The 230686-nt window shown below is 39.7% G+C and carries 184 protein-coding genes, 1 tRNA gene, 1 pseudogene and 1 riboswitch; of the genes and pseudogenes, 102 read left to right on the forward strand and 84 right to left on the reverse strand.

Annotated features, from left to right (window positions below; translation table 11 throughout):
* Positions 1-24: 24 nt before the first annotated feature.
* The 3 genes from ACUN24_RS18695 to ACUN24_RS18705 all read left to right on the forward strand — a co-directional run bounded on the left by ACUN24_RS18695 (position 25) and on the right by ACUN24_RS18705 (position 2616).
* Positions 25-1356 carry a Gfo/Idh/MocA family protein gene (locus ACUN24_RS18695; RefSeq protein WP_445563876.1) on the forward strand — a complete coding sequence of 444 codons (1332 nt, stop codon included), beginning with the start codon at positions 25-27 and terminating at the stop codon, positions 1354-1356.
* A 298-nt stretch (positions 1357-1654) separates the two neighbouring features.
* Positions 1655-2194 carry an Arm DNA-binding domain-containing protein gene (locus ACUN24_RS18700; RefSeq protein ID WP_445563877.1) on the forward strand — a complete coding sequence of 180 codons (540 nt, stop codon included), beginning with the start codon at positions 1655-1657 and terminating at the stop codon, positions 2192-2194.
* A 227-nt stretch (positions 2195-2421) separates the two neighbouring features.
* Positions 2422-2616 carry a hypothetical protein gene (locus tag ACUN24_RS18705; RefSeq protein ID WP_134380798.1) on the forward strand — a complete coding sequence of 65 codons (195 nt, stop codon included), beginning with the start codon at positions 2422-2424 and terminating at the stop codon, positions 2614-2616.
* A 94-nt stretch (positions 2617-2710) separates the two neighbouring features.
* Here the strand turns inward: ACUN24_RS18705 and ACUN24_RS18710 are convergent, their stop codons facing one another.
* From ACUN24_RS18710 to ACUN24_RS18755, 10 genes are all read right to left on the reverse strand, one after another.
* Positions 2711-4318, reverse strand: a complete 1608-nt coding sequence (locus ACUN24_RS18710; protein ID WP_193420213.1) for a RagB/SusD family nutrient uptake outer membrane protein — start codon at positions 4316-4318, stop codon at positions 2711-2713.
* Positions 4319-4335: 17 nt separating this feature from the next.
* Positions 4336-7563: a SusC/RagA family TonB-linked outer membrane protein gene (locus tag ACUN24_RS18715; protein WP_445563878.1), complete on the reverse strand. Its 3228-nt coding sequence runs from the start codon at positions 7561-7563 to the stop codon at positions 4336-4338.
* Between the two features lie 1246 nt (positions 7564-8809).
* The gene (locus ACUN24_RS18720; RefSeq protein WP_445563879.1) at positions 8810-9238 is read right to left on the reverse strand and encodes a hypothetical protein; all 429 of its coding nucleotides are present in this window, start codon (positions 9236-9238) and stop codon (positions 8810-8812) included.
* A gap of 14 nt (positions 9239-9252) precedes the next feature.
* Complete coding sequence (locus ACUN24_RS18725; RefSeq protein ID WP_445563880.1) at positions 9253-9720, reverse strand: hypothetical protein; 468 nt, start codon at positions 9718-9720, stop codon at positions 9253-9255.
* A 106-nt stretch (positions 9721-9826) separates the two neighbouring features.
* Positions 9827-10018, reverse strand: coding sequence for a tyrosine-type recombinase/integrase (locus ACUN24_RS18730; RefSeq protein WP_445563881.1), 192 nt, complete (start codon positions 10016-10018; stop codon positions 9827-9829).
* Positions 10019-10153: 135 nt separating this feature from the next.
* Positions 10154-10879, reverse strand: coding sequence for a hypothetical protein (locus ACUN24_RS18735; RefSeq protein ID WP_445563882.1), 726 nt, complete (start codon positions 10877-10879; stop codon positions 10154-10156).
* A 291-nt stretch (positions 10880-11170) separates the two neighbouring features.
* Positions 11171-11584, reverse strand: a complete 414-nt coding sequence (locus ACUN24_RS18740; RefSeq protein ID WP_445563883.1) for a hypothetical protein — start codon at positions 11582-11584, stop codon at positions 11171-11173.
* A gap of 315 nt (positions 11585-11899) precedes the next feature.
* Entirely contained in the window at positions 11900-13729 is a 1830-nt protein-coding gene (locus ACUN24_RS18745; RefSeq protein ID WP_445563884.1) for an ATP-dependent nuclease, read from the reverse strand.
* 316 nt (positions 13730-14045) lie between these two features.
* A complete protein-coding gene (locus ACUN24_RS18750; RefSeq protein ID WP_445563885.1) occupies positions 14046-14960 on the reverse strand; it encodes a GIY-YIG nuclease family protein in 915 nt (304 codons plus the stop codon).
* 14 nt (positions 14961-14974) lie between these two features.
* Entirely contained in the window at positions 14975-15238 is a 264-nt protein-coding gene (locus tag ACUN24_RS18755) for a helix-turn-helix domain-containing protein (protein ID WP_445563886.1), read from the reverse strand.
* 361 nt (positions 15239-15599) lie between these two features.
* Between ACUN24_RS18755 and ACUN24_RS18760 the strand changes: the two genes are divergently transcribed.
* From ACUN24_RS18760 to ACUN24_RS18800, 9 genes are all read left to right on the forward strand, one after another.
* The gene (locus tag ACUN24_RS18760) at positions 15600-16511 is read left to right on the forward strand and encodes a HEPN domain-containing protein (RefSeq protein WP_445563887.1); all 912 of its coding nucleotides are present in this window, start codon (positions 15600-15602) and stop codon (positions 16509-16511) included.
* A 3-nt stretch (positions 16512-16514) separates the two neighbouring features.
* Positions 16515-17099: a hypothetical protein gene (locus ACUN24_RS18765; RefSeq protein WP_445563888.1), complete on the forward strand. Its 585-nt coding sequence runs from the start codon at positions 16515-16517 to the stop codon at positions 17097-17099.
* 532 nt (positions 17100-17631) lie between these two features.
* Entirely contained in the window at positions 17632-19647 is a 2016-nt protein-coding gene (locus tag ACUN24_RS18770) for a hypothetical protein (protein WP_445563889.1), read from the forward strand.
* A gap of 21 nt (positions 19648-19668) precedes the next feature.
* A complete protein-coding gene (locus tag ACUN24_RS18775) occupies positions 19669-20439 on the forward strand; it encodes an ABC-three component system protein (protein ID WP_445563890.1) in 771 nt (256 codons plus the stop codon).
* Positions 20436-20669 (forward strand): ABC-three component system middle component 7, encoded by a 234-nt coding sequence (locus tag ACUN24_RS18780; protein ID WP_445563891.1) that lies wholly within the window; start codon positions 20436-20438, stop codon positions 20667-20669. Before ACUN24_RS18775 ends, ACUN24_RS18780 begins: the two co-directional genes overlap by 4 nt.
* The gene (locus tag ACUN24_RS18785) at positions 20653-22257 is read left to right on the forward strand and encodes a DUF2326 domain-containing protein (protein ID WP_445563892.1); all 1605 of its coding nucleotides are present in this window, start codon (positions 20653-20655) and stop codon (positions 22255-22257) included. Before ACUN24_RS18780 ends, ACUN24_RS18785 begins: the two co-directional genes overlap by 17 nt.
* 544 nt (positions 22258-22801) lie before the next feature.
* Complete coding sequence (locus ACUN24_RS18790; RefSeq protein ID WP_445563893.1) at positions 22802-23866, forward strand: alpha/beta hydrolase family protein; 1065 nt, start codon at positions 22802-22804, stop codon at positions 23864-23866.
* A gap of 9 nt (positions 23867-23875) precedes the next feature.
* Positions 23876-24790 (forward strand): helix-turn-helix domain-containing protein, encoded by a 915-nt coding sequence (locus ACUN24_RS18795; protein WP_445563894.1) that lies wholly within the window; start codon positions 23876-23878, stop codon positions 24788-24790.
* Between the two features lie 1060 nt (positions 24791-25850).
* The gene (locus ACUN24_RS18800) at positions 25851-28199 is read left to right on the forward strand and encodes an alpha-L-rhamnosidase-related protein (RefSeq protein ID WP_445563895.1); all 2349 of its coding nucleotides are present in this window, start codon (positions 25851-25853) and stop codon (positions 28197-28199) included.
* 28 nt (positions 28200-28227) lie between these two features.
* Here ACUN24_RS18800 and ACUN24_RS18805 read toward each other — a convergent pair whose 3' ends face one another.
* Positions 28228-28815: a Pycsar system effector family protein gene (locus ACUN24_RS18805; RefSeq protein WP_219078774.1), complete on the reverse strand. Its 588-nt coding sequence runs from the start codon at positions 28813-28815 to the stop codon at positions 28228-28230.
* Between the two features lie 377 nt (positions 28816-29192).
* Between ACUN24_RS18805 and ACUN24_RS18810 the strand changes: the two genes are divergently transcribed.
* From ACUN24_RS18810 to ACUN24_RS18930, 25 genes are all read left to right on the forward strand, one after another.
* Positions 29193-29783: a TetR/AcrR family transcriptional regulator gene (locus ACUN24_RS18810; RefSeq protein WP_265852154.1), complete on the forward strand. Its 591-nt coding sequence runs from the start codon at positions 29193-29195 to the stop codon at positions 29781-29783.
* A 54-nt stretch (positions 29784-29837) separates the two neighbouring features.
* The gene (locus ACUN24_RS18815; RefSeq protein ID WP_445563896.1) at positions 29838-30902 is read left to right on the forward strand and encodes an efflux RND transporter periplasmic adaptor subunit; all 1065 of its coding nucleotides are present in this window, start codon (positions 29838-29840) and stop codon (positions 30900-30902) included.
* A 10-nt stretch (positions 30903-30912) separates the two neighbouring features.
* Positions 30913-34014, forward strand: a complete 3102-nt coding sequence (locus ACUN24_RS18820) for an efflux RND transporter permease subunit (RefSeq protein ID WP_445563897.1) — start codon at positions 30913-30915, stop codon at positions 34012-34014.
* Positions 34015-34032: 18 nt separating this feature from the next.
* Positions 34033-35322, forward strand: coding sequence for a TolC family protein (locus tag ACUN24_RS18825; protein WP_445563898.1), 1290 nt, complete (start codon positions 34033-34035; stop codon positions 35320-35322).
* Positions 35323-35346: 24 nt separating this feature from the next.
* Positions 35347-35946: a hypothetical protein gene (locus tag ACUN24_RS18830; protein WP_219078779.1), complete on the forward strand. Its 600-nt coding sequence runs from the start codon at positions 35347-35349 to the stop codon at positions 35944-35946.
* A gap of 13 nt (positions 35947-35959) precedes the next feature.
* Entirely contained in the window at positions 35960-37219 is a 1260-nt protein-coding gene (locus ACUN24_RS18835) for an NAD(P)/FAD-dependent oxidoreductase (protein ID WP_445563899.1), read from the forward strand.
* A gap of 70 nt (positions 37220-37289) precedes the next feature.
* On the forward strand, positions 37290-39617 hold the full coding sequence (locus ACUN24_RS18840) for a hypothetical protein (protein ID WP_445563900.1): 2328 nt from the start codon (positions 37290-37292) through the stop codon (positions 39615-39617).
* A gap of 211 nt (positions 39618-39828) precedes the next feature.
* Entirely contained in the window at positions 39829-40008 is a 180-nt protein-coding gene (locus tag ACUN24_RS18845; RefSeq protein ID WP_445563901.1) for an SDR family oxidoreductase, read from the forward strand.
* 474 nt (positions 40009-40482) lie between these two features.
* Positions 40483-41058: an RNA polymerase sigma factor gene (locus ACUN24_RS18850; protein ID WP_445563902.1), complete on the forward strand. Its 576-nt coding sequence runs from the start codon at positions 40483-40485 to the stop codon at positions 41056-41058.
* A gap of 68 nt (positions 41059-41126) precedes the next feature.
* Positions 41127-42257, forward strand: coding sequence for a FecR family protein (locus ACUN24_RS18855; protein ID WP_445563903.1), 1131 nt, complete (start codon positions 41127-41129; stop codon positions 42255-42257).
* 141 nt (positions 42258-42398) lie between these two features.
* A complete protein-coding gene (locus ACUN24_RS18860; protein ID WP_445563904.1) occupies positions 42399-45722 on the forward strand; it encodes a SusC/RagA family TonB-linked outer membrane protein in 3324 nt (1107 codons plus the stop codon).
* A gap of 10 nt (positions 45723-45732) precedes the next feature.
* Positions 45733-47142 (forward strand): RagB/SusD family nutrient uptake outer membrane protein, encoded by a 1410-nt coding sequence (locus tag ACUN24_RS18865; protein WP_445563905.1) that lies wholly within the window; start codon positions 45733-45735, stop codon positions 47140-47142.
* A 4-nt stretch (positions 47143-47146) separates the two neighbouring features.
* Complete coding sequence (locus tag ACUN24_RS18870; protein WP_445563906.1) at positions 47147-47851, forward strand: DUF4843 domain-containing protein; 705 nt, start codon at positions 47147-47149, stop codon at positions 47849-47851.
* A 3-nt stretch (positions 47852-47854) separates the two neighbouring features.
* Positions 47855-49273, forward strand: coding sequence for a PKD-like family lipoprotein (locus ACUN24_RS18875; protein WP_445563907.1), 1419 nt, complete (start codon positions 47855-47857; stop codon positions 49271-49273).
* Positions 49274-49311: 38 nt separating this feature from the next.
* A complete protein-coding gene (locus ACUN24_RS18880; protein WP_445563908.1) occupies positions 49312-50715 on the forward strand; it encodes a redoxin domain-containing protein in 1404 nt (467 codons plus the stop codon).
* Between the two features lie 10 nt (positions 50716-50725).
* Positions 50726-51832, forward strand: coding sequence for a redoxin family protein (locus tag ACUN24_RS18885; protein ID WP_445563909.1), 1107 nt, complete (start codon positions 50726-50728; stop codon positions 51830-51832).
* 1178 nt (positions 51833-53010) lie between these two features.
* Entirely contained in the window at positions 53011-55488 is a 2478-nt protein-coding gene (locus tag ACUN24_RS18890) for a YfhO family protein (protein ID WP_445563910.1), read from the forward strand.
* Positions 55489-55643: 155 nt separating this feature from the next.
* Positions 55644-56231, forward strand: a complete 588-nt coding sequence (locus ACUN24_RS18895) for an RNA polymerase sigma factor (RefSeq protein ID WP_445563911.1) — start codon at positions 55644-55646, stop codon at positions 56229-56231.
* 77 nt (positions 56232-56308) lie between these two features.
* The gene (locus ACUN24_RS18900) at positions 56309-57418 is read left to right on the forward strand and encodes a FecR family protein (RefSeq protein ID WP_445563912.1); all 1110 of its coding nucleotides are present in this window, start codon (positions 56309-56311) and stop codon (positions 57416-57418) included.
* A gap of 124 nt (positions 57419-57542) precedes the next feature.
* Positions 57543-60986 carry a TonB-dependent receptor gene (locus ACUN24_RS18905; RefSeq protein ID WP_445563913.1) on the forward strand — a complete coding sequence of 1148 codons (3444 nt, stop codon included), beginning with the start codon at positions 57543-57545 and terminating at the stop codon, positions 60984-60986.
* Positions 60987-60995: 9 nt separating this feature from the next.
* On the forward strand, positions 60996-62555 hold the full coding sequence (locus ACUN24_RS18910; protein ID WP_445563914.1) for a RagB/SusD family nutrient uptake outer membrane protein: 1560 nt from the start codon (positions 60996-60998) through the stop codon (positions 62553-62555).
* Positions 62556-62565: 10 nt separating this feature from the next.
* A complete protein-coding gene (locus tag ACUN24_RS18915; protein WP_445563915.1) occupies positions 62566-63504 on the forward strand; it encodes a DUF5017 domain-containing protein in 939 nt (312 codons plus the stop codon).
* Positions 63501-65012, forward strand: a complete 1512-nt coding sequence (locus tag ACUN24_RS18920) for a metallophosphoesterase family protein (RefSeq protein ID WP_445563916.1) — start codon at positions 63501-63503, stop codon at positions 65010-65012. The genes ACUN24_RS18915 and ACUN24_RS18920 overlap by 4 nt, the downstream gene beginning before the upstream one ends.
* A 29-nt stretch (positions 65013-65041) precedes the next feature.
* Entirely contained in the window at positions 65042-66988 is a 1947-nt protein-coding gene (locus ACUN24_RS18925) for a heparinase II/III domain-containing protein (RefSeq protein WP_445563917.1), read from the forward strand.
* A gap of 19 nt (positions 66989-67007) precedes the next feature.
* Positions 67008-67817 (forward strand): sialate O-acetylesterase, encoded by an 810-nt coding sequence (locus ACUN24_RS18930; protein ID WP_445563918.1) that lies wholly within the window; start codon positions 67008-67010, stop codon positions 67815-67817.
* An 818-nt stretch (positions 67818-68635) separates the two neighbouring features.
* Here the strand turns inward: ACUN24_RS18930 and ACUN24_RS18935 are convergent.
* The 8 genes from ACUN24_RS18935 to ACUN24_RS18970 all read right to left on the reverse strand — a co-directional run bounded on the left by ACUN24_RS18935 (position 68636) and on the right by ACUN24_RS18970 (position 84230).
* Positions 68636-70888: a DPP IV N-terminal domain-containing protein gene (locus ACUN24_RS18935; RefSeq protein ID WP_445563919.1), complete on the reverse strand. Its 2253-nt coding sequence runs from the start codon at positions 70886-70888 to the stop codon at positions 68636-68638.
* A complete protein-coding gene (locus tag ACUN24_RS18940; protein ID WP_445563920.1) occupies positions 70875-71969 on the reverse strand; it encodes a thioredoxin family protein in 1095 nt (364 codons plus the stop codon). Before ACUN24_RS18940 ends, ACUN24_RS18935 begins: the two co-directional genes overlap by 14 nt.
* A 2-nt stretch (positions 71970-71971) precedes the next feature.
* Entirely contained in the window at positions 71972-74320 is a 2349-nt protein-coding gene (locus ACUN24_RS18945; protein WP_445563921.1) for a zinc-dependent metalloprotease, read from the reverse strand.
* Between the two features lie 26 nt (positions 74321-74346).
* Positions 74347-76770: a zinc-dependent metalloprotease gene (locus ACUN24_RS18950; RefSeq protein ID WP_132396681.1), complete on the reverse strand. Its 2424-nt coding sequence runs from the start codon at positions 76768-76770 to the stop codon at positions 74347-74349.
* A 29-nt stretch (positions 76771-76799) separates the two neighbouring features.
* Positions 76800-77747 (reverse strand): hypothetical protein, encoded by a 948-nt coding sequence (locus tag ACUN24_RS18955; protein ID WP_445563922.1) that lies wholly within the window; start codon positions 77745-77747, stop codon positions 76800-76802.
* A 22-nt stretch (positions 77748-77769) separates the two neighbouring features.
* Positions 77770-79290: a RagB/SusD family nutrient uptake outer membrane protein gene (locus ACUN24_RS18960; RefSeq protein ID WP_445563923.1), complete on the reverse strand. Its 1521-nt coding sequence runs from the start codon at positions 79288-79290 to the stop codon at positions 77770-77772.
* A gap of 17 nt (positions 79291-79307) precedes the next feature.
* A complete protein-coding gene (locus tag ACUN24_RS18965) occupies positions 79308-82922 on the reverse strand; it encodes a SusC/RagA family TonB-linked outer membrane protein (RefSeq protein WP_445563924.1) in 3615 nt (1204 codons plus the stop codon).
* Between the two features lie 126 nt (positions 82923-83048).
* Complete coding sequence (locus tag ACUN24_RS18970; RefSeq protein WP_445563925.1) at positions 83049-84230, reverse strand: FecR family protein; 1182 nt, start codon at positions 84228-84230, stop codon at positions 83049-83051.
* Between the two features lie 153 nt (positions 84231-84383).
* Here ACUN24_RS18970 and ACUN24_RS18975 point away from each other — a divergent pair, with 153 nt between their 5' ends.
* Positions 84384-84974: an RNA polymerase sigma factor gene (locus tag ACUN24_RS18975; protein WP_445563926.1), complete on the forward strand. Its 591-nt coding sequence runs from the start codon at positions 84384-84386 to the stop codon at positions 84972-84974.
* A 9-nt stretch (positions 84975-84983) separates the two neighbouring features.
* Here ACUN24_RS18975 and ACUN24_RS18980 read toward each other — a convergent pair whose 3' ends face one another.
* Positions 84984-86855, reverse strand: coding sequence for a hypothetical protein (locus ACUN24_RS18980; RefSeq protein WP_445563927.1), 1872 nt, complete (start codon positions 86853-86855; stop codon positions 84984-84986).
* 346 nt (positions 86856-87201) lie between these two features.
* On the opposite strand from ACUN24_RS18980, the gene ACUN24_RS18985 reads away from it, so the two are divergent.
* The 3 genes from ACUN24_RS18985 (at position 87202) to ACUN24_RS18995 (ending at position 89310) form a co-directional block, all read left to right on the forward strand.
* Positions 87202-87945, forward strand: a complete 744-nt coding sequence (locus tag ACUN24_RS18985; protein WP_445563928.1) for a YoaK family protein — start codon at positions 87202-87204, stop codon at positions 87943-87945.
* 731 nt (positions 87946-88676) lie between these two features.
* Complete coding sequence (locus ACUN24_RS18990; protein WP_445563929.1) at positions 88677-88961, forward strand: DUF4160 domain-containing protein; 285 nt, start codon at positions 88677-88679, stop codon at positions 88959-88961.
* Positions 88942-89310: a DUF2442 domain-containing protein gene (locus ACUN24_RS18995; RefSeq protein ID WP_445563930.1), complete on the forward strand. Its 369-nt coding sequence runs from the start codon at positions 88942-88944 to the stop codon at positions 89308-89310. Before ACUN24_RS18990 ends, ACUN24_RS18995 begins: the two co-directional genes overlap by 20 nt.
* Before the next feature lie 132 nt (positions 89311-89442).
* Here ACUN24_RS18995 and ACUN24_RS19000 read toward each other — a convergent pair whose 3' ends face one another.
* Positions 89443-91590, reverse strand: a complete 2148-nt coding sequence (locus ACUN24_RS19000) for a GH92 family glycosyl hydrolase (protein ID WP_445563931.1) — start codon at positions 91588-91590, stop codon at positions 89443-89445.
* Positions 91591-92406: 816 nt separating this feature from the next.
* Here ACUN24_RS19000 and ACUN24_RS19005 point away from each other — a divergent pair.
* Positions 92407-94599 carry a glycosyl hydrolase family 95 catalytic domain-containing protein gene (locus ACUN24_RS19005; RefSeq protein WP_445563932.1) on the forward strand — a complete coding sequence of 731 codons (2193 nt, stop codon included), beginning with the start codon at positions 92407-92409 and terminating at the stop codon, positions 94597-94599.
* 159 nt (positions 94600-94758) lie between these two features.
* Entirely contained in the window at positions 94759-95112 is a 354-nt protein-coding gene (locus ACUN24_RS19010; RefSeq protein WP_445563933.1) for a nuclear transport factor 2 family protein, read from the forward strand.
* Positions 95113-95390: 278 nt separating this feature from the next.
* On the opposite strand, the gene ACUN24_RS19015 is transcribed toward ACUN24_RS19010, so the two are convergent.
* The 3 genes from ACUN24_RS19015 to ACUN24_RS19025 all read right to left on the reverse strand — a co-directional run bounded on the left by ACUN24_RS19015 (position 95391) and on the right by ACUN24_RS19025 (position 98420).
* Complete coding sequence (locus tag ACUN24_RS19015; protein ID WP_445563934.1) at positions 95391-95585, reverse strand: hypothetical protein; 195 nt, start codon at positions 95583-95585, stop codon at positions 95391-95393.
* Positions 95582-96772, reverse strand: coding sequence for a GAF domain-containing sensor histidine kinase (locus ACUN24_RS19020; RefSeq protein ID WP_445563935.1), 1191 nt, complete (start codon positions 96770-96772; stop codon positions 95582-95584). The genes ACUN24_RS19015 and ACUN24_RS19020 overlap by 4 nt, the downstream gene beginning before the upstream one ends.
* 223 nt (positions 96773-96995) lie before the next feature.
* Positions 96996-98420 (reverse strand): glycoside hydrolase family 125 protein, encoded by a 1425-nt coding sequence (locus tag ACUN24_RS19025; protein WP_445563936.1) that lies wholly within the window; start codon positions 98418-98420, stop codon positions 96996-96998.
* Positions 98421-98706: 286 nt separating this feature from the next.
* Between ACUN24_RS19025 and ACUN24_RS19030 the strand changes: the two genes are divergently transcribed.
* Positions 98707-99894, forward strand: a complete 1188-nt coding sequence (locus tag ACUN24_RS19030; protein WP_445563937.1) for a DUF1624 domain-containing protein — start codon at positions 98707-98709, stop codon at positions 99892-99894.
* A 65-nt stretch (positions 99895-99959) separates the two neighbouring features.
* Here the strand turns inward: ACUN24_RS19030 and ACUN24_RS19035 are convergent, their stop codons facing one another.
* Both ACUN24_RS19035 and mutS read right to left on the reverse strand, forming a co-directional pair.
* Positions 99960-100628 (reverse strand): C40 family peptidase, encoded by a 669-nt coding sequence (locus tag ACUN24_RS19035; protein ID WP_445563938.1) that lies wholly within the window; start codon positions 100626-100628, stop codon positions 99960-99962.
* Positions 100629-100705: 77 nt separating this feature from the next.
* Positions 100706-103317, reverse strand: a pseudogene (mutS, locus tag ACUN24_RS19040) (DNA mismatch repair protein MutS).
* A 579-nt stretch (positions 103318-103896) separates the two neighbouring features.
* Between mutS and ACUN24_RS19045 the strand changes: the two are divergent.
* Positions 103897-104211, forward strand: a complete 315-nt coding sequence (locus ACUN24_RS19045; RefSeq protein ID WP_445563939.1) for an HPF/RaiA family ribosome-associated protein — start codon at positions 103897-103899, stop codon at positions 104209-104211.
* A 129-nt stretch (positions 104212-104340) separates the two neighbouring features.
* Here the strand turns inward: ACUN24_RS19045 and ACUN24_RS19050 are convergent, their stop codons facing one another.
* The 5 genes from ACUN24_RS19050 to ACUN24_RS19070 all read right to left on the reverse strand — a co-directional run bounded on the left by ACUN24_RS19050 (position 104341) and on the right by ACUN24_RS19070 (position 108555).
* Positions 104341-104904: a hypothetical protein gene (locus ACUN24_RS19050; RefSeq protein WP_445563940.1), complete on the reverse strand. Its 564-nt coding sequence runs from the start codon at positions 104902-104904 to the stop codon at positions 104341-104343.
* A gap of 14 nt (positions 104905-104918) precedes the next feature.
* Complete coding sequence (locus ACUN24_RS19055; protein ID WP_445563941.1) at positions 104919-105647, reverse strand: menaquinone biosynthetic enzyme MqnA/MqnD family protein; 729 nt, start codon at positions 105645-105647, stop codon at positions 104919-104921.
* A gap of 141 nt (positions 105648-105788) precedes the next feature.
* Entirely contained in the window at positions 105789-106415 is a 627-nt protein-coding gene (locus ACUN24_RS19060; RefSeq protein ID WP_445563942.1) for a histidine phosphatase family protein, read from the reverse strand.
* A 107-nt stretch (positions 106416-106522) separates the two neighbouring features.
* Complete coding sequence (gene mqnE / locus ACUN24_RS19065) at positions 106523-107716, reverse strand: aminofutalosine synthase MqnE (RefSeq protein WP_445563943.1); 1194 nt, start codon at positions 107714-107716, stop codon at positions 106523-106525.
* 344 nt (positions 107717-108060) lie between these two features.
* A complete protein-coding gene (locus ACUN24_RS19070; protein WP_244095151.1) occupies positions 108061-108555 on the reverse strand; it encodes a hypothetical protein in 495 nt (164 codons plus the stop codon).
* 123 nt (positions 108556-108678) lie between these two features.
* Here ACUN24_RS19070 and ACUN24_RS19075 point away from each other — a divergent pair, with 123 nt between their 5' ends.
* Positions 108679-109794, forward strand: coding sequence for a trans-sulfuration enzyme family protein (locus ACUN24_RS19075; RefSeq protein ID WP_445563944.1), 1116 nt, complete (start codon positions 108679-108681; stop codon positions 109792-109794).
* Between the two features lie 190 nt (positions 109795-109984).
* Here the strand turns inward: ACUN24_RS19075 and ACUN24_RS19080 are convergent, their stop codons facing one another.
* Positions 109985-111001 carry a hypothetical protein gene (locus ACUN24_RS19080; RefSeq protein ID WP_445563945.1) on the reverse strand — a complete coding sequence of 339 codons (1017 nt, stop codon included), beginning with the start codon at positions 110999-111001 and terminating at the stop codon, positions 109985-109987.
* 210 nt (positions 111002-111211) lie between these two features.
* Positions 111212-111322: riboswitch (SAM riboswitch) on the forward strand.
* A gap of 260 nt (positions 111323-111582) precedes the next feature.
* Between ACUN24_RS19080 and ACUN24_RS19085 the strand changes: the two genes are divergently transcribed.
* The 3 genes from ACUN24_RS19085 to ACUN24_RS19095 all read left to right on the forward strand — a co-directional run bounded on the left by ACUN24_RS19085 (position 111583) and on the right by ACUN24_RS19095 (position 115409).
* Positions 111583-112914 (forward strand): O-acetylhomoserine aminocarboxypropyltransferase/cysteine synthase family protein, encoded by a 1332-nt coding sequence (locus tag ACUN24_RS19085; RefSeq protein ID WP_445563946.1) that lies wholly within the window; start codon positions 111583-111585, stop codon positions 112912-112914.
* Positions 112915-112944: 30 nt separating this feature from the next.
* The gene (locus ACUN24_RS19090; RefSeq protein WP_445563947.1) at positions 112945-114003 is read left to right on the forward strand and encodes a homoserine O-acetyltransferase family protein; all 1059 of its coding nucleotides are present in this window, start codon (positions 112945-112947) and stop codon (positions 114001-114003) included.
* 161 nt (positions 114004-114164) lie between these two features.
* Positions 114165-115409 carry a homoserine dehydrogenase gene (locus ACUN24_RS19095; RefSeq protein WP_219078812.1) on the forward strand — a complete coding sequence of 415 codons (1245 nt, stop codon included), beginning with the start codon at positions 114165-114167 and terminating at the stop codon, positions 115407-115409.
* A 75-nt stretch (positions 115410-115484) separates the two neighbouring features.
* On the opposite strand, the gene ACUN24_RS19100 is transcribed toward ACUN24_RS19095, so the two are convergent.
* The 4 genes from ACUN24_RS19100 to ACUN24_RS19115 form a co-directional block, all read right to left on the reverse strand.
* Positions 115485-115829: a hypothetical protein gene (locus ACUN24_RS19100; RefSeq protein ID WP_445563948.1), complete on the reverse strand. Its 345-nt coding sequence runs from the start codon at positions 115827-115829 to the stop codon at positions 115485-115487.
* Between the two features lie 2 nt (positions 115830-115831).
* Positions 115832-116632, reverse strand: a complete 801-nt coding sequence (locus tag ACUN24_RS19105) for a type II toxin-antitoxin system antitoxin SocA domain-containing protein (protein WP_445563949.1) — start codon at positions 116630-116632, stop codon at positions 115832-115834.
* A 130-nt stretch (positions 116633-116762) separates the two neighbouring features.
* Positions 116763-117206, reverse strand: a complete 444-nt coding sequence (locus ACUN24_RS19110) for a hypothetical protein (protein ID WP_445563950.1) — start codon at positions 117204-117206, stop codon at positions 116763-116765.
* A 26-nt stretch (positions 117207-117232) separates the two neighbouring features.
* Positions 117233-118003, reverse strand: coding sequence for a queuosine precursor transporter (locus tag ACUN24_RS19115; protein WP_121286498.1), 771 nt, complete (start codon positions 118001-118003; stop codon positions 117233-117235).
* Positions 118004-118200: 197 nt separating this feature from the next.
* On the opposite strand from ACUN24_RS19115, the gene ACUN24_RS19120 reads away from it, so the two are divergent.
* Positions 118201-119427 carry a multidrug effflux MFS transporter gene (locus ACUN24_RS19120; RefSeq protein ID WP_445563951.1) on the forward strand — a complete coding sequence of 409 codons (1227 nt, stop codon included), beginning with the start codon at positions 118201-118203 and terminating at the stop codon, positions 119425-119427.
* Between the two features lie 56 nt (positions 119428-119483).
* Here the strand turns inward: ACUN24_RS19120 and ACUN24_RS19125 are convergent, their stop codons facing one another.
* Positions 119484-120173, reverse strand: coding sequence for a PepSY-associated TM helix domain-containing protein (locus ACUN24_RS19125; protein WP_445563952.1), 690 nt, complete (start codon positions 120171-120173; stop codon positions 119484-119486).
* Complete coding sequence (locus ACUN24_RS19130; protein WP_445563953.1) at positions 120139-121671, reverse strand: DUF2271 domain-containing protein; 1533 nt, start codon at positions 121669-121671, stop codon at positions 120139-120141. Before ACUN24_RS19130 ends, ACUN24_RS19125 begins: the two co-directional genes overlap by 35 nt.
* Before the next feature lie 278 nt (positions 121672-121949).
* Between ACUN24_RS19130 and ACUN24_RS19135 the strand changes: the two genes are divergently transcribed.
* The 5 genes from ACUN24_RS19135 (at position 121950) to ACUN24_RS19155 (ending at position 126935) form a co-directional block, all read left to right on the forward strand.
* Positions 121950-123095 carry a methionine aminotransferase gene (locus ACUN24_RS19135; protein WP_445563954.1) on the forward strand — a complete coding sequence of 382 codons (1146 nt, stop codon included), beginning with the start codon at positions 121950-121952 and terminating at the stop codon, positions 123093-123095.
* Between the two features lie 20 nt (positions 123096-123115).
* Positions 123116-123919: a nitrilase family protein gene (locus ACUN24_RS19140; protein ID WP_207908412.1), complete on the forward strand. Its 804-nt coding sequence runs from the start codon at positions 123116-123118 to the stop codon at positions 123917-123919.
* A 256-nt stretch (positions 123920-124175) separates the two neighbouring features.
* Complete coding sequence (locus ACUN24_RS19145; protein ID WP_445563955.1) at positions 124176-125210, forward strand: N(4)-(beta-N-acetylglucosaminyl)-L-asparaginase; 1035 nt, start codon at positions 124176-124178, stop codon at positions 125208-125210.
* 44 nt (positions 125211-125254) lie between these two features.
* On the forward strand, positions 125255-126133 hold the full coding sequence (locus ACUN24_RS19150) for a YegJ family protein (protein ID WP_445563956.1): 879 nt from the start codon (positions 125255-125257) through the stop codon (positions 126131-126133).
* A 28-nt stretch (positions 126134-126161) separates the two neighbouring features.
* On the forward strand, positions 126162-126935 hold the full coding sequence (locus tag ACUN24_RS19155) for a copper homeostasis protein CutC (protein ID WP_445563957.1): 774 nt from the start codon (positions 126162-126164) through the stop codon (positions 126933-126935).
* Between the two features lie 1004 nt (positions 126936-127939).
* Here the strand turns inward: ACUN24_RS19155 and ACUN24_RS19160 are convergent.
* From ACUN24_RS19160 to ACUN24_RS19170, 3 genes are all read right to left on the reverse strand, one after another.
* The gene (locus ACUN24_RS19160) at positions 127940-128332 is read right to left on the reverse strand and encodes a DUF983 domain-containing protein (protein ID WP_445563958.1); all 393 of its coding nucleotides are present in this window, start codon (positions 128330-128332) and stop codon (positions 127940-127942) included.
* 133 nt (positions 128333-128465) lie between these two features.
* Complete coding sequence (locus ACUN24_RS19165; RefSeq protein WP_445563959.1) at positions 128466-129047, reverse strand: Crp/Fnr family transcriptional regulator; 582 nt, start codon at positions 129045-129047, stop codon at positions 128466-128468.
* A 64-nt stretch (positions 129048-129111) separates the two neighbouring features.
* Positions 129112-130098, reverse strand: a complete 987-nt coding sequence (locus ACUN24_RS19170; protein ID WP_445563960.1) for a D-alanine--D-alanine ligase — start codon at positions 130096-130098, stop codon at positions 129112-129114.
* A 201-nt stretch (positions 130099-130299) separates the two neighbouring features.
* Between ACUN24_RS19170 and ACUN24_RS19175 the strand changes: the two genes are divergently transcribed.
* The 5 genes from ACUN24_RS19175 to ACUN24_RS19195 all read left to right on the forward strand — a co-directional run bounded on the left by ACUN24_RS19175 (position 130300) and on the right by ACUN24_RS19195 (position 133730).
* Entirely contained in the window at positions 130300-131070 is a 771-nt protein-coding gene (locus ACUN24_RS19175; RefSeq protein WP_445563961.1) for a PASTA domain-containing protein, read from the forward strand.
* Positions 131071-131088: 18 nt separating this feature from the next.
* Positions 131089-132144, forward strand: coding sequence for an endolytic transglycosylase MltG (mltG, locus tag ACUN24_RS19180; protein ID WP_445563962.1), 1056 nt, complete (start codon positions 131089-131091; stop codon positions 132142-132144).
* Complete coding sequence (locus ACUN24_RS19185; RefSeq protein ID WP_121286531.1) at positions 132144-132551, forward strand: acyl-CoA thioesterase; 408 nt, start codon at positions 132144-132146, stop codon at positions 132549-132551. The genes mltG and ACUN24_RS19185 overlap by 1 nt, the downstream gene beginning before the upstream one ends.
* Before the next feature lie 8 nt (positions 132552-132559).
* The gene (locus tag ACUN24_RS19190) at positions 132560-133549 is read left to right on the forward strand and encodes a YihY/virulence factor BrkB family protein (RefSeq protein WP_445563963.1); all 990 of its coding nucleotides are present in this window, start codon (positions 132560-132562) and stop codon (positions 133547-133549) included.
* Positions 133550-133643: 94 nt separating this feature from the next.
* Positions 133644-133730: transfer RNA gene (locus tag ACUN24_RS19195), tRNA-Ser, on the forward strand.
* Between the two features lie 376 nt (positions 133731-134106).
* On the opposite strand, the gene ACUN24_RS19200 is transcribed toward ACUN24_RS19195, so the two are convergent.
* The 3 genes from ACUN24_RS19200 to ACUN24_RS19210 form a co-directional block, all read right to left on the reverse strand.
* The gene (locus tag ACUN24_RS19200; RefSeq protein ID WP_445563964.1) at positions 134107-134913 is read right to left on the reverse strand and encodes a sterol desaturase family protein; all 807 of its coding nucleotides are present in this window, start codon (positions 134911-134913) and stop codon (positions 134107-134109) included.
* A 92-nt stretch (positions 134914-135005) separates the two neighbouring features.
* Positions 135006-135602 carry a Crp/Fnr family transcriptional regulator gene (locus ACUN24_RS19205; protein ID WP_445563965.1) on the reverse strand — a complete coding sequence of 199 codons (597 nt, stop codon included), beginning with the start codon at positions 135600-135602 and terminating at the stop codon, positions 135006-135008.
* Positions 135603-136130: 528 nt separating this feature from the next.
* Complete coding sequence (locus tag ACUN24_RS19210) at positions 136131-136592, reverse strand: hypothetical protein (protein WP_445563966.1); 462 nt, start codon at positions 136590-136592, stop codon at positions 136131-136133.
* A gap of 508 nt (positions 136593-137100) precedes the next feature.
* On the opposite strand from ACUN24_RS19210, the gene ACUN24_RS19215 reads away from it, so the two are divergent.
* Positions 137101-138873 carry an alpha-L-fucosidase gene (locus tag ACUN24_RS19215; RefSeq protein ID WP_445563967.1) on the forward strand — a complete coding sequence of 591 codons (1773 nt, stop codon included), beginning with the start codon at positions 137101-137103 and terminating at the stop codon, positions 138871-138873.
* A gap of 670 nt (positions 138874-139543) precedes the next feature.
* On the opposite strand, the gene ACUN24_RS19220 is transcribed toward ACUN24_RS19215, so the two are convergent.
* A complete protein-coding gene (locus tag ACUN24_RS19220) occupies positions 139544-140296 on the reverse strand; it encodes a hypothetical protein (protein WP_445563968.1) in 753 nt (250 codons plus the stop codon).
* 455 nt (positions 140297-140751) lie between these two features.
* On the opposite strand from ACUN24_RS19220, the gene ACUN24_RS19225 reads away from it, so the two are divergent.
* From ACUN24_RS19225 to ACUN24_RS19235, 3 genes are all read left to right on the forward strand, one after another.
* On the forward strand, positions 140752-140934 hold the full coding sequence (locus ACUN24_RS19225) for a sigma factor (protein WP_445563969.1): 183 nt from the start codon (positions 140752-140754) through the stop codon (positions 140932-140934).
* A 507-nt stretch (positions 140935-141441) separates the two neighbouring features.
* Positions 141442-141711, forward strand: coding sequence for a hypothetical protein (locus tag ACUN24_RS19230; RefSeq protein ID WP_445563970.1), 270 nt, complete (start codon positions 141442-141444; stop codon positions 141709-141711).
* Positions 141712-141771: 60 nt separating this feature from the next.
* Positions 141772-142140 (forward strand): response regulator transcription factor, encoded by a 369-nt coding sequence (locus ACUN24_RS19235; RefSeq protein WP_445563971.1) that lies wholly within the window; start codon positions 141772-141774, stop codon positions 142138-142140.
* A gap of 156 nt (positions 142141-142296) precedes the next feature.
* Here ACUN24_RS19235 and ACUN24_RS19240 read toward each other — a convergent pair whose 3' ends face one another.
* From ACUN24_RS19240 to ACUN24_RS19300, 13 genes are all read right to left on the reverse strand, one after another.
* Positions 142297-142587 carry a hypothetical protein gene (locus ACUN24_RS19240; RefSeq protein ID WP_445563972.1) on the reverse strand — a complete coding sequence of 97 codons (291 nt, stop codon included), beginning with the start codon at positions 142585-142587 and terminating at the stop codon, positions 142297-142299.
* 56 nt (positions 142588-142643) lie between these two features.
* Positions 142644-142895, reverse strand: coding sequence for a DUF6266 family protein (locus ACUN24_RS19245; RefSeq protein ID WP_445563973.1), 252 nt, complete (start codon positions 142893-142895; stop codon positions 142644-142646).
* A 267-nt stretch (positions 142896-143162) separates the two neighbouring features.
* On the reverse strand, positions 143163-143441 hold the full coding sequence (locus ACUN24_RS19250) for a helix-turn-helix domain-containing protein (RefSeq protein WP_445563974.1): 279 nt from the start codon (positions 143439-143441) through the stop codon (positions 143163-143165).
* A 473-nt stretch (positions 143442-143914) separates the two neighbouring features.
* Entirely contained in the window at positions 143915-144361 is a 447-nt protein-coding gene (gene tnpA / locus ACUN24_RS19255; RefSeq protein ID WP_445563194.1) for an IS200/IS605 family transposase, read from the reverse strand.
* 322 nt (positions 144362-144683) lie between these two features.
* Positions 144684-146123 carry a PAS domain-containing sensor histidine kinase gene (locus ACUN24_RS19260; protein ID WP_445563975.1) on the reverse strand — a complete coding sequence of 480 codons (1440 nt, stop codon included), beginning with the start codon at positions 146121-146123 and terminating at the stop codon, positions 144684-144686.
* A gap of 385 nt (positions 146124-146508) precedes the next feature.
* Positions 146509-147036 (reverse strand): DUF892 family protein, encoded by a 528-nt coding sequence (locus tag ACUN24_RS19265; RefSeq protein ID WP_445563976.1) that lies wholly within the window; start codon positions 147034-147036, stop codon positions 146509-146511.
* A 17-nt stretch (positions 147037-147053) separates the two neighbouring features.
* Positions 147054-147416 carry a response regulator gene (locus ACUN24_RS19270; RefSeq protein WP_445563977.1) on the reverse strand — a complete coding sequence of 121 codons (363 nt, stop codon included), beginning with the start codon at positions 147414-147416 and terminating at the stop codon, positions 147054-147056.
* A gap of 51 nt (positions 147417-147467) precedes the next feature.
* A complete protein-coding gene (locus ACUN24_RS19275; protein ID WP_445563978.1) occupies positions 147468-148301 on the reverse strand; it encodes a PAS domain S-box protein in 834 nt (277 codons plus the stop codon).
* 858 nt (positions 148302-149159) lie between these two features.
* A complete protein-coding gene (locus ACUN24_RS19280; protein ID WP_445563979.1) occupies positions 149160-149426 on the reverse strand; it encodes a DUF3253 domain-containing protein in 267 nt (88 codons plus the stop codon).
* A 100-nt stretch (positions 149427-149526) separates the two neighbouring features.
* Complete coding sequence (locus ACUN24_RS19285; protein WP_445563980.1) at positions 149527-149979, reverse strand: GNAT family N-acetyltransferase; 453 nt, start codon at positions 149977-149979, stop codon at positions 149527-149529.
* 340 nt (positions 149980-150319) lie between these two features.
* On the reverse strand, positions 150320-150751 hold the full coding sequence (locus ACUN24_RS19290; RefSeq protein WP_445563981.1) for a hypothetical protein: 432 nt from the start codon (positions 150749-150751) through the stop codon (positions 150320-150322).
* 110 nt (positions 150752-150861) lie between these two features.
* On the reverse strand, positions 150862-152385 hold the full coding sequence (locus tag ACUN24_RS19295) for a DEAD/DEAH box helicase (RefSeq protein ID WP_445563982.1): 1524 nt from the start codon (positions 152383-152385) through the stop codon (positions 150862-150864).
* A 233-nt stretch (positions 152386-152618) separates the two neighbouring features.
* A complete protein-coding gene (locus ACUN24_RS19300) occupies positions 152619-153641 on the reverse strand; it encodes an LLM class flavin-dependent oxidoreductase (protein WP_445563983.1) in 1023 nt (340 codons plus the stop codon).
* A 120-nt stretch (positions 153642-153761) separates the two neighbouring features.
* Here ACUN24_RS19300 and ACUN24_RS19305 point away from each other — a divergent pair, with 120 nt between their 5' ends.
* Positions 153762-154316, forward strand: coding sequence for a hypothetical protein (locus ACUN24_RS19305; RefSeq protein ID WP_445563984.1), 555 nt, complete (start codon positions 153762-153764; stop codon positions 154314-154316).
* 66 nt (positions 154317-154382) lie between these two features.
* Here ACUN24_RS19305 and ACUN24_RS19310 read toward each other — a convergent pair whose 3' ends face one another.
* Positions 154383-154841: a PA2169 family four-helix-bundle protein gene (locus ACUN24_RS19310; RefSeq protein WP_121287976.1), complete on the reverse strand. Its 459-nt coding sequence runs from the start codon at positions 154839-154841 to the stop codon at positions 154383-154385.
* A gap of 102 nt (positions 154842-154943) precedes the next feature.
* Between ACUN24_RS19310 and ACUN24_RS19315 the strand changes: the two genes are divergently transcribed.
* The 3 genes from ACUN24_RS19315 (at position 154944) to ACUN24_RS19325 (ending at position 157111) form a co-directional block, all read left to right on the forward strand.
* The gene (locus tag ACUN24_RS19315) at positions 154944-155432 is read left to right on the forward strand and encodes a DUF4385 domain-containing protein (protein WP_445563985.1); all 489 of its coding nucleotides are present in this window, start codon (positions 154944-154946) and stop codon (positions 155430-155432) included.
* 153 nt (positions 155433-155585) lie between these two features.
* The gene (locus ACUN24_RS19320) at positions 155586-155954 is read left to right on the forward strand and encodes a response regulator transcription factor (protein WP_445563986.1); all 369 of its coding nucleotides are present in this window, start codon (positions 155586-155588) and stop codon (positions 155952-155954) included.
* Between the two features lie 62 nt (positions 155955-156016).
* On the forward strand, positions 156017-157111 hold the full coding sequence (locus ACUN24_RS19325; protein ID WP_445563987.1) for a sensor histidine kinase: 1095 nt from the start codon (positions 156017-156019) through the stop codon (positions 157109-157111).
* Positions 157112-157198: 87 nt separating this feature from the next.
* Here the strand turns inward: ACUN24_RS19325 and ACUN24_RS19330 are convergent, their stop codons facing one another.
* From ACUN24_RS19330 to ACUN24_RS19345, 4 genes are all read right to left on the reverse strand, one after another.
* Entirely contained in the window at positions 157199-157444 is a 246-nt protein-coding gene (locus tag ACUN24_RS19330) for a DUF3606 domain-containing protein (RefSeq protein WP_445563988.1), read from the reverse strand.
* A gap of 213 nt (positions 157445-157657) precedes the next feature.
* Entirely contained in the window at positions 157658-158431 is a 774-nt protein-coding gene (locus ACUN24_RS19335; RefSeq protein ID WP_445563989.1) for a DNA-formamidopyrimidine glycosylase family protein, read from the reverse strand.
* 14 nt (positions 158432-158445) lie between these two features.
* Positions 158446-158709 (reverse strand): DUF3606 domain-containing protein, encoded by a 264-nt coding sequence (locus ACUN24_RS19340; RefSeq protein ID WP_445563990.1) that lies wholly within the window; start codon positions 158707-158709, stop codon positions 158446-158448.
* Between the two features lie 115 nt (positions 158710-158824).
* Positions 158825-159586: a DUF72 domain-containing protein gene (locus ACUN24_RS19345; protein ID WP_445563991.1), complete on the reverse strand. Its 762-nt coding sequence runs from the start codon at positions 159584-159586 to the stop codon at positions 158825-158827.
* A gap of 375 nt (positions 159587-159961) precedes the next feature.
* Between ACUN24_RS19345 and ACUN24_RS19350 the strand changes: the two genes are divergently transcribed.
* Entirely contained in the window at positions 159962-161056 is a 1095-nt protein-coding gene (locus ACUN24_RS19350) for an adenylate/guanylate cyclase domain-containing protein (protein WP_445563992.1), read from the forward strand.
* Between the two features lie 68 nt (positions 161057-161124).
* On the opposite strand, the gene ACUN24_RS19355 is transcribed toward ACUN24_RS19350, so the two are convergent.
* The gene (locus ACUN24_RS19355) at positions 161125-162786 is read right to left on the reverse strand and encodes a DUF4932 domain-containing protein (protein WP_445563993.1); all 1662 of its coding nucleotides are present in this window, start codon (positions 162784-162786) and stop codon (positions 161125-161127) included.
* A gap of 323 nt (positions 162787-163109) precedes the next feature.
* Between ACUN24_RS19355 and ACUN24_RS19360 the strand changes: the two genes are divergently transcribed.
* Entirely contained in the window at positions 163110-163859 is a 750-nt protein-coding gene (locus ACUN24_RS19360) for a DUF6597 domain-containing transcriptional factor (RefSeq protein WP_445563994.1), read from the forward strand.
* Positions 163860-163881: 22 nt separating this feature from the next.
* A complete protein-coding gene (locus ACUN24_RS19365; RefSeq protein ID WP_445563995.1) occupies positions 163882-165048 on the forward strand; it encodes an FAD-dependent oxidoreductase in 1167 nt (388 codons plus the stop codon).
* Between the two features lie 303 nt (positions 165049-165351).
* Here the strand turns inward: ACUN24_RS19365 and ACUN24_RS19370 are convergent, their stop codons facing one another.
* A complete protein-coding gene (locus ACUN24_RS19370; RefSeq protein ID WP_445563996.1) occupies positions 165352-166023 on the reverse strand; it encodes a hypothetical protein in 672 nt (223 codons plus the stop codon).
* A 209-nt stretch (positions 166024-166232) separates the two neighbouring features.
* On the opposite strand from ACUN24_RS19370, the gene ACUN24_RS19375 reads away from it, so the two are divergent.
* Positions 166233-166940, forward strand: coding sequence for a hypothetical protein (locus tag ACUN24_RS19375; RefSeq protein ID WP_445563997.1), 708 nt, complete (start codon positions 166233-166235; stop codon positions 166938-166940).
* A 196-nt stretch (positions 166941-167136) separates the two neighbouring features.
* Here the strand turns inward: ACUN24_RS19375 and ACUN24_RS19380 are convergent, their stop codons facing one another.
* Complete coding sequence (locus ACUN24_RS19380; RefSeq protein WP_445563998.1) at positions 167137-167730, reverse strand: hypothetical protein; 594 nt, start codon at positions 167728-167730, stop codon at positions 167137-167139.
* A gap of 78 nt (positions 167731-167808) precedes the next feature.
* On the opposite strand from ACUN24_RS19380, the gene ACUN24_RS19385 reads away from it, so the two are divergent.
* The 5 genes from ACUN24_RS19385 to ACUN24_RS19405 all read left to right on the forward strand — a co-directional run bounded on the left by ACUN24_RS19385 (position 167809) and on the right by ACUN24_RS19405 (position 173773).
* Complete coding sequence (locus ACUN24_RS19385) at positions 167809-169785, forward strand: ATP-binding protein (RefSeq protein WP_445563999.1); 1977 nt, start codon at positions 167809-167811, stop codon at positions 169783-169785.
* 120 nt (positions 169786-169905) lie between these two features.
* Positions 169906-170760, forward strand: coding sequence for a helix-turn-helix domain-containing protein (locus tag ACUN24_RS19390; protein WP_445564000.1), 855 nt, complete (start codon positions 169906-169908; stop codon positions 170758-170760).
* Positions 170761-170816: 56 nt separating this feature from the next.
* On the forward strand, positions 170817-172433 hold the full coding sequence (locus tag ACUN24_RS19395; RefSeq protein ID WP_445564001.1) for a S41 family peptidase: 1617 nt from the start codon (positions 170817-170819) through the stop codon (positions 172431-172433).
* Between the two features lie 414 nt (positions 172434-172847).
* Positions 172848-173360, forward strand: a complete 513-nt coding sequence (locus ACUN24_RS19400; protein WP_445564002.1) for an EamA family transporter — start codon at positions 172848-172850, stop codon at positions 173358-173360.
* A complete protein-coding gene (locus ACUN24_RS19405; protein ID WP_445564003.1) occupies positions 173249-173773 on the forward strand; it encodes an EamA family transporter in 525 nt (174 codons plus the stop codon). Before ACUN24_RS19400 ends, ACUN24_RS19405 begins: the two co-directional genes overlap by 112 nt.
* Positions 173774-173864: 91 nt before the next feature.
* Here the strand turns inward: ACUN24_RS19405 and ACUN24_RS19410 are convergent, their stop codons facing one another.
* Both ACUN24_RS19410 and ACUN24_RS19415 read right to left on the reverse strand, forming a co-directional pair.
* Complete coding sequence (locus tag ACUN24_RS19410; RefSeq protein WP_445564004.1) at positions 173865-174920, reverse strand: hypothetical protein; 1056 nt, start codon at positions 174918-174920, stop codon at positions 173865-173867.
* 355 nt (positions 174921-175275) lie between these two features.
* A complete protein-coding gene (locus ACUN24_RS19415) occupies positions 175276-176172 on the reverse strand; it encodes an SDR family oxidoreductase (protein ID WP_445564005.1) in 897 nt (298 codons plus the stop codon).
* A gap of 132 nt (positions 176173-176304) precedes the next feature.
* Here ACUN24_RS19415 and ACUN24_RS19420 point away from each other — a divergent pair, with 132 nt between their 5' ends.
* Complete coding sequence (locus ACUN24_RS19420) at positions 176305-176724, forward strand: winged helix-turn-helix transcriptional regulator (RefSeq protein ID WP_445564006.1); 420 nt, start codon at positions 176305-176307, stop codon at positions 176722-176724.
* Between the two features lie 317 nt (positions 176725-177041).
* On the opposite strand, the gene ACUN24_RS19425 is transcribed toward ACUN24_RS19420, so the two are convergent.
* Positions 177042-179414, reverse strand: a complete 2373-nt coding sequence (locus ACUN24_RS19425) for a PAS domain-containing protein (protein ID WP_445564007.1) — start codon at positions 179412-179414, stop codon at positions 177042-177044.
* A 222-nt stretch (positions 179415-179636) separates the two neighbouring features.
* On the opposite strand from ACUN24_RS19425, the gene ACUN24_RS19430 reads away from it, so the two are divergent.
* From ACUN24_RS19430 to ACUN24_RS19455, 6 genes are all read left to right on the forward strand, one after another.
* Positions 179637-180212 (forward strand): RNA polymerase sigma factor, encoded by a 576-nt coding sequence (locus ACUN24_RS19430; protein ID WP_445564008.1) that lies wholly within the window; start codon positions 179637-179639, stop codon positions 180210-180212.
* A gap of 69 nt (positions 180213-180281) precedes the next feature.
* On the forward strand, positions 180282-181436 hold the full coding sequence (locus ACUN24_RS19435; protein WP_445564009.1) for a FecR family protein: 1155 nt from the start codon (positions 180282-180284) through the stop codon (positions 181434-181436).
* Positions 181437-181720: 284 nt separating this feature from the next.
* The gene (locus ACUN24_RS19440; protein ID WP_445564010.1) at positions 181721-184933 is read left to right on the forward strand and encodes a SusC/RagA family TonB-linked outer membrane protein; all 3213 of its coding nucleotides are present in this window, start codon (positions 181721-181723) and stop codon (positions 184931-184933) included.
* A gap of 9 nt (positions 184934-184942) precedes the next feature.
* On the forward strand, positions 184943-186322 hold the full coding sequence (locus ACUN24_RS19445) for a RagB/SusD family nutrient uptake outer membrane protein (RefSeq protein WP_445564011.1): 1380 nt from the start codon (positions 184943-184945) through the stop codon (positions 186320-186322).
* 10 nt (positions 186323-186332) lie between these two features.
* Positions 186333-187517: a redoxin domain-containing protein gene (locus ACUN24_RS19450; RefSeq protein WP_445564012.1), complete on the forward strand. Its 1185-nt coding sequence runs from the start codon at positions 186333-186335 to the stop codon at positions 187515-187517.
* 74 nt (positions 187518-187591) lie between these two features.
* A complete protein-coding gene (locus ACUN24_RS19455; RefSeq protein ID WP_445564013.1) occupies positions 187592-190444 on the forward strand; it encodes a M16 family metallopeptidase in 2853 nt (950 codons plus the stop codon).
* 157 nt (positions 190445-190601) lie between these two features.
* Here ACUN24_RS19455 and argS read toward each other — a convergent pair whose 3' ends face one another.
* Positions 190602-192374, reverse strand: coding sequence for an arginine--tRNA ligase (gene argS, locus ACUN24_RS19460; protein ID WP_445564014.1), 1773 nt, complete (start codon positions 192372-192374; stop codon positions 190602-190604).
* A 457-nt stretch (positions 192375-192831) separates the two neighbouring features.
* Between argS and ACUN24_RS19465 the strand changes: the two genes are divergently transcribed.
* Positions 192832-194277: an arginine deiminase family protein gene (locus ACUN24_RS19465; RefSeq protein ID WP_445564015.1), complete on the forward strand. Its 1446-nt coding sequence runs from the start codon at positions 192832-192834 to the stop codon at positions 194275-194277.
* Positions 194278-194458: 181 nt separating this feature from the next.
* Positions 194459-195370: a citrulline utilization hydrolase CtlX gene (ctlX, locus tag ACUN24_RS19470; RefSeq protein ID WP_445564016.1), complete on the forward strand. Its 912-nt coding sequence runs from the start codon at positions 194459-194461 to the stop codon at positions 195368-195370.
* 52 nt (positions 195371-195422) lie between these two features.
* Here the strand turns inward: ctlX and ACUN24_RS19475 are convergent, their stop codons facing one another.
* Complete coding sequence (locus ACUN24_RS19475; RefSeq protein WP_445565126.1) at positions 195423-196706, reverse strand: IS4 family transposase; 1284 nt, start codon at positions 196704-196706, stop codon at positions 195423-195425.
* 290 nt (positions 196707-196996) lie between these two features.
* On the opposite strand from ACUN24_RS19475, the gene ACUN24_RS19480 reads away from it, so the two are divergent.
* The 11 genes from ACUN24_RS19480 to ACUN24_RS19530 all read left to right on the forward strand — a co-directional run bounded on the left by ACUN24_RS19480 (position 196997) and on the right by ACUN24_RS19530 (position 209958).
* On the forward strand, positions 196997-197311 hold the full coding sequence (locus ACUN24_RS19480) for a hypothetical protein (protein WP_445564017.1): 315 nt from the start codon (positions 196997-196999) through the stop codon (positions 197309-197311).
* 395 nt (positions 197312-197706) lie between these two features.
* The gene (locus ACUN24_RS19485; protein WP_445564018.1) at positions 197707-198285 is read left to right on the forward strand and encodes a PhnA domain-containing protein; all 579 of its coding nucleotides are present in this window, start codon (positions 197707-197709) and stop codon (positions 198283-198285) included.
* Between the two features lie 1299 nt (positions 198286-199584).
* The gene (locus ACUN24_RS19490; RefSeq protein ID WP_025146786.1) at positions 199585-200973 is read left to right on the forward strand and encodes an arginine decarboxylase; all 1389 of its coding nucleotides are present in this window, start codon (positions 199585-199587) and stop codon (positions 200971-200973) included.
* A 180-nt stretch (positions 200974-201153) separates the two neighbouring features.
* Positions 201154-202050 carry a DUF72 domain-containing protein gene (locus ACUN24_RS19495; RefSeq protein ID WP_445564019.1) on the forward strand — a complete coding sequence of 299 codons (897 nt, stop codon included), beginning with the start codon at positions 201154-201156 and terminating at the stop codon, positions 202048-202050.
* 208 nt (positions 202051-202258) lie between these two features.
* Positions 202259-202588, forward strand: coding sequence for a PH domain-containing protein (locus tag ACUN24_RS19500; RefSeq protein ID WP_445564020.1), 330 nt, complete (start codon positions 202259-202261; stop codon positions 202586-202588).
* A gap of 172 nt (positions 202589-202760) precedes the next feature.
* Positions 202761-203474 (forward strand): 3'-5' exonuclease, encoded by a 714-nt coding sequence (locus tag ACUN24_RS19505; protein ID WP_445564021.1) that lies wholly within the window; start codon positions 202761-202763, stop codon positions 203472-203474.
* A complete protein-coding gene (locus ACUN24_RS19510) occupies positions 203475-203738 on the forward strand; it encodes an Imm32 family immunity protein (protein WP_445564022.1) in 264 nt (87 codons plus the stop codon).
* The gene (locus ACUN24_RS19515) at positions 203738-205444 is read left to right on the forward strand and encodes an ABC transporter ATP-binding protein (protein ID WP_445564023.1); all 1707 of its coding nucleotides are present in this window, start codon (positions 203738-203740) and stop codon (positions 205442-205444) included. Before ACUN24_RS19510 ends, ACUN24_RS19515 begins: the two co-directional genes overlap by 1 nt.
* 6 nt (positions 205445-205450) lie before the next feature.
* Entirely contained in the window at positions 205451-206491 is a 1041-nt protein-coding gene (locus ACUN24_RS19520) for a sialidase family protein (protein WP_445564024.1), read from the forward strand.
* 314 nt (positions 206492-206805) lie between these two features.
* Entirely contained in the window at positions 206806-208938 is a 2133-nt protein-coding gene (gene rnr, locus ACUN24_RS19525; protein WP_132397006.1) for a ribonuclease R, read from the forward strand.
* Positions 208939-208983: 45 nt separating this feature from the next.
* Complete coding sequence (locus ACUN24_RS19530) at positions 208984-209958, forward strand: polyprenyl synthetase family protein (RefSeq protein ID WP_121284980.1); 975 nt, start codon at positions 208984-208986, stop codon at positions 209956-209958.
* Positions 209959-210415: 457 nt separating this feature from the next.
* Here ACUN24_RS19530 and ACUN24_RS19535 read toward each other — a convergent pair whose 3' ends face one another.
* From ACUN24_RS19535 to rplU, 3 genes are all read right to left on the reverse strand, one after another.
* Positions 210416-211255, reverse strand: a complete 840-nt coding sequence (locus ACUN24_RS19535) for a hypothetical protein (protein WP_445564025.1) — start codon at positions 211253-211255, stop codon at positions 210416-210418.
* 480 nt (positions 211256-211735) lie between these two features.
* A complete protein-coding gene (gene rpmA / locus ACUN24_RS19540) occupies positions 211736-212152 on the reverse strand; it encodes a 50S ribosomal protein L27 (RefSeq protein ID WP_445564026.1) in 417 nt (138 codons plus the stop codon).
* Positions 212153-212204: 52 nt separating this feature from the next.
* Positions 212205-212516, reverse strand: a complete 312-nt coding sequence (gene rplU, locus ACUN24_RS19545; RefSeq protein ID WP_025146774.1) for a 50S ribosomal protein L21 — start codon at positions 212514-212516, stop codon at positions 212205-212207.
* A 745-nt stretch (positions 212517-213261) separates the two neighbouring features.
* Between rplU and ACUN24_RS19550 the strand changes: the two genes are divergently transcribed.
* Both ACUN24_RS19550 and ACUN24_RS19555 read left to right on the forward strand, forming a co-directional pair.
* Positions 213262-214218: a GLPGLI family protein gene (locus tag ACUN24_RS19550; protein ID WP_445564027.1), complete on the forward strand. Its 957-nt coding sequence runs from the start codon at positions 213262-213264 to the stop codon at positions 214216-214218.
* Positions 214215-216875, forward strand: coding sequence for a carboxypeptidase regulatory-like domain-containing protein (locus tag ACUN24_RS19555; RefSeq protein WP_445564028.1), 2661 nt, complete (start codon positions 214215-214217; stop codon positions 216873-216875). Before ACUN24_RS19550 ends, ACUN24_RS19555 begins: the two co-directional genes overlap by 4 nt.
* A gap of 117 nt (positions 216876-216992) precedes the next feature.
* On the opposite strand, the gene ACUN24_RS19560 is transcribed toward ACUN24_RS19555, so the two are convergent.
* The 4 genes from ACUN24_RS19560 to ACUN24_RS19575 form a co-directional block, all read right to left on the reverse strand.
* Positions 216993-218489 (reverse strand): M56 family metallopeptidase, encoded by a 1497-nt coding sequence (locus ACUN24_RS19560; protein WP_445564029.1) that lies wholly within the window; start codon positions 218487-218489, stop codon positions 216993-216995.
* A 6-nt stretch (positions 218490-218495) separates the two neighbouring features.
* Positions 218496-218858, reverse strand: coding sequence for a BlaI/MecI/CopY family transcriptional regulator (locus tag ACUN24_RS19565; protein ID WP_121284986.1), 363 nt, complete (start codon positions 218856-218858; stop codon positions 218496-218498).
* A gap of 490 nt (positions 218859-219348) precedes the next feature.
* Positions 219349-219849 (reverse strand): hypothetical protein, encoded by a 501-nt coding sequence (locus ACUN24_RS19570; protein WP_121284987.1) that lies wholly within the window; start codon positions 219847-219849, stop codon positions 219349-219351.
* 79 nt (positions 219850-219928) lie between these two features.
* Positions 219929-221311, reverse strand: coding sequence for a dicarboxylate/amino acid:cation symporter (locus ACUN24_RS19575; RefSeq protein ID WP_445564030.1), 1383 nt, complete (start codon positions 221309-221311; stop codon positions 219929-219931).
* A gap of 303 nt (positions 221312-221614) precedes the next feature.
* Between ACUN24_RS19575 and ACUN24_RS19580 the strand changes: the two genes are divergently transcribed.
* The 3 genes from ACUN24_RS19580 (at position 221615) to ACUN24_RS19590 (ending at position 223389) form a co-directional block, all read left to right on the forward strand.
* Positions 221615-222112, forward strand: coding sequence for an RNA polymerase sigma factor (locus tag ACUN24_RS19580; RefSeq protein WP_029286005.1), 498 nt, complete (start codon positions 221615-221617; stop codon positions 222110-222112).
* Positions 222099-222698, forward strand: a complete 600-nt coding sequence (locus ACUN24_RS19585) for a hypothetical protein (protein WP_219078649.1) — start codon at positions 222099-222101, stop codon at positions 222696-222698. Before ACUN24_RS19580 ends, ACUN24_RS19585 begins: the two co-directional genes overlap by 14 nt.
* 124 nt (positions 222699-222822) lie before the next feature.
* Positions 222823-223389, forward strand: coding sequence for a DUF922 domain-containing protein (locus tag ACUN24_RS19590; protein WP_445564031.1), 567 nt, complete (start codon positions 222823-222825; stop codon positions 223387-223389).
* Here the strand turns inward: ACUN24_RS19590 and ACUN24_RS19595 are convergent.
* The 6 genes from ACUN24_RS19595 to ACUN24_RS19620 form a co-directional block, all read right to left on the reverse strand.
* Positions 223378-223749 carry a diacylglycerol kinase family protein gene (locus ACUN24_RS19595; protein ID WP_445564032.1) on the reverse strand — a complete coding sequence of 124 codons (372 nt, stop codon included), beginning with the start codon at positions 223747-223749 and terminating at the stop codon, positions 223378-223380. The two genes, ACUN24_RS19590 and ACUN24_RS19595, sit on opposite strands and share 12 nt — an antisense overlap.
* A 209-nt stretch (positions 223750-223958) precedes the next feature.
* Positions 223959-224198: a hypothetical protein gene (locus tag ACUN24_RS19600; protein ID WP_445564033.1), complete on the reverse strand. Its 240-nt coding sequence runs from the start codon at positions 224196-224198 to the stop codon at positions 223959-223961.
* Between the two features lie 124 nt (positions 224199-224322).
* The gene (locus ACUN24_RS19605; RefSeq protein ID WP_445564034.1) at positions 224323-224808 is read right to left on the reverse strand and encodes a hypothetical protein; all 486 of its coding nucleotides are present in this window, start codon (positions 224806-224808) and stop codon (positions 224323-224325) included.
* A 173-nt stretch (positions 224809-224981) separates the two neighbouring features.
* Complete coding sequence (locus ACUN24_RS19610) at positions 224982-226892, reverse strand: beta-N-acetylhexosaminidase (RefSeq protein ID WP_445564035.1); 1911 nt, start codon at positions 226890-226892, stop codon at positions 224982-224984.
* Positions 226893-227589: 697 nt separating this feature from the next.
* Entirely contained in the window at positions 227590-228546 is a 957-nt protein-coding gene (trxB, locus tag ACUN24_RS19615) for a thioredoxin-disulfide reductase (protein WP_445564036.1), read from the reverse strand.
* A 275-nt stretch (positions 228547-228821) separates the two neighbouring features.
* Positions 228822-230450: an acyl-CoA carboxylase subunit beta gene (locus ACUN24_RS19620; RefSeq protein WP_445564037.1), complete on the reverse strand. Its 1629-nt coding sequence runs from the start codon at positions 230448-230450 to the stop codon at positions 228822-228824.
* Positions 230451-230686 lie beyond the last annotated feature (236 nt).

Raw genomic sequence — 230686 nt, forward strand, 5'->3', positions numbered from 1 at the left:
AGTATAAACCATAGACCAAATTAAATGTTAAACCGTAGAAATTTCCTCAGCTACGCTGCAACTGCAGTAGGAACCACTGCCCTGCTTTCTGCCTTAGATAATCCTGCCTATGCCCTTTTCAGTAAGACTATTGGCGCAAACGACCAAATCAATATTGGCGTAATAGGAATTAAAGGCATGGGATGGTCCGACCTCAAAGCGGCCCTCAAAGTACCCGGCGTAAACCTAATCGCCCTGTGCGACAGTGATGCCAATGTGCTTGATGAAAGGATGGCCGAATTAAAGTCGATGAATGTTGACGCCGCAAAAGTAACAAGATATAAAGATTACCGTGCGCTGCTCGATAATAAAGATGTCGACGCCGTAATTATCGGAACACCCGATCACTGGCACGCCCTGATGATGATCCATGCAGTACAGGCAGGTAAAGATGTATATGTTGAAAAACCGGTGGGCAACTCTATAGTCGAATGCAGTACCATGGTTAAAGCGCAGGAAAAATACAATAAAGTTGTGCAGGCAGGTCAATGGCAGCGCAGTCAGCAACATTTTAAAGATGCTGTTGATTTCGTAAAGAGCGGCCAGTTAGGAAATATCAGAACGGTAAAAGTATGGTGTTACCAGGGCTGGATGAAACCTGCTCCCGTAGTGCCTGATACCTTACCCCCTGCAGGCGTTGATTATGCCATGTGGCTTGGGCCGGCGAATAAAAGAGCATTCAATGCCAGCAGATATCACTTCAATTTCCGCTGGTTCTGGGATTATGCCGGTGGCTTAATGACCGACTGGGGCGTGCATTTATTGGATTATGGCTTGCTGGGCATGAATTCACCAGTACCAAAAACCATATCTGCATTAGGTGGCCGCTTCGCCTATCCCGATCTGTATGAAGAAACACCTGATACGCTGACTACCTTATATGAGTTTGACAAGTTTAACATGGTATGGGATTCTGCCATGGGCATTGATAACGGCTCTTATAACCGCAACCATGGCATTGCCTATATCGGTAACAACGGCACGCTAATCCTCAACAGGCAAGGCTGGGAAGTGATTGAAGAAAAGGTAAGCGGCAATAAAGTGAGCAAGCCCTTTGTTAAATCCTCAGATAATGGCCTGGACAATCATATGGTCAATTTCTTTAGTGTGGTCAGATCCAGAAAAAAAGAAGAACTAAACTGCTCCATACAGGCTGCCGCGCATGTAGCTACCGTTGCCCAAATGGGAAACCTTGCCTTCAGAAGCGGACAAAAACTATCATGGGACAATGCCAAACATCAGTTTACAGACCAGAAGATCAACGATAAATACCTGTTGGCCCCGTATCACAACGGTTATAGTTTACCCAAAGTTTAACGCTACAGTTTAACAGATCAGGAGGTATACATGATCCCTCCGGGATCACATAAGACCGCATGAAAACTACGTAAAAGCTTGCAAATCAAATGATTGCAAGCTTTTTTTTTTGTTTTACCGGAAAACCCAAAATATGCAATAAATCGCATAAAAAATTGAGTGATTCGGTGAGTAGTTTTACAAATTGGCATAGTCACTAAAAACAACGTAAGCTATTGACTTACAGAAAGTTCAATCATTGAACGACTTGATACGATTAGACTGCAAGGCTAAATTGTTAACTTTAAATCAGTCGATTATGAAAACTAATTTCAGTCTGCTCTTCTACCTGAAGAAACCAAAAAACTATGTTAAGGGTGCTGTTCCTGTTTATCTGAGGATTACCGTTGATGGAAAACCTGTGGAAATGTCCGCCAGCAGAAAATGTGAACCGGAATTGTGGAACACCAAAGCAGGCTACATGACCGGCACAAAAGAAGATGCCAAAACCTTAAATTCCTATCTCGACAAAATGAAAGCGGGCGTTACTGCTGCCCATACTGCTTTATGCGTAGAAGACGCAGATACAAATCCTATAATGCCGACCTCATTAGAAACCGAACACCTTAAATTTGATTTTGTGCTGATAAGGATCGCAGAAGCCAACTACAAATTATTCCTCAGATCCAACAATCCGGAGGTTAAGATGTTAGGAATATTAGCTAACTTTGGTAAAGAAGATAGTTACCAAGCGGTTAAGTCTATTATTGATGGCATACAGTCGATTACAAAAGGCGATTTTGCCGAGAGCAGATATTTTAAACCTGTTTATGGAGTTCCGAAGTACGCTACGAATTAGTTAAGAACAGCGTCTTTGACTCGCTTCGTATTGAGTTTATAAGCTCAATTTTATTCTTGTATCCGTAAAGACGCTACGCTTAAGGACAGAGGGTAATATAATTTGAATACTGAAATTCTGATTTGAACAAAAGAACGAATGTGCGTTAAGCTCGCATTAAAAGATGGTTCAAGAAGTCCAATAAAGATATAATTCAAACATTTCTAAGTCTAACTGATTGGATGGCCATGAGTAACGATATAGCCATGGATTTAATTATGGGAGGTATAAAAGCAGGAACCAATAGTAGGGATGCAAATATTAACGATGTTAAAGCAGGCGCTAAAAACGTATTAAATGAATGGAGTAACCCAAAACAAACAGCATTTTCTGAATTTAACAAAATAAAAGAGCAGCTTACAAAAAACAGTAGATGCTGCTAAAGAATTTAGAAATAGATTAAAAAATATACTGGGGGTATGCACACAAGCAAAAAGGGTTGTTCCCTATGACGAAAACAACCCTTTAAATTAATTTCTAATTATTCATGGCATTGCCACGCAGATTTTTGTTGTTATCCAACTCCGCTTGTGGGAAAGGATAGTACATTGCACGCTGCGTCCAACCTATCGTCTTAAGCGGCTCAAGCCATTTTGCATCAGCCATACCCCAGCGTAAAAGGTCAAAGTAACGAAGATATTCACCGGCTAACTCAACAAAACGCTCGTGCGCTATTATGCTTTTGATATTGTTTAGTGGCACGCCGTTTTTAGTAATATTTTGCGCCAATAATCCATCAACATCAGGTATGGTGCCAGGAGAATGCTGGTACCATAAGCTCGGCTGTTCTGATGGCACCACGTTGTTGGCACGTGATCTAACCATGTTTATATACTGTTTTGCGCCGGCTATATCGCTCTTTTCGTTCAAACATTCAGCATACATCAACAATACATCAGCATACCTGATTAACCTGTCGTTTATACCATTATCAAAATCAGAAACCTGCACATCAGGGCAGTATTTACGTGTTCCGTACAGATCTTTGTTGGTGGCCAGTTTGCTCATCCAGTAAGCGTAATCTGTAACTGTACCATCAATTTGCGTAAACTTAGCACCGTTATCGCACCAAAGGGTCATAAACTTGCGCGGGTCACCTGTCTCAAACTCATCATAAGTTTTTTTGTTCGGCGCAAGGTTCCACCATGCTCCACCAGTACCGTCAAACATGCCTATTTCTTGCCAGCGCCATGAGCATGATAAATCGTCGCCCAACCACCCGGGGCCGTTAAACATCTGTACCTCGAAAACAGATTCAGCATTGTTTTCTGTCGCTTCAGAAAAATTGTCTTTATAAGCACTTACCAATTGATATTCTTTGCTATCAATTACTTTTTTCAATTCAGCTTCAGCACCGGCAAAATTAGCAGGCTGGCCTAATTCAAGTATTGGCCTGTATAGGTATGCCTTGGCCAAATAAGCCTGAGCAGAGCCCTTTGTAGCGCGTCCTTTAAAAGCAGCGTTAGCATACAATGCACTTCTAAGGGGCAGCAAATCTGCTGCTTTAGCTAAATCGCTTGTTATCAAAGCATATATCTGGCCTTTTTGTGAATTGCTGGAATAGTAATCAGCATCAGAAGTAACCGGTTTATCAATAAGCGGGATGGTTTCGCCAAACATCATGCCCAGGTGCAGATAAAAAACACCACGTAAAAAATAAGCTTCGCCTAGCATCCTGCTTTTCCGGGCAGGGTCTATTGGTCCGGTAAACTCGCTTATTTTAGAAATAGCCAGGTTTGATGCAAATACACCGTTCCACATATCTTTCCATGTTCCTGATAGTAAGCCATCGCTGGAAGGCGTGTTATAAGTATCATAGTACATCGGCTCCCACTTAAATGTATGATTAAAGTCATCACCCGGCGCAAGTAATTCATAGTAGAATGATCGTGCATATCCGCCTTGTACTCTTCCTATTAATGCCTCATAAGCGGGTATTATTGCACCCTCTAACTGGTCTGCTGTTTTGTAATATGTTTCGGTTGATAATTCTTGCGGATTTACCAGATTTAAATCAGGCTTGCAAGAGTGCACCGCTATCAAAGTAGCAATGAATAGTGTCCCTATTTTAAATATATTTTTCATAATTATTTCAGTTGCTATTAAAATGTGATCTGTGTTCCTATAAATATTTCCCTGGTGTTAGAGAATGTTAGGCCCCATGGTGTAATTGCGTCAATACCGCGGCTAAGGTTATATCTGTTATCGCCTGATCCAACTTCGGGATCAAAACCTTTGTATTTAGTAAATGTCAGCAGGTTTTTGCCACCAATAAATACCCGCAAGCGATCTATTTTTAATCTTTGCAGCGTGTTTGCAGGCAAGGTATACCCTATATTTAAGGTTTTTAAACGCAGGTAAGATCCATTTTCTATAAAACGGTCAGAAGCTCTTAAATTTTGGTTAGGATCACCCAACACAGCTCTTGGAATATTGGTTTCGGTGTTTTTAGGATAAAAGGTTGTTACTCCTGATACCGGGTTTACGAAAGTTAAATCCGCTTCGCGGAACCTGTTAAGGGTTGAAGCAAAGTTATTATAGTAGTGATACATACCCTCACCCCAATATTTACTATTGTTATAGATCTCGTTGCCCTGAACCCCTTGCCACATCATAGACATATCAAGCGTACCGAATGAAGCAGCATAGCTAACATCAAAATTGAAACCATAGCTAAAAGATGGTATAGGGCTACCAATAAATGCCTTATCCTGATCATTCAAGGCTTTATCGCCATTAATATCCCTAAAGCGTATGTCTCCTAAACGTGCATTTGGAGCAAATGATTTATCGGCGTCTAATTGCTGGCTTGTTTTATAAAGTCCATCGGTTGTATAACCCCAAAATTCACCAATAGAATGCCCAACTGCTGTTCTTGAAACGTTTGAACCACTAGGGTTTACATTGCCCCACAAAATTTCGTTATTGTTACCAAGGCTTAATACTTTGTTTTTTACCACCGAGAAGTTAGCCGATGCTCCGTAGGTAAATTTGCCTGAGCTGTTTTTGTAACCTAATAATACATCTACACCCCGGTTTTGTATGCTGCCCGAATTTAAAACCGGAAAGTTATCTATATAACCTGTTGTATAGGAGATAGGTACATTTACCAGCATATCTTCGGTTTTCTTGTTATAATAATCAACAGTCAATGAGAGTTTATTATCAAACATAGCAAGGTCAAAACCAAAATCCGTTGAGTATTGGCTCTCCCATTTAACACTCGGGTTTGATGGGGTAAGCGGTAATGCCCCCGTTACTTTTACGCCATTTAAATAATACCATACGTGATCAAAACTTACTGTTCTCTGGTACTGGTATTGCGCGATATCAGAATTACCTAATGCACCATAACTGGCCCTTAGCTTTAAATCGCTTATAAAAGATACATCTTTCATAAAGTCTTCCTGGCTTAGTCTCCATCCGGCTGATACAGATGGGAAATTGCCATACCTGTACTTTTCGCTAAAGTTGGCTGAACCATCGCGGCGGAAGTTGAACGTCAAAAGGTACTTGCTGTCGTAACTGTAATTGATACGGCCCAATATAGAGTACATTGCCGATTGACCTATTCCCGAGCCTATTACTTTAGAATTTGGAGATGTAGTTAAGCCAAGGATCAAAACGTCTGGGCTTGGCAAAGCCCTGGCGCCTGCATTCAGTGCTTTATATTTTGATTCTTCTGAGGTTACACCAGCTACAGCGCTGAAATTATGCTTACCAATTGATTTGTCGTAATTTACCGTGTGCTCAATTAACCAGCGGTTATTTTGGGTAGATGATATGTTTAACTCATCAGGATCATGATTTTGATACTGACCAACAGAATAGGCAGAGTTGTAGTTTTGCGTGCGAGTTCTGTTCAAATCAATACCGACGTTGATTTTATACTTTAATCCAGGTATAAATTCGTATGATGCCCATACGTTGCCGTTAAGGGATAGCGACTCGTTATTATTCTCGTTAAGATAAGCGTTGGCCAATGGGCTTGCACCGTCTGTGCCGTTACCTGCGCCAGCAAAACCTGTAGCGCTGTTAGGATCGTATAAGGGCAAAGTTGATGACCAGCGCTGCGCATCTATTACATTCTTGTCACTCCAGTTGCGTGTAGAAAGGTTAAGACTCATGCTTTCGCCAACCTTTAACTTGCCTTTTGTAAAATCAGATAAAAATTGTAAGCCGTAGTTTTTTGAACCGTCTCTAATAATAACCGGTCTGTCTGTGCCATAAATGCCGTTTAAACGGAAATTGGCATTTTGCGACCCACCGCTAACAGAAAGGTTATGCCTTTGATAGCCACCTCTACGCATAACAGCATCCATCATATTATACCCCTCGCCTATTGCTGCCGGGTTTGATAAAGCCGGAAGATAATCGGTACGGGCAGGGTTCTGATTATACATTTCCTCGTTAATTAGTTCTGCCAACTGCTGCCCGTTAAGCACATCAATTTTATGGGTGAGATCCTTTAACCCTGCAAAGCCGTAATAGTCTATTTTAACCGGACCATCTTGCCCGCGTTTAGTGGTAATTAAAATTACACCGTTAGCACCCCTTGAACCGTAAATGGCAGCTGATGCAGCGTCTTTAAGTATTTGTATGCTGGCGATGTTATTATCATCAGGAACTGCCCCGCCGATCATACCATCAACAACGTATAGCGGATCGGTACTGTTGATAGAACCCACGCCTCTTATACGAATGGTACCATTTGTAACCTGCACACCGGGTACAGTGCCTTGCAACGCAGCCTGAAAACCACCCGGAACTTTAACAAGGTCCTTGGTATTCACAGTTGATATTGCTGAAGTCAGGTCAACTTTCTTTTGCGTTCCGTAACCCACTACAACAATGTCGCCCAAATCATTTCCTGCAGCTTTCAATTGTATTGTCATGGGCTGGGTCGTAACAGCAACCTCTTGAGCTACATATCCTAAAAATTTTACAATCAATATTGCATTATCAGGCGCCTCTAAGGTAAAGCGCCCACTTTTATCTGTTACCGTGCTGGTTTGCGTTCCTTTAACAGTAACAGTAGCGCCTGGAAGCGGCTGCCCCGTTTCATCAAGCACCGTTCCTGTAGCTTTTAGCTGCGCGTTATGGATGCCATTATTCCAATCAGCGAATCGCGCATTTTCCCGGGCTTCTATAACGATTTCGCTAAAGACCCGGGATATTTTTTTTGCTGCCCGTAATTTAGGTGAAAGGATATCCGCAAATGCGGTGGCGTTAAAAAAAAATATGTTTAGTATGGTAAATGCCATGGTTAGTGGCTGCCTAAAGAGGTGATATTTAGCCCCCGCATTCCTGGAAAATATAAAAAATTTCATAATTTTTGTTTTAGGGTGAATAGTAGCAGGTCGCTATTTCAACAACTTGCTATTAATTTTAAAGTGGTCATTTTATCAAGCTGGATTCTCGCGGTTATCCGCGTTAGTCTCATGGATAATTTACATAGGCATTTGTGTTAAAAGTGTAAAACATTGCATTTTCTATTTAACCACTTCTATTTTACCACAGATCGCCTTTGCCTAACCTTTTCAAAACGGGTACGGCTACAAACATACCCGGCCTTTTGCCAACCGATTAATGCAGCGGATGAAAAGCCTTTAAAAAATTTTAAAAAGTCGGTTTCGAAGTAAGGCAATTAGTCATTGCTTAATTCCTACTCACTCTTTCTGAACTCGGTTTATATAAATGGTTAGAGACAAAAATAGAAGTGTTTAAGAAGTCTGACTATCGCAAATTGACAATTATATAGCACTATGGTTCAAATTGCGGTGGTCTAAATTGCTTGATATTGGTCGGTTTTTTACATAATAATTATAAATCAATTATTTGTTATTTAAAACCTCTCGGGGGGATGAGATTAAGTTTTTGCATGAAGTTTTATACTAAAGTTTGCTGACTAAGCAATGCCGTGATGGATTCGATTCTTTATCAAGGTTGCATAAGACGCTGGACATGCCTGCGCCAATGTCCCCATTGGTAAGTTTAATAGTAGCATAGCTATTGTTAATAAAGAATTATTTTTCCGTATTTTTAGATATATTATGTGTAATTCCAAATCATTAATCAAATCGGATCTTTCGCTCTAAAAAACGTGAGTAATTCAATGAGTGGAATTACAAAACAGTCCCAAATACTATTTAAACGCTGATTTTAACACTAGGTGCAAATCCCTCCGGGATCACATCAAAGACTACCAAATATATAAACCCCTGCAAATCGCACGATTAGCAGGGGTTTTACTTTTAGGGAATTACTAAAATTCCCATCAATTCAAAAAAATTGGTGAATGATTCGGTGTTAAGGCAAAACGGTTAAAATTGACTCACCGAATGGCGCATAATCAATTATTGTACAGCTTTTTCATTGCAATTTTCTTTCACGGTCGCTTCCGTAAAATTACCGCCAACGTTTTGGGGCTTTGCGTTCGGGCGGGAATTCGAAGCACAAAAGCTGGTTTTATTACTAAAGTTCAATTGAAAAATTGCCGTTGAATTTTGCACTTCAGCCCGCCTTACTCAAACGGAGAAGCCCTCACCGAAGTTAAACCCTTGTTGGGGGTAGTTTTTAATAATTTCTAAATTCGTTTCCTTTTTCCGTTATTGCCTTTTGAAAATTATTTATTTGTTCTTTCGTAGCTACAATTTCAGTCAATTCAAAAATGTAATTCTTCTTTTGATTTGCACTTATCCATTTCCCTATAATACTATTTTTAGTTAAGGTACCTAAAAAAGTACCTGAAAAATTTGCTGTTGATAGTTCAACCAAACTAATATTTCCGTCATTATTTCGAAAACCGTTTAATAAAATATAATTTTCTTTGTTGTCATATTTATATGCTCCAATAATTGGGTCTGCATTTATTCCTTCGTCTAATCCTTGTAAATAAAGTGTAATTTTTATAGTATTGTTAATTGTGCCTTTATACAATTTGCCTGTTTGTCCAAATATCTGGGTAAAAGTTATTAAAAGTAAAAGTGTAAGTATTGTTTTCATTGTTTATTCAATTATTATCTTTTTGTATAAGTATAAGCGCATCCTTCATCACAAATTATTTGATATTTAGGGGTTACCGGATTCAAATAAATTTTTGTTACGTCTTTTTTATCATAATAAACCAAATAGTATTCTTCTTTTTTATTTAGGGTTATTTTTAGCTTTTCTCTATCAAGAGTATAAGTTCCTGAATTTCCCTGTTCATCTTTTACTTTATTGTTTTTTTCAAACGACAATATTTCTCCGTTTTTTATTTGTGTAGTATAAATTTTAGCACCTCCATTACTTTCACTTTGGGCTGTTCTTTGCCATTTTCCTAAAATTGAAAATTTATTATTGTATTGGATAATTTTAGTTTGATTAACACAATCATCGTTACCCGTATCAGTTCTGTTACGAGTATCTTTACCACGATGAAAATAGGTTAAATTCAGCAATAAAATAGTCAAGACTGTTACTGTTAAAATTATACTTTTTGTCATCTCTATTGTTTCAAGGTCTGTTCTGCAAAATTACCGCCAACTAGTAAATATGCGCTATGTTATAGCGTATATTTTTCGTTAAGTTAACGAAATCTATCATTAGATTTCAAATATTCAAACTATCCAGTGGGCTTTTTATCAAACTTTTCTGCTTTGTACTTGCATAAATATAGATCTCGGTCGTCTTTGTACTGCTGTGCCCCAACAACTGCTGGATATACCTGATGGCTGTTCCCGCCTCCAATAAGTGTATCGCAAATGAATGTCTAAGCCCGTGCAGGGTTGGCTTCTGTTTCACAATTTAAACAGATCATGTATATATTTCCCGCCGGGATCACACCAGAGACTATCAAAATATATCAAACCCTGCAAATCGAACGATTAGTAAGGTTTTTTGCTTTTAGGGAACTGCCAAATCGTTAAGAAGCTGTTATCAAATATTTTTTTCCTTGAATACTGGCAGGAGATTATAGATACTAAATTTTTCGTTATCAGTAATTTCTTCGATTAACTTGACTGATCCGCCTATAAAAGTAAATTCCAAGTCGTAATCTGTTACGATACACCAACTTTTATTATCTGGAAATATTGCCGTAGGATTATTCCTGATCTCATCTTTTGACCTTATTGTTCCAATATCTGATAACTTTGATTTAAACAATTTCTCTTCACTCCAACTTGTAGTTTTGAGAAGGCAGTAATAGTAGTTAACCATTTCGTCACCATACTCCTGCTTTATTTTATTCAGCACAAAATCCAATTGCTCATCACCACAATCTCCTTGTTCCGGAAAGCCAACGTACGCAGGCCAATCTGCTACGAGCCCTATTCTAATTTTGTCCTGAGTTTCATTAGCTGTCGAGATATCAAATTTTTCACCGAAGAGATCGAAAAAGGAAGACCATGAAACGGGCTGAAGGCTTTTATTAGCGTTTATAGCGTCATGATTAGCACCACTGTCTGCAACTTTTTTTCGATCTGGGTCGATCCAAAATGGATGTAGCATTATAGCATAACTATCGAAAATAAGCGGACAACAAAGTGTAAGATAGTACCAAAAGGAGTTCTCTGGAGTTCGATTGCCATCAACTTCCACATTCGGGCCCATCGATGCTTGTCGTTTTATCCAGTCGGGTAATAGGTTATCTTCCAAATTCATAAATAAATTTTGAATACTTAATTTATAATTTTTCCCTCAATTCTATTTCAATGTTCCCACGCTTCCTGTCCCTAATGTCCGTAGAGTTCCGAAGGGCTCTACGGATTAGTAAATAGAAAAGAGTCTGTGACTCGCTTTTATTTGAGTTTATAAGTTCAATTTTATTCTTATATCCTTCGAGACGATGCGCTTAACTCTACGGACAGAGGGGGATACATACACCTATACCAACAGCATAAAAAACCTGGCACAATGGCCAAGGTCTGATATTATAACATTCTAAGCAACAAATCATTGTTTCCACCCACCTGGTGGTGGGTCTAAATATAGTGAGAATAACAGATTAGCAAAAAAGAACAACGTTATACCTGCTACTATCCAGCTACCTTTATTATTTTTTTCCTCTGGCCATTTATCAAACCCTTTTACATAATCTTTCCATCTATCATCCCGCCAAAAAGCAAACCACTTTATTATAAGAAGCAATATAAAAGGCACGAGAACCTTAATCGAAATAAAATTAAGTTGACCTCGTGTATGCGATAAAACATCATAATAGCAATTCAATGAAAAGAGAATCCAAATCTCTATGCTAATAACGACAATTATTGCTTTAGTATCAGTTAGCCATCTTGTAGTTTTAAAAGCTTCAAAAAGTCTATAATACTTATAGAACAGATAATAGTACATTTTTTTCGCGTCCATATAATTTAATTTATTTGAGGTTCGCCTATGTGGCTAAAATTGATATGGACCTCTCCATACTTATGAAAAAGACCGCTTACCCATGCCTGTCCGTAGAGTTCCGCAGGGCTCTTACGGATTAGTAAATAGAAAAGAGTCTGTGACTGGCTTTTATTTGAGTTTATAAGTTCAATTTTATTCTAATATCCGTAGAGACGCTATGCTTAACTCTACGGACAGAGGGGGTATTGGTGTGAATATTAACCTATTCGCATAATAAAAACGAAAACTGCTTTGTCAAAGTCAGAAAAAACAAATTCAGAATGGGCGATAATATTATTCGATAATATTATCCAATTTCTTTCTTAGAAAACTGAGTATTGATTCAAAGTTATCTAGTGTATCACTCGAAAATTCAAAATAGGAACGGTTAATTAAGTTCTCTTGTATTGATCTATTAAAATGTGTTTTGTTGAATGACGAACTTTCGGGGTAACTATCCAGTTGCAATTTAATAGCATCATTATTCTCAAATAACGACTCGAGTGCTTTTGAACACCATTCATCATTGATATCACTTAATATGAAGATTCGCTTCTCAATATAAATTCCAAATTTCTCAATATATCGATCTTTTTCTTTTTGGCCTGCTTTGTCAGAGTCAAGAAGAATTATAAATTCCTTATTCCAACCCATATAGAGACTAATGAGTGTATCAAGATTACCAGACCCAGTACTTGGCGCTAAATTAAGTCTTTCATCAGTTAAAACAATCTCATTAAAGTAGGCAAGAGTATAGAAATCATTTTTTCCTTCAAGGAAAATGCATTTTGGTATATTTTCCAGATTACTAGGGCAATAATCTAACACATCCAATATTGGTTGAAAATAGGCTGTATTGTGAGGATGCTTGGTAGCAAATTCTCGATAAGATTCAATAATAATATTTGTCTTCTTAATATTGAACACTTCAATTTTTTCTAACTGAAAACCCTCATTTTTTACTACATAAGTACTCTCAAGCCAATTTGGATTAATCAAGTGGTGGCTATGGGTTGTATAGATCACCTTTGAGTTCTTGGTTAGATTTTCAAAACTCTTCAATAATTGAGTCTGAGCTGAAGGGTGTAGATTGGATGCTGGCTCATCAAAAAGATAAATTACGCTTTTTGGAGAGTTTTTCCTGTATGGGCGAAATTGGGTGAAAAGCAGGAAGATAAAAAACCATCTAAAGCCCAATGATCGCTCGTTTATAAGATAAATTCCATCTTCAGACTCAATTTCCAGTTCTAAAAAAGCCAAATTTTCACCATCAACATCATATCTAATAATAATCCTCGTGTCTTGTATCTTCCGCTTAAAGATTTTATTCCACGCGTCAAAAATGATATCAGAAATTTTTCTCTCCATTTTTTGGATAAGACGGTCTAAATTTCTCTTATCATTTTTGTCATCGCTTCTCATTCTACTTAAAATATGAGTTTCGATTTCCGTATCATTATCAAGAGAGTTTAAAACATCTTGTACCAAATCAAAGTAAAATGCCTCTTTAGATGTTGGCTTACCAGAAAACTCAAGGTAAAGTTTAGACGGAAAATCAAAGAGAAAATTAGGATAATAAAGAATACTGGGGATTAATTTTCTGACAAAATTTGCGAGAATAATATTATCCTTTGCATATTTTTTATCACCAATGTGGGTGTAATTTTCACTATGATCACCCTCTAAAATTCCATCTAGACCTGACCATTTCTTATCAAGTTCAACGAACTGCGAGTTTTCATATGAATAGTGACGATAATAGGTTAGTTTATCAACCTTTTTTATCTTTCTAAAAGATGTGTTCTCAACAGCAAACTGATTAATCTTTTCATAATCATCATCTTCCAAAGATAACTTTACGATTATTGATATAGTATCATTAAAATTATCTCTTCGACTTATTGGTATTAGGGCATTCTCATCTTTAGAATTTTCAGAAGAGTTTAGAGAATCCAAAGATTCGTCGTTTGGATTAAACATGTTAAGCGCTTCTAATATTGTAGTCTTTCCACTTTCATTTAGACCTACCAAGGTAAAAATATTAGCATCTGGGGATTTATCAAGACTAAAGGTTAGATCCTCAATACCTTTAAAATTTTTAATATTGAATTCGATAAATTTCATAGAGCGTCTCTGTTTTATTTAAATATCAGTTAAATATTAAAGAATATAATAAAATGATTTCCGAATATTGTAAAAAATAAGAGTAATAAAAATTGAGTGATAAATTTATTAACTCCAACGGCAGACTTCTGACTTTTCAATAGTATCAAAAAACATACCTCACTCAGTTTCTAGGTGCATGTGCAGAATATCAGCTAGCCACTACAATAGTCTGATTCTAAATCCCATCTTTACAGATAGTATAAAGATTTCAGCCTTGATAAATTTTATTCTAAACTGTGCTTTTTAGATAAACCGGGCTCTGCATAATCGATATTCAGCTATTTATTACCTGCGCCTGCTCAATTTCATTTAAAGATTTTCCATTTTCGTCTTTCCATACACTTCTACCATTTACTGAATAACCTAGTGTAACAGCAGCAGCAGCTGATGGACTTTCAAATAGATAATTCTTTGCATAATAAAGATTACCCTGTGTATTGGGAACAATTACTCGATCTTGAATTAATTTTTCTCTCAGTGAGCTATAGCCAAAAGGTTTTGTCTTTCCAGAAACTTGGGACTGTTCTAAGACAACCAACCCTTCGTCTGTTTGAATTGCACTCGCAAATATTCCCTTTACCTTTAGTTCCAGTTTTAAACCTCCAGATGAACTGATGACTACCGAGCTTTCTGTAGTAGCTGTTAACGGAACGTCTATAATTTTGGTTTCGTTAATTTTAATTGGGTTTTCCAGAAATTTGTGGCCAAGTGTACCATTCAACAGCTTTACATTTAATAGGAAATCTTCCATTGAATCTTGATCTGGTAAAGGTAATGAACTAAGATTCGGAGAATTTGAATTTTCAACCTTGTAACGGTCAGCATTTAGCGCAATGCTTATCAATCTACTTTCTAAGTACTTAACATGAGATTTAGTCAAATTCTCATCTTTGCTTGAGAACAAAATTACCTCACTCCAAAAATCCTTCTTTGTATCATGATTTTTTAATCTTTCCCACACATTTTCCGCCTCACCAATATAAACCTGATTTTGATTGCTATCATCTTCTCCGATCAAAAAATAAACCCCTGGTCTATTTATTTCCTTCATAAAGAATTTATTTAGGTCGGAAATTTTATTTCTTGGACATGAAAGAGCTTGTATCGTATGATTAACTACTTCTCCCAATTTTATTCCAGAAACATTTCCTTCTTTCAGATAAATTCTGACCGATTTTCCTAATACCATTTTAATTTTCTTAATTATTTTGATTGTTCAATTTCATCATAGTCCTCATTAAAAAAATCGCTCAAACTCACACCAAAACAATTTAAGATGTTGATCAATGTGCCAATTGTGATATTGATATTACCTGCCTCATATTTACCATACTGCGAACGGTTCAGATTGTTCTCATAGGAAAACTTATCTGGACTAGTATAACCTTTAGATTTGCGGAGGGCTTTTAGTCTTAAGCCTATTTTCCTCAATTCCTTTTCGCTTGTTAGGAGATTGTCTTTTGCCATGAAATAAAGTAAAACAAATACTCCATTTTAACACACTCCATAAAAAGAGTATTTTTATTTGGAGTATTGCAAATAACTGATTACCTTAGGGTATTGGATAATCGGAATATATAAGATTAAACAACGATAAAATATTAATGGTCTTGCGGTTGCATTTCTGAAGCCGTGGCGCAAGACAGCAGATTACCCAGCCTATTTATTAATATGCTATATTTGCGTATTCCTAAAATAGGTGCGGGACTGCTGTACACTCGTGTTACGTAAGGCTTCAGAAACTTTTATGCAACCACGAGATGCAGTTCCGCACCTATTTCTGCATCTCCAGGACTCATTTAAATACTACTAACTAAATGAGATCAATATGGAACCAAAATTATCAACAGAAGCCGAACACGCTGTCCATTTCAGGGCGTTTATCCATCGGCTCGCCCAAAAGTTCGAACCACTCCAGGTCTTCAGCTTTTCGCAGAACAGCTCCACTCATCATTCCCAGGGCTGCTTTATTGACAACCAAGGCTATTTTAAATGCGACTATTGCCTATTGGTAGTTACCGAAACGGCAACCCGAATAGATTATGAAATGCAGGATTTCGCCAACAGCTATTATCAGCATGGAACGATTACGGTGATCTCCCATGGCAGGCAATCCGTTATCGATGCAGTACAGCAAAACAGCCGCTTTTTTATCAGCGTGATTACATACGGAAAACTGCTCTATAGTAAGGACGGACTGTTAGATAGTGATCCAATATCTACGTTTATCCCCACAAAGGGCGCAATCAAGGCGCTTAAACATTACGAACATCGCATACCACTGGCTGACGGATTTCTGATGTGCGCATCCGAATGCCTGGAGAAGGAACAGTTTGGGATATGTGCCTTTATGCTCCATCAGGCTGTAGAACAGACTTGTATCTGTCTGGTGAGGGTTCATATTGCCTACCGTTCGGAGTTCCATAACCTTTACCGCCTGCTCCGTTTGTGTACTTGCTTTTCTGAAAAGCCTTTTCAACTTTTCCTGTCCACTCCCGAAGATGAAAGGCTGTTTGATATAATGTCAAAGAGCTATTCTGGTTCACGTTATAAAGATGATTTTACGGTTTCCCGGCAGGATGCGGAGCGTCTTTACCAAAGGGTCGCCTCTTTTCTTTTGCTGGCAAAAGAACTGTGCCACGAAAAAATAGAACTGCTGGCTAAATCGGCATCAGATTATGCAGTCTTAAAAAACACCGATCATGTACAGATCGAAAAAATATTACAGACCAATATTTGAATTATGAAGAAGCAAATAATAACAATATCAGACAACAGGATTGTTTATCTAAACAATGATGAAATAACAGATCCGATAAAAGTGGTACACGATTTTTTCAGTCACGCATGGTTGCCCAATCATTTGAAGATGCTGAAACGCTGGCGAAACGATGCAGCGCTTGAATCCGAAAAATCAAAAAAATGTAGCCCAGACTACCTCGTTTATCATTACGAACTGACCATAAAGCTGATAGAGGCCGCCTGGCTCTTAAAGCGCCACAAGCCTGGCAGACTTGACATTGATGACAAACAGGAAAGGGATATCGCAAAATGGTACATCAAAACGGAAAGGAAGAAGCTACGGCACTATCCTGAAAATCTGAGCATTCGGGAGATCGTAAAGCCTTCATCTGTAATCAAGAAAATGTTCAGGATCTATAAACCGGATGGGTACAAAAAAATCCTGCACACCTGGCTTCATAATGCGCTGAGCAGCTCCTTCATAGAAGAAAGCCTGTCTAAATCTGAAGTCATCACAGTTTACGAACAATTGGTCAAACTGTTTGAGGCTACGTGGCTGATTAGTGAGCGCATAAAAGATGGTTAATTAAAACTTTATTTCCGTCCCAACTGAACGAACGGCCTAGCGGAAAAGAAAAGTCAACCACCAAATCTTTGCCGTACATATGCTACATCCCTTGCTAGTTCATTAATGTGCTCAAAATTATGGGAATTATATGGTGCGCTAGATACACTTGAAATTTTACTGTGTATTTTTTGCGTAAAAATTGATATTTCCGCATATTTATATCAGAGCATTGCAACTAATACATATTAAAAAATAGTGAGTAGATTCAATGAGTCGAATTATTACAGCCTCAAACACTATTTAGCGATGATTGTCGCACCAGTTGTGAACCTCATCAGGAGTTATTATAGTAATTTAATCAACTGTAATTCAAATACTTATAAAGTACTTGTTTTTTTTCACAATCAATATTACTGTCGATTTTTAGTAGAGCCCTTATTTTAGTTCTCAAATTTAATAACATAAATTTCTTACACATATTACCGACTTGAGCATTTCAATAACGCAATGTTGTTCAAAATTAGTATGTTTAGCTTTTAATCTCTCAAACATGCCAAGAAAATTTAATTTAGGCAACTTCATTCAAGTTAATCATATAGCCAAGTCGATTGAACTATTGACCTACCAACTAAAACAAACAAGCCCACTATATAACAATCTCGATTTTTCATTATACAGAGACTCTGGCCTAGACAAAATTGATCCAGAAATATATTATAACGATTTCGTGAAGAGAGATTCATTATACTATTTTGAAAGCCTTTTTTTTTCAGAAAAATATTATAGTATTCAAAGGGCATATAAAATACGTGAGTTTCACTTTCTTTCACTAAATGCTTTAATCATATACTATGCTATAGGTTTTTATATTTTAGAATTGTTAGAAAAAAGGTTAGCAATTCAACAAGAGCTTTATTCAAAAAAAAATATCCATATATATTATGGAGGTAAGCTAAACTTTCAAAATCCAACGGATAGTAAGATTTTCTACTATGAGGACTACAAAGATTTTTTACTACACAAGGAGCAACTCACTAAACCAGAAGAGTCTAAAAACGTATTCGCACTATCTTTAGATATAAAATCGTTTTTTTATACAGTTAATCATAAAATACTATTAGATACAATCGATAAAACTGCAACAGTTAGTATTAAAAAGGCATTAAATTATAATGACGACACAAAAGAAGCACTTTTAATCATTCTTAATTATTTGCAACATAACAAATTGGGATTACCTGTAGCTAATCAGAATATTGTTTCAAGCTTTCTTAGCTCAGTATATTTCACAACTTTTGACCAATATGTTATTGATAATTATCTAAATGATGATAAGTATCATTACATCAGGTACGTTGATGACTTCTATTTAATTTTCAAGGAATCTTCTGATGCAGATCAAACACAAATCAGACAAAGGATTTATAATATTGAAAATGACTTCTCAAGCTTTCTCATTAATAATTTACAATTGGCAATTAGTAGCTCAAAAAGTGAGAGATATTTAATTTCGAATATTGAATCACAGATAGAGTTTTTGAAAGCTAGTAGTATAGATAGTCCCTTTGACCTAGAGTTTGATTTGGAAGATCTTTACAAAAATTCAGTAATGAATTTAGATCTTAATGGAAAAAAAATTCCGCAGATTTTCGAGGAGTGCATTACAATTATCGAAAAAATTCGTAGTAAAAGCTATGAGCTTCAACAACTAGATATCAATACAAAAGACTCAGCCTACCTGAATCATATTCTAATTCTTAAAGCTTGTCTCGCTTATTCAAAGAGTGAAGATGCAATTAAATTGATTGAGTCAAAAGGGATCTTTAAAGATTTAGATTCTATAGACTTCCTCTTATTGAAACCAAAAGTATTTTTTCATTTAATTACTTTGACAAAGGAAAGTAGAGCAGATTTTTTCAAGTTTATTGTAAATAATTTCACTACAACCGATAGTGTGTTGCCGAAATTAACAATTGTAGATAAGTTTATACATCAAATATTCTTTATAATAAGTGAAAGTAAAGATGAAAAGAAAACTGAATTAATTCAAGAATTTAAAGAGTACAAAGGGCAACTATTGGATATTCTTTTCGGTTTACGAAAAAAAATCTCACAAAATAGTTATCTAGATTTAATTCTTAATACCCTAGTTCCTAATTCTGTAAAACTAAATTTTGAGCCAATTTACGAATCAAAATTTCTCAACGAAAACATACCGCTTGTTCAACAAATTAAACTTAGGCGAATCAACGAAATAAGTTTTCATCACTCTGTAAGCTTCAATCACTTATTAAATGAATTTCAAAATTTATTTGAGTTGACTTATTTTAATTCTGAACAAAAGACAGCAAAAGATATCGCGCAAAAAATGGCAGATGAAAATTATAACGGAGAAGAAATAACATTTGTTACCAATTTTTTTGAAAGGAGAAATCAAAACTCTATATCTCATACTAATACCGATGACATAGGTATCTGGGCGGTTAGTCAAGCAGAATATGAAGACTACAAGATAAGACGAGAGCCATTACTATCAAAAATTTATAAAAAATTACTCAACAACTAATAATGCATATATAGTCTAATTATGAACGCTAATAGAGTAAATGCAACGCCAAATGAACAACTAATACTTTTTGGCGAAGTTAATGGAATTTGCCCTCTTTGTCCTAAGAAATTAATGTTCACTAAAAAGCAGCAAAATCATAGGGGATTTGAAATTGCCCATATTTATCCCTTAAACCCTAAACCAGAAGAATTGATTGCTCTCAAAGGGGTTGAAAAACTAAGCGATGATCCCAACGATATCAAAAACTTGATATGCCTTTGTGTTGAATGCCATACAAAATTTGACAAGCCCAGAACATTAGATGAATACAATAATCTATTGATAATTAAAAACGAACTGATCCACAACCATAACCAAAAAGATTTATGGGTAAACACGAAAATTGAAGTAGAAATTGAAGATATTTTAGACTTTCTGGCCAACGAAGATATTGATTTCGAATCTGAAGATATTTTAAGCTACAATTCTAAGCGGATTGACGACAAAATTAATGACACTATCACATTATTAACCAAAAGAAAAATACATAGAAATGTTCAAGATTATTTTTCTCTAATTCAAAGAAAATTCAAAGAGATAGATAAATTACAACCACTAACTAGCGAAACGATATCGCAACAGGTTAAAACATATTATTTAATGCTGAGGAAGCAGAATTCAAAAATAAGCCAAAGAGAAGTTTTTGATTCAATGGTTTTTTGGTTGAATAAAATCACAAATCACAATCAGAAAGAACCTGCAGAAATTATTATATCATATTTTATTCAAAACTGTGAAATTTTCGAATGATTTATCCAAATAAAAATATAAGGTTTGAAGAGTCGATAATATTTAAGATGCTTTCAATCCTCGAAGAATTAAAGAGAAAGGAATTTAGTATAACTGAAATGTATCATCGGACTTTATCAAATTTTAAGAATCCAGACGAATACATTTATGCTCTGGATGTCCTATATATCCTTGATATGATTGAATTAAATTATGAGACTGAAACTTTGAGATATGTTAAAGGAAATTAAGTGTAATCTATTTACCGAAAAAATCCTAGCTTTTAAGCCGGGATTAAATACAATTGTCGGCGATTCAGTTTCAACAAACTCAATTGGCAAGTCTACATTGTTAATGATTATTGATTTCGTATTCGGTGGTAATTCTTATTTACAGAAAAATTCTGGTTCAATCAAAGAACTCGGAGCGCTAACTTTTTATTTTTGTTTTGAATTTGAGAAAAATCTTTACCGTTTCTCAAGAAATACTGAATCGCCTGAGCGGATTGAAGTTTGCAACGTTGATTATAAACCAATATCGCAAATTGATATAGATGAATATACTGACTTGCTAAAATCGAAATATGCCATTATTAATGCTCTGTCATTTAGAGCTATTGTTGGTGTCTATTCAAGAATCTGGGGGAAAGACAATAATAATGTAAATAAACCTCTACAGTCTTTTTTGAAAGAGCCAGAATCTACTTCAATAACGGTATTAATAAAGCTATTCAATAAATACGAATCTATTTCTCAAACTGAAAAAAGTATAAAAAGTAAAGTTGAGTCAAAACGAATTATTGAAGGAATTCATAATAAGAATTATGTTGAAAGGGTTACTAAAACTCAATTTAAAGCCAATGAGGTTTTAATTTCAGAGAAAAAAAATCAGATTAATGATATTAAAGATAATTTATTACAATTTACGTTAAACATTGAGGAGCTGACCGGAAAGGAAATAATTAAACTTAAAACAGAAAAAAGTAAACTGCTAGAGGTTCAAAATGTAGTCCTAAATAAAATTAAACGTTTAGAACTTAACCTTGAGGGAAAGAGCGTTAAAAGTAAGTATTTTCAAAGATTATCTTCCTTTTTTGAATCTCCTAACGAAAAAAAGATTGAAGAGATAGAAACATTTCATGATAACATTACTGCAATACTGAAAAAGGAAATTAATTCAGCTATTAAAGTTCTACAAGAAGAAAACTTCAATTACACAAATCGTATAGCAGAAATAGATAATGAGATTTCACAACTGCTAAAGAATGTTGATAGCCCAAAATTCATAATTGAAAAGCTCTATGATTTGACAATAGAGATTAACAAACTGGAAACAACAAACCGGTTCTATTCTGAAAAATTCGATGTAATAGAGGATTTAAGTAGACTCAATGATTCTCTTTCAGCTATTACTTATGACATATTGAGAGAAATTGAGTCTTTGATTAACACAGAGTTAATTAAAATAAATAAAATTGTCCATAGTGAGGCAAAAAAAATTCCACGATTAATACTTAATAAAAAAAACTATAGTTTCGATCATTCTGGAGATACAGGTACAGGGAAATCTTATTCTGACCTTATTGAGTTTGATTTAGCTATACTAAATCTTACTAGCTTACCCTTTTTAATTCATGATTCACCATTATTTAAAAACATTGGAGATCTAATTTTTCAAAATATTATAGCATTATACGGTACTATCAAGAAGCAAATCTTTATAGCGGTAGACGGCATAGAAAAATTTGACACAGATACAATTGATTTAATTGAAAGTAAAAAAGTCATTCAGTTAGCTGATAAAAAGCAGTTATTTATTAAAGATTGGAGAATAAAATAAACGCAAATCAGAGCTGAAAAATGCTTGTGATCTAAATAATAAGTTGATGGAAATAATATTAATAAATGACTTGTAAAAGCTTGACCGCTTAATTTGCAACAATTTGAGCTTCTGAAAATAGAAAGTCATCTGAGTGATCGCAAATTGCGGTTAATTCTTAAACGTTGAAAATTGAACGAAGTTCACGTCCCAGCGGGATCACAGAAATCCTCCAACTTTCGTCCGAGGATTTTCCTTTAAAAAGATTTTACCATGCTAAAATCCCGAATAGCCGTTTATTCCCCCTTTACCCGGCTGCTCCGACACAGCCGTACACCAACTAAACCTTACGCTAACCTTCTCCTTACCTCTTATTGAGCTATTGTTAACCTTCCAATCCAAAGCGACGCAAATCTTTGACCTACCTGATCTACACCGGGGCTACAACTCACCCGAAGTAAGTGTGAAGTTTGTGCAAGCAAGTACCAGGCAAGCCTGGCCGGAAGGTGGCCTAAACGTGATACAATTCTTTAAAAGAATGTGTCACTTTTTTTAGTCTTGTCACATGCTTTACCATCCGCTAACATCCTTAATCAATCGATGGATGCCTTTTCCTGAGTTTGGCTATGCAATGCCCCGTTTTGACTACGCCAGGGAGCCGAATGCTGACGAACTTTGCCTGTATCAAAATCAAAATAAAATGAAACAGTCAAAAACACCTATTATCAGTTTTAGTCCGGTTGTGTTACCAGTTGCGGGCCGTCATGTAGACCTCGAAATGAAAGTTTCTGCTCCCTCGAGAGGAAACCACCTGCCGGTTATTCTTCTTTCGCATGGACATGGCCCCTCCAATTTTCTTTCTTCGTACAAAGGATATGGCCCCATGGCAGATTTTTTTGCCGCAGAAGGCTTTGTTGTCATCCAGCCTACTCATCAAAATTCCAAAGCGCTCGGACTTTCCCCATCCCTTCCCGAAGCACCCTTGTTTTGGAGCTCGCGGCCAGCGGACATGAAATTTATCATGAACCATCTGGACGAAATTATTGCCACAGTACCTGGCTTAACCGGAAGAGTTGATAAAGCAAACGTGGCTGCCATCGGCCATTCGATGGGCGGCCAGACCTTAGCCATGCTGGCTGGCATGGAAGTAACTGACCCGGCAACAGGCAAAATAGTGAACGCCGCAGAACCGAGATTAAAGGCCCGGGTGCTAATTGGTGCGTCTGGTGGACCCGAAGGATTTAACGGAGCCGCCAGACAACACTATCCTGTATTGGCGGCAGGCAATTTCAGTACTATGACTTTGCCAGCCCTTATTGTAAATGGAGACCAGGACAAAAACCTCATGTTCTCTGATGTAGACAATTGGCGTGCGGATGCTTATTATCAAAGTCCCGGCCCGAAGGATCTGCTGACCGTGTTTGGCGCTGAACACATCTTTGGTGGCATATCAGGATATGATGCCCGCGAAACTAGTGATGAAAATCCGGAGCGTGTTGCTTTTGTATGTGAAAGTATTCTTGCGTACATTCGGAGTACATTCGACCCAACCGATCCAAGTTGGGAACAAGCAAAGAAAAGCCTTAACGGCGTACAGGGTGCGTTAGGCAGTATTGAAAGCAAATCGTAAACAGACAATATGAAGGAAGAAATGTCTAACCACAGATTCAATTCTTTATCAAGGTTGCATAAGGCGCTGGACATGCCGGCGCCTATGCACCCATTGGTAAGTTTAATAAACAATGCCGAAGGCGCCATTCCCCTGGAAAAACTTCCCAGTCCGCACATCTTAAGTTTTTACAAGATCTCTTACAAAATGAACTTCCAGGGAAAGTTCAGATACGGACAGCATTACTACGATTTTGACGAAGGGGGAATGTTTTTTGTTTCACCGAACCAAATTACAGGAGGCCACGCACCATTAAGCGATCAATCGGGTTATACTTTACTTTTCCACCCGGATTTTTTACAGGGTTACGAACTCGCCAAAAAAATTAAAACCTATGGATTTTTTTCCTATTCGATCAATGAAGCGTTGCACTTATCAGAGAAAGAAAAAACCACGATTATTGCTGTTTTCGAAAGTATCGAAGAAGAGTTAAAAGGCAGAATTGACAATTTCAGCCAGGACGTTGTGATTTCCCAGATCGAATTGTTACTAAATTATGCAAATCGGTTCTACAGCCGGCAATTTATCACGCGGAAGGCGGTAAGCAACGATTTGCTTCAAAGGGTAGAAGACACTCTACTCGCCTATTTCCAGTCGCCACAGGCACAAAAGCAGAGGCTTCCAACTGTCCAGTTTCTTTCTGCGCAATTAAACGTCAGTGCCAGTTATTTAAGTGATATGCTGCGATCACTTACCGGGCAAAATGCACAACAGCACATTCATCATCACCTGATCGAAAAAGCAAAGGAACAGTTATCAACAAGTCAGGCTTCGATCAGCGAGATCGCCTATGAATTGGGATTTGAACATCCCCCATCCTTTAGTAAACTATTTAAGCTCAAAACCAGTATGTCTCCCTTGGATTTCAGACGTTCTTTCAATTAAGCATATTCGGGCAAAGTGTATCGTTACACTTAAGGCTGATAAAGACTCACCGTATTTATTCAATTAAATCCCATACTCAATTGGGTGGAAAAGCTTAATTGATAATGACTACTTTAACAAGTATTTTAGGCTGATCCATCTCAGATTTGAATCCCGTAAGCATTTCTAAATCTTATATCAAATGTTTCGGGTTTTGTGCTAAGGGCTTCACACAAAGCGCTTGTATCATAAAGGCGATTTCAGCCCAGATGCTGTCATATTGAGCCTGTCGAAACACCTTAAAGCGTATTTAAACAAGTCCTTCAACAGGCTATCATTGATAGGCTCCAAAAAAGGGTCGTCATTGCGAGGCACGAAGCAATCTTAAAGCGCACGCTGTTAGCGATCGTTGTAAGATTGCTTCGTCGGCTGAAAAAGCCTTCTCGCAATGACGATGCCGCGCAGCCTACAATTAGTTAAAATCATCTGTCTATTCATATTGATTTTTATACAATTAATTAACCCTCAGGATGACAAATCTATATTATGATACAACCTCTTTTTATTTAAAAAGCATTTCACTATGCTAAAATCCTAAACAGCCGTTTATTATCCCCTTACCCAGCCTGCTACTACATTACTCACCGAGGGTATTAGTGGAAGACTAACGGTCCCAATTTTTTTGGCAATCCTTTATTTCATTTATGCCCTAGCGACAGGCCACAGTTCTGACGTTCCCGAACTTTGTTGGGCAGAAGCGATTTCAATTCGGGTATAGCGATTCTACGCCAGGGGGTTAAAAATAAAAGCTAAAATTCAGCCTATTATTACCAGCCGGAGTTGTTCCGCTCGCTGCATCCTACAGCATCCAAAGCTTCAGGTTGTTGTCTCCAACCCAGAATACAGAGATGAGCCTTAATCCAAAGTTGACACAGCATGCAGACTATTAAATATTAACAGCATTCCCATTATACTCCTTATATTTATTGTTTTTTAAATAGTATATAAAATTAATTCTTTATGCCATGCGCTAATCAAATGAACGGCGGGTGTTTGTCTGCAGAATTACCCGATTCATAATATGAAGAAAAATAAGCCAAAATCGCCATCAAAAAAGCTGATAAACAGGATTTATAGCCATTATTTGTTTATGGGTTTCCTATTGTTCATGGTAAGCCAGCCGGCATTCGCCCAGGAGAAAAAAATACCAGGTTATTGGATTTCTACAGCACAGCAGAGGGTAAACAAACCCAATACCTGGATAGCGTTTCGCCGTGATATCATGATAAAAAACAAAGCCCTACAGGCCTTAACTACCATTGCTGCCGATACCAAATATTGGCTTTGGATAAACGGCAAACTTGTGATATTTGAAGGCGGACTAAAGCGCGGGCCTAATCCTAAAGATACCTATTGCGATAAAGTAAACCTTGGGCCCTACCTAAAAAAAGGCAAGAACCAAATTGCTGTACTACTTTGGTACTTCGGTAAAGATGGCTTTTCGCACGTAGGCAGCGGGCGTGCCGGTTTTTATTTTAGTATGAAAGCAAAGCAGGCAGAATTAAACAGCGACGATAAATGGTTGTGCAGCATTCATCCCGCTTACGGGGACACAGATGCCCCTTTGCCCAATTTCCGCCTTGCGGAATCAAATATCCGTTTTGATGCCCGCAAAGATATTGCAGGCTGGCAAACGGCATCGTTAAATGCATTGCAGGGCTTTAGCGCTGCAGAAAAAATTGGCCTCCCTGGCGATGCACCCTGGAATAAACTGGTTGAACGCCCTATACCCCAATGGAAAGACTTTGGGATAAAGGAAATAAAATTTGAACGCCATAAGGGGGCCAGCGCAGATACAATTGTAGGCGCTTTGCCGTACAATATGCAAATGACACCGATAATCTCGGTTCTGGATGATAAAGGAGGGCATTTAATTAACATTAATACCGACCATAGTGTAGCCGGGGGAACAAACAATATAAGGGCGGAGTATATTACTGCCAAAGGTTTCCAGGAATACGAATCGTACGGATGGTTAAACGGCGAGAAGATACTGCTCATTGTTCCGAAAGGCGTTAAGGTAACATCAGTTAAATATCGCGAAACCGGCTATAATGCAGCGCCTGAGGGTGCTTTTGCTTGCAGCGATGAGTTTTACAACCTGTTTTGGAAAAAGGCTAAGCGAACTTTATACCTTAACATGCGCGATAATTATTTTGATTGCCCCGACAGGGAACGTGCCCAATGGTGGGGAGATGCTGTTTTGTTGATGGGTGAAAGTTTTTATACCTATTCAACCTCGACACATGCGTTGATGCGCAAAGCTATACGTGAACTGGCGGCATGGCAGCGCCCCGGAGGTGAGTTATTTGCGCCAATTCCCGGTAATTTTAATCAGGAACTGCCCGACCAGATGCTTACCAGTATTGGCGAATACGGCTTTTGGAATTACTATATGAACACTGGCGACCGCAAGCTTATAACAGACGTTTACCCGGCTGTAAAAAAGTACCTGAATTTATGGAAAACGGACGAAACTGGCCTTACCGTGTTACGTAAAGGCGGCTGGCTTTGGGGAGACTGGGGCGATAACAAAGACTTGAGGCTTATTATGGCCGGATGGCATTACCTTGCTTTGGACGGTGCCGCCAAAATGGCCGATGCGCTTGGCTATGATCAAGATGCCGCAGATTACCGGCAGGTTATGGCCCTTGTGAAGGCCGGATACAATAAATGCTGGAATGGGCACGCCTACCGCCATCCTTTGTACAATGAAAAAACAGATGACCGGGTGCAAGCCTTGGCGGTTATCGCGGGTATAGCCGATTCGTCAAAATATGCTGATATTTTATCATCGTTGAAAACAGAATTACATGCTAGCCCCTATATGGAAAAATATGTAATGGAGGCACTTTTTGTGATGGGCGAGGGAAAATATGCCATGGACAGAACCAAAAAACGCTTTGCAGAAATGGTTAACAACCCTAACTATAGCACCTTGTTTGAAGGTTGGGGCATAGGCGAAAATGGATTTGGAGGTGGCACAACCAACCATGCCTGGAGCGGAGGGGCTCAAATCGTTATTGCGCAATATTTGTTTGGCGTTAAACCACTTGATGCCGGTTATAAAACTTTTTTGATAGCACCCCAACCCGCCACTTTTACCTCAGCGAACCTTACCGTACCAACGATTAAAGGCCTGATCAGTACCTCATTTCAAAATAATGCTGATGGCTTTCGGATGAATGTTATTGTTCCGAAGGGTACAACAGCCATTGTAAGATTGCCCTCGGGCTCGAAGGTATATGTGAACAAGAAGTTACTGACTGAAAAAGACCTAAATGTTGATGAATTGCTGCAAAAAACCCGTTTTACCACGTTTAAACTCGCTTCCGGGAAATATGTGATCAAACGGGAAAGATCTTTATGATGTGCTTAGTATGATATGGAGTATTTGGTTAGCCAAACAAAGTATCGTGCCATATCATTGATTGAAGAAAAGCTAAAAAGACAATAATCAACCCAAACATAAATACATTATAAGCTGCCCTTAATAACCTGTATTTTCTGCCGAGAACCACTCCTTGTACATATTCATCTTTAATAAGGCTTTGGTATAAAAAGTCATTATCGCACAATACATGAGTCATTCCTGCAGCATAATCATTCATCTTCATTCTGTAGAAATTTCCAAAAAAAAGAAGGTTTACTTTTTTAGTTGATAAATCTTTTGCCGTGAATTTGCCATTTGGAAGTGAAGGTCTGGTTGCCAGAATAGCGAGAATCAAGGTAATAAGGCTGGTGGCTAGTAGAATGAGCGATGGAATGATCAAATGAAGGGTATCCTTTAAACGTCCAATCCCAAGACTAACAATCGCTGATAGAATAATAGAGTTAACCGTAATCAGAATTTGTGCTTTATTATCCGCCATGTCACTTAGGCGGTGATCATTGCCAGCCGTGATTTTAATGAGCATTTCAATGGAAGATTTTAAATCAAAATCTGACACGGGTACTATATCTATTGATTTTTTCTCTTTATTCATATCTAGCAATGGTAAATTTTAAGGAATTTGGTTTTCTCACAAAGATATTAATCATTTTCAAAATGTTAACTGAAAGCGCTGACCTATCATATGCCTATTTTGGTAAGTAATTAAGCCATTTGATGAATTTTTATGACGCTTGTATTGTACATCATTTGAATAGAATTAATCTATATTTTTCATTACTTCAAAGTTTCAATCCTTATCCTGGTCATACATATAAAATTAGGGCAGCATTGAGTAAATATTCAATTCATTGATTTTTAAATACTTACACAATAACAAGACATTACATCTAAAACAATATTTTTTTTTGTACGCTCAAAATATTTAACTTTTATTTTGCCAATTGAACATTTTATGTACTTTTGTCTAAAATGAAGTTATCCAAAGAAGACCAAATCAGAGACGAAATTATCGCTGCCGCCATAGCGGTTTTTGAAAGCTATGGCTTTACCCGGGTATCAATGCAGGATATTTCCAAAGCAGGTAAAAAAGGACGCACTACTTTGTATTATTATTTCGGTAATAAAACAGAAGTTTTTGATGCAGTAGTAGAAAAATTATGCCTTCAGATATTTGATGCCTGCCAGGCGGTTATTGATCCCAATGCCTCAATGTCTACTAATTTGGAAAAATTTTACACCAAGAAATTACAGGAACTCAAATTGCTTACTAAAAGATATCATCTGGTATTAGAAGATTTAAAGCAACAACCGGAGCTTGCCGCCGCTAAAACCAGGGTTTTACTCGAGAAAGAAGGCAGTGTACTTTACAAGTTGATCAGATGGGCAGTTGAGAAAAAAGAAATTGCGGAACTCAGCGAGGCTGATAGTCATTTTCTTGCTGAAACAATTGTAACCGCATTCAAAAGCTTTGAGCATGAAATCATCTTGTTTAACCGGTTTCCCGATATGGAAGCCAAACTGTCCTGGATTTCACAAATTTTTTGCAAAGGATTGAAATAATTTTTTTTGATTAAAAATAGACAAAAACACATAAACTGTTCAAATGATTAAAATATGAAACCTATCTCATCAATTTTTACAGCCGCTACCGTAGCGCTACTTTTCACTGGATGTTCCGAGCACAAAGATTCTGGCAAAATGCCTGACACGATCAATGTTAAAACGATTAATTTAAGCAAGCAACAGGGAGGATCCTCCGATCAGATAATTTATAGCGGAACTTTGCAGGCCGACAAAATGATCGATTTGAGTTTCCAGGTTTCCGGCACCATTAATTCATTCCCGGTACAAGCCGGAGATTATATAAAAAAAGGCCAGTTAGTGGCCACCGTAGATGAAACTACTTACCGTAATCAATATAATGCACAATTAGCCCAGGTTAAACTGGCTGAAGAAAACTATAACCGTATTCTTTCTGTATTTAAGAAAGGCAGCATAGCAGAAATTAAAATGCTGGAGGCTAAATCAAATCTAGACCAGGCGGCATCTGCTGCAAAGGCAACTTATCAAAATATTGCGCACACCAGGCTATACGCTCCTCAAAGCGGGTATGCGGGCGACAAAAAAACAGAAGCAGGTGCTATTGCTAGTCCCGGATTACCTGTGTTGCAGTTACTGGATACACGTTCGGTAAATGTTTTAGTAGCTGTTCCTGAAAATGAAATCAACCTATATCATCAGGGTGATCATGCATCTGTCACCATAGAGGCCATGGGTAATACTCCAGTAGAGGGGCATATTGCAGAAGTAGGTGTCATGGCCCTCAATAGTAGTGCAAACTACACGGTCAAAGTAAAATTGGCCAATTCCAGTCAAAATTTAAAACCAGGCATGCTCTGCAAGGTGGTATTCCGATCTTCCCAAGCTAAATCATTGCCTGCTAAAACAGTTGAACAGCAATTAATTGTTCCTGCCCAGGCCGTACAGGTAGATGAGCAAGGCCGTAATTATGTATATACCGTTAACCCGCAACATAAAGCGCAACGGAAAGAGGTTAAAACCGGTTTACTCTATAATAATGGATTGGCAATTACCAGTGGTTTAACTGGTAATGAAGAACTGATTACTTCCGGTTACCAAAAGCTGGCAGATCAGTCTCCCGTTAAAATCATCCAATAAATCAGCCCCCATGAAAAAGAAAGAAAACATGATTGAGTGGGCCATGCGCTACCATGTGCTGCCCCTTACCCTAGCTGCTGTACTATTTTTACTGGGTATCCTTGCCCTGTTCAATATGCCACGCAATGAATTTCCCGATTTTACGATCAGGCAGGGCGTAATCGTTGGCCTTTACCCGGGTGCATCATCCAACCAGGTAGAAGAACAAATGACCAAAAAAGTTGAGGAATACCTTTTTAGTAATAATGAGGTGGATAAAACTAAAACCTACTCTTATTCACGCGATGGCGTAATGTATATTTTTGTTGAAGTATCTGATAAAGTGAGCGGTGCTGAGGCCAAAGCTTTTTGGAATAAGATTAAGAATGGCATGCTCCTTTTACAGGGGCAGTTACCGAAAGAGGTGAAAGGTTTTTATGTGAACAGCGATTTTGGTTCTACCTCTGCTTTACTGCTGGCAGTAGAATCACCCACCCGGCCTTATAAAGAACTGCTGCGAAATGTAGAAGACATTGAAGCTGAATTACGCCGGGTTAAAGACGTGGCCAAAATATCACACACGGGTAACCTGAACGAGCAAATCGGTATTTATGTTGATAACAATAAACTGCTTCAAAATGGAGTTACGGCTGGTAACATTAAGGAAGTATTGCAAAATGAGGGTGCCATCAGTGCTGCGGGCACCGAAGATGGAAAAATAATCGATCGACCAATACATCTGACCAGTTTTTATAAAACGGAGTCAGACCTTGCCGGGCAGATTATCAAGCGTGATGATAAAGGTAATTCCATACGGCTCCGTGATGTAGCCACCATCAGGCGGGAATATGGTGACCCTGACAGCTATGTAACATCCAATGGTACCAAAAGCATCATTATTTCACTGGAAATGGTGACCGGTAAAAATATCGTACATTTTGGCAAGGAACTGGAAGAGCGGCTGGCAAAAGTGAGTGCACATTTGCCGCCGGATATTAAACTGGTTAAACTAGCCAATCAGCCGGAAGTGGTTGATGAATCCATTGCCCACTTTATGAAAGAGTTCGCTTTTGCCCTTATCGGTGTAGTGGTTGTAGCTTTATTGTTATTACCGTTGCGGGTAGCAGCTGTAGCAGCGGCAACCATTCCAATTACGATTGCGGCAACACTGGGCATTATGTACCTGGCAGGGATAGAACTGGATACGGTAACATTGGCAGCGCTTATTGTGGTACTGGGAATCGTTGTTGATGATCCAATTGTAGTTATAGATAACCATGTAGAAAAGCTGGATCATGGGATGTCTTTCTGGGATGCAGCCAAAAGCAGTGCGGAGGAACTTTTCCCTTCTGTATTTACAGCTACGCTTGCCATTTCAGCCACATTCTTCCCGCTGATGTTTTTTATGACGGGAACCGCAAAAGACTTTATCAGTGTTTTCCCGGTTACCATCATTATTGCCTTAACCTTGTCTCTGGTCATATCAATGTTATTGGTGCCATTTTTTAATACGCTTTTCATTAAAAAGGGGTTGCATAACGAAAATAAAAAGCAAGACCATAAATCAATGCTGGACAGGCTACAACTGTTTTTTAATAAACATATCGGCAATTCAGTTAAACATTACAAACTTACCATACTCTTCGGCGTGCTGTCCGTTGTATTCGGTGTCATCATCATGGGCATACTCCCCCAGCAATTATTCCCTAAAGTAGAACGTAATCAATTTGCTGTGGAGATTTACCTGCCCAGTGGTTACAGCCTTAACCAAACGGATAGTGTGGTTAAAAACATGGAACGTATCATGCATCAGGATAAACGGGTGGTAAATTATACCAGTTTTATTGGTAACAGTTCACCACGTTTTCACATGGTTTACGCCCCTAACCTCGCCGCTAAAAATTATGCGCAAATATTGGTCAATACAGCATCTGAAGGCGCCACGGAAGAAGTGATCAAGGATTATCAGCAAAAATACAGCAATGTGTTCCCATCTGCTTATGTAAGGATGAAACAACTGAACATGGTTAGTTCATCTGCGCCGATTGAAGTTCGTATATCAGGCAACAATATTGACGATCTTAAAGCGGTAGGTAAAAAGGTGATTGCCATAGGTAATAGGCATAAAAAAGTGATCTGGACCAGGACGGACTATGACCAAATGGAGGAAGGGATAAAACTCAATGTGAAAAGCCAGGAACTGGCGCGCCTTGGTTTAACTAAGAGCGATGTGGCCAACACCGTGGCCATGCACACCGAGGGTGTTGATGCTACGCGACTTTGGGAAGGTAACTATCAGATTGATGTGAAAATTAAAACACCCAAAACATCCAGAATGAATGTATCCAACCTGCTAGACCTCAATATACCTTCCCAGCAAACAAAAACAGTGGTACCGCTTAGACAGGTGGCCGATATTTCGCCGGAATGGAATGACGGACAGGTGGTGAGGCGGAACAGCATCCGCACACTAACTGTACGGATGGACATTGTTCCGGATGCTGTTGCCAATAACGTGCTGACGGAATTACAGCCAGATATCACCAAAATTAAATTGCCGCAGGATGTTGAAATCTCCTATGGCGGTGAACTGGAACTGCAAAGTGAAAACATGGGCCCTATGGGAATTTCCTTACTCATGAGCGTCATCCTGATCTTTTTGATTTTGCTCTGGCATTTCAAGCACCTTAAGCACGCAGTGCTCAGTATTACCACTATGCCACTCAGTCTGCTTGGCGCATCATTCGGATTATTGGTAACTGGCTATCCATTCGGTTTCACCTCTTTTCTAGGACTATTGGCCTTATGCGGTATTGTGGTGCGTAATGGTATTATCCTGATCGATCATGCCGAAGAACTCAGGATTCATGAAGGAAAAACGGTGTTGCAGGCCGGTATTTTATCAGCCGAACGCCGTATGCGGCCCATATTCCTAACTTCTACGGCCGCAGCAGTTGGTGTTACACCTATGATCATCAGCCGCTCCTCTTTATGGGGACCATTAGGCACTGTGATCTGCTTTGGGCTAATGGTTTCCATGGTATTAACCCTTTTTGTTTTACCAACGCTTTACTGGCTGTTCTTCCGCAAAGAAGATGAAAAGGTAGAAGAAACAAATCACCAAACCGCGTAATCCTTAAAATTGATTATTATGAAATTCCTCTTTTTATCCATCATATATCTGGGTTTGGCATATACCGCCACCGCTCAGCATATTGTGTCACTTGAGCAAAGCAGGCAAGCCGCTTTAGCATACAGTACCGCGATCAAAAACGGGCAGCTTAAAGTAAGCTCGGCAGACTTCGGACTAGTTGCAGCCAAATCTTCCTATCTCCCATCTGTTAGCGGTACTGGCCTGGGCTTGTATGGCTTCAAAGATTTGGTACCGGCTATTCCGGGCATATTGAACAAAGGCATCAACAATTTCTACCTGGTAGGTGTAACAGCCACCCAGCCCATTTACGCAGGCGGTAAAATTGAAACCGGTTATCGGCTAGCTGCTTTACAGCAAGAAACCAGTAAAATAATGGCCCAGCAATCTGTTGATTCGGTATTACTGCTCACTACGCAAAAATACTGGAACCTGGTAAACTTGCAGGAGCAGGAAAAAACGCTCGCAGCTAATGAATTGCTGCTGAATAATGTGCTGAAAATGCAAAAGGATATGCTGGCTTCAGGAATGATTGCCCGCAATGACCTGCTGAAAGTAAAAGTTCAACGCAGTCAGCTAATTGTTAACCGGAGCAAATTGCAAAACGGGCGGCGACTGGCCTTGTTTGATTTTTCAATATACACTGGCATGCAATATGATTCATTGATGGTGATGCAAGATACGCTGGACAAGGTAAATGAACCATTGCTTCCTGGTGGAACAGCGGACACCACACTTTCTGGCATAGCCAATTACCAGTTACTGCTCAAACAGGTACAAGCTGAAGGTCTGCAAACCAAATTAAGTAAAGCAGATTATTTGCCGAGTTTATCTGTCGGGCTGAGTGCTTCGCAGGCAGGCTCATTTAATAAGACAATAGGCAGTACTTTTGTACCGGCAGCCCTGGCTACCCTGAGCATTCCTATTTCAGACGGTTTATGGGGGCATGCGAAACAAAAGGTAAAACAGAGAAAGATTAGCGAACAAATTGCTCAAAACACTTTAAGGGATGGGAGCAATCAGCTGCAGGTAGGTATTCTGAAATACTGGTACGATATGAAAGATGAACTGACGCAGATCCGCTACGCCAAAGAGAACTTGTTACAGGCCACAGAAAATCTGAAAGTAAATCAGGATAACTATAAAGCAGGATTAAGTACAGCAACTGATGTTTTGGATGCCCAGGCATTTTATCAACAGGCTGCATTAACATTAAATACCGCTTATTCGGATTTTCAAGTGAAAAAAGCTGCATATGAATATGCAACAGGTAAAATTAATAGTAAATAAGTTTTATTCATCATAGCTAACCCGATGGAAATATTTAGGAAAACGGAATATCGTGTTCAAATAGCCGAAAACGCAATTAGGGTAATTAGCCAATACAGTATTGAACAGGTGTCTTGTAAACTCATCTCGGCTATTACAAAAGTTAGTGTAAACACAATTATTGATCATTTTGACAATTTGAATAATCTGATCGCCTTTTGCCTTGTGCAGAGTTTTGATGGTTTAGCCAAAAATTTATCAAAAGATATTAAAGAGAGGCGCAATAATATGAATGGTATGGAAGCCTTTTGGATAACATTAGTGGAGTTTAATAGGACTCATTACCATAAAGGGCGGCTAATAGCCGCTTACCTTAAGGCTCCTGCTTCGTATCCGTTGGTGCAGGTAAAGCATTGCCTTGCAAATTCCCTTAATCATAAGTTTGAAAAGACTGAGCATATCTTAAAAAGATGCAATGGTGATATTAGGTTTATCGCATTTGCGTACCTGTTTCAAATGGCAAATAAGGTATCGAATGATCTGGCCAATTCTGTAGAAAGGCATAGACAACTTTTCATATCAGATTTCTACAATGAGCATGTGGCATATGAGCTCAACAGGTTTACTAAACTCCCCATAAGCTAACCATGAAATGAAAATGATGACGAGAATTGTAGTTGTAGGTGGTGGATTCGCCGGAATTAACCTGATAAAAGGACTTGCAGGTAAAAAAGGTATTGAAGTTGTATTGGTGGATAAGAATAATTACCATTTTTTTCCCCCGCTCCTGTACCAGGTAGCCACCGCATTTATTGAGCCCTCCAACATTACTTACCCCTTTCGTAAAATGTTTCAGGGAAAACAAAATGTGCGCTTCTATAATGGAACATTGCTAAGTGTTGATGAGGAGGAAAAACAAATCATCACCGATAGCGGGAGGCTCAACTATGATTTTTTAGTGTTGGCCATGGGTACCGAAACCAATTTCTACGGCCTGGAAACCTTGAAAACGAAAGCTTTGCCAATCAAAACAATTGAAGATGCGCTGTATCTGCGCAATCATTTGTTAATGAATATGGAAAAAGCCGTTAAAACGACCAACCCGCAAGAACGGGCTAAGCTGCTTAACCTTGTTATTGCAGGAGGCGGGCCAACCGGTGTTGAATTGGCCGGCATGGCAGGCGAAATGAGCAAAAGTATTTTTCGAAAAGATTATCCTGAACTGGGTGAAGCTGCAGGAAACATCTACCTGGTAGGTTCAGGAGATAAACTGTTGGGCCCCATGAGCAAACAGGCACAACAGGAATCTTATAAACAATTGTTTAAATTAGGGATTCAAATCAAATTGGGGGTGGCTGTTCAGGATTATATGAATGACGAGGTGATCCTTTCCAACGGCGAAAAGATCAGTACCTGTTCCCTTATCTGGGCATCGGGAGTTGTCGCAGCCAATGTGAACGGTTTGCCTGATGAATCCAGGGGCCGGGGAGGCAGATTAAAGGTTGATGAATATAACAGCATTTTAGGGATTGATAGCATTTTCGCCATTGGTGACATCTGCTGTCAAACTACAGACAAACATTATCCTGAAGGTCATCCGCAACTGGCACAGGTGGCCATACAGCAGGGTAAGTTACTTGCAGCTAACCTGGTGAATTTGACAGATAATAAAAGGATGAAGCCTTTCACCTATGTAAACAAAGGAAGTATGGCTATTATCACTAAATATCATGCCGTTGTAGACCTTCCATTTGGTTCTTTTAAGGGCTACTTCGCCTGGCTAACCTGGCTGTTCGTACATATTATACCTATAGCAGGGTTCAGGAACAAGGCAAAACTGGCATACAACTGGATTTGGAGTTTTCTAACGAATGATCCCAACCTGCGCTTGATTATACGCGCAAAAAAGGACCTTTAAACATCATAGTATAAATTACAGCAATCACAGTTTATGCTGCTGCCTTAGTCATATCTTAATTCACTAAATTATGCGCACCCCTACGTTTTCATTTCAATCCAATCCTACGATTAATCGTTTGATAAAGAGCGATTTTTCATTCAGGCCACTCGAAAACTACCTGAAAAAATTAACCCGCTCTTCTCCGATTAGAATGAGAATGATCGATGAGCTGATTGAAACGCTGCAACAATATTTAACTGGCAACAAGGACAATTCGCCCTTGCTTCCCGGCCCTGATGACCAATCCTTATTTGATTTAATTTACCTGGCACTGAACCCGTTACTTGCAGATGAACGTAATTGTTTTTTGGCAATAGCCTCGCCATTGCCGGGGAAAATACATTATTGTACAGATGCATTTAATGATCTTTTTAAAAATGGTATGGCAAAAGCAAAAAGCGTTGGCGATATAGATCCGGAAGTAAATCTGTTAAATGAATATAAGAATTATATCTACCGCCTGATTTTAAGCCAATGTTATCACTTTTCATTTCAGATACTGGAACCAGGACATTATTCCTACATTAACCCTGAAACCGGGCTGGAAGAATATTACAAGGTAAATATAGATACCAGGTTTATAGAGGTTGTGGTTACAGGTGAGCTGCCTGATGTTACAATGGATAGTATCATCAATGCCGGCCCTGCCCGCATAGACCCATTAACAATACTGGAAAAGATTTTACCATTGCACTTTTTTAAATTATCCGGTTTTGCCGTAATTACGCTGGAAAACATTACTGATACCTTCGCAATTGATCAAATCAGAAACGAACTTGTAAACCAGGAGAACGAAGATCACATCTACCAGCAGGTGATTAAAAGTTTAAGTGTCCTATCCGGCAACAATGCTGTTCATTTTAGTTTAAAACCTTTGACTAGGTTAAACAATGAGACAATTGTAGATATCAACCCGAAAATACACAGTTTCATGATGGATTTAGCCGAACAATTTGAAGACGAAATAATGCTTCAATCACTCTTTAGCGGCTATCAGGAAAATCCGGTTACGTATTACTTTTCTTCAGCCAATAATGCCGGACACAATTTTGAAATTCCGATTCATGATCTTTTGGAATCAAAAAAAGTTAAAGTTTATGCTTGTCTGCCGCTACTTTTCAAACAAAAGGTTGTTGGCATTTTGGAAATATATGCTTTCAAAGAGGTATTATTCTTTGAAAACATTTTGGCGAAAATAGCAGTAGCATTGCCTTTACTCAGCCAGTTAACAAAAAATAGTGCCGATCACTTTTCTGATCAGATCAATGATGTGGTGCGGCAACACTTCACCGTTCTGCAACCGGCCGTTCTGTGGAAATTCCATCTTGCGGCCTGGAATTACCTGCAAAAAGAGCAGAATATAGAAGCCGGTGCCGCCATAGAATCGATCACATTTGATGGCGTTTATGCTATTTATGGCGCAATTGACATCAAAGATTCTACACTAAAACGTAATGAGGCACTATTGAAGGATATTCATAACATGCTGGACGAATCCATAAGCATATCAAACAAGCTGATCATTGCCGGGTATCCTGCTGAAAAGATCAAAACATCATGTGTGAAATTCAAATCCAGCTACCAGCATGCGGTTACCTTAAAGGACGAAACAGCTATTTTAACCTTTCTACGCCTTTATTTGAAACCACTCTTAATGCCCTTGGCAGAAGAAGATCCGGATTATCTGGCTTATGCTAAGGCTTATCTGGAACAGGTTGATAATGGAAATGGCAAAAGCCATGCTAACCGTAACATTTTAGAGCAAAAAATTGGGCAGTTAAACGAAGATATAACGGGATTTATGGCCAGGATGATCGAGGATTTGCAGCAGCTACATCCTGGCTACATTAAGACATTTAGAACTGACGGAATTGAAAGTGATATTTACATCGGTCAATCCATTACACCGAGGTTAAAATTAGATGGCGGTAAAATCAGGGCATATCGGGCTTTGCAGCTTCGTTATATGGCATTGATTGCAAAGTATACCAATCAAATGTCACTGCTATCCCCCTCTGCGCTAACCACTACACAACTCATTTTTGCACCCGGCACACCCATTACCATTACTTTCCGTAATGATGAAAAGCGGTTTGATGTGGAAGGAGCAGATAACATCAATTATGAAATAATTAAAAAGCGAATCGATAAGATATGTATTAAAGGAAAAACCGAAAGGTTGAACCAACCCGGTAAAATAGCTATTGTATATCAGGATGCCGACATTAAAATGGAGTATTTGCATCTCATAAGCGTATTACAGGAAGAAGGGATCTTGCGTGAAAATGTGGAGGTTTTACACCTGGAAGACTTGAAAGATGTTTTTGGCTTAGTGGCAATCCGGGTAGAGATTTAAAATATATTGGCAAAGGAAATCGATTAAAAACATACAGATATAAGTAAGTAAATAAAGATGGAATCTTCTTTATCTCCTCAATTACCTTAAAAGAGCTGCAGACCGCAGATAGGCGGCTTTGTTGATGACTTTTATTAAAAACTTAAGTTTTGAAAAAATCAGGTATGAAATTTCATTCCATTGAGGATATCAATACTGTTCGTTTTTTTTCATGAAAAAATCACCGCAGGAGACAATTGAAGAACTCAAAGCTTTAGGCGTAAGCCCGCTTCCCTCAAAAATGGGTGACCCTGAAGATATAGCTTACGGCGCTTTTTACCTGTCAAGTGACGAGTCTGGCTTTGTTACTGGTACTGAATTAGTTATTGACGGTGGTTTTATTTCTAAATAAATTTCACTGAAACATAGAGAGATATCAAAATTAGAAAATAACTTGTTAAATATCAGATCAATAACTTATATCTGTTTATACAACAAATTGTTCTTTCAAAATTAGTTTAAATCATATCAAAATAACTGGTGCCCAATATAAAATGATCATTAACTATTATTTATAACTTGCTCATTTAATACCGATTGGAATATTCAGATGTTATCCCAGCGGGATCACGAAAGGCGCAAGAAATTGCGCCTTTTCTATTTAAAATATATCCTAAAGGGCTTTTTTTAAAAAAAAATAATAGGTCATTTCAAACCAAGCAATTGAGCAGGGCTATTGTATCTTATTTCATTTTTCAGATGGTCAGTGCGTTCTGCAAGTTTAGCAAGTAAACATATTAAGTTGAAAAGAAAAGCATTTGCAAAAAATGAAGAGAAACACTAGATTGCCACCTCATTGAGCATATCAATACTAACATGAAGCCAGATGTCAACCTCCTCTTTCACCTGCGATGACGATCTTTTAGCCGCTTTAAAGGCGGGTGAAAGTAGTGCATACAAGGAGATTTATGAACGCTACTGGCAACTGTTATATCGCTTTTCGCGCAAAATGCTACAGGACGAAAATGTTGCTAAAGATGTTGTACAGGAAGTGTTCACTATCTTATGGACTAAAAGAGCCACACAAAATAGCGCTGTACCACTTGCTGCCTATCTTTATACACTTACCAGAAACCGTATATTGGATATGGTAAAACACGCTAAAGTTGAAAACAGGTATCTCCAGTCATTAAACAGTTTTATTCAGGTCAATAATGCCACACCTGATCGCTTATACATCCAAAAGGAGTTTTATGATCAGATTGAACTAGAAATTCAGCATCTGCCAGAAAAAATGAGACTTGTTTTTGAAATGAGCCGCAAACAATACAAATCAAATCAGGAGATTGCAGACGAACTTCAGATTTCCAATAAAACAGTTAAAAACCAACTTAGCACTGCTTTAAAAATTCTACGAAAAAAGCTAGGCGATTCCATAAATATCTATCTGATATTTTTTTAAAAATATTTTAATTCTATCTGGGACTTTCGCTCCACTTAGTCGTTAAGCCAGTATCTACAGAGCAATTAATGACTGAACACGAAACCAAAAAAGCCCGGGAACTACTTAGCCGTTATAATGCTGGTAGCTGTACACCTGAAGAAGAGCAGCTTATTGATGCCTGGTTTAACCAGCAGGCCAAGGCTATTACTGATTTTCATATCTCAGAGGATATGGATGAAATCGGGCGGGAAATCTGGGTCAGGTTGCCTGTCCTTAATCCGCCTGTCAAACGAATCTGGCCAAAATTAGTAGCCGCAGCCGCGGTGATATTGGTTTTGTCAGGGTTATTCAAAATGTATAACAACACAAGACTGAACAACAACCTCTCGCAAAATAAAATAGAAAAAATCTCTCCGGGTTCATTTGGCGCTACACTTACTTTGGCTAACGGGAAAAGGATCAGATTAAACGAACTGCATAATGGCGTTTTTGCCGAAGAATCTGGTGTAACCATCAGTAAGACTGCAAAGGGTGAACTAGTTTATGAGATCAAAAGTGAACCATCGAACTTAGTAAAAACCAATACACTTACGACCGCAAAGGGCGAGACTTTTAAACTAGAACTTCCAGACGGTTCTTCAGTTTGGCTCAATGCGGCTTCCAGCTTAACCTACACAACTAATTTGGCCCATGCAGCCATTCGTTCTGTAAAGTTAACAGGTGAAGCGTATTTTAAAATAGCTCATGATAGCGAACATCCATTTGTGGTAGCCACCCGCGGACAAAACATAACGGTTTTGGGTACAGAATTTAATGTAAGTTCTTATTCAAATGATGATGCAGAAACTACTACACTGGTTCGTGGAAAGGTTAGCATGAATACGGCCAGCGAAAAAGTCATCCTTTTGCCTGGCGAAAAAGGTACGGTGAGCAATGGAATGATCCAAAAGGCAAACGCCAATATTGAAGCGGCAACAGGCTGGAAAAACAATGAATTTGTATTTGCCAGTCAGGACATTAAGTCTATCATGAAATTAGTAGCCCGGTGGTACGATGTAAACATCAGTTACGAAGGGGAAATACCGGCAGAAAAGATTAGTGGTAGCATTTCAAGATTTGCCGATATCCATAGCGTACTTAACATTCTCCAGGCCACAAAGACGGTCAGCATCAAAACTGAAGGCAATAACGTAGTGGTATCTGGCAATAGAAAATAATGATTAAATAAATATTATAAAAAATAAACCAAAGCATATGATAAAAAATTAACCTTAAAACTAAGAGACTTTCTGATTTTTTGTTAACTGCAAAAAATCCAACATCAAATAACCAATCAACTTTCAACCAAAACGAACTTAATGAAGACCAACAAACCGGGCCTGTCTAATACCTCACGCCCCAGAATTTTGAGGATACTAACATCACCCCATCTCGTGCTGATCATTTTCCTTTTACAGGTTAGCGCTTACAGCTTTGCACAGAAAATTACACTAAGCGTTTCAAATCAGCCACTTGTAGAAGTGTTCCGGATCATCAAAGGCCAAACCGGTTATAATTTTGTCTATTCAGATAAAATCATTTCAGACACTCAACTAGTTAGTGCCAATATAAAGGGGCAATCGCTTGACGCCACACTGAACTCAATTTTAGGCAGGCAGGGCATCAGCTACACCATCCAGGACAAAACAGTGGTGTTGAACGGAACTACACGACGAAATGACGAAGGAATTGAAGGGATTGTCAGAGACCGCAAAACTGGCAAGCCAATGCCATCCGTTGTGGTTTTGGTTAAGGACAGTAAAATCCAGACTCAAACAGATAAGAATGGTCGCTTCACCATTGATGCACCTGCAAATACCAAAGCGCTCGAATTCAGATTTGTGGGCTATAAAACAGCTGAAGTTGAAATAAGAACAGAACGGATCTTGACTGTTTTTTTAGAAGAGCAAGTCGTTAGCCTGGATGAAACTGTAGTTAATGGTATTTTTACACAACGAAAAGAGAATTTTACGGGTGCCGCTAATACACTTACTGGTGCCGAACTGAAAAAAGTAAGTGCCAACAATGTGTTTGCGGCCATCAGTGCGCTTGACCCTTCTTTCAGGATAGTACCCAATAATTTAACAGGAGGTAACATTAATCAATTGCCAAATATCCAACTCCGTGGAGAGAACTCATTTCCTAACTTATCAGGTCAGCTGGCAACCATCCCAACGCTACCGCTCCTGATTTTAGACGGCTTTGAAGTCAGCTTGCAGCGTATTGTGGATCTTGACATGAACCTTATCAGAAGTGTAACTATCTTAAAAGATGCCTCTGCAACAGCCCTTTATGGCTCAAGAGGTGCCAATGGCGTTATTGTTATCACAACAATTACTCCAGCTGCCGGCAAATTACAAGTGAATGTTACCAACGATTTTCGCTTTACCACGCCAGATCTTTCCGTATATCATTTGCTCAATGCCGAGCAAAAACTGGATTTTGAAAAACGTGTGGGCTTATATAACTCAAGTTCTGACGTGGTTCAAAGCAGCTTAGACATGCTGTATAACGAACGTTATAAGGCCTATGTTAAAGGAGTAAATACCGATTGGTTATCCATTCCGGTGCAAAATGGTTACAGCAACCGAACCTCTGTTTACGCACAGGGTGGTGATTCAGTTATTCGTTATGCTTTACAAGCGAGCAGCGATTTCCAGTCTGGTGTAATGAAAGGCCAGGATCGGACCAACTATTCGGGACAATTCGATTTTAATTACTTTAAAAGTAAGTTTGAGTTCCGAAATTCCCTACGCGTTTTCCAAAATAAATCTAACGAATCACCATACGGTAATTTCAGTGATTACGTTGCCATGAACCCTTACTGGGCACCTTATGATAGTAAAGGCCAGGCAAATAAAATGCTGGAAGACTTAACCTTTCTGAACTATACTTATCAAACAGCAAACCCCATTTACGATGCCACCTTGCATTCCATTAATAGCGCCAACTATTTCGGCATCTCCAACAATTTCAGTGCCCGTTACAAACCTACACAATCGGTTTATATCGAAAGCAGCCTGAGTATTAATAAACAAAGCGGAGGGAGCGATCTGTTTTACTCGGCACAAAGCCCAAGATTTAATAACATTACAGACCTGAACCTAAAAGGCAGTTATCAACTCTCTACAAATAACAATATTGGGTACGAAAGTCTGACTACCGCAAACTGGAATGCGATATTTGGTAAAAATCAGTTCTTCTCTAATATAGGTTTCAACGTTTCACAAGCCAAAAGTGCTTTTAATACTTTTGCAGCGACAGGTCTGCTTACTGATGCACTGGATAACATTCTGTTTTCGGCACAATACAGCGGCCGTCCAGATGGGGATGAAAATACCACCAGACGTGTAGGCTTGCTTTACAGCGGAAATTATATTTATGATGACAGGTTTCTAGCCAGTGTATCGTTCAGAAGGGATGGCTCTTCACAATACGGTAATGAGAAACGTTTCGGTACATTTTGGTCTGTAGGTGCAGGGTGGAATATCCATAATGAATCTTTCTTCCAAAAAAGTGATATTATCAATCGCCTGAAAATCAGGGCTAGTTACGGCGCTACCGGTTCACTTAATGTGCCCTCTTATGCTTCACAATTTAGGTACGGTCTGAATGCCAATACTTCCTATTATGGTGCCATCGGCGCCACACTCGCAGGTATGGGTAACGAATTGCTGGGTTGGCAGAACGTATTAAAGAGTAATATTGGCCTGGATGCACAATTTTTCAAGAATCGTTTAGACCTGAGGTTAGAACTTTATCGTGAAAATACTAAAAATGCCGTTACGCAGATTACCCTCGCCCCCTCTGCCGGCTTTAATTCTTACACGGAAAACTTTGGTGAATTGCTAAACAAAGGTTTCGAGTTTTATGCACGATATACCCTCTTAGAAAATCCCGTTAGCCGGACACTTTGGACGGTAAACGTAAATGGCTTTACAAATAAAAACATGGTAAGAAAGATTTCAAATGCCTTAAAAGCCTCTAATAATCTACTAAATAATGGTAATCGAGATCAAACATCCCCAAACATTCAACTCATTGAAGGGCAATCCATTAATACTATATTCGCTGTGCGCTCATTAGGGATTGACGCGACAACCGGATCTGAAGTTTTCCTCACAAAATCCGGAGAAACAACGATGGATTGGAATGTTGCAGACAAAGTACCAGTAGGCATTAATCAGCCAGTTTGGAATGGAAACTTTGGTACTAATTTTTCACATCGTGGTTTTGAAGTAAACCTGATTTTCAATTATCAGTTTGGCGGCCAAATTTATAACCAAACCCTAGTAGACCGGGTAGAATCTGTGGATGCAAAATTTAATGTAGACCAAAGAGCCTATGATCTGGGTTGGGCAAAACCGGGTGATGTGAGCCAATTCAGACGAATAACCGCGAACCCAACGATTACAAAACTTACTTCAAGATTTGTACAGAATGATAACAATCTGATTTTAAGTTCCGCATCCCTGGGCTATAGCTTTTACAACAAGCTATTCCTGAAAAACATTGGTTTGCGCAGCTTACAAGTTACCGCCATTACAAATGACCTTTTCAGGGCAAGTTCTATTGAGGTAGAACGTGGTATCAATAATCCATTTGCAAGAACATATTCCTTGACCTTAAGAGCAGGCTTTTAAACCGAAAAACATGAACTATAAAAAACTATTAGCTATACTGGTTTGCTTAGCCACTATGCTAACCTCATGCAAAAAGTACCTTGACGTAAACCCTAAATCATCCGTTTCCGAAGACCAGTTATTCAGTTCCGAATTAGGCTTTCAGCAGGCTTTAGATGGGGTGTACTCCCTATTTACCTCTCAGAGCCTGTTTGGAGATAATTTATCAATGGGCTTTACTTCGGCCTTGGCTCAGAATTATGACGTTCCATCAAACGCCAAGTTCTATGATACGTCAAAATTGAATTTCAGTTCAGGAGAAGTAATTGGTTTTGGCAATTCCATCTGGAGCAATGGTTACAATGTCATTGCGGATGCAAATAAGATTATCCAGAATACCGAAAAAAAACGCAGTGTATTAAGTGATCAGTCTTATAAAAGAATCCGTGGAGAGGCCATGGCTTTACGTGCTTATATGCATTTTGAGCTCTTAAGGCTTTACGGACCGGAGTATTTGATTGGAATGAATAAAAAAGCCATTCCTTACAAAAAGGATGTGAACCAATATACTGTTATTCCTTCAACTACCAAAAATACCGTACTCAGCATTTTGGCAGATCTGAATGAAGCGGAACAGTTCCTGGTTAATACTGATCCCATTATAAGTGGTCAGCTTAACCGCAATGTTAAGATGAATTATTATGCAGTTAAAGCATTGCAGGCCAGGGTTTATCTTTTTTCGGGTGATAAAGACAAAGCATTTGCAGCAGCTAAATTCGTTGTAGATTCTGGAAAATTTCCCTTTGTCACATTTAGTGCAGCAACCGCCGTTGCTGAAGCGAGAGACCGGATCTACATTACTGAACAAATTTTTGGCTTGAGGGTGGCCAATTTGAGAAACTGGGCAGATCCCGGTTATTTCCGGGGTGCATCTACAATGAAACGTTCTGTAAATGACTATCAAACAATATATGAAACCAGTTCTGGTGGAAGTACTGATATCCGGTATCTGGCAAGGATTGAAACCGATAACAGCAATAGTGTGGGTTACGTATTTCCTTCTAAATTCTGGCAAACCTATCCAGGTACCGACGCATCTGAAAATCGTCTGGATCAGCTGGTTCCCATGATTCGTCTGTCCGAAATGTATTACATTCTGGCGGAATGTGCAACTTCTACTACAGATGGCATCGGTTACCTGAACATCGTACGTCAAAACAGAAACCTAGGGCCTTTGGCCACAAACATTAGCCAGAACAGCCTGAACGATGAGATTACTAAAGAGTACCAAAAAGAATTTTTTGCAGAAGGCCAACTTTTTTTCTATTACAAGCGCAAAAATATAACAAGGATGCAGTTTATGACAACAGACATCCAATTATCGCAGTATGTGCTTCCTATTCCAGACAGTGAATTAGAATTCAACCCAAATTACAACTAAAAACATGAAATACTTAAGCATATTATTCCTGGTAATTTTTGCGCTGGGCTGTAAGAAAGTCGATGTTCCGACTTTCGATAGCGCTGACGGAATTAGTTTTTATACCGATTATTTTACAGATCCCGACAGCATTAATTATTCCTTCGCCCTACAGCCACTTGCTAAAGACAGAGATACCATTTTCCTTCGGATGCGTCTGGTAGGAAAACCATCTAATGTAGCCCGTAGCATTAAATTAAAAGCGTTACAGGGCTCAACCGCCCGCCTGAATACAGATTACCTGTTACCAGAAGTAAAACTACCGGCCAATCAACTCTTTATCCGGTACCCCCTGGTGGTGTTAAATACGCCAGAGCTGAACACCCAAACCCTTAACCTCATTCTCGGTGTTGATCAGGGTAGCGAGCTCGTTGCTGGTGCGCCAGGTATTGCAACAAACAGCTCAAAGAATTTCAACCAAATTAAAATCAAAATTACTAACCAACTCATCGAACCTGACTACTGGGAATCAGTCTCCTTTTTATTTGGCAGTTTTAGCGTGGTTAGATTTCAATTTATGGTCAAAGTTACCGGACTTACCAACTTTGACCAAAAAAATGGTTTAGGCGAATTGTTTCGGATTCAGGTGCAGTTGAATAAAGCACTTTCCGATTACGTGCAGCTGAACGGACCTTTAATTGATGAATACGGTAACCAAATTAATTTTTAAGCCATGTTGAAAATGAAATATTATATCTGCGTATTATTACTGTGCTGCGCCAGCTTATGGTCTTGTAAGAAAAATCAAGACTTTACCTATAAGGAATTAAACGATTTGAATATTGAGGCCACTTCAGACTTCAGCATCACCCAGTTTGATACCCTAAAAATAGATCCACAAATCACCCAAAGTAAACCTGCAGGTGAGGGTTTTTCCTATCAATGGAAGATTTATTCTACCACCGCCGTCGAAGGAATTTATCCTAAAGTGCTATCGACCTCAAAAACATTGAACGCAGTAATCGCTTTTCCACCACTACGGTATGGCTATACCCTGGAATATAAAGCAACAAATTCCGTTACCGGTGTATCAGCATTTAAAATATTTACGGTAAAGGTTAACAGCGCCTTTCAACAAGGATGGATAGTAAGTAGCACAGCGGCAGGCAAAGCCCAGCTGGGCTTTATCAGATCGGATTATAAGGTTTTCTACAATCCTGCCGAGTCTGTAAACCAAACGACATTTCCTGGCAACGCTGTTGGGGCTTTTGTCTACTATAATTCAGATGGAAGCCGCTTTGGAGTAAGTTTCTTTACAGACAATGGGAGTTATAGATTCGGCGCGAACGATTTCCTTCGTTCGGGCAAATCAACCATTGATTTTAAACCGGTGAAAGATAAATTTACGTTCGATGTATCAAAATTTACAACCGAAGAATATTTGATTAATGACGGCAGTTTATATGCCGCTTCTATGCTCGATGAACCTGCAGATGTAATTTACACAGATCGAATTCCAGGAGATTATGAATTGTTCCCAAAAGTGATTACAAGCACTTATTTTTCTACATACTTCTATGATAATAAATACAAGCGTTTTATGTCTGTACCTTTTGGTAACTTCAGCCTAACACCTACTTTTGGATCTTCAACAACCTCCTTTAACATGGGTAATACCGGTATGGTGATGGTGGGCGCAATGGATGGTGCTAAAAAATCCAGTACCCAGGAATTTTTCTTTGTGATGCAAGATACCAACAGTGACCGGTTTCTGTATTCTCTGTCAGGTGCCGTGCCAGGGCTCAATCAAAAATTCATGAACAGTCCGGAGATTGCCGCTGCTAAATCATTCGCTGCATCCCTTACATTAAGACAATTATATTATGCTACGGATAACAATATTTATCTCTATGATATTCTGGCAAAAACGTCCCGACTGGTTTATACATTTCCGTCAGTCAGCAAGATCAAACAAATTCAAATGGATCAGACCGACAGCAAAACATTGGTAGTAGCCACAAACAATGCTGCAGGTGGAGAAGTATTCTTTTTTAAGTTAAGCAATCAGGGCGACTTTATCAATGGCACCTTCGACAAAAAAATTGATGGCTTTGGAGAGATTTCTAATATTGCCTATCGTAAGCTGAATTAAATTCCATGAACAAATGTATAAAAAGTAGAAAACCACATATGTTTCGTAAAATTATTATTTGTCTGGGCCTGGCCTTACTTTCCCAAGGCAATCTCTTTGCACAGAGCACCCGTGATATTGAAAAAGAACTGGCAAATCTTAAAAGTATTAAAGACACGACAGTGCTTAATCAAAAGCTCGCCGCACTGCAATCTGGATCTGAAGAAGATCTTATTCTGCTTACTCAGTATGGATTTGAAAAGGGCTTGAATTTTAGCAAATGGCTGGAAATCGCCACGAAGCGCTTTCCCAAAGGGCAGCTGGCATTTAGTAAAGTACAGAATAAGCTCCTGGAAGAAAGGGATTCAAATAAAAAGCTGGCTATACTCGCTTCCATGAAAAAACAGTTTCCGAATCAAAAATTTGGCTATACCTATGCTTTACTTGCCGGAGACTTTGCCAGAGCTGGGAAATTTAATCAGGCCATGGCATACTTACAAAAAACAAAAGGCGAGGATCGCTTAATGGCTTGGTCTAATCTGGCTTTAGTAACCGATCCCAAGATATCAAATCAGGTAATTTTGCGTGTAGACCAAACCCTGTTGCAAGGAAAGCTGCCTAAGGAAGAAGAACTTTTGCTTCTCAATACGAAGCGTTATCTGCTTGAAAATAAGAAAGATTATAAAAACGCCGCTATTACGGCCAAAAAAGCGATGGATTTGAATCCAAACCCATCTCAGATTGAGATAGATCACTACAATGTTTTACTAAGCAAAAGCGGTGAACACCGTGCTGCATTTACGGGCCTGGAACAAGCAATTTACCGGGACATAGATGATGAAGAAATCAAAAACGAGTATAAATTAGCCTTCAAGTCTATATATCCAAATAAAGATGTAAATGCACATATTGATTCTATTCAGAACGCATTGGTTCAAAAATATGAGGCAAAATATAAAAATCATCTTACAGATAACCTGATCAAAGAAAAAGCACCAGAATTTGAACTTCTTGATGTAGATGGCAAAAAGGTTTCATCTGAAGATTTTAAAGGTAAAGTGTTGGTGATTGATTTTTGGGCAACCTGGTGTGGCCCTTGTAAGGCCGCCCTACCTGGCATGCAGATATTGGTCAATAAATACAAAAATGATTCAGAGGTTAGGTTTTTGTTTATTCATACCAGAGAAACAACAGGCGACACCTTTAACATAGTGAGAGACAATTCACTGACTTATTTTAAGGCGCACGACTTTATGCTTCCACTTTACGTGGACCTAAAAACTAAAGATACCAAAGAAAATAAGGTAGCTGGAAGTTTTAAGGTTGGCGGCATACCACATAAATTCGTAGTAGATCGTAATGGTTTCATCCGTTTAAGCAGTGTAGGATTTGCTGGTTCAAATATTGAATTGGTCGCAGAAATGAGTGCCGTTATTGAAACGGTTAAAAAATTAGATCAGTAAACAAAAAAAGGTGAAGAACAAATTTTATTTTATTTTAATGCTTCTGGGCTTTGCACTAAATAATGAATTGCAAGCCCAATTGAAGCTAAATGGTCAGCTAGGCGGCCTTAGTGCAGATACCATTTCCATGAATTATATATTTAAAGGGAAACAACATAAAGATCTTGTGGTGGTAAAAAGCGGGGCATTCAGCTGGACGGCTCCGATCGATACACCTGTTATGGTAGCCATGAAGCTTCCTTTTGCAGGCGAAACCTTTGACTATCCTTTTTTTGCAGAACGAGGAGAAATGCAGTTGAGCGGGAGTATTCAGAGCCTGGATTCTTTATTTCAGATCAGGATTTCCGGATCAGTGACGCAAGCACTACTTCAATCATTTATTCGTAAAAGATTTGATCTGATAAAACAAGCTGATGTACTGGACGGTTTAATTTCCAAAAGTAAAGCAGATTCTGTTGATATGCTGAAACATCAATTGTCCGATTTACAGGAGATGATTAAAAGCGGGCTGGCTGAACAATATATTAGAAACAACCCTAAAAATTATGCAAGTGTCCATCTGCTTAATCAACTTATCGATGCCCGGCTAGACTATGATAAGGCAAATGCACTTTTCCAGAACCTTGACCAATCACTTCGCTTATCTTCAGCGGGCATACATGCAAAAAAAGATCTGGCTATTCTGCAACGCTCTGCTAAAGGATCACAGTTGAAAACATTCAGCATTCCAGATATGGATGGTAAAATCGTCACCCTGGCAGATTACAAAAGTAAAATCTTACTCGTCGATTTTTGGGCCAGCTGGTGTGTACCTTGCAGAAATGAAAATTCTAATTTATTAAAAAACTATCGTAAATACCACGCAAAAGGATTTGATATCCTCGGCATTTCATGCGATACGGACAGCATAAAGTGGAAAAAAGCCGTAGGCGAAGATCATCTCCCCTGGAAGCAGGTGAGAGATTGGGAAATCCTAAAATACTATGGACTACAGTCCATCCCTTCTAATTTCCTTGTGGATGGAAATGGCAACATATTAGGTATTAACCTTACCGGAGAGATTTTAACACAAAAATTAAATGAAGTATTCTCTAACAAAAACGAGAAATCTAAGTAAAAGCTTGCTTTCTCTTGCTTCTTTGCAGTAAAGTAAAATGGGTACAGGCGTAGCAGGAGATTGAGTCCGCAAAAATGGTTTAGTTATCGACTGATAGGATGTAAATTATATGCAGCAGATGAAAAAAATATTCAGGACAGTAACTTTGGCCTTTTTTGTAGGTGGTTTGCTTTCGACGGACGTATGATAAGCAGAAAAAAATAATAAGTTATTCAATATCAAATCAATAACTTATATCTGTTTATACAACAAATTGTTCTTTCAAAATTAGTTAAATCATGTCAAAATAATTGGTGCCCAATGTAAAATGACCACTAACTATTATTCATAACTTACTCATTTAGTACCGGTTGAAATATTCAGATGTTATCCCAGCGGTATCACAAAAAATCCTCCAACTTTAGTTGGAGGATTTTTTATTTAAAAAGCATTTCACTATGCTAAAATCCCGAATAGCCGTTTATTCCCCCTTTTACCCGGTCTGCTCCGACACAGCCGTACACCAACAATACCTTAAGATAACTCTCCATTTACCTATTATTGAGTTATTGTTAACCTTCCAATCCAAAACGACGCAAATCTTTAACCTACCAAATCTACACCAGGGGTACAACTCAACCGAAGTAAGGGTGAAGTAGTGTGCAAGCAAGTACGAAGCTGACCTGGCCGGAAGGCGGCCGAAACGTGGGGTAAATGTGGCGTGAAGGTGGGCTTTTGGCTATTTTTTTGGGGATTTTTAATCGGATGGATTAAACTGGGTGATTACCCGTTGTGGTTATGCTAAGATACAAAATTTATGGCTAGCCGAAATGGAGTTATTGAAATTAGCGGGCAAACGGGGCTTTGTTTTTTTACAAACGCGGAATTAAGGCTATGTTGAGAAAGGTGAAATTTTAACTTCTAAAATTTTAGAATTTTTCAGGTACCTAAAGAAATACTCCCTTTACATGATCAAAAACGCATAATCAAAAACCCGAATGTTGATTTGATTAGTGAAATGAGTTTTTGATAACCATTAATTAAAAAAATAAATTCTTAGAAGCCATATAACGGATTTGACCTGAATGTTCCAAAGCGTTGTTTATTATCAGCTATTGAGGGAACAGTGATAAAACTGTAGGCAACTGTTGTCAATTTTTTAATTACCTAAATGAAAAATCTTGATCTTTACTATATTTATGAAAAAAAGAAAAATGAAGGATTGGTTTAGGCAAAATCGTACACACTTTTTAATCGGAACCCTGTTTATAGCTATATGTTTTGTTTATTTCAATCCATCGTTTTTAGGTAAATCACTCGGACAGAACGACGTTACAAGAGCACAGTCTACCCAGACCGAAATCAACGAATATAAGGAGAAGGGTGAAACTATCCTGTGGACAAATCAAATACATGCCGGAATGCCAACATTTCAAATTTGGGCGCCATATCCTAATAATGTAACCACTTGGATTGTAAATGCTATCAACTATACTTTTCCACAACCAACAGGAACTGTTTTGCTTTTAATGTTTGGGACCTATCTGCTTTTTTCAGTGCTTAAGCTTAAGCCATGGTTAGCAGGCGTTGGTGCACTGGCCTTTACTTTTTCATCGTACAATATCATTCTGCTGGCCGCCGGGCATGCTAATCAGGTATTTGCTATCGCTTTTTTTGGTCCTGTAATCGCAGGTATTATTTTGATCTTCCGAAAAGAGTACTTATTAGGTACTGCATTAGCTGCTTTGTTTATTGCGCTGGAGATTAGGGCGAACCATCTCCAAATGACCTATTACCTAATGCTTGCCCTTTTGATGTTTGTTATTTTGGAAGCATATCACGCATTTAAGGCCAAACACACGAAGGACTTCTTCAAATCAATTGGATGTGCAGCATTCGCAACTTTATTAGCTTTTACGGTAAACGCCTCTTCACTGTGGAGTACCTATGACTATGGTAAAGAAACCATTCGTGGTAAGTCAAATCTTACACAACAGAATACAGAACCAAACACTGGATTACCAAAAGACTACGCATATCAATGGAGCCAAGGGGTAAGGGAATGCCTCACGTTCTTAATTCCCAATGCATACGGGGGAAGCTCAAGAGGGCATGCAAATCCTGAATCGAATGTTGCAAGAACTTTAATTGGTTTAGGAGCTGCAAAAGATCAAGCCGCGAATATTTCAGGTAGTTTATCGCTGTATTGGGGTGACAAACCTTTCACGGAGGGGCCATTTTATTTTGGTGCTTCAATATGTTTTTTATTTACACTCGGATTATTGATTGTGCAAGGCCGTATGAAATGGTGGCTCTTGGCAGTCATCATTTTGACCATGCTGCTATCATTTGGCAGAAACTGGCCTTTTCTTTCGGACCTTTTCTTTGATTATTTTCCATTATATAACAAATTTCGAGCGGTTGAGTCAATTCTTGCTTTGGGATCGTTATTCTTTATAATGTTAGCCTTACTGGCTATTAACGAAGTTACAGTTAATTTTGACAAGCTGATTCTACTTAGAAAGTCTAAGATAGCATTAGCTGTAACTGGCAGTTTATGTTTATTGATCTTAGTCATACCTGATTTAATTTTATCTTTCAAAACCAACGATCATATCAATTTTATAGCTCAGATAAAGCAAGCATATGGTGTTGATAATGATATAGCTCAATCTATTGGAAATGCTCTTATTGCTGATAGAAAAGCAGCTGCACAGTCTGATGCCTTTAGGTCATTAATATTTATTTTAATAGGGTTCGGATTATTATGGGCATACCTCAAAAATAAGTTAGCTGTTACATCATTTTCAGTTGCTATGTTATTCGTTGTATTAATTGATTTATGGAGTGTTGATAAACGATACTTAAGTTATGAAAATTTTACCGCGCAAGTAGACGTAGAGTTACCTCAACTTCGGGAGGTTGATAAACAGATTAGACTAGACAGCGATCCAAACTACAAAGTGATTGATTTAACGCAAAATATCTTGAGTGATAGCAATACACCGTACTTTCACAAATCAATCGGTGGGTATTCTGCAGTAAGATTGAAAAGATTTGAGGAATTAATTGCAGTTAATTTTAGTGAAAAGATCAACTTAAACATACTTGGAATGCTAAATACGAAGTATATTATCACTGCCGTAGACAAATCCCCACTACTTAAAAGTGAATTGAACCCATCAGCTTGTGGTCATGCATGGTTTGTGGGCAACGTTAAATATGTTAAAAATGCTGATCAGGAAATGGCTGCCATAAAAAACTTCTCACCAAAGAATGAAGCTATTGTTCACGAGGAATTTAAACACCAAATTAGCCTAAAATCCTGGTTGCCCACTCTAAGTAAAGGCTTTATAAAATTGGTAAGTTATTCACCAGATCATCTGGTTTATCAAAGTTCTTCCACATCTGCAAACATTGCAATATTTTCTGAAATATACTATACCAAAGGATGGAAAATGTTAATTGACGGGGTTGAAAAGCCGTATTTTAGGGCAAATTATATCTTGAGGGCAGCACAAATTCCTGCTGGCAATCATAATATTGAGTTTGTGTTTCACCCTAATTCATACTATACAGGCGAAAAAATATCGTTAGCAGGCTCTTTTTTACTTATGATTTTATTAGTTGGTGTAAGCGTCAAGGGGCTTAGCCGAACAAAATATCTAGGTGAATAACGAAATACCAACTACCCTAACTCCACAAATCTTCAGTTTTTAAAGGCATATATCAACTAAATATAATCCGGTAATTAATAGAATCCCTATCATTTATTAATTATAGCTTAACATGGCCGAATTATCTTTGTTGGTGCCCAAAGGCTGAAGTTAATATGGAATACCGTGCAACTGCTTATAAAGATCTTGTTGACGGTGAGTTGATAGAACTGTTGAAACTCAGTGACCAAACAGCTTACCAGGAAATATATTGCCGTTACTGGGTTATGCTGTTTCGCCATGCCAGGCGGATGTTATCAAATGACGAAGAAGCTAGAGACCTGATACAGGATTTGTTTTTAACGCTGTGGAATAAGGCACCGGCGCTCAATATAGAAACCTCGCTCAACTCCTATCTATATGGCATGGTAAGGTACAAGGTATTTGATCTGATCGATAAAAGAAAAGTACGCAAAGACCATCTGAAATCGTTGGGGGTCTTTATAGAAAAAGGTGAATACACCACAGATCATGCAGTAAGAGAAAATGAACTGAGCAGATTAATCGAGCATGAAATTTCCATGCTGCCTGCAAAAATGCGCGAAGCGTTCGAACTCAGCAGAAAATCTCATTTCAGCTACCAACAGATCAGCATGCAAATGGAAATCTCAGACCAGACCGTTAAAAAGCAGATCTATAACGCACTTAAGATCCTACGCCTTAAACTGGGAAGCATTTGTCTTTTACTGGTTTTTTGGCCATAGAAAAAAAAAATCAAATTCGGCTACCACTTTCGTTTTAGTTAACCTACTCTACCTATAACACCGACATTCGGATAGATATGAGTAGCACACCAGAAGAGTTAATTAGGAAATACCTTGACCATACTTGTACACCAGAAGAACGTACTATCGTCGAATCCTGGTATAATGCTACGGCAGCTTCGGCTGAAGATCCCGGCCATCCAGACTATGCGGAACTGGAAAACAATATCTGGAAGGAATTAAGAAAAGCCAGCCAACCGGCCAAAAGACTAAACTGGTTGTTGATTACCACGGCCGCGGCCTGCCTGGCAATATGCCTTTTCTTCTATCATTCAAATGAGCAAGGCAATATTCAAAAGCCGGTCAGCATTTCCAGGATAATGCCAGGAACAAACCAAGCCGAACTGCTTTTATCAGATGGAACGGTTATCCCATTATCCGATGCAAAATCCGGACTAACGACAGCAAAGAACGGAGCCATGGTGGCACAATTGGGAGGTGGCAAATTAACATTTAATGGCACCAATGCGATATCTTCCGGTCCCGAAGTGAACTATAATACCTTAAGAACACCTCGTGGTGGCCAATATCAGATTGAGCTTCCCGATGGTACCAGGGCCTGGCTAAACGCGGCATCTTCATTAAAATTCCCAAGCATTTTTGGTGCTAACGAACGAACCGTAGAAATTGTTGGGGAAGTTTACTTTGAGGTAGCAGTTAATAAACACAAGCCATTTAAGGTAATAAGCCAGGGACAGACGGTAGAAGTGTTGGGAACACATTTTAATGTGAGTAGTTATCCCAATGAGACCTTCATCAAAACAACGCTGATGGAAGGATCAGTCAAAGTGGTTACCGAAAATAATGTTATATTTATCAAGCCCGGAGAGCAAACCTTGTTTAATATTGAAAGCCAACAAATAACTGTTCAGAAAACAGACCTGGAAGAGGCCATAGCGTGGAAAAAGGGATATTTCCAGTTTACTAATGAAGATATAAAGAGCATTATGCGAAAATTATCGCGTTGGTATAATATTGAGATCGACTACAGTAAGAATTTCGTTGACCAGCGCTTTACGGGATCAGTATCCCGATTTGATGAAGCAGCAAAAGTGCTCAAAATGTTGGAATATACCGGAAGCATTCATTTTAAAATAGAAGGAAGGAGGGTAACTGTTATGCCATAACATTACAATCGACCGGCTAAGCCAAAAAACCAGAAGTGCTTCGAACACTCCTGGCCAATCGCTTTGGAAAGCCTTAAATATTGCCATCATAACAAATTCAAACCAAACAAAACATATCAAATGTATGAATTTTTACATACGAAACAATCCTGCTTTACCAGGTACCTCAAAGCTCTATAAAACACAGTGGGTTATGCGCATTAAATTAACAATCCTTTTCCTAATTGCCTTTCTATTGCACGTTTCAGCCGCCAGTTTCGCGCAGCGGGTAAGCCTTTCCCTTAAACAGGCATCGATAGCTACAATCCTGGCCAACATTAGGAAACAAACCGGATATCATTTTATATACAACATTCAAATGTTGCAGAATGCCAGGCCGATTGATGTGGACATCAAAAATGTGTCGCTAACCGATGCACTGGAAAGCTGTCTCTCGGGACAACCCTTTACCTTCATTATCGAAGAAAAAACAGTCATCATTAAAGAAAAGAAAGTAGCCTCGTCATTAGCCATTGAAGTAAGGGGAACTGTAACAGACACTGCAGGCCGCCCGGTACCAGGTGCGATTGTACAATTGAAAGGAACTGCCGTTGCAGTGGCGACAGATAACGCTGGAATTTACACAATAAAAGTACCTAATGACAATGACATATTGATCTTCAAATCCATTGGCTATGATACCAGGGAAATTGCCGTTGCAGGTAGAAAAACAATTAATGTAAAGCTGAGGGAAAGTGTTTCACAACTGGATGAAATGATCGTAATCGGTTACGGTGCTGTTGCAAAAAGAGATTTAGTAGGATCTGTTGGATCGGCGAATGTGGCCGACATGAACAAAGCACCGGTACGGTCTTTCGAAGAAGCTTTGGCCGGCCGTATTGCAGGGGTTCAGGTAACTTCGGTTGATGGCCAGCCCGGATCGAACATCAATATTATTATTCGCGGGGCAAATTCAATTACAGGCACAAATGCCCCACTTTATGTAATTGATGGTTTTGCAATCGAAAATCCAAATAACAACAATATCAATCCAAATGATATTGAATCGATTGAAACGCTAAAAGATGCCGCGGCTACCGCAGTTTATGGCGCCAGGGGTTCCAATGGCGTAATTATTATCACTACCAAATCTGGTAAAGAGGGCACTGCGGTGATTGCTTACGATGGCAGTTATGGCGCTCAAAAGGTTATTCAGCGCATGGAGGTATTTGATGCTTACGAATTCGTGAGGTATTCCTTCGAACGGATACCAGATCTCGCTCCTTTATTATATATTAATGCAGATCGTCCTTCGCTCGAGTCTTATCGTAATGTAGAGGCTGTAAATTGGCAAGACCGTATGTTTAGGAGTGCAGCACAACAAAACCACAGTTTATCCATCAGCGGTGGAACAAAGGGCACCAAATATGCATTTTCAGGCAACTATTTAGATCAGGAGGGCGTTTTGGTAACCTCAGGTTACCAGCGTTACCAGGGACGTATGCGCATAACCCAGCGGGTTTCTGATAAGTTCATGCTGGCGGGAAACATCAATTATAGCCGGAATAAGCAGTTCGGCAGCTCACCTATCCCGGGTTCAGGTTCGTTTTTATCTGAAGCATTGATGTACAGTGTATGGGGATTCAGGCCTGTGAATGGAAACCCGGGAGTTGATGTGGGAGAAGAAGACATTGATCTTTCTGTTGATATTGTGAATGATAAGCGGTTTAACCCCCTAAAGAACTATGAAAATATGCTTCGCGACAGGATCGGAAGCTCACTGAGTGCCAACGCATACGGAGAGTACACCTTAAAAGATTTTAAGTTCAAGGTAGCTGGAAGTATCACAAGTGAAATGACAAGGTTAAATTCTTTCGACGGTTCCAGTACACGTGCCGGAAGTCCCTTAACGCCACAAGGCCAGGCCAGTGGGGTAAGCGGCTCTGTTTCATTTTCTGAAGTAAATAATTATGTAAACACGAACCAGGTTACTTATGATAAGAAATTTGGAAAATACCATCAATTAAATGCAATTGGTGTATTTGAAATCTCAGGCAGAAGTGCCAGTGGTTTTGGTGCAATGGCTAACTTTATTCCAAACGAAGCCCTTGGGGTTTATGGTTTAGACGAAGGGGTACCAAACAGCATTTCATCAAGCGCTACCGATAATACACTTGTTTCGTTTTTATCCAGAATCCAGTATAATTATGGCTCTAAATACTTAGCAACCCTATCTATGCGGGCTGATGCTTCTTCTAAGTTCTCTAAAGGGAATAAAACCGGATATTTTCCATCAGGTGGAATTGCATGGCGCTTTAGCAAGGAGAAATTTATGAAACCGTTGAAGTTTATTTCGGATGCAAAATTAAGGGCAACAATAGGCGCAACTGGTAATAACAGGGTAAGTGATTTTGCTTATATGTCTACGCTTTTCCAATCTATCTCCGGAATCTATCCGTTTAACAATGCGATATCAAGAGGGGTAATTGCAACAGATTTAGGCAATGATAAATTGAAATGGGAAACCACTGTTCAAACAGATTTAGGTTTGGAATTATCTTTTTTTAAAGATCGTGTAAATTTAAATGTAGATGTCTATAAAAAAACCACTAAAGACCTATTGCTCAATGCCACGTTGCCACCTTCACTAGGTTTTGACCGTTCTTTTAAAAACATTGGCAGTGTGGGAAACAGGGGTCTGGAGTTCACTTTAGAAACGTCAAATATCAGGAATAAAACATTCAGCTGGTCTAGTAACTTCAACATCGCATTTAACCGTAACGAGGTACTTGCGCTCACACAAAATCAAACAGCACTGGTTAGCCAAATTAATTGGGATACAAACTATAGGAATTTACCGGCTTATATGGCTAAAATTGGAGAACCTATAGGCATGTTTTATGGGTTAATCTGGGAAGGTAATTATCAATATGCAGATTTCAATAAACTTCCATCAGGAAAATACCTGCTCAAGCCCGGAATCGCATCAAATGGCAACGACCGCGAAGATATCCAGCCAGGCGATATCAAATACCGCGATCTTAATGGTGATGGAATTGCCAATACGAGCGATTATACCGTAATTGGTAATCCCAACCCTGATTTCATCGGTGGTTTTTCTAATAATTTTACGTACAAAGGTTTCGACCTGAACGTATTCTTCCAATTTTCTTACGGAAATGAAGTATTGAATGCAAATAGAATCGTATTTGAAGGTTTTGGCCGTTCGTCGCAAAATATGTTTGCAACTTATGCCAACCGCTGGACGCCGGAAAATCCAAACAATACCTACTACAGAACAGGTGGATATGGCCCGAATGCCTACTCCAGCAGAGTGATTGAAGATGCCTCTTTTTTACGTTTGAAAACAGTTTCCCTCGGTTATCAGCTGCCTGCTAAATTGATGAAATCTATAGGAGTAAAATCCTTAAGGTTTAATTTGTCAGCGCAGAATTTGTATACCTGGACCAAATATCAGGGATACGATCCGGAGGTTTCTGCCTATAACTCTGCCTTGACACCAGGATTCGATTGGTCTGTTTATCCGCGTGCCAGAACAATAACATTTGGTGCAAACCTTACTTTTTAATTATCAGTTATGAAAATAAAATATTTATTCCCACTGCTCATCATCATGTTAACGGTAACATCCTGTGAAAAATACCTTGATGTAGAGCCTAAAGACTTTACCACCCCAGAAACCTATTTCTTATCTGCAGGCGACCTTGATAAGGCACTTACAGGTATCTATAGCCAGCTTAATAACAGAGGTGTATATGGTAGAAACCTGGTCTTTGATTTGGCCTTTGGCAGTGATGAGGCATTTTATAAGCGATCATCGGCTAAGATAGATCCGATTGTTTATAATGCCGATGGTTCTAATAACACCATTACCACCACCTGGAGTTCCTTATATACTGGAATTAACTCCGCTAATTTGTTGTTGGCTAATATCAACAAGCCTGTAATGGATGAAACGCTTAGAGGGAGAATTAAAGGCGAAGCCTTGTTTTTGCGTGCATTTTTTTATTTCCAGTTGGTACACAATTGGGGCGATGTACCATTGATCCTGACGCCTACCGTTTCCGGATTAGAGGTAGATCATGCCCGTACGCCACAAAAAGAGGTATATGCCCAGATCCTGGGGGATATGATCACGGCAGAAGGTTTGGTAGGTAACATCAAAGATTATGGATTTTCTGGAAGGGTGAGTAAAACAGCTGTTCAAGGCATCCTGGCAAGGGTTTGCCTGAAAATGGCCGGCGCACCTTTAAATGATGTGTCGAAGTTTGAGGAAGCCAGAAAATGGTCGGAGATGGTTATTAAATCGGGTGTACATAAATTAAACCCTGATTACGCGCAAATTTTCATTAACCATACACAGGATAAATATGATATTAACGAGAATTTATGGGAGGTTGAAGTTATAGGAAATGGATTGTCAAATCCAATCTACCCGGGTGGCGGTTTTGCTAAAAAGCTATCGGTACGTAATACTTCTGCTCAATTATATGGTTATGCCGAAGTGGGTGCAACTGCAGTATTGTACCGCAAGTATGATGATGCCCATGATGTTCGTAAAAATAGAAATATCGCAACGTATTATTTCCCGGTAATTACCAGTGGCAATTTAGCAGATACCTTAACATTTCTGCCTACAGATATCTACGCCAGAGATACCGGAAAATGGCGGATCCAGGATGAAATAGCGGTTCAGAGAAATCCCGATTTCGGGCCAACAAACTTTCCGATATTGCGTTATGCCGATGTATTACTGATGTATGCCGAGGCCGAAAATGAAGTGAACGGACCTACCAAATTAGCATTTGATGCATTAAATGAAGTAAGGGCCAGGGCAAAAGCGAGAAACTTTACTACTGTAGATGCCCCCAATAAAGATAAATTCCGGGCAATAATCCAGGATGAACGTTCCAGGGAACTGTGCTATGAAGCACTTCGCAAATTCGATTTGATCAGATGGGGAATATTTATCAACGTGATGAAAGATGTAGAAAATGACATCCTAAACAATGCGCCTACCAATCTCCAGTATGGTGCAACGGGTTATACGAATGTAAAAGCCCGTAATCTGCTATTACCTATTCCAACACTAGAGCTAAGTTTAAATAGTTTAATGAGACAAAATCCAGGATATTAAATAAAAGGACATGAAAACAAAATATTTAATAGGAAAACTTGCGATACTACTGTCACTGCTTTTCCTTGGTTGTAAAAAGGAGACTGTAGATATACCTGAATTCAACGCTACCGCTAATAAAACCACTTTTAAATTGGGCGACACGGTTGTTTTTAAGTTAGAAGGCGATCCGGATTTCGTTTCCTTTTACTCTGGAGAGTATTTGAACGATTATTCATTTATCGGTGGAAGGAAAATAGATATTCAATCCATTTCCCTTTCTTTTCAATCACGGGTTCAGAATGGAAACCAGGCGAATCAGCTTAGTGTATATCTATCTTCAGATTTTAACGGAAAATTTGATATCGAATCTATAAAGGCAGGAAACTTTAAAAACATTACAGATTTAGTCACCTTAGGTTCTGTAAACGCTGTATATGCCCCTTCCGGCACACTAGATTTATCAACCCTGGTAACCGATAGGACCAAACCTTTATATGTTGCATTTCGTTATGTTACAAAACCTCAGGACGCGGCAACCGGCACGCAAAGGACATGGACCATTAGGGATTTAGCCCTTAATACGGTAACAGAATTAGGAAAAAATTCAGCAATTGATCAATTAACTGCAGCCTGGACACTGGTACAGTCCGGGCCAATAATTGAGCCGAACAGAAGTTCGATTACGCAGAGTAATGGACAGATTGTTTTCCGTGGTAACATTACAAATGAAGGAAAACTGGTGGAAACCGACTTCTGGGCAGTGAGTAAGGCGGTAGATTTGAATACAATTATGTTAGGGCCAGATAAAAGCATTCCAATAAAGGGCATTTCTGAAACCCTGCCATCAGTTTACAAATACATTTACACTAAACCTGGTGTTTATAAAGCTGTATTTGCCACATCAAATAACCGGATAAACTCCAAAAAAGAACTTTTAAAGGAAATAGAAATTACGATAGTACCATGAGAACACTGAAAATTAGCATATACTTACTTTTTACCTTCCTTTTGCTGGTAAGCAAAAATAGCCTTGCCCAGGTTTTTATCCCGGCGGGAGGAATCGTCTACCCTTTTAGGGCCTCGCCTGCCATCGTGAAAACGGGAACACAATTCCATATCCTGTACAATAATAAGGCCCAACATCAAATTGATTCCATTGTACTCAAAGGTCCTTATAGCAGGGTTTTGTTAAAGATAGATTCAGTATCCAAAGGGAGGTTCGAATACGATACCTATACCACAATGTACACCAACAACAAGATCTGGGTAACCGTACCACAAGGCCGTCCGCAAGATATGTACGACCTTATGGTCTATGCCGCAGGAGAAGTTGAAATTTCCCGACGATCGGTTAAACTGGTTAAGCAGTTTTCTCCAAAACACAGCTTTATCCATATCAGCGATACGCATATTTCCCGTAACTGGGTTGGACCTGCCGATAATGGCTTTGCTGAAGAACTGCAACTAATGGACCGGTTTATTACGGTTGCCAACATCATCTCACCCGACCTTGTTATTGTAACCGGGGACCTGATCCATGACTATACCAGATTTAATAAGGATGCCCGTGGCTGGGGTGGCGATACCATTAAGGGATATACCAAACTGCCCACCATAGAGGAAAAATACAGAAACTATTTCGAGGGTGCCAAAGGCTACAGAGGTGTGCAATATATCAATGCCCCGGTATTCTCAGTTCCGGGCAACCACGATTTTTATGGGATGAATGAAAATGACCATCCAGCTAAAGCTGCCCAATGGAATGCTTTATGCGGCATTAGGGTTTCTGGGCTCGCATACGCAGGCACCAGGTTTATGTTCATCGACGATTATCTGGGAGATCAGGTGAAGGACATCCCCAATAAAAAACCGATGTCGGGTCTACAGGGCAAAACACTTCAAAATTTCCTGGATCTTAACGGACCTGGCCAGTTGCGGATTATGGCACAACATCGTCATGACCGGGCTGATACGGGCTTCCTAAACCAACAAAAAATTGGCTTAATTGTAAACGGGCATATCCACACGCCCCACGTAGATACACTGGGCAAAACACCGACTATTAGAATCAGACCGGGAGTAGTGTGCAGGAGTGGCGAAAACCATCGATGGGAACAAATTCTTGGCTTTTTCCGCATTATCCGCATTGATGGCGGAAAATTCACTTATACCGAACCCCTACGCTTCTGCTCCAACCCTACCGATCCCTATAACAAGATTAAACTGAACTTAACGCTCACATTTAAGTCTAACAATGCCGGGTTAGCCACCAGTAATGTTGCCCTAATTGAAAATAAGTTGCCAGCCGAACTCCCTGGTTGCAGGGTAAGGTTTGTAATGAAAAAAGGTGCATATCTGGTTTCGGGTGGCCGTGTTTTCCAACAATTCAACAGTGGCAAGCTAACCATTGTAGATGTTGATGCAGATGTAAATGCCGGAACCGTTAAAAAAGTAAGTATCAATTTAAAGCGCTAACCAATGCTTGTTAAAATCGACTAACCTAAATGATGACCTTTAAGAAATTGCTTTTTTTAGCCCTTATTTTATGCCATTATGGAGTAATGGCCCAGGTGGGCACCAGCTCCTACATCTTCGGTTTGTACCAGGCAAAAAATAATACCGGGGTATTCGCTGCTGTTGACCATATAAAAAAGACCAATAAGGAAATGCTTAGGGCACAAATTAATGCCCTGCCAGACAATGCAAAGAAACAAATTATTGCAAGCACAGATGCTGCTTTAGGAACGCCATGGACATTATTAACCTTAAGCCAGTTTAACGAATTTAAAACTACGGGCAACAGGGTAAACTATGAAAATAACTACTTCGCCCGTAGAAACAAATTAAACATTTTAATGATTGGAGAACTGGTGGCCAATGATGGCAGATATTTAAATGAAATTATAAATGGACTTGGACTGATCTGCGAAGAAAGTACCTGGGCATTACCTGCGCACATGAGCCTCCAAAAGGCCGGGAACGGTTTACCGGATGTAAATGAGCCTGTTATTGATCTCTTTGCAAGCCATACCGCCATGATTTTATCGTATGCCAAGTATTTGTTTGGAGATAAATTTAGTGTCTCGTATCCCCTATTGAACGAAAGAATTGATGCAGAATTAAAAAAGCGAATATTCGATCCTTACCTTAACAGGGACGATTTTTGGTGGATGGGTTTCCATACCAGCAAAAAAATGAACAATTGGAATATTTTCACCAATACAAATGTGTTCAGTTCGGCCATATTAGCGGAAGATGATGCCAGCCGCCGGAAATCGATGATCGAAAAATCGATGAAAAGCGTTGATATCTTCCTCAATTCGTATAGTCCTGATGGGGGTTGTGACGAAGGCCCCTCCTATTGGGGAATAGCTGGCGGTGCGCTGATTGATTATATCGACCTGCTTTCGGTATTTTCCAACCATCAGTTAGATTTCTCTAAAAGTGAACTTATCCATAACATAGGTACCTACATTTACAAGGTCCACATCGATCAAAATTATGATGTAAATTTTGCCGATGCCACTGCATCAAACGCCCAGGATCCCACGAAGGTTTATAAGTTTGGCAAATTATATCATGATAAAAAGCTGTTGGAGTATGCAGCATACATCAGAAAAATAAATAACGGCGACCAGACTTTTGACCTCGGTAACATCAATGGCTTTGTAAATTCTTTAGCAATTAGGGATGAATTTAAATCCCTTAATCCGGTTGCTCCTCAACTAAAATATGCCTGGCTAAATGATGTTCAGATACTTACCGCCAGACAGAACGAGGGAAGCGCTAAAGGCTTGTTTCTTGCCGTGAAAGGTGGCAACAATGCAGAAAGCCATAACCATAATGATATTGGCAACTTTATAGTTTACAAAGACGGTACCCCCCTGATTATTGATGCTGGTGTAGGCGTATATAATAAGCAGACATTTGGCCCAGATCGGTATAAAATCTGGAACACCAGGTCTGATTGGCATAATTGCCCAACCATAAACGGTGCAGTGCAGGAGGCCGGAAAAAGTTATCAGGCTAAAGAAGTATCATTTGAAAATAAAGGAGACGTCACCAAGCTTTCAATGGAACTATCAGCAGCCTACCCAAAAGAGGCACAGGTAGATACCTGGAAAAGAGCTTTCATATTTCAGCATGAGGCAGGGGTTATTAAATTGAGGGAAGATTTTAAGCTGAGTGCATTTATAACAAGTTCGTCATTAAGTTTTCTCATCAATGGTACTGTATCGGCCGTAGCGAAAGGAAATCTCCAGATTAGAAACCCTCAGGGAAAAACCATATCGTTAATTTTTGATCCACAGGTATTTGATTTTGAAATTGAACTGAAAAAAATAGATGATGCTAGATTAGCAGCGTCATGGCCTGCTAATTTGAGTAGGCTAATCTTAAAGCGAAAAAGCAAAAAATTAACTGGTTCACACCAAATTGAAATTAGAAACTAAACGTAGAAAATTAAATCGCATGATGTATTTACTAGCTATAACCCATCAGACTATAAGAAAATTCTCTTTAGCCATGGGCTTCATCATTTTCCTGGCTGGCCATTGCTTTTCCCAGAACCCTAATTTTGAACTTTATATTCTCATTGGCCAATCGAACATGGCAGGGAGGGGAACCATAACACCCGAATTTCAAAAACAGGGCCACCCGAGGGTTTTTATGTTCACGAAGGATCATAAATGGCTACCTGCCAGAAACCCGCTGCACTTTGATAAGCCCAAAGCAGTTGGAGTAGGCCCCGGATTAGCCTTTGGAATAGACATGGCCAACGCAAATGCTAACGTTAAGATCGGCCTGATCCCATGTGCCGTTGGCGGAACTTCAATAGAAAGATGGAAGCCTGGAGCTTTTGATCAGTCTACCAGTACCCATCCCTATGATGATGCGCTACTTCGCATTAGGGAAGCCATGAAATATGGAGTTGTTAAGGGAGTACTCTGGCATCAAGGTGAAGCCAACAGCTCAGAGGAGAAAGCCAGGCTGTACCTGGCACAACTGGATACGCTTATAAAAGCAATTAGAAAAGAAGTAGGCAACCCAAACTTACCTTTTATTGTGGGCGAACTTGGCCGCTATAGAGCGCAATACGCGTTAATTAATGCCGAACTTGCTAAAGTACCGCAAAGCATACCATTTACAGGCCTGGTAACTTCTGAGGGCTTGGCGCATAAAGGAGATAGTACCCATTTCGATGGGCCTTCGGCAACTAACCTGGGGCACCGCTTTGCAAAAAAGATGATTGAAGTACAAAGCTGGCATAATAAACAATAGCTGCCTGGAACTATATTTGAATAGTACTGCGTGTTCTTGGGTTTTGCCCTTTGCCCGGAAGCTTATCATTCCTTTTGATTATCCTGTTTTAAAGGCCTAATAGCTAATCGTGGTCAGCATCTTTCCTGTTAAACGGCCTTGCTATAAAGACCCTGAAACAAGTTCAGGGTGACGACCGTTCATGCAGGACGCCAAATAACCCAAATTAAAGCAAATTATTAATCGAACTCAAGTTGATAACCTGAATTCGAGTAATATTTGAATCATAGTGAGTGTTTAAAGCCACTTTATCTCACGCGATCGTCATGCTGAATTTATTTCAGCATCTTTCCTGTTAAACCGCCTCGCTATAAAGCCCCTGAAACAAGTTCAGGGTGACGACCGTTCATGCAGGGCGCCAAATAACCCAAATTAAAGCAAATTATTAATCGAACTCAAGTTAATAACCTGATTTCGAGTAATATTTAAATCATAGTGAGTGTTTACAGCCGCTTTACCTCACGCGATCGTCATGCTGAATTTATTTCAGCATCTTTCCTGTTAAACCGCCTCGCTATAAAGCCCCTGAAACAAGTTCACGGTGACGACCGTTCATACAGGGCGCCAAATAACCCAAATTAAAGCAAATTATTAATCGAACTCAAGTTAATATACGAAAATTATGGCTTTTTGGATTGGAATATTCAGAGTTGTCAACTTTCTAGCAAAAGGCTATTAAAGTTGACAACTCTTTTCGGCAAAAATATAACTGACGCTTTTTTAACTGCTATAGGTTTTGCATGAGGGATAGTAGTGAAAATCCTTTTTACACACCTTTTTCAATAAGCATGAAAAAAGCACTTTGAAAAAAATTGTCTCGTCCTTTTCTCATAATAAGTTTTATATGGCTCTTCATACGTATGGTGCTGTCCTGGAAGCATCAGAAGTTCAAAATTTTTATCTGCCAGAATCAACGCATTAACCATACGCATCGTCGATGCCGGGTTCACATTTTCATCAGACTCTGCTGCAACAAGCAGCAAAGGTCCTTTGATGTTCTTTGCAAGGCTTTGATTTAAATCATAAGGTTTATCAAAACCCTGATAACTTTCTCCCCAGGTACGGTTGTATAAAGTATTGTCATGATTACCGGAAGATGCAACTGCAGCTTTATAAAAATCAGGATAAGTTGCCAATGCAGCTACAGCCATCATACCGCCACCAGAATGTCCATAAATACCAATCTTGTCCATGTCCATAAAAGCATACCGTTTGCCTAATTGTTCTAAACCATACTTATCATCCTCCAGCGCATAATCCCTGATATTCCCATACCCATACTTGTAATAAGCTGCATTGCGATAAGGCGAACCCCCACGGTGCCCCATCACCACCACCACAAAGCCATCCTGTGCCAGTTCGGTATTGTTGTAACGATCTATCAGCGTAAACTGTGTCCATACCGTTTCTGTGAAGGGGCCAGGATAAACCTGAGAGATCACCGGATACTTTTTATTCGGATCAAAATTGAAGGGTTTCCACATCAAACCATAGAGATCCGTAACACCGTCCTTTGCCTTCACCGTGAAAGGTTCAGCTGGTTTCCAACCGTAAGCGTAAAGCCTAGTCAGGTCCGGATCCAAAACCTCGAGCATTTTCTTGCCTTCATTGTCCCTCACCACAGCTTTAGGTTTTAGATCAATCCTTGAATAATTGTCGACAAAATACTGAAGGTCCGGAGACATAAATACCTGATGGGTTGCATTTTCGGGGCTTAATAACACCGGCTTTTTGCCCCCAAAATCTGTCTTATACAAAAAAGCATAATACGGATTCCGGTCTTTCTCCTTACCATAGCCATATAAATACAGCTCCTGCTTCAACGTATCTGTCGCCACGATTTTCCCGGCAGTCCAGTTGCCGCTGGTTATGGCACGTTGCAGCTGACCAGCACCGTTGTAAAGGTAATAATGCCCCCAACCTGACCGGTCAGACCACCAAATGATTTCTTTTCCCGCTTGAAGAATACTTACATTGAAAAGATCTTCATTAATAAATGGCTTACTCACCTCACGGATAATAGAACGGACTTTCCCGGTATGCAGGTTAACCGCACATAAATCCACCTCGTCACGGTTCCGCTTCCGGCGCAGGAGAAAAACTTCGTCCTTTAAGCCACTTGTCCTCACCACGGAAACTTCCTGATCGGGCCACAAGCCTATGTCTATTTTTTGCAAGCGCGGCTCCGCTACATCGCCAATAAAAAAATCATATTGCGCCACCTCTTTATCTCCGGGCAGTTCGTAAACATACGTATTTACATAAGGCCTGGGCGACATCAGTGAATTGGTCACCGTCATTGTTCCTACCTTTCTGTTATCCTTACGCAATACATAGAAATGCTTCGAATCAGGCAGCCAATACGCATCAGTGGGCGTATTGGTCTCTGCAAAGTTATCCGTTCCATTAATAGAAAAAGAGAAATTCTCCGCGCCATCAGTGGTCAATACCTTTTCTGTACTATCCGCTATTCTTTTCAGGTAAAGATTGTGGTGCCTCGCATATAATAACCATTGCTTATCAGGCGAAAGATCTCCAATATGGTATACAGGCGTCTCCAGCTTTGTTGCAGCGCGTTTATTTAGCTTTTTTGTCAGGTAATTATAATCATAGGTTTGATCATGATAACTGACTTCAACCGTCCGGCCATCAGCTGAAAAATTAGTCTGATACTGGATTTTCGATGCCTCTACTGGCTGTTTAAGTATACTGTACAGGCTTTTCTCAATATCCGCTTTGTCAAACAAGAGCTGCTTCGTTTTTCTGGCAGGGTCAACCAGGTAGTAGTTGCTGACTGACTGGTTTCCTCCCTCCGGAGGATTGTCGATCATCCAGAATTTCCCCGTGCCTTTGATAAAAAACGGAATCACCTGCATCGTCCCGACCTGTTTTAGCAAATTAGCGGGACTAAAATGCCCCGCCGTATCCACCAGCTTTTGTTGGGCAAAGGCCGGCAGACAGATGGAGACACTGCAGAGCGCAATAAATATATATTTCTTAAACCGGAACATATTTAGCTTAGTAATTCTCATACATTTTTGCAGTAGAAATGATAAAAGGGTCTTTCGAAGTACGGATGATCTTTTCGGAAATCTCTTTCATCCTTGGCAGCTTTTCACGTTTGGACACGCCATATCCCGACCAAAAATCATAAGCGATCCGCTGGTTTTGCGGACTGAAATCCTGAATGTGATCGGCCAGGATATTAGATACCTTCAGCCAGTTTTTTTCTCCCGCTGCTTCTGCCATGTTCATCATCAGGATCAACTGATCTTTGTCTTTTAAATTTGTTGCGATGAGCTGCTTGCGGTAATGAACAAATTCAGCTTTTACATAAGGAAATTCTTTAAAATAAAAACCGTTTAACGCATAACTGGCTACCTTTCTGAACATATCTCCCATTCGCTTTTCTACTGTATCCTTCCCATTGTGTTTCACAAAAGCCTTCCAGTTGCTTGCCAGGTAATCGAAGTTTTTGCTGTGTACATTAGACAGGTACATATCATACCGGTTGGCACCGAAAAGAAACCAGTTTTCGGGCATCACTTTCTCCTGGTCTGTAAGGCTGTTGAAATAAGTAGCAGCAATTTCCTTCGCGGGATTGATCTCCATCATATTGATTTTCTCTTTGATGTAATCCCTAATGAAGGCATGATCCCTGTTGCCTGCTGCATATTCCCGGTTCATCCTGGCTATTTTGTTTTCAGGATTCATCCCCTCTTTCACCTTTGATATGAATTCACCTGCATCCATTGCACCCACAAACTTATAAACCAGGTCACCGTTACCATTCAGGAGCAAAAACGAGGGAAACGCACCCACTTTATAGGTTTTCATAGCAGGAATACCATCTCCCTTTTCCATATCCAGGCCCACATTAACGAAATTCTGATTGAAAAAGTCCGCCACAGAATCAATTGTAAAAATGTTCTTCGCCATGTGTTTACACGGTACGCACCACTCGGTAAAGCAATCAACAAAAACCAATTTATTACTTGCCTTTGCTTTGGCCAGGGCCGACTGCAGACTTCCTTTTTCAAAAGTAATCGCTCTGTTTTGCGCATAGCCTGATGCACCTGTCAGGAACAAAAGGAATAGGAATAATCTTTTCATTTCTAGCTTTTCTTTTGGTTCATTTGTTTTTCAACTTTTTCTCCGAGCATCTGATAAAGCGCTTTCGCTTTTGGATCCTGGTGTTGTTCTGACAGTTCCTTAATATGTTTCATTGTCCTGACGAAATAAAAATGAATAACTTCACTCGAATCACTCAGGTCCGCAGCAAAATTGTTCTTTACTGTTGCATCAGCCAGGTCGAATATAAACTTGCTCTGCATCAGCTTAGTATGTTCATTCAATGGATTCACCGAATTGAAATCTTTGAACACATAATGATCCAGATCTTCAAAAAGATCAAGACTGGTATAGGCCTGATTCCCCATCGCATGCTCTGCTTTAATCAGATTGTTCAGTACTTCAGGACTAATTAATTTGCGCAATAAATCCTGCATGCTGTTTTGCATTTTGGTATCTTCAGATTCATTGTTCTCGAGGTTCATTCTTTCGTTCTGCATCCAGGAAGGGACCCCGCTGAAAAACCAGTTATTCAATAAGGCCATCGCCTTCTTCTGGTCTTTCTTAGTCGTATAAACTACAGGTACGTCATTATAATTCCGCAATACCGGGCGTAAGGATGTCCCTCCGATATAGCTCGCTACATGTTCTGTATACAGTTGGAAATTTTTCTGATAGTTAAAAGAAAGCAATTTGAATTTGCTCCAGTCTTCATCACCACCCTTCATCTCTGCAGAAGCTTTTTCCACTTGAGGATAATAGCGCATTAAGTTATTCATTGCGAGTTCTACAGCTTCCAGCTGATCAGCAGAAACATCGCCTCTACGGGTAAAGGGATCACTTTTATTTTCCTCCAGAAACATTAGTGCAACGTTGGAAGGTTTCAGGGAAGCCAGGCTTTTCTTTTCGGCATTGCGATCGGCAAATACGCGGTATGCCCAACCAATGGCCAGCTCATCATAAGCGGAAACCCTGGGCATTAAATCTGTTACCGCAACATCATCTTCAGGCTGAACCAGAAAGTTAAACTGTGTATCATCAGTTACAGATGAAGAGAAACTGTGCTGCTTTAACCAATTACCAGAACGGAGTTGAGCAGGCGTATAAGCCGCACTTCCATGCAGGTTAGGCACCATTCCTAAAACCTCTCCCATGGCCTGGGCAACTTTCCACCTCATGATTTCCCCACGCACTTCAGGGTTATACAAGTCTTTTAAAATCCTGGGGTCTTTCATACCGCATTTGGTATAATAAGAGGGCAGCAGATCATTCACCACCTGGTCTGAAATGCTCATCTTGGCCGTATAAATTTCCCCGGTGCGTGGGTCGCTCAGCAAATTTACCGGCACATCACTAGCGCCTCCTCCCCATTTGATCTGGATTTTTCCTGCAGATAGCCAGTTCTCATTCTCCCCTTTAGCAAGTACCAACACCTCCTTAAATCCAGCTTTTTCAAAGGCAGCGTTCCACTGGGCAATGCCTTGTTTTATATAAGGCAGAAATAAAGCCGGGGTATTCTTGTCAATATAAACTGTAATTGCCTTTGCCGGCGTAACCAATACACCCGCATTGTACTTTTGCTGGTCTGCCGGTCGTACATTAAGGTTCCATTTGGTAATTACCTTAACGTTTCTCACCCCGTATGGATACTTTCCAAAATCATTGTAGGCCACTGTAGCAAATCCTATTCTTGGATCAGACTCATGGACTTTCATTTTTGAGACAGGAAGGCGCTGAAGCCCCAGATTGAGTACAAAAGCTACAGCCTTATCTACGGCTTTGCTCCCATTTACGCTGTTTCCCGGAACAGTTTGCGTACGTAATACGGAAAATACCACACCTTCTCCCGAAGCTTTTACTTCCTGTACACCGGAGCGGGCAGGATCAGAACTACTCAAGTCACTAAAATCCTTGAAAGAAAATAAATTGCCACCTTCTATCAATTCACGGGTCAGCTCAATGATATAACTTTTCTTGTCTTTCCCTCTGGCCACTACCGGAATTACATAACTTACCGGAGTAAGGTTAGATTTTTGCACCAGCTCTTCAAAACCCTGATTGAAGTCGGCTGAGGTTTCTTCTTTATAGACTTCTTTAGTCACATTGAGCACATTTCCGTTTCCTACACCAAAACGGATTACGCCGGATGACTGGGCAATATTGTTGGCAAAACCACGGGCGATGTCGCCAATGACCAGAAGATCGGTATTTAACGTGCTGGCCGGGATCTCCAGGAAATAATTGGAACCATCCTGGTATACGGTAAATAAACCAGGCGTCACTTTCATCTGTTTTTTATAGAATTTTTCAAAAGGTGTTGGTTCATCCAGCGGGAGCGCCTTCGCCTGAAGGCTCAGCACTACTGCAAAAAGGATTGATAAGATATACTTCATTTCTATGTTTAATTATTTATACTAAATTATCTACTCAGGTAAGCTGCATCATTATCTTTGCGCCATATTTCAACCATGTCCGCTATCGCCATTAAATGGCTTTTAGAAATAAAGTCCTTTTGCTTTTCGGCTGCAGCCCTGCTTTGTTCTTCAATATGCAATACCATTTTATTCATGGTGAACCATACATCTTTGCTAAAAATTTCGCGGCCATCAACATTCATCAAAAGGCTGGTGATAAACTTGCGCTGAAACATGCGGTTATACCTGGAGATGGGCTGATCCAGATCTTTGAATACGATGTGCTCCAGGTCAGTTAAAAACTCAGCCGCCGGGTAAGTTGCAATGCCGGAAATATTCTCCATGTCAGCCATAGCGTAATATTTCCCCGCCAAACGCCCCATTAGCTCGCCATAAGTATCTTCTACATCTGTGTCGAAACTGAATCCGGTTTTGGCCATCACGTCCTCAGGATAGAGCCATTTGGGTTCAGTAAACATGAACTTAGACAGATAATCCATTGCTTCTTTCTGCTGCGCCCGGCTCACCGGAACATAGCTGGACTTCTGCTCCTCGCGTAATGGTTTATCATTAAAAACGCAGCCAATGTTTCTCACTACGTGTTGGAGATAATTGTAGTAGCGGCCTTCTACAGCTCTGTACATCGACCGCAACGTTCCATATCCATCATCAACAGAGCTCCACTGTTCGACGTTCGCCATGATCTTTTTCAGGTTCTCCACTCCAAGTGCATTTGCTTTCATATTGTTGTCACCAACATCCTCACTCTGTACCCTTGGATCAAACATATTAGCTTCGTCATAATAAAAATATTTGGCGTCTTTTCTTTTGTCAGAAACCCATTGCTTCAACTGATCTGCTATAGCACCGGCGTCTTTAGACCGCGGAAAATACCGATAACCCCATTCTATGGCATAATCATCGTAAACCCCAACCACTGGCAGCAAATCCTTCGGATCCATTTTGTCCTGAGGCTGGGCAGCGTAATTAAAACGCATATAGTCCATCACAGATGGCCCAAAACCATGCGCCCGTACGTAATCGCGGTTACGGATGCTATCTACTGAATAGGAAGAACTTCCTGCAAAATTATGACGCAATCCCAGCGTGTGTCCTACCTCATGGGTGATCACATTTCTCAGTAAAGTACCCATTAATGCGGTATTAACAGGGAACTTTCTCGCAGCGGGATCATTGGCTGCAGACATTGAAAAATACCAGCGTTGCAAGAGTTCCATGATGTTGTGGAACACGGCGATATGAGAGGTCAGAATTTCTCCAGAACGTGGGTCTACCACCTGTGGACCATACGCATTGGGAACCTCTGAAGGCTTGTAAGAAATGTAAGCATACCTTGCATCCTCCATACTGTAGTCAGGATCCTCTTCTTTCGTCGGCGATAGTTTACCTGTAATAGCATTCTTAAAGCCAATTTTTTCAAAGCTTTTTCTCCAGGCATTTACCCCATCAATAATGTATGGAACCAGAAAGGCCGGAGTATTCCTGTCGATATAAAAGACGATAGGCTTAGCTGGCTCTACCAGTTCCCCCTTCAGGTACTTTTCCAAATCCTCAGGTTTTGGTTCCACGCGCCACCTGTTGGCCATAACCGTGAACTCGCTTTTCTCAGGATCATCATAGTTCCTCAGCCCTGTAGAAAAGTACCCCACTCTGTTGTCAGCATACCGTTGTGCCATAGGTACCTCTGGCAGCAAAAACCAGGATGCACCAACCTCCCACATGGTGGGGTTCATCTCGGGTGCCTTTGGAGGCGCAGAAGTCGGATCAGAAGGCGGCATTTGGGGAGGATCACCTGCTGCATAACTTTTTACAGAACGGAATACCAGGTTATTATCGTAGGCACTTACGCCGAGAACCTTTGATTTCTCCGGCTCAAAAGCGCCGAGCTTCAATTCGGTTGCCGCTCCCTTTAAGGAAAACAGATCACTATCACCATTAAACAGATTAGTGACATCAATTAAGGAACTCGAATCGCCGGTAGCCACAATATCAAAAGCTACCAAGGCGGGTTTTAATTGTAACTTATAGCTGTTAAAATAGTAACTGGTTGTATCTGTAGCCTGAACAAAATCCGGATCCACAATGTTGATCTTGCCGTTTATCCCTTTGTTGAATCGAATGACCCGGTCGTTGATCGCATCGCCCGCGAAACCATAACGCATCGATGGATTTCGTTTACGCTGGGCAGAGCCTCTAATGATGCTGATACTGGTCAAGATGTCTCTTCCCAACAACCTGTCTGGTATCTCCAACAGGTATTTATCATCCTGAACATACACGTTGAACATGCCTTTTTGCATTTTCGCATCTGTCTTAATGAATTTTTTAATGGTTGTTACGTGCTGATCCTGTGCTTTTGATGCTGTGGAAAACAGCATCAAAAGCAGAATCGGAAAAATGAATTTCATAATTGTTTGTTTAATTGGTATCTTTTGTATCAGTTTGCTTGTGCTGCATTACCTATGAGTTGCAGGTCTACATTATAATTCTCTTTGAAGTAATTCCTTACCAGGTCATATCTTCGTTTGATTATGCCATTGGTATCCTTAGCCGGATTCAGTATTCCCGTAAAAGATGTATCCCAGCTATCAGGCAGCCTGTTCAGGTTGTCTTCGGAAAAGCTAACCATGGCTTGTATATAGAGGTACCAATCTGAAGTAGCAGTTGGTCCATTATAATAGGGTGTCAACATTCCTTTCGCGTAAGCATCGGCATCACTTGTAGGAGCGATGGTGTAATTTGCTGAACCTGAAAATGCAGTTGTAGGAGCTGTTTTTTTCGCTTCCGTAATGCTGTTGATCAAATTTAAGTTCACCTTAGCCAGATACAATTTTTTCTCCTCTGGGGTGATGGTTAAAACATTAGCATTCCCGTAGTTTATTAGTAAATTGTTATAGTTATACCAGGCAGCCACGGATCTTAGCCCCTTCACTACTGTAGCCGGACTAGTAGAAAAGTCAAAGTCATTATAAATAGAATCCACTTCACTGCACAGTAAGATCTTCGAAGGCAAAAATGCTTTCAGGAATTTTTCAGAATAAAAATTCAGGCACTGGCTTTCAAAAAGATCCAGCTGCTGGTTAATGAACGTCTGATCAGCGGCCTTCATTTCAAATCCGTCTGACCAATATTGCCCTTGCTTTATCGCATTTTTGTAGCCTGTCGGGGTCCAGTAAGCATCCTTTTCTGAAAATTGGTATAAAAAATAGGTGCCGTACTTCTTATAATAATTCAGAATTCTGGTATCATAATCATGATTACCCTGTGGCAGCGTATATCCTTCATTTCCTTCTGTTGGTAACAATGGAGCCTCCTTTTTACTGCAGCCAGACCAAATCACCGACAGTAAAAGCAGGCTTATGGCATATATCAAATATCTTTTCATGGTTCTCTTCGTTTTGGTTTGATTATCTTGGATTTTGAGCCAGACTGCCATTTTTCAATGTCGCGGTAAATGGAATAGGCAGGGCATAAATTAAACTACCTGAACGCAAGGTGTAGTCAGTCGTAGTACCGTCAGCATCAATGAAATGATGGGTAATGCTGAGTCCCCACCTTTTGATGTCCATCCAGCGGTGTCCGCTTTCCAAACAAAGCTCACGCCGGCGCTCATCCTGGCAGAATTTAAAAAGGTCATTTGCGTTGGTGTAGTTGACAGGTTCATAGGCGACATTTCGTGTATCATACCTACTGGCGCGCAAGGTATTCAGGTCTGCGTTTGCTTTCGCTGCCGAACTAACATCTCCATTTAGAAATTTCTTCGCATAAGCCTCCGCCCTATTGAGGTAGACTTCAGCAATTCTGATTCCATCAGTACCGTATTTAGGTATAGCGCCAATTTTCCCGTTGCCCATCAGATAACCCGTATTGTTGACTGATCCCATTCTGAAATATCCAAGATACCTCAGGTCTTTCCTGTCATCACTCGCTGTACTGGTTTCATAAAGTGCAGCAAGAGATCCGGCTACGGTATATGGCGGACGATCATTCCGTTGTTCCGGGAAATAACCATTTGGGGCATTTGGATTAATTCCGTACACCCATACTACCTCCGGACTTACCGTAACATCGTATATTTTTCCGCCTGAAAAACCACCTGCATCAAAAAATGATTTCATTTGCGTTAGAACAGGTCTTTCAGTCAGTACCAAATTTGCGTACTGAATTACTTTATCCATATCCTCCGCCCTTCCCATATAAAGATAGAGCCTGGTTAAAAGACTATAAGCAGCGATATGTCCGACACGAAAAGTCGAAGCTTCTGTAAAATTGGCTTTCAGTAAGCCTGCTGCCTCCAGCAGATCTTTTTCAATCTGTCCGTATACTTCTTTCAACGTATTCCGTACGGGGTATTTGTCAGTAACCACACTATTCAAGATCAAAGGAACGCCGAGGCTCACATTGGGATCAATGCCTGCACCACGATAAGGTTGTCCATATAACGTTACCAGTTTCAGATAATAGTAAGCACGTAAGAAAAGTACCTGCCCTAACAGCGCGTTCTTTTGCTCAGCTGAGCCGGAAACTTTCACGAGGTTGTCAATAACCGTATTACAACCTTTGATTTTAGTGTAGTAGATACTCCAGGAATCAGTACCCAAAGAAAGTATGGGGTCGCCATCGAACATCCTGGGATCCCATTTAAATACGCGTGTACCGTTCTGCAGGTAAGGAAGATAAACATCATCCGGATTCCCATCAAAGGTTCTTCCCAATCCATTCGATTGTATATCATCTGTCAGTAAATCAACATAGGTGTCGGTTACAATCTGATAGGGATAAGCTTCTCCATTCATCAGGGATTGCAGATCTGCAACCGTCTCTGGCTTAATTTCATCCGGGCTTCTTTCTTCCAGAAACTTTTTACAGGAGGAAAAAGTCAGGGTGCTGAGCAAAAGAAGCAATCCATATATCGTATATTTTATCATGTTTCTATGATTTAAGATTAAAAACTCACGTTAATATTTAGCGTATAAGCCCTTGTGCGTGGCTGCGCACCAGTTGCTACCTCGGCATCACGTCCTCTAAAACCTTTACTATTGACAGAAAAGATGTTGGAAGCACTTGCACCGGCGTTAATTGTTCTGCAACCTATTGCTTTAGCCAATTGATCTGGTAAAGAATAATTAACTGAAAGATTGTTCATACGCAACGTTGAGGCACTCACCACCCTATCACTGCTATAATTATACATTTCGTAAAGGGAAACATAACTACCTAAACTGTTTACATCTGAACTCGGTAATGAGATGACCGGCACCCTGCTATCTGGCAAGCCAGGTAATAAAGCACCAGTACTGCCCGGAACCCACCTGTTCAATAATTCTGCCGACAGATTCTCATACTCGGTAGGCAGCGTAGCAGAAAGCGGATATGCCGGAGACAGGAATTTCTTACCCCCAAGTTGCAGGTATATAGAAGTATTCAAACTCAACTTTTTGTAACGGAAATTCAGTCCCATACTCCCGGTAAAATCTGGATCCAGCTTCCCCATATACTTCATATATGCAGTCGGGTCAGCAGATGGATCTGTTCCTTCAGCCACATTCAGACCAATAATAGGATAGCCGTTACTTTGGTTAATTCCCTGAAAATCAAAAACCCAGAAGGCAGAGACAGGGTATCCCGCTTTCGTCAATGTGCCTCCGGCAGCGGTTTGCCAGCTCACATTCTGAATACCCGTCTTAGTTACTTTATTATAGTTCTTCGCTGAACTTAAGGACATAGAAAAAGTGAAATTCTTCGTGCGGACAGGTACGAAGCTCGTAGAAATCTCCCATCCATTGTTTCTCATTGATCCGCCATTTACCGGCATAGATGGGATTCCATATTCGGCAGGTACGTCTAATAAGGAAATCAAATCCTTTCCCCGTTTGTCGTAATAATCAAATGAAGCCTGAATTTTTCCATCAAAAAGGCTCATATCAGCTCCTGCATTGATACTGGAGTTTTTTTCCCACCTCAGATCTGCATAAGGCAATGAACTGATGGCCAGAATTTCCTCACCTGTTAACTCATCTACAGACGCTGTTTGTCTTCCACTTGGTATTTTGAGTATCAATTCCGGACTTACACTCGTCAGGATGTTACGCTGGTAACCATAAGAAAGCCTGAAACTGACATCAGACATCCAATAACTTTTTTCAAACCATTTTTCCCTGGCCATATTCCAGCGGAGCCCCCCAGCCCAAACCGGATTGAAGCTCTCATTACTGAATTGACCGAACCGGTTGGACGCGTCTGTACGAACGCTGAAACTAGCCACATACTTGTTGTCGTAGGAATAGCTTCCGGTAAGGTACAAGCCCATGGTATTTGTCGTCCTATCAATAATGCTGCGTCTTTCATTCTCCGTGAACAATACGTTTGGATTAGGAAATTGCGAACCGTAGGTCAGGGGTATTGGGGCGAAAGTGTTCCCCCTGCCTTTCATATAACCATAATTAGTAGAAGAGAAACCCACATACCTCGTACTATTCAGGTCCTGACCAAACATCGCAGAAATGGCATGCTTACTATTTAGTAAAGTATTGTACGAGATACTATTCCTCCAGCTCCAGTTCTCATTCCTATTGTTGTCTTCATTATATTCTCCACCCAGAGGCAATTTAGCGTTCAGGTAAGCAGCAGAATTTGGCTTCGCCGTTCCATATTCGAAAAACCTGAAATTCCGGGTGATGTATTCCGTTCGGTCAGTAGCGTACGAGGTACCCGTAGTACTGCTTGTATTGTAACTGAAAAGCGTTTGGAACTTCAGTCCTTTCAGGATATCGTAATTGGCATCAATACTCGTGTTTGCACTAAGTACCTTGGTGATCAAACCCGTTTGGTCGCGCTCATTAATCATATTGTACAAATAGCCACTTTTTGGGTTTTCATAAAAGAACGGACTTCCATCCTGATTATAGGCAGGAATTACCCTACTCGCAGTTGAAGCATATCCATAAGGATTCACCAGGTAAAAACCATTCGTGGTCTTTTGAGATCCTGAAAGCCTTGCCGAGATACTTAATTTAGGACCGACTTTGAAGCTCACACTCATATTACCAGTGTATCCTTTGCCATCATTTCCTATTGCAGTTCCATTAGTAGCATTATAGCCAAAGGAGCCATAATACCTTGTATCTGTATTGCCACCAGATACACTTAAGGCATGATTGGTGCTTAGTGGTTTCCTAAACAAAAGATCGAACCAATCGGTGTTCTGGGTTTCCATAGCATGCACCCTGGAATTAAACTCTTCATAACTAATACTTTTGCCCAAGTATTGTGACAGTGCACCGGCATAACCTATTTCAGAGTTCACATAAGCCCCTGTGAGTCCACGGTTGAAGATTTCTCTTGAAACATCGACCCTTTGACTGGAATTCATAAGTTCTAGGGTTTTATAATCTACGCGATCAGCTACATTTAAGCCAAATGAATAGCTGATGGTAGCTGGCGCATTTTGTCCTTTCTTGGTCGTGATTACGATTACTCCATTTGCCGCACGTACGCCATAAATAGCCGTTGCAGCAGCATCTTTTAGTACTGTAATGTCTTCAATATCGCTCGGGTTTAACCAGGAAATCGAATTTCCAACAAAGTCGCGGATGTAATCGAAATTGTCCTTGGTAATTGTACCGGCGCTATTCAACGCATCGGCTTTGAAGGGTAGCGGGTCTTCTTGTATCACGCCATCAACTACCCATACCGGCTCCTGCGTGCCCAAAAGTGTAGAAGTACCGCGAACCCTGGTTTTCTGACGTGCTCCGATCAGTCCGCTCGTATTGGTAACAACTACACCAGGTAGCTTGCCTTGAAGGGCCTGTTCTATAGTGGTAAAACCGTTCAGGTACAAATTTTTTGCATTTATTGAACTTGCTGCTCCGGTCATGGTGTTTTTCTGTAGGATCTGGTACCCGGTATTGACTACCACCTCCTGCAACTCCACAGTCTTCTCTTTCATCACGACATTGACGTTGGTTTTTCCGTTCAATTTCAACTCAAGGGTTTCCTTGGTAAGATAACTGAAAACAAGTGTTGCATCTTCATCCACGTTGGGCAGGATAAAGCTTCCGACCCGGTTGGTGCTGGTGGCCTTATCCGTACCCTTCACCCGCACCGTAACACCGGGCAGGACATTCCCGTAAGTGTCGGTTACCTGACCTGTCACTGTTATGGTATTGAAAAAAGCGGCGATCTTGTCTATTGCAGATCTTTCTTTTTCCTTCACAATGATGGTCTTTTCATTCAGGGTATATTCAAAAGGCTGGTCAGCAAAACAGAGCTTTAGCGTTTGGTCTATGGAGGCATTGCTCACGCGAATATTCACGGGATTTGCCTTCTTCATCAGTTTGATATCGAATACGAAATCGTAGCCGCTCTGCTTTCGTATCTCTATAAATACACGTTCGAGGGGTACGTTATTTTGGTTCAGTGTAATCCGTTGGGCGTAGGTAGCTGCGCTAACCTGCATAATGGCAGTGATTAATAATACGGTGGTTATGCGCATAATCAGCAGAAATTTATGTATCCAACCGGAATGCATACCGGTTCGTGTGGTATAAAATTTATACATTTGTTTGTGGTTTGTTCAGTTGATATGATTCAGAAATTTGTTGGCAAAGGCAGACCATATAAATTAAGCCAGAGGTGTTGGCGCACTTCTGGCCTTTTCAATTAAGGCCTGCGAATAGAAGTAGAGTTATCTCATCACAGTTACCCTCCTCCCTTCCACTTTAAAATGGACCTTACCTGTTAATTCTATTACTTTTAAAACTGCGACAAGGCTTTTATCGCGTGATACCAGACCGCCAAGGGTCAGGTCACCAGGTGCGGTTTCATCAAAAACGATTTCCACATCATACCAGCGGGCAATCTTTCTCATGGTCGACTGAAAGTCTTCAGCTTTCAAATTTATTTCAGCACGCTGCCAGTCGGTAGCAGCCATAACATCTACCTCCTCCAGTTTCAGCTTCCCCTGATCGAGCTGAGATTGCTGACCAGGTTTTAACACGGCATTGCTGCCTTCGGAACTGCTAACTTCAACTGACCCCTGTAGCAAGGTGGTTTTTACCGACTGCTCATCGGGATAAGCTTTGAGGTTAAAATGCGTACCCAATACACGCAACAATTGCTTGCCGCTCTGCACATAAAAAGGCTGCCCATTACGATGGGATACCTCAAAATAGCCTTCACCGGTCAAAGTCACCCGCCGTTCAGCAACACCAGTAAAACTAGTTGGAAAGCGAAGTGATGAAGCCGCATTCAAATAAACATGCGTACCATCGGCAAGGATGACCTCGTATTTGCCACCTTTAGGTGTAGTAATGGTGTTGTAGCCATTACCTGAAGCACCTTTAGCCAGTTCATAACGCAATTGACCTTTTGCAGTCTTGCTGATGCGCAATCCTGGCGCCGGGCTGATCGTACCTACCATCGAATCTGTTAATGCAATTCGTTTTCCATCGGCCAGGGTTAAGTAGGCTTTATCGCCTCCAGCCGGGATATCATTTTTATAGGTTGAAGTATAAGTACCGAAAAAATTTAAGTGCTCATTGCCGTAATACAACAGTAGCGAAAGGAACAACAAGGCCGCAGCCGACCAATACCGCATGCTGGTGGTAAACAAAGATCTGCGTTTTGCTATTGGATTGATTACATTTACCTGCATCGATTCATCTAACTTCGAAAGGATGGCCTGTACCTGAGGAAGAGCGACATAACGTTCGTCATCTTTTTGAAGTTCAGTTCTGATCATTTGAACTAATTCCGCATCTGGCTCTGCATGCTCAAAATGATGCAACAATTCCTGCAACTCCTGCGGGTTACAGGAATTGTCTAGGTATTTTTGATAAAGTTTGGTGATATGGTTAAAGTTTTTCAAGATCTCTTTTTAACCAATACGTCTGAAAAGGAAAAAGTACTTAGTCTGAAATGAAAAAAAATCAATAATTAATTTTTAATCCCTATAATTGAAGAACCATTATCCTCTAAGATGACTATTCCGGCATCAAAATGATAACCAAAGGCAACTAAAATGAAAAACAATGAGCTTACAGAGGGAGATCTCAGCCTTTTATTAAAGAAAGGAGACAAAAATGCCTTTGCTCAGCTTTATGAACGCTACAAAAAGCCACTCACCGCTAATTTATTCAAATTACTCAAATCAGAAGCACTCACTTTAGATCTACTTCAGGATCTTTTCCTGAAAATATGGGAAAACCGCGAAAAGATTGATCCGGAAAAATCATTTCGTGCCTATCTCTTCCGTATCGCCGAGCACATGGTGTACGATTATTACCGTAAAGCAGCCCGGGATACCAAAATGCAGCTCAACATCATCCAAACCAGCACAGAACTCTATTCCTATATTGAAGAAGATTTGCTGATCAAAGAAAATTCTGACTTGCTCAGGGCAGCTGTGGCAATGATGCCACCACAGCGCCGACAAGTATTCACATTATGCAAACTGGAAGGTAAATCCTACAAAGAAGTAGAGCAGATTATGGGCATTGGTCCAAAAACGATAAACAGTCATTTGTTCCAGGCCAGCAAGTTCTTAAAGGAGCATTTCAGTAAAGATTCAGGACTTGCAGTTGCCATAATACTGGCCAGCCTGCTCATATAGCCCCTTTGACTATTTTGATTTTGCTTTTTCCTCTTTTTGATGTTCATCATAGGTTAGTTTCACTTCAAATTTATAGTCAGCCAGGTGATCTCCTTTTTTTGTATAACATTCTATTAAATACGGTCTTCCATAATAATAGTCTACATTGATTTCCCGTCCCGGATTGTTATCTCTTTTAAAACTCACGGAGGTGATTTTTTTCAGATACTTTCCAGCTGTATTTTTAGCAAACACAAAGATCTTGTCTTTCACAATCGCTTCGTTTACCATCACTTTGTTTCCGGAAACAGTGATGCCCGCAGGAAGTTTATTAACCGGATAACTTGACCTGGTGATGTCTGCAAGATTAACCTGGATCAATCCCTTTAAATATTTCGCTGGGGCAGGCAAACGGGCAGGATCATAATTTACGCTGGAACTGCCAAAGTCAACTATTGGGTTGGTGCCATTAAACTCGCCATTATTGTAGTCGATAGAGTCTTTAGGAATAGCTATTTGTTTTCCGTCCTTCTCCTCGAAAAAGGCGGCCTCTTTAACCCCATCATATCGGAACATATTATCAATAAAAAGGGAGCTGATCATCTCCGGATATTCAAAACTTACCTGCCATTTTTCTTTATCACCTGTTGATGAGGAAGATCTTATGGAAGTTTGATCAATCTTGATTTTACCAGGGAGTTCATCAGCAGACAACTCCATTTTAGCACTTAAAAGCTTGCTCACTGCAGGGTCGTAAGCTGTGGCAAAAGTAGGAATATCAAATACTTCCTGGTAAGGTGCGGTGCTGTTGTAAGCTCTTTCCTCTGCCTTAAATGAATAGACCGGCAACGAAAAGTTCTTTTTCCGAATCGTAGCTTTTGAATAATCCATGACGTAAACCACCACATCATCTACCGTGCCTTTAAAGTAAGCGGAATAGTATGACATATTTTTATGCTTTTCATCATACTTATGTTGCTCTTTGTCCAGATCCTTTTCTAAATTCGTTACCTTTTCAGGATTTTCTACAACCTCATTTAAAAGTTTTTTGTAAAAATCAAACATTTCGCCTGAACCGCTCGAAGATCCACTTTGGTGCAAAAACTTTTTCGTTTTGTCAGTTGCCAATATGGTTACTAAGTCCATTTTCTCGGTATCCACGGCAGGGTCTGTTTTATTAGGATTTTCAACCTCTATACTTACCGCATGCCCTTTAACTTTTGCTAGTTTCACTTTAATGCCATTCTGTTCTTTGGTGTCACCTGTTTCATTGCTGGCGAAAGTAAACTTTAAGATGGCTTTAGGGACTTGTGCTTCGACAGAGCCGTTTAGGAAAGCTGGTTTTGCTGAATAGGATTTTTCATCAGGATAAAGGATGTCGAATCCTTCCTCGTTATTCCAATTGGTTCTTACCACTTGTCTGTTGATGAGGGAGTCATTTTCATCCTCAATAATGTCTGTGCTGGAATTGTCGTTAAATTTCACACTTTTCCAGGATGCCTTTTGGGCAAATGGAAGCGCGTAGGGATAATGAAGTTTGAGTTCAACCTTATCGCCACGAGATTCGTCCTTTTCTACTATGATGCCATCTAAGTAATTATTCGCCAAATCGCTTGTAGAACCATAATCGTTGAGAATCACGAATGGATTTTCATCATATACCGTATCCTTTGGCGGACGTTCGTTCTCAAGGTCAATCTCCTGGAGCCAGAAAAGCATTCCTCCAAATTTTTTGGCTTGTTGTCTAAGACTGTCGTTTTTAATTGCCGCTACTTTCTTTTCAAAAGCAAGCTTTTCTTTCTTGAGGTCTTCCAGCTTTTCGTCAACTGACTTTGTACAGGAAATGAAAATTGTTGATGTGAGGGAGATGGTTAGAAGCGTAAACAGGACATTTTTGATCATATTATGAGGGTTATTTATTTAGCTACCACCCTGCAAATCCCCGGCCACAATGACATTTCGATGATTAATATGGTACGAATTGTCGTTGAATAACAGAAATCAACAATTTGAACTGACGTATAAAATATCGAGAGAATGATAAATACATAAGTTGAGACATATAAATAACAAAATCCTGAACCTTAAATCCTTCTGATGTATCATAAAAAAAATATTCAAAAAACTGGTGGATGGCTTTATTAGGCTGCGCATGGTGATCATTCTTTGCATACAAAATATAAACGGAGACCATTATTAAATGGGATTGCAATTGAATTTTGTAAATTAGCGGGTAAAGAATCTACAGATGTTCAGACACAAAGGGAAAGGCCGTACCTATTCCCATAATCTAAAACTAGCCTCGATCTTATCTACTGTGGCGGGGATTGTGAATATCTCCGGGGTTTTGTCTGTACATACCTTAACAACGAATGTAACCGGACATTTTGCGTTTTTCTCTGAACAGCTTTTCCTGGAGAACTATAATATGGCTTTTACCTATCTTTATTATATACTGTTTTTTTTATCCGGTGCCTTTGTATCAGGGCTGATTATGGAATGGGCATCAAAATACAGATCCCACAATTCTTATATTATCCCCATCTCTGTGGAAATCGGCATCATGCTTTCCATAAGTTTGACCTGCTTTTTAGCTCCTACGTGGTATCAGACGTATCCATCTGTTATCGCTTCGGCCTTATTATTTTCGATGGGACTGCAAAATGCATTGGTGACCAAGGTTTCTCAATCCGTTGTGAGAACCACTCACCTGACGGGACTCTTCACAGATTTAGGTATAGAACTTTCTCAATTATTGTTTTACAAAGAAAACGCTGTGCATAAATCAATACGCATGAGCATTTTCCTTAAAACCATGATCATAAGCGGATTCTTTTTAGGCGGAATGCTGGGTGGACTGGGATATCAGCATTTTCAGCTAAAAATACTATTACTTCCTGTTGTAATGCTGCTGGTTGCCCTATGGTATGACCGCCTGTTATTTCGTTATTACCATCTAAAAAGGAAGTTTAGCGATTCAACGTCAAAATAAAAATATTTTATGAATTGATTAATACCCTTGCCCTGCTAATTCTTAAAATCATGAGTGTATTTTTAAATTAAGTTCTAAAGTCTATCCTTTTACTGTTGGTTTCGACATAAAAATAGCTACGATGGATAAAAAGGCTTATAATGAATACTAAGATAAGGGCTATCCAATGGCTCAAGTTAGACTTGCTTGCACTGGAAGCGAATGTAAAAGCCAAAAACCCCCAGGCTAATGAAAACACAATCGAAAAAATGTAACGGAAAATTCTGAACCGAAAAAACAGCATCCCAATAGCGACAATACAAGTCAGGAAAATAGCAATGCCCATAATCCAATCCCAGCCATACTGTTTACACAGCCAATAAGCAGAAAATATCGAGATGCCAGCTATCTCAGTAAAAACAAGGGGGTATCTGCTTCTTTGTGTTACAGTATATCTTTCCATGCAATTAACAATATTTGGAGTTAACAAACTGATATTCAGTCAATATATTTACACTAAAATAGGAAATTATTGTAAATAATTCTTTATCAATGCCTATTTACTTCAAGCATACAAATTATTTTACCAGTTTTTGAATGCAACAGCGAAGATTTATATGATAAAAAATAAATCATCAAGCCAAAGCATGATCAACTATTGAAACAGATGAGCGCCCAATGTGATTTCACAATAATTGTAATTGAATAAACACCGTTTTTATATCAAATCTTTCGGTAAATTAGCGCTTACCATGGAATGGCTTGCTTGGTTAAGAACTAAAATAACCATATTTTTGTATATGCCTACAGTCTTTGAAATCTTCGGATACAGATTCTTTTTTTACAGTAATGAAAATAATGAGCCCATACACATACATGTAGAAAAAGGTGATGCAGAGGCTAAGATTTGGATGAATCCAATTTTAGAACAATATGCATACGGTTTCAAGCCTCGTGAACGTAAAGAAATTATGAGATTAGTAAAAGAACATAGTGATGAAATAATTAAAAGCTGGAATGAACACTTCAAAAAATAAAAATACAGAAAGTATTGTAAATAAAAAGTCTTCAGATCCGTTTGATAAGTTGATTTTTGAAAAAGGAATTCGCATTCAACAATTTATCATTAGCAAAGAACTAAACCTTATTGTTTTGCTTTTGACAAATAGTGCGGTAATTAAAGTTGCTTTAAAGCATTTTCCCAGAATAAAAAATGCAAATAAGAAAGAATTAGAAACGGTTGAAATAAGAGGTAATGGTATTGGCCTCCGCTGGAGTTTGATAGATGAAGACATTTCATTAAAAGGTCTGATCAAGGAAGTAGCAATAAATGAAGCACTGAATAGACTACAATCAAAAGACAATCAAGAACTTGCATTTGTATAATTGGTTTACTATTAAGTTATTATTTTCTTACAATCTTTTAATTTAGTTAAAAAAAGCGGCTTCTTATTTATGAAACCGCTTTGTGAGTGAATATTCTTTTTTAAATAAATAAACCGTTATTTAAAAATAAGCTTATTGAGTAACGATCTCTACTTTACCCCCATTTTTAAACAAATCGTGAGAAATAAAATAGCCCTGGTTTATTTTTCCATCTACTTTAATCTCTGTAATGCCCCTTCCCTTGCCAGGCTTGCTGATGGTTAATACTTTACCACTACTGGTTTTCCATTTTACCTCGTCAAAAAGTGGTGCGGTAACGATGTAAGTTGGATCGGTTGCAGAGAATGGATATAATCCCAACGAAGAAAACACATACCAGGCAGACATTTCGCCGGCATCATCCATTCCCGAAAGCGCCAAACCATCGCTTCCTATGCCATATAGTTCATTTAGTATTTTATCAATAATTTTTTGTGATTTTTCTGGCTTGCCAATAAAGGTATAAGCAAAAGGAGCTTCATGATCCGGCTGGTTGCCCTGGCAGTACTGACCAATCATGGTTTCAACATTACGGGCAATATATTTCGGATTCCAGGGTACAGTAAATAAGGAATCCAGTTTGGATTCGAAGCCTTTTGCACCACCATATAACTCAATTAAACCTTTCATATCATGGGGAGCATAAAACGAAACCTGCCAGGCATTGGCTTCTCTGTACATATACTCGTAATAAGGATATTGCGGATTAAAAGGTTTAATCCAATCGCCATTCTCTAATCTACCCCTCATAAACCGCGTAGCCGGATCGAACACATTTTTATAATTTTTAGACCGGCTCATCAGGACATGATAATTGCTGCTATCGCCTAATTTTTTAGCGATTTGGGCCAGCGAATAATCATCATAGGCATATTCCAGCGTTTTAGAAACCCCTGCCTTGGCTTTGGTTTCTACATGTGGATTTTTAACATCAGGGTCTGAAATATACCCTTTCTCGATATATTCTTTCACGAACGGGCGGGCACCACCATCCACATTGGCATTACGCAACAAAATCTGGTAGGTCCCTTTGATATCGAAATCATCTATTCCCCTCAAATACGCTCCCGCAATAGAAGAGGCACCATGGTCGCCATGAAAAAAAGTCGGAATAAAACCCGTTTTATCGCCAACGTCTTTCATGGACTTAATCACATCCAGTGTTACTTTAGGCGTAACCAAGCCTAAAAGCACATCTTTATTGCGGTAGGTATCCCAAAGCGATGGTTCAGTATAATAATTGAAATTTCCTTTTATCACATTACGTTTTGCATCTCTGAATTCACCATTAACATCACTCCTTAAAGCTGGCCATAAAAAAGACCGGTACAAGCAAGAATACAGCATTTGTTTTTGTTTCTCAGTTCCACCCTTAACCTGAATGTTTGATAAAAGCGCCTCCCATTTTTCTGTAGCCTCACGGCGGATCTGCATAAATGTTTTATTGCCGATTTCTTTTGCCAGATTTTCCTTAGCATTGGCTATACTCACAAACGATAAGCCGATCTTAAGTTCTACTGGTCCTGTACTTCCATCAGCTAAGTGAATAATGGCATAACCTGAGCGTTTGCCAACATCTGTTTGATCAAGTTTATCTATTTTGCCGTTTATAGTCGCATAAAAATAAACATTCTCACCACCCTGAAAGCCCTGTACAGCCGAAGAGCCAACCTGCTCGATATTCCAGGTAGAAACACCACTATTGGCTTTTCCAAGCAGAAATAGTATCTGCCGATCGTGATTGTTTTTATATTCATACTGATGAAATCCGGCTCTTAATGTTGAAGTAAGCCTGACGTTTACCTTATAATCATCCAAATAAACCTGGTAATAACCCGGCGCAGCACTTTCATTTTTGTGCAAAAACTTTGATTCAAACTTATCCCCTGGATTGGAAAGTGGTAATATAGGGATGTTACACAGGTTCCAGTGCCCTTTATTGGTGTGCGCAAAACCATAAATGGTATCGTCTTCGTACTCGTAGCCGGCGCCAGAGCCAAATTCCGTAACCGGACTTAATTGTACCATTGCATTAGGCAACGAGCTACCCGGAAAAGTTAAACCTGCCCACGATCGCCAGCCCTCTGGTAGTTCATAGCCTAAAATTTTCGGATCGGTTAAAGGCGCCGTGCCAATAAAAGTGTTTACGTATTGGGTTAGTTTGGTTTGGGCATGAGATTTTTGCAGGCTCACAACAACTACCATTAGGAGGATGGTTAAGGATTTGGTTAGCAATTTCATTTACATAAAACGTTTTAGTATTCTATCAAATATATAAAATCTATCAGTCCTATCCACAAAATATCAGAATAGTTACCATTCACATATTCTATCGGAAATTCGTCATCAGATAGCTATCGGATGCGAGGAGGCATGACAAAGCAATCTTATAACGGTCGCTACTTGCAATCGCTTTAGGATTGCCCCTTACCTCGCAATGACGTTTATGTAGTCAATGATATTCAGTATTATTTTTTTGACCATATAAGACATTTAAGACCATATAAGCTTACGTGTTCTTATATTTCTTATGGTGTGAAAGCCTAAAGGATTATTTAATGTACTAGATATTCTTACTATTTAAGGTGGTTAATTAAACAGCATAGTCTTTAATTTTTACGACCACCATAAACATCTTAGCTCTCTTGAGTTTTACAGGATGTAAAATCTTAAACCTAATAATTTAGAAAGCGCATATAGGACGTCATTCCTATTTTTTTCAGGCCACTTGACCTGATGGTTACTCGCAAATAAGACTTCTTGCAGTCTTTCAAATGTTTTAAAAATCGACTATCAATGATTTCAGCTTTATGAAGAAAATTCAAACCCAAAATGTTAAGATCTGGAGATATTATAGCAAATCGAATGCTTAAATAGTTGAATAATTTGCCAAATATCCGGATGCTTTATTTCCTGGCTTTCCGTGCCTCCTATTCTATTTTATATATCTTTGATTTACACACTAATCAAATAACCAACATGCTTTTAAATTACAGGCAATATATGGTTTGCACCGTGTTATCGTGCTTACTACTCCTCTGCTTCACTAACAGGCTCTTGGCCCAAAACAAAGAAACTGCTGCTTTTACTATGTGGGACAATAAACCAGCACAGAAATGGATGACAGAGGCCTATCCCATTGGCAACGGCCGCATTGGCGGGATGATTTTTGGCGGTGTTGATCAGGAACACATTCAGTTTAACGATAACACTTTGTGGACAGGTGATGAAAATGACCGGGGCACTTATCAGGCCTTTGGCGATCTGTTTATCGATTTCAATAATAAAAACCAGCCATTTACCAATTACAGCCGTAAACTGAATATCGATCATGCAGTACATGCCATTAATTACACACAAAACGGCACCCAATTTAAACGTGAGTATTTCTGCAGCTTTCCGGATAAAGTGATGGTGCTGCGTTTCACCGCTAACCAGAAAAAAGCTTATTCGGCCATCATTAGCCTAAAGGATGCACATGATGGTACTATAACAGCCAGCGGAAATACCATTCAAATCAGAGGTAAACTACCAAACGGCATGACTTACCAGGCTACTGCTGTAGTTAAAGTAGAAAACGGAAAACTTGAAGCGGTTAAAAATGGTGACAGCGAAAAATTAAAAATAATAGATGCAGATGCGATTACCCTGATTTTTACTGCAGCTACCAATTACATCAACAAACGAGAGCAAAACTGGAAAGGCGAAGAACCCGCGCCTAAAATTGAGCGGGTTTTAAATGCGGTTAAAGCTAAAAGTTACAATAAGCTTTTAAAAACACATCTCCAGGATTACGGCCATTTATATAACCGCCTTATCATAAACCTTGGAAACAGTAATGCCGATGCCCAAAAGCTGCCTACCTATCAGCGGCTGATCAATTATAAAAAGGTAGCCGACCCTGCACTCGAAGCTTTAATTTTCCAATACGGCCGGTATCTGTTAATCAGTTCATCAAGACCAGGTGGTTTACCGGCTAATTTGCAAGGGCTTTGGAACGAAAGTAATAACCCACCATGGGGCAGCGATTACCACTCGAACATTAACATCCAGATGAATTATTGGCTGGCTGAGCCGACCAATCTATCTGAGTGCCAGATTCCGTACCTGGATTATATTAACAGCATGAGAGAAGTGAGTGCTATAGCCACCCGCAAGCAATATCCCAATACCAGAGGCTGGACGGTAAAAACAGAGAACAATATTTTTGGTGGCATGAGTTTTCTATGGAACACCCCTGGAAGTGCCTGGTATGCACAGGCACTGTGGGAACACTACGCTTTTACAAAAGACAAAAATTATTTACAAAATTTTGCTTACCCGATTATAAAAGAAATCGCTGAGTTTTGGGATGATCATTTAAAAAGAAGACCTGACGGCACTTTGGTTTCGCCATTGGGCTGGTCGCCGGAACATGGCCCAACGGAAGACGGCGTAACACACGATCAGCAAATTGTGTTTGATCTGTTTACCAACTATATTGAAGCTGCGGAAGTTTTAGGTATTGATGCTGATTACAAAAAACATATTGCTGATTTAAAAGCACATTTATTAAAACCTAAAATCGGAAAATGGGGTCAGCTGCAGGAATGGGAAACTGATCGTGATGATCCAAAAGATCAGCACAGACATATCTCCCATCTTTTTGGACTGCACCCGGGAAGGGAAATCAGTACCATTAAAACGCCAGAACTGGCAAAAGCAGCGCGGGTAACCTTAACTGCCCGGGGGGATGAATCAACCGGCTGGTCGATGGCCTGGAAAATGAATTTTTGGGCACGTTTACAGGATGGAAACCATGCTTATAAAATCTTACAAAACTTTATCACGCCTGTTGGAGGCTCAGGTACCGATTATAACAAAGGCGGTGGCATTTATACCAATCTGTTCTGCGCACATCCACCCTTTCAAATTGACGGAAACTTTGGCTATACTGCAGGTATTTCGGAAATGTTGCTGCAAAGCCAAACTGGCGAATTACAGTTTTTACCAGCTTTACCTGATCAATGGGCAGCAGGAAGTATACAGGGATTAAGGGCACGTGGTAATTTCGAAATTACCGATTTGCAATGGAAGGATGGTAAAGTTGTGAAACTATCAATCAAATCCTTATCGGGTGAAGATTGTATTGTGAGGTCTCCCAATGCGTTAAAACATAAAGTTAAGGGCATTGATGAGCAAACATTAGGAAAGGACTTTAAATACAGTTTTAAAACGCAGGTTGGGAAAGTGTATCGTTTTGAAGGATAGCGCGGAGATCGGGTGATGATTTATAGGATTGAATTAGAGAATGATTGAATCACATGTTGGATATAAATTAGCCCATTCTATCATTCAAAACCCACTCATTCAATCATTCCCTTTAAAACATTCCTTTGCAAATTTCCGTTTTATCATAAAAGAAATGCCATGAGTACATCCAATAAGATAATAACCGAACATAATGCCAAAGCTGTGGTGCTTGATTTTATCAATGCCTTAAATGCCGAAAACTTTGAAATGGCCAGAGCACAACTGCAGGATGATATGACTTTTAAAGGTGTGATGGGCGAAAGAAGTGGCGCTGATATTTATATCGAAGACATGAAGAAAATGAAATTCAAATACAATGTTAAAAAGGTATTTGTAGATCAGGAAGAAGTTTGCCTTTGGTATGATATTAACATGGGTGAAAAAACAATCTTTTCAAGCGGCTGGTACAAACTGGAAGACGAGAAGATTAAATCGTTCCAGGTAATATTCGATCCGAGGCCAATTTTATAAGATTTATTTATGTATGTAACTGTCATTCTGAGGGATAATTTATTTTATAAAATCAATATGACCGTATCGTCATTTCGACCGCAGTGGAGAAATCTTTTTACATAGTTCAAGGATTTCTCCATTTCGCTGCGCTTCAGTCGAAATGACGGCGATTTTTTAAATCTGTCATTGATAACTGAGCTTCAGGATCTTTAGTGGTTTTAAATACCAATAGATTTTTATGTTCTATTACGTTTCATCTAATAACTATCGACCAAAATGACCGGTTGCAACAACCATTAGCAAACCTGCTTAAGCTTCTTAACAATAATGTGGTTATCTTCCAATTGAAAAAGAAACATTAAAAACTCATCCGTTTCACTGATTTCAATGCTTTTAACGGCGCCAGATTGGCCCTTTCCATCCGTTATAACCTCTCCTACCTTAATTTCTAAAAGTGTTGATGTTGGCAAACTATCGTTAACAGCGATCATTTTTGTGAAGGTAAGCGCAAAGTAAAACAGGTTTGTTCAGGCGTAGAAGATACATCAAGGGTACCATCATGTGCGCTGGCAATTTCTGAGGCAATGTAAAGGCCTAAACCCAGGCCTTTCTGATTGGGTTCTACCTCACCTCTCGAAAAAGGCTGAAATAGGCGCTCCATAGCAGCTGCTGGTATTTGTTTGCCCTTATTCGCTACGCAAAGATTAAACTCTTCGGTATTGCTAAATGCGGTAATTTCTACGGCAGAATCTGATGGTGAATAATTTAAAGCGTTAGCCAGCAAATTAGAAAAAAGCTGCGCAATACGTTTCCCGTCCGCATGAACAGGATGATCAAAATTAAAGTTTACCTTAATAGCTCTTGATGGCCAAATGGCCTGTAACTCTTCGACCACCTGGAGCAGCAACTTTTCTAAATCTTCATCTGGTGTTTTAGTAATGGTAATGCCCTCGCCTAATCTTCCGCTGGCAAAATCGAGCATGTTCTCAATCAAACCATTCATCCTAAAAGAAGAATCTTTTATAATTTTAGTGATACGGCCACTGCGTTCATCTACATTCAAACGCGATAAAAGCTGCGCACTGTTTGAAATTGCATTTAGTGGATTTCGTAAATCGTGACCCAAAATGGCAATAAACTGATCTCTTAAAACAGCTATCTCTTGTTCTTTTTTTAATTCTCTCTCTGTTTTCGCAAGTTCTTCCAGTGCGTCTAAATGAAAGGCAATTAAGTCGGCAAACATGGTAAACATACCTGTAACCGTTGGATTTTTTAGTTTAGCAGGTTTAGGATCAATGGCACAAAGTGTACCGAAAAACATACCATTTTTTAACTTGATGGGTACTGAAATGTAACTCTGAAAACCATACATTAACGGCGTATGGTGATGTGCAAAATCTGGATCTTCTGCCACATGGTCAATGATAACTGCCTGTTGATGCTGCCTGATCTCGTTACAGATGGTTGTTTCCAGTTTAAGTTCGCCTCCCACAGCTAACCCGAAATTTATTTCATCACGAACAGCACAAATAGTCCATGTATCTGATGTTACCCTGGCCACTGCCGAAAAGCCCATTCCTGTGGTTCTACAAACAATTTCTAAAATATGTGCAACTGCAGGAATCTTACTTATAGATTCGATATCGTTAAGGATGGTTTTACTAGAATTTTGCAACACTAAAGGCTATAATTTTCAAGCAATTTACAAATATTTACGTGATGCAAAAAACAGTAACCGGTGTTTTAACACAGCTTTTACATAGATTGATTGCTTTATTCCTAATTTGCGTAGAAAGTCGCGAATTAACATCAAATTTTAAAGATAAAACAAAACCGTATTGATTAGAATTGAACAGAATATAAAAACCAGTCAATAACACCAATCAATACGGTCGGCTATATTAAGCTTTTAATAAAGCTGGTTTCTCATGATAAGTTTTCCAAAGCAGTTCACCAAATAAGGTGTTAGACCAGGCAAACCAGGCCCTGGTAAAGTTTGCAGGATTGTCTTTATTAAAAGCTTCGTGCATGAAACCTTTGCCAGCGTGCGTTTTACGCAAAGTATCTATACAATATTTAATCTCTGCATCATCTTTCGAAGTTAAGGCACGCATGGTAATGCTCATCGGCCAGATCATGTCCTGACCAACATGCGGACCACCAATGCCTTCTCCAGCTGTACCTTTAAAGAAGTAAGGATTATCTTTTGAAAGCGCAAATTTTCTTGTATTTTGATAAATCGGATCTTCAATTTTCATAGCACCCAGATAAGGTAAACCCAATAAACTTGGTACGTTCGAATCATCCATTAAATACGAACTCCCAAAACCATCTATCTCAAAGGCGTAAATTTTGCCATATTTCGGGTGATTTACAACAGCATGTTTTTGAAGCGCAGCATTTACCTCATCGGCAAGATTTAACAAGTTACTTTCTAATGTTTTATCGCTGTTTAGGGCCTTAATCATTTCTGCTGCCTGCTTTAAGCTTGATACGGCAAAGAAATTAGAAGGAACAAGGAAAGGAAAAATGGTGGCATCATCACTCGGACGGAAGGCTGAACAGATTAAGCCAACCGGATTTACCGGAAAACCATAACCCGCCATTGGTAACGAATCTGTAGGTTTTGTAGTTTCTCTTTGGAAATGGTATGGGCCTTTATCTGTTTTGCGCTGTTGCTCTTTAAAAGTTTTTAAAGTGGCTTCAATTCCTTTTTTCCAGTCGGCATCGAATGGTGTTTTATCACCTGTTTTTTTCCAGTAGTGGTAAGCCAAACGGATAGGGTAACACAGAGAGTCGATTTCCCACTTGCGTTCGTGTACACCCGGTTGCATAGCGGTTTCATCAGTTTTCCACTCGCCTACTTTGTTGACATCGCCATAAAAAGCATTCGCATAAGGATCTTTTAAAATGCATTTGGTTTGGTGGATAATTACACCGGCAATCAGTTTTTTTAGCGGCTCGTCTTCATTTACAAATTGAAGGTAAGGCCAAACCTGAGCAGAACTATCTCGTAGCCACATGGCATCAATATCTCCAGTAATTACATAAGTATCTGGTCTGCCGTTTTTTTCTGAATGATAAACCGTCGTATCTAAGGTATTTGGGAAACAGTTTTCGAACAGCCAGGCCAATTCAGGGTTTTTAACATTTGCCTGGAAAGTTTTAATGGCGGCATCTACAGCTTTACTTTGAAAATGTCGTTTCGCGGCAGCTACACGTACCACAGGAAATTCTGGTGCAAGATCGGCAGCAAAAGAAAATTTCGATGCAACAACTCCTGCCCCTAACAAGCCTGTGTTTTGTATAAATGTTCTTCTTTTCATTATGATGTATTATGATATTTTGGTTTAATTTTTATGGAACGGAACGCATTCTATTATCAATCATATAAATGGTAATGATAACATATTATTCGGTTAGTCCTTAACAAATATTATGATAATTTTTCGAACATCAAAATCATGATGATCAATTAAACCATTCCTAAATCGATTTTCTTATACAGTATATGGAAATAGATTCAGTTCACATTCTGATGTCCTAAGGTAATCAAGTATATCTGTAAAAATAATTCTGAATGCTTATATTTAAACATCCAAACCTATTTTTATGAATGCTGATCACGTGCCCCTATCAAAGCGAATTTTATCCATCGATATATTACGTGGGTTAGTGATGATCATTATGGCGCTGGATCATACGAGAGATTTCTTTCATATCAGTGCCATGACAGGCGATCCACTAAATCCTGAAACCACTACGGGATTGTTATTTTTTACCCGTTGGATTACCCATTTCTGTGCACCAACCTTTGTTTTTTTGTCTGGATTATCGGCATATCTGTCAGCCCAAAACAAAACACCAGCTCAGGCAAGTTCATTTTTATTAAAACGGGGTTTATGGTTAATCCTGATAGAAATTATTGTGATCACATTCGGGTTAACCTTTAATCCATCATATAATTTTATTATTCTTCAGGTGATCTGGGCTATTGGCACCAGTATGATAATCCTCGGATTGACCAGTCGTATTTCTTATAAAACTGTGCTCATAGCTGGCCTGATATTGGTTTTTGGACATAATCTTTTCAATTTATTCCCTGCTCCAGCAGACTCAAATGGTGGCTTGATCTTAAAAATATTTTTCACAGCGTCGGGAACTATTTTGCCGGTTTCCAGTACTCATCTTGTTGGTGTATTTTATGCCATCCTGCCCTGGACAGGTGTGATGTTTGTGGGTTATGGAGTTGGTGCATGGTATAAAAAAGGCTACGCTGCCGAGCGCAGACAGCGCAATTTATTAATTGTGGGTTTGCTCACGATCTTCGTATTTATCTCCCTGAGGTTGATCAATATATATGGCGATCCTACTCCGCGAAAAGAATATCACGACTTTTTTAAGAATTTGCTTGCCTTTTTTAATGTAAGCAAATATCCACCATCGTTACAGTATACCGCCATGACTTTAGGTCCGGCTATGTTATTTTTGGCTTTCACCGAAAACCTGAATAACTGGTTTACCAGGATAACTTCGGTGTATGGCGCGGTGCCTTTCTTTTATTATGTACTGCACTTTTATATGTTGCATATCCTACTTGTAATTGTATTTTTTGCCACAGGGTACACAAGTAAGGAGATTGTACAAATTCCGTTCTGGTTTAGGCCGGCTACATTTGGTTTTGATTTGCCAATAGTGTATTTAATATGGTTTTGTGTAGTAGCAACCTTGTATTTACCCTGTAGATGGTTTAAACGGTACAAAGAAAACCACAAAAAGTGGTGGTTAAGGTATGTTTAACAAAGAGCGTCTATCATAAAGGAGATTTCACCTCAGATAATAAAGTTTGTTTTAATAACAGATTGTCATTCTGAACAGTTGGTCGTCATTCCCGCGCAGGCGGGAATCTTAATGCAAGTAGCTTTACGATTCCCTATCAACCAAATAGCTATCGGATTGGGAATGAATAACCCCATATTAAAGATTTCTCCATTCCGTTGCACTTCAGTCGAAATGACGCCTCCCCCGAACAAAAACGAATTTACCGATCCCGATTTAACCAATACACGTTGATAAGCCGGTAATGTTAAATCATCAACAACTATTCCTCTGGTAGTGCTGGCGTGCACAAAAAAACCATTATTGAGGTAAACCCCAACATGATCTACATCATTGCCGCCAAAAGAGAAAAACACCAGATCTCCTTCCTTTAAATTATCAATGTTTTTACGCTTTACCACATTGGCCTGCTCACGCGAAATACGCGGAAGCGTAACCCCGTAAATTTCTTTTTCCAGTAAAAATGCAAATCCAGAACAATCAATCCCGCCTTTATCCAATCCGCCAAACCGGTACCTCACCCCTGTCCAATCGGTGATGAAACGATAGAGCTGTTTGCTTTGTAAATTTGCCATAGCATCAGCAGCTTTCGAAGCTTTTGTATCACTTTTAACCGTATATTTTCTTGTTCCGCAAGAAGTTATGATGATTGAGAGAACTAAAATTAAAAAAAAGGAATATTTAGTTTTTATCATAATTTTAATTCTTTTGATCGCACATTCATATAGATGTTTACAATACTAACATCTGTGTTCATCCTTTTTATCTGTGGTTAATTCTTTATTAACCGCTGTATTTCGTCTAATTTTAACAGCGCCTCGACAGGTGTTAACGCGTTTACATCCAAATTATTGAGTGTATCGCGGATTTTCACCAAAACAGGATCATCAATCGCGAACATCTGCAACTGGTAAGCCTGGTTCTGTACTTTTTTAATGCTGTCTTTGATGCTTTGTCCTTCTGTACGGTCTATTTCCAGTTTCTTCAGGATCTCATTGGCCCGACCGATTAGTTTTGTTGGCATGCCGGCCATTTTTGCTACATGTATCCCAAAACTATGTTCACTGCCACCAGGAATCAGTTTCCTCAAAAAGATCACCTTATTGGTCATTTCTTTTACCGATACATTAAAGTTTTTAATGCGCGGCATGGTATTGGCCAGTTCGTTTAGCTCATGGTAGTGTGTAGCGAATAAGGTTTTTGGTCGCGCTGTTGGGTGCTGATGCAAAAACTCGGCAATAGCCCAGGCAATTGAAATGCCATCATAGGTGCTCGTTCCACGGCCAATCTCATCAAGTAAGATTAAACTATCATCCGAAATATTGTTCAGGATACTGGCCGTTTCATTCATTTCGACCATGAATGTACTTTCTCCTGAAGAGATATTGTCAGATGCCCCTACACGGGTAAAAATCTTATCTACAATACCCACTTCTGCATCCTTGGCAGGAACGAAGGAACCCATTTGCGCCATCAGTACAATCAGCGCGGTTTGCCTTAAAATGGCCGACTTACCCGCCATGTTGGGACCAGTAATCATAATAATCTGCTGACTCTCAGTATCAAGGTATACATCATTCGTAATGTATTCTTGCCCCACCGGCAGTTGTTTTTCAATTACCGGGTGGCGCCCGCCTTTAATGTCAAGCACCTTATTCTCGGTAACTTTGGGTTTGTTATAGTGGTTTTTAACAGCCAGCTGTGCGAAACACAATAAACAATCGAGCTGTGCAATTAAAAATGAATCAAGTTGGATCGGTTTAATGTAACTGGCTGTTTCGTACATCAGTTCGTTATATAAACGGATTTCAATAGCCTGGATCTTTTCTTCCGCACCTAAAATCTGATCTTCATATTCTTTAAGTTCAGGCGTAATGTAGCGCTCTGCATTTACCAGTGTTTGTTTACGGATCCAGCCTTCTGGTACTTTATCCTTATGGGTATGGGTAACTTCTAAATAGTAACCAAAAACATTATTAAAAGCAATTTTTAAGGATGGAATACCTGTTGCCTCTGCTTCGCGTTTCTGGATCTGCACCAGGTAATCTTTACCACCAAAGGCAATTTTACGTAAGCGGTCTAAATCTTCGTCAATTCCATCCGCAATTACATTTCCTTTAATCAGCAATGCAGGTGGCTCGGGCTGTAATTCCCTTTCAATCCTCTCGCGGATGGCCAAACATGGATTTAACTGATCTGCTATTTTAATCAGGAAAGGATTTTTAGAATCAGCGGCCAGTTTTTTAACCGCCTCAATATGATAAAGCGCACGTTTTAAGGCAACCAGTTCCCTTGGCCCTACACGTTGCAGGCCTACTTTAGAAATGAGTCGTTCTAAATCGCCAATCTGTTTAATGTTATTTAGAAATTCGCCTTGTAGTTCCTCATGTTTTACAAAATACTCCACCATCCCCAGTCGTTCCTGGATTGGTTTCAATTCTTTTAATGGCATAATGATCCATTTCTGCAACAAACGGGCACCCATTGGCGTACAGGTATGATCCAGAATGTCGAACAAGGTTACCGCATTATCATTAGGTGAATTCACCAATTCCAGGTTACGAATGGTGAAACGGTCTAACCACATGTAACGGTCTTCCTCAATACGGCCAATCGAACTGATATGTTGCAGATTACGGTGTTCAGTTTCGCCCAGGTAGTGTAAAATCACACCAGCTGCTACAATTCCACTCTGTAAACGTTCTACTCCAAAACCTTTTAACGATGAAACTTCAAAGTGTTTCATCAGGGTTTCGTTCCCGAAATCGGTGGTAAAAGGCCATTCATCTAAACCAAAAGTGTAAAAACGGTCGCCGAAGTTTTCGGTAAAAACCTGTCTTTTAGATTTCTGAAAAATAACCTCTGTTGGTTTAAAGCCTTGTAAGAGTTTATCAATATAATCGCTGTTACCTTGTGCAATTAGAAATTCGCCTGTTGAAATATCTAAAAATGAAACGCCCAGCTGTGTTTTATCAAAGAAAACGCAGGCAAGGAAATTATTCGATTTTTGGTTTACAATATTATCGCCATAAGCTACACCAGGGGTAACCAACTCGGTTACACCACGTTTAACAATGGTTTTTGTCGTTTTAGGATCCTCGAGTTGATCGCATATCGCTACACGCTGACCAGCCCTAACCAGTTTAGAAAGGTAATTATCTAACGAGTGATGCGGAAAACCAGCCAGCTCCAATGCACCGCCATTGGCCCTGTACCCCTTCTGGTGAGTACAATGCCTAAAATCTGTGCCGTTTTAATGGCATCTTCGCCAAAGGTTTCATAAAAATCGCCAACCCTAAATAGTAAAAGTGCACCCGGATACTTCGCTTTAATTGCGTTGTATTGCTGCATTAACGGGGTTTCTTTATTCGTGTCTTTAGCCAAAACTGAAATTAATTTACAAAAGCCATAAAGATAACACGAATAAGTATTTTACAACTGTTTTGTTGAAAAGTTAAAAAAAAATTGGTTTTTTAACCGGTTAACTGTTTAAATCGGTTAATCGTAGGATTTCACAGTTAACCAATTTATAAATGTTATAACCCAGTTGTATATTATTTACTTCATCAACAATTGACCAATTTACGTTTAACCATGATTTGGAAATGAAGGGTTCTGTGCATTTCGGGTTATACAGTCCTGTTATCCGCTTTACTTCGTTACACTCGTGTTCGCTCCTACCAGGTTTAGGTACAATGGTCTGTTATAACCCAGTTGTATATTATTTTACTTCCATCAACAATTGACCAATTTACAGTTAACCATGATTTGGAAATGAAAGGTTCTGCGCATTTCGGGTTATACAGTCCTGTTATCCGCTTTACTTCGTTACACTCGTGTTCGCTTCTACCAGTTTTAGGTACAATGGTCTGTCATAACCCAGTTGTATAAATTAACACTAATTAAAAACGTTTCTTACAGTTGTGTGTTACGTTTATATAATTTAACCTAATATTTTTAATTATGACGATCCAACTGAATACCGACAAAAATTTAACCATACACCAGGAATACGATGAAAAAATCCAAACCCAGTTAAGTGAGGGTTTGAGCAGATACAGCGATTTAATTACGCGTTTAGAAGTTCATCTGTCTGATGAAAACGGCAGTAAAGATGGTTTAGACGATAAAAGATGTTTGTTGGAGGCCAGGATTACTGGTAAAGAACCTTTAGCCGTTACCAATATGGGCAACACCTACGATTTAGCCATTGCAGGCGCTTTAACCAAATTAAAAAGTGCTTTAGAAAAAGTGGCTGGAAAAATGAAGGCACATTAAATCCATTCGTCACCCTGAATTTAGTTCAGGGTCTATCGAACAAAATATTTTTATAATAAAAAAGCAATCTGATCAGATTGCTTTTTTATTATTATAACGTTGTCGTTTATCTCTATTGTTAAACAGAGTTTAACATTTACTTTTTAGAAATTCAAATTTAGTACCTGCTACAGCGTTCCTAAACATGGCATCATTTTCCTCATCAACCGTGCTTATATGAATATTACCTTCTTTGCAAATTGAACCGATCATAGTTTGAAATTCATCAGTAAAATAAACATATTGAACAATACCATTTTTACTTACCAAATCCGAAAGGTGCTTAACAAACTGAACCATATTTTGCTTATTTAGGATTAAGCCCCCTTTAAAATCCTTACCTATATCTTCATTTTTGAGAAATTCCATCCCCTTTTTAAAGTTTTTATATTTTTCTTCCCTAAATCTCCATGCTAACTTTTCATCTCCCAAGAATATAAAACAATCTGATTTTATCCCGTCTAAAAGATGATTGAGTTCTTTCCCTAGTGCTTGAGTATGTTTTTTATTAGTTTTTGATGTTATGGTTAAAATATAATTGGCGAAGGTTTCCGGATAGAAATAATCATAATCTTCAATTTTTTCATTAAAATTCCTCTGCGGAAATATTGGATATTTAGCAAGGCATTCCTTCCTTTTAATCTTTTTAATCACCTTATAGCTGTTTTTTAAACCAGCTGCTCAATATACCCTAAAAACAGTTTTAAAGCTCTCTTTCTGTCATCGGTAACCTCAAACTGAAGTTTGTGGTATAGATAATCTTCCAGATCGAAATTCAATACCTCCGGTAACTCTTGCAAAACTTCTTTTCTATGATCAAGGCCAAATTTTAAAGCGGCATTAAATTCATCTTTAAAGTCCTTTGAAATTTCTTTGTTTGCCACCCAGGCAGCATACATAAAAGGTAAACCGGTAAAATTTTTCCACTCCTCACCCATATCATAAGCGTAAGCAAAATCGTCTTTTTTACCAAATGTCCTGTCTCCTATTAAAACAAAGGCATCTGTTTTTGCAGTTGCATCAGTCGTAAACTCCACTTCTTTTTTCCAATAGAATTTTAGTAAAACTTTGGCTAAATTGTTTGATGTACGCGAGTGGGCATCTAGTCTTACCGTTTTAATTTCCTGGGCAGGAACTTCACTAAAGATGAATACAGAGTTTACACCTCCATCACTTCCGATACAATAATCGGCCACAATATTGGCATTTGGAACCAGGGGAATAGCTGCAACAGGCATTAAGCCGATATCAGCCTGACCGTTAATTACTTTAGCTGCACAATCAGAAGGGATATCTAAACTTAAATCAATTTTATTTATGATGTCAGAATGTTCTAGTCCGTATATAAAAGCTTTAGTGTTGGTGTAAGCAACAGCAGATATTTTAATCTTATTCAAAGTATTATGTTTTGCGCTTCACGTTTGGCGTTAAGCGTATTATTAAATTACTAAACCGTCTAAATGGACGGCCTCCGCCATGGTTAGTGTCCTCACGAACAATTACTTATTTCGTTTCGTGGAGACACGAAACGGGGCCGTTTATTCCCCAATTACTAAACCGTCTAAATGTATTGCGCTGTTAAATTCGAGCACGGTAAATTTCCCATCTTCAAAACCCATTTTATAAAGTACGGTGTTCTGGTGTGGGAATTCGGTCATCAAGCTTAATGGTTTGCCTAATAATAAGCAAAGAAAAACCCGCATTGCTCTACCATGCATGCAAAGTAAAACCGTCTTTTCTTCAGGTCTCGTCATTAAAACTTCCATGGGTTGTTTCAAACGCTCGTAAACATCCTGCACGCTTTCGCCACCTTCAAAATGAGCCGTATAATCTCCATCTTCCCAGCTTTGCAACATCTCACGGAAAGCCTCACGCGCATCTTCAGTATTCGGTTTTCCTTCCCAAACACCCCAGGCCAACTCATCTAATCCCGAAAGCTTTTCCCAGGGTAATTTAGCATCAATAAACTTCTGAACAGTTTGCCAGGTACGTTTTAAATCAGAAGTGTAAATCTTATCAAAAGGAATATCCTTATATTTTTGATAAAAAGCCTCTGCCTGTGCCCTTCCCAAATCATTTAAGTCAGAATTTATACCTCTGCCCTGTACTATGCCTTGTCTGTTAAGTTCCGTTTCGCCGTGGCGTATGATGTATATTTCTTTCATCTAATTAATTATTGAATGAGAGATTTTTGAGTGATTGAATGTTTAATTTAACGCTTAATATCTATCATTCACTCATTCTATCATTCTATTATTCCGTCATTCTATCACTAATTCACCACAGGTAATTTATAATATTGCGGTTTCTTCTCTTCCTCAAAAACAACATGCTCGAAATCCGTAACCACATTATATAAAGTATCGCGCTCTATTGCTTTTCTGCCTACTTGTTTGATCAAATTCACCAATTCTTTAGTACTCATTGCAGGTGTTTGTTCTTCAGCTCCTGCCATTGAATATATTTTGGTGGTATCATCCAAAGTACCGTCGATATCATCCACACCATAATTTAAGGACAACTGCGCTGTTTCGCGACTGATCATCGCCCAATACGCTTTAATGTGATCAAAGTTATCCATATAGATACGGGCAATGGCATAGTTTCTTAAATCTTCAATTACTGACGATTCGGGCACATTGCTCATCTGGTTATGCTGATTTCTGAATTTTAATGGAATAAAAGTCTGGAAACCACCCGTACGATCCTGTAGTTCACGGAGTTTCTCCATGTGGTCTACGCGGTGCCAGTATTTTTCGATATGTCCATAAAGCATGGTCGCATTACTGCGCATGCCCAGTTTGTGCCATTCTTCATGTATATCCAGCCATTGCTGCCCGGTACATTTATCTTTAGCAATCTGTTCTCTGATTTCAGGGTGAAAAATCTCTGCCCCACCACCCGGTATTGATTCCAATCCGGCTTCTTTCATCAAACGCATACCTGTTGCGTAATCGATTTTAGCTTTTTTGAAAATATAGTGGTACTCAACAGGCGTTAATGCTTTAACATGCAGATCTGGACGGTGTTGTTTAATAGCCGTGAATAAGGCCGAATAAAATGCCACATCGTATTGTGGAAGCACGCCCCCAACAATATGTACCTCCGTTACCGGTTCACCATCGTATTTTTTAACGATATCTAGCATTTGCTCCATCGTTAAAGCCCAGCCTTCTTCTTTTTGTTTGATTAAACGAGAGTAGGAGCAAAACTTGCAGTCGTAAACACAAAGATTGGTTGGTTCTAAGTGAAAGTTTCGGTTGAAATAAGTTTTATCACCGTGTCTTTTTTCACGGATGTAATTTGCGAGGACACCCAGGTAACCTAGTTCGGCATGTTCGTAAAGATGCACACCTTCCTCAAATGTAATCCGTTCTCCGTGAAGAACTTTGTGTGCTATGTTTTGTAATTCAGTTGATAAATTGGTATCAGCTAATATTTTTTCAACTTGCTCAGTTGTATTCATTCCTGATTTATTTTGAACAAAAATACAATAATGAGGCGATTTGAAAATCATTTTCTTGTAACAAACCGTGATTTTTGAATCTCAATCTTAATAATTAACCACAGATGAACACTGATAAACACAGATATTGATTGCTTTTATTTTTGTAAAATCTCCTAGCATCGTCATCTCGACTGGAACGCAGTGGAATGGAGAGATCTATCTTTATAGATTTCTCGACTTCGTTGCAATCGCTCGAAATGACGACACTTTAGAGGAAACTATAAAGATAGATCAGTAACGGTTACAAAAAAAGCACCTCTTTTCAGAAGTGCTCTTATTATGTTTTTCAAAGGTAGATGAAATTATCTTGCAGCAGGCGTAAAGGTTAATACGATGTTTGCAGTTTTACCACCAAATTCGATTGGCGATTTTAAGATCATTTGTGTGCTGGAAAGGTCAGTTAATACTAAACGGTAACCTTCTGTTACGTTTTTAGCTTTATCACCTTCAAAGATTTTTTTGAACTGGAAAGTCTGGTCTTTAGGTGCAGCCGACCAGAAGATAGTCTGCATTACCGAACCACAAGCACTTGATGCTGGTAAAGTGTAAGAACCATTACCGCTATTGGTTAAGTTCCATGTACTTCCCTGGAAACACTTGTACGATTTCTCTCCAAATAATCCCTGAACAGCGCCATCAGGCAATCCTTCTAAAGCTACATTACTCACCACCCATTCGCGAACAACTGTACCTCTGCTACCTGTTACGCCTGCAGTTACTCTTTTTGCAGTATTACAACTTTGTAACATTACTAAAGTAGAACATGCTATTGCGATAGCTATAAATAATCTTTTCATTTTTTGTTTAATTAAATTTCGACAAACTTGTTACATAAATCTTGCCAAAACCATTACGAACCTTAAATTAGCGCCAAATTATTAAATTGCTTCCCGATATCATTTTGATCAAAACTAATTATTATGAAACCCGAAACCCTTGCTATTCACGCTTCTAATCTCGTAAAAAGTGCTACAGGTGATGTTACGCCGCCAATTAATCTATCCACTACTTTTTTTCGTGGCGAAGATGGTGGTTATCCCGGTGGGCACATGTATAGCAGGGTAAGTAATCCAAACCGGTCTGCTCTAGAAAACACTGTCGCTAAATTAGAATATGGCGAAGATGCAGCTGCTTTTTCTTCGGGTAATACCTGCGGACTGGCCATGTTCCAGGCTTTAAAACCGGGTAGCCATATTATTGCACCGGATGACATGTACTGGGGAATTAAAAAACAGCTGCTAACCATTTTTAATGAAAGTCTGGAATTTGATTTTGTTGATCAAACGGATTTGAACCTGATAGAAAGCAGCATTAAACCCAATACGCAGTTAATCTGGATTGAAACGCCATCAAACCCTTTGCTAAAGGTTACAGATATTGAAGAAATTGCCAGAATTGCTAAAGCAAAAAATATCACCCTGGTTTGCGACAGCACCTTTGCCTCTCCAATTTTACAGAATCCAATATTATTGGGTGCCGATATAGTAATGCACAGCAGCACCAAATATTTAGGAGGCCATAGTGATGTGCTTGGTGGGATTTTAATTACGTCCAAAAAAGATGAATTATGGGAGCGCATCAAAAACATACAACAAACTGGTGGTACGGTACCCTCTCCTTTCGATTGCTTTTTATTAACCAGAAGCATTAAAACCCTGGCCTACCGCATGAAAGGCCATTGCGAAAACGGAAAAAAAGTAGCCGACTATTTAAACGGGCATCCAAATGTTGAAGCTGTATTTTATCCTGGGTTGGAAAGTCACCCACAACATGAAATTGCCAAAAAACAGATGAAAGATTTTGGCGGGATGATGTCATTCCTGGTTAAGGGCGATGCTGAAGCCGCTCATAAAGTGGCAAATAAAGTTCAGCTATTTGCACAGGCAACCAGTTTAGGTGGTGTAGAGAGTTTGATTGAACACCGTTATTCAGTAGAAGGACCGGATAGTAAAACACCCAAAAATTTACTCCGCATTTCAGTAGGCTTAGAGCATGTAGACGATATTATCGCCGATTTAGCGCAGGCGTTGGGTTAAAGTATAAAACCTATGAGGTCTTTAAGACCTTATAGGTTTCTAGTTATTTCGAACCTTTGTTGCTAAACCCGATTGCAGCGATATCCTTTTTGGCTGTCACCCTGAGCGAAGTCGAAGGGTAGCCAAAAAGATAAAGCGTAAAGCGGGACTGCAATCTCCTAAGGACTACAGTACCCTAATTTTCCAAAACTTACTTAGGATTACAAATCGTGGTCAACTTTAACAAATAGTTAGCCTCCAATGGTTCATTAGTTTGCGCTAAACGTTGAGAACCGGTATTGGCAGGACAAGCAATATCCCCTGCTGCATCATAAACCAGTTTATTTCCGTTCGCCAATAATTCTTTTGGAACATATACCTGCACTTTGGTGATTGAATAACCAGAAGGAAAATAACGCACATAATAACCGTCAGGGTGTTTGGTCCAGATGCCACTTGGCACATCACTTCTTGGTGGAGCCATACCTGCTATAATAGCATATCTTTCCATGTCGGCATAAGTATAATTTCCAGAAGACACCAGTTGACGGATATTATTTTCTGCTTCAAAAACGGCTTTCACACCTGAAGGTAACTGGTCCTTAGCTTTTTCCATTACATCGAAAGGTAAAACACCTAAAGCGCCACCTTCCAATTGCGTAAGTTGTTTTGGCGTTAACAATTTAATTGCAGTTACTTTCACTTGTCCGTTAAAATCGGCAAATTTTGTTCTGGCAATAATGGTCCAAAGTAAGGCCTGGATATCATGCTGTTCTACTTCAGGATGTTTTTCTGCGCTTTTCAAAATAGAAACCACAATTTCTTCTTTCGGGCCCAAAACTGGGGCAAACATGTAACCATCGCCCTTTGATGGCGCAAAAGTTCCGGCTTTAAGGCAGTAGCTTTTGTTGGTCATTTCGTACAGACCTTCGCAGAGTACAAAACCGCCATCTGGATTTTTAGGCAGTAAATACAAGGGCTGAGCTTTTAAATTGAATGAATTAATAAAATCAGGCAGCTTTTCGCCTTCCCTGTTTACATCCTCAAAGTTGGTGGTAATGGCAGCTGGCTGTTTTAAAAACCTGTCTACGCCTAAAGCTTTAGCACCCTGAGCAGTGCCGACTTTCAATAATTTATCTTTCAAACCTCCGAATTGGGCGTTTGCATTAGTTAAACACATTACAGTGAATAGCAGGCCTAAGCCTAGAACTCTTATATTTTTCGTCATAGTCATATTTAGATAGGTCACACAAACTTAGAATTTTAAGTGCTAATTTTTATATTAAAAGTTCTAATTTGTCGCTACCCAATAAAATACATTACTGATTTTCATACGATTAACAAAAAATCAAAATTTTATTTTGTGAATTAAAATTAAATTCAGACATTTGAAATATTATTTGGTAGAAAGCTAAATAAAAGTCAATCTTCACAGGTTGATTTATAAAGAAGTGGCGAGAGACTGGCTCGATGACCCACTGGCAACCCTCAGAAAGAGAAGGTGCCAATTCCTGACCGGATAACATGGTGTTATCTGGAGATATAAATTAGAACTGATGAAAACATTAAATCTTCAATCGCTAAGCGAACCCAGTGCAAACCTTAAAAAGATAGAACAAACTTCTATTTCTACTTTTTTTTATAGATGTGCAATTACTTGTATGTGCTGTTGCATACAGTAATTTAAAAAATCTTCCTTTTTTGTTTCTTTCAAACTGGAAGGTCCCGAAACATCGGGATACGCCCTGCTAGGTTTTAAAATTAACCTAAATCACTACGTCTCATCATTCAACAAATAAAACAGAAATCATGTCAACATCATATAAATTTGAAACTTTACAATTACACGCTGGCCAGGAAATAGATCCAACAACAGGCTCGAGGGCTGTACCGATTTACCAAACTACTTCTTACGGATTTAAAAACGCTGAGCATGGCGCCAACTTATTTGCTTTAAAAGAGTTTGGCAACATTTACACCAGGATCATGAATCCGACTAATGATGTTTTCGAAAAACGTATTGCAGCTTTAGAAGGTGGTGTAGCTGCTTTGGCGGTAGCTTCAGGACAGGCTGCACAGTTTATAGCGTTAAACAACATTTTGGAAGCCGGCGATAGTATCGTTTCTTCATCTCACATTTACGGTGGAACTTATAACCAGTTTAAAGTTGCTTTTAAACGTTTAGGTATCCATGTCGATTTTGCGAATCCAGATGTGCCTGACGAATTTGAAGCTAAAATTACCGACAAAACGAAAGCCATTTATCTCGAAACCATTGGCAACCCGGCATTTAGTGTTCCTGATTTTGAGAAAATTGCTGCAATTGCAAAGAAATACGATCTACCTTTAGTTGTTGATAATACTTTTGGCGCAGGAGGTTATTTGTTTAAGCCTTTAGAACATGGAGCAAACATTGTTGTAGAATCGGCAACAAAATGGATTGGCGGACACGGAACAAGCATTGGTGGTGTGATCATTGATGGCGGAAACTATAACTGGGGCAACGGTAAATTCCCTCAATTCTCTGAACCATCAGCAGGTTATCATGGTTTGGTTTTCAGCGATGTTTTCGGCATCGGCGGACCATTTGGCAATATTCAGTTTATCATCCGTGCACGTGTGGAGGGATTAAGAGATCTTGGCCCTGCCCTATCCCCTTTTAATTCTTTCCTTTTATTGCAGGGCTTAGAAACCTTATCGCTCCGTGTACAACGCCATGTTGACAATGCTTTGGAACTGGCTACCTGGTTAGAAAACCATCCATTGGTTCAGGAAGTACAATATCCGGGATTAGCGAGCAGCAAATACAATAGCCTGGCAAAAAAATATTTAAGTAACGGTTTTGGCGCAGTTTTATCTTTCGAATTAAAAGGAAGTAAAGAAAATGCCACACAGGTTATTGATAATTTAAAACTCGTTTCGCACCTCGCAAACGTTGGAGATGCAAAAACGTTGATTATCCAGCCATCGGCAACAACACATCAACAATTGAGTGAAGATGAGCAACTGGCCGCAGGTGTAAAACCAAACGCATTACGGGTTTCAGTCGGTATTGAGCATATCGATGACATTAAGGCCGATTTCGAGCAGGCTTTTGCATCTATTCACGCTCAGGTTTCTACAGATAGTTTATTAGCCTAATCCTGTTCATTTTCCGAATACAACACAACAATGAGTACAGCATCAACTTATAATTATAATAAACAGTTCAAATTAGAGAGCGGAAAAAAAATCCGCAACCTGCAAATTGCTTATCAAACTTATGGCAAATTAAATGCAAATAAAGATAATGTAATTTGGGTTTGCCACGCACTGACTGCCAATGCTGATGTTTTTGAATGGTGGGAAGGTTTGTTCGGTCAGAATGCTTTGTTCAACCCTGAAGAGCATTATATCGTTTGTGCCAATGTTTTAGGCTCGCATTATGGCAGCACCAACCCATTAAGTACCAATCCGGTAACAGGCTTACCTTATTACCTTTCGTTTCCACAGTTTACGATCCGCGATTTAGTATCAGCACATCAGTTATTGGCTTCACATTTAGGTGTTGATTATATTAAATTATTAATCGGTGGTTCTTTGGGTGGGCAACAAGCTGTAGAGTGGAGTATTTCGGAACCGAATAAAATCGAAAACCTAATCCTGATTGCCACCAATGCGGCGCATTCTCCATGGGGAATTGCGTTTAACGAAAGTCAGCGTTTGGCCATTACCACAGATAGAACTTTTTATGCCAACCAACCTAACGGTGGCAGCAAAGGTTTAAAAACCGCCCGTAGCATTGCACTTTTAAGTTATAGAACGTATAGTGCTTACGGCAGTACACAGTTAGAAAGTGTAAACGATAAGACAGACAATTTCAGGTCGTCTTCTTATCAGAACTATCAGGGAGAAAAGCTGATCAACCGCTTTAACGCTTACAGTTATTATTATTTAACGAAAGCTATGGACAGCCACAATGTGGGCCGTAACCGAAAAAGCATTGGCGATGCACTAAACCTAATCAGTGCCAATACACTGGTAATTGGAATAGAAAATGATGTTTTGTTTCCTTTATCGGAGCAAAAATATCTGGCAGATCATATCCCTGGGGCAGAATTCAGTGCTTTGCATTCTGATTATGGTCACGATGGGTTTTTAATCGAAACAGATGCTTTGACTAACGTAATCGGAAACTTTATGAAGGAAAGCCGTAATAAAAAAATCATCAAATTACAGCATACTGCCTAAAGAGGTTTAGGGTTTAGGGTTTAGGGTTTAGGGTTTAGGGTTTAGGGTAAAAAATAAAAAGAATAGCTAATATCTGTACTATCAAATTCAACAAAAAATAATATAAAATAAATACAGTTAATCGGTGTAATCTGTTTATCTGTGTAATCAAGTCTAAAATAATGAGTAAGAATTTAAAAATCGGTTTATTTGGTTTCGGCGTTGTAGGGCAAGGTTTATTGGATATCATCCAAAGCCAGAACCTGAACCTGGAGATCATTAAAATCGCGATAAAAGACCCAAGAAAGAAACGTAGCCTCAATAAGGATCTTTTTACTACGGATCGCAATGAAATACTGAACAATACAGAAATTAATACAATTGTAGAATTGATTAATGATGCCGATGCTGCCTACGAAATTGTAACTAATGCGTTAAAAAACGGTAAAAATGTAGTCTCGGCCAATAAAAAAATGATCGCCACACACTTAAAAGAACTGGTAGATTTACAACAGGAATATGGCACTTCCCTATTGTACGAAGGTGCCGTTTGTGGCAGTATTCCAATTATCCGCAATTTAGAAGAATATTACGATAATGAATTATTCCATGCTTTGAGTGGGATTTTTAACGGCTCATCTAATTATATTTTATCAAAAATATTCAACGAAGGACAAAGTTACGATTCGGCATTAAAAGAAGCGCAGGATTTAGGTTTCGCAGAAACCGATCCAATTTTAGACGTGGGAGGTTATGATCCAAAATATAAACTGGCCATTGCTACCGTACATGCTTATGGTTTATTTGTAAATCCTGATGCGATTTTAAACATTGGTATACAGAACCTTTCTGATTACGACATTAAATATGCACGTGAGAAAAATTTCAAAATTAAGTTGGTTCCCACAGCACGTAAGGTCAATACAAAAGATATTGTGACCTATGTACTCCCTAAACTGGTAGCTAAAGATGATTTTCTCTACAACGTAGAAAACGAGTACAATGCAGTTGCAGTTCAGGCGGCTTTTGCTGATAAACAGTTTTTCTATGGTAAAGGTGCCGGTGGTCACCCTACTGGTGCTGCTGTACTATCTGATATTGCGGCTTTACGTTACGATTATCGTTATGAATATAAAAAATACCACTCAGAGAACGGTGTAAAACATACAGAAGAAATTCTTTTAGAAGTTTATTTGCGTTATGCGGATGAAGATCTGATTACATTATTGGAATTTGACAACATCAGTGAACGTTATGCGGCCAGCAGCTATAAATATGTGGTTGGGACAGTTAAGCTTGAAAGTTTGATTAAAAACCGCGATTTGCTATTGGATGAATCTGTTTTTGTGGCCTACACAGGCAGACAAATTTACAAACAGGAGCAATTGAGTGAAAATGTTTTTGCCGAAGAGCTGGCAAGCCTATAACTTATTTTTAAGGTTAATTTTTTTATTTGTTTTGTTGTTAAGTACAAAGGCCGGAGCGAGTCCGGCCTTTTGCGTTTACTTAAAATTTTCTAAAATACGTTGCCTGTCTTCATTTTCCTTATCGCTTTTATGATAAAGCTCAATAAAAACTATCTTTTTTTCTTCTTCGAAATAAGCATAGATTAATCTCAAGCCAGAGTTTACACCGCGGCCTTTTAAACTATCGCAGGTAATTTTTTTAACTTTAATTACACATGTGCTAATACCTAAATTATCAATACGAAAACTAAAAGGATTGCGCTCATCAGGCTTTACCCTTAAAATTATCTTTACATCTTCCAAATCAGATTGCAAACTGCGATAACGCTTCAAAAGCTTTTTTAAATCCTTATCAAATTCATTTAGTGATTCAAAAAGCATAATTAATTATTTTCTTCTTCATCATAAACCCGAACAGAATAAGGTAATTCCCGATAGAAAGCTAAATTATAACTAATATCCTTGCCTTCTTCTGTAACTTCCCAAGGTAAATCTTTATGTGAGTAATCGCTTATAGCCGTAGCCGACCAATCGCTCATTTGTTCGATCACTTTATCTATAACATCTTTTTCACTTGCCTTGAGTAAGGTTAAATCCGCTTTTTCAAGTGGCAGATAGCGCTTTTGTGGGTAACCTTTAAATTCTGTTTTTATTCGTTGAAGCTGATTTGCATCTATCATTTGATTGATAATCGCATCTAACTTTTGAGGAACAGGGCCATACGGCAACTTTTTATACTTCGCACCTGTTAAATGCTCTTCATATAACTCATAATAATTAAAATCAGAAAAATAAAGGAGTTTATACAGTACGGTTTCACCAACGTTAGGTTTGCCAGCGCAGTGCTCTAAAATGTAAAGCAAAACGTTTTTAAACTTATTGATATTTAAAGTTGGGACAGAAATGCGTTCTTCTACAAGCTCTTCGTTTGTTTCATCAGGTAATTTTAAACTTTGATTGGCTAGAAAATCTTTGGTCATAAAATCATCGAGAGAAAAACCCAGCACTACAGATAACCGTTGCATTTCGCTTAAGCTAACACTCCTGTTTCCCAATTCTATTTGTGCCAGGGAAGGTCTTGAAATCGTAATGCTTTTTGCTAAATCTTCTTGCGAGAAACTCTTACTTAAACGTAGGTTAGCTATTCGTTCGCCAATTTGCTTTTTTGATAATTCGTTTCCCATACTACAAATATATAGCATGTTTTAAAACAAAACAAGTAATTGATAGATTTAAGAACAATAATTATTTCCTGGATAAATTGCCCTGATGTTACTCTTCAAACTTTATAAATGCAAAGTAAAAAAATATCTATTAATTTACCTTAATGTATTTCTCAATAATCACCCGGTCTACCCCTGCTGCTTCCACCTTCTCTACACCTTTCTGAATCAAAGTATCGTTATGGATAGCGAGTTTGAACTTAAAAGTCTTACCCTCCCAGTTTTTATCCTTATAATATTCCAGATGCTCGGTATAATCATCTTTATCTAAAACAAAAGTTCCACCTCCGGCGTCAAAGTTTGTGCTATCTTTAACATCAAGGCTGTGTCTTAAAAATGCAAAATGGCTTTGATTGAGAATTTTGATCATTCTCAGTTTACCCGAATAATCTGTGGTTTTACTTTTTCCATTTTCAATGGTTGTAGCCGATAGTAACTGCCATGTACCCTGAATATTAAGTTCGTGATCATTTTCGTTTTTACCAGCACAGGAAAATAGTGAAAGTACTGCGAGTAGCATTAAAATATTTCTCATAAATTTATTATCTGGTTGTTTTAATCTTACCCTCTACCCGCCATTTTAATGAGTTTGTGTGCAAGATCTTTACCCAGGTATCCATCAATAATAGCATGTACTCCATATAAAATTGGCGTCATTAAAATAGCCACCGCGAATTTATAAGTATAATTCACCAAACCTATTGCGGCAACCATTTGCCAGCTGTAGTGGTACTGAGGGTTTAAATAAAAGGCGATAAAGATGACCACAAAGCTATCAATCAATTGCGATACCAGCGTTGAGCCGGTAGCACGCAGCCACAATGCGCGTTCGCCTGTTATCTTTTTAATCCGGTGAAAAATCAAAACATCGGATAACTGTCCTATAATAAAAGCCGTAATTGAACCTACAATAATCCACATGCCCTGACCAAAAATCCCTGCAAATGCATTGTTCATATTTAAGTCTTCGCCATTAATTTTTTGGTGTACCCAAAAATCGGCAGCACTTAAATGCATAGAGCCCCAAACTACCAGAAAGGCAAATGCGATTAAAATTGAGGTGAGGATAGATAAAAAACGGACTTGCTTTACACCAAAATATTCATTTATAATATCTGTCATGATGAAAATGATCGGCCAGGTTAACACCCCTGCCGACATTACAAAAGACAGATGCGGAACGCCCAGTAAATTAATATCGAACTTTTTAAAACCCAGCGTTTCTTCGACACTGAATAGCTTAACTCCAATAAACTCTGATAATATAGCGTTTGCCACGAAAAAGCTACCCAGAATGAGTAGTAAACGGCTTTCTTTTGTCTTAAAAGTCATAGACTATAAATCTATAAATAAATAGCAGATTTAACATAGCAATCCTCATATTTTTAACAGAGATCATACAAAGATTACGTAGCCACCTGTTTCAATCGTTCAATATAAAAATTTGATTTTTACAATCGTTCGACTGTAAAAATAGGTTAGCAACTTAAATCTCACAATCTTTGCGCCATCAAAATCTGGTAATCTTCATGGCTAAAAAACAACATTTCTATCTCATACTTATTTTAGGTTCGCTAGCGGCACTTGGTCCTTTCTCCATCGACATGTACCTTCCTGGTTTTGTTGACATTGCAAAGGATTTGAGAAGTAATGAATCAACGGTAGCCCTTTCACTTTCGAGTTTTTTTATCGGGATTTCTGCCGGCCAGTTATTATATGGCCCGCTTCTGGATAAATTCGGAAGGAAAAAACCTTTATATTTCGGTTTAGCGCTATATATTTTTGCTTCTTTTTTATGTTTGGCTGTAACTGACGTAAATCAATTGATTGTTTTACGTTTTGTTCAGGCCATCGGGAGCTGTGCCACTGCAGTAGCTTCTGTAGCAATGGTTAGGGATTTGTTCTCTGTAGAAGAAAGTCCGAAAGTATTTGCTTCCTTAATGCTGGTTATCGCGGTTTCGCCTATGCTTGCCCCAACCGCAGGTGGCTATTTAATTGCTGCATTAGGTTGGAAATATGTGTTTGTATTTTTAGGATTGATGGCCGTTTTAATGCTCCTGGCTTCCATTTTCAAGTTACCGGAGAGTTATAAACCCGATCCGAATTACTCTTTAAAACCAAAGCCAATTTTAACCAATTTCTTTACCGTTTTAAAAGAACCTCAATTTTATACTTATGCTTTAATTAGTTCAATTACCTTTTCGGGATTATTCGCCTACGTATCGTCCTCGCCTCAGGTATTTATGAAAATTTACGAAGTAAGTAAGACTGGCTACGGATGGATTTTCGCCCTGTTATCGGTATCGTTTATTGGATCAAGTCAGGTAAATAGCTTAATACTTAGATGGTTTACCAGTAAAAAAATTGTCACCTATGCACTTATTGCTCAATGTATTTTCAGTTTAATCTTTTTGGTTTTTGCGTTAAACAATTGGCTGAGTTTATATTCTACGATAGGCTTTATTGCATTGTTTTTGGCTTGCTTAGGTTTAATAAATCCAAATGCTGCTGCCTTGTCGCTCGCACCATTTACCAAAAATGCCGGCAGTGCATCGGCGTTAATGGGTGCCTTACAAATGGGATTAGGTGCTTTAGCCTCGGTAATGGTAAGTTTATTTAGCGAACACTCGGTTGTACCGATGCCTTTGGTAATGACAGCTGCGGCCTTTATTGCTTTAGGCTGTCTACTAATCGGTAGAAAGTTCATCACCACTGAAGTAGAGGCATCGAATGATAATGCTGTTGTAGCGCACTAGTATTTACCAATGAGACACAAAGAGGTAATCTCAATTCCCTCAGTGCTGTGGGTAACTTATGGTACAAATAACCTGTAAATCAAATAGCAAACAATTGTGCCCACTGCTGCGATGATGAAGCCGCTTAGTCGCTTCTTTTTGATAAAACAGATTAAGATAATTCCGGAGATGGAAACCAATGTCATCAGCACTGCTGAAATATCAATAATCCAAGACCAGGCCTTACCAGAATCTCTTCCTTTGTGTAAATCGTTAATCACAGCTACAGCACCAAACCTGGTTGTGGTTAATTCGTATTTCCCGGTTTCGCGATCTATAAAAGAATCGGCAAGGTAACCAGGCCCGTTAAAGGTTAAGCTCAGTTCTCTGTCATCCATTCTGAAATCGCTCAATGCACCTTTAACCTGATGTTTGCTCCTAAAAAACTCAACAAGCTGTAACTTATTGATCTTATTTGTATCGGGTTGGTTTACCCATTTTAAATTTACCGAACCAGAATCTTTAGTAACCACTTCCTTACCGGAAGTGAACCAATCTGCATGATTTAAGGTTAAGCCGGATACTGCAAAGAATAGCAGGATTGTAAAACTCACCATCGATAAATAAATGTGCAGCCAGCGTGATAAACCAGCTAGCCGCTTTTTCCCCTTACCCTTTCCACTATCTTTTTTAACCTGCTTTTTTCCCAGGCCGCCAGGTGCAACCGTGATCTTATTTTTTTGCGGTTCCGATTTTTCTGTAGTCAAGGGATGCTGATGTTAGTTCTGTATTTGGCGTTAATTCTATTTTTTTTGCTGAGCCGGTAAATTTCATTTCTTGAGCAATTACCTGATAAGTGCCGTGCTCGCGGGCTATTTCAATAAAAACGGTGTAACTACCTGCTTTTACCAATTTCCCACTATCGTCTTTCCCATCCCATGATAAGCTATATTTACCAGGGCCACGTGTAGCAGAACTCGTTGAGCTTAGTTTTCCTTCGACTCCTTTTTTAAACTCATCGCCATTGGCACGATTCCACGATTTTAAATCTGGCAACCAACGTGGTTTGTTATACCAGATAGCCAGATTGCGTACAGGTGTTTTAGCGGCATCTTCAATCCAAACAGCCACAAACGGACGACGAACACGTTTACCATCAGTAGATTCGATATTGGCAATTTCCAGATTCACAACCAACTCATATTTAGGATTCCAAAGTTTATCAGCTTTGCTCACTTTTTCTAAAACAGCAACTGGCTTATTTAAAGCAAGCTCGTAATGAGCCCATTTTTTGCTTCTGATTTCTGTGCCATCTTTCGTGACTAACAAATATGCGATATCATTTCTTTTCGCAGTTAATGCTTCAATCTCAGCAATAGAAAGCACATTAAAAGAAGTAGCCAGAGCCCCTGCTTCGCTGGCATCGGGGCCAATAACCGTTGCACTAATTATTTCTGAAGCAGGTTTTCCTGTACGTGGATCAACGATATGCGAATACCATTTACCGTTTACCTTAAAACCTCTGCGGTAATTACCACTGGTTGCCACAGCCATATTAGACACTTTGATAGTTGTTAATGCCGCATCGTTTTCAGCATCAGCTTTAGGGTTCGCTATTTCAATAGCTTCCGGCTGGTTTCCTTTGATAACCATATCACCACCAATATTCACCACTACGTTTTCAATTCCGGGACTCTGAATAGCTTTTTCGGCTGCTTTATTAATGATATAACTTTTTGCAAAAGAATTTAATGCCAATGGAGCATCATCTAAACGCGTTACGGTTTTATCCTGCTCATTTAAAATGTAATGTTTTTGTTTAACCAAGGTAACGGCAATTTGTAATGCTGCAGCTGATGGTAAATGGTTTTCGGCAGCTGCCTTTTTCCAAACATCTCCTATTACCTTCGCTGATGCATCAAGCGCACCATTGGTTAATATTCTATAGTTTTCAAACTGTTTTAGAACCTCAAACAAATCTGCCGAAACTTTAGAGGTTTTTTTACCATTGCTCATCCATTTACTAAACTCGCTGTTCGTTTTATATGCACTTAAAATACCATCAAGCCTATCAATCTCATTTAATGCACGCGTTTCAGCTAAATCTGCATCTGCCTGGCTAACTGTTTTAAATTTTAATTCTAATGATGTACCCAATACATTTTCATAATTGGAAACAAATGTTCTCAGGGCTTTTTTAGGATTAACAAATGCAGATGCACTTATTACCAATAAAAAGGCAGCGGTTAAGTGTTTAAACTTCATATCTAACGGATCATTGAGATTTCACTGCAAAGAAAAGGGTTTATTTGGAATAATTTTAAATAAGCGGAAATATATTCGAAATAATACAAATTTTGAGTGTAAAATTCATTGACGACCACCTATTTAATATGCTGATTATTGATTTCAATATCATGCGGAGAGTTAATGATTCTTAAATTTTTTTCTTTATGCACGATTACAATCGCGACAACAAGTAACGGGCTTTTGGGTTGGGTTTTTACGCTTTAAGCTTTTTTTTCCCTATTTTCGCTAATAAGATGCTTCATATACAATCTAAACTCCCTGGCGTAAGTACCACCATTTTTTCGGTGATGAGTAAACTTGCCACAGAACACAATGCCATTAATCTTTCTCAGGGATTTCCTGATTATGCCTGCGATCCAAAACTAATTGAATTGGTAAATAAAGCTATGAAAGATGGTTTTAATCAATATGCACCAATGCCGGGTTCAACTTCTTTAAAAGAAAACATTGCAGAGAAAGTTGAAAAGCTATATCACATAAAGTATAATCCCGAAACAGAAATTACAGTCACAGCCGGTGGAACGCAAGCTATTTTTACCGCATTAGCAGCCATTATCAATGCAGGTGATGAAGTTATTATTTTCGAACCGGCTTACGACAGTTACGCGCCTACCGTTAAACTTTTAGGTGGCCTGGTTAAAACCTACGAGCTTGCTCCACCTAATTATGCCATTGACTGGGATATGGTTAAGAAGTTGTTTACAGCAAAAACCAGAATGATCATCTTAAATACACCACAAAATCCAACAGGTAGTATTTTATCGTCAGATGATATGAAATCGCTTATTAAATTGATTACAGGCACCGACATTTTAATCCTGAGCGATGAAGTTTATGAACATTTAATTTACGATGAACAAAAGCACCAAAGTGTAATGCTCTATCCGGAATTAAAGCAAAGAAGTTTTATTGTAGCCTCCTTTGGCAAACTTTTGCATGCTACCGGCTGGAAGCTGGGCTATTGTTTGGCACCTGAGATATTAACCAAAGAATTTAGGAAGGTACACCAATTTAATGTTTTCAGCGTTAATAGTCCCATGCAACAAGCCATTGCCGATTACATTAAAGAGCAAAAAAATTATAGTGAAATAGGCAGCTTTTTTCAACAGAAGAGAGATTATTTCAGAAATCTTCTGGCCGAAAGTCGTTTTAAACTTTTGCCGTGTAATGGCTCTTATTTTCAATGCGCAAGCTACAGTGACATTAGCGATGAAAAAGACACTGACTTTAGCATTAGGCTGATCAAGGAATTTGGAGTGGCTACCATTCCGGTTTCTGCATTTTACCAAAAAGCAACTGATCATAAAATCATCAGGTTTTGCTTTGCTAAAGAAAACGCTACACTTGCCTTAGCGGCCGGGAAATTAAAAAACGTTTAACCAGACCAAACCGATATACCATGGAAGCACCTGTTTACACTCAAATAGAAAACCTGAAAGTAACTGTCTTTCAGGCCTACCTTTTTTGGGAGAACATTGAGAAAAACCTCTTAAATCTGGCACTTAGACTATCAATGGGTGTAAGGGAAAAAACCGATATTATTATTTTACCCGAAATGTTCAATACAGGTTTTAGCATGAATTCTGAAGCTTTAGCTGAAGAAATGGGTGGTAAAACGATGCAGTGGATGCAAAAAATGGCACACCAATACAATTGTGTGGTTACAGGAAGTATCATTATAAAAGAAAACGATCAATATTTTAACCGTTTGATCTGGATGGAGCCAGATGGCAAAAACCAGCATTACGATAAACGTCATCTGTTTGGCATGGGAGATGAAGATCATCACTTCAGTCCCGGGAAAGAAAAACTTATTGTCGAACTTAAAGGATGGAAAATCAGGTTGGCCATTTGTTACGACTTGCGCTTTCCGGTTTGGCTGCGTAATGTAGACCAGGAATATGACATCTTACTTCTGGTGGCCAGCTGGCCTGATAAACGATCGGCACATTGGAAAGCATTAATTCCGGCCAGGGCAATAGAAAACCAGAGTTATGTGATTGCTGTAAATCGTGTTGGGCATGATGGAAACCAGATTTACCACAGCGGATTATCGATGTGCCTGGATCCATACGGCAATACGGTTTATTATAAACCTGAAGACGAAGATTTATATACATTCAGCATCAATTATGAAGAACTGGTTAAAGTAAGAAGGCAATTTCCTTTTTTAAAGGATGCAGATCGGTTTACCATTAGTTAAATTAATCCAATAGTCAAATTAAAATAACCCAACTGGAGCGATCGGTTCAACAATTCAGCAATCACAACAATCTAACAATTAAATAACCAATAATCGAATCGTAATTTACAACGGAAGTAAAACGATTAATGAATTATAACCAATGTTCAAATCGCAATTTTCAAACAGGATCGTTCGATTTAACAAAATAACAATTAAAACAATTCTACAATCAAACAATTAACTATTTAGCCAATTTCAACAATTAACCCAAAAAATGTTTAACCGCCGCAAATTTATAAAAGCATCTGCCCTATCGGCCGGATTGCTGGCTATCGATAAAAGTAGTATTGCAAATGTAATTCCGAATGAAGAAAGAAAAACAGGCAATTTCCCGATCGTAATTTCTACATGGGATTTTGGAATTGCGGCAAATGCCGATGCATGGAAAGTACTTTCTTCCGGTGGACGTGCCTTAGATGCCGTAGAACAAGGGGTTTGGGTACCTGAAGCAGATGAGCATAACCAATCTGTCGGATATGGCGGTTTGCCAGATCGCGATGGCCACGTTACCCTGGATGCCTGTATTATGGACGAGCTCGGTAACTGCGGCGCTGTTTTAGCACTCGAACATATTAAACACCCTATCTCTGTTGCACGTAAAGTGATGGAAAAAACACCTCACGTAATGTTAGCTGGCGATGGTGCTTTACAGTTTGCTTTAGAACAGGGCTTTAAGAAAGAGAATTTACTTACTCCCGCAAGTGAAAAAGCATGGAAAGAATGGTTAAAAACGGCAAAATATGCGCCTGTAATGAATATCGAAAATAAGCTCTACGAGAAAGCGGCTCCGCAAAAACTTCCGGGCAACCAATACAACCACGATACTATCGGCATGCTCGCAATTGATGCTAAAGGAAACATTTCAGGCGCGTGTACCACCAGTGGCATGGCTTATAAATTACATGGAAGAATTGGCGACAGTCCGATTATTGGTGCCGGCCTTTATGTAGACAATGAAGTTGGTGGTGCAACCTCAACTGGCGTGGGTGAAGAGGTAGTCAGAAACGTTGGCTCCTTTTTGGTGGTAGAACTCATGCGCCAGGGTTATACACCCGAAGCCGCCTGTAAGGAAGCGGTAATGCGCATTATTAAAAAGAAGCCCGAAACAGCCAAAAATATACAGGTAGGGTTTTTAGCTATTAATAAAAAAGGCGAATATGGTGCTTATGCCATTCAGCAGGGTTTTAGCTATGCTGTCTGTAATGCAGAAAAACAGGATCTTTTAATCAAAGGCAAAAGTTATTATTAATTTCTTGATTTTTTTCAAACGTTAAATAAAAAATGAAACAGTAAATGGGGTTATTATCTAATATTTTTGGAAAGAAAAACGTTGCCGAACGCAAGGGTGAGCCTGATATGGTTTATGTGCCGAACGAAGACGAGCGTATGAACTGGGCGATAGAAAAAGCCAATTTAACGCTTTGGTATTTCGAAGAAAGCCTGGCTAATCCCCAGCCGCACCATGCTTATTTCTCTATTAAAGTCCATATTATAGATGGCGAAAATAGCGAGCATATTTGGCTGACTGAACCACATTTTGATGATGAAGGCAATCTTTTTGGTACCGTAGGTAACGAACCTGTAAGTGTAGGCACGGTGAAACTAAACCAGAAAATTGGAATTGATCGCGACCTGATATCAGACTGGATGAGTATTGAAAATGGCAGATTAATTGGCGGTTACACCATAAGAGCGATCAGAGATGGTATACCTGAAAAAGAGAAAGCAGCATTTGACGACAGTATAGGTTTATATATTGATGAAGGGGTTGATCATTTCAAAGCCAATCCCGAAACACCAGAAGGTGCAATATTAGCTTTGGAGAATGCTTATAATGCTAAGGATATTGATGGTGCAATAGCATGTAAAGATTTCTTTGAGGAAGCAAGAATCATGCTTTCCAAATTGAAAATGGAATTAGATGATGATATCATCACTGAAACAGCAGAAGTACTTAAATTATCTTTTATCAATAATACGGAAGAACATGGCTTCCCTGATTTTTCAGGTCTTCAGAATGCTTTTCCTGAACGAAAAAAAATTGATGATTCCCATTGGATAATTACTGAAGTATGCTGGTTTCCGGATGGTGGAAAATCAACGCAGCTACTCAACACCTATAAATCGCCAAAAGGCTGGGTTGTTTTAGGTCCTGTAGAAACAGAAGAATAATTCAAATTACATCCATTTATTAATAGAAATGAAAAGTGATCCAATTACACAAAATGCTTGTTTAGAAGTTTGTGCAAATTCTTATGCCTCTGCCTTGGCTGCGCAAAATGGTGGAGCGAAAAGAGTGGAATTTTGCGATAACCTGGCAGAAGGTGGCACTACACCAAGTTATGCCCAAATTGCTTTGGCTAAAAAAAATCTATCCATTGAAGTTTGGCCAATTATCCGTCCGCGTGGAGGCGATTTTTTGTATTCTGATATCGAGTTTGAGTTGATGAAAGAAGATATAAAAATATGTAAATCATTAAGTTGTGATGGTATAGTTATCGGAATACTTAAAGCTGACGGCACTATTGACAAAGAGCGGTGTGCTGAACTAATTGAGTTGGCCAAACCTATGGAAGTAGCTTTCCACAGGGCATTTGATATGAGCAACGATATGGATCAGGCGCTGGAAGATTTAATCTCACTCAACATAAAAAGAGTACTCACCTCAGGAGGGGCTTCTTCTGCAATTCTGGGTGCAGAAAAATTAGCACAGCTGGTAAAAAAAGCGAATGGCCGGATTACCATTATGCCTGGTGCTGGGATTAATGAAGACAACATTAAAAACCTTATTGATCAAACCGGTGCCACACAATTCCATGCCTCAGCAAAAGAATTTGTACCAAGTAAAATGGAATTCAGAAATACGGAAACCAAAATGGGCAGTATTGAGGACGAATACCGGTATGAACTCACTTCAGAAACAAAAGTGAAAGCTTTGGTTGATTGTATAAATATGGTGGTTAATTTAAAATAGCATTCGCTTTGCAGCTATAACTGATCGTAAACCTATAAGGAAGATATAGTCTTCTCAATAAATCGTCATTGCTAGAAGGCTATTTTCAGCCGACGAAGCAATCTTTAACCAAGAATCTTTAGTATGAGATTGCTTCGTCGTTCCTCCTCGCAATGACGCCTGATTTTTGAACTTAATATAGTCTTCGTTTGTATTTTATACAGGCCTCTGTTCTATAAACCCGGTAAAGCGGCAGCCTCCAATCTTTTATCGGAGCTATAGCAAATAACGGGACTGCTGTTTCCGAAGCATTACTGAACACTCATTTCTAATTAAAAAACTGATCATAAATATGGGAAATGGCTCTCCAAATAACTGCCTGATCCACTAATAACCACTCAAGCCAAACAAAAAATGAAAATAATCTTTAAAACCTATAACTTCCTAGTTTTAGTAGCGACCATTCTTTTGGCAGCTTCATTATTGCTTCCGGCAGTTAATCTTGCTTTCAATATACACGACAGTTATTATATGACCGATAGTATTCCACTCATTAGGTGGTTTGCGATATTTTTATTCGTTTTTGCATTATTCTACAAATTTTTAAAATCATTTATAGCATCTAATACCTTGAGCTGGGCTCACATTTTATTATCTATTTTATTCTTTTTTCTTGCTTGTTATTCTACTTATAATTTCAACAGATCACTTACCATGGTCGAGTTTACCAGCGCAGACTCGATAGATTATTCACAGGGATTCAAGAATAGCACCGCTGCGATGCTACTCGGATTTTTAGTTGTTCAACTACTACCTATTATCAATCTGATAATAGGTTTAATAAGACGAAAGCAATCTTCTAGTTAATTTATTGAATGCCTCAATTCAGTATGTAAACACAAGAACAAAAACCTGCAGAAGGACAAGATTAAATATCTATGACAGATACATTTAGAAAAGATCAACATAACAAAACCTGAAGAGAAATTAATTTCACAATACAGTCCTCTTTTATTTAGTGTTTACTAATCTCCACTTCCTGGCACATAATGTAAGCCTGGAGTAAGGTAATGAAGCAAAACAACTCTCGAATAGCGGTAATTAATTGGTGATAATAACAAAACTCCCGTTAAAATTAAACCAACATAGTACCATAGGTTTTCATAAACTAATGCTAAACCCAAAACATACGATGCCACACCAATGGTTATGATTTCTGCAACGTTCATAGCATAACTTACAAACATGGCTACATAGAAAAACCCTGGCTCGCGCTCAAATTTTAAGTTGCAATGCGGACAGTTAATATTGGTTTTTTGTAGTCTGAAAGAATAAGCACTCCCTGTAAAAATATCTCCTTTGCGGCAACGTGGGCATTTGCACTGTACAAAAGCCTGGAATTTCGATAACTCAGCCATAATCTTCTAATTTGATAGTACAAAGGTAAGTCTAAAATTAGATACTAATTTATGATCTAAGTCATGTTTGAGAATCGTTTATCAGTTCATTCGTCATTTGTTTATTGGTCGTTCATGCTAACCAATAAAAACGCTAAACTTTTACGATCTTCCCTTTAATGATTTTGATCAGGCCTTTTTCGGATAGTATTTTAGTGCCCCGAATAACGGTTTCTACCCTTAAGCCGGTCATATCGGCTAATTCCTGTCGTGTTACTTTTAAATTTTCACCTACAGCAATATCGCCAAGGAGATAATTGATAATCGTTAACAACCGATGATCAGCCTTTTCGCTCGCCAGTTCCTCCAGCATCATCGATTTATAAAAAAGGCGGTTACTTAAAGTACGGATCAGCTCCATGCTAAAATCGGGCTCGTTTTTAATCAGTTCAAAAAAATCTTCTTTATTTACCGCAATAAGCTGCGAATCTTTATTGGCAATGGTAAAGGCCAAATAAGGCCGATCGATTAGTAAAGCAGGTTCACCGAAATACTGCCCCGTTTTAAAAACGCCCTGAATAAATTCCTTTCCCTCATCGCTCACAGTAACCATTCGCACCTCTCCCGATTTGATAAAATACACGTAGCGGGGCTGCATCCCGGGCTCGTAAATAAACGAATCTTTTGAATAGCTTTTGAGTTTTAAACCTTTATCAATCAGTTTTTGGAAGTTCATTATTGTTCAGGTAAATCAGTATAAAGATTCTTCATTGCATTCAGAATGACAAAACTCACCAGTACTACCCCAGCGTTTCTTTCATTAAAAGGGTATAAAATGCCTTAAGGGTGATACCCATTGCAGCTACCTGCTGTGGAATAAAGCTGGTTGCGGTTTGTCCGGGAATGGTATTGATTTCGATAAAATAAAATTTGCCGGTCCCTTCCTCAAGAAAATAATCAATACGTACCACTCCCCTGCAGTTTAATTTCTGATATACGTCCTTTACCACCTGTTGCACACGGCTCACCTCTTCGTCACTCATTCTACCGGGTGTAATTTCTTCTGTTGCGCCAGGCGTATACTTTGCTTCGAAGTCGAAAAACTCATTTTTCGGGATCACTTCTGTCGCAGGTAAAACTACAACTTTGCCCTCAGCGCCGAAAATGCCGATCGAAAACTCCCTGCCACTTACAAACTCTTCTATTAAAATCTGACTATCTTCTTTAAATGCCTTTTCAATGGCCATTTCAAGATCGTCGGCATGTTTTACCTTAGTCATGCCAATACTACTTCCACCGCTGTTGGGTTTAACAAAATAAGGTAATCTTAAATCTTGCTTAATCTGATTTAAATTGTAGTTACCACCTTTAAATATCTGAACAGATTTTGCGGTGTGCAGGTTATCAATGCCTTCTACAACGGCTTTAGTATAACCTTTATTCATGGTAATGGACGAAGTTAATGCATCGCAGGTGGTATATGGGATACCTAATATATCGAAATAGCCCTGTAATTTCCCATCCTCGCCAGGTGAACCATGTATGGCAATAAAAACGCCATCAAACTTAATTTTTCTTCCTTCAAGTGTTAAGGAAAAATCATTTTTATCAATTTCAATCTTAACAGAATCAGCAGGCTCATAAAACCAGCCCTTTTCGTTCAGCATAATCTTATACACATCGTATAAATCGGAGTCGATATTCTGAGCAATAGTGGCTGCACTTTTTACAGAAACAACCCATTCGCCTGTGGTACCGCCTGTTAACAATGCTATCGTTTTCTTCATGTTAAAAATCCTTTGTATAAATAGAAATTGAATATAAATATATCCTCAAAAATATAAATATCTTTGTGCTTTAGTATTATTGAAGGAGAATTATTGAAGGAGTGAGTAATTGAATGATTGAGTGAGAAATAGATTCGATAATTCAATCCATCATTAAAATAGTTACATTTGAGCTTGTACGCATAACCCAAATTAAGATTCATGTCTAAATTTATAGATTATTTAAAAACCAAATCGTTTAGAAACAATATTTTAGCTGCAATAGTAACCGTTGTAGTGCTTTTATTGGTTGCTTTTTTTAGTTTAAGATATTACACCAAACATGGGCAGGGCCTAAATGTACCTATGGTTAAAGGTTTATCTTTTGAGCAGGCCGTTCAGAAACTGGAAAATGCCGGATTAAAATATGAAGTAGATTCTGTTTTTATTATGGATCAACCTGCCGGAATTGTAATTGATCAGGATCCTGACCCTAATACTTTTGTGAAAGATAACCGTACCATTTATTTAACCATTAATGCAGGCAAAACACCAAATACAAAATTCCCTGATATAGCGTTTAAAACTTTGAGGGAAGCACAAGCCATTATAGAAAGTTCGAGATTAAAGCTCGGAGATACGACTTATAAGCCAGATGTAAGTCGCGATGTGGTTTTAGAAGCCTCCTTTGGCGGTCAACCGATTGCAGCAGGACAGATTGTGCCTGTTGGCTCGAGGATTAACCTGGTTTTAGGCGATGGCCGTGGAAATGAAGAAGTAGATATTCCACAGTTAATGGGTTTAACCATTGATGAAGCTAAATTTAGCCTAAAGGGTTCAAACCTGAGTTTAGGCAACATTATTTACGATGGACCAATCACCGATAGTGCTGCTGCTGTGATTATTAAACAAGATCCTATGCTGGTTGATTCGTTAACCAAAGTGGCCATAGGCACCAAGATTAACATTACACTATCTAACAAACAACAATAAACAAGTATCATATTACAGATGACTGAAGTAGAAAAAAAGAACATGAGTACAGGCAAAAAAGCGGCAATAATTATCGCGCTTGTTGTTATTTTAATTGCTGGTTACTTTGCGTTAAATATTTACAGGCTTTACTTTGCCCCTAACGTTACCGAAAATCAAAAATATTTATATATCAAAACCGGGAGCAATTACGATGATCTGATTGCAGAAATTAAAAAGAAAGATCTGTTAAAAAGTATTTCTTCTTTTACAACAGCTGCCGGAAAAATGAATTTAGCCACAAGCGTTAAACCCGGCCGTTACCGTTTGAAAAAAGGAATGACCAACCGTACGTTGATTAACCTGATCAAAGCCGGAAACCAGGATCCTGTTAAATTGAAATTCCATAACATCCGTAAGAAAGAAAACTTCGCAGCCTACCTGGCCAGCAACCTGGAAGCCGATTCGTTAAGCTTTATCAATGTGTTAGATTCTACAGCATTGATCAGTAAATATGGTTTTAACCAGGATAATGTATATGCCATGTTTATCCCGAATACGTATGAAATGTACTGGAATATTTCGCCGGTTGATTTCTTTGAGCGAATGCATAAGGAATACGATAAATTCTGGACAGCCAACCGCAAGCAAAAGGCTGCAAGTTTAAACCTGACCCCGGCACAGGTATACACTTTGGCTTCTATTGTGGATGCAGAGGCACTTTACGACAAAGAAATGCCAATTATAGCGGGTTTATACTTAAACCGTTTAAATAAAGGCATATTGCTTCAGGCCGATCCAACGGTAATTTTTGCAAACAACGATTTTACAGTAAAAAGGGTTACCGGAAAATTATTGCAGGTACAATCGCTTTACAACACGTATAAATATGCGGGTTTGCCTCCTGGACCAATTATGATGCCTAGTATTAATGCCATTGATGCTGTACTAAACCGCGATAAAAACAATTACATTTACATGTGTGCGAAAGAAGATTTTTCTGGCTACCATAATTTCGCTGAAAATAAAGCCCAGCACGAAATCAATGCAAGGAAATACCGCGAAGCGCTGAACAAAAGAAATATATTTAAATAATGTATAGCCACAGTACAAAAATCAGGGTTCGTTATGGCGAAACCGATCAGATGGGCTATATGTATTATGGCAATTACGCACAATACTACGAAGTTGGCCGGGTAGAAATGTTACGCAGTTTGGGCATGAGCTATAGCTCTATGGAAGCTGATGGCATTATGATGCCAGTTTTAGAATTAAAGTGTAAATACATTAAACCTGCCCTTTACGATCAGGAAATTACCGTAAAAACAATTATCAAAACCTTGCCGGGCATCAGGATCTTTTTTGAGTATGAGCTATATAACGAAAAAGAAGAACTCATAAACATTGGGGCAACTACACTGGTTTTTGTTGATATGGCGAAAAATAAACCGACAAATCCACCCGAAAATTTTATGGAAAAATTATCGGTGTTTTTTAATTAACCAATACAATGGAATGGTTACACAGGCAATTATTACATCTTAAACTCTATTCTAGATTTATAGAATGGACTAAAGGATGCATTTTGCCTGGTTTTAGTCCACTACCCTTGTATACTGTAGCTACGTTTTTCTTTCGTGAAATCGGAAAAGATGCATTGGTAAACAAGTCATCATCTTTAGCATACAGTTTCATGCTGGCCATTTTTCCGGGGATTATTTTCTTATTTACTTTGATCCCTTTTATACCGATAAAGGGTTTCCAGGACCAGCTTTTAAATTTAATTCAGCTGGTACTGCCTCACAATGCTTTTGATGCCTTCGAAACAACTTTGAAAGACATCATCAAAAAGCAAAACACGGGTTTGTTATCTTTCGGTTTTTTATCAGCACTGTTTTTTGCGACCAATGGGGTTAAAAACCTGATGAAGGCTTTTAATAAATCATCATTAATTATCGAAACCAGGGGCTGGATAAAACAACGTTTTATTGCGCTTGTACTAACCATAATTATCTGCTTTTCGATCATCATCTGTATCAGTGCGATGGCCTTGGGTGAAGTTCTGCTGAACAAGATTAACGACGAACTGCACTTAAAAGATAGTTTTTTGATTTATACCATCAAATTTACGCGTTGGGCATTATTGGCGATTTTGTATTTCATCACCATTTCTATTTTATACCGCTATGGCCCATCGCATACCAAAAAATGGCGCTTGTTTAGCGCAGGTTCATGGCTGGCTACTATCCTTGCCTTTCTTACCATTTGGGGTTTTTCTTTCTACATTAACCATTTTGCTTCCTACAATAAAGTTTATGGTTCTATAGGAACATTAATCGTGGTGATGATCTGGCTTTACCTCAATTCATTAATTTTATTGATCGGTTTTGAGCTCAATGCCAGCGTTGATGTGAGCAAAAGAAGTGTGAAGATTATCCGCCCTACTTTCAATTTGTTCAAAAAATCGGAGCCAATTGAAGAAAACATACAGAAGAAATAATTTTTTCTCCCTCTGTGTTAAGGAATTATCAAGTTTATATAAAAAAAAAGCATTCTGAGTTTGCAGATTTAAGCTGAGTTTGTACTTTTGCAGCGGAGAGTTGGCAGAGTGGTCGATTGCGGCAGTCTTGAAAACTGTTGACTTGTTAAAGGGTCCGCGGGTTCGAATCCCCCACTCTCCGCAGAAAAATCAAAGCCTGAAATCATAAGATTTCAGGCTTTTTCGTTTTTTAAAAGCATATTCTAGCGCAATTCTTAGCGCCTCGGGCGATAAAAAAACACAACTTTCAGCATAAAAAAACGAAGGTATTAATAGATATACAGATCGTCATATATACAGATATACTCCATCTTTAAAACAACAAGGCCCGGCATAATGTACGCCAAACCTTATTGTTAGATCACATTATTTAAAGCTATACAATATCAGGTTAAAACATAAAGCTTCCCCAAAGTTGACCACATCATCCTTTGCATAGCAGGCCTGTAATTCACTTCTTTTTGATTAACCTCTGCTTTGCAGCGCTCCACCTTTAAAAAAAAGTAGCTTTCGTATTTTCACACTGCCTGAACATTCTGATTTTTTTCTTCCACCGGCTTTTGATTAAAACGCTGATCCTGCAAGCGGTCATATTCCTTTACATAATCTGAATGTTCTGTGCCCATCATCCGGTCCCAGATTCTGAAATACAACCCGTAATTCCCCTTGAATTTACTGTGATGCAGGTTATGGTGTACCGAAGTATTCAGGATTTCAAATGCCCAGGTAAAGCGGAACCATTTAGGCATAATTTCATAGCCCAGGTGTCCGTACACATTAATGATGAAGCCAGTTACGGTAAAGAGTAATATCGTTACAGGATGCATCGGCAGCAGGATTACAATTGGCACTAATACAAGTCCCTCAGTGACGGCTTCCAGTATATGAAAACTATAGGATGTCCATGGAGAGGGATTGGTGCTCTTATGATGGACCAGATGGGTAAGTTTGAACAGTTTTTTATGGTGTAACAATCGGTGCATCCAATAAAAATAAGTATCATGTATAATTAGGCTCAGCACTAATGCCACACCTATATACCATATTGGGAAATCATTGATGTGTGCATAAATTCGGGTATATTGATGCAGAGGCGTGAAAACCAACGCAACTGCGATGATTGAGAATACCAGTGTGCTTTGCATGGAATGCCATACTTCACGGATGATGTCTTTTTTTGTGGCTGGTTTTTGCTGAATTTTAAATTTGCCCAGCTTGGCAGGCATAAGCAGATAAAACAGCACGAAAGGAATTCCCGCAAATGTAAAATACCGGATAGCCGAAATACTAAAAATACTAATGGTGGCTTCTATAATCTTTTCCATATCTATTTTATTTATACTTCAAAAGTATAAAACAGATAGATCGTCAGCCGTTAACAAAAGATAATTTAGGGCTTAACAAATGATAATTTATGTTATTGTTTTCCTTTTGTATACATCCTTTTGCGAATTCGGCTTAAAGACACCGGGGTGATACCGAGCATGGATGCTATATATTTATCAGGCACGCGGTTTACCAGGTCGAAACGCTCGGAAAGGAGTTTCCGATAACGCTCTTCCGGCGACTTTGTCACAAAGGATTCCAGCATTTTTAAAGATTCCGCCAGCATTTTCATCAGGAAGAAGTTACGGAGTGGTTCGTATTCCGGGTGGGTTTTCAAAATCTCCTCCAAAACATCATAATCAATTTGCAGCAATTTAACAGGTTCCAGCGCACGATAAATAAACCGTGAAGGTTGGTGGTTGATAATCGTATCATGTGAGGCAATAAACTGGTCCTCCCAGCGTAGGAGAAGTGTAGCTTCATCTCCATTTTCCTTAATGGTATATGCCCGGATGACGCCTCGTTCAATAAATGCCAGTCGACGGCTGTTTTCACCTTCGCGGATGTAGGCTTCATTGGTTTCCAGCGATACCATAGTCGTCATGGCAAATAATGGTGCGGTATCGGCAGGCAATACGCCTGCTAAATCAAACAATAATTCCTGTAAGGTATCAATTGATGTTCCCATATTAAATGCAAAAATACCGATGAGCAATTGCTAATTTAAAAATATCCCGGCAAGCCTGCAAAATTATCTCCAATATGATCTGAGTGATGCAGCGAACATATAGTGTATTCTTCCGGCTTAAAGGGACACAGTTTATCCTGCCGTTGCAGGAGCAATTTTGGACCGTAAACCATGATACGTATTCACAATTTTATCAGTATATGCAAAGTGAAGGTTATTATGACACACAAATTTACTCAAAAATTTACGTCATGGAAGGTATACTTTTGTGATGTGTTCCTCTCTTTTACCACTGAATCTCGCCTGTCGCAGTATTCATATCTTCAGAGAAAAATTTACCTGTTGGCCCATTGTTGTCTACTAATGCATATTATTTGCTTTCCTGCATCTTCAACAGAACCTTTTCCGAGTTGACGGCTGAAATCGGTTTTGGTAGAACCGGGACTAACAGAATTGAGCCATTTCCTGTATATTAAGGTCTTGATCTGAGTTGTTTTTTAGATTTTGCATAAGATGAGCTTTTAAAAATTAATTCATTAACATGTATATTCCTGTATTGGTTGTTACAACAGTTTGGTTAAACTTGATTTCATTAATTTTATACTCCGGACATGGAGTTTTTATAATCGAAGCAGAATAGTCAAGTTTATGCTTGATCGATGATCCTATATTAAATTCCAAAGAGCCGTTGGTTAAAGCACCATCCAGGTTAATTGAAAAATTTTTCTTGCCGGACTCTCCTTCGACTTGAACTTCTATTTTTAGAGGCTGTTCATGTTTTGTATCAGAATACTTATAAATTTTTAAGTCACTTATCTGATAAGCGGCACTTTCTGCAAAAAATAGATCTTTTTGTGATTCCTGACTAATAATATTGAACTTCAATTTCGGTGGGTTTATGACTGCTAAACAATTCGGATTTTCACTCTTTTTATTACAGCTAAAGAGTAATAAACAGAGTGCAACTGTTAAAAATAAATTCGATTTCATAGTTAAAAAATTAAATTAAATAATGTTTTAATTCTAAAACGATTTTAAGATATGAAACGCGACAACCTTCTGGCTCTGTGAATTACCTAGGACTTAATCCATTGGTTATTCTTAAACCTATTTAAGCTTTTTAAACCTATGCTCATGTAAACCGCAAGCGCCTAATTAAATACTGTGGAGTCCTAGACATTTCTAAAAAAATATTATAGCGCAAGTCTTAGCTCCTCGGGCTTAAGCCATTGCCGGTTGAATTGTGCTTTAGTTAAATTCAATGGATTAATCTTTAAAGTCCCAATTAGTTAGGTTTTATGAAAGCACAAGGCAGCCAACCCATTACCCCCGCACAATAAGACTTGCGCTAGTATGAGTCAAACAAACAAGGGGCTTGCAATCATATTACAATTGATTCCACAGATTAGAAATAAGTGTTATATTGAAGTTTATTAATCTTGACCTTATCAGCATTTGTATTGCTGAGGTTGATTAGATTACAATATTAATTTAATTCATGATGAAAATTTTAAAAATTAGTGTCTGCTTTGCTATTATTTTATTTTGTTTTACTACAATACGGGCACAATCACTAAATAAAAAAAATGCTGTAAATGCAGCCCCTCCAATACCACAGATACCTCCTCCCGGAGCAATAGATAGTACGCCAATGGGCGATTGGAACTCATTTTCTGAAGTAAAACTTAATTTACCCATTTATCCGGGCCCCTTCAAGCCTACCTGGGAATCTATTGAATCCAATTATCCGGGAGATCCAGCCTGGTTAAGAGACGCGAAGTTTGGTATCTGGGTTCATTTTGGGCCACAGGCATCCGGCGAAAGTGGAGATTGGTATGCGCGCAGGCTATATACTCCAGGTACCCCCGCATATAAAAAACATCAGGAAAAATATGGTCATCCATCAGAAGCCGGATACAAAGAAGTTCTTCGTGATTGGAACCCTAAAAAGCTGGATCCGGCAAAACTGGCTAAAATATATAAAGATGCAGGAGCAAAATTTTTAATGATCCAGGGTGTACATCATGACAACTATGATTTATGGAACTCGAAATATCAGCCATGGAATTCTGTCAATATCGGGCCTAAACGAGATCTGTTAAGGGAATGGGCAAAAGCATGCCGTGCAAATAATATCCGCTATGGTGTTACCTTTCATCACGAATATACCTGGTGGTGGTGGCAAACAGCATTCGGCAGCGATACTGAAGGTGCAAAAAAAGGAATCCCTTACGATGGTAATCTTACGCTTGCAGATGGAAAAGGCAAATGGTGGGAGGGTTACGACCCACGCATGCTTTATGGAATTGACTTGCGTGAATACAAGGGGGTGGCAGAAAAATCGCTCAGTCGCTCGTCGCCGCCTTCGCCGGGAATATTCAGTAAACACCTGGATTATGCCAAATGGTATGCAACAAATTGGGCAATGCGCATGATGGATGTGGTAGAACACTATGATCCTGACTTTATTTATACAGATGGCACGGTGCAAGGCCCTTTTACGGGTAATGGTACAGGTACCGGTTATAAGGCTGATGCTATGCAGAGCGTAATTGCAGACTACTACAACAGAACCCTGGCGCATCGTGGAAAGGTGAATACCTTCAGCATTGTCAAGTTCCGTGACAAAACCAGCGGTATAGTTACTACAGAAGAATTCGCTGTTCCGGAAAACATCAAAACAGATCAGCCCTGGATTGCAGAAGCGCCTGTTGGAGATTGGTATTATGCACCCAACTTTACCTATGATTCCGGTATGATGATCAGATATGTGATTGAGGCAATCGCCAGAGACGGCAATGCTGCACTTTGTGTTTCATTACTGCCTGACGGTTCATTGGATGAAGGCAGCTTAAAGATGCTTAAAGAAGTTGGTATATGGATGCGCAGGAACGGGGAAGCAGTATACGGAAGCCGGTCCTGGAAAATCCCGGGAGAAGGGGAACAGCAAAACGGGAAGCTAAAAATGCTACCTGGTGGAAAATTGGGCCAGAAACAGGCAGAATTCAAATTCAGCAAAGAAGATTTTCGTTTTACGGTAGGTAAAAACGGGTCACTTTATGCTTTTTGTATGACTGCACCAGAAAAAGGAGCCGAGTTAAAAATCAAATCCCTTGGTGTGGAGCAGAACTATTTAAATAAAGCAATCAAAAATGTAAGCTTGGTAGGATATAAGGGTAAACTGGAGTGGAAACAACAGAATGATGGATTGATTATAAATTGTCCTTCAGAAATGCCTTATGCGACCGCTGTGGTATTTAAAGTAGATTAATGTCATTAAGTTAAGGGTTTTTAACCACAGATGCACACAGATAAACACGGATTTTCATATCTGTGTGCATCCTCCCTATCTGTGGTTAAATTATTTTCTTGTGCCGTATGGCTTAACTTAATGAAATTGGACTTGCCCATTCTAGCGCAAGTCTTAGTGCCGGGAGCCTTAGCCGTCGCCTGACTTGTGCTTTCGTTACATCAATCTTCATCAACCCTTACTTCTTTCATCATCTGCCGCCAATTATAGAACAAGCTTAACGCCATCGTCTGAATGAGTTTTCATTAAATCAATACATTAATCTCTCAAAAAATCAATTAGTTAAGTATTATGAAAGTACAAATCAGTCCAACGCCGCGCACACTAAGACTTGCGCTCAATGTCATTAAGTTAAGGGTTTTAACCACAGATGCACACAGATAAACACGGATTTTCATATCTGTGCGCATCCTCCCTATCTGTGGTTAAATTATTTTCTTGTGCCGTATGGCTTAACTTAATGAAATTGGACTTGCGCTAGCAAGGATAGCCTTTTACAGTCACGCTGAGCATAATGGATTGCTTTTACTAAGCATGGGATAAATTTTCGAAAACCCGCTGGAAGTAAATTACGATTTTAGCCATAGTGCGTCCTGCAGATAGTCATCCTATACTAAAGATTTTTAAATTATTAATTTATGCCTTCTGCGACGGGTTCAGGATCCAAAACAAATTGTTTTCCCTTTACATTAAAGTCTACATTGAGATATCCTCCAACCCTGCCAATCTGATTGGAGATGAGGAAACTGTTGCCTTTTCCGGTCGTAATATTATCATAGATGATGGTCATGAGGTTGCCTGTCGGTGTTTCTATATTATCAAAATTAAACGTTTGAAAAGTTTTATTAGTTCGCTTATCCATGATCTTTAATGCGCGCATGTGTGCCTCTGATGATTGGCTCTTTTTAGCATAAATACCGATAAAATAGTAATTCTTTAAAGAAGGATACTGAAGGACCTGGATATTGTCAAACGATTCGTCCGAGCGATCACTGAGACGGTCTACAAGCCGGAGGTTTACCTTTAGTTTACTTGTACTACTGCTCCAGGTACCTGTGAGTTGCTGAAGTGAAAAATTAAGATAAAAAGTTGCAGCAACCTTATTCCCTGCCCCTATTTCATAAATTTTTATGGCTTGGGTATTTTGGTTAAAAACACCTTCAAGCCTGATGGGATGATTAACTTTATCATATTTATATACGCCGATAACATTAAATCCCTTTTTCGCAGGTTCACCAAAATAACCTTCTTTTATCTGAAAAGACAACGTAACAGGATATGTGCCGACAAGACCTGTGTAATTATAAGTATTGTACCAACCGGCAAAGCTTTTCACCGAGATTAATATAAAGAATGTCACCAATAAAAAAAGCTTAGCTTTCATGTCTGATTTTGATTGTAATAAAAAAGGTGACAATGGCACCTACATTGAATTATTCTTTCACATCAAATGCTGATCCAATTAATGAGGAAAGTGTACCTTCTTTTTCCCCATTCTAGCGCAAGTCTTAGTGCCCGGGGGCCTTAGCCTTCGCCTCACTTGTGCTTTTGTTACATCAATCTTATATGGAAAAACCATAAAGTCCAGCTTTCAACTGTGATATTGTTGCAACCATAAATAGTGTCATTTTATGAATTTTACCAGTAACTGATCGGAAGGAAATGCTATAAAAATCATTTTTTTTCTAAAAATTTTATTGAAACCACTACCCTTCACAAAAAAATAAGCCCCTATTTTCTGATCTGCGGTTTATACGCTAAGCCTTGCTTAGGTAAAAAATGGCCATGCCAAATGATATATGCTTTGTTGAAGTTATTACATCCTAAAAACATATACCTATGACACAATACGAATTTACGAACAACATCAAGTTACATGCAGGCGCCCTACGTTCACATGCATTAAAATTTACAAACGACATTGACGACGCAAATGATCTCTTGCAGGATACATTGGTAAAGGCCACGCGGTTTGCCTCAAAACTTGACCAAGGAACCAATATAAGGGCTGTTTTTTTGTAATCATGTGCAATACCTTATCAATAGGTAAATGCTTCAATAACACTTATATCGGGCGCGTCTGTTTGGAAATTACCCTCAAAACCCAGATTATTAAATATATCTGCCAGCACCTCTGAGCGTGCAGCATCATCTTTGATGACCATTATCCGTTTTGACCGGGTTGTCTGCTTCTGCAAGATATCCTCCTTTTCATTGCATTTGTCTGATGCTTATTGTCTGGTATCGTTCAGGCTGTCGCTCAAGCTGGTGTCGGTCATAGTCGTATCACTCCTTGTAGTATCCATTGAAGCATCAGCAGCAGTACCATTGACCATGGATGTGTCGTTTGAGGTAGAATCACCTGATGAAGACCGGTTATTCACCTTCCAGACAGGGAGATGTCGATTAAAAAAGAGCTATAGAAACAAGTCTTTCCCGGTTTAATAAAGAATTACAGGAAATGTTCTTTTTTATTAATTACAAAACATTCGGCCTTTTTACGGTGTTTATTTTTATAAAAATACATCTATGTCAGATACAGAAAACAAGGGAAAAGAAGAATTACAAGCGGATCAAAGAAATGATTCAGAGCAGCTAAACCAGATTGCCCTGGGCAACACAGATATCGAAATTACTCCGGAGCACAATAACAATGATCTTTTAAGTTTGCCCAAAACTTCGGGTACGGGTTCTAATCCTGCTGCCGCCACCCCCGAATCACTTATTGTACACGAGGATAGGAAAGAAAAAAGAGATGAAGAGGGAACAAAAGACAACACCACTTCTGGTGATGAATAAGGTTAAAATTATTACGCTGCACTATTATGGACATCAGTTTTTGAACAGAATTAAGACACTATGAGCAAACTGATCGGAATCCTTGAAGATGACGAAGGCATTAGGGATATATTACAGTTTCTTCTTTTAGAAGAAGATTATGAGGTAGAATGCTACACTACCGTGAATAATTTTTTGACCAAAAAGGATTCCAGTCCGGATCTTTTCATACTGGATGTAATGTTACCCGATGGCAACGGACTTGAGGTATGCAAGATGTTAAAATCCTCACCAAAAACTTCAGCCACACCAGTAATTATGATGAGCGCACATGCCGATCTGCAACAGATGAACAGTGGTTGCCAGGCAGAAGAATTTATAAAAAAACCGTTTGATATTTTCGCAATGCTGGAAAAAATTGTACAGCTATTAAACAAAGATAATCCATGACGCCCCTTGTATATCACTTGATTGGAGTCATCGTTGTTCCGGCAATGCTACAGCCAACAGTTTTAACAAGGGGATTTCATATCTGCTACGGTTATATTTTACAAATTCAAGTTTCCTGATTGCATTTTAAAGAGAAAAGATAAATTTATGGAGCTCTTATTCCATTTCCTGTTCGGCTAACCCTTCGAGGAACCATCCTGATTTATACTCAAAATCGGCGCGCTCACCTGAGCCGTTAATTACATAGCTGGTAAAATCGTGGGCTATGATACGTTCACTTTCAAGTGATTTTTTTGCCAAAGCGGCATATTCTTTAACGTCAAGGCTATCTTTGATAATATAATGAGGTTCTCCTGTTTCACTCCAAACGGTTTCGATCACGCCAGATTCGAACCTGCTAGCCTCTTCTGTGGTTAAAGGAGTATTTGTCCCGTTAATTTTTGTCATTTTCTGTTGATTAGGTATAACTATATTAATAACAGGTATTACAAACAATTTGTTCTTTAGAATTGAGTACCTTCGGTACTGGGTTTACTGTTTTTTTTGGACAGGCCTTTCATGTAATCTATGCTGCGCCAGTTGCTGCCAATTACACTGCCTACTTTACCCGAGAATGTGCCATTTGCGCCTTTTGATACGTTGCCATAATTTTTGTTTTTTAAGTGAAAAAATGTTTCTATAAAAGGATTTCTGTTTATACCGCTATGTTTAATCCATGCCCCAAACCTAGCAGCCTGGCAGCATTGGCGCCTCATTTTGAGCTAAAATGAGCTAAATTAGGCCAATTAAGCCAAATAACGAGCTAAAATGGGCCATTACAGCTGGCTCGTAATGCCCTAAGCTGACCGCTTGTGGCAGCCAGCTTAGGGGTAGCATAACCAGAACCAGTGCAGCCCTTCGGCCAAACCAGGCCCTGGCTTTACCTTCTAGGTAACCAAAAGGTAGAGCCAGGGTAACCGTGGGGTAACCCTGGGGTTAACCTGGTACGAAGAAAGGGTAAACAAAAGGTAAAGAAAGGGTAATCAGATTCGGCCTTTTCGCTGGCTTTCCAGGTATGCAGCCAGCAGATCTTTCAGGTAAAAACGATCGCCGCCAGGTAGTTTTACCGGCTTTAACGTGCCATCTTTTACCTTACGTTTGTAGGTGCTTTCGCTAATATTTAAGTAATCTTTAACCTGCTGGCGGGTGAGTTGCACATCAGGGTCGCCGAAAAGATCGATAAAAGTAAAGGTGAGTTGTTCTTTGTTGAGTACGAGGTAAATATTGTACATTACCTGTACCAGTGCGTCAAGGTTATTCATAAGGCGTAAAATTTAAAACACAAAAACATTTTGCGAAAGGGTGATGAGGCCTTGCGCAACCAGGGCAGGAAGATGTTTCTGTGCTGTTATCCGGGTGGTTAAACCCATGGTACTGAAGCGGCTAAATTTGGTTAGAAAGCATGGTTTTTACCTGTAAGTTTTAGCGCCAAACAACACCAAAAGCTGTTTAACATTCCCAATAATATTCAAGTTAATTGTAGATATGTAAATTCAAATTCATTGCAGAGGCAAATGCCCCAAAGTTATGGGTAGCCCCGGCTGAGGCAGATGAGCTCCAGGTTAAAAATGATACAAGCCACCCGCTGTGGCCGGTTTTGCCGTGCATAAACGGGAAATTTATGCACTGTGGTAAATAATTTAATTAATAGGGATGAAAAAGTAAATGGTGTTAGTTTTTCCATGATGCGTAAATTTAATCAGTAATAAATAACCCCGAGGCAAGCCTCGAGGTATTAAAAGAGCCGGAGTTGTTCTAAATGCACTTTTTGATACTCATTTTCCTTGCCTTGATTCTCTATATATTTTTTTATCACGTCTTTATTGCCATATTGACCAACAGTATTTGCATAGTAGCCACTTGTCCAAAAATTGCCTCCCCACAACAATTGCTTTATTTCCGGATGGCGTTTAAAAAGCTCACGAGCTGTGAGGCTTTTTATCAAGGTCACAAGTTTCGAAACACTCATCGAGGGAACAGATTGAACTAAAAAATGAACATGGTCTGGCTCGTAACCTATTTCCAAAAACTGCAATTCATAACGCTCGGATATCTCCACGCAAATATCTTTCAATGAAACACCTGAAGAACTGTTTAGTGCTCCACGTCTATATTTCAGAGGAAATACCAGATGGTATAACAAAAGGGTCTTATTGTGACGTTTATAAATATGTTCATCCACAATGCAAATGTATTTGAAAACTCTTCGTTTTCAAACTTTCCGCTTTGACCCCGAGGCAAGCCTCGAGGTATTCTCGGAATAAAAGACGTGATATAGCTACGCATTATATCCTGTATAACGACAACTTATATCGAATCGTATATCAAAAACAGCAATATGTTGCTGTCAGGCAAGTTTAATATCAATAGAAACGGAACATTAAAAATCCGGGCCTGGCAAAAAAACAGCTTATCCAGGCAAATAAAACAATTTAGTCAATACCTGTAACTTCGCTTGGGCACCAGGTGTGGAGTAAATCTAATTTATAAGGAGCCATCAAAGCTTATTTAGGCAGGGTGAACCAAAAAATGGTACGCTCGTCTGGCATACTGTCAACACCAATTTCTCCTCCATGTTTATTAATAATATTAGCGGAAATAAACAATCCAAGGCCTAGCCCGGAGAATTGATGCTGCTGTTCATCGGCCTGATAGTACCGGTTGAACAATAAGGGGATCTTTTCGGCAACAATCCCAGGGCCATTATCGATAACGGAAATTTTAACCTGGCTTTCATCATCAATGAGCTCAACCCTTATCTCTGCGGTGCCCGGAGCATATTTAACTGCATTACTGATCAGGTTGGTAAGCACCCGGCCGATCCGCTCTGAGTCGGCATGAACCATGATGTCTTCTTTGCCTGTTATAGTTACTGCCGGTTGGTCATTGAAAGCAAATAGGTCGACTATTTCTCTGACCAGCTCAAACAGGTTAAAGTTAGTTTTCCGTAGTTCTATCTGGTCCCGATAATTTTTACCGGCATTGAGCAGATCGTCTATTATCAGTGAAATCCGGTTTATGCCCTTGCTGGCCTGCATAACCAACCGCCTAGTACGCTCGGATTGCCTATTCGCATCCCGTTGCAACATTTGAACTGATCCTTTTAAGCTGGTCACCGGGGTCTTCAGCTCATGGCTGGCAATACTGATGAAATCGTCTTTGTGTCTTTCAATGATTTTGTCGGTCGTGATGTCGTTGATGACACCGATCAGTTTCACAGCCTTCCCATCTTTACCAGTCTCAGTTTTACCTTTTATATTCAGCCATTGAAGGACGCCATCTGGCCTGTTCAACCTAACCTGTACGTCCAGGCCTCCTTCTGCTTCAATATTCGATAGTGCCTCCTTGAAGGCCGGCAGATCACTTGCTGATATATGCCCGTAGTAACTTTCCAGGCTCCAATGCTCCTGCCTCTGCGGATATCCAAAAATTTCATCATGGTCGCGGGAACGGAAAACTTTGTGTGTGTCCAGATCAAGCTCCCAGATAGCTGTGCTGGTATACTTGAGGGCGAGGTTTAAACGTTTCTGGCTCTCTTCTAGTCGTTTGAAACTGGAAATATCGTCAAGAACCGTAAAGCCAAAAGTTTCTCCCTGGTCGTTATAGAGTATCGTAGTAACATCAACCCACACTCGGGTGCGGTCTCTTCGGTACAGGCAGGCCTTCAGCTTGAAGAAAGGTACCTGCTTAGCCCATATCATTTCCTGGAGATGATGCCAATGTGCGATATATTCTTCACAGGCATGATCCAGAATTTTGGTTCCTTCGATTTCCTCGGGTAGATAATCTAATAGATCGCAAAGTGCCTTATTGACCTTTAAGATGGTCAGGTCTGACCGGATAATCTTTGAGGCTACACTGGTAAGTTTGAATATAGTGTTGAACTTTTCATCACATTCTTTGAACCTCTTCTCAAAATTATTTCGCCCTTTATTTTTCTGCATAACAATTTTCAGCTGATAAAGAAATAACACTTTAAGATGAAATATGTTTAACCATAATCTTTAAGTCAGTTTTTTGAAAAATAGACCAATCAATTAGATTTTTACAAAGACTTTGAGGACTTCAAAAGGGATGAACAATATATTCCTCTTTGGTTAATGCCAGGTTTTACCAAATTACGAAAGAATCTGACAGATAACGAATTGCAACCCATGAAGTATGATGGATAAGTTATTAATTGAAATATAAATCAACAACGTCGCGAAGCCAAGTTTGCCCCGGGATAGGTAGTAACTTGAAGCGAAATGCCCAACACTAGGTTCAACTGAAAAACCCATACATCCGAAAGAGAGTCAGTACATGTAATCTCAAGTGCGGGTACCAGAATTAATTGGTAATATATTTTGAGGATATGAGCAAGAGTAATGTACGGTCTGCTTTAGCCTCATCGTAGTTTTCTTTTAGGAGCTGATTGATATGCTTGTTTTTAAGTTTCACCGCTGCCATTTGCAATATCTGAAAAGAGGCCATTTCCACACTTTCAATATTCTGCAGATAAAAAATGATAGATAGGTCGCGAAGCTCAGGTTCACCCATTTGCTCATCTATTGCCTCAAAGGCATCCTGGATTAGACCAGTTAATCCATGTATGCTTCCCCTTGAAACCTGTGCGTCAAGTAGTGAGTAGATAACTTCCATCCTTGCAATCTGTTTTTCGACATCAGCAACCGTTTCAATGATTGCGTTCTTTAAATCGGCAAATTCTACTTCGCTTGCAAGACTTGGCAATTTGGAAACCAAGTGTAACTTTGCACCATAGATGCGATCAAGATGCTTGACAAAAAAAACTTTAAGCTTTTCAGAACCAAGGTTAATTTTCTTCCAAGAACGTGATTTCTCAGGTTTTTCAGGCATAGTAGCTAATTAGGCTACTAAGTTATAAATTCTTTCACTTTTTCAAGAAGCTTATTTATATCAAATGGTTTGTTTAGGTAGCCATTGGCGCCGCATGCATTAGCCCGGTCATGCACATCAAGCTCAGCAGATACAAGTAATACTGGTATGGTTGTTAGTTCTAGCTCACGCTTGATCTCCGCGCATATCTGGTCTCCAGTTTTGGAAAAGCCAGCTATCCTTATATCTAATAGTATTAAGTCTGGCCCGATTAGTCTAACCTGATCCGCGTTCGTGCCAGTATTCTGTAGGATGACCTCATAACCTTCATCTGCAAAAAGGATATCCAATATAGAAAGAATGTCCTCATCATCATCAATTACAAGAATTCGTTTAGCCATTTGGTAATAAAGTTCTAAATATTAAAATTAAATTTCACGCCGCTTAGTGCGTTACAACAGCTCCACCACCCGAATGCCATAAACCTCGTAGAAAAGCCTGTTAAAATGACCTCTGGAATTATAGCCCGCAATGTTTGCTATTTCCTTGACAGAACGATATTTCCCAGATGCAATCGCTTCCCATGCCAGTTGCAGGCGTATAATCCTGACAAGCTTATTCGGAGTAATACCAAGTATGCCATGTACCCTTCGGAAAAGCTGTCGCTGACTGAGTGCCAAAGTATTACTTATCAGATTGAGGTTAAGTTCATTCTTGCCAGCATTTTGGCGAACAATTGTTTCTAGTCTGTTAAGCCAGAATTGATCTGATTGGGAAGGTTCTTCAATGGACTTTTTTCCATCATCTGCCTTAAATGCTACAAAAGTCCTGTTTATGGTTGGCCGATGTTGTTTAAAACGCGTATGATGGTCATCATTGATCATACCGAGAATGGACGAAATACGTTCGTATTCTTCCAGCTGTCTACGGTAGGTAATATCCTTCGCAATAGCGAAAATCAGGTTATCCTTTTTGATCGGAACTGATGTCCAACTAAGCCATATTACCATGCCCTCCTTTGTAAGATACCTATTCTCAAAGTTTAACAATGAGCGCCCCTCCAAAAGTTCGGCCCTCTTTTCAGCCGTTCTTTCCCTATCGTCGGGATAAATGAATTCATTTATCGGCGAAGCGAAAAGTTCGTCTTGAGTATAACCAAGCAGCCTGCAAACAGCAGGGTTGATCTTTTTAAAATACCCATCGAACCCCGCAATGCACAAAAAGTCGGGCACAACTTCAAAGAAATACTCTAGGTCAAAGACCTTTTGAGATTTTAACTTGACCATTTCATGTTCTTGCTCATATCCTTACGCATTAAATATTTTGGTTGGTGACACCACTGAAATACAAATTTTGTTTAAATTGTTTTCACTTCATTGTTAAGGCCTTGATTATGTCAATTTTGCGAACATATTAGGCAGTATTGGGAACAGTTTATAAAATAATACCTCTATATATCCCAATATTTCGGCAATCATAGTTGATAACTTCATATCTAGAACATAAATATCCTTTCTTCTTGCACGGGATGGTTGTATGTACCAGAAAAAAGTTGCGCAATGTGCCTGGCCCTAAACTATCGCTAAGTTGCTCATAGTGTTGTTCAAAACAGCGTCTGAAAGTAAAATATTTAGAGTTGCTATTAGAATTAACGGACGACAGTGGGCTGAAAACAGCAAGGCAAAAAACTGTGAGTGGATACTTTTGCCATCAGATATGGCAAGGTATTCAAAAAAAGATTTATTGTACATTGAGAGCTTACTGTACTATTTGTTTATGTTACGCAAGTTATTTAAAAAAATCAATTTTTCTTAAAGAAGAATTGATTGGCAATCGTTTTGTCAATGTAAATTTCCAAAACCAATTCACAATAGTTTGTTAATGAATTTAATCAACAGAAAATTGTATCGTTTATTCCAGTTAAAGAAATTAGTCCAGCCTATTAAAAACTAGCACTAACGTGGCAAAACCTTTGGTTACCGCGATAAAATACACATTACAGTTTTCTGGTCACAGCGCTTCCAGGAAGCAAAAAAATTGGCCACGAATATGATATATATATCAAGTTTATAACGATGAACCTGAACCAGTATTCGACAAAATTTGCAAACAAGCCTCTCTGTCCTAAACAACACTGCAATGGATCAAACAATTTTGATCCGTATAGGTCCTTTGATCCCGTCAATGTCAACAGGTTTCCCTTTTTGGGTAATGATAACCTTGCCCTGTTTATGCAGATCAATAGCCACATCACGCACTGCTTTCATTTGATTGCGCCAGTCTTGCGGAAATAACAGGCGGGCGATTTCGGATGGGCATGTGCTCTTATCAGGCCCGCGTTCTGTGGCGAGGGATAAAAGGGCGTTTGGGATACCTGCCTGCTTTGTTTGATGAGATAAAGGTATTTTCATTTTAGAATATATAAGTGCAACATGATATATTATGGCATTGCGATTCCTTTTTATCCACGGATGGTACTATCCCAAGTGACGCAATAAACGACTTGCCCTTTTAATCCTTTTCGCAATGCTGCCTCAGTTGTTTAGGACCCTGGGGCCATATATAGGCAGTAGTCTGCTTTTTCCACCCAAGGGTCTTATAGAAACGATCGGCTCCCGGGGCAGCACTAAGGTTAACAAAATGATAATTTTCCAACTGGCTGTTCAGCGCCATAACCAGGTATCTGCCCAGTCCCCGACCCTGATAGGCTGGGTCCACCACTACATCTGCCAGCATGGCATAATATCTTCCGTCACCTATAACCCTGCCGAAAGCAATGATCATTTCCCCCTCATAGATAAAAAGCGTGGAGGTACTCATCTTGAAAGCTTTTTCTATCTCTTCGGCTAAGCGATGTTTCCAGTTAATTTCCTGAAAGAGTTGGCATACACGTTGCCAATCGATGCTGGTCAAATCCGGATTTACCTGATAATTGTATGCTGGATGTTTTTCTGGTAATGTCATTTTTAGGTGTGGGATACTGTGGAAGGATAAAATGAATTGTTATGATTGCGTCCAAATAACGGCCTGTAAAAGTAATGGTAAATTTATGGATTAAAGGCATTAACAACCGGCGACTAACGGCATAATGCAACAACGGGATAACGCTTTGAAATCGCCGCTATACGCTCACCACGTGTTAAAGCGACCATTATCCCCGTAATAAATGTAGCCAGTATCAGGCAAATCAACAGCCATTCTAAAGAATTCAATTTTTTCATCACCATAATAACCATCGTTAACCGGCGAAAGTTTTTTAAAAACAGCTTTATGCTGATCTGATTTAAGGAATAACAAAACGAGATCATCCCCTGGAGATGATCAGCTTTCGCATTTCAAGCCCTTCATTACGCAGGGCCATTCTTAATGCCTCATCATTTTCGAAACTAATTTTATTCAAATTAAGCCGCTCGTAACATACTTCAAAATTATCGACCTCAAAGACTATGGTGTAACGATAAATTGTTGCCCCGCTGAAAAAACCGGAAAGATGTGCCGCTAGGCCCTTTACTAATTTTAAGAAGGCGCTCTTCTGGCGAAATCTGGCCCTGCTCTTACTGATGGCATTATCCATCATTTCCCTGCAGGCCGATTCATCAAAACCCGTTATTTTTAAATTGAGGGATCCGCCGCTATCTGATAACAGCGGACCACGGACAAACTCGTTGAAAACATCGTCTTGCTCGGTGGTAGCAGTGAGGGTTTCTACCCAGCGCTCTGGGTGATGATTTCCCATCCATTGTTGCAATAATTAACAATCAAGATCTTTCCTCCCCTGTAAACCTAACGCCTGCCCTTTTCAGATCCGGCTTTTCGATATCTGCTTCCATCAATCCCTGCTTTAGATTAAACTGCTGCGCGCATTGCCGCCCGCCTAGACATTATTTTCTCGATCAGGCCATGCAAACGGCTCCGGTAGTCGCTGCCCAACCACTTTATATAGTTTTTGGTTACCGCACCCAGGCATTTGCCATATTGTTTTATCCTCCAGTCGATTTCTTTATCGAGTTCCTGTGCCAATTCAAAGGCATTGCTCACCGTTTCAGCATTGTCAGTGCACATCATTGCATGTTGCCTGATGGAATCGCGGAGCACGGTTCTTGCTTTTTCCCCTTTCTCCGTTGCTGTTTGATAGGCCGCGAGTACATCGAATGATATCCCCGTGCTATTGGGAAACCTATTCCTCATTTCGGCAGGCATCTGATGGATATCATCACTGGCCTTTTCAAGTATCTGGTGATAGATTTCAGGGTTTTCATATACATGCTGCCAGTCTACCGGTGCATCCCATTCCCCAAACCTTTCTATATTATTGCCGAGGTCTATAATACAGAAAGTCTTTTTACCGGGCAAACGCCTTGCTCCCCTGCCGATCATCTGATGATAAAGTGTAAGTGAGGTAGTAGCACGGTTCAGGATAACCGACTGCACAGACGGCTCATCAAAACCAGTAGTTAATATGGATACTGATGTCAATATTGCTCCCTTTGTTTTTTTAAACCATTTTAATATTTCAATCCGTTCTGCATTTTCTGTCTGGTTATCCAGGTGGCGGATGGGATAACCAGCCTGCTGAAAAACTTCCAATACCTTTCGTGAGGTAAATATACCGTTATTAAAAATCAACGCCTTTTTCCCAAAAGCATGTTCCCTGTAAGCGTGGATCAGAAGATCGAGCATTACCTTGGATGAATATAATTCATCGGAACTGCTCACCGTAAAATCACCGTGTATGCCCCTGTTCAGCGTGTTGAGTTCTACTTCGTAACCAAAGCTCTTCGGCTTTGCCAAAAAGCCCTGTTCGATCAGTGAACTGATTTGCTCTCCAAGCACCAGTTCATTGTAAAAGCTTTTCATCGGAAGCGCTGCATCTGCAGAGAAAGGTGTGGCTGTTACCCCGATTATCCTGGCACCTGGGAATTTTTTAAGCAGTTTGTGGAAGGAGTTGTGATGGGCCTCATCTACAATCACAAGGCCTACCCCTTCAGTATCGATCAGACCATCATCAATCCTGTGTTTAAGGGTTTCGACCATGGCCACGTAACAATAATAATAATCTTTTTTGGCTATCCGTTTAACCCTGCTGTCCACTACTTTATTAAAAACGCCTGTATTTTTCAGCGCCAGCGAAGTCTGTTTGCATAACTCCTGCCGATGGGTCAGCACAATTACCTTCTTTCCGTATTTCTTTATAAAACGATCGACGATTTCAGAAAAAATAACTGTTTTGCCGCCACCTGTAGGTAGCTGAAAAAGCAAGCGTGTCTGCCCAGCACTGGCCTCCATTTTTTCAAACAGGGTTTCGATCGCATACTGCTGATAGGGATATAATTTTTTAGTTGGCGCAACCATAGGGGATAAAATCTGCATGGTGTTACAACCACGGAAACTGGCTGAAAGTTTTAAGACAGGGAGGGATCATAAAAATTTTTCATAAACAGCTTTTCGAGTTTACCTTCGAAGTGTAAAGATTACAGTAAGGAATAAAACAAGAAAGCGGGAAAAACCAAAGGCTCTTCCCGCTCATCTAAATTAACGCTCTCGTAATATAAACGCCATCGCCGGCAATTTGTTTTGTTCGATTTAAAAAAAACCAAACTAATCTATCTCCATCCAAGTCCCGGTGCAACGTGATCCAGAATGGCAGATAGCACATGGATATTGTAATCTACGCCCAAGGTATTTGGAATGGTTAGTAGTACCGTATCCGCTTCCTGTATCGCCTCGTCGGCAGCCAGTTCCTTTATCAGCTGATCGGGTTCAGCGGCATATCCCCGACCGAAAACCGCCCTTTGGGTTGGCTCGATATAGCCAAAACTATCCGTCCCTTTTCCCTGCTGCCCGAAATAATACCTGTCCTGATCGTTCATCAACGCAAATATTGAACGGCTGACAGAAACCCTTGGCTCGCGATCATGTCCCGCTTTTCTCCAGGCTTCCTTGTACAGCCTGATCTGCTCGGCCTGCTGGATACTGAAAGGCTTGCCATTTTCATCAAACTTCAAAGTAGAACTCTGCAGGTACATTCCGTTCTCTGCCGCCCAAACAGCAGTTGCATTGGAAGCGGCTCCCCACCAGATGCGCTCGCGCAGTCCCTCAGAATATGGTTCTAACCTTAACAGTCCCGGCGGATTGGGAAACATTGGATTTGGATTGGGCCTTGCAAAACCTTCGCCTTTCAGTCTTTCCAGAAACTCCAAAGCCTTTTGCCTTCCCATATCAGTATCGTTCTCCCCATCCTTTGGTGCAAAACCGAAATACCGCCAGCCATCGATCACCTGCTCGGGCGAACCCCTGCTAATGCCCAGTTGCAACCTGCCACCAGAGATGAGGTCGGCCGCACCAGCATCCTCAACCATATATAAAGGGTTTTCATAGCGCATATCGATAACGCCCGTTCCGATTTCGATCTTAGAAGTCTTTGCGCCAATCGCTGAAAGCAACGGAAAGGGTGATGCCAGTTGCCTTGCAAAATGGTGTACCCTGAAATACGCTCCGTCAAGGCCGATCTCTTCGGCCGCAACGGCAAGGTCGATGGATTGCAGCAAAGTATCACTGGCGGTACGCGCCTGATACGAGGGATGTTCCGACCAATGCCCGAACGATAAAAATCCGATTTTCTTCATTTCATTAATTGCTAAATCCAAAGTTACCATTACTCCTATAGCGCAAAGGTCATCGTGTAGTCATAACCTCCAATCCCCTTCAGCAAACAATAGCCCAGGCTAATTGTTCCAAAATCAGTCATGTCAAGAAGAAAACAGATACGGTCAAAAGAGCAGTTTGCTGCTGCGCTCGAACTGGAAAGAGCGGGCGATAATGCTGCCGCATTAAAACTCTACCGGAAATCTGCAATAACAGATCCTGCCAATTCCCATGCGTGGAACAGGCAGATGGTGCTTTTGCGCAAAACTAAATCAAAAGAAGATGAGGTTAAGCTCATCAAAATGGCCATAGCCGAATACCGGAAATCGCACGAAACCAAACAACAAGATTGGCTGAAAGAAAACCAGGCCAAGGCAGACAGCACCCGGGAACTGGCCCATGTACTCGGTCTTTTGGAATCAACAGGCCTTCCAAAAAGCGACGACACCATCATCGAGAAATGGCAGACCAGGCTGTACCTGCTTGAATACCGCATCAAAAATGCACGGAAGAAGAAAACCTCGTTGAAAAAGCCTGTAAGCAAATCGCCAAAAAGTGCAGCCCCTGCACCTAAAGAGCATAAGCAAAAGGCCGCTACTAAGCCCAGGATAGCAAAAAAGAAAGCGGGAAAAACCAAAGGTCCTTCCCGCTTATAAATTAACGCTCACAAATACTTTAACGCATAGCTATTACAACTATCTTATCCCCGCAAAAACCGACAACTACTTGTCCGAATATTTCTGCTCCAGCACCTCGATCTCCTTCAAGGCTTCAGCAATACCGTTGCGCTGGGTGGTCAATAAATTTAAATGGTCAGAATGGAGTTCATTGTCCTTTATCACCATGTCATACTTTTCTAGTGCTGCCTTTTCACCAGTTACGACTGCACTTAACAAAGCAGTCTCGCTTTTATCGGTCAGCGCTTCCTTGATATCGATCCAGGTTCTATGGATCGCTCCAAGTATTCCACCCTCCTGGTTATCCGAATCCCCGCCATGCTTTTCCAGGTGTGCCTTCAACTCGTTTTCATACAAGGCACGTTCTGCAACATATTTCAAAAACACTGCTTTTAGCTCCACATTATCGGTAGATTCTGCTGCTGAACTATATCCCTCTTTTCCATCGTTGATGATGGATACCAGACCCTTTAGGTCCGAAATGATCTCTTGATTGTTTTCCATGGTAAATGATTTTTTCTAACAAACAGCAGCCAACCCTATAAGGTTTTGGCAAAATCACACAAGCAATAAAAACATAACAATAAGCCGACATGTTGCTTAGCTATGCCAACAGAAAGAAAACCATCCTACCTTGATTTTGATAGCGAAAAATACCCATGGAAGCAGGACATCGATTATAAAGACAAGCCCGAAAAATACAGGGTCGGCAAGGGCGAACAGGGCGTTCTGATCTGCGAGCCCTATAAATCAGAGATCGGCCAATTCTGGAGGTTCAGGACACCAGAGGTTGCAAAAGAAAGCAGTGAAAAGATATTTGAAATGTTCAGTAATTACATCCAGGCAAATGATTTCGTGGGGGCAGACATGGCAAGAAAATACCTGCAGATGGGCTACACCCGCGCAAGGCGGTACGCCAATTACAAAGGCGGAAAGAAATACGACAGGGACAAAGATTATAAGCCACTGGAACGCGGCACCGGATCGGCAGAAAAAGCACAGTCTGCTGAAATATTCTACTCCGCCTACAAACTGGCAGAGGCCCACCCGATCTACAAATCGCTGAAGGCAGACTGGAAAAAACGGCTAGGATAGCAAAGCACCCGTAACAAGGGTATAAACCAATGATAAACTTAAGAATAACCAAGAAACCGCAAAACCATTTGCACCAGAAAGACGATTAATGAAACAATACATAGTGATTTAGGGTTTGAAAGATACATACACCTTTGCTAGCCCCTTGCCAAAATGCCCAAGCTGATATTTATACTAGAGGACAACCAGGACCTGATAGAACTCTATGAACTGATCCTGGAAGAAGAGGATTACCAGATCAGCGCCTTTTGCACCATTAAAGCGTTTCTTGAGCACTCCACTGAAATCCCCGACCTTTACCTGCTGGATGTGATGCTGCCCGACGGAGATGGTGTGGAAATATGCAGGGAACTCAAGAAAAATCCCTTAACGCAAAATATACCCGTAATCATGATCTCTGCCCATAGCGACATTGCAGACGTGAAACGGCAGTGCCCGGGATCTGACTTCATTGCAAAACCATTTGACATTGGCCACCTTAGCGGCCAGATTGCCAAACGCCTAAGCGAAAATAGAAGCTGACCAAAAAGATAAATAGGAAGCCCGCCGCCAATTGACTAACTTGCCGCATTCCCACCATGGCCATGCAAAGCAAGAACGACCAGATTTCCGAACTCACCGAGCTGAACGAGGAGCTGGAAAACTATTTTTCTAACACCATTATCCCCCAGCTCTTTGTCGATGCCAACCTTCGGCTGAGAAAATTTACGCCCCCTGCAATGAAGCAGTTCAAGCTCAGGGACGAGTATATCGGAAAGCCGCTTGAAGAAATTGCAGAGACCTTCCGCTACCCAACCATCATCGAAAACATCGAAACTGTGATCGAATGTGGGGAGATACTTGAAAAGGAAATCCAAACCATTGACCGCGACTGGTTCCAGATGAACATCATCCCTTATAAGATCAAAAGCAAGGGTACCACAAACGGGGTGATCATTACCTTTGTTGACATTACCCCAAGGATCCGGGATTTGAAGGAACAGGAAAAAATGATCGCTGAACATGAACTTTTGCTGGACACCATTGCCCATGATATCAAACAGCCGATCAATACCCTGGGTTTAACCATTGAGCTGATCAAAAAACTCTCTCCTGAGCAGTCTGACAGGTTTCCAAAACTTATCGACAAACTCGAAAGCGGTCTATCGGCGATGAAAACTGTGGTTGACGGTCTGGGCGATACGCGCCTTCAGCCCACAGGCTACCAGGCTTCCGAAGAATTGCTTGACCTGCAGAACATCATCGAGGATGTCAGGCTCACACTCTCCCAGCAGATATCTGAACGCAAAGCCATGATTAAGCTCGACCTAAAAGATCCGCAGATCACCTTTGTCCGCCGAAAGCTGCGTAGCGCCCTGTACAATCTGATTTCCAATGCCATTAAATATACACCCATGGAAATCAGGCCCGAGGTTACTATCAGCTCTAAATTAGAGGAGGGGCACATGACCATTTGCGTAACCGATAACGGGATCGGGATCAGCGATGCCCACCAGAAACTGATTTTTGAAAAATTCGAGCGCATCCAGACCAGTGTAGATGGGACTGGTGTAGGCCTTTACCTGGTAAATGCGATCTTCACTTCAGCCGGCGGCACGATCAGCGTGGAAAGTGAAGTTGGAAAAGGGTCGACATTCAAGATCATCCTGAAAGATACATCGGCGAGCGCTTCCCACTAAACAAAAAATGCGACAGGCCAATAGACCCGCGCACCCTTAAAAGAAAATTAATTAATCCTCCTGGCCTGCGGCCAGGGAAATCTCCTGTTATTTCTTTTTGCCCGTACCCTTTGCCTTGGTAGCGCCAGTACTTTTTGAAGCGCTTTGGCCGGTGCTCTTGCTTGCTTTATCAGATAGGTACTTTTCGATTACGGTTCTTTCATTAGAACCTGTTGCACGTTTAGCCCCGACAACTGCCTGGGTGCTTACATTCATTTTTGTTGCTACGTGTGAAATCTCCCACTCCTCCGAAGAGTTTACTTTTTTTCTGTCACTTGGTCCTGACTTTGCCATAATATGTTCTTTTAGTTAGACGTATGATAAATTTATAGGTATTCTTTTTTGAAACAGGTTACACATGGTGATCAGAGACCAGCTCGCCAACCAGGACAGGAACCCTTCCTCCAGCTCGTTCATCGTTTTCCACCCGGTACCACATCTCCTACTCCGGGATAAAGCCTGCATCTTGCTCTTTTTCCTTAAACACAAATATTTTCGGGATTGTTTTCAGGAAAATAATTTCTGTTCGTCGGTATAATAACTGGTCCTTCCGCCTATCTTTTCGGACTTCACGACCGCCCCGGACGGGGACTTCTCAACCTTTGCGCCATGTACCTTCATGAAGTCGCGCAGCTCGCCGCGAAGCTCATCACCGTTCTCTTTTGCGATAGCAGCAATGGCTTCTTTCAAAACAGCCCCCAGGCTCTTAAACAATTTCTTCACGATTTTTTCTGGTATCGTTGAGCTGACCGAAAACGGGGATACGCCGGCATCCCACAGGATCTCATCAGCGTATGAATTGCCGATCCCTCGCATCTTTTTCTGGTCCATCAGCACCTCCTTCACCATTTTCTTGCTCTTAAAAAGCACTCCGGCAAAATAATCCTCGTCCATTTCCAGTGCATCTGGTGCCTTGGCAGCATCGGGATTTAAGGTAGGTGTTGCCGCACGTAACATATCTACGACCGCAAACCCATCGCCTCCGGAAAAATGAAAAGCAAGGATGGTATATTTCGGAAGCTCCGAATCTTTCTTCAATGCCTCCAACTCTCCCCGAAGCATGAGATGAACCTGTAAAACTTCTTTACTGAAGTGAAAGTGCAAAGTTTTTCCATAGCGCAAAACTTTCGAAAGCTTTTTTCCTTCGAGCTTTGCCTTGAGCTGTGCAGCATTCACGTTCAGCCTTTTCACCACTTTCACTTCCAACTCCTCAAGGGACTTTCCCTTGAACCGGCGCGAGATGATCTGCGCAAATACTTCCAAGTCCGGTAGTTCAGCCATAACAATTTTTAAGATTAAACGCTCAAATATTTTTTGATCTCCCTTACCGAACTCCCGTTCAGGACGATCGCTGCTTTCAGATCGTCTACTGAAATCTGAAACTCCTTCGCCCAATAGGCAACATCGACGGGATCATCGGCATTGATTTCCCTGTGCTCCGAGCCATCGTCGAAAGGCTCCAGCGTATCTGAATCATCTTCAATCGGGTAGCGTTCCATGATCTCATCTGGATCGGGGATATTTCCCCCAAAACCAAAATTATCCTTGTTATCTTCCATAATCATCTATTCTAAGCTCTTTTGTTTGTATTTGTCCAGTCTCATAGCTGATCGATTTGCAGGAATGAAACATTGTTCAAACCCAAAAAGTTTTAGGCCAAATGCTCAGCAAATACTAATAAGTGTCCCTAACGATCTGGCGCAGCATATTCAGGTTGGCATGCGCCTCTCCCATAGTATTATTGAAGTACACGAATACCTTTTTGCCCTCCGACAGCCACTCGGTTACATAACTTGCATACTCATACAATACGTCGTCAGGGTAGCTTCCCCTATAGTTTCCTCCCGGACCATGGAACCTGAGGTAGATAAAATCAGGATGGCTTTCCCTCACAGGAGAACTGGCAGGCGACTTATCATGAACTACCATACCAAGCCCAAACTCTTCCAAAAGCTCATACACCTCATCTATGTATAAAGAAGCATGCCGAAATTCCAAAGCGATCTTCCATTCAACAAAAGGATCATTATCCCTAAGCACCGACATTAAAAAACGCAGCTGCACAAAATGAGAAATCCTTACACTCGGGGGGAACTGTACCAAAAGACAACCCTTTTTCTCCTCAACATGCGAAATGACCGAAAAGAACCTGGACACGACCTCTGGATCAAAGGCCAAGTCCTTGTTATGGGTAATCTCCTTGAAAAGCTTAAAGGTAAAACGAAATTCCTCGGGCACATCCGCCGCCCACTTTTTCATTGTGGATACCTGCGGTACCTTATAAAAGGAAGAATTAATCTCGATAGAATCCATCAGTGAGGCGTAATAGCAAAGCCGGCTCTTCTCCTGGAATTCTTTCGGGTAGTGCAATTTATTGGGAACCGGTAATAGTAGCCCGCTGGTACCCGAGTAGTAGTTTTCAAAGGCGATGTCCATATTCTCTCAACAACTGGGACAGAAAATTGTTGAATTGGCCAATGCTGTTTATCCCTCACCTAAAGTAAAACAACATGCTGACCAGAATACAATCCGTCCAATCCTAAGCCAGTCCACCAGTATTTTGGCGAGCACACCTAGCCTCAGAACCCGGCTCCAGTAAATGGCTGACCATTTCACCATTCTTATTTGAATTTAATGCACTGTAACATATAAGGATACAATTATTTCTAAAATTGATGATACATTTATAAAAATAGTGATTAAAAATTTTGCTGATCCTGATGAAGCGCTCCTTTAATCCGGCAGGAGCCCCCCCTGGGAGATGATAAAAAATATCCTTAATTTGGACAACGACCAATAATCCCATGAACCATGTTATCACCTAAAACTAAAAGGAATATATCCCGTGTGATACCTTACGGCGTCCTATGGTTTATCTTTAGCCTGATTTATTGCATACTGGAAAAAAGTATCCTCGGTAACCTGGACCACTACCCTGCTACGGGCGTTCCTTATGATTTTATAGGGAATATCATCATCATTCCAGTCGGGGGACTTTTGATCGGGCTAACTACGGGCATTCTCGAAGTTGGCTATTTTGGTAACCGAATGATTAAAAAGAGTTTCACCACAAAAATCATATTCAAATCATTTGTTTACCTGGTTATTGTGATTGGTTTTCTTTTAACCATTACTGCCATAAATATTGTGTACGTAAGGAATATGCGCGCACTATCAGACCTGTCTTCACCAGCATGGGCTTTTTTTAAAGACTATGCATTGATTGGTGTAGTGCTCTACATTGCTTCAATAGTAGTCATAGCTCAATTTTATGCAGAATTTAGCCAAAGCATCGGACCGGGCACACTACTCAACTTTTTTCTCGGGAAATACCATCATCCTGTAGAAGAGCAAAGAATTTTTATGTTCCTTGACATGAAGTCGTCCACAACGATAGCCGAGAAGCTGGGCCACGTAGAATATTTTAAACTGTTGAGGGAATATTTCTTCGACCTATCCGGCGCTGTTATTGATTATGCAGGCGAAATTTATCAATATGCAGGAGATGAGATGATTGTGTGCTGGAAACTGAAGAACGGACTAAACAATAGTATCCCATGTTTCTTTGCAATGAAACGTCTGTTTGAAACAGCGCGGGAAAAGTACAGCAGTAAATTCGGAATTGTACCCGACTTCAAAGCAGGGCTGCATTCTGGAACAGTAACCACGGGAGAGATCGGTTCATTAAAAAAAGAAATTATCTACACTGGTGATGTGCTTAATACAGCAGCCAGGCTACAGGGACTTTGCAATCAGTTTGGTGTAGATCTGCTGGTCTCCGATGATTTGATCAGCCAACTCCATCTGCCTGCTGAATATACGATTACACCCGTTGGAGAGCATCTTTTAAAGGGCAGGGCCGCAGCGATGCAGATCTTCTCGGTTACTGTTTATAAGCCTGGATAACACCTGATATGCCAAAACGCCTTTGTTACAACGCTAATAGCGGCAATTCCAAACCATTCCCCTATTTACTATTTTGCGAACCAAATATCGCCCTGGCGGCTGAATGTGCTTTGCTTGATCGTGATTTTGTTATTGAAAATATGGTAATTTCCTGAACCATTCGGAATGTTGTTAAAATCGACTACATCTGCAGGATTTTGACCTGTATAAATGGCCATTAATTTTTCCTTGTTAAATGGATTAACCCAGCCGATCAAGATTCCATAACCCGTTCCCTCGTATATATTCTCACCAATTACCCGATTATCCTCGATCAGCAGTGGAATTTGATCAAAACATTTTTGCAGGAATTTGTTACCCTTCGGTGTTCCCCAAACGGAAAGGTGGTAAGCAGACAGGTCCATTTTTAGTGCCACCGTATCAGCCACTACCCTTGCATCTTTTAACTCAGCCATCCGGTTCTTAAAGTTGTTCATAAAATCTTTCAATTTTTTATCTGCTACCTGATCCGGTTCGCCAGTAGAAACAATAAACAAAATGTTCTTTTGACCATAGATAGCATCGATTGCCGGCATATTGTTAACATCAGGCTTTCTGATCGCATCGGTTGCTGCCATCCACCGGTCAATATCACCCGGACTCACCTGCTTAAAAGATTTTATAATTTCCGGAATGAAACTTTCCAGCGTCGGAAATTGCCGGCGGTTTTTCTCGTAGTATTTGAGCGCATCCAGTAAGGGATGAAGATAGATCCAGCGCATACCATATTGTCGCCGTACAAAGTTCAGATCTGCAGCATTTTCACCGAGTTTCGATGCTGCCATACGGCAGGCAATTGCTTCGGTAAGATGCTCTTTAACCACCGATTGCCAGGAGCCGTAGCCCTGTCTTTTCATAGACTCTTTTATAGGTGCCCACATCCATTCAAACTGATCAAACTGTACTTCGTATTTTTCAACTGCCGGATTGGCAAAGGAGTGTGCAAATTCATGCCATAACAATCGATACAAAGCAGAAACGTCGAAAGTAGGCACCCTGATGGCCGTTTTTTCAGGTGCGATCACCGCGTACAATTCCGCGCTGCCTTTTTTAAAAATCCGGGGTCCAAAATTCCCCCAGCCGAGAAAATTCAGGACCACATTGAATTGTATGTTTTTTCCCTTACCGTCTCCGCAATAGTTCAGCAGGCGTTCTTTTTCATTAAAATTCGGCAGGTTGTAGGTTAGGGTTGCCAAAGATATCCGGTAAAAGTCTGTATTACTATTAAAAAACCTCACATAATCCGATTTTTTCGCAAAATCTTTCATCAAAATCCGCAGGGAATCCTGCGCCGGATTTTCAGCTTCAGAAACAGGAATATCCTTACGCCATTCCAGGTCGTTGGTCATGTGAAGCATTGCCCAAATCGGTGCATCAATGGAACTGAAAATTTTCCCATAAAGATCATTTCGTTTTAAATAGCCAAAAAGCGCATGATTTTTATAGGCGGCAAAATGGATTAAAATCTTCTGCTTGTAATCCGTTTCGATAAAATTAACCAGTGGAATGCCACTGAGCACTTCCATCGTATTAAAAAGTTCAATCCTCGGATCGACACTAAAATTGACGCCATTCACGATTTGCCGGCAATCCTGGAAAGTTGACCTGGCAGAAGATGTTTCGGTAAAGCCATCCAAAGCAAAATGGCTTAAACATAAGAGTAATGATAAAATACGTAATATTAATCGCATAAAATAACAGTATGAAGTGATTAGTTTACAGCATAACGCGCTGGCTTGTTCGGTTTACAACAGTTATGCCATACCCAAGCAACTGATTATGTAACTGTTACAGATATTTGGATTTTTAAAAATGTTCGGAATTGAAACATAACGTTCGATTTTAGCACACATGTATATTCGTAATGTTGCTGATGTATGAAGCAGACATTGGTTCTTCCGGCAGGTTACCGACAGCTTAATCCGGCGTTTAAAATCCAAAATGTTGGTTATATTGGAGAGCGGTTTTTTTCTGCAGATAATACAATTATTTTTACCAGAAATATTCTTTAACCATGGAAGACACCTTGGATTTTAAACTCATTCTGCCTAAGGAACCGATAAAAGATTTTGTTTATTGTTTTTCCTCACTGCAGAACTTTACCAATCATCACCAGGCGGTGGTTATTCCTAATGGAAGAATTGACCTGATTTATTCTAAAACCAATAACAACCAAATACGGGTTGCATTACTGGGACTGGAGACCCAACCTAAATATCCGGATCGGGAGGTATCGCATTTATGTTCGGTCAGTTTTAATCCGCTGGCCATAGAATATATTTTCGGCTTTCCGGTGGCCGACATCATCAATAGCGGGAAGCAAATGCCAAATGATTTCTGGGGTTTGAGTATAGAAGACCTCGATGATTTTGATGCCTTTTGTGATACCATGACCAAGAAAATCACAGCACTCCTACCTGAAAATGTGGATATGCGCAAACGTAAATTATTTGACCTGATTTTTGCGCTTAACGGCGAAATTTCTGTTGCTGAACTCTGTGAAAAGATTTCGTGGAGCCCACGCCAGATTAACCGGTATTTTAATCAACAGTTCGGGCTTCCGTTGAAAGCTTATTGTAAAATCCTTCGTTTTCAGGCTTCCCTCTCCCACATCAAAGATGGAACGCTTTATCCCCAACTCAATTTTACCGATCAGTCTCATTTTATTAAAGAGGTTAAACGACTTTCGGGAGTTGCACCTAAAGAGTTGTATAAAAACAAAAATGACCGTTTTTTACAATTTTTAGTCTATGGCCGAAAGTAATTTTGTGGTCTAATTTAAAAATATGTTACTAAAAAACAAGCAGGTGGCCATTATAGGCGGTGGCCCGGGCGGACTGACACTGGCAAGGCTTTTACAACTGAAGGGCATCGATGTTAAAGTATATGAAAGGGATGCTGACCGAAGTGCAAGGGTACAGGGTTCGCCACTTGATCTGCACGAATCTTCGGGGCTGGCTGCAATACGGAAAGCAGGATTGCTGGATGCGTTTAAAAACAATTATATGCCTGGAGCCGACAAAACGACGATTACCGATGAAAATGGTGAAGTGGTTTTCAGCGACCATGACTCAGAATACACAAGAGAAGAAGATTTCGGGCATGAACATTTCCGTCCTGAAATAGACCGGGGTGCTTTACGGAAGATATTACTGGACGCATTGCATCCTGAAAATATAATTTGGGGCAGCCAATTCCTTTCTATGGAAAAACAAAAAGACGGCTGGCTGTTACATTTTAAAAACGGATCGGAAGCGTATGCTGACCTGGTGATTGGAGCAGACGGTGCCAACTCAAAAATAAGGCCCTACATCACTGGGATTAATTCATTTTATTCGGGTATTACGATGCTTGAGGGAAATATAGATGATGCTGAACAACGAGTGCCCGAAGTTACCAGGCTGCTCCGTGGTGGTAAATTAATGGCTTTCGGAAATGAAAAAGATATTCTAATGGGACAGAAAGCAGGTGGTGAAATCGGATTCTATGCAAGTTTTAAAACTGAAGAAAATTGGGCGGAAAGAAGCGGTTTAGATTTCTCCAACCGCTTGCAGGTGCTGGAATGGTTTAAGAAAGAATATACGGGATGGAGTGACCTCTGGTACCCGCTGTTTGAAAATGCTTCGGTTCCTTTTATTCCGAGACCAATCAACTGCATGCCCTTAGACCAAACCTGGGACAGCCTTCCTGATGTTACCATGATCGGTGATGCTGCCCATGTAATGCCACCGTTTGCAGGAGAAGGGGTCAATATGGCGATGCTTGATGCCCTGGAACTGAGTGAAAGCCTGACCGGCAGCCATCACGCTTCTATATATGAAGCCATTGCATCGTATGAAACAGTAATGCGGAAAAGAGCTTCAGAAATGGCAGGAGAATCATTGGAAAACGGAGAAAGGATGCACCACGCCAATGCCCTGTTAACGATGTCTAATTTTTTTAGCAGAACATAAACGATGAGATCTTACTTTTGGACAGCACGTAAAAAAGAGCTTAGGGTAAATGCATCACTTTGTAAGGACTAACACTTTGAAATATGAAGCATTAGGATTTATGAAACGCTAAAAGACTTATAAATGCCTCAATGAAGTTCCGGCCACTCCAATGCAGCAATTAACCGCCTTTATGCATGTTGGTGTAATGCACAACTTCGTTAATTTTCCCGACAAATAAGCGTGGCGTGGGTAGAAATACCGGATATTGGATAAATTTATGAGATTTTTAATTTAGGCTAGATGGTTGGATTTATATATTTTTCAATCTTGTTTAGTTACTTTAATATCACTAAAGTGACCCAATGTGCCGGGGCCTACCCATAACCCAATACTTCCCCGCATAACTTTACCCTGCTTTAAGTCATTTACAATCAAAGTGGGCTGTGCAGCACCGTTAATATACAGCCTGGCAGTTTCATCCTTTACTACAATTTTTATTTTGATCCATTCGGCAGGCAATATATCTACATACGCTTCATACTGTCCTGGTGTTTCCTCTCTTAATTTTTCCCAGGGATATCCCGGAATAGAAATATACTGGCTGGAGTGGTTTCTGCGTAATTGATCGTTTGCCCGGCCATTAGTAGGACGTAAATAAAAAACCTCCATTTTAGAAGCGTCTAAAGCTGCCCTGAACGCAATACCTACAAACCCGCGAGCTGTTTCTCCGGCGTTTTTAAGTGGTTGCCCGCTAATTGTAGCTTCAATTACCCCGTTATGAAAATCAATATCTTTCAAGATTGCAAGTGTATTGTCTCCATCAGCTTCACCTTTTATTTCCAGGGCTAAGGCATTTTTACCTTTATAGACAGATTTTTCGACCGTTACCTGAAACGGAATTACATCCGATGGATTGATTGTTTTGTGCTGTGCGTTAGCTTTCAAACCAAACATTAAGCTCAACACCAAAATAGATAACAGTTTTTTAGTCATAAGGAAAATAATTTTCAACATTTTAATCTACCTAAAATAAGAAAAATTTTCCCGAACCCAGGTACATCACAAACAATAATGGTTTTGAATCCATGGCCTTATTTACGATGTGTCCAACTGAAATCGATCCGGCGGATTTTAAAAATTACCAAAAAACAGGTATAGGATTTTTGCTGAAAGCAGCGATATATTTGACAAAAACAAATACCATGAAAAATCTAAAACAATTATTAGCCTTATTGCTATTATTTTCCCTGATGATGGGCGCCTGTAAAAAAAACAAAGATGACGAGCCAACTGGTCCGCTTGGAACAACTTTTCCGCAGGTTTTAAACAACATTATTACACCGGCAATTATCGATAGCCTGAAGAAAAATGGAATGACCATTAATAGTGGCACTACCCCACCGAATATTAACGGAATATTTTTGTTTAGCCCCACTTATTGCACGTTCGACAATTCTGGTGGCAACCGTGCAGGTACCTATTTCAATGATTACAAACTCCAGTTTAAAAATCAAAATACACAAGATTATACGGTGGGTATGGCATATAAAACTGCAAGTGGCAGCAGCGATAGCGGTGGTGACAATAATGCAACCTATATAGCAGGCGAAAACAATCGCTTCACTGTTTTCTCACAGGTAAAAGGTAAACAGGGAACTATTAACTACGTTGCGCTTGACGTGATTAGCGGGGAAGCAGCAGGCGGCACAATGAAAAATTTGATGTGGAGCCATTATCTGGTATCGAAAGAGGGAGATGAGGCCAATATCTTTTTAGTTCCTATAGGCACAACAAGGATCTTTGCAGACAAAGATGGTTCGTCAGATGCACAAAGCACCTTCGATACTTCAGCTAAGCAGGCCCAAAGCAAGCGGTCTGAATTATTATCGATGTCTGCGGTGGCCAGATAGTTCGCGCTCCTGTTTATTTTTTATCCCCCTTAAAACCCTGCAATCGAAATTTGATTGCGGGGTTGTTGTTTTAGAATCTGTGGGTAGACAATTGGGCATTGTTCATGAACAACAGATAAAATAAATCACCTTGCAGCAATGGCAGCCAGAATAGATCAAACAGCGCTTATTCACCAAGCCGAACTAAAATACAACACTATTTTTTCCAGTACAGGGTTAACCTGATCCGCTGCGTTCCGGCAGAAAAAATCAGGTTCAGATCAGCATGTACCTCTTCAGTCCCCCAAAGTATATTTTGATTAAGGTATTTTTGCCCTTCATTACTAAGAGTTTTTGGCTTTTCATCAGCATGATCTGGCTTGCCGAATGTTTTAACGAGCTGCCCTCTGATCCGCTCATATTCGCCCAGATAGATTTCCAATTTCCCGCCCTGTTCTTTCCTGCTCTCCAGAATATCTTTAAGGTCACCATAACGCCCCTTTTCCCAATCATAAGAAACCAACCGCAGTAACGAATCCTTTGGCGTATAAAAATATTCTGCATAAACCGGGAGCGCACCAACCGCCTTACGCTGCACAATAATGGGGTCTACAGTCTGATAACGGTCTGCAAGGGGATAATACTCCTTAGAAAGCGATACATGATAAGAAAGAAATTTTGCATCCGGGTCAAGCTTCCTTTCAAAATCGATCACCTCAGAAATTTTACATTGTTTCGTCCAGACACTTTCCTGAGAAAAGCCAGCCCTGCTACAAAAAAGCAATGTGAGCGTTAAGAACATTATTTTCATGGCGTTAAGTTACAACACTAAAACCAATATTAGAAAAGGGAGAAAAAATATGCCGGTTTGCTTATCTTTGGATTATCGATGAATGCCGAAGAAAGACCGCACGACAACAATTTTAGCGAAGAGCTGATTATCCTGGCCCTCCAGTCCTCTCCAGATCCAACAGCCATATATACTGGTGAAGAAATGATTATCCGTTTTGCGAACGCAGGAATGCTGGCACTATGGGGCAAAGACATATCCGTGATCGGGAAACCGCTAATACAGGCAATACCTGAACTTGTAGGACAGCCTTTTCTGCCCATCCTTGAGCAGGTATGGCGTACCGGTATCAGCTACTCGGTAACCGAAGCCCCTGCGAAGCTGATTAAAAACGGGATGCCGACTATTGATTACTTTGATTATGAATATAAAGCTTTGCTTGCAGCAGATCACAAAACCTGGTGCATTTTAAATACTGCCAAAAAGGTTACATCAAGAAGGGCATACCTGGAGCGGATACAGCAAAAAGAAGAAAAAGAACAGGCGCTTATTGAAGAAATGGCAACAACAATGGAAGAGCTCACCTCTACTAATGAAGAGCTCAACATTTCTATGAAATTACTGGAAGAAAGCCGGGAACATGTGAGGACCATCATTGAACAGGCACCGGTAGGTATCGCGGTACTACAAGGCCCCAATCATATTATTGAAATGGCCAATACGGCGATACTAAAAACCTGGGGACGCGAAGGGAAAGAAGTAATAGGCCAGCCCCATCATACCGCCAGGCCGGAGCTCAAAGGCCAGCCGGTAAACATCTGGCTGGATAATGTATATTTAACCGGGAAGCCAAAGATTAATAAGGAGTTTTTGGTAAAACTTCGTGATGAAGGTGGATTAAGGGAGGCCATTGTAAACTCGATCTATCAGCCCATTATTTCCTCGGGTGAAGTTACCGGAATACTGGTTATTCTGGAAGAAATTACCCAGCAGGTACTTGACCGTCGTAGAAACGAGAAAGACCAGCAGATGCTTAGCCTCGCGATTGATGCAGGCGAACTGGCGACATTTTATTATGAGCCAAAGAGCAACCTGTTCTCGGGCAATGCCCTGCTAAAATCCTGGTTCGGACTTTCAGCCGAAGAACACCTGGACCTTTCGGTGGCCATCGCCTCCATCCATGATGAAGACAGGGAAAGGGTGACTGATGCGATTAACGAATCGCTAAGGGACGGATCAGACGGTCAATATTTTATCGAATACCGGATAAACAACCCCCAAAAGCCAGATCCAAGACTGGTACAGGCAAGGGGAAAAGTGTTTTACGATCCAAATGGTAAAGCGGCCACCCTGAACGGTACTTTGAGGGATATTACTGAGCAGAAAAAAGACGAACAGCGCAAAGACGATTTTATGGGCATGGTGAGCCACGAACTAAAAACGCCATTAACATCTCTGCAGGCCTACCTGCAGGTGCTCCAGCGGCAGGCTAACCTTACAGATAATGCCTCCGAGCTAAGCATACTGGCTAAATCAGTCAAACAAGTGCGCAATATGAATTCCATGATCAATAGCTTCCTGAATATTTCGCGGCTGGATTCTGGAAAAATGTTGATTGAAAAATCAAAAATCGACCTACAGCAACTCTTTGCTGAGCTGGAGGAAGAAATGCTTTCCTCTATACATACCCATATTATTGTATTAGAACCTGTGCAAGCGTTAATATTATACGCGGATCGGGAAAAAATTTCGCAGGTGATCTATAACCTGGTAGGAAACGCCGTTAAATATTCAGCAATGGGCACCCGCATTACAATTTCCTGCTCGGCACTTGATCAAAACAGGCTGAAGTTAACCGTAAGCGATGAAGGTATAGGAATTGCAAATGAAGACCAGCAGCTTATTTTCGAGCGTTACCACAGGGTCAAAAATCCACAGATCGGATCGATTGCTGGCTTCGGGATTGGCCTTTATCTGTGTCGCGAAATTGTAGCGCTGCACCAGGGCACAATCAGCGTTGAAAAAAGTAACAGCGAGGGAACAACATTCAAGGTAGAACTCCCAATGGAAAATTAAAGGGAAGAATATTAATTGGAGGTAAATTCCGTAATAATGGAGGTGATTGTGTCATTGATTCGTAAGGCTAAATTCTATCTTTGTTGTTATTAGCGTTATAAATCACTAGAACATGTGCCAATGCAAACGATTATTTTAAGACCTGAAAATGAGCTGCTGAAAAAATATGTAGAATATTTTCTTTTTTTGAAAAAATCGGACCATAACCTGATCAACTACACCACTTTTCCCAATAGCAACCTTTGTTTGGCCATCTATAAGCAGAATAAGGTGACCTATGTTAACGATGGTAAAAATAATATTTGCAGTATAGCTGTGGGGGAAAACAGATTTTCAAGCCGGATATATGGTTTTCATACCAGCCCCTTTAAGGTGAATCTACAAGGAGAGCTTGACCAGGTCTGCATTATATTCCGCGCCGCTGCCCTTGGTGCATTTACAGGTGAGGGTCTGGATGGGATTGGGACCACAGATCGGGCCGTGGAGGATTTCCTGCAGTTTAAAGATGGCTTTCTGTTAGAGCAGGTTTTTGATGAGCATCATCCGGTTTTGAGGGCAAGGCTGTTGGAAAAAGCATTGGTTGGAAAGCTTAACGACCGTATTCCTTACAGGCTACGGGAAGCACTCGAGCACATCAGACTGGCCAGTTATTCAGGTCAGGATACCATTATAGAGCTGCTCTGCAAGAAGCTGTGTATTAGTGATACTACGCTGTACCGCCTTTTCAAAACCCATCTGGGCCAAAACCCCCAACAGTTTCTTAAGACCGTTCGCTTCAGGAGGGCATTGCCAGTCTTACTCGGCAAGGAAGCCCCGCTTACTCAGATTGGCCTGGATCACAATTACTATGATCAGGCGCATTTCATAAAAGATTTCAGGGCTTTCGCAGGGTTGGCTCCAAAGAAGTTGCAAGGAAAGGTATCTTTAGCCCAGGACCAGCTAGCTTGGATTTTTGAAGAATCCAAACATGAATGATTTTTACAATTATTTAGTATAGCTAATGTATTTCTTTGTGCAAAATAAAGATTTTTATGCGCAAACTTATCATTCTCTCAGCGATCTGTTTTTTCACTTCGTGTGCCTTAAGAAATACTAACAGACCAGGTTTCCCTTTGGCAGGCCTGGAAACGGTTCCCCAGCTAAGCCACACGCAGATGCTGGAGGACCATGATTCACTAGTCTCCCTTATCCATCAGGTAAGCCCCGTTATTTATTTCAACAAAGAGGTTCGCGGAATAGATTTTGACCGCTATGCCCGCCGGTTAAGAAAGAGCATCACCCCCAAAACGACGATGGCAGATTTCCTGCATATTGTAGACATGACACTGAATGTGGCACAGGATGGGCATTCGGGCAGGCTTGGAAGTTGGCAGCTGAATATCATGCGGACCAACTGGATACCCAATGGGATCATCAAACATATTGACAGCATTTCTATGGTGTATGGACATGCGTACGAAAAGTTTGCCAACCGTAATTTTACTAATAAACTGGAGCTGAACCTGGTGTATACCAATGGGGATTATTATAACATGCTGCCCTTCTCCTACAAAGGGGTTAAATTTCCGGCATCAATGAGGCTCAGGAGCTGCAATGGCTTAAAGGTACATGCGTTCGTGAAAAAGCAATATGCCCATATTTCTCCGCTGAGGTGGGATAGGACCAACAGGAAGGTCTACCATGAGGCCTTCTACAAATCTGCCGAATTCTTTAAACGAGGAGGTATCCGGTTGGTTTTTGAGGATAAACAGGGAAACAGGATGCAACTACATGCATCCTCGGGAGACACCGTCAGCTTCGCTAAAAAAATTCTGCACCCATTTGGCTATAATGACGAATCAGCCCCCCTGACAACACATTACTTTGAAAAGGAAGGTATTTTTTACGCGAAAATGCCGCTGATGGAGGAAGCCTATGGCGATTCACTGGCAAAGCAGCTAAAGCCTTTTATCGAAAGAAGTATTGTAAAGTCTATAGTTCTGGATATAAGGGGGAATGGTGGTGGAAGTGACAATACCTACGCCAATTTTTTAGGCCGGATTATGAAAGATACCCTGAAGCAGGATGTTGTGGTGGGGAGGAATTTCAGCCCATACAACCAAAAACAGTTTAATGTCAATGCAGATTCGGTAAAGAGTAAAAAGGGTTTTTCCTTCAACGTTGATGTAGCTACGCTTAAGCAGCCCAAGATGTATTTTATTTCTATTCCGAACTTTACCTTTGTACTGCCTGACAGCCTGAACTATAGCTTTAAGGGGAAGGTTTATGTGCTGCAGGACAGATATATCTATTCTTCTGCCTCCAACCTTTCCAATCTTGCTGCCAGGAATGATCAGCTGGTCAGCATCGGCGAAACACCAAATCTTTTGGGCGGACTTCAGACGAATCCTTCGATCCTGCAGTTGCCCAATAGTAAGATTATTTTTAGGATCGAGCCACAGATTGATTTTACCGGAGCAAAATCCGTTGTAGATGCTTTTCAAAATCATGTGGAATATCCGGTAAGCTATTCCATAGAGGAACTTTACCAAAGGGTAACTTCATCAGACTATATTTTCGGGCGTAAATTCTTATATGAAAAGGATCCTATGTTTCTAAAGGTACTGGAACTCGAAGGTGTCCAACTTAGAAACAAGCGCAGGCCATAGTGTGCTCAGTAGATATTTTTACCCTGATGTATCCTACTTTCCACAGCGAATAGTTTGAATGACACAGCACTTTAGATACAGTGGATAAAAAGTCCATTTCCCTTATAAATATTTTGTTTTAAGCTAATTAACGCTAAACGATTATTAGCTTGCTACTGTTATTAATTATGGGCTCCGTTTGCCATTCGCAAATGCTAATGCCCGATTAAGCACAGGTCATTATTATTTATAATAACTGGGCAGGTTTGTTTTTAAATTGCCTGATAAAGCCATACATATTTAAACAGACCTGCCCACAACATATAATCAATGGCTATACCTTTACTGGCGGCTTTTTAGTATTTCACCTGCTGTGGGTTAATAAACCCTAATATTTTATGATATTTGTTGGCTCAACACTATAGCAACTGTCTTTTGAAAATTGCAAAATATTACCTGACCGCTATATTCGCTTATGCGACCTGGGGCTTTTTTAGCTTAGTTTTAAAACCATTAAGCAGATATTCTTCGGTGGATATTTTATTTTACCGCATTTTTAGCTGTGCGATATTGATGTTATTCATTACGGCCTTATTTAAACGTGCCGAATTAGTTAAAACCTTTTCTGATATTAAAGCCTTACCTGCTAAGCAAAGACGGAACATGCTTTTGCTGAATGTGGGCGGAAGTGTCTTCTTAAATATTAACTGGTTCTCGTTTATTTACGTGCTTAATCATGTAAGTATTAAGGCTACCTCACTCGCCTATCTGGTTTGCCCCATCATTACCACGTTGCTTGCTTACTGGTTTTTACATGAAAAGCTCAGCAAAGTACAATGGACGGCCGTTGGGTTGAGTATATTTGGTTGCCTGATGTTATCGTATGCCAATATTATGGATATGGTTTACGCATTATTATTGGGTTTACCTATGCGGGTTATCTGGTAAGCCAGCGTAAAAATGTTGGCTTTGATAAGTTTATCCTGCTCACCTTTCACATTTCGCTTGCCGCACTAATGTTACTGCCGTTTTATCCGGCCTACAGCGGACCTGTACCTACAGAGACCCTGTTTTGGTTACTCATAGAAGTTATAGCAGTTGGTTTTACAGTGATTCCGCTGTTTTTGAATTTGTATTCCTTAAAGGGCCTGAACTCGTCAACAGTAGGTATGTTGCTTAATATTAACCCAATTATTGCGTTTGTGATAGCAGCACTGGTATTCCACGAGCGCATTAGTCCGTTACAAATGACGGCATACAGTATCATTTTCGTATCGGTTGTTATTTTCAATGTGCATTATCTTTTTAAAAAAAAGCAAAGGCATCTGCCTGCCAGGGATAATTCTGATCTTGCCAAATAACCTCGTTAGCTAAAAGTGTAAAGATAGTGTTGCTTTTTATGATAAGAGCGTAATTAAGCCGTCCATTAACCCTGGCATTAGTTTAAATTACCTACCTTCTAACTACGACGATTTTGCGTACCAGCGCCGACTGTGATCCATCGGTAAGCGCTACAAGCGTACCATTTTTCCAGTATTGGGCTAATCCTGATCCCCCATCCTGGTACCCACCTACAAAAACATCAGTGCCCGATACAGCTATAGATAAACCAAAAGCACTTTCAGGTCCATTGGTTAAAATGACGGGAGATCCGTTTTTCCAATATTTTGCCTGGATCGCACTATTCCCGTTTGTAGTGCCCGATCCCGCAACATACACATCGCCCCCATTTACGAAAATTGAATTCCCCCTAACATCTGCGGTACCATCATTAATCAATACCGGGCTACCTAAGTTTTTGCTATACCTGGTTTGTGATTGGCCAGAGCTGTTATATGTTTCAGACCATAGTAAATATAAGTCGTTACCTGATACTGCTATGGCCTGGTCTCCGGCAGTTGTAGTCCGGTCTGCAAGATCAAAAAGCTGCCCGTTCTTCCAGTAAACAGTAATAGGGTTAAGCCACTCCAGGTTTCTCCGCTCCCCGGTTACATAAACATCATTCCCGATCAGGGCTATCCCCGTGGCAATAGCCTGCTGTGTACCATCTGTTAATACTATGGGTGTTCCGTTTTTCCAGTACTTTGCCTGGTAGGTCGACTTTCCGGGAGCAATTTCCTGTCCGGCAATGTACACATCAGTTCCCTGTATAAATATGTCATTTGCAAAGGCATCGCGGCTACCATCGGTAAGTGAGGTTGATACACCGTTTTTCCAATATTTGGCAACATATTTTCCTGAAGCATTAATTTCGAAGCCAGCTATATGCACATCATTCCCAGATATGGCCATAGCGTTCGCATCAGAGGATCCGGTACCACTTCCAAGATTAACGACTTTCCCGTTTTTCCAGTATTTGGCCACATAGCCCTCCCGCCCAGCCGCATAGATATCAAACGCAGATGGCTCAGGAGGAGCCGTTTCATCAGTTGTTCTTTTCTTGCATGCCGGAAAAACAATCGTGAGCGTGATTAAAAGCATTAAAGCTTTTCGTAAATGATGCTTCATCTGTTAGATTTTATTTTGATGTTCAACAGCTGTAAGCACATATAGTTTGAGTGGAAGACATTTATATTCGGTAAACCGACTTTGATTTTTGAAACAGCAGGCACAGCTACTTACGCTACACTTCATTTTCTGTTCTCAATTACGGATATGGAGCGGGCCAGAAAAATCGGTCTAATTCAGTACGCTCTAACAATCAATCATGGGATCAGCATTTAAAACAAATTTATTCCAGCATAAGGCCTATCTATTCCCAGGAACAGATTAGCAAACTGCTTAATTTGATCCTTTTGCGCTGATAAAATTGATTGGCTGAAACGGTAAACTCCGAGCCACTCCATTTATGTTAACAAGTGTGTTAAGCCAATGTTGATTCCAGGTACGCCCGGAAAGTTTTTGTCTTTCTACCTAATAAGCGCTCCAAATCGCCTGATTGATATTCGAATTCACCTTCATTAATTGCGGTTACCCAACTCGTTATAAATTCGGCAACATGACGGGGAACCCCTTTAGCCATTATCCCATCAATATATTCGGCTGTTGTAATAGTGGTAAAAGGAACAGGCTGCCCTTTTATTTCCGCAAGGATTTTTGCAATGTCGGCAAATGAAACAGCATCGCTGCCGCCTAATGAGTAGGTTTTATTTTCATGCCCGGGTGTAGAAAGTATGATGGCGTGGGCTTCTGCCAGTTCATCTCTTGTAGCAGCTGCCATTTTTCCATTATCTGCCGGAACTTTTATTCCATTTTCGTAAGGGTTTGGATCAAAGTAGAGCGATAAAACGTCCATAAAAGGCGGGTGGTATACGATGGTGTAATCAAGCCCTGAAGATTTAAGTACCTGTTCAGTAAACAGATCTGACTCGGTAACCTCAGGCATGATACGCCCTGAACCCTCCTTACGCATGATTGCCATATACACCACGTGTTTAACACCCGCCTGGCGCGCAGCAGTAATTGCATTGAAATGTTGGGTAGACCGGTCTGTGAAAGCGACCGTACTGGTGAGCATTACTTTGTCGATCCCTTCAAACGCACGTAGTAACGAATCATAATCAAAATAATCACCAAAACGGACTTCCACACCCTTAGCAGCCAGATCTTCTATTTGCTCTTTTTTGCGGGAAAGCCCGATAATTTGGCTTGCCGGAATTCCTTTTTTCAATAATTGCTCAACCGTAGCTTTTCCAATCGAACCGGTAACGCCGGTTACCAGTACTTTTTCTCCTTGTGGTGCTGTTGAATAGTCTTTCATTTTTCTTTTATTAATTTAAAATCATTAAATTTGCTTTTACTTTGCAAGTAAAAAACATTTATTTTACTTGCAAAAAGCAAGCGCAAAATTAGATATTTACTTTCAATATGCAAGTAAAATAATTAAAAAAATATGAAACCAAGTGAAAAGCGTTCCGATTGCCCGATAAGCTCCTCGCTGGATATTTTTGGAGACAGGTGGTCGCTATTGATTGTGCGGGACCTTATGCTCCATAAAACCCGTACTTACGGTGATTTTGCAAAGTCGGAAGAAAAAATAGCGACGAATATACTTGCGAATAGATTACAGGTACTGGAGGATCATAACATAATCATCAAATTACCTTATCCGGATAATAAGGTAAAAGGGCTTTACCAACTGAGTACAAAAGGTATTGATTTAATACCTGCTGTGATTGAAATAGCCCTTTGGGGTGGAAAACACCTATCGAATACAGACGAATCTTCCCCATTTCTTAAAGAAGTAAAAAAGAACAAAACAAAATTTCTGAAAAATATAATGGACAGTCTGCTGGCAAACGATGAGGCTTGACAGACATCGACGCCCATAAATTATCCTTCCGGAAGCAAATCAGCACGTGGATTGATGAATGCCATTTTTGCTTGATGCTAATGATAAACAGGGTTACCTTGCTGAAATGTATTAAACAGCTAAATTAAATGCAAGGACATAATATAACGATAAGAGATGCACCAAGAATGCCATACCCAATGATTGATTCGCTTAAGTAAACGGCGGCATTTTCATTCTAAAAATAGATAACCCCTATTAAGCCATCTTTTTAGTTTACTGGAAAAATCCCTCCTTTTTTAACATTAAATACTTTAGATGAGCATATGGAAAACCACTTACAACGGAAGTTCGAAATGAAAGACTGATCCTTCCCCTGCTTCACTTTCTCCCCAGATTTTACCATGATGTATTTTAATAATCTCGGCGCACAGGTATAAACCGATCCCGAATCCGGTAATATTGTTATTTTTTTCCACCCTGTAATAACGTTCAAAGAGTTTCCCCAGTTCTTCCTTACTCACTCCAATGCCCTGGTCGCGTACGCTTACCCTTACCCAATTGGCTACGCGCTGGCAGGAAATTTCAATAGTGGTAGAAGCCGCAGAATATTTTGCTGCATTGCTTACCAGATTGTTCAACACCTGTAAAATTTTATCATGGTCGGCAAGGACAGTTACCTCTTCTAGATGTTGGCAGATAATGGTGTGCGAACTATACAGTACCCTGAATTCATCCTGGGCAGATTGGATCAGTTCTGCCATATTAAACGCTGATTTTTCAACGGGAATCTTGCCAGCATCAAGCCTGGCCACATTCAGGAACCCGTTAATCATGGCAGTCATAACGGAAACCTGTTTTAACGGTTGCTTAAATCCCTGATAAAGTGCATCATCCCCGGATCTTTGCGCCTTTCGCTGCATAAACTGGAGATAGCCCGTGAGTGAGGTAAGTGGTGTTTTGAGTTCGTGGCTCACCATTCCGATAAAGTCGTTTTTCCGTTGTTCTTCTTCCTTGATTGCCTGGATATCCGTTGTTGAGCCCACCCACATGATCAGCTCACCACCCTCATTCATTACCGGGGAAGCCACGTTTAAATGCCAGATATAACTTCCGTCTGTGTTTTTAAAACGCATTTCGGAAATATATGGCACTCCGCTTTTCGCCGCAGCCGCCAGCCCTTCCTGAAAAACATGGATCTCATCAGGGTGCAACATCTCCAGATAACCGAAGTCGCGCAGGTCTTCAAAACTCATTCCTGCAAAATCCAGCCACTCCCTGTTAAAAAAAATAACCTCACCACTGGGAAGTGCATTTGATATTTTGGCAGGAACCAGGTCGGCAAGTCTCCTGAAATGTTCCTCACTCCTTTCAATCTCTTTGCGGGCATTTACCTGAAGGGTCACATCGATGGCCACCACTAGGATATCGGCGGTTTTTCCGGTATAATCCACCACAGGCTGATATACCAGGTTGAAAAAATATTCTTTCAGGCCCTGCCCATGTTGCAGCATTGCCCTTATTTCATTGGCATAAAAAGCCTCACCTGTATCGAATACCTCTTCAAGTATTTTTTGAAAAGGCTGGTCCTTGATTTCCGGGAGCGCTTCCTTTAGTGGAAGCCCTACTATGGCATTGTTTTTCCCCCATACTTCAAGCAGTTTTACATTGGCTGTCTCAACGGTCAGTTCCCTTCCATGAAGCACGCCGATGGCAACAGGCGCCTCTTCAATAAGGAATTTGAAACGCTGCTCACTTTTGTGAAGTTTGTTATTGGATATTGACAACTGATCATTGGTATCAGAAAGTTGAGCAGTGTACCTTTCCAGAAGCTTTCTGGAAATTACCCTGTCTGTGATTTCAAATGACATTACAAGTACCCCTGAAATATTTCCATCCGTATCACGCAGCGGCTGATAGGTATAATCAACGTAGGTTTCCCTTAGGCTTCCATCAGCGGATGTGAAAATTACCGGACTTTCTTTAACATCGATAATTTCCCCTGTCTCCATTACTTTCCGAAGCTGACCTGCGAAAGGCTGATCAGCCAGATCGGGTAAAATTTCCAGAAAAGGCCTGCCTATAACTTCCTTACGTGTTTTATTCCAATAAAGGAGATTACTATCGTTGATCATTTCCACCAGGAGCTCATGGCCCCTGATCACCACAACGGAAGCAGGGAGCATATTGAGTATCTGTTCAAGCCTGCTATTTACCTCACTAAGCTTATCCTGCGAGAAGATGAGTTCATCGTTGGCTGCATGCAGTTCCTCATTGGTTGCAGCAGCTTCCTCATTCAAAGCAGCAAGATCGAGACTTAACCGGGATTTCTCTTCCTCTATATTTTTCTTTACGCTAATATCACGTGCCGCACCGAACCATTCCTCTATTTCCCCATCATCACCCAGAATTGGAACTGCTCTTGACACGGTCCAACCCATGCTCCCATCAGCACGGACAACCCTGTGTTCCAGTTCAAAAATTTCTTTGCGTTCTATGGCCTGTGAAATTGCAGCATTTACCATTTCCATATCACAGGGATGTACGTTCCTTTCCCTCCACCCTGTAATGGGAGCACTGGTACTGCTCAAAAATCCCCGTCCATCCAGTTCGTACATGATCTCCCAGTCAGGGCTAAGCCTGTATACCACATCAGATGTGGCCGTTACCAATGCCCTAAAACGCTTTTCGCTTGCCGATAATTCGCTCATTTATATAGTTGAAAACTAATTAAGATCTACAAAATAATGATAAAAGCATTCGTCCATTAGCATCATCATCCTGATCTTAAAGGTTTCGAATATACAAAAGTACGAGATAAATGAAGAGATTTAAAAAAGGAGTTGGTTTTAAAATTTACGATGGATATTGAAATTATTGCTTGAAATGGTATTTATTGTTACTTTTGAATATGACAGCATTTATTTGTGAATATGAAAGCATTCGTTCCTGAAAGTGATGACGATCTTTTAAATGCTTTCCATTCAGGGAATAAAGAGGCCTTCGAAATTATTTACGACCGTTACTGGCTGCTGCTTATTCGCCATGCCAACCACATGCTGAATGATGAAGAAGAAGCAAAAGATGTGGTCCAGGAAGTGTTCACCGCCCTTTGGTCAAGATCTGACAGCCTTCCCACTTATCCTAATTTAGCAGCTTTCCTTTATGCAGTTACGCGTAACAGAATTTTAAACCGCCTGAAACATTTTAAGATAGAAGCCAAATATTTAGCTCAGGTAGAGCATATTATTCAGCACCCATCACAAATGCCTGATAGCAGAGTGCGGGAACAGGACCTTAAACGTGTGATTGAAGAGGGATTAAACAGCCTGCCACCAAAAATGCGGGAAGTGTTTGAATTGAGCAGAAAACAGCATAAAACACATAAAGAAATTGCTGAACAATTAAATATCTCTGATAAAACCGTAAAAAAGCAAATAAATAATGCTTTGCGCATCCTTAAAAGTAAAATGGGTGATTCATTTAATATTTTCTTAACTTTTTTTTAATCCTGCCTACTACCAACCCCTTCTTTAGTTGTTATCACTGTAATTAGCCACAGTAAGCGCAAACAAAGGATGGAAAATCATCAGAATGAGCACAATAATTTACTTAAAAAGTATCAACTGGGACTTTGTACACCGGAAGAGAAAGAAATTGTTGAATATTTATATATTTTTTCGGCCAATTCTGAAAAAAAAGACAGAAAAGTTATTGAGGATGGCCCGCTTCGCAATGAGATCTGGAGAAGAGTGCTGTTTGTTAATGGCATAAAAGATTTTGAGAAACAAAATACGGTGCCATCTCCACAAATACAGAGACCTGCGCTGTGGAAAAAAATATCAATTGCGGCAGCATTCTGTATTACGGTTGGCACTGCAATTTTTTATGTAGTACAAACGCAGCCGAAGCAACAACAGGTAGTTTATACCAAAGATATTGCCCCCGGAAAAAACAACGCGACACTTACACTCCCTGATGGAAAAGTCATCATACTTTCTGATGCCCGTAATGGGGAGTTGGCAAAAGAACAAGGGGTGGTTGTCCGCAAAACCAGCGACGGGCAAATTGTATACGAAGTAGTTGACCGGGGTATAGCCGCTAACAATCAAATCAATACTCTGTCTACTTTACGCGGACAAAATTATGAAGTGCGTTTGCCGGATGGAACCAAAGTAATCCTAAACGCGGCTTCTTCAATCAAATATCCTTCATCCTTCGTCGGTGCAATCAACCGTAAGGTAGAGTTAACAGGGGAAGCATATTTTGAGGTAGCAAAAGATAAAGTCCATCCCTTTCTTGTATACAGTAAAGGACAAACGGTGGAAGTATTGGGTACCCACTTTAATATTTCGGCCTATCCCGATGATAATCTTTCTAAAACTACACTCCTGGAAGGAAGCGTAAAAATCAACAACCAGTTACTAAAGCCCAATGAGCAGTTTATACGCTCGGCCACAACAGAACAAATCGTAACTGTGAACACTGATGAGGCCGTTGCCTGGACACAGGGCTACTTTATGTTTAATGATGAACCACTAGAAAATATCCTGTCAAGAATTTCCAGATGGTACAATGTGGAGATCATTTATAAAAACCAGGAGATTAAGAAAAAGAAGTTCCTGGGTAGTATAACCAAGTATGACCAGCTCTCTAAAACATTGAATCTTCTGGCCAAGACCAAAGATGTATCATTCGAAATTACCGGAAATAAGGTTTTCGTTGATCATTAAAAGGCTTGCAATATCACCAATCAACTAATCTATCAACCAAACCAACCAACATGAACAACCGCCATCACGATCCTTAGGGAGGAACCGATGAAAAGGGTTTTTAGCATATTGATCTTTCAAAAACAAAATAGCCAAGGATGGTGGAACATCCCTGGCCGTGTTTTGCTAAAACCTCATCTTATCAGGTAATGAATCAATTCAATTTTAACAGATATCAAATGTATAAAAATTATAATAAGATTTTATGCAAGCCTTTGTGCTGCGTTTATAAAATATTGTTTATCATGAAGTTAACAACTATCATACTCTTAACAACGTTGCTTCAGGTGAGCGCCACCGGATTCGCCCAAAAGGTTACTTTTGTGCAGAAAAACAGCACGCTCAAAGAAATTTTCGGGGCGATCAGAAAGCAGACAGGTTACGATGTTGTAGCCTCATCAGATCAGCTTTTTCAAACGGTAAAAATAGATGCAGGCTTCAGAAACGCTCCGCTCGAAAAAGTACTGGATAAATGCCTGGAAAATCTCCCGTTCAGTTATGCTATAGACGAACATTCGGTGATTATCAGCAGGAAAGAAAAGTCTGTAGCCGAAAAAATTATCAGCTTATTCACCCCTAAAATAACAGTAAGCGGGGTGGTGAAAGTAAAACAGGGACCACTTGGGGGCGTATCCATAATGGTAGAACGTACACACCAGGTGAGCAGGACAAAAGATGATGGTAGTTTTTTGATTGGGGGACTTGAAAAGGAAGATGTATTGGTTATTAGTTATATTGGCTATCAGCAACAAAAAATACATGTGGCAGATGTTGATGGGGTAATCAACATTGAACTGAAGCCTAGTACAAATGTCCTTGATGAAGTGCGGGTACTGGCTTATGGACAAAAAACTTCCCAAAGAACAAATACAGGATCTACAGTTTCTATAGATGCAGCTGTATTGGAGAAAACACCCACTTCAGATCCTATTGCTGCATTACAGGGCAGGGTCTCGGGCATGTTGATTACCAATAACAGTGGCTTGCCGGGCGCACAAGTTAGTGTGCAGATAAGGGGGATCAATACATTGAACATGGATGGAAAAGCCAAAATGCCGCTCTATATCGTAGATGGCGTGCCTTTTACTTCAAGCTCTATTGCTGGTTTAACCAATCTTGGCATATTGACTAATGGATCAAGTGAAAGTCCATTTAAAAGTATAGATCCCAGTTCAATTGCAAATATTGAGGTTCTTAAAGATGCCGATGCGACAGCGATCTACGGCGCGCGAGGAGCCAATGGAGTGATCCTGATAACGACAAAAAGAGGTAAAGCTGGCCAGATACAAATCGGCGCCGACGTTTACGCTTCTATTGCTAAAATCCCACATTACATCGATATGCTGAATACGGAACAATATCTTGACATGCGCAGACAGGCTGCAATCAATGATGGGGTAGAAATCACCGACGACGCATTCCCTGATTTAACCAAGTGGAGCCAAACGAAATATACCAATTGGCAAAAGGAGTTTTTTGATAAAACGGCATTAACGCAAAATGCAGAGCTAAATATCACTGGAGGAAGTAATCAGACCCGTTTTATGCTGGGTGGAGGATATAGAAATGAGAAAACCGTGTACAATACTGTGGACGGGCTAAAAAGTGGGAATATCAGATTCAATGCAGATCACAATTCGAAAAATAATAAGTTGAATCTTGCTTTGTCCCTCAGCTATTCAGGTGATAGGAACACGGCTATTGCCCTTGATCCTGTTGCTTTTTACGCTCTGCCACCCAATTACTCCTTATATAATGAAGATGGCTCTTTAAACTGGGCAGTGCCTAATCCGATTGCCACTTCATTAAGCAAGATGGAAAGCAAATCTAAAAGTGCCATCACCAATTTTGTGGGAAGTTACAAAGTATTGCCTAACCTGACGCTGAAAGCCAGTGTTGGTTATACTGATTTGCGGATCAGGCAAATGATGTTGACACCTATCGCCGCACAAGACCCAAAATCATCTGATCCTCAAGGATATACATATTACGCAAATAACAGAAACAACTCATTCACCTTTGAACCCCAGGCAGATTATGTGCTTCACCGTGGAAACAGCACTTTCCGCGCCTTACTTGGTGGCACCTATATTGATAACAGATCTTCAAATTATGCCTTAAATGCTTACGGCTTTACGGATGATGCTTTATTAGGCAATGTCTCAGCAGCCCAAAGGTCTGATACTACCCAACTGGGAAGTCAGTATCGCTTTCTTTCTGCCTTTACCCGTATAGGGTATGAATACCAGAATGAGTTGTTCGTGAATGCAACATTGAGACGGGATGGTTCCTCTCGTTTTGCACCCGGTAAACAGTTCGGTGATTTCTGGTCGCTCGGTGCAGCCTGGATTTTTACAGAACGCCAATGGATGAAATCGGCAATGCCCTTCTTAAGCATGGGTAAACTGAGGGCAAGTTACGGATTGAGCGGTAATGATAATATAGGTGATTACAGTTATTTCGTGAACTACGAAAAAACCTTCAACAAATATCAGGGGATCGGACTTTATCCTAAAAACCTTTTCAATAGTGATTATCAATGGGAAGAAAATAAAAAATTCGAAGCCGCAATAGAGCTTGGTTTCCTGAACGATGCGGTGATGCTTACCGTAAATTATTACCAGAACCGTTCGGGTAACCAGCTGGTAGCGTATCCTTTGGCTTCACAAGTTGGGGTGGGCGACGTAAATCAGAATATGGATGCAAAGATCCAGAATAGCGGATGGGAATTTATGTTGAACACTTCGCAGATTAAACACAAAGATTTTAGCTGGACCTCAAGCTTTAATTTAAGCATTGGAAGAAATAAATTGCTATCGTTCCCTGACCTGGAAAATTCCTCATATAAGGATCAATATGCCATCGGCAAATCCTTATCATTGTTCTGGGGATTCGACTTTCTGAAAATAGATCCTCAAACCGGTAAACCTGTATTCAGGGATGTGGATGGAAATGGAACTATAGAATATCCGAATGATAATGTTCCGTTAAGTAACCTTTTGCCAACATTTTACGGAGGTTTTACTAATAATTTCTCTTATAAGAGATTTGATCTGGATATTTTCCTGAGTTTTAAAAAGAGCGGACGAAATAGTCTCCTGAATTTGAGCCCCGGTGCTTCTTTGAGTAACCAACCTGTAGAAGTACTCGACAGATGGCAAAGCCCGGAAAATCCGGGTACCCGGATGGCGTATACGACAGATACCTACCAGATAATCTTATACAATTCAAGTCTGGCCGCTGCCTTTAATAATTCTTACATCAGGCTTTCAAATGTTTCCCTGGGATACAGCTTCTCAGAAAAACAAGCCGGGAAATTAGGTATGAAAAATTTGCGTGTATACGCAATGGGAAATAATCTGTTTACCCTGACCAACTATCCTGGATTTGATCCGGAAACAGGTGTAAGTATGCCTACCCTGCGGTCATTTACTTTTGGTCTGAAAACAACTTTTTAAAATTATACAATGAAAAATTTGATATACCGCATAGCTCTCCTGCTGATGTTAACTGTGGTTAGCACATCATGTAAAAAAATATTAGAAGTAAAGCCTGAGTTCATCAGAACTACAGAACAAGTATATGCCAATGATAAATCTGCAGATAGTGTAGTGGTTGGTATGTATGCTAAATGGTCAGGTAACAGTGATTTATTTGATATCCCTGTGGTAGGAGGGCTTTCTTCTGATGAATTAAAGCCAGGAGCATCATTAGACGATGATCTCCTGAATATGTACAATAACCGTTTAGATCCTGTCAACTCCTCTACCAAAACCTATTGGTCAGATTATTACAGTGTAATCTATACCGCAAATTCAATCATAGAGGGTGTCGCAACTTCGAAAGGCATGACTACTTCAGGAAAACAAAAAGCTACCGGTGAGGCATTATTTATGCGTGCTTTTTGTTATTTCTATCTCGTTAATTTTTTTGGCGATGTGCCATTGGTAACCAGCACAGCTTATAAAGAAACTAAGAATTTTCCCCGTACACCAGTCGCTAAAGTATACACACAAATACTGGAAGACCTGCTGAAAGCCGAGAGTTATCTTGGTGATCAATATCCTACCAATGGTCGTGTGAGGGCTAATAAATGGGTAGTTAAAGCGTTGCTGTCAAGAGTATATTTATATACCGGTGACTGGAAAAATGCCAATCTTAAAGCTTCCGAAATCATTGAAAATAACAGTCAGTATAGCCTTGGTGTGATGGCAGGAACCAGCGCAGATGATGCAGAAATGGATATTTTTCACAGCGATAATAAAGAATCTATCTTTCAAATGTGGAATGAAATTGGATATAGTTTAGGGGGGCAAACCCTTGGTGATTATGCTTATGTTGCCGTTGCGGATGAAGGTAGCAATAGTCTTATCAACGCTTTTGAAGACGGTGATAAACGCAGATGGAATTATATTAATGAGGAAACCGGCGGTTACCGGATCTACAAATATAGATTAGACGTTGAAAATTCAGAATATAAGGAATATACTGTGGTTTTCAGGCTTGCGGAGCAATACCTGATTCGTGCAGAAGCCTTAGCTAAACTTGGACAACTTGATGCTGCGGTTCAGGATGTGAATACCATCCGTAATCGTGCGGGGCTTGAAAATCTGGATGATGGACAAACCGAAAGTTCGATTCTTGATGCTGTAGAACAGGAAAGAAGAGTGGAGTTGTGTTTTGAATGGAGTGATCGCTGGTTTAACCTGCGCAGACTTGGACACCTTGACCAGGTAATGTCAGAAAATAAACCTACCTACTGGAAGTCTACCGCTGCCCTATACCCGATACCAAGGGTAGAAATACGAAATAATCCAAAACTTACACAAAATCCAGGTTACAACTAAATTTATCAGAATGAACACATATTATCACAGATTGATCCAATTTATACTTTTCCTATTGCTGATAACAGGCAGTACTGTGTCTTTTGCGCAGAAGAAAGCTCCGAATTACACATTAAAGGGAAAAATAACCGGCATGAAACCCGCTGATAAAGTGACTGTATATCTTGAACGTTATATAGGCGATAATATGCAACAGGATTCTGTCCTGGTGAAAAACGGGACCTTCAGTTTCCGCGGGAACGTAAAGGATCCGGTATGGTCAGTCCTTTCTTATTCCCTGGTTACTAAAGCAAAGAATCAGAAAGACGAACCTGTACGCCCGTCCTGTTCATTGTTTATTGAGAAAGGGCTTTTGAACATCTCTTTTCCCTTGGGAAACATTTCACAGGCCGTATTTTCAGGTTCCCCTTTGAATACAGAAAAGGTAGCTTATGAAAGTAAAACAGCGGAGCTTACAGAGGCTCTGAGTGATGTAAGGTCTGCCTATTTCAACCTTGAGGACCTGATGAGCGACAGCACACAAAACAAGGAAAAGCTCATACAGCAGATGAAGACAATAGAAAAGGCATCAGATTCGCTGGATCAGATAAAAATCACAACAGACAGTTCATATATAGCCCGTCATCCCTCCGGTTATTTCAGTCTTTACCTTTTATCAGAGTCTTTCAGGCACGGCATGCCTTTTGAAAAAACCATGGGTTTGTTTAAACAGATTAACGCCCCTTTGAAACTGACTGCAGTTGGAAAAAAACTGACTGCAGACCTTAAACGTGCACAGAAAGTAAGTGTTGGGATGGTGGCACCCGAATTTTCCCTGCCTGATTCTACCGGAAAGCTGGTCAGCTTATCTTCTTACCGGGGAAAATATGTGCTTGTTGATTTCTGGGCCAGCTGGTGTGTACCCTGCAGGCAGGAAAATCCTAATGTAGCTGCGGCCTACCAGAAATTTGCTGTACACAATTTTAATGTACTGGGCATCTCTTCAGATTTTGATAAAGGCTCCTGGATGACCGCCTTGCGTGAGGATAAATTATCCTGGCCAAATCTACAGGATGTAGGCTCCAAAGTCGGTAAACTGTTTGATGTGACTATGATCCCGTCGAATTTCCTGATTGACCCGAACGGCAGGATTATCGCAAAAAACCTACGGGGAGCAGCACTTGAGCATAAACTGGCAGAAGTGCTGTCACACTAAATCAGGCAGATCACAGCTCATCGCACCGCGCAGTATAGCTGATGAACACCAGCATTATAAATTTTATTACCTATATGAAAATCTACAAAATTAATATAGCCCTGCTTATCGCAGGCATGCCTTTGCTTGCAGGAGCACAACACAAGCCTGCTAAATCCACTGTTGCCGTTCACCATACTGTTCAGCCGGGCACAAAACTGATTCCGCTGGATCCTTCGGTGCGTACCGGGAAGTTGGCGAATGGTTTTACCTATTATATCCGCCATAACAATGAGCCTGAGCACCGTGTAGTGATGTATCTTGCCAATAAGGTAGGATCTATCCTGGAGACGGATGAAGAGCAGGGACTTTCACACTTCCTGGAACATATGAGTTTCAATGGAACGGAGCACTTCCCTAAAAGTGAACTGATCAATTATCTCCAGAAAGCTGGTGTAAGGTTTGGTGCAGATTTAAATGCCTACACCAGTTTTGATGAAACAGTTTATCAGTTACCGCTGCCGACAGATGATCCTGCGGTGATGAAAAACGGGCTGCAGATTATGCGCGATTGGGCACAAGGACTAACACTGGAGACTGCCGAGATTGAAAAGGAGCGCGGCGTGATTTTGGAAGAAGAAAGGTTAGGTAAAGGCGCTGAAGACCGCATACTAAGACAAACCCTTCCGGTGATGGTAAATAACTCGCGTTATGCCTCACGTTTGCCTATTGGTAAAGCCGATGTGATCCTTCATTTTAAACCAGAAGTGATCCGCAATTATTACCATAACTGGTACCGTCCTAACCTGCAGGCCCTTATTATTGTGGGTGATATCGACGTGGCAAAAATGGAACAACTGGTCAGGCAAAAATTTGCTGATCTGAAAAACCCGGCAAATGAAAAACCAAGGGTAAAATATAGTTCTTCCTTAACAGGGAAAAACCAGTTTCTTGCGGTAACCGATAAAGAATTGACCAATACGGTTATAGAAGTTAATGCAAAGCATAAAGACCAGAAAATTTATACGGAGACTGATTACCGTGCTTCACTGCTGAGAAATCTGTTCAACGGAATGCTGAGCAGACGTTACACAGAGTTATCCCGACAGGCCAATCCTCCGTTTTTACAAGGTGGTGCCGCAATTCGCGGAGTTATGCCAGGACTGGAAGCATTTAAACTTTATGTTAGCTGCAGGCCTGGAGAAGTGGAGAGTGGATTTAAAGCGGTGTGGAGGGAAACGGCCAGGCTGCAACGGTTGGGCTTTTCTAAAACAGAGCTTGAGCGTTCCAAAAGGGAGTATCTGAATGATATGGAAGCGATGATGCAGGAAAAGGATAAAATGACTTCCGATAACTATGTAAATGCTTATTTGAACCATTTCCTTTATGGCGGGGCCACTCCCGGATTAAGCAAACAAAATGAAATGGTAAACCGGTTTATTCCTACAATTACGCTTGCGGAGGTAAATGCGCTAGCCAAAGAATACATTAGGGAAACCGACAGGGATATCATTGTAACCGCACCCGAAAAGGATAAGGCAACTTTACCGGCCGAGTCTGCTGTTTTGGCCTGGATAAAGGAAGTCAATGCAGAAAAGATGGATGCCTTTAAAGACGATGTAAGTAAATTGCCCCTACTGGCTCATGTTCCGGTACCCGGAAAAATTGTGAAGGAGGAGAAAGATGCCAAAACCGGACTTACTTTCCTTACCCTCAGCAATGGTGTAAATGTGATCCTGAAGAAAACGAACTTCAAAAATGACGAGATTGTTTTCCAGGCTTTTACCAATGGGGGAACATCCTTATACAGTGATGCAGAATATGAAAGTGCAGCTAATGCCTCAAATATTATCTCTTCAGCAGGTGTAGGGAATTACAATGCCAGTCAGCTTGAAAAATATCTCTCAGGTAAACAGGTCTCGGTTTTTCCTTTTATAGATGAGCGTACACAAGGCTTTATTGGGAGTACAAATGCCAAAGATATGGACAGTGCCTTTAGTTTACTGTATGCCTACGCTACAGAACCGCGTAAAGATGAGCAGATTTTCAAAGGGATTATCTCCAATGCAAAAGCGGCCCTGGTGAACAAAGACGATGATCCTGAATCGGTTTTTAGTGATACAATGACTACTGTGATTGGGAATTATAATATGCGCCGTACGCCTGTGAACCTGGAGAAGATTGCACAGATCAACCTTGATCGCGCATATTCGATATATAAGGAGAGATTCGCTAATGTAACGGGGATGAAATTTGTCCTTGTAGGAAATATAGACGAGGCAAAACTAAAGCCTTACCTGGAAAAATACATCGCTTCCCTTCCTGCAAACGGAACCATAGAGGCCGCAAAAGATCTGGACATCCATGCCCCTGAAGGCTTGATATCCAAAACAGTATATGCTGGTAAGGAGGACAAGGCCATGGTTTACCTGGTTTTTTCTGGAAAGTTTGATTATGATTATGCGAGTACCCTGAAGATGCAGGCACTAAAAGAAGCTTTGGAAATCCGTTTACTGGAAAGATTGCGGGAGGAAGAAAGTGGGGTTTATTCTCCGGCTGCGGAAGTAAGTACCCGTAAATTGCCTGATGGCAGATATGGTATATCTATCTATTTTGGCTGTTCACCTGCAAATGTAGAAAGGATGATTGCCTCTGCGGTAGATGAGGTTGAAAAGTTGAAGAAAGTTGGCCCGGCACCGGAAAACATTGAAAAGTTTAAGGCGGAAGACCTACATACGATGCAAACCACGATGAAAACTAATAATTTCTGGCTGGATTACCTGACTGGACAACTCAGCAATGGTGAGCCGCTGGACCAGATCAGCGACTATAACCAGATCATCAAAGGAATGACTGCAAAAGAGGTAAAAGATATTGCAGATAAATACCTGACCGGCAAGAATTATATCAGATTGATACTGCTGCCAGAATCGGCTAAAGCAAAATAATTAATCACCCCTGCCCTTTCATCTGTAAAGACAGGACAAAGGGCAGGGTAATTATCTATATGATTAAATGATATCAAGACTCCCTATTTTGTGTGATAATTAAAGAATCGCAGTATATATTTTCCATCTCACATCCTACATTCTTACATCATCCATCTTACATCCGCTCTGGCGAAGTAATTCCCAAAATCAGCATTCCGGCATGAATAATATCAGCAGTTTTTTTGCTTAGGTTTAAACGGAACTGTTTCGCTTCACCTTCTTCCGTTTTTACAATTGGCGGTACCTCATGGTAAAACTTGTTGAACAGCTTAGCCAGTTCGTATAAATAGTTGGCCAAACTCGCCGGGCTGTAAGCTTTTGCCGCAATAGCAATCTCTTCAGGATATTTTGCCAATTGCAGAATCATTTCCAATTCAACATCAGATATTCCTGAAAATTGCTCACTGCCAATCGCAAACTGATAATTCGACTTACTCAGCAACGATTTAATCCGCGCATGCGTGTACTGAATAAATGGCCCCGTATTCCCCTGAAAATCGATACTCTCAGCAGGATTAAATAATAAACGTTTCTTAGGTTCAACCTTTAAAAGGAAATATTTCAAGGCTCCTAAACCTATATTTTTATATAATTCTTCTTTATCTGCTTCACTAAAGTCGTTGGTTTTACCCAATTCTTCGGTTTTTTCGCGGGCGGTGGTTACCATGCTCTCTATTAACTCATCGGCATCTACAACGGTTCCCTCGCGGCTTTTCATTTTACCGTTTGGCAAATCGACCATTCCGTACGATAAGTGGTATAAACCTTTTGCCCAACTTTTGCCCAGTTTTTCTAGAATCAGGAACAACACTTTGAAATGGTAATCCTGCTCATTTCCGACCACATAAATCGACTCATCCATATTGAAATCATCGTGTTTCATTTCGGCAGTACCTAAATCCTGCGTAATGTAAACTGAAGTTCCGTCAGCACGTAAAACCAGTTTCTGGTCTAAGCCATCTGCAGTTAAATCGATCCATACTGAACCATCTTCTTTTTTAAAGAAAACACCTTTGGCCAAACCTTCATCAACCGTACCTTTTCCTAACAGGTAGGTATTGCTTTCGTAATAAAATTTATCAAAATCAACCCCAAGGTTTTTATACGTTACATTAAAACCAGCATAAACCCATTCGTTCATGGTTTTCCAAAGCGAAACTACCTCTTCATTCCCTTGCTCCCATTTCAACAGCATTTGCTGCGCTTCTTTAATTAATGGTGCATTTTTCTTGGCTTCTTCTTCAGTTTGTCCTTCCGCTTTTAAAGCATCAATCTCTTTTTTATACTCTTTATCGAAAATTACATAGTATTTTCCAACCAGGTGATCGCCTTTTAAGCCTGTACTTTCAGGCGTTTCGCCATTGCCCCACTTTTGCCAGGCCAACATCGATTTACAGATGTGGATCCCACGATCGTTAACCAGGTTTACCTTTACCACATCGTAACCGTAAGCTTTAAGCAACTCAGAAACCGAGTAACCTAACAAGTTATTACGCACATGCCCCAGGTGAAGCGGTTTATTGGTATTTGGCGATGAATATTCTACCATTACCTTTTTACCATTTGGTGCATATACGCCAAAATCAGGCGATAAAATTTCTTCGTTAAATTGTTTTAAGAAATAACTTTCAGCAATGCTTAAGTTTAAAAACCCCTTAACGACATTAAATTTAGTAATATCAGCTACGTTAGCAACCAAATATTCGCCAATTTCAGTGGCCGTTTGTTCTGGTGATTTTTTCGAAATTTTAGTGATTGGAAAAACAACGATTGTTGCCTGTCCTTCAAATTCTTTACGTGTTTCTTGTATGTTGATTACACTTTCGGCTACTTCTTCCTTATAAAGTTCAAAAATGGCTTTCTGTGTTTCGGCAATAATAAAATTCATGCGTCAAAAATAGAGAAAAAAGTCCGAAGTCGGGAGACCGAAGTCTGAAGATTTTTTTAGCCTAAATTTCAATTTTCATCGTTTTTAAAGGGTTTGGAAAGCTACTGTAGTGCTAGTCGGTATCGATAGTCCTTCTTTCCGCTATAGTCCCGATTGAAGGAATCGGGAGCTGCCGCTCAATAAGGTTTAAAGAGGTTGGTTCTGTGTAAAAAAAGTCAGAGGTCCGAGGTCGGAAGACAGGGTGCTTATAACATAAAACTTATTAGTCTTCAAAATTTTTGACTATGTACTTTCAAACTATATCTTCCGACTTTCGGACTCTAAAAAATTCCAATAGTTTAGAGATCTTGGTTCTATGCAATAAATAAACCTTTTTAAGCATCAGTCTATCTCAAATCTATCATCTCAATTCTCATATCTGATTTTTTCTGATAGATTTGCAATAACTAACTTTTTTATGAGCGAGCAGAACCCCAATTTTAAAGTGAGCGTAACCACCGAAATCGGCAGATTGCGTAAATTATTAATACATAGTCCTGATAGTGGATTAGGCAAAGTAGTACCCTCAAAGGCGCAAGATTGGCTTTTCGAAGATATTGTCCATTTAGATACCATCCGTAAAGGCGAATACGATTATTATATTAAACTGTTGATGTATTTTCTTGATCCTGATAAGATAAAAGGAAAACTGGCTGAAATAGATTCGGAAGCATCCAACCGTAATTATTATAAACCTAACCACCCAGACTTCCACAATTCTAAATCGGTAATCGAGATTCAGAACCTCTTAAGTGAAATGCTGGAGGACGAATCCATCCGTAAAAAACTGGTTGCTGCTGTTTGTGCGATTGAAGGTTGTACTTATAAAGTTCAATTGGAATTAACGAATACCGATCCGAAACAATTGGCAGAGATTTTTATCTCCGGAACATTAGCCAACGATACCATGATTTTTGCGCCCATCCCCAATTTAATTTTCACGAGAGATGTGGGCATAACCATTAACAACCACATCCTGTTAAACAAACCGGCAAAAAAAGCCCGTGTGCGCGAAACACTTTTAATGCGTTATATTTTCTTCAACCACCCTTTGTTTGAAGGTTACCGCAATAATATTCTCGAAATTCCGGACGTGACCATGCACTTTTTACGCCCGGGCGATGAACCTGCGTTTAGTACTACTTTAGAAGGTGGCGACGTAATGATGGTGAGTCCTAACCACGTATTGATTGGCTGTAGCGAAAGAACTTCTGAACATGGTGCCAATGAAGCGATTAAATTGTTGTTCGATCAGAATGTGGTAGAAAAAGTTACCGTGGTAAAAATACCAAGCAAACGAGACTATATGCACCTGGATACCGTTTTTACACAGGTTAAACGCAATACCTGGGTAATTTTGAATTCCATTGCCCATTCACCAAAATATAATCCTTACGAGCCGATCAACTTTTTAAAAGAACCAGAAAAATTAGAGGCCACCACTGCTATCCAGTTTACAAAAGCCAATCCACAGGAACCGAAACATTTCGAACATGTAGAAGCTTTATTAAACGACATTAGCCAGAACGACTTAAAAAGCACTGAACCCACTCAGATTATCTACAGCGGAAATAACCAGTTCCCTTATGATTCGAGAGAACAATGGACAGATTCATGTAACCTTTTAGCGATTAAAGAAGGTGTGGTTTTAGGTTACGATAGAAACGATAAAACTGTTGAAGCCTTTAAAACTGCTGGCTTTGATGTGGTTGATGTGAAAGATTTGATCCAGGATTTAGAAAACGGCAAAGTAAATGCTGAAACCATAACCGATACCTTGATTTTAATGCCTTCGGCAGAATTATCACGCGCCAGAGGTGGTTTCCATTGTATGAGTTTACCCGTTTTGAGAGACAATATTTGAGGTTTAGGGCGTAAGGTATAGGGTTTAAGGATAAAACTCAATGCTTTAAAAATTCAATTTTCTCATAAATCAAAAATAATTATCTTTCATAACAAATCGAACCATAACTAGAAATATAATAAGTAATTAAACAGGCGATATAGGTCTACCTTAAACCTCATGCCTTATACCTCTTACCTTTATGCAATCTACCAACCATATCCTCATGATCCGCCCTGTTGATTTTAAATTCAACGAGCAAACGGCCGGAAATAACATGTTTCAAATTGCATCTACTGAAACCAATGTGCAAACAGAAGCCTTAAAAGAGTTTGATGCCTTTGTTGATTTATTAAGAAAAAACAATGTTGATGTAACTGTGGTAGATGATACTTTAGAACCTGAAACACCTGATTCTATTTTTCCGAACAATTGGGTTTCTTTCCACGATGATGGTTCGGTATATCTTTACCCGATGTTTTCCGAAAACCGCAGGTTAGAGCGCAGAAATGAAATATTGGAAGGATTGAAAGACCATTTTGAAGTTAACCACATCAGCGATTTAAGCTTTTATGAACAACAACATGCGTTTTTAGAGGGTACGGGAAGCATGGTACTAGACCGAACCAATAAAATTGCATACGCCTGCTTAAGTGTGCGCACAGACGAAGAAGTGCTAAACAATTTTTGCATGCTCACCGGATACGAGCCAGTTGCTTTCCAGGCGGTAGATGGATCAAATTTCCCGATTTACCATACCAATGTGATGATGTGCATTGGCGATCGTTTTGCAGTAATCTGCCTGGATTCGATTAAAGATCCTGATGAAAGGTTAAATGTAACCATTAGTTTAAAAGGCACCGGAAAAGAAATCATCGAAATCAGCCTGGAACAGATGAACAAATTTGCAGGCAATATGCTGCAGGTAAGTAATGCCGAGGACGAAAGTTTATTGGTGATGTCGGAACAGGCTTTTTTATCTTTAACTGCTGAGCAGATTGCTGCATTAGAACAATACAGCAGAATTATTTATGCACCACTTTACACCATTGAAAAAAATGGTGGTGGTAGCGCAAGATGTATGCTGGCAGAAATACATTTGCCTATTAAATAGTTTATTACCTAATATCCTTGGCTGGTGGCCCACCCAATGCTATTAACTTAAGCTATTTATATGTTTGGTGAGCTCTGTTTTTCCTCTTTTTAAATGTTACCCTAATAAAGCTTCTGTCTGGTTTTATGGGTATTTTAGAAGATGCTATTAGTTTAATAAGAGATTGAATGATATGCTCTGGGTTTAGCGTATTTAGTATTTGGATAATTACTTTTCTAACAAACCTGAAAGCATTTTGCCAATTGTATTTATATTTTAGTTTTCTTTTTTTGTTCTTGTCGATCTCCTGCTGTGCCTGGATGCCTAATAAAGCTACCAGATTCATCATAAATATATGTGCTTCAAACTCCTGGAATATTCCATCAGGTTTTCGACAACCAAACTGCTCTAGTTTCATCTTTGGTTTTAGTTTTTTAAAGCCTTCTTCTACAGGCCATCTTAGGCCATAAAGCACTTTCATATTCTCTGTGCAGATATCATTCATATCAAATAAGGAAGAAACAAGTATTTCTATCTCTCCAGTTTTCAATTGGATTTTTGTAACCCTAACAACGATTTTTTCAGTATTTAACCCATGTTTTAAACAGGATTTTCTTTCATTTGGGCTTGGATCCCACTCTGTTATAAAATCGTTTTCAGTCTGTTGGGTTATCCGTTTTGCAAAACAGGACTGAGCGGTGCTTATGCGAATGCAGAAATTCTGTTTTACTGCGTAAAGGCTTTTGCAGATATGAAAATATCCAAACCCCCGGTCTAAAATAACTATGGATTTACGGCCTGGGAGTTCTTCAATGCATGCATCAAAAAGTGTTTTTTCTGTTTTCTCCATCTTTGATATCCTTTTAGAAAGAATTGCCCCACTAAAAACATCATAAAACATAAAAATCTGTGCTAAACAACTTTTTACACTACCACCTTTTTCTGAATAGATTCCAAAAAAGTCTTTTATCTGCCTGGAAGGTGGTAACCCAACAGTAGAGCCATCACCGGCAATCAATTGATATCCCCTCCAAAGTTGTGAAGGGTTCTGTTTGTGGTAATCTGCCAGTATTTTGTTCAGATCCTTAAAAAAGGAGATGGATATTTTATATCGAGCCTTAGAAAAAGCTGCACCTGTTACCGCTTTTGAGGATAAACTAGGCAAAATTGTAGAAAGATTATACTCTACAGATTCTTTAAAAAGATTTAATACGATAGATACAACAACAGGGAAGCTTAAACTCCGCTTACGGGTAAAAAAGATTGGTTCTTTAAGGTATTGGGAAAAACTGTTTTTATCCTGAATGAAATCAAATGTTTTTTTTAGGAGCCACTTTATGTTGCTCCAATTTTTGATTCGAAGAAATTATACTCATTTACTTTACTTGTTTAATAGTTAAATATCAACATAATAATTTGATTTTCAAATATTTAAAACACTAAGTTAATAACATTGGTGGCCCACCAGCCAAGCGAAATAATATACATGAGGTTGTTGAGCCACCAACCTTGGGACTGGGAACCTGCTTTCTCCTCCCCCTCGCCGTGGTTCGTGTCTCCACGAACCATTGTATTTTTGCTAAGACTGTCAAGCAGTTCGGACTGAAACACCCGAAGAACACGGAAGTATCATAATTTTACTTATCAATGGAATCAGATTTAACTGAAAAAGAACTGCATTTGGCTGCATTCATGAGTGGAATCTCAGAAAAATGCTATTCTGCTGGTTGGATGCAGAATTTAGAATATGTTTTATGGCATGCTGTAATAAATGGAGAAAGGAAATATGGACAGTCTTACATCAGTGAAGCTGATATCGCCACATTGATTAAGCTCTCAACAGTTACAAATGTTTGGATAATATTTGATAGCGAAAAAGAGGAAATGGCTTTGAGCTTAAAAGAATGGACAGAAAAGTTTAAAAAGGATGTGGAGACAAACAAACGAATTATAAAAGGTTAATAAAACTATTGTTTAGTAATCCACCAACTATGGGGTTATCTATCCTCGCCGTGGTTCACATCTCCCAGCCATTTTTATTTTTGCCACGGAAGCTCGGAGAACGCACGGAAAACCCCATCTGATAAATGCACACTCGCTATTAAACCTTAAATAGCAGCACGGCAGTAATTTAATAAACCTGATCGGAACGAACACGAGTGCAACGAGTAAAGTGAAGAGCAGGACTACTGAAACCGATAAAAACAGGAACCTGCTTTCCAAATCATCAGCAAATATTCCTTTCTATAAAACATAGTCTTTAAATTATAAGACCAAGATTCTGCAATATTGTCTACATCACAATGCCTGCTTATTCCAATTAGTTTTATTATTTTCGCCAAAAATCCAGTATCAAGATGTCTTTAGCACAAGAATTACAGACCCGTTCGGGCAATAAATGCGAACTATGCACCGCTGAAACCAATTTATCAGTATACGAAGTGCCACCAACCAGCAATGCCAATAGTGATAACAGTATTTTAGTTTGTAAAACCTGTTTAGACCAGATTGAAAAAACAGAACAGCTTGCACCAAACCATTGGAAAATATTAACAGAAACCATGTGGTCGGAATTTGCCCCGATACAGGTTGTTGCCTGGAGAATGTTAAGTAGATTAAGAAATGAAGGATGGGCAGCAGATAGTCTGGATATTTTATACCTTGAAGATGAAACTTTGGAGTGGGCTAAAAAAACCGGCGACCATGAGCAAGACGGAACAGTAGAATTTCATCAGGACAGCAACGGCACGCGTTTATTTGAAGGCGATACCGTAGTTTTGGTTAAAACTCTGGATGTTAAAGGCTCCACTTTGAGCGCTAAACTGGGTACTGTAGTTAAAAATATCCGGTTAGTTCATGATAATACCGAACAAATTGAAGGCAAAGTTGAAGGACAAACCATTGTAATTTTAACCAAATATCTCCGCAAAGGATAACGCATTATTTGGTGATTGATTAGACTACTAGCTATCAAACCCAAATAGCAACACGGTGCTTTTCATGTCAACTAAACCTGATCGGAACGAACACGGGTGCAACGAGTAAGGTGGAGAGCAGGGCCAACCCCAACCTATAAAACAGGAACCTGCTTTCCAAATTATCAGTTAAATATTATTCCCCTCGCCGTGGCTCGTGTCTCCACGAACCATTGTATTATTGCCAAGGAAGCGCAGAACGCACGGAAAACCCAGCGAACAGATGCACTCGCTATTAAAACATAGCAGCACCAGCCCAATTTAAATAAACCTGATCGGAACGAACACGAGTGCAACGAGTAAAGTGGAGAGCAGGGCCAACCCCAACCTATAAAAACAGGAACCTGCTTTCCAAAATATCAGTTAAATATTATTCTCCTCGCCGTGGTTCGTGTCTCCACGAACCACTGTATTATTGCCACGGAAGCGCGGAACGCACGGAAAACCCACCGAATAGATGCACTCGCTATTAAAACATAGCAGCACCAGTCCAATTTAATTAAACCTGATCGGAACGAACACGAGTGCAAAGAGTAAAGTGGAGAGCAGGGCCAACCCCAACCTATAAAAACAGGAACCTGCTTTCCAAATTATCAGTTAAATATTATTCTCCCTGCCGTGGTTCGTGTCTCCACGAACCACTGTATTATTGCCACGGAAGCGCGGAACGCACGGAAAACCCACCGAATAGAATGCACTCGCTATTAAAACATAGCAGCACCAGTCCAATTTAATTAAACCTGATCGGAACGAACACGAGTGCAACGAGTAATTGGAGAGCAGGGCTAACCCCAAACCTATAAAACAGGAACCTGCTTTCCAAAATATCAGTTAAATATTATTCTCCTCGCCGTGGTTCGTGTCTCCACGGACCATTGTATTTTGTCACGGAAGCGCGGAACGCACGGAAAACCCAGCGAACAGATGCACTCGCTATTAAAACATAGCAGCACCAGTCCAATTTAATTAAACCTGATCGGAACGAACACGAGTGCAACGAGTAATTGGAGAGCAGGGCCAACCCCAACCTATAAAAACAGGAACCTGCTTTCCAAAATATCAGTTAAATATTATTCTTATTTAGTCTTTTAAACAATTTATTGGAAAGTCTTAGCGAGACGCTAAGACCAGTAGCAGGCTAAGCGAGACGTTAAGACCAGATCGTAATCAGGCTAAACGTTTCCTTACAGTAAAAATATTTTCAATACCGTTTAATTCTCGATTTAAAATTACATTTTTGCAAAAATTATTTAAAAGTAAATGCAGAGTTACTCAGAATTTCTCGATCTAAGCGTTGGTTTTCCACAGGAAGGCTTTGATGTTATAGATGATGAGTTATATTTTCAGGATTTAAACCTGATGGAAATGATCGAAACTTACGGTACTCCCCTACGTTTCACGTATTTACCGATGGTAAGTAAGAAGATTCAGCAGGCGAAGATTCTTTTCCAGACCGCTATTTTAAAGAACAATTATCGTGGCGATTACAAATATTGCTACTGTACAAAAAGCTCACATTTTAAGCATATTGTAGAAGAAGCGTTAAAAAATAACATCCACCTGGAAACTTCTTCGGCTTTTGATATGCCAATGGTTGATGCTTTAGAGAAAAAAGGTGTATTAACGAAAGATACCACTATCATCTGCAATGGCTTTAAAACCTACCAGTACAAACAATATATCATTGATATGTTGCACGATGGTTATACCAATATTATCCCGGTTTTAGACAACAAAGAGGAGTTTAATCTTTTTGATGATGAGGTTGATATTGATACTCCTTGTAATTTAGGGATCCGTATTGCCGCTGAAGAGCAGCCCGACTCGCAGTTTTATACTTCGCGTTTGGGTGTACGTATGGAAGATATTATCGATTTTTACAACAATAAAATCGTGCATAACCCTAATTTCAGGGTTAAGTTGTTACACTTTTTCATCAACTCGGGTATTACCGATTCGCCATATTACTGGAACGAGTTAGAGAAATATGTAACCCTTTATTGCAAATTCAAAAAAATCAATCCTGATTTAGATACGCTGGATATTGGTGGTGGTATGCCATTTAAAGATTCGCTGGTGTTCGATTTCGATTACGAATACATGGTAAACGAAATTGTGAAAAGGATTAAAGAAATCTGTGCCATCCACGAGGTAATGGAACCAGATATTATTACAGAATTTGGAAAATATACGGTTGCGGAGGCTTCTGGTATCCTTTATAAAGTACTGGGTCGTAAACAACAGAACGACCGTGAGCGTTGGTTAATGTTAGATGGATCTTTCATCACCAATTTACCTGATGTCTGGGCTTTGAACCAAAAATATATTTTATTACCAATCAACAATTGGGATGCAGAGTACGAACGGGTTAACTTAGGTGGTATTACCTGTGATGGACAGGATTATTACAACCAAGAAGCACACATGAACAGTGTATTTATGCCTAAAACGCGTAAAGTACAGTATTTAGGTTTCTTCCACACTGGTGCTTACCAGGAAGTGTTGAGTGGTTATGGTGGTATTCACCACTGTTTGTTACCAAGCCCGAAACATGTTTTAATCCGCAGAAACCGCGATGAAAGTTTCAATTTTGAGGTTTTTGGAGAGGAGCAAAATAGTAAACAGGTGTTGAAAATTCTGGGTTACTAAGTCAGTTTCCAGTTGGCAATTTTCAGTTCTCCATTTGGAAATATGGAAACCATAAACTTTCCACAATAGCTAAAGCAAAGCACAAGTTTCTTATTTTTACAATATATAAATACCTTAGTTGAATAAGCTAAGGTATTTTTTTGCCTTAAACCTTTTACCTTACACCTAAAACCTAAAAAAATGCAATTCGGTAAAGTAGACGATCCTTCGATTATAGATTATACCCTTCCTGCTGATGCTCCTGAAACAGCAGCAATTTTAGCCGCAAATAAGCCTAAACAATCTTTCCAAGCTTACGTGGGTTGCGCTAAATGGAATAAAGCCGATTTGAAAGGTTTTTATCCAAAAGGGACAAAGGATGAATTGACTTATTATTCTACCCAGTTTAATTCAATTGAATTGAATGCCACTTTTTACGGCATGCCTACCCGCGAGCAGGTAATTACGTGGACACAAAAGACACCTGCAGATTTTAAATTCTTTCCTAAACTAACCAATACGATCAGTCACTTTAAAAGGTTGATCAACGTTAAGGAACCCGTAGAGCAGTATTGTGATGCCATCAGTAATTTTGAAGATAAACTAGGAATGGCTTTTCTCCAATTGCACGATAACTTTAAACCCAAGGATTTCGAACGGTTAAAAATCATGATCAACGAATTTCCAAAGGTAATTCCACTGGGTGTTGAAGTGAGAAATACGGAATGGTTTACCAACCCCGCCATTGCGAATGAATTTGCCAAACTTTTCGAAGATAATGGTATAACCAACATCATTGTCGATACTTCGGGCAGAAGAGACATGTTACACATGCGTTTAACTACGCCAACTGCTTTTGTACGTTTTGTAGGCGCCAATGATGATAAAATCGATAAAAAACGTTTAGATGACTGGATTGAAAGAATTGTGGACTGGAAAGCGCAAGGCTTACAGCATCTGTATTTCTTTGTACACCAAAATGTGGAACTTTCGTCTCCGCTATTTTCAGCCTATTTTACCGAGAAACTTAATAAAGCGGTAGGCACTGATTTAAAGATTCCGATAATGGCGAGTCAGGCTTCGCCAAGCTTGTTTTAATCTATCAAAAACCTCGCAGGTTTTAAAAACCTGCGAGGTTTAAAATAATGTTAGTCGAGATTTACAATCTCGACTGAAAGAGTTGTGGATTTATAATCCACCTTAGTGTTCTCAAGTCGGGATTACAAATCCCGACCAACGTATAACAAGTGTCATTACAACTGATGCTCCTTTTTTCTTTAAGCTTTGGGGTATTCCATTTGTTTTAATGGGACTATACATTACTGTAGGAAGATTTTTCATTGATGCAAAAAAGAGAGCAAATACCGTTTACGGAATTACTTCAGACAGAATTATTATTAAGAGCGGAATATTTAGCAGAGAAATCAAGTCATTAAACATCAGAACCCTAAGTGACATCACAATTAATCAAAAATCTGACGATAGCGGAACCATTACATTAGGATCAACTGACTTTAGAAATTCCATGATGCAGGGGATAGAATGGCCGGGTGTAAAGCAGCCACCGTGCCTTGAGTTTATTGAAGATGTAAAAAATGTTTACAACCAAATAATCAACCTCCAACGACAGAAATAATTGCTAAGTCGATAGATTAGGATCCAGAAATCAGCCTTAATACAAAGCTGTTCAATTTAATCAATGATTGTAACGAATCATCTGAAAACAAGAAGGCCAACAAAATAATAGTTTATGATGGCTATAACTATGAACAGAAAATTGTAAATTGTTAACTGAAAACTATCTATGTATGCTAAAGGCTTTAGATCTCAATCAAGTAATGGTTATCGACATCGAAACTGTTCCACAATATCCATCTTTTCAGGATGTACCACCTCATTTCCAGGAACTTTGGGAGCAGAAAACACATTATCAAAGGAGTTCCGATCAAAGTCCTGAAGAATTTTACGAAAAAGCAGGCATTATGGCTGAATTCGGTAAGATTATCTGCATCAGCCTGGGTATTTTCAGTATTCAGGGCAAATCTGCTTCATTGCGCATCAAATCTATTTTTGGCCACGATGAAAAAGAAATGCTGCACCAGTTTTCTGCCTTATTGAGTAAACAAACGCCGACTTTGATGTTCTGTGCGCACAATGGAAAAGAATTCGATTTTCCTTATTTATGCCGACGGTTATTGGTTAACGGCATAGAAATTCCGGTTCAATTACAGCTTTCGGGTAAAAAACCCTGGGAGATTAACCACATCGATACGATGGAACTTTGGAAATTCGGCGATTACAAACATTTTACTTCCTTAAACCTTTTGGCCGCTATTTTAGATATTCCAACACCTAAGGATGATATCAACGGTGCGCAGGTAAGACAAGTTTATTATGAAGAAAAAAATCTCGATAGAATTGTAACCTATTGCCAGAAAGATGTAATTACTACCGCACAGGTGTTGTTAAAATTTAAAGGGATGGATATAATTCCGGCAGAAAACATTACCATTGTAACCTAAATGATGATCGAAGTAAAACTGGAAGTCCCAAAATATAATGATGAGGTAGGATTGCAATCTAGCTGGGTAAATGGGTTCATTCTTAAAACAGATATTATTGAAAATCAAATCCAAATTCAGGCGAATAAAGCAGGACTCATTTCACTTGCAAAACAGCTACTTTCCTTAGCACAAGATGAAACCCCAATTGGTTGTCACTATCATTTAGACGATTACGATAGTTTGGAGGCAGATTCAATTGAGCTTATTATTTCAAAAATTTGATGCTAAACGTAGAAAACCTAAATATCGATTTTTATAACCAGGAAGAAAAAACCTGGTTTAAAGCTGTAAAACAGGTCAGTTTTAATGTAAAAAAAGGAACTGTTTTAGGTATTGTTGGCGAATCTGGTTCTGGAAAATCAGTTACCTCTTTCTCCATTATGCGCTTGCATGATGAACGTGTGGCAAAAATAACCGGAGAAATAGATTTTGAAGAGATTAGCCTGCTCAATCTCAGCTCGAACGAAATCCGCCAGATCAGGGGAAACCAGATTTCTATGATTTTTCAGGAACCCATGACATCGCTTAACCCCGTTTTTACCTGCGGATACCAGGTAGCGGAAGCCATCATGTTGCATCGGAAAGTAGATAAAGCAGAAGCGAGAAAACATACCATTGCACTGTTTAACGAAGTGCAGTTACCCCGGCCAGAAAAAATATTTGATAGTTACCCACATCAAATATCGGGCGGACAAAAGCAGAGGGTAATGATTGCCATGGCTTTAAGTTGCGATCCGAAATTATTAATAGCCGATGAACCTACCACGGCACTAGATGTAACCGTTCAGAAAACGATTTTACAGCTCCTGTTAAAACTGAAACAGGAACGGAACATGGCGATGATCTTCATTTCGCATGACCTGGGTGTAGTAAATGAAATTGCCGACGAAGTTGCTGTAATGTACAAAGGTGAAATTGTAGAGCAAGGCCCAGCGAAATCTATTTTCGAAAATCCGCAACATCCATATACCAAAGGTTTGCTTGCCTGTCGCCCCTCACCTCGCCTACAATTAAAAAAATTGCTTGTGGTAGCCGATTTCCTTACCGGAAAAATTGATGATGCTTCGGCGCATTTACAGGCTTCAAACCAACTAACAACAACTGAAATAGCCGCACGGAGGGAGAAACTTTACGCCCAGAAACCTTTACTTCAGATTAAAGACCTGTGTACCTGGTATCCTATCCACAACGGCCTTTTCGGCAAAACGACTGATTATGTTAAAGCCGTTGACCAGTTGAATTTTGAGGTTTTTCCTGGCGAAACCTTAGGTCTGGTTGGTGAATCAGGTTGTGGTAAAACTACACTGGGCCGCACCATTTTAAGATTAATCCAGCCAACATCCGGCGAAATCATATTTAATGGCGAAGACATTACACACATTTCAAGAAATGACCTGCGTAAATTAAGGAAAGACATTCAAATCATTTTCCAGGATCCTTATGCTTCATTAAATCCAAAGTTGAGTATCGGTCAATCGATTTTAGAGCCATTACAGGTGCATAAATTATACCGTAACGATAACGAGCGTAAACAAAAAGTCCTGGAGTTGCTTGATAAAGTTGGCTTAAAAGAAGAACATTTTAACCGATATCCACATGAATTTAGCGGCGGACAAAGGCAGCGTGTGGTTATTGCCAGGGCTTTGGCTTTGCAACCTAAATTTATCATTTGCGACGAATCGGTATCTGCCTTAGATGTTTCCGTTCAGGCGCAGGTTTTAAACCTCATCAAAGATCTTCAACGCGAATTTGGACTCACTTATATCTTCATTTCTCATGATCTGGCGGTTGTAAAGCATATTTCAGACCGAATTTTAGTGATGAATAAAGGAAAAATTGAAGAAGAAGGTTTTCCAGAGCAGATATTTTATGCGCCAAAAGCAGCTTATACCCAAAAACTAATTGAGGCTATACCAGGACACCAATAATAGAAAATGCTTAAATATCTTTCAATTGCTTTTACCATAATTTTTCTTTCTTTAAACGTTTCTGCGCAAAAAGTGGAAATCATTCAGTCGACTACTATTTTTGAAAAGGCTCCATTCGAGGCTTGTCACGCCTCTACCCTGGTTGATTTAGGCAAAGGAAAAATAATGGCAGCCTGGTTTGGCGGTAAACATGAAGGTAGTAAAGACGTCGCAATCTGGTCGTCAATAAAAACCGGAACACAATGGAGTCAGCCAATCGAAATAGCAAATGGGATAGTCAGCGATACGAGCCGGTTTGCCTGCTGGAATCCTGTTCTTTTTAAAACAAAAAACGGCACTTTATTTTTACACTATAAAGTCGGTGAAAATCCCAGAACTTGGTGGGCAGAATATAAAACATCTCTTAACGACGGTAAAACATGGTCTAAAGCACAGAAATTGCCAAAAGATTTTCTAGGGCCAATCAAAAACAAACCTATCCAATTACCAAATGGAACAATTCTTTATCCTTCAAGTACGGAAAGTTTAGATGAAAAAACATGGGCAATCCATATTGAAAAATCAGATGCTGATGGTAAAAACTGGAAAAAGATCAATATTTACTGTGATACTTTTAGTGTAATCCAGCCCTCTATTCTCATCTATCCTAATGGGAGACTCCAGTTATTATGCAGAAGCAGACAGAATGTGATTGTAGAAAGCTGGTCGGAAGATAATGGCGAAACCTGGTCAAAACTTAAGGCTACTCAATTGCCTAATCCAAATTCGGGTAGCGATGCCGTAACGCTAAAAGATGGCCGGCAATTACTGGTTTACAATCCGTTAACAGCAGGCAAAAACTGGTGGGAAGGCAGATCGGTATTAAAACTGGCCATATCAACCAATGGTAAAAACTGGCAGGATATTTATACCCTAGAAAACCACGATAAAGGTGAGTATAGTTACCCGGCCCTTATTCATGATAAAAAAGGGTGCATACATTTAAGCTATACTGCCGAAAGAAAGAAAATTACTTATGTGGAAATCAGGTTAGTCCATAGTCCATAGTTCATAGTTCATAGTTCATAGTTCATAGTTCATAGTTCATAAGATGGAATGAATGCTAGAAATAAGGTTTAATCTGGGATATTATTTATTTGGTTCATGGTTAATCGTTGATAGTCAATAGCAATTTTCCCTAACCAGTCTTGGCTATTAACTATGAGCTATTAGACCATCAGCCAGGTAGCCTGTTTGCTGTAGTAATGAACCAATGGCAAATGAACTATTGAACGATAAACCATCATCCATTTTACATATTATCCCCTATATTTTCCATCCTGAGCATCTTTTCTGTATCTTCGGTAAATTCAGTTTAGCATATGGCAAAGAAAAAATCGGCAAGTATAAAATTAGTTCTGAATCAATTGGTTAGTGATGTCTTTGAAAAAAACAATAATCAGCTGCTTAATTACAAGCAGGTTTCGGCCAAATTAAATTTGAACGATCAGGAATCAAGAGAAACCATTCTCGAGATCTTAAAAGAAGGGAAAAGTGCAGGGATTTTCTTAGAACCAGAAAAAGGTAAATTTAAACTTAAAGAACTGCAGAACTTCATTATCGGTACGGTTGATATGACGGCCGATGGATCAGCATATATAATTCCGGAAGATGAATTTGAGAAAGATGTTTTTGTAGCTCCACGAAAACTCAAAAATGCATTGCATGGTGATACCGTAAAGGCTTATGTTTTTGCAAAGAAAAGCGGTCGTAAAAACGATGGTGAAGTTGTCGAAATCCTTAAAAGAGCAAAATCAGATTTTACAGGTGTTATCAAGATATCAGATCGTTTTGCATTTGTAATTGCGGATGATAAAAAAATGATGCACGATATTTTTGTGCCCCTGGCGGATACCCACGAAGCCAAAAACGGTCAGCGTGTATTGGTAACCTTATCAGATTGGCCTGAAAGTGCAAAAAATCCAATCGGAATTGTTAAACACGTACTGGGTAACCAGGGCGAGAACAATACCGAAATGAATGCTATTTTAGCCCAGTATGGTTTTCCATTAGAATTTCCACCACAGGTAGAGCGCGAAGCCAATGCCATTCCTGAAGAAATTCCTGCAGCAGAAATTGCAAAAAGAAAAGATTTTAGAAAAGTATTAACTTTTACCATAGATCCGGCAGATGCGAAAGATTTCGATGATGCCATCTCTTATCAAAAACTTCCTAACGGAAATCACGAAATTGGGGTACATATTGCTGATGTTTCACATTATGTAATCCAGGGAACTGATTTAGATAAAGAAGCATATAGTCGCGCCACTTCCGTTTATCTTGTCGATCGCGTAATCCCCATGCTACCTGAGCGCTTAAGCAACGGCGTATGTTCACTTCGCCCCCATGAAGATAAATTGTGTTTTGCTGCCGTTTTCGAACTCGATGAGCAAGCGAACATCCAGTCTGAATGGTATGGCAGAACAGTAATCCACTCAGACAGAAGATTTAGCTACGAAGAGGCTCAGGAAGTAATTGAGAATAAGGAAGGTGATTACGCTCAGGAAATATTAAAACTTAACGAATTAGCCTATATCCTTCGCGACCGTAAATTCAAAAACGGCGCCATCAGTTTCGAAAGTACCGAAGTTAAATTCAAACTGGATGAAGCGGGCAAACCCATTGGTGTTTACGTAAAAGAGCGTAAAGATGCCCATAAACTGATTGAAGACTACATGCTTTTAGCCAACCGTAAAGTTGCCGAATTTATCGCCAAGAAAACTAAAGGAAAAGACAAACTGACCTTTGTTTATCGTGTGCACGATTCACCAAACATGGAAACTTTAAATACTTTTGCAACTTTTGCTTCGCGCTTTGGTTATAAAATCAATACCAAATCAGATAAAGAGATTGCCAAATCGCTAAACAATTTAATGGCCGATGTGGAGGGCAAAAAAGAACAGAACATTTTAACTTCGCTGGCCATCCGGTCAATGGCAAAAGCAATCTATTCAACTAAAAAAACCAGTCATTATGGTCTGGCTTTCGAATATTACACCCACTTTACTTCCCCTATCCGGCGTTATCCCGATGTAATGGCACATAGGCTTTTACAAACTTACTTAGACGGCGGTAAATCAGCCGACATGGAGTTTTATGAAGTGGCTTGCGTACATTCTTCGGCTATGGAGAAGAGGGCCGCAGATGCCGAACGAGCCTCTATTAAATATAAACAAGCCGAATACTTAGAAAATAATATCGGTACGGAGTACAAAGGTATTATTTCTGGCGTTACCGAGTGGGGAATGTATGTAGAAATTGAAGAGAATAAATGTGAAGGCATGATTCGTTTAAGAGACATATCAGATGATTTTTACGTACTTGATGAGAAAAACTACTGTATTGTAGGCCAACGCAAAAAGAAAAAATACCAGCTTGGAGATGAAGTGATGATCAGGGTAAAAAAAGTAGATCTTTCCAAACGTCAAATCGATTTTACCTTAATTCCTGATTAAAAATTAAGACATTTGTGCCCGAAAACACAATGTTCAAAGCAAAGCATGCATACTACAGAACAATTACAGCAAATTTTATATACTGCAATACAAAATTTAAAGCTTCCGGATCACCCTAAACAGCTTTACGATCCGATTACTTATATTATTAACCTTGGCGGAAAGCGTGTAAGACCGTTGTTGGTTTTAATGGCCACCGAACTATTCGGCGAGGATGCAAACCAATCAGTTCATGCAGCAATGGCCATTGAGATTTTCCATAATTTTACGCTCGTTCACGATGACATTATGGATAATGCGCCATTGCGCAGAGGGCAGGCCACTGTACACGAAAAATGGAGTACTAACGTAGCCATATTAAGTGGCGATGTAATGATGGTAGAGGCCAATAAAAACCTGGCTAAAGTAAATCCAATCTTTCTTAAAGATGCGTTGGATACTTTTAATGCTACTGCTCAGGGTGTTTGTGAAGGTCAGCAGTTAGATATGGAATTTGAAGGTCGTGATGACGTGAGCATTGAAGAATACATCAACATGATCAGGTTAAAAACTGCGGTGCTTTTGGGCGGTGCGCTAAAGCTTGGAGCAATTATCGCCGGTGCTTCAGAAAAAGATGCAGACTTAATTTATCAGTTTGGCGAAAATATCGGCATTGCTTTTCAGCTACAGGATGATATTTTAGACGTTTACGCTGATCCGGAAAAATTTGGCAAACAGGTTGGTGGTGATATTATAGCCAATAAAAAAACATTTCTGCTATTAAAGGCATTCGAGCTTGCCGATGGAGAAACCAGAGCATCATTAGATACCTGGACAGCATCCAAAGAATTTAACACCCAGGAAAAGATAGATACAGTGCGCCAGGTTTACGATACTTTGGATATTCAGGATATTGCTAAAGAAAGCATGAACAATTACCTGAACAAAGCGCTGGCCGTATTTGCGCAGATTAGCGTAAGTGAAGAAAGAAAATCAAACCTCTTAACGCTTACTGATCAGTTAATGGCAAGAGAGCATTAATTGAGACGAGTTGTCAACTTTTGTAACCAGCAAGGCCAGAAAGTTGACAACTCGACATCTCTTAAGCCAGTCTGAGTCTGGCTAAGACCCTCGTTTATTTTCTGGATAAAAAATCTGCCCTTCGACTCCGCTATCAATGACGTTATCTCACAAATCACTATTAATCAACACTTTAATCACTTTAGTATTTCCGCCCAGCTAGGCCATAGCACGATATCTCCGTTCTACTTAAATCCGGCCTAACAAATTTTTCGGGCTGCACTGCATAAGCCAAACTACTTGCTTCGAAAGAAAAATTTTCAGCCGGCAGTTTTTGTTTCTTTTTGATGCCAAAAAGAAAGAGCCCTTCGGCGGCGGCGAGCCGAGGCAAGACCGCGCCCCGAGATAAGAGAAGACAATTATACGTCACCCATATTGATTTTAAACAATTAATTATCCCCCAGGATAACATGTTTTTCTAAGCTTTCACCAATTTATATTTAATCCAAAAATCAGCAGATTTAGCAGCTAATTCGCCACCTTGCATTGGTCTCTGACCACCACCCATTTTTCCTCCGCCTCCCATGCCGCCACGGCCACTTTTGCCCATGCCGCCGCCGCCCATTCCTCCTCTGCCTCCAGATCTTCCACCACTTCTGTTTCCTCCTTCAGGAGTACCTTCTCTTTTAAAACTGGATTTACCAGGTTCATTTATTTTAATATTGTAAACAAGCGGTTTTTTAAGATCCAGGCCAACCTGTAGTTGTGCTAATGGAATGCTCAGTTCGTAAATCAAATCTCTATTTGGATGAATGCTCATCCCCGTTTCAATGCCATCTTGATTTATCGCCGGCAACTCACCATCAGGAATATTTTTAAATCCTGCAACCTTAATACTTTTATTCATCATCGCCTGATCATGCATCTCTTTATCAGGGGATAAAGCATTATGCTCATGATGTTCTTCCCCTTCTTTCGGCATTGGTGGTCTTTCCATCAGCGGAAAAGTTAATTTCATCCCGTCCTTCTTTTTCCCTGCTGTATTAATATTTAAAGTAATGCCACCTCTTAACACACTAAAAGTAGTCTGAGGATCTAATGATTCTATAATAATATATAAATTTTTGTCATCGTTGGCCAAAGCGAAGGCTAGTTTGGTAGCATCGTTGTATTCATTTAACGGTTCGTTCCATTCATTCGATACACCATCGGCCTTAAATGGTTTTACCATACGGATATTTTCTTCTACCTCCTGTGCATACAATAACCGGCCAGAAATAAGCGATAGAATTAATAAGGATATTTTTTTCAGATTCATTTGGATTAATTTTTAAATCAATACCCAAATCTAATCGTCGCAAATGTTAATTTTTGTTATTTAACAGGGTTTAACACATTAGTCCGGAGTCGACGGTCTGGAGTCCGAAGTCTATTAACCGATTTCCCCACGATATGCCACCCTTAGAGGTAATTTATTGTATAAAAATCAATATAAATGACAGTAGAGTTTAATGGAAATAAATCTCCCCGGGGAATCGTCATCAGCAATGACGATCATTCTATTGGAGTCTGTCAATGGTAACATATTCGAAGGGCTGGTAATAGTTTGGCGTTAGAATCAATTAACTGCTTTAAATAATTAAGCAACTTTCATATTCTGACCATTAAGAAGTTAAGAAAAATTAAGATTTAAGCGATCGCTGTAAACATTATGGCTATCAACCATGAACTAATGAACTCTACCAACAAAAAAAGTCCCGATTTGCATCGGGACTTTTCATTATAAGTTCGTTACCAATTATTCTGCAGGTGCAGCTTCTTCAGTAGTTTCGTCTTTTTTAGCAGCTTTTTTAGCTGGTGCTTTTTTAACTGGAGCAGCTTCTTCAGCTACAACTTCTTTCTCTGCAACTGCTTTTTTAGCAACTGGTACTTTCGCTAATGCTGCTTCGATTTCAGCTTCAGTGATAGGAAGGATAGAAACATAAGATTTGTTATCTTGTTTCTTTCTGAAAATTACAGTACCATCAACTAAAGCAAATAAAGTGTGGTCTCTACCAATACCAACACCTTTATCAGGGTGGTGTTTTGTTCCACGTTGACGTACTAAAATGTTTCCAGCGATAGCTAATTGCCCACCGAAAATTTTAATACCTAAACGCTTACTATGCGATTCACGTCCGTTTTTCGAACTACCGGCTCCTTTTTTGTGTGCCATGATTTTATATTTTGTAACTCGCTAAAAAGCGAATTATTGGGTTAACAATTAATTATAGAGTGATGTCAGAAATCTGAATCTTAGTGAAAAACTGGCGGTGACCATTTTTCTTTTTGTAACCTTTTCTACGTTTTTTGTGGAAAATAATTACTTTATCACCTTTTAAATGAGATACGATCTTAGCTGAAACTTTAGCACCTTTAACTGCAGGAGCACCTACAGTAATTGCACCACCGTTGTCAACCAACAATACATTATCAAATTCAATACTAGCGCCCTCATCTCCTTGTAATCTGTGTACAAAAAGGTGCTGGTCTTTAGCAACTTTAAATTGCTGCCCTGCTATATTTACTATTGCGTACATTGTTTAAATATTAGTTTTTTAATTTTTATTTAACGAGGTGCAAATATAGAACAAATTCAATTAACACACAAACACATATCGAAAATATTTTTAACTAAAATCATATAGAATCAGGATTCGGAAGATTTAAGGAGTTCAGGATCGATTTGACGACTATGTTAATTGCATTTTTCGAAAATCATATTTCAATAATTCCCTGGCTAAGCCCACCCTACTGCTTATTGTAGCGAGCAATTATATTGGAGCGCAGCGCCAGTGCAAAACACTAAGTTTCTTCCCGTTTTACGCTTCACTTCTTCATACCTCGTTGCAGAGTAACATTCAATGTTATTAAATTAAGAGTTTTTAACCACAGATGAGCACAGATAAACACGGATTTTCATATCTGTGTGCATCCTTTTTATCTGTGGTTAAATTATTTTCACCTGTGCCAATAATGACATTGGATATAAGCCAATATTTCCTGGTAATACTCAGTCAGAATTAACTGTCATTCTGAACGCAGTGAAGAATCTTTACTCAATAGACGGAGAACCTAAGTTCAGCCTAGAGATTCTTCATTACATTCATTATGACAAATTATTCCTTCCGCTTAAGGTAATACCAATAATTCTCCGTGTTAATCTGTGTCTCCGCAGCTAAAGATCCTACTTATTTCCCTTCGTTAAAAAATGTTAAAACACTTTTTTATCTACGAATAATTCGTAGATTTACGAAAATTAAATAACCAACTTAACCCAAACCCATGAAACCAATCTTAATTATCTGTTTAGCAACAGTACTAAGCTTTTCAGTAAAAGCCCAAAACCCTGATAAAGCCCTGGCAAGAGTAAGATACACTTTTATCCACATAAGTGATACTACCCAAAGGGATAAACCACACACTGAAAATATGCTGCTTGTAACCGGAAAAAATGCTTCTGTATACACCAGTTATGATAAGCTGAACCAAGCGTTAAATACCCAGAAGCAGATTCAGGAACAAATGAAAAATCAAGCAGGCAACTCCAATATCAAAATTGAGGTGAAAAGCGAAATGAAAGTTCCATTAACACAGGAAGATTATTTCTTTTTTGCAAATGAGCATAAAATGATTACCAAAGAGCGCTTATTTAATAATTACCTGATTGAAGAAACTGCTCCACAAATTGACTGGAAAATTTTAAAGGACACCATGAGCTTTTCGGGAATAGCCTGCCAGAAAGCAACCACCAACTTTAAAGGTAGAAACTGGATTGCCTGGTTTGCAACCGAAATTCCGTTTCAAAGTGGTCCGTGGAAATTAAACGGGTTACCAGGCTTGATTATAGAGGCTCATGATGAGAAAAAAGAAGTAAAATTTACCTTCGCTGGTCTCGAAAACGTAAAAGACGATACCAACCAAACAAACTCAGGTGAGGATGGCAAAATTGTAACGCCCAATGGCACAGGTGTAGTAAAAATGGTGGGCATAGATGTAAATACTGCTTACCTGGGACCAGAGATTAAATTACCTGCGGATGCCATTAAAACGACCAGAAAAGAACTAGACAAACTTAAAGCCGCAAGAGATAAAGACCCTCAAGGTTTTATGCAGGCCCAAATGGCAGCAAGTGGCATGCAAGGTTCTTTTAAGGCTAATCCTGCTCCACGCCCGACTGGAGGCACAGCTATTAGTAAACCGGAGATCAACAACCCAATCGAAATTCCAGGGAAGAAATGAGAAGCTATGTAATAATGCTGACGTTTTTGCTCACAGCTTTTTCGGCTCTGGCACAAAAGCCAATCAAAGGTTTGGTTAAGGATAGCTATGGAAAAGCGATTGAACTGGTTAATGTGAGCCTAAAGGATACTGAAGGGAATATCATAAACTTTACGCGAACCAACCGGAATGGAGAATTTAATATCCCTTTAAAAAACGACCAGATTACGGGCTACAAAATTGAAGCCTCGAGCATTGGTTATAAAAAACTGAGCATGGTTATAACAGACGTAACCAGAAGTTACGAACTCATTATGCAAAACAGTGAAACAGCACTTGAAACCGTGACGGTGAAAAACCGTCCATCCTTAACAGCAAATGGTGATACCTTAAATTACAGGCCATCTGATTTTGCCGGCAAACAAGACCGAAGCATTGGCGATGTGCTCAAGAAAATGCCAGGAATCGAAGTTGCTGAAGATGGTAAAATCAGCTACAACGGTAAATCGATTTCGAACCTCTATGTAGATGGCGATAATTTATTAGACGATAAATACAATATCGGCACTAAAAGTATCCCTCATGGCGCAGTTGATAAGGTACAGGTGATCCAAAACGATCAACCCATTAAAATGATGCGTAAAAATAACATGAGCGATGATGTTGCCTTAAACCTGGTGATTAAAGATGAAGCTAAGCTTAAAGTAATGGGCGATGCTACGGTTGGCACCGGCATCCCCAACCGCTTTGATGAAAACCTTACGGCTATGCTTTTTAATAAAAAGCTTAAATTTATTAACAACGTTAAAGGAAACAACATCGGCAGCGATCCGGGTGGCGACCTTATTGCACACAATTTCTCTGATTATCTAAAGAAACTGGATAATGATAAACCTGGCGGACTGCTCTCAACAGGTGCTGCCGGAGTGCCATCGTTGCCGCAAAGCAGGTATCTTTTTAATAAAGCCGGATTGATTAACCTGAACAATCTGTACAAGTTCAATCCAGATCTTCAGTTAAGGGCCAATATTTCATATTTGTATGATCAGCGGCATCAGGAATACAGCAAATTTTCGGAAACTTATCTCCCCAATCAAACTATCCGCTATGCAGAAACGCAGCGCAATGCCATTAATCCTCAAAAATTAAGGGCGCAATTTAACCTGAATGGAAATGCAGAAAAATACTACCTGAACAATAATTTTGTACTCGATTATGCACCTTTTAAAACTTCTTCGGGTTTTGTAATCAATAATGTGGCTGCCAATCAGGTATTGCGGCAGGAAACACTCGATATTTCGAACGAGTTCAATTACCGTAAAAAGTTAAAGTCAGAAGATGTAATTAACCTGTACTCCTATTTAAACCGTACTACACAACCTGAAAACTTAAACATAAACCCCGGACTTAATGCTGATATTTTAAACAATGGGAACAGTTATCTTGGTTTAAGCCAGTATATCAAAATACCAACCTGGTACACCAATAATTACGCTTCTTTTGCTTTTGTAAACAATCATTTCGTTCAAACGTATAAGGCGGGTTTTAATGTGCAGCAACAAAAGCTCAATTCGGAACTTTACCGCACACAAAATAACCAGCAAACCGAACTCGTATCTGGCAATACCGTAAATGACCTTGATTGGCTAAAAACCAAGATATACGCCGATGCCACATACGAATTTACTAATGATAAATTAAAGGCTGGATTAAGCTTGCCTTTGAGTTACAACCTGATTAAATACAGTGATGATATCAATCAATTGGATAAGCACCTGAATAAATTGTTTTTAAACCCTTCTCTGAATATAAAGTATCAAACCAGCGCTGAAAATTATGTGACAGCAAATTATAGTTTCCGGAACGATTTGGGAGGAATAGATGATGTTTACCGGGGCACAGTATTAAAAAACTACCGCTCTCTTTTTGCCAATAATGCCCCCATTTCGGAATCGAAAACCCATAATATTGGTGCAGGGTTTAATTTCAGAAAAGCCATGCAGATGTTATTTGTAAATTTGACTGCCAATTACAATGATGCCGAACTGAACACCATTTCTTCATACAGTTTAAGTAATAACATCCAGCAAAGGGTGGTATTGCCATTGAGCAACCACATCCGTACCCTATTTTTTAATGCAAACGCCAGCAAATACCTTTTTGCGCTGAAAAGCACAGTAAGTGGAGGTATTAGTTTTTCGCAGAGCCAATATGATCAGTTGCAGAACAACGAACTTTTTGCATTTAATGCCCAAACTATTTCTTACAAACTGGGAATAGAAGCAAAACTCACCAACTTTATTAATTGGTCTTACCTGGCAAATTTTTCGGTTACCGATAATAAAGCTAAAGTGGCCGACGCCATCAAAACGAATTTTCAGCAGCTCAGGCAGCAGTCTACCCTGGCCATTACCACTTTTAGAAATGTATATATAAACTTATCGGCAGAACATTTATTTACACATCAATCTACACAACCCAATTTAAAATATCTTTTCGCGGATATGAATCTCAAATACAAATACCTGAAAATGAAAACAGATTTTGAATTTGGCATCACCAACCTGGCGAATATCAAAAGTTTTGATGCGGTTTACCTTTCAGCCAATTCTCTTACCACAGGAACCTATTATATTCCTGGAAGAGTGGCAATGTTGAAGGCTACTTTTAGTTTTTAAGTACATAGGTCGTCATCTCGACTGGAACGCAGTGGAATGGAGAGATCTTTTAAAGATGCTTTAAATCAAGTCCAAAGATTTCTCCACTGCGGTCGAAATGACGGCAACTATGGGGAATTATGGTTTTGTAGTAATCTGGATAGCCTGATTATTTCTATCAATTTTCATATCAGAAACTTTATTGAGGTTTAGTTTATCAAGCTCTTCTTTTGTAATCTTAGTTCCTTTCAGAAAATAAGAGGTGTTTTCTGCAACCATTATTCCATTAGCATTTGAATGCTGATTTCCATCTTTCGCATCAGAAGTAGTGGCGGTTGATTTTATGAAATACATAAATCCAACTCCCTTTTTCCTGGACATCGGCAGTTCCTCCAGGTCTTCGCCATTTTTGGTTAAAACTTTTACATCGATATTTTTATGATCCGATTTTACCGTATCTGTAAAGCTAAAGTGCTGTACAAAAGTTTTGCCTTTAAAATCACCGTCCATTTTAAAGCTCATGATCTTCACTTTCATGCCTAAGCCCTCTAACATATCCTCAACCGATCTCCGCGAAGAATCTACCCCATTGGTAATGCTTTTGATAATGAAAGTCATTTTATTAACCGTATCAGTTTCTTTGAGCGTATTAATCAGGATTTTCTTTTTTGATTTTGGTTTTAAAAATGTTTTTGATTTTGGCTGTACCTCGGTCACCTTTTCAGGCAAAACATCATTCACCATGTTGGTTAAAGGTGCCAAATGTTTTTTAACCTCTTTTTTATCAATGGTAAATGCCAGGGTAATGCAAAACAATACGGGCAGTACAAATAAATACCGTGTTAAATTCACTTTCGATGAACGTTTGGTATTCATCATTTTAATCCGTTTCTTAAGATCAGACAGGTTAAAATTGTTAACGATAGCTACAGATGGCTGCAAGGTACCTACATCCAACAAACTATATTGATAGGCTTTTTTATCGATTCCTTTTTTTAAGATCTTGGAATCCGTAATAAACTCAATATTTTCCCTTACCGCTTTTTTCATTAACCAAACGCCTGGATTAAACCAATAAAAAACCACGCAGATTTCAGCCAGGATAATATCTAAAGTATGCCATTCTTCTATATGTACGCGTTCATGCTCGAGGATATTGCTTAAATCTTGTTTTTTATGCAAATGCGGATTGATATAGATAGTCTGCCAAAAGCTAAATGGGCTTACTTCATCATTTAAAATCCGCACTTTATAATCGTTTAACTGATTTGGCGAAGATTTTTTATGCATCCTGTAAAGTGAAACAAACTGTATCAGTAACCTCATGCCCATTAATACAACACCAGCATAAAAGAGTATGGTTAATGTTTGCCAAAATACAGAAACGGCATTCTGTTGCACCAATTGACTAACCTGCTGATTGAATTGAGGTACAAAGGCAGGTATAGCTTTCTGATCAGCAAAAAATTCAGTGAGGTTAATAAACGGGTAGGCTGAAGAAAAAATGATCCCAAACAGCAGAAATACCCGGTTGATGGAATAGAAAGTTAACCTCCGCAATACCAGGTAGTAACTGGCCGAAAATAAGAGTAGTACCAGGTTAATTTTTAATAAAATGAGGAAGAAATGTGGCATAGCCTTTTACTTTTCAGGGTTCTCAATTAAATTTATAATCTCTTTAAGTTCTTCGGCACTGATCTTCTTATCCTTTGCGAAAAAGGCAACCAATTCTTTATAGGAACTTTGAAAGTAATTATTAACAAACCCGCTCATAAAACGCTTTTTGTATTCTACTTCTTTAACCTTTGCACTGTAGCGGTTGGCATTGGCAAAACGCTCGCTTACCAGAAAGCCTTTACGTTCCAGATTCTTAACCGTTGAGGCCAGCGTAGTGTATGGTGGTTTCGGCTCGGGCAGCACGTCCATAAAATCTTTGATAAAACCTTTTCCAATTTGCCAAACAGCCAGCATGGCTTCTTCTTCCTGCAATGTTAACTTTTCCATTATTACGAATATATCGTAAATATACGAAAACATCCTAAAAGAAAAAAACTTTAATAAAATGCTAACATTTAGCACTTTATTAAAGTCTTTTATTGTTTACTAGTTTATTGGCTATTAGATCATTAGTCAATAATTAACTGGTTAATTGTTCAAATCGGTTAATCGACTCTAAATGCCCGGCTCCAAACTCCACCTAAGTAACTTTCAACACCATTAACATTGCCAGTCAATAGAAAGGTCGTCCTCTCGATCCGATAGCTATCGAATGGAACGTAGTGAAATAGAGAGATTTAGGTGGATAGATTTAGCTTCGCTGAGCACTCTGTGGTTCTCGACTGCGCTGCGCTCCGCTCGAAATGACGACCTTATGTATTGTAATTTCCTTCCTCGACTTCCAGTTTTGACTCCAAACGCAAAACTCCCAACGCCACACTGATTTACAAGCAATTTGGCTTCTGACTTCTGACCACGGACTTCTGAACTATCCTACCTACTTCCCGCTTCTTTGCTCAGCCTGCAGTAAGGTTTGATCAATAACTTTACGCATCTGCACTGCTGCATCTAATAATTTAGGGTTACCATCAAAATCGCCATAAATCACCACATGTTTTGTTTTTTCCTTGTATTTAAACAGCAGATCGTAGCGTGGTACTGCTCTCGATTTTTCGCTTTTCTTACCAATGGTATCCGGAAAATTCCAAAGTCCGATTTCATTGGCTTTGCCATGCATGTAAAGAATATCGTCATTCTTTAAAAAGATCTTCTTCTTAATTACCGAATCGGCACCATTAACGTACTGGTAATCGCCGGTCGCAGAATTATAATGGTTTTCTAATGAATCTTTTATGCCCCATTTGTATTCCATTGATACAAAATCGTTTTTTCTAAAGGGGGCGTTCTGAATGATCGGTTTGTAATAGATGTAACAATAAATGATCATCGGTACGATGATGGTGATGGCTAAAAATATTTTTTTTCCTCTGCTTGACACTTTTTGTATTATTTATTGAATGAATGAATTTTTAATGATTGAATGAAAGAACGTTAAATAAGACTCAGGACTGAAGACTCTAAACTTCAGACTCCTTAAGCTCCCCTTCCCACTTACTTACCACAGCAGTTGCAATACTGTTACCTACTACATTGGTTGCCGAACGGCCCATATCCAGCAAAGGATCGATACCGATTAATAATGCTAAACCTGCCTCGGGAATATTGAAACTGGCAATAGTACCGGCAATAACTACCAACGATGCTCTTGGCACACCAGCAATACCTTTACTGGTTAACATCAGGATTAACAACATCGAAATTTGCTGCTCAAAACCCAAATGAATACCATAAGCCTGCGCAATAAACAGAGAAGCAAAGGTCATGTACATCATCGATCCATCTAGATTGAACGAATAACCCAATGGCAGAACAAAACTTACAATTTTATCTTTACAGCCAAAACGCTCTAAAAGCATCATGGTTTTTGGATAAGCTGCTTCGCTGCTTGCTGTACTGAAAGCCAGGAGTGCTGGCTCTTTCATATCGTTTACCAAACGGAAAATACGTTTCTTCAGTACTAAAAACCCTAAGAAAATTAAAACTGCCCAAAGTATGCCTAAACCCAGATAGAATTCGCCTATAAATATGGCATAGGTATTCAATACATTTAAGCCTTGTTTAGCCACTATAGCAGTCATAGCTCCGAAAACAGCCAATGGAGCGAAATTCATTACATAACCAGTCATTTTTAAGATTACATGCGCAATAGCATCGAATGCTTTAATCACAACCTGTCCTAAATCGCCAATGGCAGCTGTGGCTACACCAAAGAATAGCGAGAATACAACAATCTGCAAAATTTCGTTGGTCGCCATTGATTCGGCAATACTTTTTGGAAAAACGTGCGCAATGAAATCTTTCACGCTCATTGCCGCTTTCTGGATACCTGTATTCACCAATTGATCTGGCAATGATAATTTCATATGCCTTCCCGGCTCAAATAAATTTACCAGAATCATACCCAATATCAGCGACATCAGCGACATGGCCAGGAACCAGCCTAATGTTTTGCCTCCAATTCTGCCTACAGCTTTAATATCACCTACTTTGGCTACGCCGACCACTAAGGTTGTAAACACCAATGGCGCAACAATCATCTTAATCAGCCGAAGAAAAATATCGCTCAACAGGGTAAAATACTCTAGTTTTTTCTCCCTAATGTCTTCGTTCTCTTTTTTGATTTTGGCATTTGCTTTTCGCTCAGCCTTAAGCTGTGTATAACCTGCGCTGGTTGTATCGGTAGTTTTAGCAATCCTGACCTCTATACTTTTAACTTTCGCATCGGCATTGAGGATCTTCTGGTTGTAAACATCGATTGAATTGACGTTTAGGATATAGCCGAGTATAATTCCAGCTATCAGTGCTAAGAAAATGAAAAGCGTGAGTTTGTTTTTCTTCATGAATATAAAAAGTTTGTGCCAACTTAATTTGGTAAAACTACGATATTTACGGCGTGTAACAAATTTTGATAATTGGTGACATTAAAAAACATATCAATGTTGTTGAGTTAAGCCACCCGCCAAAGCGGAAAAAATTTAACCAGGGATAGAAAGGATGCATACAGATATGAAAATCTGTGTTTAGCTGTACACATCTGTGGTTAAAACTTTTAACTCAACCACATTAAAAAAATATACTATTTTTGATTTCTGCTGTAACAAAAAACGCACATCAACATCTAAAACGCAACTATAAACCCCTAAATGGAACAAAAAGACAAGTTATTTAAAGAGATCTTTGATTCGAATTCCAAAAAAATATTCCATTTATGTTATGGTTATACTGGTGATACTGACGCCGCAAACGATCTTTTACAAGAGACTTTTTTAAAGGTCTGGCAAAATCTGGATAAATTCAGAAACAAATCTTTAATATCTACATGGATTTACAGAATTGCCGTAAATACCTGTTTAACCTATTTGAGATCTGAAAAAAGACAGGCAAAGGATGAATTAACAGATAATATCATTGAAAATAAGATAGAAGAATTTTCAGAGAAAAATGAACAGGTTGCCCTGCTTTACAAGTGTATATCGAAGCTTGAAGAGAATGACCGTTTGATTATTACGATGGTACTCGATGAGTTGCCATACCACGAAATTGCAGATATATCAGGGATAAGCGAAGGCAATTTAAGGGTAAAAATTCACCGAATTAAACAAAAATTAACAGAACTATATAACCAGTATGCAAGCGTTTGATCAAATACAGGAGTTGTGGCAAAAGCACGAGGTAGAAGTTAAAGTTTCTGCTGATGAAATGCTGCAACAAGCGAAGAAAGAAGTAAATGGATTAAAGCTGAAATCTGCTTTAAATATTTTTGGAATGCTGGCATCCTTTATTGCCATTGCCGCATTATGGGTGTTTTTTCACTTCGAATCGTGGACTACACACGTAGGAATCAGCATTACAATTATTGCTATTGGTGTTTACACCTTAATTCTGTACCGCGATTACAGGTTAATTTCAAAAACAGACTTCACAGCTCACCCCAACGAATACTTAAACAACTTAAAAACCTATCAGTTAAACCGTTATAAACTTTATAACACTTTATATTGGTTTTATATGATTGCACTTTCATTGGGTCTCATATTTTACTTTGTAGAAATTCTTGCGCACTTTACAGTCGTTCAAAAAGTTTTAGCTGTTGGCTTAACTGCACTATGGATATTATTTTGCTCAACTATTTTAAGGAAAGCGGTAATCAACAGGGAAAAAGAACGAATAGCTTTATTGATTGAGAAATTTGAGCGCATTAGCGGACAGATTTCTACCCCCGAATAATTTTAGGCACGGTTTTTTCATTGTAAAAAACAACACATGAAAACATTATGATTTACCCCCCTTTTGGCAATAGAATGCGGTAAATCATGATCGGTTCAACACCGTTGGAACTAAAATTATACAAGTGAAAAAAATATTAATTGCATTTTTATTTTTGCTGGCATTACCCTGCACCTTTGCTTTTAAGCAGGATTTTTCTCAACCGGTACAACTGGATTGGGAAACTCACTTTAAAGGCAAAGCTGATATGCGTTCGCCGTTTTTTGCCTTAACAGCCATGACATGGAAATACAGTTATGAGAGCACCGTTTACCGTAACCGTGTTGCCATTAAGCTTCAAAATGATGTAAGTATCGATAAAACCAGATCGTGGGTAAAATGGGATAAGATTAAAGATCTCGAAATCAGGGCCAGTCTTTTACACCACGAACAAGGGCACGCTAATATTCAATATGTTTTACTTTTAGAAGCCGAAAGGGTATTGAAAAACAGAAACTATTCTGTAAACAACTATAAGGCTCAAATATCTGAACTCGCCAACCAGATCAGCAATTATTTCGACACCATGCAACGTAACTATGATGAAGAAACCGAGCATGGCAGTAACCATAAAATGCAGGCCCGATGGGATGACATTATTCAAGAGAAGATTGAAGAATCAAGGAATGCTATGGCCGAATTACAAAAATAGTTTCGGGATAAAAACTAAAAGGCCAACGGCTACAGCCAGGAACGCAGCCACTAAAACTGCTGCAGCAGCCAAATCTTTTACTACTTTAATTTTTGGATGGTAATCTGCAGAAACCACATCTGCGAGTTTTTCGATAGCGGAGTTTAAAATCTCGGCTACAAAAACTGCCGAAATAACGGATAGAATGGCAATCCATTCCAGGCTGGATATTTTTAGGTAAAAAGATAAACCAATGGCAATTATTGCTGCAAACAGATGAACCCTGCCATTATGATCATTAACAAAAAAAAGCTTCAAGCCATTAAAAGCATATTTAAAGCTCTTTATCCTATCGATAATTGAAAATTTTGTGTTGTTCATTGTTTTTTAAATTGCGTGATAGATCCTGAAACAAGTTCAGGATGACGAAAATTAGTATAGTGGTCGTCATTCCCGCGCAGTCTGGAACCACTAAGTACTTAATTAAGCTACTCTTAAAGCGTATGTCATTACAAATTCATTCAGCAAGGAAAGATCCTTCGACTACGCTACCATTGACGTTATTTTATAAATCATTATTAACCAGTATTTTAATTGCTTTCGCATTTCCATCCAGCTAGGCCAGAGTACGATATCCCCGTTCTGCTTAAATCCGGCCTAACAAATTTTTCGGGCTGCACTATTCTGGCCGCACAACTGGCTTCAAAAGAAAAATTTTCAGCCGGCAGTTTTTGTTTCTTTTTGATGCCAAAAAGAAAGAGCCCTTCGGCGGCGGCGAGCCGAGGCAAGACCGTGGTGTATGGCAAAGAAATCAATTGTATGTCACTCATATTGATTTTAAACAATTAATTAACCCTCAGGATGACACCTAGGCAAAAATTCGCAACAAAACCGTAACTCCAAGTTTATACTTCACACCCTTCCCCTTCTACCATCAGCCTTCCGCCTTCTACCCTACTTCACCTCACTGGTAGAAAAACTATTCCCGCTTAATTTATATTGATAGGTTTTGGTAATGGTTTTTGTGCTATCTGCACTATCCTTTACCGGGAAAGATCGGAACAGATCTCCGTTTTTAATAAAAAAATTATCATTGCCCGTATATCCTTTCTTTTGATTTGTACTTAAAGAAGGGAAACCAATTTTCTTAAAATCCCCACCTGCGTATTCAAAAACATTAAGATCGGAAACATTTTTTTTGCTCAACAATTGAATGTATAATTCAGGGTTTCCATCATTATCCAGATCCATGTTCCAGGCATCTGTGATGATTCCCTTACGTTCTACCGCAGCCGATCTGTAATTATTGCGGATTGAATCGGACATTAAAATCTGGTATCCACCTATCGAATCCACTCCCTTTCCCCAACTTACAATTTCGAAATTTAATCCGGGTTTCACTTCTATATCTTTGTAAAAACGGAAAGGATTTTTCTGCACTTTTACAGTTTCAGTTTAAATTTCTTTTGGTTTTTCTTCTGTACATGCAAAACAAAACAGCATCCCTGTTATCAACAAGAGATGCTGCCATGTAAATTTCTGTAGTTTCATTCTGTTTGGGTTCATTTTGGTTGCCCCAAATTAAGTATTTTAGCCTATCAAAGCAATACTTTTTATTTCTTAGCTTCGGTTTTCGCTTCCGGTGCTCCATTATTTAAAACCGTTTCGGTAACTACACTTCTTCTACCGCTTGGAGCAATTACGATGGTCTTTAACACCCTTTTCTCACCTTGAGGAACGGTAATTTTAATTGGTGATGTATATAAAAATGCATTTTCGGATGGGCGAGATAAATCAATCGAATAATAAATTTTAGCTCCTGCAACAGGTGCTTTTAAATCGATAGTAAAATCGCCACCGGTTAAAGGTTTATCACTTTGTCCGATTGGTGTAGGTACCCAAAAATTAATGCCCATTTTATCTAAACGCGCCAAATGTACCGGTAAACGCTGCTCAGAGAAGTTCTTTAAATCTTTACGTTCAACCGGCGACCAAGCAATCTCCGATAAAGCCAATATCCTCGGGTAAGCATGATTTTCAGCTTTTTCAGGGGTTTTAATATACTCTGTCCACATATTGGCCTGTACACCTTTGATATACTTTCGCTCATCAGCAGTTAAAACTTTCGGAATCGGATCATAAGCATATATTTTTTGATAAGGTGCAAAGCCACCGATGGTAACCGGCTCATCAGGAGAATTAGATTGTTTATGATCAATATATAATCCCATCGATCCTGGGGTCATAATTACATCGTGTTTTTGCTGTGCAGCTGCAATTCCGCCGTCTTCACCTCTCCAGCTCATTACTGTTGCATTTGGTGCCAGGCCTCCTTCTAAAATCTCATCCCAACCAATAATCGAGCGTCCTTTTCCGTTTACATGTTTTTCTATCGTCTGGATAAAATAGCTTTGTAATTCATGCTCATCTTTCAAACCTTTTTCTTTCATTAAAGCCTGGCAAAATGGCGATTCTTTCCAATAGGTTTTTGGTGCTTCATCGCCACCAATATGGATGTATTTTGAAGGGAAAATAGCAATTACCTCATCCAGAATATTGTTCAGGAAAGTAAAAGTGTTTTCTGAGGGTACAAAGATATCATCAAAAACACCCCAGGTTTGTTGTACCTGTTTACCTTTTCTACTGCCGGCCCATGGTGTTTTATCGCTGATAAAGGTATCCCGATCAGGAAAACAGCTTAATTCAGGATAAGCAGCAATTGCTGCAGAAGCATGACCTGGCAATTCAATTTCCGGAATTACCGTAATGTATTTCTCTGCAGCATATCTTACAATTTCTTTAGCTTCATCCTGGGTATAAAAACCTTTTACTGGTGTAAGGTAATTGCCATTACCCGGATAATTGCCAATAATGCTGCCATTACGAGAAGAACCGATCTCAGTAAGTTTAGGGTATTTTTTTATTTCCAGTCTCCAGCCCTGATCATCAGTTAAATGCCAGTGGAACGTATTGATTTTGTAATAAGCCAATTGATCGATGTACTTTTTGATAAAAGAAATCGGGAAGAAATGACGGCTTACATCCAGCATCGTTCCACGGTAGGCAAAACGTGGGTAATCGTTAATATTAACGGCAGGGATGGTAATTTTATCAGCAACTTTATCGGGCATCATCTGCATAGCCGATTGTACTGCATAAAAAAGTCCAGCTCTTTTTCCGGTTAAAACAATTTGTTTTGGTGTAACTTTAATAGTATAACCTTCGGCAGGTAATTGATCTGCTCCAATAGATGTTAAAACGATAGCCCTTTGGTTAGGTTGAGGAATTTTAGTTTCCCGTAAGGCAAAACCTGCCTTGGTAACGATAAAAGCATTTAATAAATCAGCCATCTTTGCGCCGTCGATGCTTTGATTGACTAAAACTGTGGTTTTATCTAATACGAAGTTTCCGTTGGCCCTGGTAATGGCTACCGGTGCAGGAATGATACCCAGATTAGGATCACCCTGCGCAAATGCACACGTACTGATTAATACTCCAATAAAAATCGATAATGCTTTGTTCATTTTTTGTGTAGGTTTTATGACTTAAACTAATATTTGAACCAAGATAGAGATTATGGAGATATTACAAATCCCACATTCTTGTTACAATAGAAATCAAACGTTTGACTGCTCCGCATGATGCAGATAAATCTTAATATTAAGAGGTCGTCATTTCGAGCGGAGTGTAACGCAGTCGAGAAATCTACATTTATAGCTTCTACACAGCAGATTTCTCCATTTCACTGCGTTTCAGTCGAAATGACGACTACTTTTTTGGAAATCAGGCGCAGAAGCGTTTAGGTTAGAACAGCCCCGCTCCCGCTTCTGCCAATTTGAAAGAAATTGGCATCCCGCTTCGATCGGGTTTAGGTGGCACAGCCAGTTGAGCTATTTGGGGTTGTAAGGAGCAGAAGAAACCATGTGGCACTATGTTATTCAATCCCAAATAGTAGCAGAAAACTGTGTATTTAAACCTGATTGCAATGAAAAGCACGCAAGCGAGGTACGAGTGCGGACTTGAAATGTAAAGCAGGACGGACAATAAAAAGAACTACTGCAATTGCTTTCAAAAAAAATCAATCACAAAAAAAGAGAAACCATCTCTTAGAACTGCTACTGATAGATCTCTCCATTTCACTGCGTTCCAGTCGAGATGACGATTTTAACAAAAAAGAGAAACCGTTACCGATTTCTCTTTCCAAAAATATATTTAATAGCCTTATGCTTCTACAGGATGCTCCTTAGCAGCCAAATACCTTTCAGCATCAAGCGCAGCCATACAACCAGAACCTGCAGCGGTTACTGCCTGACGGTAATACATATCCTGAACATCACCACAGGCAAACACGCCTTCTATGTTGGTTAAAGTAGAACCTGGTTTAGTAGTTAAATAACCGGTTTCATCCATATCTAACTGGCCTTTAAAAATATCGGTATTCGGTTTATGACCAATAGCCACGAAGAAACCTTCTACGGCGATATCAGATTCGACACCTGATTTATTATTTAAAACTTTAACTGCAGTTACATTTTTGCCGTTACCCAGAATCTCTTGCGTTTCGGTATTGTAATGGACCACAATATTTGGGGTTGCCAATACACGGCTAACCATCGCTTTAGAAGCTCTGAATTCATCTCTACGCACCAATAAGTGCACAGTTTTACAAAGTTTTGCTAAATAAGTTGCTTCTTCAGCCGCCGTATCTCCAGCACCTACAATGGCAACATCCTGGCCTTTAAAAAAGAAACCATCGCATACTGCACAGGCCGAAACACCAAAACCATTATATTGTTGCTCACTTGGCAAACCTAACCATTTAGCAGTAGCGCCGGTAGCAATAATTACGGTATCAGCTGTAATGGTTTTAATTTCATCAACCACTACTTTATGTGGAGTTGAAGAGAAATCTACCGAACTTACATAACCGAAACGGATATCGGTGCCAAAACGCTCTGCCTGCTTGCGGAAATCTTCCATCATTTCTGGCCCCATAATTCCTTGCGGGTAGCCTGGAAAATTTTCTACATCAGTAGTTTGCGTAAGCTGTCCGCCAGCTTGCATACCGGTATACATTATTGGTTTTAAATCAGCTCTGGCAGCATAAATTGCAGCAGTATAACCTGCAGGACCTGAACCTATAATTAAACACTGAACGTGCTCGTTTTCTTGTGACATTATATAGTGTGTTTGAAATTCATTAATCGTAGCGCAAATTTAATGCTTTAAATAATTGTTAGCAAATGCGCTTTGTCAACATAGTTTACTTATTAACAGTTGAGGGTGGGGCGCATGGCGAAAAGCGCTAAGCTGATAGCGTTTGACACACGGCGTTAAGCTTAGGTGTATTCAGATGGCTTAGGTGGTAAAAAAATCTTCGTGGCGTCAGATATTTCTACCTGACACCTATTGATAAATCTGTCAGATGGTAACAGCTGACAGCACTTATGAAACTAAGTTTGTATCACTCCTACATTAAACTTCCTGGTAATCGGAGATTGGTTTGCGGCCTCAATCCCCATCGAAATTACTTTCCTGGTTTCTAAAGGATCGATAATACCATCAACCCAGAGCCTGGCTGCCGCATAATAGGGCGTGGTCTGGCTGTCGTATTTATCGGTAATTTCTTTTAACAGTTCGGCTTCTTTCTCTGGTGTAATCACCTCTCCTTTTGCTTTTAAAGAGGCTTGTTGAATCTGCAGCAATGTTTTTGCCGCCTGTGAGCCGCCCATTACCGCGATTTTGGCAGTTGGCCAGGCATAAATCAACCTCGGATCGTAAGCTTTACCGCACATGGCATAATTACCGGCACCATAAGAATTGCCCAAAACAATGGTGAATTTTGGTACAACAGAATTGGCAACCGCATTTACCATTTTAGCTCCATCTTTAATAATGCCGCCATGTTCAGATCGGCTGCCCACCATAAAACCGGTCACATCCTGCAAAAAAACCAATGGAATTTTCTTCTGGTTGCAATTCATAATAAAACGAGCAGCTTTATCGGCACTATCCGAATAAATTACGCCGCCAAACTGCATTTCACCCTTTTTCGACTTCACTATTTTACGCTGGTTAGCTACGATCCCCACTGCCCAGCCATCAATACGGCCTAAACCACAAACAATACTTTGTCCGTAGCCTTTTTTATATTCTTCAAATTCGGATCCATCAACCAGACGGTTAATGATATCCATTATTTCATAGGGTTTATCGCGGTTCTCAGGAAAGATACCGTATAATTCATCTTCATTTTCTGTTGGCTTTGCAGGTTTAATCCGATCAAAGCCAGCATTTTCTGGTGCCCCCAACATGCTCATGATGCTTCGGATGCTATCCAAGCAAGCCTGATCATTAGGATGTTTATAATCGGTAACACCAGAGATTTCGCAATGTGTGGTGGCACCACCTAAAGTTTCGTTATCCACCTCTTCCCCTATGGCCGATTTTACCAGGTAAGAACCTGCTAAAAAAACAGATCCTGTTTTATCCACAATCATGGCTTCATCGCTCATAATGGGTAAGTAAGCGCCTCCCGCAACACAAGCACCCATGATGGCCGAAATCTGTACAATCCCTTCCGACGACATCAAAGCATTATTACGAAACATCCGTCCGAAGTGTTCTTTATCGGGAAAAATTTCATCCTGCATGGGCAGATATACACCTGCACTATCAACCAAATAAATTACAGGTAGACGGTTTTCCATGGCAATTTCCTGCGCGCGAAGGTTCTTTTTAGCGGTCATCGGGAACCAGGCCCCAGCTTTCACAGTAGCATCATTGGCTACAATCATACATTGCCTGCCACTTACATAACCTATACCACATACTACCCCAGCTGAAGGACATCCGCCCTGCTCGGCATACATGCCATCAGCGGTAAAGGCTCCGACTTCTAAAAAGTCAGAATCTTTATCAATTAAATAAGTAATCCGTTCGCGGGCCAGCAGCTTACCTTTCTCTTTTTGTTTTGCAGCATTCTTTTCGCCACCTCCCAGGTATATTTTTTTGAGTCTGGTTTTCAGTTCGTAAACCAACTGTTTATTTACATCCTCGTTTTTGTTGAATTCGATATTCATGGAGGCAATTTAAATTTAATTTTAGAAAAACAATATTGACCAAAACGGTTTCTGGTCTACGGGAAGGTTTAACTGTAAAGCGCACTAAGTTTTTTCAATACTGAGAGTTACTTTAACCGCAAAGTATGCAAAGGATAGTCGCAAAGAGCGCTAAGTGTTTTTACCACAAAGTTCACAGAGATAAAGGCACAGAGGGCATAGAAGTTGAGATTAGATGAAAAATCTTCGTGTTTTCC

Source organism: Pedobacter sp. WC2501 (assembly GCF_052682415.1).

Excerpts from the sequence above, each read along its gene's own strand:
- ACUN24_RS18695 (WP_445563876.1), top strand. The coding sequence starts at position 25 with ATGTTAAACCGTAGAAATTTCCTCAGCTACGCTGCAACTGCAGTAGGA.
- ACUN24_RS18700 (WP_445563877.1), top strand. The coding sequence starts at position 1,655 with ATGAAAACTAATTTCAGTCTGCTCTTCTACCTGAAGAAACCAAAAAAC.
- ACUN24_RS18705 (WP_134380798.1), top strand. The coding sequence starts at position 2,422 with ATGAGTAACGATATAGCCATGGATTTAATTATGGGAGGTATAAAAGCA.
- ACUN24_RS18710 (WP_193420213.1), bottom strand. The coding sequence starts at position 4,318 with ATGAAAAATATATTTAAAATAGGGACACTATTCATTGCTACTTTGATA.
- ACUN24_RS18715 (WP_445563878.1), bottom strand. The coding sequence starts at position 7,563 with ATGAAATTTTTTATATTTTCCAGGAATGCGGGGGCTAAATATCACCTC.
- ACUN24_RS18720 (WP_445563879.1), bottom strand. The coding sequence starts at position 9,238 with ATGAAAACAATACTTACACTTTTACTTTTAATAACTTTTACCCAGATA.
- ACUN24_RS18725 (WP_445563880.1), bottom strand. The coding sequence starts at position 9,720 with ATGACAAAAAGTATAATTTTAACAGTAACAGTCTTGACTATTTTATTG.
- ACUN24_RS18735 (WP_445563882.1), bottom strand. The coding sequence starts at position 10,879 with ATGAATTTGGAAGATAACCTATTACCCGACTGGATAAAACGACAAGCA.
- ACUN24_RS18740 (WP_445563883.1), bottom strand. The coding sequence starts at position 11,584 with ATGGACGCGAAAAAAATGTACTATTATCTGTTCTATAAGTATTATAGA.
- ACUN24_RS18745 (WP_445563884.1), bottom strand. The coding sequence starts at position 13,729 with ATGAAATTTATCGAATTCAATATTAAAAATTTTAAAGGTATTGAGGAT.
- ACUN24_RS18750 (WP_445563885.1), bottom strand. The coding sequence starts at position 14,960 with ATGGTATTAGGAAAATCGGTCAGAATTTATCTGAAAGAAGGAAATGTT.
- ACUN24_RS18755 (WP_445563886.1), bottom strand. The coding sequence starts at position 15,238 with ATGGCAAAAGACAATCTCCTAACAAGCGAAAAGGAATTGAGGAAAATA.
- ACUN24_RS18760 (WP_445563887.1), top strand. The coding sequence starts at position 15,600 with ATGGAACCAAAATTATCAACAGAAGCCGAACACGCTGTCCATTTCAGG.
- ACUN24_RS18765 (WP_445563888.1), top strand. The coding sequence starts at position 16,515 with ATGAAGAAGCAAATAATAACAATATCAGACAACAGGATTGTTTATCTA.
- ACUN24_RS18770 (WP_445563889.1), top strand. The coding sequence starts at position 17,632 with ATGCCAAGAAAATTTAATTTAGGCAACTTCATTCAAGTTAATCATATA.
- ACUN24_RS18775 (WP_445563890.1), top strand. The coding sequence starts at position 19,669 with ATGAACGCTAATAGAGTAAATGCAACGCCAAATGAACAACTAATACTT.
- ACUN24_RS18780 (WP_445563891.1), top strand. The coding sequence starts at position 20,436 with ATGATTTATCCAAATAAAAATATAAGGTTTGAAGAGTCGATAATATTT.
- ACUN24_RS18785 (WP_445563892.1), top strand. The coding sequence starts at position 20,653 with ATGTTAAAGGAAATTAAGTGTAATCTATTTACCGAAAAAATCCTAGCT.
- ACUN24_RS18790 (WP_445563893.1), top strand. The coding sequence starts at position 22,802 with ATGCTTTACCATCCGCTAACATCCTTAATCAATCGATGGATGCCTTTT.
- ACUN24_RS18795 (WP_445563894.1), top strand. The coding sequence starts at position 23,876 with ATGAAGGAAGAAATGTCTAACCACAGATTCAATTCTTTATCAAGGTTG.
- ACUN24_RS18800 (WP_445563895.1), top strand. The coding sequence starts at position 25,851 with ATGAAGAAAAATAAGCCAAAATCGCCATCAAAAAAGCTGATAAACAGG.
- ACUN24_RS18805 (WP_219078774.1), bottom strand. The coding sequence starts at position 28,815 with ATGAATAAAGAGAAAAAATCAATAGATATAGTACCCGTGTCAGATTTT.
- ACUN24_RS18810 (WP_265852154.1), top strand. The coding sequence starts at position 29,193 with ATGAAGTTATCCAAAGAAGACCAAATCAGAGACGAAATTATCGCTGCC.
- ACUN24_RS18815 (WP_445563896.1), top strand. The coding sequence starts at position 29,838 with ATGAAACCTATCTCATCAATTTTTACAGCCGCTACCGTAGCGCTACTT.
- ACUN24_RS18820 (WP_445563897.1), top strand. The coding sequence starts at position 30,913 with ATGAAAAAGAAAGAAAACATGATTGAGTGGGCCATGCGCTACCATGTG.
- ACUN24_RS18825 (WP_445563898.1), top strand. The coding sequence starts at position 34,033 with ATGAAATTCCTCTTTTTATCCATCATATATCTGGGTTTGGCATATACC.
- ACUN24_RS18830 (WP_219078779.1), top strand. The coding sequence starts at position 35,347 with ATGGAAATATTTAGGAAAACGGAATATCGTGTTCAAATAGCCGAAAAC.
- ACUN24_RS18835 (WP_445563899.1), top strand. The coding sequence starts at position 35,960 with ATGATGACGAGAATTGTAGTTGTAGGTGGTGGATTCGCCGGAATTAAC.
- ACUN24_RS18840 (WP_445563900.1), top strand. The coding sequence starts at position 37,290 with ATGCGCACCCCTACGTTTTCATTTCAATCCAATCCTACGATTAATCGT.
- ACUN24_RS18845 (WP_445563901.1), top strand. The coding sequence starts at position 39,829 with ATGAAAAAATCACCGCAGGAGACAATTGAAGAACTCAAAGCTTTAGGC.
- ACUN24_RS18850 (WP_445563902.1), top strand. The coding sequence starts at position 40,483 with ATGTCAACCTCCTCTTTCACCTGCGATGACGATCTTTTAGCCGCTTTA.
- ACUN24_RS18855 (WP_445563903.1), top strand. The coding sequence starts at position 41,127 with ATGACTGAACACGAAACCAAAAAAGCCCGGGAACTACTTAGCCGTTAT.
- ACUN24_RS18860 (WP_445563904.1), top strand. The coding sequence starts at position 42,399 with ATGAAGACCAACAAACCGGGCCTGTCTAATACCTCACGCCCCAGAATT.
- ACUN24_RS18865 (WP_445563905.1), top strand. The coding sequence starts at position 45,733 with ATGAACTATAAAAAACTATTAGCTATACTGGTTTGCTTAGCCACTATG.
- ACUN24_RS18870 (WP_445563906.1), top strand. The coding sequence starts at position 47,147 with ATGAAATACTTAAGCATATTATTCCTGGTAATTTTTGCGCTGGGCTGT.
- ACUN24_RS18875 (WP_445563907.1), top strand. The coding sequence starts at position 47,855 with ATGTTGAAAATGAAATATTATATCTGCGTATTATTACTGTGCTGCGCC.
- ACUN24_RS18880 (WP_445563908.1), top strand. The coding sequence starts at position 49,312 with ATGTTTCGTAAAATTATTATTTGTCTGGGCCTGGCCTTACTTTCCCAA.
- ACUN24_RS18890 (WP_445563910.1), top strand. The coding sequence starts at position 53,011 with ATGAAAAAAAGAAAAATGAAGGATTGGTTTAGGCAAAATCGTACACAC.
- ACUN24_RS18895 (WP_445563911.1), top strand. The coding sequence starts at position 55,644 with ATGGAATACCGTGCAACTGCTTATAAAGATCTTGTTGACGGTGAGTTG.
- ACUN24_RS18900 (WP_445563912.1), top strand. The coding sequence starts at position 56,309 with ATGAGTAGCACACCAGAAGAGTTAATTAGGAAATACCTTGACCATACT.
- ACUN24_RS18905 (WP_445563913.1), top strand. The coding sequence starts at position 57,543 with ATGAATTTTTACATACGAAACAATCCTGCTTTACCAGGTACCTCAAAG.
- ACUN24_RS18910 (WP_445563914.1), top strand. The coding sequence starts at position 60,996 with ATGAAAATAAAATATTTATTCCCACTGCTCATCATCATGTTAACGGTA.
- ACUN24_RS18915 (WP_445563915.1), top strand. The coding sequence starts at position 62,566 with ATGAAAACAAAATATTTAATAGGAAAACTTGCGATACTACTGTCACTG.
- ACUN24_RS18920 (WP_445563916.1), top strand. The coding sequence starts at position 63,501 with ATGAGAACACTGAAAATTAGCATATACTTACTTTTTACCTTCCTTTTG.
- ACUN24_RS18925 (WP_445563917.1), top strand. The coding sequence starts at position 65,042 with ATGATGACCTTTAAGAAATTGCTTTTTTTAGCCCTTATTTTATGCCAT.
- ACUN24_RS18930 (WP_445563918.1), top strand. The coding sequence starts at position 67,008 with ATGATGTATTTACTAGCTATAACCCATCAGACTATAAGAAAATTCTCT.
- ACUN24_RS18935 (WP_445563919.1), bottom strand. The coding sequence starts at position 70,888 with ATGAGAATTACTAAGCTAAATATGTTCCGGTTTAAGAAATATATATTT.
- ACUN24_RS18940 (WP_445563920.1), bottom strand. The coding sequence starts at position 71,969 with ATGAAAAGATTATTCCTATTCCTTTTGTTCCTGACAGGTGCATCAGGC.
- ACUN24_RS18945 (WP_445563921.1), bottom strand. The coding sequence starts at position 74,320 with ATGAAGTATATCTTATCAATCCTTTTTGCAGTAGTGCTGAGCCTTCAG.
- ACUN24_RS18950 (WP_132396681.1), bottom strand. The coding sequence starts at position 76,770 with ATGAAATTCATTTTTCCGATTCTGCTTTTGATGCTGTTTTCCACAGCA.
- ACUN24_RS18955 (WP_445563922.1), bottom strand. The coding sequence starts at position 77,747 with ATGAAAAGATATTTGATATATGCCATAAGCCTGCTTTTACTGTCGGTG.
- ACUN24_RS18960 (WP_445563923.1), bottom strand. The coding sequence starts at position 79,290 with ATGATAAAATATACGATATATGGATTGCTTCTTTTGCTCAGCACCCTG.
- ACUN24_RS18965 (WP_445563924.1), bottom strand. The coding sequence starts at position 82,922 with ATGTATAAATTTTATACCACACGAACCGGTATGCATTCCGGTTGGATA.
- ACUN24_RS18975 (WP_445563926.1), top strand. The coding sequence starts at position 84,384 with ATGAAAAACAATGAGCTTACAGAGGGAGATCTCAGCCTTTTATTAAAG.
- ACUN24_RS18980 (WP_445563927.1), bottom strand. The coding sequence starts at position 86,855 with ATGATCAAAAATGTCCTGTTTACGCTTCTAACCATCTCCCTCACATCA.
- ACUN24_RS18985 (WP_445563928.1), top strand. The coding sequence starts at position 87,202 with ATGTTCAGACACAAAGGGAAAGGCCGTACCTATTCCCATAATCTAAAA.
- ACUN24_RS18990 (WP_445563929.1), top strand. The coding sequence starts at position 88,677 with ATGGAATGGCTTGCTTGGTTAAGAACTAAAATAACCATATTTTTGTAT.
- ACUN24_RS18995 (WP_445563930.1), top strand. The coding sequence starts at position 88,942 with ATGAACACTTCAAAAAATAAAAATACAGAAAGTATTGTAAATAAAAAG.
- ACUN24_RS19000 (WP_445563931.1), bottom strand. The coding sequence starts at position 91,590 with ATGAAATTGCTAACCAAATCCTTAACCATCCTCCTAATGGTAGTTGTT.
- ACUN24_RS19010 (WP_445563933.1), top strand. The coding sequence starts at position 94,759 with ATGAGTACATCCAATAAGATAATAACCGAACATAATGCCAAAGCTGTG.
- ACUN24_RS19015 (WP_445563934.1), bottom strand. The coding sequence starts at position 95,585 with ATGATCGCTGTTAACGATAGTTTGCCAACATCAACACTTTTAGAAATT.
- ACUN24_RS19025 (WP_445563936.1), bottom strand. The coding sequence starts at position 98,420 with ATGAAAAGAAGAACATTTATACAAAACACAGGCTTGTTAGGGGCAGGA.
- ACUN24_RS19030 (WP_445563937.1), top strand. The coding sequence starts at position 98,707 with ATGAATGCTGATCACGTGCCCCTATCAAAGCGAATTTTATCCATCGAT.
- ACUN24_RS19035 (WP_445563938.1), bottom strand. The coding sequence starts at position 100,628 with ATGATAAAAACTAAATATTCCTTTTTTTTAATTTTAGTTCTCTCAATC.
- ACUN24_RS19045 (WP_445563939.1), top strand. The coding sequence starts at position 103,897 with ATGACGATCCAACTGAATACCGACAAAAATTTAACCATACACCAGGAA.
- ACUN24_RS19060 (WP_445563942.1), bottom strand. The coding sequence starts at position 106,415 with ATGAAAGAAATATACATCATACGCCACGGCGAAACGGAACTTAACAGA.
- mqnE (WP_445563943.1), bottom strand. The coding sequence starts at position 107,716 with ATGAATACAACTGAGCAAGTTGAAAAAATATTAGCTGATACCAATTTA.
- ACUN24_RS19070 (WP_244095151.1), bottom strand. The coding sequence starts at position 108,555 with ATGAAAAGATTATTTATAGCTATCGCAATAGCATGTTCTACTTTAGTA.
- ACUN24_RS19075 (WP_445563944.1), top strand. The coding sequence starts at position 108,679 with ATGAAACCCGAAACCCTTGCTATTCACGCTTCTAATCTCGTAAAAAGT.
- ACUN24_RS19080 (WP_445563945.1), bottom strand. The coding sequence starts at position 111,001 with ATGACGAAAAATATAAGAGTTCTAGGCTTAGGCCTGCTATTCACTGTA.
- ACUN24_RS19085 (WP_445563946.1), top strand. The coding sequence starts at position 111,583 with ATGTCAACATCATATAAATTTGAAACTTTACAATTACACGCTGGCCAG.
- ACUN24_RS19090 (WP_445563947.1), top strand. The coding sequence starts at position 112,945 with ATGAGTACAGCATCAACTTATAATTATAATAAACAGTTCAAATTAGAG.
- ACUN24_RS19095 (WP_219078812.1), top strand. The coding sequence starts at position 114,165 with ATGAGTAAGAATTTAAAAATCGGTTTATTTGGTTTCGGCGTTGTAGGG.
- ACUN24_RS19100 (WP_445563948.1), bottom strand. The coding sequence starts at position 115,829 with ATGCTTTTTGAATCACTAAATGAATTTGATAAGGATTTAAAAAAGCTT.
- ACUN24_RS19105 (WP_445563949.1), bottom strand. The coding sequence starts at position 116,632 with ATGGGAAACGAATTATCAAAAAAGCAAATTGGCGAACGAATAGCTAAC.
- ACUN24_RS19110 (WP_445563950.1), bottom strand. The coding sequence starts at position 117,206 with ATGAGAAATATTTTAATGCTACTCGCAGTACTTTCACTATTTTCCTGT.
- ACUN24_RS19115 (WP_121286498.1), bottom strand. The coding sequence starts at position 118,003 with ATGACTTTTAAGACAAAAGAAAGCCGTTTACTACTCATTCTGGGTAGC.
- ACUN24_RS19120 (WP_445563951.1), top strand. The coding sequence starts at position 118,201 with ATGGCTAAAAAACAACATTTCTATCTCATACTTATTTTAGGTTCGCTA.
- ACUN24_RS19130 (WP_445563953.1), bottom strand. The coding sequence starts at position 121,671 with ATGAAGTTTAAACACTTAACCGCTGCCTTTTTATTGGTAATAAGTGCA.
- ACUN24_RS19135 (WP_445563954.1), top strand. The coding sequence starts at position 121,950 with ATGCTTCATATACAATCTAAACTCCCTGGCGTAAGTACCACCATTTTT.
- ACUN24_RS19140 (WP_207908412.1), top strand. The coding sequence starts at position 123,116 with ATGGAAGCACCTGTTTACACTCAAATAGAAAACCTGAAAGTAACTGTC.
- ACUN24_RS19145 (WP_445563955.1), top strand. The coding sequence starts at position 124,176 with ATGTTTAACCGCCGCAAATTTATAAAAGCATCTGCCCTATCGGCCGGA.
- ACUN24_RS19150 (WP_445563956.1), top strand. The coding sequence starts at position 125,255 with ATGGGGTTATTATCTAATATTTTTGGAAAGAAAAACGTTGCCGAACGC.
- ACUN24_RS19155 (WP_445563957.1), top strand. The coding sequence starts at position 126,162 with ATGAAAAGTGATCCAATTACACAAAATGCTTGTTTAGAAGTTTGTGCA.
- ACUN24_RS19160 (WP_445563958.1), bottom strand. The coding sequence starts at position 128,332 with ATGGCTGAGTTATCGAAATTCCAGGCTTTTGTACAGTGCAAATGCCCA.
- ACUN24_RS19165 (WP_445563959.1), bottom strand. The coding sequence starts at position 129,047 with ATGAACTTCCAAAAACTGATTGATAAAGGTTTAAAACTCAAAAGCTAT.
- ACUN24_RS19170 (WP_445563960.1), bottom strand. The coding sequence starts at position 130,098 with ATGAAGAAAACGATAGCATTGTTAACAGGCGGTACCACAGGCGAATGG.
- ACUN24_RS19175 (WP_445563961.1), top strand. The coding sequence starts at position 130,300 with ATGTCTAAATTTATAGATTATTTAAAAACCAAATCGTTTAGAAACAAT.
- mltG (WP_445563962.1), top strand. The coding sequence starts at position 131,089 with ATGACTGAAGTAGAAAAAAAGAACATGAGTACAGGCAAAAAAGCGGCA.
- ACUN24_RS19185 (WP_121286531.1), top strand. The coding sequence starts at position 132,144 with ATGTATAGCCACAGTACAAAAATCAGGGTTCGTTATGGCGAAACCGAT.
- ACUN24_RS19190 (WP_445563963.1), top strand. The coding sequence starts at position 132,560 with ATGGAATGGTTACACAGGCAATTATTACATCTTAAACTCTATTCTAGA.
- ACUN24_RS19200 (WP_445563964.1), bottom strand. The coding sequence starts at position 134,913 with ATGGAAAAGATTATAGAAGCCACCATTAGTATTTTTAGTATTTCGGCT.
- ACUN24_RS19205 (WP_445563965.1), bottom strand. The coding sequence starts at position 135,602 with ATGGGAACATCAATTGATACCTTACAGGAATTATTGTTTGATTTAGCA.
- ACUN24_RS19210 (WP_445563966.1), bottom strand. The coding sequence starts at position 136,592 with ATGAAATCGAATTTATTTTTAACAGTTGCACTCTGTTTATTACTCTTT.
- ACUN24_RS19215 (WP_445563967.1), top strand. The coding sequence starts at position 137,101 with ATGATGAAAATTTTAAAAATTAGTGTCTGCTTTGCTATTATTTTATTT.
- ACUN24_RS19220 (WP_445563968.1), bottom strand. The coding sequence starts at position 140,296 with ATGAAAGCTAAGCTTTTTTTATTGGTGACATTCTTTATATTAATCTCG.
- ACUN24_RS19225 (WP_445563969.1), top strand. The coding sequence starts at position 140,752 with ATGACACAATACGAATTTACGAACAACATCAAGTTACATGCAGGCGCC.
- ACUN24_RS19230 (WP_445563970.1), top strand. The coding sequence starts at position 141,442 with ATGTCAGATACAGAAAACAAGGGAAAAGAAGAATTACAAGCGGATCAA.
- ACUN24_RS19235 (WP_445563971.1), top strand. The coding sequence starts at position 141,772 with ATGAGCAAACTGATCGGAATCCTTGAAGATGACGAAGGCATTAGGGAT.
- ACUN24_RS19240 (WP_445563972.1), bottom strand. The coding sequence starts at position 142,587 with ATGACAAAAATTAACGGGACAAATACTCCTTTAACCACAGAAGAGGCT.
- ACUN24_RS19245 (WP_445563973.1), bottom strand. The coding sequence starts at position 142,895 with ATGAGGCGCCAATGCTGCCAGGCTGCTAGGTTTGGGGCATGGATTAAA.
- ACUN24_RS19250 (WP_445563974.1), bottom strand. The coding sequence starts at position 143,441 with ATGAATAACCTTGACGCACTGGTACAGGTAATGTACAATATTTACCTC.
- ACUN24_RS19260 (WP_445563975.1), bottom strand. The coding sequence starts at position 146,123 with ATGCAGAAAAATAAAGGGCGAAATAATTTTGAGAAGAGGTTCAAAGAA.
- ACUN24_RS19265 (WP_445563976.1), bottom strand. The coding sequence starts at position 147,036 with ATGCCTGAAAAACCTGAGAAATCACGTTCTTGGAAGAAAATTAACCTT.
- ACUN24_RS19270 (WP_445563977.1), bottom strand. The coding sequence starts at position 147,416 with ATGGCTAAACGAATTCTTGTAATTGATGATGATGAGGACATTCTTTCT.
- ACUN24_RS19275 (WP_445563978.1), bottom strand. The coding sequence starts at position 148,301 with ATGGTCAAGTTAAAATCTCAAAAGGTCTTTGACCTAGAGTATTTCTTT.
- ACUN24_RS19280 (WP_445563979.1), bottom strand. The coding sequence starts at position 149,426 with ATGAAAATACCTTTATCTCATCAAACAAAGCAGGCAGGTATCCCAAAC.
- ACUN24_RS19285 (WP_445563980.1), bottom strand. The coding sequence starts at position 149,979 with ATGACATTACCAGAAAAACATCCAGCATACAATTATCAGGTAAATCCG.
- ACUN24_RS19290 (WP_445563981.1), bottom strand. The coding sequence starts at position 150,751 with ATGGGAAATCATCACCCAGAGCGCTGGGTAGAAACCCTCACTGCTACC.
- ACUN24_RS19295 (WP_445563982.1), bottom strand. The coding sequence starts at position 152,385 with ATGCAGATTTTATCCCCTATGGTTGCGCCAACTAAAAAATTATATCCC.
- ACUN24_RS19300 (WP_445563983.1), bottom strand. The coding sequence starts at position 153,641 with ATGAAGAAAATCGGATTTTTATCGTTCGGGCATTGGTCGGAACATCCC.
- ACUN24_RS19305 (WP_445563984.1), top strand. The coding sequence starts at position 153,762 with ATGTCAAGAAGAAAACAGATACGGTCAAAAGAGCAGTTTGCTGCTGCG.
- ACUN24_RS19310 (WP_121287976.1), bottom strand. The coding sequence starts at position 154,841 with ATGGAAAACAATCAAGAGATCATTTCGGACCTAAAGGGTCTGGTATCC.
- ACUN24_RS19315 (WP_445563985.1), top strand. The coding sequence starts at position 154,944 with ATGCCAACAGAAAGAAAACCATCCTACCTTGATTTTGATAGCGAAAAA.
- ACUN24_RS19320 (WP_445563986.1), top strand. The coding sequence starts at position 155,586 with ATGCCCAAGCTGATATTTATACTAGAGGACAACCAGGACCTGATAGAA.
- ACUN24_RS19325 (WP_445563987.1), top strand. The coding sequence starts at position 156,017 with ATGCAAAGCAAGAACGACCAGATTTCCGAACTCACCGAGCTGAACGAG.
- ACUN24_RS19330 (WP_445563988.1), bottom strand. The coding sequence starts at position 157,444 with ATGGCAAAGTCAGGACCAAGTGACAGAAAAAAAGTAAACTCTTCGGAG.
- ACUN24_RS19335 (WP_445563989.1), bottom strand. The coding sequence starts at position 158,431 with ATGGCTGAACTACCGGACTTGGAAGTATTTGCGCAGATCATCTCGCGC.
- ACUN24_RS19340 (WP_445563990.1), bottom strand. The coding sequence starts at position 158,709 with ATGGAAGATAACAAGGATAATTTTGGTTTTGGGGGAAATATCCCCGAT.
- ACUN24_RS19345 (WP_445563991.1), bottom strand. The coding sequence starts at position 159,586 with ATGGACATCGCCTTTGAAAACTACTACTCGGGTACCAGCGGGCTACTA.
- ACUN24_RS19350 (WP_445563992.1), top strand. The coding sequence starts at position 159,962 with ATGTTATCACCTAAAACTAAAAGGAATATATCCCGTGTGATACCTTAC.
- ACUN24_RS19355 (WP_445563993.1), bottom strand. The coding sequence starts at position 162,786 with ATGCGATTAATATTACGTATTTTATCATTACTCTTATGTTTAAGCCAT.
- ACUN24_RS19360 (WP_445563994.1), top strand. The coding sequence starts at position 163,110 with ATGGAAGACACCTTGGATTTTAAACTCATTCTGCCTAAGGAACCGATA.
- ACUN24_RS19365 (WP_445563995.1), top strand. The coding sequence starts at position 163,882 with ATGTTACTAAAAAACAAGCAGGTGGCCATTATAGGCGGTGGCCCGGGC.
- ACUN24_RS19370 (WP_445563996.1), bottom strand. The coding sequence starts at position 166,023 with ATGACTAAAAAACTGTTATCTATTTTGGTGTTGAGCTTAATGTTTGGT.
- ACUN24_RS19375 (WP_445563997.1), top strand. The coding sequence starts at position 166,233 with ATGAAAAATCTAAAACAATTATTAGCCTTATTGCTATTATTTTCCCTG.
- ACUN24_RS19380 (WP_445563998.1), bottom strand. The coding sequence starts at position 167,730 with ATGAAAATAATGTTCTTAACGCTCACATTGCTTTTTTGTAGCAGGGCT.
- ACUN24_RS19385 (WP_445563999.1), top strand. The coding sequence starts at position 167,809 with ATGAATGCCGAAGAAAGACCGCACGACAACAATTTTAGCGAAGAGCTG.
- ACUN24_RS19390 (WP_445564000.1), top strand. The coding sequence starts at position 169,906 with ATGCAAACGATTATTTTAAGACCTGAAAATGAGCTGCTGAAAAAATAT.
- ACUN24_RS19395 (WP_445564001.1), top strand. The coding sequence starts at position 170,817 with ATGCGCAAACTTATCATTCTCTCAGCGATCTGTTTTTTCACTTCGTGT.
- ACUN24_RS19405 (WP_445564003.1), top strand. The coding sequence starts at position 173,249 with ATGGACGGCCGTTGGGTTGAGTATATTTGGTTGCCTGATGTTATCGTA.
- ACUN24_RS19410 (WP_445564004.1), bottom strand. The coding sequence starts at position 174,920 with ATGAAGCATCATTTACGAAAAGCTTTAATGCTTTTAATCACGCTCACG.
- ACUN24_RS19415 (WP_445564005.1), bottom strand. The coding sequence starts at position 176,172 with ATGAAAGACTATTCAACAGCACCACAAGGAGAAAAAGTACTGGTAACC.
- ACUN24_RS19420 (WP_445564006.1), top strand. The coding sequence starts at position 176,305 with ATGAAACCAAGTGAAAAGCGTTCCGATTGCCCGATAAGCTCCTCGCTG.
- ACUN24_RS19425 (WP_445564007.1), bottom strand. The coding sequence starts at position 179,414 with ATGAGCGAATTATCGGCAAGCGAAAAGCGTTTTAGGGCATTGGTAACG.
- ACUN24_RS19430 (WP_445564008.1), top strand. The coding sequence starts at position 179,637 with ATGAAAGCATTCGTTCCTGAAAGTGATGACGATCTTTTAAATGCTTTC.
- ACUN24_RS19435 (WP_445564009.1), top strand. The coding sequence starts at position 180,282 with ATGGAAAATCATCAGAATGAGCACAATAATTTACTTAAAAAGTATCAA.
- ACUN24_RS19440 (WP_445564010.1), top strand. The coding sequence starts at position 181,721 with ATGAAGTTAACAACTATCATACTCTTAACAACGTTGCTTCAGGTGAGC.
- ACUN24_RS19445 (WP_445564011.1), top strand. The coding sequence starts at position 184,943 with ATGAAAAATTTGATATACCGCATAGCTCTCCTGCTGATGTTAACTGTG.
- ACUN24_RS19450 (WP_445564012.1), top strand. The coding sequence starts at position 186,333 with ATGAACACATATTATCACAGATTGATCCAATTTATACTTTTCCTATTG.
- ACUN24_RS19455 (WP_445564013.1), top strand. The coding sequence starts at position 187,592 with ATGAAAATCTACAAAATTAATATAGCCCTGCTTATCGCAGGCATGCCT.
- argS (WP_445564014.1), bottom strand. The coding sequence starts at position 192,374 with ATGAATTTTATTATTGCCGAAACACAGAAAGCCATTTTTGAACTTTAT.
- ACUN24_RS19465 (WP_445564015.1), top strand. The coding sequence starts at position 192,832 with ATGAGCGAGCAGAACCCCAATTTTAAAGTGAGCGTAACCACCGAAATC.
- ctlX (WP_445564016.1), top strand. The coding sequence starts at position 194,459 with ATGCAATCTACCAACCATATCCTCATGATCCGCCCTGTTGATTTTAAA.
- ACUN24_RS19480 (WP_445564017.1), top strand. The coding sequence starts at position 196,997 with ATGGAATCAGATTTAACTGAAAAAGAACTGCATTTGGCTGCATTCATG.
- ACUN24_RS19485 (WP_445564018.1), top strand. The coding sequence starts at position 197,707 with ATGTCTTTAGCACAAGAATTACAGACCCGTTCGGGCAATAAATGCGAA.
- ACUN24_RS19490 (WP_025146786.1), top strand. The coding sequence starts at position 199,585 with ATGCAGAGTTACTCAGAATTTCTCGATCTAAGCGTTGGTTTTCCACAG.
- ACUN24_RS19495 (WP_445564019.1), top strand. The coding sequence starts at position 201,154 with ATGCAATTCGGTAAAGTAGACGATCCTTCGATTATAGATTATACCCTT.
- ACUN24_RS19500 (WP_445564020.1), top strand. The coding sequence starts at position 202,259 with ATGGGACTATACATTACTGTAGGAAGATTTTTCATTGATGCAAAAAAG.
- ACUN24_RS19505 (WP_445564021.1), top strand. The coding sequence starts at position 202,761 with ATGCTAAAGGCTTTAGATCTCAATCAAGTAATGGTTATCGACATCGAA.
- ACUN24_RS19510 (WP_445564022.1), top strand. The coding sequence starts at position 203,475 with ATGATGATCGAAGTAAAACTGGAAGTCCCAAAATATAATGATGAGGTA.
- ACUN24_RS19515 (WP_445564023.1), top strand. The coding sequence starts at position 203,738 with ATGCTAAACGTAGAAAACCTAAATATCGATTTTTATAACCAGGAAGAA.
- ACUN24_RS19520 (WP_445564024.1), top strand. The coding sequence starts at position 205,451 with ATGCTTAAATATCTTTCAATTGCTTTTACCATAATTTTTCTTTCTTTA.
- rnr (WP_132397006.1), top strand. The coding sequence starts at position 206,806 with ATGGCAAAGAAAAAATCGGCAAGTATAAAATTAGTTCTGAATCAATTG.
- ACUN24_RS19530 (WP_121284980.1), top strand. The coding sequence starts at position 208,984 with ATGCATACTACAGAACAATTACAGCAAATTTTATATACTGCAATACAA.
- ACUN24_RS19535 (WP_445564025.1), bottom strand. The coding sequence starts at position 211,255 with ATGAATCTGAAAAAAATATCCTTATTAATTCTATCGCTTATTTCTGGC.
- rpmA (WP_445564026.1), bottom strand. The coding sequence starts at position 212,152 with ATGGCACACAAAAAAGGAGCCGGTAGTTCGAAAAACGGACGTGAATCG.
- rplU (WP_025146774.1), bottom strand. The coding sequence starts at position 212,516 with ATGTACGCAATAGTAAATATAGCAGGGCAGCAATTTAAAGTTGCTAAA.
- ACUN24_RS19550 (WP_445564027.1), top strand. The coding sequence starts at position 213,262 with ATGAAACCAATCTTAATTATCTGTTTAGCAACAGTACTAAGCTTTTCA.
- ACUN24_RS19555 (WP_445564028.1), top strand. The coding sequence starts at position 214,215 with ATGAGAAGCTATGTAATAATGCTGACGTTTTTGCTCACAGCTTTTTCG.
- ACUN24_RS19560 (WP_445564029.1), bottom strand. The coding sequence starts at position 218,489 with ATGCCACATTTCTTCCTCATTTTATTAAAAATTAACCTGGTACTACTC.
- ACUN24_RS19565 (WP_121284986.1), bottom strand. The coding sequence starts at position 218,858 with ATGGAAAAGTTAACATTGCAGGAAGAAGAAGCCATGCTGGCTGTTTGG.
- ACUN24_RS19575 (WP_445564030.1), bottom strand. The coding sequence starts at position 221,311 with ATGAAGAAAAACAAACTCACGCTTTTCATTTTCTTAGCACTGATAGCT.
- ACUN24_RS19580 (WP_029286005.1), top strand. The coding sequence starts at position 221,615 with ATGGAACAAAAAGACAAGTTATTTAAAGAGATCTTTGATTCGAATTCC.
- ACUN24_RS19585 (WP_219078649.1), top strand. The coding sequence starts at position 222,099 with ATGCAAGCGTTTGATCAAATACAGGAGTTGTGGCAAAAGCACGAGGTA.
- ACUN24_RS19595 (WP_445564032.1), bottom strand. The coding sequence starts at position 223,749 with ATGAACAACACAAAATTTTCAATTATCGATAGGATAAAGAGCTTTAAA.
- ACUN24_RS19600 (WP_445564033.1), bottom strand. The coding sequence starts at position 224,198 with ATGAGTGACATACAATTGATTTCTTTGCCATACACCACGGTCTTGCCT.
- ACUN24_RS19610 (WP_445564035.1), bottom strand. The coding sequence starts at position 226,892 with ATGAACAAAGCATTATCGATTTTTATTGGAGTATTAATCAGTACGTGT.
- trxB (WP_445564036.1), bottom strand. The coding sequence starts at position 228,546 with ATGTCACAAGAAAACGAGCACGTTCAGTGTTTAATTATAGGTTCAGGT.
- ACUN24_RS19620 (WP_445564037.1), bottom strand. The coding sequence starts at position 230,450 with ATGAATATCGAATTCAACAAAAACGAGGATGTAAATAAACAGTTGGTT.